This window comes from Pseudomonas sp. P179, assembly GCF_000478485.2.
GTDB lineage: Bacteria > Pseudomonadota > Gammaproteobacteria > Pseudomonadales > Pseudomonadaceae > Pseudomonas > Pseudomonas aeruginosa.
On the sequence record NZ_KI517354.1, the window covers coordinates 2961222 to 3164506 of the forward strand.

Below are 203285 nucleotides of genomic sequence, written 5' to 3' on the forward strand. Positions count from 1 at the left end.
GTTATTCGCCCTACTCCAAGGGTGGGCATCGCGTAGGACGCATAACCGCTCGCGGTTATCCGCCGCCGGGCTTCGGTGTATCGGCGGATAACGCCGGTGGCGTTATTCGCCCTACCCCAGGGGTCGGCATCGCGTAGGGCGCATAACCGCTCGCGGTTATGCGCCGCCGGGCTTCGGTGTATCGGCGGATAACGCCCATGGCGTTATTCGCCCTACTCCAAGGGTAGGCATCGCGTAGGGCGAATAACCGCTTGCGGTTATCCGCCGTCGGGCTTCGGTGTATCGGCGGATAACGCCGGTGGCGTTATCCGCCCCACCCCAGGGTTGGCGGCATCGCATAGGGCGACGGCGCTTCGCTTCAGAAGGTGAATTCCATATTCAACGTCGGCGTCGAGGTGCGGCTGCCGGTGCCACCGTCGACGCCGAACTTGTTGTGCCAATACTCGTAGCCGACGCCGAGCCACAGGTTCGGCTGGCGCTTGTCGCCTGGCAGGGCGGCGACCATCAGGGCGGTGCGGACCAGGGTTTCCGCCGCGGTGTCCTTGTCGTTGTAGTCCTCGCCCTTCTCTCCCACGTAGTTGACGAAGCCCTGGAACTTCGCCGCATGGTTGCCGACCTTGAACGGCCGCATCCAGGTCAGGTTGAGCATGTAGGTGGTGTCGAAGGTGTGGTCGGGATGGCGCGCGCCGGGCACGCCGAAGTGGTTCTTCTCGCGGTAGTAGAGCAGGCTCAGGTCGAGCACGCCGGGACCGTTGAACTTGAGGGTCGGGCCGAACACCAGGGCGCGCTTCTTGGCCGAAGCCAGGTTGTTGTTGCGGCTGGCGTCGAAGCCCAGGGTGAAGGCGTAGTCCTTGACCAGGCCGGTGCCCAGCGGCCGGTCGAACACCCGCGAAGCGTAGAGCTGGTGGCGGTAGACCGCATAGACTTCGCTGCCACCATGGTCGGTGCCCTTGCGCGGGTCGCGGTTGTCGGAAAGGAACACATCGAGATTGAAGAAATTGCTGCCGTAGCGATAGCCGTCGGCGTGGGTGAAGCTGTAGATGCGCTTGGCGAACTTGTCCGGGTTGTTCGGGTTGGTGAATTGCTGGCCGTAACGGAAACCGACGCTGTTGCTCATCCATTCCAGCGCCATGCTCTCCCCGGCGCCGACGAGCGCGATCAGGGCGGCGGCGCCCTGCATCATCTTCTTCATGCTGTGTGTCCTGCTGGTTGCTTGTTGTTCTTGTGGCGACTCAGCCCCCGGTTTCGCGCCGGGGTCGCGGGGCAGTATCGGCACTTCGCCGCGCTGACCAAAGAACAGAATATCGAACATGCCGATGCCGAAACGGCATCAGCGGACGGGCAAGCTCGGGCAAGCCGTCTGGCATCGGCGCGAGCGCCGCTCAGGCCTCGTTCAGGCGCGCTTCCTCGCGCTCGCGCAGGCGCACTTCCTCGGCGATCTGCCGGGCCAGGGCGTCCACCGCCACCGGCAGGTAACGGCCGGTACGCACGTAGAGGCCGAGGTCGCTGTGGATGCCGCCATTGTCTTTCAGCGGCAGGAAACGCAGCTCGCCCTGGGCGATGTCGGCCTCGATCCCCAGGCGGGTCTGGAAGGCGACGCCGAGCCCGCGCCGCGCCAGTTGTCGCGACAGCTCCAGGGAGCTGCTCTCCAGCACCGCCCGGCGCGGTTCGCGCAAACGGCGCTGGAGCGGCGCCAGCAGGTGATGGATGGACAGCTCGCTCTTGGCCATGATCAGGCCATGTTCGACGCAATCGGCGAAGGCGATGGCCTGGTGTCGCGCCAACGGGTGCTGCGGGGAGACGATGGCACCGAGGCGGAAATGGCCGACGCTGACCTGTTGCAGGTCGGCGCTGCGCGGCAGGGCGAAGGCCAGGCCGAGGTCGACCGCGCCACTGCTCACCGCCTCGGGTATCGCCTGGGAACCGAGCAGGGTGACGCCGACGGTGATGTCCGGGTAGCGTTCGCGCATCGCCTTGAGCACGCAGGGCAGCAGGTCGCTGGTCACCGCTTCGATGGTGGCGATCTCCACATGGCCGGTGCGCAGGCCTTGCAGCGCGTCCAGTTCGGAACGCACGCGCTCCATGTCCTGCAGGACCACGGTGACGTGGCGCGCGAAGATCTCCCCGGCTCCGGTCAGGCGCAGGCCGCCGGGCAGGCGGTCGAACAGCGGCGCACCGATCTCGTCCTCCAGCTTGAGGATCTGCCGGTTCACCGCCGACGAGGCGACGTTCAGGCGCCGCGCGGCTTCGCGGATCGAATGGCAGCGGCGAACCATGTCGAAGTAGTGGATCGCGGGCGCGTGGATATGCAGCTTGCGGCTCATGGCGGACCGAAGGGATGACGGAGCTGTCGACCTTCCGGGAAACGCCGGCGATTGGCAAGGGGAAGCGCCGCCTTGCCGACCCACGCGCAGGACGGATAACCGCCGTTGGCCCTCGGGGTATCGGCGGATAACGCCTGCGACGCCATTCGCCCTACCGCTAGCGCCGCCGGCGACCTACCGGGACGCCTGCTGCGACTCCACGCCAAGCTCGTCCCACACCGATTCGGCCAGGTGGAAGGTCGCGTTGGCCGCGGGAATACCGCAGTAGATGGCGCTCTGCATGATCACTTCCTTGATCTCGTCGCGGCTCACCCCGTTGTTCTTCGCCGCGCGCAGATGCAGCTTGAGTTCCTCGTTGCGGTTCATGCCGATCAGCATGGCGATGGTGACCAGGCTGCGGGTGTGTCGCGGCAGCCCCGGACGGGTCCATATGTCGCCCCAGGCGTGGCGGGTGATCATTTCCTGGAACTCTTCGTTGAACGGCGTCAGGTTGGCCAGGCTGCGCTCGACATGGGCGTCGCCGAGCACCGCGCGGCGCACTTGCATGCCGGCTTCGTAGCGTTGTTTCTCGTCCATCGGCGGCTCCTCAGGCGGACAGCAGGAAATCGACCAGGCGGCGGCTGAAGGCGTCGCCCGCTTCGACGTTGGACAGGTGCGCGGCGGCGAACTCGACCAACTGCGCGTCGGCGATGCGCGCCTGCATGAAGCGGGCGTTGTCCGGAGTGGTCACGGCATCGTGGCTGCCGGCGACGATCAGCGTCGGCGCCTGGACCAGCCCGAGCTGCTCGCGGAAATCGGCGTCGCGTACCGCAGCGCAGTTGGCCGCGTAGCCCTGCGGCGAGGTGGCCGCGAGCATCGCGACGATGTGCTCGACCTGCGCCGGTTCGCGCTCGGCGAAGCCCGCGGTGAACCAGCGCGCCACCGAGGCGTCGCGCAGGTCACGCATGGCCTGCTCGCCGCCTTTCAGGACGGTATCGATGCGGGTGTTCCAGACCTCGTCGCTGGCAATCTTCGCCGCGGTGTTGCACAGCACCAGCCGGCCGAGCCGCTCGCCGGCGTGGATGCCCAGCCACTGGCCGATCAGGCCGCCCATGGACAGCCCGCAGAAATGCACGCGCGGCAGCTCGAGGGCATCGAGCAGGGCAAGCACGTCGGCGCCGAGCTGGCCGATGGCGTACGGTCCGGGGGTGACCAGCGAGGCGCCGTGGCCGCGGGTGTCGTAGCGCAGCACGCGGAAATGGGCGGTGAGTGCGGGGATCTGCGTGTCCCACATGCCCAGGTCGGTGCCCAGCGAGTTTGACAACAGCAGGACCGGCGCGCCGGCCGGTCCTTCCAGGGAGTAGTTCAGGTCGCCGTCGGCGAGGCGTACGGTTGGCACGAAGGGATCTCCAGTCAGGCGGGATGGGGTTCGAAGCCCAGGGCATGGTGTTCGGCGAGCGCGCGCTCGACCCAGGCGCGGGCCTGGCCGAGGTAATGGGCGGGATCGAGCAGGCGGTCCAGTTCGTCGCCGGACAACTCGGCGCTCACCCGCGCCTCTTCGCCGAGCACCGCGCGCAACTCGCGGCGCTGCTCGACGGCGCGGCGGCAGCACTGTTCCACCAGATGGTGCGCGGCTTCGCGGCCGATACGGCGGGCCAGGGCGATGCTCACCGCCTCGGCGAGCACCAGGCCGTGGGTCAGGCCAAGGTTGCGGCGCATCCGCTGGGCGTCCACCTCCAGGCCTTCGAGCAGGCCGATCGCCTGTTGCAGCGCGCCGGCAACCAGGCAACAGAGTTCCGGCAGGGTTTCCCACTCGGCGTGCCAGAGACCGAGGCTGCGCTCGTGTTCCTGCGGCATCGCCGCGAACAGGGTCGAGACCAGCCCCGGCGCACGGGTGGCGGCGGCGATCAGCACCGCGCTGCTCACCGGGTTGCGCTTGTGCGGCATGGTCGAGGAACCGCCGCGCCCGGCGCCGGCCGGCTCGAAGACCTCGCCGGCCTCGGTCTGCATCAGCAGGCTGACATCGCGACCGAACTTGCCGAGGCTACCGGCCACCAGGCCGAGCACGCTGGCGAATTCCACCAGGCGGTCGCGCTGGGTGTGCCAGGGTTGTTCGGGCAAAGCCAGGCCCAGCTCCTCGGCCAGCGCCGCGGCCACCGGCAGGGCCTGTTCGCCGAGCGCGGCGAGCGTCCCCGAGGCGCCGCCGAATTGCAGCACCAGCAGGCGCGGGCGCAACTCGCGCAGGCGCTGGCGGTGCCGGGTCAAGGCACCGAGCAGGCCGGCGAGCTTCATGCCCAGGGTCACCGGGGTGGCGTGCTGCAACCAGGTGCGCCCGGCCAGCGGCGTGTCGGCATGCCGTTCGGCCTGGTCCGCCAGGACCTCGGCAAGACGTTGCAGATCCTGCTCGAGCAAGGCCAGCGCACGGCGCAGTTGCAGCACCAGGCCGCTGTCCATGGCGTCCTGGCTGGTGGCGCCGAGATGCACGTAGCGCTCGGCCTCGGCGTCGCCAGCCGCCACCTGGCGGCCCAGCGCCTTGACCAGCGGGATCGCCGAGTTGCCGGCAGTGGCGACCGCCTCGGCCAGCGCCAGCGGGTCGTACAGTTCGGCGCGGCAGGCCGCCTCGATCGGCGCCACCGCCGTCGCGGGAACCACCCCGGTGCGCGCCTCGGCGCGGGCCAGGGCGGCCTCGAAGTCGAGCATGCCTTGCAGGCGGCCGCGGTCGGAGAACACCGCGCGCATCGGCGCCGCCATGAAATAGGCATCGAACAACTGGTTGGCGGGTACGTCGCTCATCGGTTTTCCTTTTCCCGGCCCGTCAGGGCTCGTCGTTCAGGTAGCTGACCTTGCGCAGGTCCGGCAGGCTCACGCAGACCAGCAGCGCCAGCAGGCACATGGCTGAAACATACCAGTAGAAGACGTTCTCCATCCCTACCGACTTCAGCCCCAAGGCGACGTACTCGGCCGAGCCGCCGAAGATCGCGTTGCCCACCGCGTAGGACACTCCGACGCCGAGGGCGCGCACCTCCGGCGGGAACATCTCGGCCTTGATCAGGCCGCTGATGGAGGTGTACAGGCTGACGATGGCCAGCGCCAGGATGATCAGGAAGAAGGCCATGTAGGGACTGCTCACGGTCTTCAGCGCGAGCAGGATCGGCAGGGTGCAGAGCGTGCCCAGGGTGCCGAACCAGAGCATCGAGGTCTTGCGCCCGATGCGATCGGAAAGCATGCCGAACAGCGGTTGCATCAGCATGTACGCCAGCAGGGCGAAGGTCATCACCGCGCTGGCGGTCTTGGCGCTCATCCCGGCGGTGTTGACCAGGTACTTCTGCATGTAGGTGGTGAAGGTGTAGAAGATCAGCGAGCCGCCGGCGGTGAAGCCGAGCACGGTGAAGAAGGCCCGCTTGTGCTTGAACAGCTCGGCGAAGGTGCCGGATTCCTTGCGCTCCAGGGTCGACTTCGAAGCGGTCTCGTTCAGCGAGCGCCGCAGCCAGAGGGCGATCACCGCGGTGATCGCGCCGATCACGAAGGGAATCCGCCAGCCCCAGGCGCGCAGTTCGTCTTCGCTCAGCAACTGCTGCAGGATCACCACCACCAGCACCGCCAGCAACTGTCCGCCGATCAGGGTGACGTACTGGAACGAGGCGAAGAAGCCGCGCTGGCCCTTGAGCGCCACCTCGCTCATGTAGGTCGCGCTGGTGCCGTACTCGCCGCCCACCGACAGGCCCTGGAACATCCGCGCCAGCAACAGCAGGGCCGGCGCCAGGGTGCCGATGCTGGCGTAGGTGGGCATGCAGGCGATCGCCAGGGAGCCGGCGCACATCATCACCACCGAGATCAGCATGGCGGTCTTGCGCCCGTGCTTGTCGGCGATGCGGCCGAACATCCAGCCGCCGATGGGGCGCATGAGGAAGCCGGCGGCGAAGACCCCGGCGGTGTTCAGCAACTGCACCGTGGGGTTGTCGGAGGGGAAGAAGGCCGGTGCGAAGTAGATCGCGCAGAAGGCGTAGACGTAGAAGTCGAACCATTCCACGAGGTTGCCGGAGGAGGCGCCGACGATGGCGAAGATGCGCTTGCGGCGTTCTTCGTTGCTGTACTGGTGAACAGGGGCAGTCATGCTGTTGTTCTCTCGACAGGGTCCGTTTCATCCTGACCGTGCGACGGAGCGTCCTGTTCCGCTGCACACGCGCCGCGCCGCCGCCGAAACATGGGCAGCGCCGCGCGACGCGCGCTCTTGATACCGGGCGGGCGACCCGGTTGTGCCAGTCAGACCCGCTCGATGGCCAGCGCCAGGCCTTGGCCGACGCCTACGCACATGGTCGCCAGGCCGCGCCGGCCGCCGCTCTTCTCAAGTTGATGGAGCGCGGTGAGGACCAGCCGCGCACCGCTCATCCCCAGCGGGTGGCCGAGGGCGATGGCACCGCCGTTCGGGTTGACCTTCTCACTGTCGTCGGCCACGCCCAGTTCGCGCAGGCAGGCCAGGCCCTGGCTGGCGAAGGCTTCGTTGAGTTCGATCACGTCGAAGGCGTCGATCGCCAGGTCCAGGCGCCGCAGCAGCTTGCGCACCGCCGGCACCGGGCCGATGCCCATGATCCGTGGGGCGACGCCGGCGCTGGCCATGCCCAGCACCCGCGCGCGCGGAGTCAGGCCGTGCTTCTCCACTGCCTCGGCGGAGGCCAGGACCAGCGCGGCGGCGCCGTCGTTGACCCCGGACGCGTTGCCGGCGGTGACGGTCTTCTCCGGCCCGTTGACCGGCTTGAGCCGGGCCAGCGCCTCCAGGGTGGTGTCGGGACGCGGATGCTCGTCGTGCTCGACCAGGGTGTCGCCCTTGCGCCCGCGAATCGTCACCGGGACGATTTCCTCGGCGAAGAAACCGGCCTCCTGCGCCCTGCCGGCGCGCTGCTGGCTGCGCAGGGCGAAGGCATCCTGGTCGGCACGCGACACGCGATAGTCGTCGGCGACGTTGTCGGCGGTCTGCGGCATCGGGTCGATGCCGTACTGCTCCTTCATCAGCGGATTGACGAAGCGCCAGCCGATGGTGGTGTCCTCGATCTTCTGGCCGCGCCCGAAGGCGCTATCGGCCTTGCCCATCACGTACGGCGCGCGCGACATCGACTCGACGCCGCCGGCGATGGCCAGCTCCATCTCGCCGCAGGCGATGGCGCGGAACGCCGTGCCGATGGCGTCCATCCCCGAGGCGCAGAGGCGGTTGAGGGTGACGCCGGGCACGCTCTCCGGCAAACCGGCCAGCAGCAGCGCCATGCGCGCCACGTTACGGTTGTCCTCGCCGGCCTGGTTGGCGCAGCCGAGGAACACCTCGTCCAACGCCGACCAGTCGACCCCCGGGTTGCGCTCGACCAGGGCCTTCAGCGGCACCGCCGCGAGGTCGTCGGCGCGCACCGCGGAAAGACTGCCGCCGAAACGGCCGATCGGCGTGCGCACGGCATCGCAGATGAATACCTCGCGGCTCATTCGTCGCTCCCCTTCTGTCCATGGGCGGCCGCGGTGCGCGCCTCGAGGTCGCGCAGCGCGGCGAGTTCGACCTCGCTCGGCGCGGGCGTCTCGGCGACCCGCTCGGCGAAGCGGATCGCCCAGCCGGTGGCCTCGACCACCTGCTCGCGGGTCACGCCCGGATGCAGCGAAGTGACCACGAACTCGTTGCTGCCGGCTTCCGGCTCCATGATGCACAGGTCGGTGATGATCGCCACCGGCCCCTTGCCCGGCAGGCCCAGGCGCTGGCGCGAGTCGCCGCCCTCGCCATGGCCGACCGAGGTGACGAAGGCCAGCTTGTCGACGAAGGTGCGGTGCGACTGCTTGAGGATGATCAGCACTTCCTTGGCGCTGCCGGCGATTTCCGGCGCGCCGCCGGCTCCCGGCAGGCGCACCTTGGGCTGGCGGTAGTCGCCGATCACGGTGGTGTTGATGTTGCCGAAGCGGTCGACCTGGGCCGCGCCGAGGAAGCCGACGTCGATCCGTCCGCCCTGCAGCCAGTAGCGGAAGATCTCGCCGGTGGGGACCACGGTATCGGCGGTCTCGGCCAACTCGCCGTCGCCGATGGACAGCGGCAGGACGCTGGGCTTGGCGCCGATCGGCCCGGACTCGTAGATCAGCACGACGTCCGGCGAGGAAGTCAGGCGCGCCAGGTTGGCGGCCTTCGACGGCAGGCCGATGCCGACGAAGCACACCGCGCCGTTGTGCAGGCGGCGGGCGGCGGCCACGGTCATCATCTCGTTGGTGCTGTAGCTGCTCATCGCTTGCCCTCCGCGAGCTTGGCCTGGAAGGCGCCGAAATCCTCGGTCCCCCGGATGTATTCGTCGATCCACGCGGTGAAGCTTTCGCGGTCGCGGGCGATCGGGTCCCAGTCCTGGTAGAAGCGGTTGTCGCGCTCGTAGTAGCCGTGGGCATAGGACGGATGCGCGCCGCCGGGCACCAGGCACACGGCGCTGAGCGCCCAGCTCGGCAGGACGCAGGCGTTCATCGGGGCGTCCAGTTCGTCGACGATCTCCTCGACGGTGACGATGCAGCGCTTCGCCGCCAGGGCCGCTTCCTTCTGCACGCCGAGGATGCCCCAGAGCAGCACGTTGCCCTTGCGGTCGGCCTTCTGCGCGTGGATCACGCTGACGTCCGGACGCACCGAGGGCACCGCCGCCAGCACTTCGCCGGTGAACGGGCAGGTGACGCTGCGGATCAGCGGGTTGACCTTCGGCAGGTCGGAGCCGGCGTAGGCGCGCAGCACCGCGAAGGGCAGCCCGGAGGCGCCGGCGACATAGGCGTTGGCGAGGTCGGCGTGGCTGTGTTCCTCGATCTCCAGCGGTTGCGGCCAGCCCTTCTCCACCGCATCGCGCAGGCGGTGCAGCGAACCGACACCGGGGTTGCCGCCCCAGGAGAACACCAGCTTCTTCGCGCAACCTGCACCGATCAGCAGGTCGTAGACCAGGTCGGGAGTCATGCGGATCAGCGTCAGGTCTTTCCTGCCCTGGCGGATCAGCTCGTGGCCGGCGGCCGTCGGGATCAGGTGAGTGAAGCCTTCGAGGGCGACGCTGTCGCCATCGTGGACGAAGCGTCGCACCGCTTCGCGCAGGGAGAGGATTTCAGCCATCGGTCGGGTCTCGTCTTGTTGTGCGCTGCCTGGACGGCACGTGACGAGAACCTTACGCCGGGGTCCGAGGGCTCACAATCCGATAATCGATTAACAGTTCGATAATCGAACAGAACGTTAGCAAGCATCCGATCGACCGAAGCCGCCGCCTCATTCGTCGCTGTGGATCACCACCAGCAATTCCGCCTGGGTCTCCCCCAGGGAGCGGATGCGGTGCGGCTTCTGTGCGTTGAAATGCAGGGCGTCGCCGCGCTCGAGGATGATCCGCTGGTTCATGAAGTCGACCTCGACCTGGCCCTCATGGACGAAGATGAACTCTTCGCCGAGGTGCTCCTTGAACGTCGAGTGACTGAAATCGCGCGGGGGGTGGACGATGAACGGCAACAGCGCGCGGGCGCCGATCTGCTGCGCGAGGGAGGCGTAGGCCGGGCCGTCGTCGCCGCTGGACAGCGACTTGCGCTGGTCGCGACGAACGATGCTGTAGCCGTCGACACCGTCGCTTTCCTCGGAGAACAGCTCCTCCACCTGCACGTTCAACGCCTTCGCCAGCTTCAGCGCGGCGGCAATGGACGGCGTGTTCAGCCCGCGCTCGACCTTGGACAGGTAGCTCTTGGTCAGGCCGGTCTTGTCGGCCAGGGTCTCCAGCGTGACCCCGAGTTTTTTTCTCAGCAATTTCAAGCGCATGGACATTGAGGACAGCCTTCTCCCGATGGCGATGAAACTTTTCTCTTGCTAATGACACTTTGTGTCATATAACTTGATCCGTGTCATTTACAGCCGGGTCGTTGCGTGGCGCGCAACTGCCTGGCGTTTCCCCCGACTCGCTCCGTCAAAGGAACCTCGCATGGCTACGACACTGGAATTACCCAAGGATCAACTGATCCAGCACGCGCTGAAGCAGATGAAAAGCAGCCTCGGCGATAATACGTGGACTGACCGGCAAAAGCTGGCCCTGACCTGCCGGATTCTCTTCGAGGCCGGCCACGACTCCGGGCTCGCCGGGCAGATCACCTCGCGCGGCCCGGAGGCGGGGACCTACTACACCCAGCAACTGGGCCTGGGCTTCGACGAGATCAGCGCCGGCAACCTGCTGCTGGTCGACGAAGACCTCAACGTCCTCCACGGGCACGGCATGGCGAATCCGGCCAATCGCTTCCACAGCTGGGTCTATCGCGCCCGCCCGGACGTCAACTGCATCATCCACACCCACCCGCTGCACATCGCCGCGCTGTCGACCCTGGAAGTACCGCTGCAGGTCTCGCACATGGACCTTTGCCCGCTATACGACGACTGCGCCTTCCTCAAGGACTGGCCGGGCGTGCCGGTAGGCAACGAGGAAGGCGAGATCATCTCCGCCGCCCTCGGCGACAAGCGCGCCATCCTGCTCTCCCATCACGGCCTGCTGGCCACCGGTGCGAGCATCGAGGAGGCCTGCGTGATCGCGGTGCTGCTCGAGCGCGCGGCGAAGATGCAGTTGCTGGCGATGGCCGCCGGAGAGATCAAGCCGATCCCGCCGGCCCTGGCGCGCGAGGCCCACGACTGGATCTCCACCCCGAAGCGCCACGGCGCCGCATTCAACTACTACGCCCGGCGCTGCCTGCCGCGCAACAGCGACTGCCTGAGCTGAACGACCTTTCCCACCAGGTCCGTCCTGGCATTTCCCACTCAATGTCACGGGTACATCCAATGTCCGCATCCATCCACGGCATCATCGGCTACACCATCACCCCCTTCGCCGCCGACGGAGGTCTCGACCTGCCGGCCCTCGGCCGCTCCATCGAGCGCCTGATCGACGGCGGCGTGCACGCCATCGCCCCGCTCGGCAGCACCGGCGAAGGCGCCTACCTGAGCGACCCGGAATGGGACGAGGTGGTCGACTTCACCCTGAAGACCGTCGCCCATCGCGTGCCGACCATCGTCAGCGTCTCCGACCTGACCACCGCCAAGACCGTGCGCCGCGCGCAGTTCGCCGAATCCCTCGGCGCCGAGGCGGTGATGGTCCTGCCGATCTCCTACTGGAAGCTCAACGAGGCGGAAGTGTTCCAGCACTACCGCGCGGTGGGCGAAGCCATCGGCGTGCCGGTGATGCTCTACAACAACCCGGGCACCAGCGGCATCGACATGTCGGTGGAACTGATCCTGCGCATCGTCCGCGAAGTGGACAACGTGACCATGGTCAAGGAGAGCACCGGCGACATCCAGCGCATGCACAAGCTGCGCCTGCTCGGCGAAGGCCGGGTGCCCTTCTACAACGGCTGCAACCCGCTGGCGCTGGAGGCCTTCGTGGCCGGCGCGAAAGGCTGGTGCAGCGCCGCGCCGAACCTGATCCCGACGCTCAACGGCCAGCTCTACCAGGCGGTGCTCGACGGCGACCTGGAGAAGGCCCGCGCGCTGTTCTACCGGCAGTTGCCGCTGCTCGACTTCATCCTCCGCCGGGGCCTGCCGACCACCATCAAGGCCGGCCTGGGCCTCTCCGGCCTGGAGGTGGGGGCGCCGCGCCTTCCGGTGCAGGCGCTGGATACCGAGGGCTGTCGGTATCTGCAGGGGTTGTTGGAAGAGCTGCGCTGATCACCCCGTCAGCGCTTTGACCCGACGGGCCCGGACGACTTGGGGCCCGTCGTTTTTTTTTGCCGACGCGCAGCGCGCTCAGCGCGCCGCCCAGGCATTGAAACGCTGTTCCAGCTCCTCGCCGTGGTCCACCCAGAACTCGGCATCCACCGCCCGCGCGCCTTCGAGGTTGGCCGGCGCGGTCGGCAGCGCCTCCTGCACCGTCTTCGGCAGCAACGCCAGGGTGCCCTTGTGTACCGGCCCGTAGGGGATCTGCTCGGAGAACACCTTCTGCGTCTGCGGCTGGCTGGCGAAGGCGATGAATTTCTCCGCCAGCGCCTTGTTCGGCGTGCCCTTCACCACCGCCCAGTACTCCGGATCGTAGAGACTGCCGGGCCAGACGATGGCCAGTTTCACCCCCTCCTTCTGCGCAGCGGCGATGCGCCCGTTGTAGGCCGCGCTCATCACCACGTCGCCGGCCGCCAGCCATTGCGGCGGCTGGGCGCCGGCCTCCCACCACTGGATGTTCGGCTTGAGCTGGTCGAGCTTGGCGAAGGCGCGGCTGACCCCCTCCGGGGTGGCGAGTACCTTGTAGAGGTCCTCCGCCTTCACCCCGTCGGCCAGCAACGCCACTTCCAGGGTGTACTTGGCGCCCTTGCGCAGGCCACGCTTGCCGGGGAACTCGCGGACGTTCCAGAAATCCGCCCAGGACTGCGGCGCCCTGGCCAGCTTCGTCGAGTCGTAGGCCATCACCATCGACCAGACGTAGGTGGCCACCCCGCACTCGCTGAAAGTGCCGGGGACGAACTGCGCGGGGTCGCCGAAACGCGCCGGGTCGAGGCGTTCGAACAGCCCCTCGTCGCAGCCGCGGAGCAGTTCGGGGCTCTCCACCTCGACCACGTCCCAGCTGACCTTGCCGACGTCGACCATGGCCTTCACCTTGGCCATTTCGCCGTTGTATTCGCCGGCGACCACCTGCCCGCCGCCGCTTCGCTCGAAGGGTTTGAAATAGGCCTGTTCCTGGGCGGCCTTGGTCGCGCCGCCGAAGGAGATCACCGTCAGGCTCTGGCTCTGCGCCTGGGCCGCCGCGGCGAACGCCAGGCCGAACAGGGACAACCGGGAAAACACGTGTGCGTACTGGTGCAAGGACTTGAACATGGAACACTCCCACAGCCGATTGGCATTGTTGTGATGTTGCTGAGGCAGTTGCCGGCCAGAGGCCGAAACGGTTCCGCGCGCGGTCGCCAGGCGCCGCATCGTCGTTATGGGGGGACGCTCCGTGTCGCAGTCGACCCGGCCGAGGCCGGGCCGCCGGGGCGCGTCAGAGCACGCCGATCTCGCGGGCGGTGCGATCCACCGCGATACGGGTCTTGTCGATCAGTTCGTCGATCTCGGCACGCCCGGCCACCAGCGCCGGGGCCATGATCATGCGGCCGAGGGTGGAGCGGATGATCACGCCCTCCTCGAAGCCGATGGTGCGGCAGCGCCAGGCCAGATCGTTCTCGTTGGCGAAGCGCTTGCGGGTCGCCTTGTCCTCGGCGAACTGCAGCGCGGCGACGAAGCCGGCGCCCTGGACCTCGCCGACCAGCGGATGGTCGCCGAAGACCTCGCGCAGGCAGCGTTGCAGGTAGGGTCCGGTCTCCTCCCTGACCCGCGTGACCACGCCCTCGTCGCGCAGCGCCTTGAGGTTGGCGATGGCCACCGCCGCCGCCACCGGGTGGCCGGAATAGGTCAGGCCGTGGGCGAACACCCCGCCCTGCTCCACCAGCACCTCGGCGATGCGCTTGCCGAGTACCAGGCCGCCCATGGGGATGTAGCCGGACGTCAGGCCCTTGGCGATGGACAGGGTGTCCGGCTGGAAGCCGAAGTGTTCGTGGGCGAACCATTCGCCGGTGCGGCCGAAGCCGCCGATCACTTCGTCGGCGCACAGCAGCACGTCGTACTGCCGGCAGATGCGCTGGATCTCCGGCCAATAGCTTTGCGGCGGGAAGATCATGCCGCCGGCGCCCTGGAAGGGCTCGGCGACGAAGGCGGCGACGTTCTCCGCGCCCAGTTCGAGGATCTTCTCCTCCAGTTGCAGCGCCGCGCGGCGACCGAACTCGGCCGGGCTCAGCTCGCCGCCGTTGGCGTACCAGTAGGGTTCGTCGATGTGGGCGAAGTCCGGCAGCATGCCGCCCATCTCGTGCATGAACTTCATCCCGCCGAGCGCGGTGCTGCCCAGGGTCGAGCCGTGGTAGCCGTTCCAGCGGCCGATCATGATCTTCTTCTGCGGCTTGCCGAGGATCTGCCAGTAGCGCCGCACGGTACGGATCAGCACCTCGTTGGCCTCGGAGCCGGAGTTGGTGTAGATCGCGTGGCTGTAGTGGTCCGGCAGCAGGCTGAAGAGCATCTCGGAAAGCTCCACCACCGCCGGGTGGGTGGTGTGGAAGAACATGTTGTAGTACGGCAGTTGTTCCAGCTGGCGGCTGGCGGCGGCGGCGAGGTCCTGGCGGCCGTAGCCGAGGTTGGTGCACCAGAGGCCGGACATGCCGTCCAGGTAGCGCTTGCCGTCGTTGTCCCAGAGCTGCAGGCCATCGCCGCGGACCATCACCCGCGGGCCTTCGCGGTTCAGCGCCTTCTGGTCGAGGAAGGCGTGGATGTGGTGCGCGGCGTCCAGTTGCTGGTAGTCGCGGGTGTCGCGCTGCGGGTTGAGCTGAGCGGTCATCGTCTGTGTTCTCCTTGTTCCCTTGGCGCGTCAGGCCGAAGGGGATTGCAGGGGATCGAGGGCGACGGACTTGCCCTGGGCAGTCTCACCGGCCGTCTCGAGCGGTTCGGGTACGAAGAGGGGCTTGCGCATCACGCCCTTGATCCACACCACCGCCACCAGCGAGACCACGCCGAGCACCACGCCGGCGCTGGCGAAGATCCGTCCGGTCATTTCCGGGGTCGGCGAGACGTGGACCACCGCGTAGATCATCCCGGCGATGCCGAACAGTTGCGGCAGCGGGTAGAACGGCGTGCGGAACGGACGGGCGATGTGCGGATAGCGACGGCGCAGGGCCAGCACGTCGACGTGGGCGATGATGTAGGCCAGCAGCCAGGCCAGCGCGGCGGCGAGCAGCAGCAGGTTGATCGAGTCCGGGTCCTGGCCGAGGATCAGGATCGGCAGGCCGGTGATCGCGGCGACGAACAGCACCGCCACCCAGGGCGTGCGCGCCCGCCGGCTGAGCTGCTTGAATTGCGGGAAGGCCTGGCCGTTCTGCGCCATCCCGTAGAGCATCCGCGGGATCGCCGCCAGCGACGAGTTGAGGGTGCTGCAGGTGGCGGTGATCGCGGCGATCACCAGGAACAGCTGGCCGTACTCGCCGAACACGCGGTTGGCGAAGAGGAAGTGTGGCAGCGGGTCGCCGGCCAGTTCCGCCTGCGGGATGCACAGCAGCGCACCGAAGCAGTAGAGGGCGATGGTCAGGAAGATGATGCTCAGGCCGAGGATCATCGAACGCGGGATGTTGCGCTCCGGACGCCGCGTCTCCTCCACCAGCGGGCAGACGAACTCGGCGCCGACGAAGCCCCACACGGCCATCGCGGTGAGCGCCAGGGCGCTTACCCCGAGCGGGTTCCAGCCGCTCGCCAGGGCGGTCTGCGCGGAAGCGTGGTCGCTGCTCACCGCACCCAGGCCGAGCACCAGCAGGACGATCATCATCAGCAGCGCCAGCGCGCTCTGCAGGCGCGCGAAGATGTCGATGCCGAGCAGGTTGAGCAGGGTGAACAGGCCGAGCACGCCGTAGGCCACCAGCATCGGCGGCAGCGCGCCGGGGTAGACCTTGCCGATGATCAGGTCGAGCAGCAGCAGTTCCGCCGAGAGGGCGAACATCGCCACCACCACGTAGCCGGAAAAGGTCGCCAGGATCGCCGGGAAATGCCCGATGGCCACCTCGGTGTAGCTGCTCAGGCTACCGGCGCGGGGAATCATCAGGGCCAGCTCGGAAAAGGAAAAGGCGTAGCTCAGCGCCAGCAGGTAGGCCACTCCCAGCGGCACGATGAAGCCGAGGCCGGCCGTCCCGGCGCCTTGCAGCATCAGTACCATCACGCCCTGGGAAACCACCAGGCCGATGGCCACCGCCAGCAGCGGTCCCAGCCCGAGCACGCGGCGCAGGGCCGGCTCACGCACGTTCGGCGTGTCGTTCATTCGATCGTCCTCTTGTTGTCGTTATCGGCATCGAGTCGTGTCGCGTCCGTCGCGTCTTCAGCGCAACTGGAACCAGGTCGTCTTCAACTGGGTGTACTTGTCGAAGGAATGCAGCGACAGGTCGCGACCGAAGCCGGACTGCTTGCCGCCGCCGAAAGGCACCGCGACGTCCAGCGCGTCCACGGTATTCACCGACACCGTTCCGGCATTCAAGCGCCGCGCCACCCGGTGTGCACGGTGCAGGTCGTCGCTCCACAGCGAGGCGGCGAGGCCGTAGCGGCTGTCGTTGGCCAGGCGTATGGCCTCGTCCTCGGAGTCGAAGGCGCTGATCGCCAGCACCGGACCGAAGATTTCCTCGCGGGCCAGCTGCATGTCCGGGCGTACGTCGCCGAACAGGGTCGGTTCGATGAAGTTGTCCGAACCGTTGATCGTCAACTGGCGGCCACCGCCGAGCAGGGTCGCGCCCTCGCCTTGCGCCCGCTCGATGGCGGCGAGAATCCCGGCGGTCTGCCGGCGGTCGACGATGGCGCCGGCGCGGCTGGCCGGGTCCAGCGGATCGCCCGGCTGCCAGTCGCGGGCCTTGGCCAGCAGGCGCTCGACGAACTCGTCGTGGATCGAACGCTCCACCAGCAAGCGCGAGTTCGCCGAACAGACCTCGCCCTGGTTGAAGAAAATGCCGAAGGCGGCCTTTTCCGCCGCCAGGTCAAGATCGCGGCAATCGGCGAACACCAGGTTCGGACTCTTGCCGCCGCACTCCAGCCAGACCTGCTTGAGGTTGGATTGCGCGGAATACTGCATGAAGTACTTGCCGACCTCGGTGGAGCCGGTGAACACCAGTGCGTCCACCTCCGGGTGCAAGCCGAGGGCCTTGCCGGCCTGCTCGCCGAGGCCCGGCACCACGTTCAGCACGCCTTCCGGCACCCCCGCCTCCAGGGCCAGCTCGGCCAGGCGCAGGGCGGAGAACGGCGACTGCTCGGCCGGCTTGAGCACCACCGAGTTGCCGGCGGCCAGGGCCGGGGCGAGCTTCCAGGCGGCCATGTCGAGCGGGAAGTTCCACGGCACCACCGCGCCGATCACCCCCAGCGGCACGCGGGTAATGGTGGCCAGGGTCTGCTGGGCGGTCGGCGCGACCTGGTCGTAGAGCTTGTCGAGGCTTTCCGCATACCAGGCGAAGACGTGGGCGGCGCCGGGTACATCGATGTTCCAGGCGTCCATCACCGGCTTGCCCATGTTCAGCGAGTCGAGCAGCGCCAGCTCTTCGCGATGGGCCAGCATCAGCTCGGCCAGGCGCAGCAGCACGCGCTTGCGCTCGACCGGGGCGAGACGCGCCCAGGGGCCTTCGTCGAAGGCGCGGCGGGCGGCGGCCACTGCCGCGTCGACGTCGGCCGCATCGCAGGCCGCGACCCGCGCCAGCAGGCGATTGCTCGCCGGATCGATGGCGTCGAAGGTAGCGCCGCTGGCGGCTGGACGCTGGCGGCCGCCGATCAGGGCCTGGTCGATGAAGCGCTGTGTCGCGGCGCGCCGTTGCCAATCGCTGAGTTCGAACACCCCACCTTCTCCTTGTTATCTCGCCGGTCTGCGCCGGTCGTGGTTCTGCACGCATGGCCCGGACCGCCGGGAGGCGGACCGCTGTCCATGGGGTCGATGGGGAAGGATGGTCGCGCAAGCCGCGGCGAAGGAAAATTATTAAAAATGTCCTCGGGACATAAGAAAAAGCTGGCCAGGCGTGCCCCGGCAAAGTGCGTCGTGCTGGGTTATCGTGCAGGCGGGCAATCGTCGTCGCGGCCAGCGCCGCGACGCTCGGCAGCGGCCTGCAACTTGCTTGCAGCGCGGCGGACACAACAATCGAGGCGCACACGCCCGGCCCGGGGAGGATGATGCGCCGATGAGGTCTTGCAGTGGCGTCCTATACCTTGCGGCAACTCAAGTATTTCGTGACCACCGTGGAATGCGGCAGCGTGGCCGAGGCCTCGCGCAAGCTGTACATCGCCCAGCCGTCGATCTCCACGGCGGTGAAGGGTCTGGAGGAAAGCTTCGGCGTGCAGCTGTTCATCCGCCATCACGCCCAGGGCGTGTCGCTGACCCCCGCCGGCGCGCGCTTCTACCGCAAGGCGCAGGAACTGCTGCGGATGGCCCACGAGTTCGAGCAGAACGCCCTGGCCGACAACGACGTGATCGCCGGGCAGATCGACATCGGCTGCTTCGAGACGGTCGCCCCGCTCTACCTGCCGGGCCTGATCGCCGGCTTTCGCCAGGCCTATCCGGGGGTGGAGATCCGCATACGCGACGGCGAGCAGCAGGAACTGGTGCAAGGCCTCACCTCCGGGCGCTTCGACCTGGCCTTCCTCTACGAGCACGACCTCGACTCGACCATCGAGACCGAGCCGCTGATGCCGCCGCAACGACCCCACGCGCTGCTCCCCGAAGGGCACCGCTTCGCCGGGCAGGCGCAAGTGTCGCTGCGCGACCTGTGCCTGGAACCGATGATCCTGCTCGACGTGCAGCCCAGCCGCACCTATTTCGTCAGCCTGTTCGAGGAACTCGGCCTGACGCCGAACATCGCCTTCAGCTCGCCGTCCATCGAGATGGTGCGCGGCATGGTCGGCCAGGGCTTCGGCTTCTCCCTGCTGGTCACCCGCCCGCATTCGGAATGCACCTACGACGGCAAGAAGGTGGTCATGGTCGACCTCGCCGAGCCGGTGTCCACCTCCGGGCTCGCCGCCGCCTGGCTGAAACGCGCGCAACTGACCAAGCCGGCACGATTGTTCGTCGACTACTGCCGGGAGCAACTGGGCAAGCTTGCCGAGCGCCGGCACTGACCCTCAGCTTTCCGACATTCCAAGAGGAATTTTCTTCCTGACAAAGACGAATCCGATGACTGTGGCAAAAAGCCTCCGTTGCTAGGGTGGCCGGCGCTCCGGACCACCCCGGTCCGGCAGTCCGGCAGCGCCCAGGGATCGATGGACATTCGGGCCTGCCGCCTCATCGATGAATCATCATGGAGAGTCAGATGAAGAAGTTCCTGTTGCCCGCCCTGCTGTTCGCCGCGGCCTCGCTGACCGGCTGCGCCAGCTACAACGTCAGCCAGCCCATCGCCCCGGTGGCCGGCGCGGTGAAAACCGACCTCAAGGCCGACGTCGCCGTCGGCGAGCCGATCAGCGGAGACTCCTCGGTCAATATCCTGTTCGGCTTCCTCAAGTTCGGCGGCGACAGCCAGTTCGCCGACGGCGTCACCTACGGCGCAGAAAGCGGCTCGGGCCTGAGCCTCGGCGCCTTCGACCCGGTGTCCTCGGCCAAGGCCGCCGCCGCGTTCAAGGCGGTGAAGAACTCCAATGCCGACCTGATCGTGGCGCCGCGCTACGAGGTTTCGGTGAACGACTACTTCCTGTTCAAGAAGGTCGACGTCAAGGTCACCGGCAGCAAGGGCACCATCCGCTCCATCCGCTGAGTTCCGTTAGCCTATCGGCGGCTCAGGCTGCCGAAGCGGGATTCCATCCGGTCAGTGCAACTCCGCCTTCCCCAAGGCGCTTCCAGGCCGTCATGCTCCGCCACGCGCTAGGACATGACGGCCCTTTTTACCCCTCCCGCGCCACCTCAGGCACAATCCCCCGACGCCACCGGCCAGGGGAACGCGGATGCTGATCGACGAAGAAATCACCCTCAAGAAGCTGGAAACCTTCCTCGCCTTCATGCGCACCGGCAACCTGGCGCGCGCGGCGGCGGAACTGGGCACCAGCAACGTCAGCGTGCACCGCGCCATCCACTCGCTGGAAAGCGCCCTGCGCTGCCCGCTGTTCAAGCACGAGGGACGCAACCTGACCCCGCTGGAAAGCGCCTACGTGCTCGAGGAGCGCGCGCAGAAGCTGGTCCAGGAGGTGCTCGACACGGTGCGCCTGACCCGCGAGGCGGCCGGCTTCTCCGCCGAGCGTTTCAAGCTCGGCGCGCTCTATTCGCTGACGGTGAAGACCGTGCCGCAACTGATCATGGGCCTCAAGCTGCGACGCAGCGCGCTGAACATCGACCTGATCCTCGGCTCCAACGTCGATCTGTTCTACCAGCTGAAGAACATGGAGCTGGACGCCATCCTGGTGTCGCTCAACGACAGCGTCAGCGATCCCGACTGCGAGCACCTGCCGCTGTTCTCCGATGACATCTTCCTCGCCGTGCCGGTGGACTCGCCCTACGCCAGGCTCGCCGAGATCGATCTCAGCACCCTGCGCGACACGCCCTTCGTCACGCTCACCCAGGGCTTCGCCACCCATCAGGACGGCACCCGGGTGTTCCAGCAGGCCGGCTTCGAACCGCAGATCGCCATGCAGGTGAACGACATATTCACCCTCCTCAGCATGGTCAGCTCGGGGGTCGGCCATGCGCTGCTGCCCAAACGCATCGAGGCGGTCTACGAGAACCGCGTGCGGCTGATCCCGCTGCAACCGCGCTATCGCCTGCAGCAGCACATCGGCGTGGTGTTCCTCAAGGCCAAGGAGCGCGACCCGAACCTGCTGGCATTGCTCGCGGAGTGCCGGATGTACAGCCTGCGCCTGGAGCAGGAGGCGGCGGGATAGCGGACGGAAGTCCAGCCCGCTGACCTCTCCCCAACCCTCGCCCTTCAGGGAGAGGGTGCCCGGACGAGCCCGCTCACCCAACCAGGCCGCGCACGCTGAAATACAGCAGCGACGGCCCCAGCAGGCAACCGATGGCGGTATAGAACGCCGCGGTCAGGCAACCGTAGGGCACCAGCTTCGGGTCGGTGGCGGCGAGGCCGCCGGCGACGCCGCTGGAGGTGCCCATGAGACCACCGAAGATCACCGCCGTACGTGGATTGTTCAGGCCGATGTAGGGCGCGACGAAAGGCGTCAGGACCATCACCAGGATCGCCTTCACCAGCCCGGCGGCGATGCTCAGCGCCATCACCTCGGAGCTGGCCCCCAGGGCGGCGCCGGTCACCGGTCCGACGATGTAGGTGACCGCGCCGGCGCCGATGGTGGTCAGGCTGACCGCATCGGTGTAGCCGAACGCCATGGCCACCGCGACCCCGGCGACGAACGACGAACCGACCCCGAGGAACAGCGACACCACCCCGGAAACCCCTGCCCGACGCAGTTCCTCGACATTCACCCCGAAGGCCGTGGCGACGATGGCGAAGTCGCGCAGCATGGCGCCACCCAGCAGGCCGATACCGGACATCAGGGGCACGTCCACCAATCCTTTCTGCCCGCCGGTGGCGACGCCGCCGACGTAGGACAGCACCAGGCCGAGGAAGATCGCGATCGCCGAGCCGTGCAGGCGCCCGCGGGTGAGGCGCGCCGACAACCAGTAGGACACCGCCATGGTCACGCCGATGATGGCGAAGCCGCTGATCAGGCCGTAGCCATTGATGACTTTGTTCAGGGACTCGAACATGGCGCTCACCCCTGCACGCTGGTGCGCGGTTTCAATGGCCGGGCGCCTTCGGCTTTCTTCCGGCCGAAGCGGTCGAGCAGCGGGACCAGGGCGAAGGCCACGGCGACCGCGGCGATGCCGGCGAGGATAGCGGCCGGCCCGCCGCTCAGCGCGCCGAGGACATTCTGCTGGGCGGCCATGGCGACCACGATGGGAATGTAGACCGCGCTCCAGAACTCCACGCCCTGCTCGGTCTTCGCCGAGAGCAGGCCACGCTTGCCCAGGTAGCTGCCGACGAAGATCAGCAGCAGCATGGCGATGCCGACGCCACCGACGTTGGCCGGCACGCCGAGCAGCACGCCAAGGATCTCGCCGATGAACAGCCCGGCGAGGGTACACAGAGACAGCAGTGCGACACCGTAGATAATCATTATTGTTGTCCTCGGTTGCGGATCGATGTTGTTGTTTTTATGCCTCGAACGAACGCTTATCGGGTTCTCTTTTCCTCCTCGCGCAACAGCGCGTCCAGGGTATCCGCCCGGGAGCCTTCGAAGGCCGGCGTGGCGCAGCCGAACAGAGGCCGCGCCAGACCGCTGAGGACCCGTCCCGGCGGCAGCTCGAGATGCAGGCGGGCACCGCGCTCGTAGGCGCTGCGCAATGTCGCCAGCCACTCGACGCGGCGCGCCATGTTGCCGGCGAGATCGTCGGCCAGCGCGGCCGGTTCGGCGACCAGGCGCGCCCGGCTGCTGCTCAGGTAGGGCACGCGCGGCCGATGCAGGCGGATGCCGGCGAAGGCTTCGGCCAGGCGCGCGGCCGGTTCGTCGAGCAGCGCACAGTGCGACGGTACGCTCACCGCCAGGCGCTTCGCCGCGCTGGCGCCGGCGGCACGGGCGCGTTCGGCGAGGGCGGCCAGAGCCGCTTCGCTGCCGGCCACCACCAGTTGCCGCTCGGCGTTGACGTTGGCCAGGTAGAGCGGCGGGTGCTCGCGCCGCACCGCCAGGATCAGAGCTTCCAGTTGCGCCTGTTCGAGACCGAGGATGGCGCTCATCCCGTAGCCCTCGGGCCAGGCGGCCTGCATCAGTTCGCCACGCAGCGCCACCAGACGCAGCGCGTCGTCGAAGTCCAGCGCGCCGGCTACCACCGCCGCCGGATAGGCGCCGATGGACAGCCCGGCGACCAGCCCCGGCCGATGCCCGCGCGTCTCCAGCAGGCGGCTGGCGGCGACCCCGGCGATCAGCAGGCACAACTGCACCGCGCGGGTGCCGCGCAAGGCCTCGGCGCTCTCCAGTTCGGCCGGCGCCTGGCCGAGACAGTCCGCCGCCTGCTCCAGGCAGGCGCGCACCGGCGGTTCGTCGGGCAAGGCCGCGAGCATGCCGGGACGTTGGGCGCCCTGGCCGGGATAGGCGAACAGCACGCTCATGCCTCGACCTCCGCGACCCGCCAGGGGTCTTCCAGCAACAGCGGCGCCTCGCTGCCTTTCGCCAGCACCCGGGGCCGACCCTCGGCCCATTCGCGCAGGGCCACGCCGCCCGCCGGGGTCTGCAGTTGCAGGTCGATCCGGCAGGGACACTGCTCGAAGCACTGCAGCAGGCGCAGCGCGTCATCGCGCGGGAACGGGCGCGGGGTGCGCAGCAGCAGGTCGAGGTCGCTGTCCGGATGCAGCACGGCGACCCCGCTGGCCAGCTCGAAACCGGCGCCGCCGGTCACGCCCCAGGCCAGTCCCAGCGCGTTCAGCGGCGCACGCAGGTCGCGCAAGGCACGCCAGGCCGGCAGATCGCGCAGCATCGCCGGCTCGCGCTGGCCCAGCGCTTCCGGGCGCAAGCGCCGGGTGATTGCCGCCAACGGCATCCAGCCGGCCCAGCGCTGCTCCCGCGCCAGGCCGCGCACGCCGATGGCCACCCGCGCGGGATCTGCCGGCGCACGGCGCACCACCACCGGCCAGCCGGCCTTCAGTGCCGCGCAGACCCAGGCCGGAGCATTCTCCGGCAAATGCGCCGGCGCCATGCCCAGGAGCAAGTCATGGGGTTCCGGCCCTGCCCTGCGACGCATCGGATCAGGAGCGAGCCGTCGCCGGCTGGAGCCCCGCTGTGAGCTGTTCGCGATGACCACGGCTCGCTCCTGAATTCACCACTGCTCGCGCAGCAGCCGGCGCACCCGCGCCGACGCCTCGCGGTTGGCCGCGCCGAGGCGGCCGCCGAGGTCGCGCGGGCCGCCGAGGATATCGGCCAGGGCCTCGCCCAGGCAGGTGCGGACCCGCACCAAGTCCGCCGTCGACGGCACCTCGACGGTCTCCACCGGAAGGGTCCTCCAGAGCAGGCCGAGCGACGCGTAGCTGTCGATGTCGTAGGCCATCGGCGGCACCTTCGCCGCCAACGCCTCCAGTTCCTCGACGCTGCGCAGGGTGATCCGCGCGGCGGCGGCCTTGCCCATGGCGTGGACCATCACCCCCGGATCGTGCAAGGCGATCAGGCGGTTGGCCTGGTAGCCGTGGGCGAGGAACGCGCCGGACATCGCCTTGCCCACCAGCAGGCCGATCAGCGGATGCCCGGCGAGTCGGGCGCGGGCGTAGGCATCCACCGCCCCGGCCAGCGCCTGGTGGATACCCAGGGCCTCCTCGCGGCGGCCGTAGGCCTGGCTCGGCACGTCGACGATGGCCAGCAGCGCGCGCTTGCGTGGCGCCTCGCGGTCAGCCTCCAGCGCCTCGTCGACGGCGGCGGCCAGGCCCCAGCCCTCGAGCAGCCCGACCTCGCCCTGGCGAGCGCGCGGGAACGGATTGTCGGGATCGGGCACGACGGCCAGGAAACGCACCGGGTAGCCGTCCAGCTCGGCATCGGCGACGCGCAACGAAGCAGGATCGCCGGGACGCGGCGCGAGGCTACCGGCCAGCGCCTGGAACCAGGCCAGGCCACGGGAAGCGAACGGTTGGCTCATGTTGCATCTCCTTGGCCCAGCCCCTGGTACAGCCGGCGCACGCCGGCGGCATCCGGTTGCTCGGCGGTATCGAGGTCGCCCAGCCGCCGCAGGTAATCCTCGGCGCGGCGGCAGCGCGGCCGTGCCGGCAGGCCCTTGGCGAAATACGCGAGTACCGAGGTGCGTACCTCATCGAGGTCGTCGGCCAGGTAGGCGTCGGCGAGACCGCTGGCGAAGCGCTGCTCGCCGCCGGTGAGGCTCCAGATGAACGGCCGGTCGCGCGAGTCGTATTCAGCGATGCCGGCCTCCTGTTCGATCACCTGCGGACCGTTCAAGCCGAGGCGCGCCTCGCGGGTCACCAGCACGTAGCTGCACAGCCCGGCGGCGATGGACATGCCGCCGAAGCAGCCGACCGGCCCGGCAATCACCGCCACCACCGGCTGGTAGCGCTGCAGATCGACGATGGCCGCCTGGATCTCGGCGATCGCCGCCAGTCCGAGGTTGGCTTCCTGCAGGCGCACGCCACCGGTTTCCAGCAACAGCAGGGCCCGGGTCGGAACGCCGTTGCGATTGTCCTCGGCGGCCAGCTCCAGCGCGCCGGCGATCTTCGCTCCGCTGACTTCGCCAAGGCTGCCGCCCTGGAAAGCACCTTCGATGGCGGCGAGCACCGCCGGCTGGCCGTCGAGGAGGCCACGGGCGACCACTACCCCATCGTCGGCCTGGGGCACGATGCCCTGTCGTTCCAGCCAGGGCGACTGCACGCCGGCGAAGGGATCGAGCAACTCGCGGAAGCTGCCCGCGTCAAGCAGGGCGCGGGCGCGTTGGCGCGCTCCCAGTTCGGTGAAGCTGCGCAGCGCCAGCAGGCGGGCGACGTCAGTCATGGCCAGCCTCCTCCAGTGCCTGCTCCAGGCGCAGGCGGACCACCCCGGGAGTGGCGCCGAAATCGTGGATGCGGATCGACGCGGCCGGCGCCGTGGACGCCGCGAAGACCCGCGCGAAGAGTTGTTGCCAGCGCGGGCCGCTGCCGTTTACCGAGGTCACCACCTGGATGCTCAGCGCGCCTCCGGCGGCCGGCTCGAGCAGCACCTCCAGGTCGCCGGAGCCGACACAGCCGGCCAGGGCGCGACCGCGCGCCGGAGCGCCGGCGGGAAATTCGAAGGTCAGGGTTTCCATCTCAGAGACTCCCAGCCCACCCACCGGACACGGCGGGCAGGCGATCGAGGAAAAGACAGGCGGCCAGCAGGTCGGCGGCGCCGCCGGGCGAAGCGTTCAGCGCCAGCAGGCGGCGGTCCAGCTCGCACAGGCGGCGACGCCCGGCGAGACTGGCGCTGCCGCCGGCGGCGAGCACCGCGCGGGCGCCATCCTGCATCGCGGCGAGGCCGACGCGGCCGGCGCGGTGCAGCACGCAGGTATCGTCGAGGATGCTCATGATCGCCAGCAGCGCATCGAGCCTGGCGTTCTGCTCGCCAGCGCCGCCTTCGCGGCTGCGCCATAGCTGCGGCAGGCCGTGGCGCACTGCGCGGGGGAAGCCGAGACGCGCCTCCTCGCGGGCGCCGCCGACGCCGTAGCGCCGACGGACGCGCTCGCCGTGGCTGTCGCCGATGGCGGCCGCCGGATCGTCGAGCAGGGCGATGCGTCCTGCGCGCGCGGCCACTTCGCCGGCCTGCGTGCGGCGCGGTTCGAGAGCGGCGGCCGCGACCAGCAGGCCGAGCGCCCAGATCGCTCCGCGATGGGTGTTCACGCCTTCGGTGGTACGCAGCATCGCCGCCTCGCCGTCGCGCCCCAGTTGGCCAAGGACGCCGCGCAGGCGCGCATCGATGCGCCCATGCCGCTGGGCGGCGTCGGCCATTTCCTTGAAACACGGCCACAGGCTCAGCGCCGAGGCCTGCATCAGGCCCAGGTGCAGGTCGGCATGCGCGCCATTGCCGCGGCGGTCCACCAGGGCCGGCTTGGGCGACAGTTCGGCTTCGTCGATGAGGGCGTCCACCGCCAGGTCGGCCAGGCATTCGCCGAGGTCGGCACACGGCGTCGCCGCGAGGTTCGCGATGGCGTTCATCACCAGCTCCTGAAACGCGCCGGCGGCTGGTACAGCCCGCCGGACCACTCGACCAGCTCGGCGATGCTCTTCGCCGCCAGCAGCTCGCGCGAGGCGTCGGTGCGGCGGATGCCGAGGTCCTCGGGCAGCGCGATCAGCCCTTCGCGGCGCATCCGCAGGGTCTCGCGCGGATCGTGGCGCAGGCCGATCGGACTGATCCCCGCCACCGCCGCGATCATCGCCTGGCGTTCCTCCAGGGAGCGCGCCTTGTACAGGTAGGCGATGCCTTCCTCGGTGAGCACATGGGTGACGTCGTCGCCATAGATCATCACCGGCGCCAGCGGCATGCCGGTCTGGCGCGCCACCTCCAGCGCGTCGAGACGCTCGACGAAGGTCGGCTTGCCGCCGTCCTGGAAGGTCTCGACCATCTGCACCACCAGCTTCCTGCCGCGCTCCAGCAAGGCCTCGGGTTCGCCCCGCATGTCCAGCCAGGCCGGCGTCGAGTGGCGCCGGCCGCGCGGGTCGTGGCCCATGTTCGGGGCGCCGCCGAAACCGGCCAGGCGTCCGCGGGTGACGGTGGAGGAATGGCCGTCGCCGTCGACCTGGAGGGTAGCGCCGATGAACAGGTCGACGGCGTATTGTCCTGCCAGTTGGCAGAACATCCGATTGGAACGCAGCGAGCCGTCGCGACCGGTGAAGAACACGTCGGGACGCTGGGCGATGTAGCCCTCCATGCCCAGCTCGGTGCCGAAGCAGTGCACGCTCTCGACCCAGCCGCTCTCGATGGCGGGGATAAGGGTCGGGTGCGGGTTGAGGGTCCAGTGTCGGCAGATCTTGCCCTTCAGGCCGAGGGACTCGCCGTAGGTCGGCAGGATCAGCTCGATGGCCGCGGTGTTGAAGCCGATGCCGTGGTTCAGCGACTGCACGTTGTGCCGCTGGTAGATGCCGCGGATCGCCATCATCGCCATCAGCACGTGGACCGGCTTGATGTGGCGCGGGTCGCGGGTGAACAGCGGCTCGATGTAGAACGGCTGGTCGGCCTCGACCACGAAGTCCACCCAGGACGCCGGGATATCCACTCGCGGCAGGTCGCGCGGGTCGTCGACGATACGGTTGACCTGGACGATGACGATGCCGTCGCTGAACGCGGTGGGCTCCACCAGCGCCGGGGTGTCTTCCGTGCTCGGCCCGGTGTACACGTTGCCTTCGCGGTCGGCGACGAAACCGGCGACCAGCGCCACGTTGGGGATCAGGTCGACCACCAGCCGCGCGTACAGCTCGATGTAGGTGTGGATCGCGCCGATCTCCAGCAGGCCGTCTTCGAGCAACTGGCCGATGCGCAAGCTCTGCGGGCCGGAGAAGGAGAAGTCGAGCTTGCGCGCGATGCCCAGTTCGAACAGGTCGAGATGCTCCGGGCGGCCGACGCTGGGCATGATCATGTGCAGGTCGTGCAGCTTGCCGGGATCGACCCGCGCCAGCGAACGGGAGAGGAAATCCGCCTGCTTCTGGTTGTTGCCTTCCAGCACCACCCGATCGCCCGGCGCGATCAGCGCCTCCAGCGCGGCGACCAGGCGTTCGCGCGGCAGCACCGCGCCGTCAGCCAGGCCGCGCACGCGCTCGAGGCGCCGCTGCTTTTCCTGGCGGCGCCGCGACCACTGCGGCGGGGGAGAGATCGGTGTCGTCATGTCGGCTCCAGGTTTCACGCTGTCGTGAGGAGCCACGTTAGGCAGGCCGCCAGGCCTGTTCAATCAAGCCGGGCGACGAACCGTTACGCCAAGGTTAACGATCTGGAGGATCAGGCGCGGCGACGAGCCTGGCTGTCGATCAGGTACTGCAAGCGGAACAGGTGACGGTAGCCGGCCTCCCAGGCGCCGTGGCCGGACTTCACGTTGATGTGCCCGGCCTCGGGCAGGATCACCGTCTCCGCGCCCCAGGCGCGGGCCAGGTGCATGGCGCGCTGCGGGCTGCAGGCCTGGTCGTTGTCGGAACCCACCAGCACGCAGGGGAACGGCAACGGCTCGCGGCTGATCGGCGCGAAGTTGCGCAGCGCCTCGGCGCAGCTCTCGCGCTCGACGTCGGCCGGCGCCACCAGCAGGGCGCCGCGTACCTGGTCGCGCACCCGGCGCTCGGCCTGGGCCGCCCACAGCGCCACTGTCACACAACCCAGGCTGTGCGCGATCAGCACCACCGGCCCGGGCTGGCGGCGGATCTCGGCGTCCAGCTCGGCGATCCAGTCGGCGCGCAGCGGGGTGATCCAGTCCTGTTGCTCGACCCGTGAGGCATTGGGCAGCGCGCGCTGCCAGTGACTTTGCCAATGGGCGTCTTCCGAGCCGTACCAACCGGGCACCAACACATAACGGACGCGTTCGCTGTGCATGGAGAACCCTCCAGAAAAATTCATCACCAGGGAAGTGTAAGGGCGCAGCCTTTTTTCTCTAAGGAATAAAAAGCAATTTTAATATTCTATTAATACATATATGCCAATCGAGTTGATCCAGCGCAAGCCGAAGCCACTTTTCCGCGGCAACGCCTGGGCGGCGCAAGCCATCGGCGGTATACCTGAGCGCAGGCATCAGGTATCGGGACAGGATCATGGCCAAGAAATTTCCTCTCCATCCCAGCCATCCGGAGCGCATCTGCTGGGGTTGCGACCGCTATTGCTCGGCGGAATCTATGGGCTGCGGCAACGGCGCCAGCCGCACCCAGCATCCCAGCGAACTGTTCGGCGAGGACTGGGCCGGTGAATGGGAAGTCGAAGGAACGGAGGACGCCAAGGAGCAGGAGGCGCCGGCACGCCAGGCCTGAGCGCCCAGGCGTGGGACGTGCGAGCGCCGGACAGGGTGCGCGACGCATTCGCGAGCCCGGCCTCGGCGGATACGCCCGAGGAGCGTCCATCCGGAATAAAAAAGACCGCTCTCCCCTGCCCGGATCGGAGCGGTCGAAACCGTTGCCCGCCCGGCCTGCGCCGGACGGCGTGGATTCGCTTCAGCGTGCGGTGATCACCGCCAGCCTGGTGATCCCGGCGCGCTCGATGGAAGCCATGGCCTTCGCCACCTGGCCGTAGTTCACCCCTTCGTCGGCCTGCAACTGCACGCGGACCTCGGCGTCCTTCGCCTTGGCCGCGGCCAGGTTGCTCTCCAGCAGCTCCGGCTGGATCTCGTCCTTGTTGACGAACAGCTTGCCGGCGCCATCGATGCTCACCACCAGAGGATCCTTCTGCTCCGGCGGGGCCACCGATTCGGTCTTCGGCAGGTTGATCGGGATCGAGTTGGTCAGCAGCGGCGCGGTGACGATGAACACCACCAGCAGCACCAGCATCACGTCGACCAGCGGGGTGACGTTGATTTCGGAAAGGACTTCGTCGCTGTCCTGGGTCGAGAAGGCCATGTCAGGACGCCTCCTTCACGTTGCGCGAGGGGTTGCCGGCCTGGCGCGCGGCGGAGGGATGGACGATGACGCGGAACGCGCTCTTCTGCGCCAGGCTGTAGAAGTCGTGGGCGAAGTCGTCGAGGTCGGCGGCGGTCAGCTTCAGGCGCCGCAGGAAGTAGTTGTAGACCAGCACCGCCGGCACCGCGACGGCGATTCCCACGCCGGTGGCGATCAGCGCGCTGCCGATCGGCCCGGCCACGGTCTCCAGGCTCGCCGAGCCGGCCGCGCTGATCCCCTTGAGCGCCTCCATGATGCCCCAGACGGTGCCGAACAGACCGATGAAGGGCGAGGTCGAGCCGATCGAGGCGAGCACCGCCAGGCCCGACTCCAGGGAACGCCGCTCGCGCTGGATCTGCTGGCGCAGGGCGCGTTCGAGACGGTCCTGGTGGTTGATCGACTGGGCCAGGTCGGGCTGGCCGTTGTCCTGCACCTGGATCGCGGCGAAGCCGGCCTGGGCCACGCGGGCGCCGGCGCCCTGCTTGTCCTGCGCCTGCTCGCCGGCGGAGTCGAGGCTGGTGGCGCTCCAGAACTGCTTCTGGAACTGGCGGTCCTGGCGCTTCTGCCGGGCGAACTGCACGCCCTTGACCAGGGCCAGGCCCCAGGTGACCACGGAAAAGCCGACCAGCAGCCAGATGACGGCGCCTTCGACGGATTCGAGCGGGGTGGTTAACAGACTCATGACGGATGCTCCTCGTGACGCTGCAGATTCAGTTCAACTTGAAATCGATCGGTACGCTGACCCAGCCGTCCTCGGCCTTGTCGCCGCGCTTGGCGGGAACGAAGGACCAGCGCTTGACCGCTTTCACCGCGGCCTGGTCGAGGGCTTCGCGTCCGCTCGACTTCTGCACCTGGATCTCGCTCGGGCTGCCGCTGGCGAGGACATGCACCCGCAACAGCACGGTGCCCTCCCAGCCGCGGCGCATGGCCAGGGCGGGGTATTCCGGCGCCGGGTTGTGCAGGTAGCCGGCGTTCGCCGACGGCGGCGTCAGCGGCGCCGGGGCGGCGGCTGGCGCCGGCGGGGCGGGTGGCGCGGCGGGTTGCGGCGGCGCGGGCGGAGCCGGCTCGACGGCCTTCGGCGCCGGCTTGGGCCGGGGTTGCGGCTTGGGCTTGGGTTTCGGCTTTGGCACCGGCTTCGGCGGCGGCGGCTTCACCGCGTTCTCGTCGACCACCGGCGGTGGCGGTTCCTCGACCACCGGCGGCAACGGCTCGGGCGGCGGCGGTTCCACCACCGGCGGCGCCGAGGCGGTGAACTCGATGGTCATCGGCGGCACCTGTGGCGGCACCTCGGGCAGCGCCGGGGTTCTCTGCTGGCTCAGCCAATGGATCACCGCTCCGTGCAGGGTCAGGGCGAACAGGACCAGCAGGATCGTCTCGCGCCGGCTGAGCACCCGACCCTGTGCCGGGTTGTGGCGAACCAGGTGCAACGCCTGGCGAACCGGCCGACCGAGCGCCACCAGGTCGCCGCCGGGCGTCTCGCGCCAGGGCTGCGTGCGGGCATCGACGGGCTGGGGTGTTGCCATGAAAAGCTCCTTGCACTGACGAACTCGATGGCCGCTCAGGTCCGTGCTGGAGTCCTAGCGGCGCAGGGAGTTGCATGATTGGCAAGGAGGCTTAGCGCCTGAAGTAATTATTTTTGTTATGGAAATAACTTCTGGAGCTATGGGTTTCGCCCCTGTCGCCACAGGCCGCGTGGTTGGCGGGCTACAGCGATCCGACGAAAAACCCATGCCTTACGGGCATGAAAAATATTCCTGAAAGGCTGGTGTTTTCGCCGTTGGAAGCGGCGGAGAACGCTGCGCGGGCAACCCGCGAAAACGAAAAACCCCGGCCTGGGCCGGGGTTCTGGTGGACCCAGCGGGGAATCACTCCACCGCCTTGACCATGTCTTCGATGACTTTCTTGGCGTCGCCGAACACCATCATGGTCTTGTCCAGGTAGAACAGCTCGTTGTCCAGGCCGGCGTAGCCGCTGGCCATGGAGCGCTTGTTGACGATCACGGTCTTGGCCTTGTAGGCCTCGAGGATCGGCATGCCGGCGATGGGCGACTTCGGATCGTTCTTCGCCGCCGGGTTGACCACGTCGTTGGCACCGAGCACCAGGACCACGTCGGTCTGGCCGAACTCGGAGTTGATGTCCTCCATCTCGAACACCTGCTCGTAGGGCACCTCGGCCTCGGCCAGCAGCACGTTCATGTGCCCCGGCATGCGCCCGGCGACCGGGTGGATGGCGAACTTCACGGTGACCCCGCGATGGGTCAGCTTCTCCGCCAGTTCCATCAGCGCGTGCTGGGCGCGGGCCACCGCCAGGCCGTAGCCGGGGACGATGATCACGCTGTCGGCGTTGGTCAGCAGGAACGAGGCATCGTCGGCCGAACCGGACTTCACCGGACGCTGCTCCTTGGAGCCCGCCGGGCCGCCGGCGTCGGCTTCGGCGCCGAAGCCGCCGAGGATGACGTTGAAGAACGAGCGGTTCATCGCCTTGCACATGATGTAGGAGAGGATCGCGCCCGAGGAGCCGACCAGCGAGCCGGCGATGATCAGCATCGAGTTGTTCAGCGAGAAGCCGATACCCGCCGCGGCCCAGCCGGAATAGGAGTTGAGCATCGACACCACCACCGGCATGTCGGCGCCGCCGATGGGGATGATGATCAGCACGCCGAGGACGAAGGCCAGCGCCAGCATCACGGCGAAGGCGGTGAGGTTGCCGGTGAACATGAACACCAGGCCCAGGCCGAGGGTTGCCAGGCCGAGCACCAGGTTCAGCAGGTGCTGCCCGGAGAACTGCACCGGGGTGCCCTGGAACAGGCGGAACTTGTACTTGCCGGAGAGCTTGCCGAAGGCGATCACCGAACCGGAGAAGGTGATGGCGCCGATGGCCGCGCCGAGGAACAGCTCCAGGCGGTTGCCGGTGGGAATGGTGTCGCCCAGGTGCGCGACGATCCCCAGCGACTGCGGCTCGACCACCGCTGCGATGGCGATGAACACCGCGGCCAGGCCGATCATGCTGTGCATGAAGGCGACCAGCTCGGGCATCTTGGTCATCTCGACGCGCTTGGCCATGATCGAGCCGGCGGTACCGCCGACCAGCAGGCCGACGACGATGTAGCCGACGCCGGTGGTGGCGATCTCCGCGCCCAGCTTGAACACCAGGCCGACGGTGGTGGCCACGGCGATGGCCATGCCGACCATGCCGAAGAGGTTGCCGCGGCGCGAGGTGGTCGGGTGCGACAGGCCTTTCAGGGCCTGGATGAAGCAGACCGAGGCGATGAGGTACAGGAGGGTGACCAGGTTCATGCTCATCAGTGGCCCCCCGCCTTCGGCGCTTTCTTCTTGAACATTTCCAGCATGCGCCGGGTGACCAGGAAGCCACCGAACACATTGACCGCGGCCAGGGCCACGGCGAGGGTGCCCATGGCCTTGCCCAGCGGGGTCACGGTCAGGGCGGCAGCGAGCATGGCGCCGACGATGACGATCGCGGAAATCGCGTTGGTCACCGCCATCAGCGGGGTGTGCAAGGCAGGGGTGACGTTCCATACCACGTGGTAGCCGACGTACACGGCCAGCACGAAGATGATCAGGTTGTAGATCCCGTCAGAAATGATATCCATCGTTTTCACCGGTCTTCAGGGCGCAGGCGCGAGGCGTGCGCATTTATCGTTATCGAAGCATCCCGACGCAGCGGCTCAGCCGTTCTTGCGCACCGCCTGGCCGTCGCGGCACATCAGGCAGGCGGCGACGATGTCGTCCTCGAGGTTCACGCTGAAGCCTTCGGCGTTCAGGGTGAGCTTGAGGAAATCGAGGATGTTGCGCGCATATAGCGCCGAGGCGTCCGCCGGTACCAGCGCGGCCAGGTTGCTGTGGCCGACGATGGTCACGCCGTGCCGGACCACGACCTGGTCGGCCTCGGTCAGCGGGCAGTTGCCGCCCTGGGCGGCGGCCAGGTCGATGACCACCGAGCCCGGCTTCATCTCCGCCACGGTCGCCTCGTGCAGCAGCGTCGGCGCCTTGCGGCCGGGGATCAGCGCGGTGGTGATGACGATGTCCGACTGCTTGGCGCGCTCGTGCACGGCCTTGGCCTGGCGCTCCATCCACGAGGCCGGCATCGGCCGCGCGTAGCCGCCGACGCCTTCGGCGCACTCGCGCTCTTCGTCGGTCTCGTAGGGCACGTCGACGAACTTGGCGCCGAGCGACTCGATCTGCTCCTTCACCGCCGGACGCACGTCGGAAGCCTCGATCACCGCGCCCAGGCGCTTGGCCGTGGCGATCGCCTGCAGGCCGGCGACGCCGGCGCCGAGGATCAGCACGCGGGCGGCCTTCACGGTGCCGGCGGCGGTCATCAGCATCGGCATGAAGCGCGGGTAGTGGTTGGCGGCGAGCATCACCGCCTTGTAGCCGGCGATGTTGGCCTGCGAGGAGAGCACGTCCAGGCTCTGCGCCCGCGAGGTACGCGGCGCGGCCTCGAGGGCGAAGGCGGTGATGCCGCGCTCGGCCATGCGGGCGATGTTCTCGTTGTCGAAGGGGTTGAGCATGCCGACCAGCACGGCACCGCTTTTCATCTGGGCCAGCTCGGCGGCGCTGGGCGCGACCACCTTCAGCACCAGGTCGGCGCCGAAGGCCTCGGCGGCGCTGCCGATCGTCGCGCCGGCGGCTTCATAGGCACTGTCCGGCTGGCTGGCGTTGACGCCGGCGCCGCTCTGGACGATCACCTGGTGGCCTTGGCCGATCAGCTTCTTGACGGTTTCCGGGGTGGCGGAAACCCGCGTCTCACCGGCATGGGTCTCGAGGGGGACACCGATCTGCACTCACGAATCTCCTGCGTGATTGTCGAGTAGTCCGGGGCACTGCGGATGGCGCACCGGCTGCGGAGGTCTAGCTCACATACCGCGATTCGCGAACGAACCTTGGCGCGGCATTGTGCAATCGAGCCGAAAAGCCTTCAACAAGTTCTGAAGGCATACGACAGAGAAACTACAAGTCATAAACCGACCAACAATTCCCGCCCATCACCGCCGGGCGCGTCCTGACTGGCGTGCAGCCTATCCGGGGAAGCCCGCGCGAGAATATGACATCCCTGCCGTGAATGACCGGCTATCAGGTCAAGCCGCTACGGTTTCGACGGGAAAATATCCTGCCAGCGCCGCGGAATTCCGGGGTAATTAATGTTTTTAATACGCTGTATCAGCAATCCCTGATGCCTGGCCAAAGTAGCAAAGCAAAACTTTGACTACAAAGTCAGAATCGCCTTTCCATGGGCGCTGCAGGCCAGCTCGTTAGACCAAAGGCGAATTGCCCTATGGGCAGGATAGACGCGGAGAAATGGCAGAACTGCGACAGCATGTCGCAGTTCTGCTAGCTATTCGCCGGAACGGAAGGGGCTCGCCAGAGCGGCGCGCAGCGACCTACGCCGGTCGGCAACGGAGGAGCCGGCGCACGCTGGGGGATGCCGGCTCAGAACGGACGGCTGCCCGCCAGGCTGATGCGCTTCAGGCGCCGCCGCTCGCTGGCCGGGAAGGCGTTGCGCGCATGCAGCACGGCCTGGTTGTCCCACCAGACGATGTCGCCCACCGACCAGGCGTGGCTGTAGCTCAGTTCCGGGCGCGCCAGATGTTCGCGCAGGCGACCGATCAGCGCCTGGCCCCGCGCGGGGTCGTAGCCGGGAATCTCCACCTCGGTGTGGGCGCTGAGGAACAGTACGCGCCGGCCGCTTTCCGGGTGGGTGCGTACCAGCGGGTGCTCGCTGCCCTGGATCGGTTCGATGTCCGGCGTGCGGTAGGTGGCGAAACCGCCGCCGTAGCCGCCCTCGCGCAGGCGGATGAAGGGGTTGTAGTTGATCAGGCGCAGGCCATCGATCTCGCGCCGGGTCGCCTCGTCGAGGCTCTCGTAGGCGCGCGTCAGGTTGGTGAAGCGCGTCTCGCCGCCACTGGACGGCACCTCCAGTGCGTAGAGGAACGAGCCGGAGGACGGCACCGGTGTCCATTGGTGGTCGATGTGTGCCGGCAGGGCGAAGTTGCCCAGTTCGCCGTCGCCGGTGTTGGCCACCTTGACGATGTCCGGCACCTTGCCGTCGCCACCCGAGGACAGCACCGGGATGTCCGCCGGCGGCTGGAACACCGAGCCGAACAGGGTGGCGAAGCGCAAGTACTGCTCATCGTCGAGGTGCTGCTGGCGGAACACCAGGATGTGGTGCTCGCGCAGCGCCTGCTTGAGCGCCAGGACCTGCTCCGGCGCCAGCGGCCGGCGCGCGTCGAGGCCACGGACTTCGGCGCCCAGCGGCGCCTCCAGGGGGGTGATGCGGAATGCCTCGGCGACCTCGGGTTCGGGTTGCCGGGCGGTGGCGGATTGGCTCATGTAAGGGGTCCTCGCGGGTTCGTTCTTCCTGTGGTCGCCCTCCCCGGCGAGGAGAGGGCCGGGTCCGTCATGCCTTCCGGATCGTCCGGCTGCGTTGCCCGTCGATGCCTACCGGCACGTCGCCGCCGAGGGTCACCCGGCGCACCACGCGCGGCTGGTCGCCGTAGTCGTCGATCGCGTAGTGCTGGGTCGCGCGGTTGTCCCAGATCGCCACGTCGCCGGCCTGCCAGCGCCAGCGCACGGTGTTCTCCAGGCGCGTGACGTGCCCCTGCAGCACCGCGAAGAGGTGCGCCGAGTCATGCTGCGAAAGACCCTTCAGGCGTTTCACGAAGTGGCCGAGGAGCAGCGTCCGCTCGCCGCTTTGCGGATGCACGCGGACCACCGGGTGCTCGGTCTCGTAGACGGTCGAGGTGAACACCTTGCGGTAGTTCTCCAACTGCTCCACCGAGGCGCTGGGCTTGACCCCGGCGTAGTCGTACTCGTTGCTGTGCACCGCCCAGAGGCGGTCGGCCAGCTCGCGCAGCTCCGCCGGCAGGTCGGCGTAGGCGCTCGCCGTGTTGGCCCAGACGGTGTCGCCGCCGGACTCCGGGGCCACCACGCTGCGCAGGATCGAGGCCTTCGGGTAGGCCTCGACGAAGGTCACGTCGGTATGCCAGGAATTGGCCCGGCGGCCTTCGGCGCCATCCAGCTCGAGGAGGAAGCGGGTGCCTTCGCGGGACGGCACGGTGGGGTGGGCGACCGGTTCGCCGAGCAAGTGGGCGAAGGCCTCCTGGGTCTGGTCGTCGAGATGGCTCTGGTCCCGGAAGAAGATCACCTTGTGGCGTACCAGGGCGGCCTGGATCGCCTCGACGGTGGCGGCGTCCAGTTCGCCGGACAGGGTCACGCCGCGAATCTCCGCGCCGATCCGTCCGGCGACCGGCCGGATGTCGAGCCGTACCGGCGTGGCGAGGGCTTGTGCTGCATTGCTCATGTCATGTTCCTCATGCGTGGGGTACTGCGTGGGTGAAGGCTCAGAAGTCGTAGCGCAGCGATACGCCGAGCGTGCGCGGCTGCCCCACCGATGCGGTGTAGGAGCCGTTGATGCTGGCGAAGGCGCTCAGGTAGTAGTCCTTGTCGAAGGCGTTCTTCAGCCATACCGAGGTGTCCAGTTGGCCGTCGCCGAGATCGCTGCGCAGACCGGCGGCGAGGTTCACCAGGGCGTAGCCGTCGATCTTCGAAAGGTCGGAGTTGTCCAGCGTGCCCTCGGCGGCGGAGCGGTAGGCGTAGCTGGCGCTGACGTAGGGTTGGAAGCGGTCGTCGAGGCGCCACTGGTATTCGCCATTGAGATTGGCGATCCATTTCGAGGCGCCGACCACGCGCTGCCCGGTGAGGTCGCAACTGCTCGGCGCGCCGGGCCGGGTGCTGACTTCCGCAGGGCACGGGGCATCCTTGAACGACAGGTAGGTGACGTCGTTATAGGAGCCGTTGAAGTTCAGGGTCAGGCCGCGCAACGGCAGCGCGGTGGCCTCGAACTCCAGACCACGCGAGCGCACGCTGCCGGCGTTGGCCAGCACCTGCACCAACTGGGTCGAGCCCGGCGCCTGGTACAGGGTGGTGGCCTGGTAGCCGTGGATGCCGGTCCAGAACAGGTTGGCGTTGAGCAGCAGGCGCCGGTCGAAGAGCGTGCTCTTCAGGCCCAGCTCGGCGTCGTTGGCGCGCTCCGGTCCGACCAGCAGCGAATCGGCGCCGGCGCTCGGTGCGCTGCCCACCGCCAGGTTGACCCCGCCGGACTTCTCGCCGTGGGACAGGCTGGCGTAGCCGAGCAGGTCGTCGCTGAACTGGTAGCTGAGGCTGAGCAACGCCGAAGGGGCGAAGTTGTACTGGCTGAGATCGCCGGAATCGTAGGCGCCGAGCTGGCCGTTGCGCACCGCCGCGCCGACCCCGCCGACCGCCGCGCCGCCCAGCGGAGCGAAGCGCTCGACCTTGGCGTTCTTCTCCTCGTAGGTACCACGCAGGCCGGCGGTGAAGTCCAGGCGTTCGGTGAGGTGCCAGGTGCCCTGGGCGAACAGCGCGAAGCTGTCGGTCTCGATCTTGCCGTTGGCCTTCGAGTAGGTGTCGTTCAGCGCGCCGAGATTGGCGCCGAGCAGGTACAGGTCGGCCAACGGTCCGTAGGAGGTGAAGGTCTTGTTGCCGAGGTTCTGCCTGAACGCGTAGGCGCCCACCACGTAGTCGAAGGCACCGCCGGTGGGCGAGGCCAGGCGGATCTCCTGGGAGAACTGCCGGTCGTGCACTTCCACCCCGGTGTCGTTGATCGCCGAGACGTTCAGTTGCTCGTCGTTGGCCGGGGTGAAGTGCCAGTAGCGGTAGGCGCTGATGGAGGTCAGGCGGTAGCCGCCGGCGAGGTTCCAGTTGGCCTCCAGCGAGCTGCCACCCTGGTGCACGCTGACGTGCTGGCGGCCGTTGATGTTGACCTTCCTGCGCTGCGGATCGCGCAACGGCGAAGCGCCGACCAGCGCGGCGCGCTGCCAGAAACGCTCGGCGCCGCCGTAGACCACCATGCTGCCGTTGCTCGAATCCTCCTCGTTGTAGTCGGCGATCCAGCGCAGGCTGAAGTCCTCGTTCGGCTCGAACAGCAATTGCCCGCGCGCGCCCTGGCGCTCGCCGCCGTTGAGATAGTTGTCGTCGTGGATGTTCTTGATGTAGCCGTCGTCGCGGGTGCGATAGGCCGAGAGGCGTCCGGCGAGGGTTTCGCCGAGCGGCCCGGAAACCGTGCCGCGGCCCTGGAAGTAGCCATCCTGCCCGCCGGAGACCTCGACGGTACGCTCGGCAGTGAAGGTCGGCGCGCGGGTGCTGATGTTCAGCACCCCGGCGGTGGTGTTCTTGCCGAACAGGGTGCCCTGCGGACCGCGCAGCAGCTCCAGTTGCTCGATGTCCAGCAGGTCGAACACGGCCATTCCCGGACGTCCCAGGTAGACGTTGTCGAGGTAGATCCCGGCGCTGCCTTCCAGGCCGTCGCTGGCGGGGTTGTTGCCGATGCCGCGCACGGCGACGCTCGACTGCCGCGCATGGATGTAGGCGACATTGACGCTGGGCAGCACCTGCTGCAGGTCCTGCACCCGGGAGATGCGCTGGGCCTCGAGAGTCTCGCCGCCGAGCACGGTGATCGGCGTCGGTACCTTCTGCGAATCCTCCTCGCGGCGACGCGCGGTGACAGTGACCTTGCCCAGGGCCGTATCGGCCTTGTCCGGGACGCTGCTGGCCAGCGGCGGCGCTTCCTCGGCGGGCGCGGGAGCATCGGCGGCACTGGCCGGCAACGCACCGCCGAGGGCGAGCAGCAGGGCCAGGGCGTAGTCGGAGCCGCCGGGCGGCGTTCGGCGGAGCGGCAGGCGGTAGTGGTGCTTCATCGTGAATGTCCTCGGTTCCGGCGCAGCCGGACGCAGGCAGCAGGCGGCCATGCCGCGCAAGGCAGCGATCTGGCGAAAGGTTCGAAGGGGGCCGGCGGACGGCTCAGCCCCGGGCGACTGTCAGGGGCGACAGCCGCCGGCGACGCGGAAGGGCATTCGGAACGGCGGAGGTGGGGCGGCAAAGGCACGGTGGACCATGTTCAGCTCCTGGGGTCTATCTATGCTTATTACTAAATTGCATATTTTTCTAATTTGTTCTTTGTTGACGGAATAAGAGCTTGCATTTAAAACCAGCACATCCCGAACGGCAAATGCCTTTGTCCAATATTTCCAATGCCGGTAAAGCATCATGGATCTGCGCCAACTGCGTTACTTCATCGCCCTCGCCGAACACCGCAGTTTCGTCCGCGCGGCGGACGCCATGGGCATCACCCAGCCGGCCTTCAGCCGCAGCATCCAGGGCCTGGAGCAGGAGCTTGGCTGTCAGTTGGTGGACCGTGGCAGCAAGGACCTGCGCCCGACGCCGGAAGGCCAGGTGGTGCTGCAACACGCGCTGAGCCTGGTGCAGGGGTCGGCCAACCTGATCCACGAGATCGCCCAGTTGAACAAGCTGGATGCCGGCGAGCTGCGCTTCGGCAGCGGGCCGGCGCCGGCCCAGCAACTGGTGCCGGACGCGGTGGCCGACTTCATCAACCGCCACCCGCGGGTGCAGATCAGCCTGGACGTGGACAACTGGGAAAAGCTCAGCCGCGCCCTGCTCCGCGAAGAGATCGAATTCTTCGTCGCCGACATCCGCGACTTCGAGGCCGACCCGAACTTCCAGACGCGCCCGCTGACCCCGCGCCGCGGCCAGTTCTTCTGCCGTCCGCAACATCCGCTGCTGGGCAAGGACAGCCTGTCCACCAACGACCTGTTCAACTACCCGCTGGCCTCGACCCTGATTCCCCCGGGCATCCGCAAGCTGCTGGCGAACCTCAGCGGCAAGATCGACTTCGCCGCCAACATCCGCTGCGAGAACATGCACGCGCTGATCCGTATCGTCCGCCAGACCGACGCCATCGGCATCGCCAGCGACGAGACCCTGCGCCCCTACCTGCAGCGCGGCGAACTGCAACCGCTACAGTGGCGCAACCTGCCGCAGAACCTGGATAGCCTCAGCGCCCGCTGCGGCATCATCAGCCGCAGCGGCTACCGGCTTTCGGCAGCGGCGAAGGCGATGATCGAGACGCTGGTGGAACTGGACCAGGCGCAACACGCGGCGGCCTGAGCCGCCGCGCGGTTTCCCTTCCTCTACTGGAGTTTCGGCAACCCCAGCGCGCCGCGCAGCTCCTCGCGCACCGCGGCGAAGTCGGCGGCCACCGCCGGATCGGCCAGCAGGCTCGCCACCAGCGCCGCGGCGGCGGTCTGCCCGCCTTCCAGGTCGCTGGGGAAGTGCACGCCGGCCAGCACACGGCTCTGCGCATGCTCCTCGGCGCGGGCGAAGAACGCATCGTGATGCTCCGGCACCAGCATGCTCAGCAGCGAGGCCTTGAAGTAGCTGTCCATGGTGTGGCCGCTGGGATAGGACTCCCCCTCCGGCGGCGGCAGCACCGGCTTCACCTTCGGTGTCACTTCGTAGGGACGCGGGCGGGCGAAGTGCTTCTTCGCCGGCATCAGCACCTCGACCAGGTTTTCCTGGGCGCGGTTGAAGAAACTCCGGGTCAGCGGCAGGCGTTCCTTGTCGAACGAGGCGCCCAGCAGGTCGCCGGCGAAGGGGAAGACGTTGTCCTCCCACTGGTCGTGGGCGCGTACCCGGCGTACCTGTTCGGGCGTGCGCAGGCGTTGCGCCTCCAGCACCGCGCCGAGATCGGCGACGGCCGCAGCCGAGTCCGCCGCCGGCGGCGGCGGGAGGTAGTCGGCCAGGCGCGGTGGGTGGGCCAGCGGATAGGGCGCGGCGGCGGTCTCCCCGAGACAAGACAGCGGTGCAAGCAGCGAAAGGCAGAGCAAGAGCGAAGGGCATAGGGTCTTGTTGTTCATGAAGCGTATTCCCTGAGGCGAGGTTGCATCGGGAGCCTAGGCTCCCACCCACGGCCGTTGCGGATGACGGCCGACGCCACACTCTCCGTCGGTGACTTCCGAAATGCTTGACCCGGCCTGCCGTTGCACATGCCAGCCCCTGCCAATGGCAGGCCCCGGCAAAAGCCGAGGCAGGGAAACACAAGCGGCCTGCGGAGCGACTTCCGAGACTGCGCCCACCTGGCACTCAGGTGGGAGAAAACAATAAATGCAAAATCTCAGACGCGCTGTATTCGCCGGCCTGGTCGCCGGCACGCTTTCCGAAGGGGCGGCCGCGACGGCCGGGGATGGGGGCTTCGTCGAGGACAGCGAACTGCAGTTCCTCGCTCGCACCTACTACTTCAACCGCGACTACCGCGACAGCCCGAACAACGCCGGGCGCAACCGCTTCAAGCCCAGGAGCGAGCGCAACGGCTACCGCGAGGAAGCCACCCAGGGCCTGCGCCTCCAGTTCGCCTCCGGCTACACGCCGGGCAGCCTCGGCTTCGGCCTCGACGCCCATGCCATGCTCGGCCTGCAACTGGACAGCGGCGGCGGCCGCACCGGCACCGGCAACCTGCCGGTCGGCGCCGACGGCCATCCCGACCATCGCTACGGCAAGGTCGGTGGCGCCCTCAGGCTACGCCACGGCGAAACCCGCCTGAAGTACGGCCAGACCACCACCAGCGCGCCGGTGTTCGCCGCCAGCAGCAACCGCACGCTGGCCGGCATGGCCTACGGCCTGCTGCTGGAGGACCGCTCGTTCGACGGGCTGCTGCTCGAGGGCGGGCGCTTCACCGCCGCCTCCGGCCCCGGCGAATCCAAGGTCCGCGGCGACATCAGCACCGTCTACGGACGCCTCGGCGCCTATCCGGTGCGCCTCGACGCGGTCGGCTTCCTCGGCGGTCAATGGCAGGCCACGGAGCGGCTGCAACTGTCGCTCTACGCCTCGCGCTTCGACGACATCTGGCAGCAGGCCTATTTCGGCGCCAGCCATCGCCAGCCGCTGGGCGGGGAGCACGCGCTGCGGGTCGACCTCGACGCCTACCGCACCCGCGACAGCGGCCAGAGCCGCTTCGGCCGCATCGACACCCTGGCCAGCTCCCTGGCCCTGGGCTACGAACAGGGACCGCAGCGCATCACCCTGGCCTACCAGCGTGTCCATGGCGAGCAGCCGTTCGACTACATGGCCTTCGGCGACGGGCGCTCCAGCGCGTCCATGGTACTGGCCAACTCGGTGGGCTACTCCGACTTCAACGGACCGGGCGAGCGTTCCTGGCAATTACGCTATGACCTGGACCTCGGCGCGCTTGGCCTGCCTGGGCTCAGCCTGCATGCGCTGCATGCCCGCGGCCGTGCCGGGGCCAGCGCCAGCAGTGCCGCCGAGAGCATCTACGCCGGACTCTACGGGCGTGACGGGCGGCACCGGGAAAGCGACCTCGGCTTCGCCTATCGGGTCAAGGCAGGCCCCCTCGCCGGCCTGGCGCTGCGCGCCTCGCAGGCCTGGCACCGGGGCAACGCGAGCTATCTCGACGGCGACATCGACGAAACCCGGCTGGTCGTCGATTACTCCCGCTCGATCTGGTGACGCCCCGGGCCGCCCCGCGAGGCGGCCCGGATCGTCCTCACGCGCGCGGCAGCAACTGGATGAACAAAGGCGTGGAGAGCAGCACCAGCAGCGTGGTGATCAGCACCATGCCTGCCACTTCGTTCACCGGGCCGTCGTAACGCTTGGCCAACAGGTAGGTGAGCACCGCGGTCGGCATCCCGCACTGGATGGCGAAGGTGCCCGCCGCCACCGCCTCCATGCCCAGGCCGGCAGCGATCCCATAGCCGACCGCGAAACCGCCCCAGACCCGCACCAGAGACAGCAGCAACGGCCGCCAGGTCTCGTGCAGGCGCAGACCGGCCAGCGACAGGCCGAGCATCACCAGCATCAGCGGCACGGTAATCCCGCCCAGCAGGCGGGTCACATCGCGCAACGGCGGCGGCAGGCTCCAGCCCAGGGCGATCAGGCCCAGCGCCACGGCCAGGGCATAGATCATCGGGTTGCGCAGGATGCTCGCCGGGGTGATATCGCCCGAAGCGAACCAGACGCCGAGCGTCGCGTGACCCACCTGGATCAGGGTGGAGAACGCCACCGCATACACCAGCGCCTCCTCGCCGAAGGCCAGGTAGGCGATGGGGATGCCCATGTTCCCGGAGTTCGGCAGCATGATCGACGGCAGGTAGCGCCGCACCGGCATCCGCAGCAGGCGCAGGGAGACCAGGCCCAGCAGGGCGAACGCCAGCACCGCCAGCGCGGTGGCGAGGAACACCCCGGCCACCATGCCAATGGACAGGCCGGGGCGGTCCAGCGACGACAGCAGCAGGCAGGGAAAGCCGACGTTGGCCACCAGGAACACCAGCGCGCGGGTATCCACCGGCCCGGCGGAACGGCTCCAGGCGAAACCGATCCCGGTGCAGATCAGGATCGGCAGCACCACCGCGACGAACTGGGCGATCACAACCCCACCTTGAAGCCCAGTTCCAGCTCCGCCCGCAGGCGGCCGTGGCCGTCGAAGTTGAGCCGGCGCATCTCGCGCAGTTCGTTGGCGCAGAAGGCAGTGCGCCCGTGCAACACCGCGGTGTTGTCGAGCACCAGGATTTCCCCCGGCTCGAGCTTGATCCGCAGTTGGCAGGCCGGATCCTCGAGCGCCGCCACCAGTTCGGCGAAGGCCTCCACCGCCACAGGGTGCTCGACCACCTCGGCCGCCCCGTCGTTCTGCCGGAACTTGATGCCCAGCGCCTCGCCGTTCAGGCGGAACACCGGCTGGGTGCTGCTCTGGTGCTTGCGCACGATGGTCAGGGCGTCGCCGCGCAGCAGGCCGAGATGCTTGGTCGGCATGCGCCGGCGCAGGCGCTCGAAGGCCAGTCCGGCGCTGGCCAGCAGAGTCTCCCCGCCCTCCCGGGCGTTGCGCACGCATTGCAGGCTGCACAATTGCTCCGGGATGTCGAGGAAAGCGCCGTCGGTGTGCAGCTTGTGCTCCAGCGGCGTGGAGCCGAGGTAGCCGCTGACATACCGCGCATTGCTGATCGGCACGATGCCGTCGGCGTCGGCGCGCGGGTGGGGGGCGGCGCGGCCGAACAACTCCTTGAGCGCGAGAAGTTCCTGCCTGTCTTCGCCCTGTTCGCTGCGCAACAGCAGGAAACCAAACTCGTTGAGGGTCCGGATGATCGCCGATTGTTCCTGGCGGGATAACTTCACCAGCGTTCTCACCGAAACTTTCACGCGTTCGAGATCGAGTGTCGCGTCGAACAATTTGCTATCGAGATTCATATGACCGCTCTCCTCCGGAAGAAAATCAGGAATGCCGCCGACGCGCAGGGCGAGGCCCGGCGCTGGCGCCGCGCTGTCGTAGTGATGGGCAGGCTAGATGCGGGACGCGGCGGTTCGCCGCGAGATACTTGGAGTTGTTTCCGGGGAGGGTCGGGAGAATTGTCGGAAGGGAAAACTGGAAGAATTGGCAGTGCCGATTTTGTATCTGAATATATGGGGCGATTAACGAACGAAATGATCGCGGAATAACCTGCGGATTACCCGCGTGAAACTTTCATGACGCGATATACGCAGAATCCCCGACCAACGGCTGGATACTTCGCTCGATCCAGTCATTGGTTGGGTCGGTGCAAGAATCTCGAAACATATTACAAATTGCTACGAAACGGCGCCGCCTCGGCCGTCCCCGGCTCGGCGTCACTCCGCCGCCTGCGCCACGGCCTTGGCCTTTGCCAGCTTGCCGGCCGCCTCCAGCAGTTCCGGCGCGGCCCACTGCTCGGCGCTGAATTCGCGACGGATCAGGCCGAAACGCTTGGCCGCCTGGATCGAAGCATCCAGCCGGCCAAGGAAATCGGCGTCCAGGCGCGGCGACAGGGCGTCGCCCAGCTTGCGGCCACGGTACTCGCTCTGCAGGATCACCACCGGGTAGCTGGCCTGCTTCGACACCAGTTCGATGTAGGCGTCGCGGTTCTCCTCGCGGGCCAGCCAGTCCTGGGCCTGCAACTGCACCTTGAGCAGCCGCTCGGTGATGTCCGGATGGGCATCGACGAAGGCTCCGGAGCCGACCAGCAGCGCCTGCAGGGTGCCGGCGCCGTTCAGGTCGCGGGTGCTCAGCGGAATTTCCGCGAGCCCGCGGTCGCGCAGGGCGAACAGTCCGGCCAGGCCCCAGGTGGCATCGATCTGCCTGGCTGCGAGGGCGGACAGGGCGGCGCTGAAATCGAGGTTGATCACCTTCAGGTCCTTCTCGCTGAGACCGACGCTGGCCAGGGCATTGTCGAACGACAACTGGCTGGCGGTGCCACGGAAGATGCCTACGCGCTTGCCCTTGAGATCCTCCAGGGTCTTGATCCCGGAGCCCGGCTGCACGCCGAGATAGTGGTTGACCCCTCGCGCGGTAGCGGCCAGCAGGCGGCTGTCCAGGCCTCCGGACTTGCCGATGATCGCCGCCAGGTCGCCGAGGTAGGCGAAGTCCACCTGGCCGTTGGCGAACGCTTCGTTGACCACCGGGCCGGCGCCCTTGAAGAAGCTCCATTTCACCGCGATGCCGTCGTTGGCGAACTCCTTCTCCAGCAACTGGCGGGTGTAGAGCACGTCGACCACGCCGCCGCCCGAGTGCGAACTGCCGGCGCTGACGTCCGGCACCGCGATGCGGATTTCCTTCGGCGGAGCGGCGCTCGCCAGCGGCACGTAGGCACCGAGCAGGCCGGCGAGCACAGGCGCGGCGAACAGACCGAGCAGGGAAGACGTAAGCGCTTTCATGGGGCGGCTCCTTGGAACGGGAAGAGAGGGATTCCCGCCGGGAGCGGGTGTGCGGCTAGCTATGCACAGCGGCGCCTCGAAAATAAATAATAAAAATTCATTTTTTTATAACCACAAGCAGTATGACAGGCCGCACGGGCCTCTCCGCGTCATATGCAGCCAGAGCATGGAAAATATTCTCCAAATGCATTTGCCGCTGCCTGGGGCCTTTCTTTAAATGGCCCTTCTTAGCGAAAAAATGCATTTATTCGGCGATTTATATTCCCATGAAGAATATCGATAAAACCCTTTCGCCCGCCTGGAGCCGGCCCCTGCCGCGCCTGGCGCCGCCGCCCTCCGCGGCTTTCGCCCGGCGCCTGGGGGACGGCCTGCTGCCCTGGTTGCTGCCGCTCGGGCTGGCGCTGCTGTGGTGGGTCGCCAGCCATCGCCACTGGATGTCGGCCCAGGTGCTGCCAACTCCCGAGCTGGTCTGGCAGAGCGCCCGCGAGTTGCTCGCCGGCGAACTCTGGAGCGAATTGGCGATCAGCCTGCGGCGCCTGGCCTGGGGCCTGCTCGCCGGGGTCGCCAGCGGCGCCGCGCTAGGCGCCTGGCTGGGCTTCAGTCCGCGTGCCGAGCGCCTGGTCTTCCCCACCTTCAGCGCCCTCGCGCAAATCCCCACGCTGGCCTGGATCCCGCTGTTCATGCTGTTCTTCGGCATCGGCGAACTGCTCAAGCTGGTGGTGCTGGTGAAAGCGGTCGTGGTGCCGGTGACCATCCATACCCTGGTCGGCGTGCGCGACGCCCAGCCCAAGCTGCGCGAAGCCGCCGCAGTACTGCGCCTGCCGCCACGCCTGCTGGTCTGGCGGCTGATCCTGCCGGCGGCGCTGCCGGCCTTCCTCACCGGGCTGCGCCTGGCCCTGGCGCAGGGCTGGACCTCGCTGCTGGCGGTCGAGTTGCTGGCTTCCAGCGAGGGTATCGGCTACCTGATGGTGCAGGGCCGGCAACTGTTCATGCTCGACATCGTGTTCGTCTGCATCCTCATCATCGGCCTGGTCGGGGTGGGCATGGACCGCGCCATCCAGTGGCTCGACCGCCGCCTGCTGCACTGGCCGCAAGCCGCCACCGGCGAATTCCGCCGGCGCCCGCCGGGACGCGGCTGGCAGCGCCTGCAGGTGTGGCTGCCGCCGCTGGCGCTGCTGCTCCTGTGGCAGTCGGCGAGCACCGCCGAATGGGTCGATCCGGCGATCCTCGCCAGCCCTCTGGAAGTGGCGCGGGCGACCTGGAGCGGAGCGCTCGACGGCAGCCTCCCAGGCGCCCTGTTCGACAGCCTGAAGCGCACGCTCGGCGGGCTCCTGCTGGGCGGCGGCCTGGGTTTCCTCGGCGGCCTGCTGCTCGGCCTGTGGCGCCCGGCGGAACGCTTCTTCGGCCCCACTTTCGCGGCACTGCGGCAGGTGGCGATCTTCGCCTGGGTACCGCTGCTCACCGCCTGGTTCGGCCTGGGCGAACCGGCCAAGCTGACGTTCGTCGCAATCGCCGCCTTCTTCCCGCTGCTGCTGGCCACCCAGCGCGGCATCGCCAGCCTGCCGCCGAGCCTCGGCGAGGCGGCCCGGGTGCTGCGCCTGGGTCCCTGGCGACGGCTGCTCCGGCTGGTCCTGCCGGGTGCCGCCCCGTCGGTGTTCGCCGGCCTGCGCCTGGCGCTGATCTACGCCTGGCTGGGAACCATCGGCGCCGAGTACTTCATGCCCTCCGACGGCGGCATCGGCAGCCTGATGATCGGCGCCCAGCAATTGTTCCGCATGGACCTGATCGGCGCCGGCATGCTCCTGGTCGGCCTCACCGGCGCCCTGCTCAATGCCCTCGGCCAACGCATCGAAGCGCGCGCCACGCGCTGGAGACACGCATGAACGCATTCACCGCGCCCGCCACGGGCACCCCGCTGGTCAGCTTCCGCCAGGTGCGCAAGCACTTCGCCGTGGACGGCCGGCGACTGGAAGCGATCCAGCAGTTCGACCTGGAGATCGGCGAGGGCGAGTTCATCGCCATCGTCGGCGCCAGTGGCTGCGGCAAGTCGACCCTGCTGCGCCTGCTGATCGGCCTGGACCGCGACTACGACGGCGAGATCCGCGTCGACGGCCGGCCAATCGCCGGCATCGGCGGCGAACGCGGCATCGTGTTCCAGGAGCACCGACTGTTCCCCTGGCTGACGGTGCAGCAGAACGTCGCCCTCGGCCTGGTCAACGAAGCCCTTGGCGAAACCGACAAGGCGGCGCGGATCGACGAATACATCCGCCTGGTCGGCCTGCACGGCTTCGAGCGTGCCTACCCGCACCAGTTGTCCGGCGGCATGGCCCAGCGCGTGGCGATCGCCCGTGGCCTGGTGGCCAGCCCGCGCCTGCTGCTGCTCGACGAGCCGTTCAGCGCCCTCGACGCACTGACCCGCCAGCAGTTGCAGGAAGAGTTGCTGGCGATCCGCCGGCGCACCCGTATCACCACCCTGCTGGTCACCCACGACGTCGAGGAGGCGCTCTACCTGGCCGACCGGGTGGTGGTGATGGAGCCGCGTCCGGGGCGGATCAGGCGGGTGGTCGAGGTGGGCCTGGCGCATCCGCGCGAGCGCGGTGGCTTCGACTTCCTGCGCCAGCGCGAAGCGCTGCTGCACGAACTGACCGCCGACGGCGAGTACGTCGCGCCGCCGCCGCGACGGGTGGAAAACCTGCCCTTCGAATTCATCGCTTGCTGAAAAGCCCCTTGCCCTGGCCCTTTCCCCCTGCGGGAAGGGCGGGGGCGAGGGCCCCACCTTCTCCTCCCATCCAGACGAGACCCGCGCATGAGCAAACGCCCCAACTTCCTGGTGATCGTCGCCGACGACCTGGGCTTCTCCGATATCGGCGCCTTCGGCGGCGAGATCGCCACGCCGAACCTCGACGCCCTGGCCATCGCCGGCCTGCGCCTGACCGACTTCCACACCGCCTCGACCTGCTCGCCGACCCGCTCGATGCTGCTCACCGGCACCGACCACCACATCGCCGGGATCGGCACCATGGCCGAGGCGCTGACCCCGGAACTGGAAGGCAAGCCGGGTTACGAAGGGCATCTCAACGAGCGCGTGGTGGCGCTGCCGGAGCTGCTCCGCGAGGCCGGCTACCAGACCCTCATGGCCGGCAAGTGGCACCTCGGCCTGAAGCCGGAACAGACGCCCCATGCACGCGGTTTCGAGCGTTCCTTCTCGCTGCTGCCGGGCGCCGCCAACCACTATGGTTTCGAGCCGCCCTACGACGAAAGCACTCCGCGCATCCTCAAGGGTACGCCAGCGCTCTACGTGGAAGACGAGCGCTACCTCGACACGCTGCCGGAGGGCTTCTATTCCTCCGACGCCTTCGGCGACAAGCTGCTGCAATACCTCAAGGAGCGCGACCAGAGCCGGCCGTTCTTCGCCTACCTGCCGTTCTCCGCGCCGCACTGGCCGCTGCAAGCGCCGCGGGAGATCGTCGAGAAGTACCGCGGTCGCTACGACGCCGGTCCAGAAGCGCTGCGCCAGGAACGCCTGGCCCGGCTCAAGGAGCTGGGCCTGGTGGAAGCGGACGTCGAAGCCCATCCGGTGCTCGCCCTGACCCGCGAGTGGGAGGCCCTGGAGGACGAGGAACGGGCTAAGTCGGCGCGGGCGATGGAGGTCTACGCGGCGATGGTCGAGCGCATGGACTGGAACATCGGCAGGGTCGTGGACTACCTGCGCCGGCAGGGCGAGCTGGACAACACCTTCGTCCTGTTCATGTCCGACAACGGCGCCGAAGGCGCCCTGCTGGAGGCGTTCCCGAAATTCGGCCCGGACCTGCTGGGCTTTCTCGACCGGCACTACGACAACAGCCTGGAAAACATCGGCCGCGCCAATTCCTACGTCTGGTATGGCCCGCGCTGGGCCCAGGCGGCCACCGCACCATCGCGCCTGTACAAGGCGTTCACCACCCAGGGCGGGATTCGCGTGCCAGCGCTGGTGCGCTACCCGCGGCTAAGCCGGCAGGGTGCGATCAGCCATGCCTTCGCCACGGTGATGGACGTCACCCCGACCCTCCTCGACCTCGCCGGTGTCCGCCACCCAGGCAAGCGCTGGCGCGGCCGCGAGATCGCCGAGCCGCGCGGCAGGTCGTGGCTGGGCTGGCTTTCCGGCGAGACCGAGGCGGCCCACGACGAGAACACCGTGACCGGCTGGGAGCTGTTCGGCATGCGTGCGATCCGCCAGGGCGACTGGAAGGCGGTGTACCTGCCGGCCCCGGTGGGCCCGGCCACCTGGCAGCTCTACGACCTGGCCCGCGACCCGGGCGAGATCCACGACCTCGCTGACAGCCAGCCGGGCAAGCTGGCGGAGCTGATCGAGCATTGGAAGCGATACGTCAGCGAGACCGGTGTCGTAGAGGGGGCTTCGCCTTTCCTGGTGCGATAAGCGGAACCTCTCCCCTCGCCCTCTCCCTTCAGGAGGGAACGTCTGGCCAGAAGGTCGGGGAGAGGGGCTACTTCGCCGGGTGGAACGAGGCGACCCGGGTCAGGCCGAGAAACCGCCATCGATGGTCAGGCTGGCCCCGGTGATGTAGGCCGCTTCCGGCCCGGCCAGGTAGGCGACGAAGCTGGCGATTTCCTCGCTGCGGGCGTAGCGCGGCAGCGCCATCAGGCCCTTGAGGGCCTCGGCGAAGTCGCCGTCGTCCGGGTTCATGTCGGTATCCACCGGACCCGGCTGCACGTTGTTCACCGTGATCCCGCGCGGGCCGAGGTCGCGGGCCAGGCCCTTGGTCAGGCCGACCAGCGCCGACTTGCTCATCGCGTAGGTGGCGCCGCCGGCGAACGGCATGCGTTCGGCATTGGTGCTGCCGATGCTGATCACCCGCCCGCCGTCGCCCATGTGCTTGACCGCCGCCTGGGTGGCGACGAAGACGCTGCGCACGTTGATCGCCAGGGTCCGCTCGAAGTCGGCCAGCGGCAGCTCTTCCACCGAACCGAGGGCGAGGACGGCGGCGTTGTTGACCAGGATGTCGATGCGTCCGAAGCGAGCCGCCGCTTCGTCGACGGCGGCGACGAGCGCGGCCGCGTCGGCGCTATCGGCATGCAGGGCCAGGATGCTGGCTCCGGCGCCTTCGAGTTCGGCCGCCAGGGCCCGGGACTTGTCCGCCGAGCTGACGTAGGTGAAGGCGACGCTGGCGCCTTCGGCGGCCAGCCGGCGAACGATGGCGGCGCCGATGCCGCGGGAACCGCCCTGGACGAAGGCGACTTTGCCGGCGAGGGATGCAGAGGATACGGACATGGAAATCTCCATCGGAGTGGATAGACAGGCTCCGAGTTTCCGTCGTCCATTGCAGACCTGGTAGCGGGTAATCGCTATATTCAGCCGATACCAATGGTTTATGCGGGCCCTTTCCCATGGAAACCCTCAGCAACATCCAGTGCTTCGTCCGCAGCGCCGAGGCCGGTAGCTTCGCCGAGGCCGCCAGGCGCCTGGGCCTGACGCCGGCCGGGGTGGGCAAGAACGTCGCCCGCCTGGAAAGCAACCTCGGCGTGCGCCTGTTCCAGCGCAGCACCCGGCGCCTGACCCTGACCGAAGCCGGGGAGCGTTTCCTGCAAGAGGTCGGCGGCAGCCTGGAGGGCATCCAGACCGCTCTCGCCAACGTCTCCAGCGTCGGCAACCAACCCAGCGGCACGTTGAAGGTCAGCATGGGGCTGGCCTTCGGCCGCGACTACATCCTGCCGCTGCTCGGCGAGTTCCTCGAACGCTATCCCGACATCGTGCCCGACTGGCATTTCGACAATCGCCAGGTCGACCTCATCGGCGAAGGCTTCGACGCCGCCATCGGCGGTGGTTTCGAACTGCCGCCCGGGGTGGTGGCGCGCAACCTGACGCCGGGCCACCTGATCCTCCTCGCCTCGCCCGCCTACCTCCGCGACAAGCCGCCAATCCGCCATCCAGGCGACCTGGGCGGCTTCGACGGGATCCGCATCCGCTCGCCGCAGACCGGCCGCGTGCGCTCCTGGCCGCTGCGCCGGCGCAACGGCGAGGAGGCGCCGATCGAGCTGCGCGAACGCATGACCATGAGCGACCCGGAAGCCACCTGCGAGGTCGCCGCCATGGGCCTGGGCATCACCCTGGTATGCATGCAGCACGCCTATGCCTACCTGGAGTCCGGCGCCCTGGTGCGGGTCCTGCCGGACTGGTACGTCGACGCCGGCAACACCAGCCTCTACTACGCGGCGAACAAGCTGCTACCGGCCAAGACCCGGGTCTTCGTCGACTTCGTCGTCGACTACTTCCGCCGCCAGGACCTGGCCCGGCGCTTCTCCGCCTTCCCAACCGGCTAGCGCCAGCCATCCGTCGCCTCGGCAAACGGGAAAAGGCCCTGGCACCGGCCTCGCCGGAAAAACGGCAGTTTGACATTACCAATTGGGACTCTAGTTTTAGAAAACGCCGCCGACGAGCTTGGAAGGCGTCTTCCGCACGGTCCCGAGGGACCGCCTGGAAGCCCTGCTCCGATCCGGCACATGGAGTGCAGCATGCGCGAGTCCCTCGGTGTTTCGTTACCATCCCGGCCCCTGCTGCTGAAGCTGGGCCTGCTTTCCCTACCCTGGGCGTTGTGCGCCGGGCTGCATGCCGTCGGCCTCGGCGTCTGGCTGGTCCTGGCGCTCGGTTGGTTCGCCAGCCTGGCCATGCTCGTCCTCCTCCTGCGCGCCCCTCGGCAAGCGGTAGCGAATGCCAACCCGCAGGCGGATGCCGCTTCGCCGGCCTGGAGCGCGGCGCAACGGGCGCTCGCCGACGAAACCGCGCAACTGGACGGTCACGCCCGGCAGATCGACGAACTGCTGCATTCGGCGATCCGCCAGCTCAGCGACAGCTTCCACGGCCTCGCCGAACGCATCGATACCCAGCGCGGCCTGTCCCATTCGCTGATCGAGCGCTACGACGGGCGCGGCCAGGTCGACGAAGGCATCAACTTCCAGGACTTCGTCAGGACCACCCAGCAGACCCTCAGCCTGTTCGTCGAGGCTACCCTGGAAACCAGCCGGACCTCGCAGCAACTGGTGGAACGCATGGACCAGGTGCGCCTGAAGATCACCGAGATCCTGCAGTCGACCCAGGACATGGACGCCATCGCCAAGCAGACCAACCTGCTCGCCCTCAACGCTGCCATCGAGGCCGCCCGAGCCGGCGAGAGCGGCCGCGGCTTCGCCGTGGTCGCCGATGAAGTGCGCGCGCTGTCGACCCGCTCCACGGAGTTTTCCGCCGCCATCCGCAAGCACGTCGACGTGGTCCACCACGAGATCCAGGACGCCGAGAGCGCGATCTCGCAACTGGCCGACAAGGACATGTCCTTCGCCCTCGATTCCAAGCACAAGATCCAGGGCATGCTCGATGACCTGGAGGCGATGAACCGGCACACCCTGAAGGTCATCCACGAACTGGACCGGCTCTCGCTGGAAGTCGGCCAGGGCGTCGACGCGGCGGTCACCGCCCTGCAATTCCAGGACATGGGCAGCCAGTTGCTCGGCCAGATGCGCAAGCACCATGCGCGTCTTGGCGCCTTCGCCCTCGGCCTCGGCGCGCTGGAGGCGCGACCGCGCCAGGAATGGCCCGAACGGGTCGCACGGGAGGTCGAGGAACTGCGCCGGCCCTTGCCCAGCCCGGTGAGCCAGAACAGCGTCAACGTGGGCGAAGTGGAATTGTTCTGAGGGGTATCGATAGCCAATCCGTCTAACCGGATAACTATCCGACGAGAAACCGGCGCCAATAATTGAAATCCACCGGACATTGTCTTTACTGGAACTAGCAAAGGGCCATCAGAGCCCTCCGTCACAGCCACCTGGCACACACCACCTTCGCCGCCGAGCTTGGCGCTGCGGTAGGGACACCGTGAGGACGCAAGACCATGGGCAAACCGATTCTGATCGTCGACGACTCGGCGTCTATCCGCCAGATGCTGAGCTTCACCCTGAAGTCCGCCGGCTACGAGGTGGACGAGGCCGCGGACGGCAAGGAAGGCCTCGGCAAGGCCCAGAGCAAGAGCTACAGCCTGGTGTTCACCGACCAGAACATGCCGAACATGGACGGCCTGTCGCTGATCCGCAGCCTGCGTAACCTGGCCGGCTACCGCAGCGTGCCGATCCTCATGCTGACCACCGAATCGAGCGACGCGATGAAGCAGCAGGGGCGTAGCGCCGGCGCCACCGGCTGGCTGGTGAAGCCGTTCGACCCGCCGAAACTGCTCGAAGTGACGCGCAAGGTCCTGCCCTGATTCCCGTTCCCCCGCGGGGGAGGTCCCATGCCCCAGGATATGAGCCAGTTTCTCCAGGTGTTCTTCGAGGAAACCGAGGAACACCTGGCCACCCTCGAACTCCTCCTGATCGGTCTCGACCTGGACCGCCCGGACAGCGAGACGCTGCACGGAATCTTCCGCGCCGCGCATTCGATCAAGGGTTCCAGCGGAATGTTCGGTTTCGACGACATCACCGCCGTCACCCACGAACTGGAGACCCTGCTCGACCGCATCCGCTGCGGCCAGATGCACCTGCGGCCGGACATGATCAGTTCCTTCCTCGAAGCCCGCGACGTGTTGCAGCGCCTGCTCGACGCCCATCGCAGCGGCCGTCCCGACCCCGGGGTGCCGTTGCTGGAGACGGTCGAGCGGCTGCGCGGCTGGCTGCGGGTGCCGGAACAGGAAGCGGCGGAGGAAGGCTTCGGCCTGTTCGACGACGCGCCCGCCAGGGAAACCGCGGACGACGATGCCTTCGGCTTCTTCGACGAAGGCCCGGGCGCTCCGGAACGAGCGGCCGCGCCGGAAGCGTTCGGGCTCTTCGACGAGGCGCCCGGCGCACCGGCCGCGAGCGGAGCGTTCGGCCTCTTCGATGAGGCACCGGGTTCCCCACCGGCGGAGGAACGCGCCTTCGGCCTGTTCGACGGCGCCCCCGGCAGCCCCGCCGCGCCCAGTGCGCCCGCGCAAGCCGTCGCCGCGACGGCCAGGGGCGCAGTCGCGCCCGTGCGTGGCGACGGCGAGTCCGGCTCGATCCGGGTCAGCGTGGAAAAGATCGACAGCCTGATCAACCTGGTCGGCGAACTGGTGATCACCCAGGCCATGCTCGGCCAGCTCGGCGAGCAGCTCGACCCGAGCCGCCACGAGCGCCTGCAGCACGCCCTGGCCCAGCTCGAACACAACACCCGCGACCTGCAGGAGTCGGTGATGTCGATCCGCATGCTGCCGATCAACTTCATCTTCAGCCGCTTCCCCAGGCTGGTGCGCGACACCGCCACGCGCCTGGGCAAGCAGGTCGAGCTGCACCTGCACGGCGAGCACACCGAACTGGACAAGAGCGTGATCGAGAAACTCAGCGATCCGCTCACCCACATCGTCCGCAACAGCATCGACCACGGCATCGAAACGCCCGCCGAACGCCTCGCCGCCGGCAAGCCGGCGAGCGGCACGGTGAAGCTCGCCGCCAGCCACCAGGGCGGCAGCGTGGTGGTGGAGGTTTCCGACGACGGTCGCGGCCTGTCGCGTCCGCGCATCCTCGCCAAGGCCCGCGAGCGCAACCTGCCGGTGCATGACGGGATGAGCGACGCCGAGGTCTGGCAACTGGTGTTCATGCCCGGCTTCTCCACCGCCGAGGCGGTCACCGAGCTGTCCGGACGCGGCGTCGGCATGGACGTGGTGAAGCGCAACATCGGTGCCATGGGCGGGCGCATCGACATCGACTCGGCGCCCGGCATGGGCACTCGCATCGGCATCCGCCTGCCGCTGACCCTGGCGATCCTCGACGGCCTGATCGTCGCCGTCGAAGCGGTCAACTACGTGATTCCGCTGACCTACATCGTCGAGTCGCTGCAGGCGCGCAGCGACGACGTGCGCGGCCTCGGCGGCGAAGACAACGCGATGATCCGCGTACGCGGCGAGTACCTGCCGCTGTTCAGCCTGCACGAGCTGTTGCGCATCGGCGGCGAAGCGCCGGCGCCGGAGCAGGGCATCGTGGTGATCCTCGAGTCCGAGGGGCGCAGCTTCGCCCTGCAGGTGGACGAACTGGTCGGCCAGCAGCAGGTGGTGATCAAGAGCCTGGAACAGAATTTCCGCCGCGTGGAGGGTATCGCCGGCGCCACCATCATGGGCGACGGCAGCGTCGCCCTGATTCTCGACGTCGATGCGCTGCCACGCCTGGCGGCGCGGGAGGACACCGCCGATGAACGGCACTGAGGCAAGCCAGGCGAACGGCCCGGCGCAGGAATACCTGACCTTCACCCTGGGCCGCGAGGAGTACGCCATCGACATCCTCCGCGTGCAGGAGATCCGCGGCTACGACCAGGTCACCGCGATCGCCAACGCGCCGCCCTTCATCAAGGGCGTGATCAACCTGCGCGGGGCGATCGTGCCGATCGTCGACCTGCGCATCAAGTTCCACCTCGCCGAGGTCACCTACGACCCGTTCACCGTGGTGATCATCCTCAACATCGGCCGGCGCATCGTCGGCGTGGTGGTGGACTCGGTATCCGACGTGATCGCACTGGGCGGCGACGCGATCAGGCCGCCGCCGGAGTTCGGCGCCAGCTTCGACACCGAATACCTGCTCGGCCTGGCCACCGCGGGCGAGCGCATGTTGATCCTGGTGGACATCGAGAGACTGATGACCAGCCGCGAAATGGCGCTGGTCGACGAAGCCGCGGCCTGAGCGGCGCCAACGAGGGATAGGCAGGGGATATCGAAATGGGTCTGTTCAATGCACATGCGGTGGCGCAGCAACGCGCCGACCGGATCGCCACGCTCCTCCAGTCGTTCGCCGACGGCCAGCTCGACACCGCCGTCGGCGAGGCCCCGGCGCCCGGCTACGAGCGTCTCTACGACAGCCTGCGGGCGCTGCAGCGGCAACTGCGCGAACAACGCGCCGAACTCCAGCAGGTGGAAAGCCTGGAGGCGGGGCTGGCGGAGATGAGCCGCCAGCACGAAGCCGGCTGGATCGACCAGACGATTCCCGCCGAACGCCTGGAAGGTCGCGCGGCGCGCATCGCCAAGGGCGTCAACGAACTGGTGTCCGCGCACATCGCGGTGAAGATGAAGGTGGTCAGCGTGGTCACCGCCTACGGCCAGGGCAACTTCGAGCCGCTGATGGACCGCCTGCCGGGCAAGAAGGCGCAGATCACCGAAGCCATCGACGGCGTTCGCGAACGCCTGCGCGGGGCCGCCGAGGCGACCTCGGCGCAACTGGCCACGGCGGCCTACAACGCGCGGATCAAGAGCGCGCTGGACAACGTCTCGGCCAACGTGATGATCGCCGACAACGACCTCAACATCATCTACATGAACCGCACCGTCAGCGAGATGCTCGGTCGCGCCGAAGCGGATATCCGCAAGCAGTTGCCGAACTTCGACGCCGGCCGCCTGATGGGCGCCAACATCGACGTGTTCCACAAGAATCCGGCGCACCAGCGGCACCTGCTGGCCAACCTCACCGGCGTGCACAAGGCCGAGCTCAACCTCGGCGGCCGGCGCTTCTCCCTCGATGTGGTGCCAGTGTTCAACGACGCCAACGAACGCCTCGGCTCCGCCGTGCAATGGACCGACCGCACCGAGGAACACCGCGCCGAGCAGGAAGTCTCGCAACTGGTGCAGGCGGCGGCCGCCGGCGACTTCAGCAAGCGCGTCGAGGAGGCCGGCAAGGAAGGCTTCTTCCTCAGGCTGGCGAAGGACCTGAACAGCCTGGTGGATACCGCCGACCGCGGCTTGCGCGACGTCTCGCGGATGCTCGGGGCGCTGGCCCAGGGCGACCTCACCCAGCGCATCGAGGCCGACTACCAGGGCACCTTCGGCCAGCTCAAGGATTTCTCCAACGACACCGCACAAAGCCTGTCGCGGATGCTCGGGCAGATTCGCGAGGCCGCCGACACCATCAACACCGCCGCCAGCGAGATCGCCAGCGGCAACGCCGAACTGTCGGCGCGCACCGAGCAGCAGGCGTCGAGCCTGGAGGAAACCGCCTCGAGCATGGAAGAACTGACCAGCACGGTGAAGCTCAACGCCGAGAATGCCCGCCAGGCCAACTCGCTGGCGGCCAATGCCTCGGAAGTGGCGACCCAGGGCGGCACCGTGGTGCAGAAGGTGGTCAGCACCATGTCCTCGATCAACGAGTCGGCGCGCAAGATCGCCGACATCATCGGGGTGATCGACGGCATCGCCTTCCAGACCAACATCCTCGCCCTCAACGCCGCGGTCGAGGCAGCCCGCGCCGGCGAGCAGGGCCGCGGCTTCGCGGTGGTCGCCGGGGAAGTGCGCACCCTCGCCCAGCGTTCCGCCGCCGCGGCCAAGGAGATCAAGACGCTGATCTCCGACTCGGTGGACAAGGTGGAGAACGGCAACACCCTGGTGGCCCAGGCCGGACAGACCATGAGCGACATCGTGGTGGCGATCCGCCGGGTCACCGACATCATGTCGGAGATCGCCGCCGCCTCCGCCGAGCAGAGCACCGGCATCGAAGAGGTGAACAGCGCGGTCTCGCAGATGGACGACATGACCCAGCAGAACGCCGCGCTGGTGGAGGAAGCCGCGGCCGCGGCCGAGGCCATGCAGGAGCAGGCGGGCCTGCTCAACCAGTCGGTGGCGGTGTTCAGGCTGGACACTCCGCCGAGCGTGGTCCAGCTCGCCAGCGCGCGGCCGTCCGCGCCACGCCCCAGCGCGCCGGCGCCGCTGGCCCGCAGCGGCATGGCGCGGGCCAGCAAGGCGCGCAAGGAAGACGGCTGGGAAGAGTTCTGAGACCACGCCGCGCCTCCGCCAGGCGGAGGGCGGCAAGCCCTTAGGGTCGACCAGGGAAACCCGACGCCAATGCCCACCTCCACGCCTTCGCCGGTGTTCGGCAACCAGGAGTTCCACTACACCCGCGAGGACTTCCAGCAAGTACGCGAGCGGCTCTACCGACTGACCGGCATCAGCCTGGCCGAGAGCAAGGCGCAACTGGTCTATAGCCGCCTCTCGCGGCGCCTGCGCCTGCTGCGGCTCGGGAGCTTCGCCGAATATTTCACCCACCTCGACCGCGAGCCGGGCGAGCAGCAGTTGTTCGTCAACGCGCTGACCACCAACCTCACCGCATTCTTCCGCGAACGCCACCACTTCCCCCTGCTCGCCGACCTCGCCCGCCGCCAGTTGCAGCGGCATCGCCCGCTGCGCATCTGGTCGGCGGCGGCGAGTACCGGCGAGGAACCCTATTCGATCGCCATCACCCTGGTGGAGGCGCTGGGCAGCTTCGATCCGCCGGTGAAGATCGTCGCCTCGGACATCGATACCGGAGTGCTCGACTGCGCCCGCCAGGGCGTCTATCCGCTGGAGCGCCTGGAGCAGATGCCGGCGCCGCTGAAGAAACGCTTCTTCCTCCGCGGCACCGGGCCCAACGCCGGCAAGGCGCGGGTGGTGGAGGAACTGCGGCAACTGGTGGAGTTCCGCCAGATCAACCTGCTGGAGGCGGACTGGTCGATCGCCGGGGAACTCGACGCGATCTTCTGCCGCAACGTGATGATCTACTTCGACAAGCCGACCCAGACCCGCCTGCTGGAACGCATGGTGGCCCTGCTGCGGCCGGAGGGCCTGTTCTTCGCCGGGCATTCGGAGAACTTCGTCCACGCCAGCCACCTGGTGCGCTCCGTCGGCCAGACCGTCTACAGCCCGGCCTGATCGCGATGAATCTCCAGGCCCGGGAAGGCGCGCCGCTGAACCGCTACTACGATCCGTACTTCGCCTGCGATGCGGTGAAGCTGTTGCCCGGCGAATACTTCGCCAGCGGCGAAGACCTGGTGATCGTCACCGTGCTCGGCTCCTGCGTCTCGGTGTGCCTGCGCGACCCGCTCAACGGCATCGCCGGGATGAACCACTTCATGCTCCCCGAGCGCGGCCTCGGCGGCGACCCGGCCTCGCCGTCGGCGCGCTACGGCAGCCACGCCATGGAACTGCTGATCAACCGCATGCTGGCCCTCGGCGCCAGCCGCGAGCGCCTGCAGGCCAAGGTCTTCGGCGGCGGCTCGGTACTGCGCCAGATCAGCGCCGCCATCGGCCAGCGCAACGTCGAGTTCACCCTCGACTACCTGGCCACCGAGCGTATCCCGCTGCTCGCCAGCGACGTGCTGGAGGCCTTCCCGCGCAAGATCTACTTCTTCCCGCGCAATGGCCGGGTCCTGGTGAAGTCCCTGGTGGAGCTGAAGAACGACACCGTGCTGCAGCGTGAACGCGACTACCGCCGCCGTATCGACCGCAATGCGGACGGCGGCCCCATCGACCTGTTCTGACTCTCCGGGAGAGCCCGCCATGCCCATCAGTGTCCTGGTCGTCGACGATTCCGCCCTGATCCGCAGCCTGCTCAAGGAGATCATCCAGGCCGACCCGGAGCTGCGCCTGGTCGGCTGCGCGCCGGACGCCTTCGTCGCCCGCGACCTGATCAAGCAGCACGCGCCGGACGTGATCAGCCTCGACGTGGAAATGCCGCGAATGGACGGCCTGACCTTCCTCGACAAGCTGATGAAGGCGCGGCCGACCCCGGTGCTGATGATCTCCTCGCTCACCGAGCGCGGTTCCGAAGCCACCCTGCGCGCGCTGGAACTGGGCGCGGTGGACTTCATCGCCAAGCCCCGGCTGGGCATCGCCGAAGGCATGCAGGCCTATGCCGAGGAAATCCGCGCCAAGCTCAAGACCGTCGCCCGCGCCCGCCTGCGCCGCCGTGCGGCGGACGCGCCGGCGCCGCCGGAAAGCGCGGCGCCGCTGCTCAGCACCGAGAAGATCATCGCCCTCGGCGCCTCCACCGGCGGCACCGAGGCGCTCAAGGAAGTGCTGCTCGGCCTGCCGGCGCACAGTCCCGGGGTGGTCATCACCCAGCACATGCCTCCCGGCTTCACCCGCAGCTTCGCCGAGCGCCTGGATCGCCTGACCCGGCTCAGCGTCAGCGAAGCGCGCGACGGCGACCGCATACTGCCCGGCCACGCCCTGGTCGCGCCGGGCGACCACCACATGGAGGTGCAGCGCTCCGGCGCCAACTACGTGGTGCGTTTGAACCGCCAGGCGCAGGTCAACGGCCACCGCCCGGCAGTGGACGTGATGTTCGAGTCGCTGGCTCGCTGCGCCGGGCGCAACCTGCTCGCCGGCCTGCTCACCGGCATGGGCAAGGACGGCGCGCGCGGGCTCCTGGCGATCCGCCAGGCCGGCGGCTACACCCTGGCCCAGGACGAGGCTACCTGCGTGGTCTACGGCATGCCCCGCGAAGCGGTGGAACTGGGCGCCGCGGAAGACGTGCTGCCGCTCGAACGGATCGCCGCCGCGCTGCTCCAGCAAGCCGCCCGGCGCGGCAGCGGCAACCGCCTCTGAGCGGGATCCTGGCCGGCCCGCTGCGCTTTTTCGCCGCCCCCCGCAACCTCCCCCGCCGAGATCCCGCCGACGACAGGCCCGAACCACGGGCCTTTGCCTGCTCGCCATCATTGTGGCGTCAAATTAATGGCGAAATAAAACCAAATTACGTTGCCTGAAATAATGCACATCTGCACAATTGGCCCTTTCGCCAAAAGTTCGACACACGCTTTCGATCCATGATTTCGGCCGCGGGCCGGGCGAGAAACTGATAGGGATAGCCATGGCGGCGAACTGGGGGTTGCGCGGCAAATCGGTGGTGGCGCTGTTGCTGGCCTGTGCCCTGGCACTGGTCCCGGCGGTGCTGCTGGGCTGGCGCGCGATGGACGACATCCGTACGCACTTCGGCCTGGCCTACGCGAAGAACTTCACCCTGCTGCACCGGCAGAAGATCCTCGCCCCGGTCTCCCGCGAACTGGCGTTGTCGCGCCGTTTCGCCGAATCGGTGGTGACCCGCGACTGGCTGCTGAAGGAAGACGACCCGGCGCGCCGCGCGCTGTTCTTCCGCGAGGCCGAGGGCTACCGCGGCGACTTCCGCGACCACGCCTACTTCATCATCGCCAGCGGCTCCCAGCATTACTACTTCAACGACGGCAGCCAACCCTACAGCGAACGGCCGCGCTACACCCTGGAGGCCGGCGACCCGGAAGACGCCTGGTACTTCAATACCCTGCGCAACAGCGCCGCCTACAACATCAACGTCAATGTCGACAGCAAGCTGAACCTGACCAAGGTCTGGTTCAACCTGGTGATCCGCGACCAGGGCCGGCCCATCGGCCTGGCCGGCAGCGGCCTGGACCTGAGCGGCTTCCTCGACGACTTCATCATCGCCCGCGAGCCGGGCGTGACGCCGATGATCGTCGGCGACGACGGCGCCATCCAGGCCCACCCGGACCGCCGCCTGATCGCCTACAGCTCCGCCGCCGGCGGCGCCAGTGAACGCCACCGGGTGTTCGACCTGCTCGACCAGCCGGAACAGCGCGATGCCCTGCGCGAGGCCATGCGCCTGGCCCGCGCCAAGGCCGGCTCGGTGCACTGCCTGTGGGCCGGCCTCGACGGCCGCCAGCAACTCTTCGCCGTGGCCTACATTCCCCAGCTGCGCTGGTACGTGCTCACCGCCGTCGACCTGCACGCTGCCCAGGTCCTCGACAACCGCTGGCTATGGCCGCTGGCGGGCACGTTCCTGCTGTTGCTGGTGGCCCTGCTGCTGGGCTTCGCCTATGCCGTCGAGCGCCTGCTGTTGCGCCCCCTGCGCAGCCTCAAGCGCTCGGCCAAGGCGATCGCCGCCGGACGCTACGACACGCCGCTGCCGCTGGCGCGCCAGGACGAGATCGGCTCGCTGTCGAAGGCCTTCGCCAGCATGGCCGACCAGGTCCGCCGGCACACCGCCGAGCTGGAAGACAAGGTCCAGGAGCGCACCCAGGCGCTGGAGGAAGCCAACCGCGAGATGGCCGCCGCGCAGAAGAAGATCGGCGACAGCCTCGACTACGCCAGCCTGATCCAGCGCGCGATCCTCCCCGACCGCCAGCTCAGCGCCACGCTCGGCGAGCATCACTTCATCCTGTGGAAACCGCGCGACGTGGTCGGCGGCGACTTCTACGTGTACCGCGAGCAGGCCGACGGCTACCTGATCGGCGTGGTCGACTGCGCCGGTCACGGCGTGCCCGGCGCGCTGATGACCATGCTCGCCCGCGCCGCCATCGACCACGCCATCGAGGCGGTGGGCAGCCGCGACCCGGCGGCGATCCTCGGCGAGACCGACCAGGCGATGCGCAGCATGCTCAGCCAGGAGCAGATCCCCCAGGCGTTGGCCACCAACATGGATGCCGGGCTGGTCTGGGTCGACCGCCGGCGCCGCCAGCTGGCCTTCGCCGGGGCGAAGATCTCGCTGTACGCCAGCGACGGCGAGGAGGTCCAGGAACTCAAGGGCGCGCGCCGGGCGATCGGCGACAAGCGCCGTGGCGACTACCGCAACATCGAGGTACCGCTGGCGCCGGGCTGGACCTTCTACCTGAGCACCGACGGTTTCCTCGACCAGGCCGGCGGCGAACACGGCTTCGGCTTCGGCAGCCGGCGCTTCGCCGACATGCTCCGCGACCACGCGCGGCAGCCGCTCCCCGAGCAGGCCGAGGCCTTCGTGGCGACGCTCGCCGAGTACCAGGGCGAGCACCCGCAACGCGACGACATCACCATCCTGTCCTTCCGATTCGACTAGGGGCACCCATGGAAACGCTAGACCTGCTGGCCATGCGTGAAAGCTACACTCGCCAACGCATCCTGCTCTGCTTCAACGGACCGATCTCGCGCAGCCTGATCGAGGAGATAGGCCACGCGCTGCGCAACTACCTGCACGCCGAACAGGCCAAGCCGAGCGAAGCGATGGACGTCTTCGCGGTGTACATCGAGATGACCCAGAACATCCGCCACTACGCCAATCTCAAGGGCTACGGCGAACACGAGGCGGCGGCCACGGTAGCCATCGCCCGCAACGAGGACGGCCACTACGTGGTGTCCGCCGGCAACCTGGTGGAACGCGACGACGGCCAGAGCCTGGTGCGCAGCATCCAGGCCATCGCCAACCTCGACAAGGCCGCCCTCAAGGCCGCCTACAAGGAGCAGCTACGCCGCCCGCGCGACAGCGGCTGCGCCAGCGGAGCCGGTCTCGGCCTGCTGGACATCGCCCGCAAGTCCAGCGAACCACTGGCCGCATCGCTGAAGGAACAGCCCGACGGGCGCGCCTTCTTCAGCCTGCGCGCCGTGATCTGACCCCGTGTTTTAGGAAGAACACCATCATGAGTGACCTGCACATACCCGGCACCCAGTCCACGCCCGCCATCCAGGGCGACTGGCAGGCCGGACGCCTGTCCATGCAAGGCGATTCCTACCCGGAAAACTCCTATGAACTGTTCGGCCAGGTGATCGACTGGGTCGAGCGCTTCCTCGCCGACGGGCAGCGGCCGCTGGAACTGGACCTGCGCCTGCTGTACCTGAACACCAGTTCGATCAAGGCCATGATGGACATCCTCGACCTGCTCGAAGAGGCCCACCAGGGCGGTCGCCCGGTCAGCCTGCGCTGGCACTACGACCGGCGCAACGAACGGGTCGCCGAGCTGGCCGAGGAGTTCCGCGAGGACTGCAGCTTCCCCTTCGCCATCCAGGCCCACGACGAGTAGCCGACGATGAGCCGCGAACGCGAACTGGACGCCTGGATCGACGGCCTGCTGGCCGATCCGCAGTTCCACGGGCATCCGCTGCACCAGGCGCTGGCCCGCCTGCGCCAGCAATCGCTGGAGCAACTGGTGCGGCTGGAGCGCATCGCCCGGATCTCCGACGGTTTCCAGTCGATGGCGCGGGAGCAGAACCTGTCGCTGTCCGAGCGCTACCACAAGCAGCTGCGGCGCCTGGAAAAGGTGGCGCGGATCTCCGACCGCTACCAGCAGATGATGCGCGACCTCAACCTGGCGCTGAAGGAAGCCTCGATCCGCGACCCACTGACCGGCCTGCCCAACCGACGCATGCTGCTGGAGCGCCTCAGGGAGGAGAACGAACGCTCCCAGCGCCACGGCCAGAGCTACGTGCTGGCAATGCTCGATGTGGACTTCTTCAAGCAGGTCAACGATACCTGGGGCCACGACAGCGGTGACCGGGTGCTGGTGGAAATCGCCCGGGCCATGGAGTCCGAGCTACGCGAATACGACCTCTGCGGCCGCTGGGGCGGCGAGGAATTCCTCCTGCTGCTGCCACAGACCCGCCTGCAGGACGCCGGCCCGGTACTCGAGCGGGTGCGCGACAGCGTACGGACCCTGGCGGTACGCGTCGGCACCGAGGCGCTGAGCGTCACCGCCAGCGTCGGCGTTACCGAACACCGCATCGGCGAAACCTATTCGCAGACCGTCAATCGCGCCGACGCCGCACTGCTCGACGCCAAGCGCAGCGGCCGCGACAAATGCGTGTTCGCCGCGCTCCCGCCGCTTCCTGCCCCTTCCCGCCCGGCTCCAGCGCGCTGAGCCTCCTCAGGCGTCCAGCCGCTGCAGCCGCACCTGGCCTCGGCTGAGGTCCACCAGCAGCGCCTGAAGCGCCTCGAAGCGCGCCACCGGCAACTCCAGGGTCAGGACGACGCCGTCGGCGCCGTAGTCTTCGGCCGCCACGCTGGCGCCCAGCGCCAGGCTGCGCGCCTTGAGCAGCGCGTGGTCGGCGAAGGCACAGGCGAAGCGCACCCGACAGCGCTCGACCAGCTCGCTGCGCGGCGCCTGCTGCAGGCACTTGGCCGCGCCGCCGCCATAGGCGCGGGCGAGGCCGCCGGTGCCGAGCTTGATGCCACCGAACCAGCGGCTGACCAGCACCGCCACGCAGTCCATGTCCTGTCCCTCGATGGCCGCCAGGATCGGCCGCCCGGCGCTGCCGCCGGGTTCGCCGTCGTCGCTGAAGCGGTACTGCGCGCCGCACTTCCAGGCCCAGCAGTTGTGTCCGGCGGAAGCGTCGCGGTGGGCGGCGATGAACGCCTGCGCCTCGTCCTCGTCGGCCACCGGCGCGGCGATGGTGTGGAAGCGGCTCTTGCGGATTTCCTCGCGGTATTCGGCGAGGCCTTGCAGGGTGCTCGGCATCGCGTTCAGGCCGCCGGCGGGATCAGTCCGCAGCCCTTGAGGATGATCCGCACCAGGTTGTCGGCGGCGGCGGCGAAGTCCTGCCTGGACATGCGCTTGCGGCCGGTGACCAGGCCGATCTGGCTGGCGAAGTCGGCGTAGTGCTGGGTGCTGCCCCAGAGCAGGAAGATCAGGTGCACGGGATCCACCGGGTCCATCCGGCCGGCGGCGATCCAGGCCTCGAATACCGCGGCGCGGCCGCGGAACCAGCTGCGGTAGTCCTGGTTGAAATGCGCGGTGAGGCACTCGCCGCCGCTGATGATCTCCATGGCGAAGATCCGCGAGGCCAGCGGGTAGCGGCGGGAGAACTCCATCTTGGCGCGGATGTAGCGGGCCAGCGCCTCGGCCGGATCGTCGTCGACGCCGAGGGTGTTGAAGGTACTGTCCCAGAGTTCGAGGATGTTGCTCAGCACCGCCGTGTAGAGGCCCAGCTTGTTGCCGAAGTAGTAGTGCAGGTTGGCCTTGGGCAGGCCGACGTTCTGCGCGATGGTGTTCATGCTGGTGCCCTTGAAGCCGTGGCGGGCGAACTCCTCCTCGGCCGCGGCGAGGATCGCCTCCTCGTTCTTCTGGCGGATGCGCCCGGCCGGCTTGTCGCGGGCGGCCGGGTCGTGGGCGGGCACTGTCAGGGTCATGCGCAGGTTTCCATCGGCGTGATCCCCGCGTTGATACCCCAGCCCGGCCGCGGGACACAAGCCAGGCGCGGAAAAATTTGCAAACGCCCGTATCAACCCAGCGGCTTGCGCCAGCGCGCCAGGGCGCCGCCCTTCGCGCTGGCCTGCGCCGCTTCGGCAACGCGCTCCTCGGGCAGCAGCAGGTTGAGCAGGATGGCGGTGATGCCGCCGCTGGTGATCGCCGAGTCGAACAGGGTCTTCACCACCGCCGGCATCTGGTCGAGCAGGGTCGGCTGCGCGGCCACGCCGAGGCCGACGCCGAACGAGGCGGCGATGATCAGCACGCTGCGGCGGTCCATCGCGGTCTGGCCGAGAATGCGGATGCCGGCGGCGGCGACGCTGCCGAACATCACCAGGGTGGCGCCACCGAGCACCGGCTTGGGGATCTGCTGGAGGATCGCGCCGACCCAGGGGAACAGGCCGAGCGCCAGCAACACGCCGCCGATATAGATCCCGACGTGCCGGCTGGCCACCCCGGTGAGCTGGATCACCCCGTTGTTCTGCGCGAAGGTGGTGTTCGGGAAGGCGCTGAAGGTGGCTGCCAGCAGGCAACTGACGCCGTCGCCGAGCACCCCGCCGCGCAACCGCTGCAGGTACGCCGGTCCCTCCAGGGGCTGCCGCGAGAGCATGCAGTTGGCGGTCAGATCGCCGACCGTCTCGATGCTGCTGATCAGGTAGATCAGCGCCACCGGCAGGAAGGCCATCCAGTCGAAGGCGAAGCCGAAGCGGAACGGCTGCGGCAGGCTGACCAGCGGCAGCTCGGGCAACGCCCGCGGAACGAACAGGCCGGTCGCCCAGGCCGCCAGGGTACCCAGCGCCAGGCCGATGACGATGGCGGCCAGGCGCAGCCAGGGCAGGCGCGAGCGGTTCAGCAGGACGATGCTCAGCAGCACCAGCGCGCCCAGCGCGAGATTGGCCGGTGCGCCGAAGTCCGAGGTCCCGGCTCCGCCGCCGAGGTCGGTGATGCCGACCTTGATCAGGCTGACGCCGATCAGGGTGATGACGATGCCGGTGACCAGCGGCGTGATCACCCGGCGAAGATGGCCGAGGAAACGACTGAGGACGATCTGCACGAAGGCGCCGAAGAAGCACACGCCGAAGATCATCGCGAGGATCTCCTCGGGACCGCCGCCGCGCTGCTTCACCAGCATCCCGGCGGCCAGCACGGCGCCGAGGAAGGCGAAGCTGGTGCCTTGCAGGCAGATCATCCCGGCGCCGATGCCGAACGGCCGGCGCGCCTGGATCAGGGTGCCGGCGCCGGAAACCATCAGCGCCATGCTGATCAGGTATGGCAGGTGCTCGCCGAGGCCGAGCAGCGAGCCGATCACCAGCGGCGGAGTGACGATACCGACGAAGCTGGCCAGCACGTGCTGTAGCGCGGCAAGGAAGGCGGGAAGCGGGCGCGGCCGGTCGTCGAGGCCGTAGATGAGGTCGTTGGGGCGCTGGTCTTCGCTATGCATCGGGCCGTCTCAAGTGGCGCTCCTCGGACAGGAGGAGGATGCACGGCTTCTGCAAAAAGCTGTCCAGGTGATCAGCTTATTCCTGCCGCTCAGGCTGCAGGGCGCGCCCGGCGTGGGTCGAGCGAACAATGGGAGGCAAACGCAAGGACGACGAAGGCGACCGTCGCGCACCGTGCCGATGCACGGCGCGCAATGACGGGGCGCGCTGGCGGGGCCCGGCCGGAAGCCCCGCGCGACGGACTCAGAAGTGGTACTTGACCAGGAAGCTTGCGGTGTTCTGGTCGGTGGTGAAGTACTGCGAGTCCTTCACACCGTACTTGTCGGACCAGTAGTCGTACTCCAGGCCCACGTACAGGTGCTTAGGCTCGTAGCCGAGGGCCTTGCCCAGGTCGTACTTGACCTGTGGGTTGAAGTGCAGGTTGGCGTGATAGTCGCTCTGGTTGCGGCGGCTGGTGCTGGCGCTCTTGTTGTTGATCACCCAGTCCATGTAGCCGTCGATGAGGATGTCGGAGTTGCCCACCGGAATGGTGTAGGACCACACCGGGGTGATCTGCCAGGCGCCGGCGCGCACGCGGTTGCCGTCGGGCTTGCGGTAGTAGAAGTTGAGCTGGAAGTAGTCGAAGCCGGGGATCGCCAGGTCGAAGCCCGGGCCGAGCAGGTAGGCCTCGGTGTCGCCTTCGCCGAACTCGTAGGTGCCGGCCAGCAGCACGTCCTTCACCGGGCCGAAGGAGAGGTCCGCTCCGGTGAGCTTGCCGAAGCTCAGGCGCGGAGTGATCTCGCCGTAGTAGGTGTTCTTGCCGTTGCTGGCGTCTTCCTTGCCGTTGTAGTTGATCTGGTCGAAGAAGATGAATAGGTCGCCCCAGGTCCAGCCGCTGGCATGTTCCAGGGTGAAGGTCTGCTGGATCGGCGGGTTGATCTTGAAGTTCTTGCCGTAGAGGTAGGTCAGGCTCTCGTTGTGCCAGAGCAGCGGCCCCGAGTCGGTCTCGTGGGTCGGCGTCATGTCATGGTCTTCGGCGACAGCCTGGCCTGCGGCCAGTAGCCCCCCGGCTAGCATCACGGTGGCGAGTGTGCGGCTCATTGAAACGCTCCTGGAGTGAATAGCTTTTCTTCTAGTGGGCGAACCTGTCCGAGCGGTCAGGCCTCGCCATGGATAGCAAGAACGAAGCCAAGACGGCGCGGGCGCTTCGCCGGGTTTCCTGCGGCGAAGGGAACGCCTGTTTTTTCAGTGTTTTGGACAAAGGCGGCGAAATGCCTCCAACCTCTCTACGACGGCAAAAACCTGACCCCAAGGACAGTTTTTGCCTTGCACTGGTGCGTGGTCGGGAGGGGCGTGCTCGACTTTGGGTTGGCAGCGCGAAGAAAACTGGATACACAAAAACGATTTGTGACAAAAAGAATCAGCAGACTTTTGTACACAAAACAGTGCGTGGTCTTTCTACACATCACCGCCCCGGCGTTCGGGCGAGAAGCGGCGCGGATGATGCCAGAGACGGCAGGCGGAATTCATCCCCGAATGGGGTTTTTCGTCGGGTTTCAGGACGCCCGGACGTAAATTCGCCAGGGCCTGGGAGACTCCGGTGGCATGACATCCAGAAGGCGCTCTCGATGTTGCGTAGCGGAGCGCGCTCGAGTACGGGTCGCCTGGCAGCCTATGCCTGCCGGGTCTTCTTGCTTCGTCATCCGCAGGGTGGATACGCCTTGGGCATTATCCGCCGGACAGGTCTCCCCGCCTCACCCACATGGGTCCCCTCACCACACCGCGATCTGCGAATCGGTGCGCGGCTCGGTGCCGCCACAGAGCACGCCGCTGGCCGGGTCGCGCAGGACGATCTGGCCGCGCCCGTAGCTGGTCGAGTCGTAGGCGATTTCCACCTGGTGCCCACGCTGCGCCAGCTCCGCCGCCAGCGCGCGCGGCGCGGCATGTTCGATGCCGACGCGCAGCCCGCCCAGCCACTGCCAGCGCGGCGCGTCGAGGGCGGCCTGGGGGTTGAGGCCGAAGTCCACCAGGTTCATCACCATCTGCACGTGGCCCTGCGGCTGCATATAGGCGCCCATCACGCCGAACGGGCCGAGCGGCACGCCGTCCTTGCTGAGGAAACCGGGAATGATGGTGTGGAAGGTCTGCTTGCCCGGCTCCAGGCAATTCACGTGGTCCGGATCGAGGCTGAACTCGGCGCCGCGGTTCTGCAAGGCGATGCCGGTGCCGGGCACCACCACGCCGGAGCCGAAGCCGTGGTAGTTGCTCTGGATGAACGAGACCAGGTTGCCCTCCTCGTCGCCACAGGCCAGGTACACCGTGCCGCCCGGCCTCGGCTGGCCGGGGCTGGGATCGAGCGCGCGCTCGCCGATCAGCGCACGGCGGCTGGCGGCGTAGTCCTCGTGCAGCAGTTCCTCGACCGAGACCCGCATCGACTGCGGCTGGCTGATGTAGTGCAGCCCGTCGACGTACGCCAGCTTCATCGCCTCCAGTTGGCGATGCCAGGTCCGCGCGCAGTCGCGCTCGCCGAATTCGAAGCCCTTGAGGATGTTCAGGGTCATCAGGGCGATCAGGCCCTGGCCGCTCGGCGGAATCTCCCAGACGTCATAGCCACGGTAGTTCAGTGAGATCGGTTCGACCCACTTCGCCTGGTAGCCGGCCAGGTCCTCCGCGCGCAGGTAGCCGCCGCTGCGCTCGGCGTGGCCGACGATGGCCCTGGCCAGCTCGCCGCGATAGAAGCTTTCGCACTGGCTGCGCGCCAGCTCGTCCAGGGTGTCGGCCTGGCCCGGCTGGCGGAACACCTCGCCGGCGCGCGGCGCCCGGCCGTCGATGAGGAACTCGTCGAACCAGGCCCGCAGCTCGGGCCGCTGCGGCAACGCCGCGCGGAACTTGTCCAGGCCGCTCTGCCACAGGCGGGCGATCACCGGCGAGACCGGAAAGCCATCGCGAGCCAGCTCGATCGCCGGCCGCAGCAGTTGTTCGAACGGCAATTTGCCGAAGCGCCGCGACAGTTCGCCCCAGGCCGCCGGACAGCCCGGCACGGTGACCGGCGTCCAGCCGTACAGCGGCATCCGCTCGTGGCCGGCGGCGCGCACCCGCTCGCGATCGAGCAGGCCCGGCGCGCGCCCGCTGGCGTCCAGGCCGTGCAGGCGTCCGCGGGTCCAGACCAGGGCGAAGGCATCGCCGCCAATCCCGCAGCCGGTCGGCTCGACCACCGTCAGCGCGGCGGCGGTGGCGATCGCCGCGTCGATGGCATTGCCGCCACGGCGCAATATCTCCAGCCCGACCTGCGCCGCCTGCGGCTGCGAGGTGGCGACCATGCCGCGGCGGGCATGGACCGGCGAACGTTGCGAGGCGTAGGGAAGCGCGTGGGCGGAGAAGTCGAGCATCGGCGTGGGCTCCGGGAAACTTGAGGCGGCAGGTTAGCCCTGCCAGACTCTGCCGACTAGCGACACGACGCCAAGTCATGACGATGAACGGACAGCCTGCGGAACTGCACCGCCCGATTCCCACCCTCGCCCGCCTGCCACGGCCGGTCTACGCGCGCGCCGAAAGCCTGCGCGCCGGCTCCTGGACCTCGCGCCACCGGCACGCCTGGGTACAGCTTTCCTACGCCATCAGCGGCGTGCTCGGCGTACATACCGCCGAGGGCAGCTTCTTCGCCCCGCCGCAGCGGGCGATCTGGATTCCGGCGCAGCTGGAACACGAGGTGGTCACCTCCACCCGCGCCGAGATGCGCAGCCTGTACATCCGTGGCGACGCCTGCGCCTGGGCGCCGACGCGCTGCCGGGTGCTGGAGGTGACGCCGCTGGCGCGCGAGCTGATCAAGAGTTTCTGCGAGTTGCCGGTGGACTACCCGGAGGGCGACAGCGCCGAATCGCGGCTGGTGCAGGTGCTGCTGGACCAGTTGCGGCTGCTACCGGAGGTCGCCTTCTCCCTGCCGATGCCGCGCGAGCCGCGCCTGCTGCGGCTGTGCCAGGCACTGATCGACGAACCGACCCAGAGCCTGACCATGGGCGACTGGGCGCAGCGCCTGGGCACCTCGGAAAAGACCCTGTCGCGCCTGTTCCAGCGCGAGACCGGGATGAACTACCGGCTCTGGCGCCAACGCCAGCGCCTGCTCGCCTCGCTCAACGCGCTGGAGGCCGGCGACAGCGTCACCGGCGCCGCCCTGGACAGCGGCTACGACTCGACCTCGGCCTATATCGCCGCCTTCAAGGGACTCTTCGGCTTCACTCCCGGCGAACTGTTCCGCCAGCGCTGAGCCCGGCGAAGGGCCCAGCGCGCGCGGCTCAGAACACGTCGATGGGATAGTCGACGATCACCCGGTATTCGTCGATGTCGTTGTCCACCGCGCTGTAGCCGCCGGTGCCGCGGTGGGTGGCCCAGCGCAGGCGCAGCGAGAGGTCCTTGGCCGGACCGCCCTGGACCACGTACTGCAGGTCGAGGTCGCGTTCCCAGTGCTTGGCGTTCTTGCCGTCGGCGCTGTACCAGCCGCCGTAGCCGGGGCTGTCCGGATCGACCCGGGTCAGGTCCAGCTTGCCGCGCGAGTACGAGGCCGAGGCGCTCAGGCCGGGTAGGCCGAGGGCGACGAAGTCGTAGTCGTATTGCAGCTTCCAGGACTTCTCGTTGGGACCGTTGAAGTCGGAATACTGCTGCGAGTTGTCGAGGAAGATGCTGTCGCCCTGGTTGATGTAGTCGAACGGCGTGTTGCCGTTGACCTTCTGCAGCACCGCGGTGACGGTGTGCTGCCTGTAGCCGACCGCGAAATGCAGGCTGTAGGTGTTGTTGTCGATCCGGCCGAGCAACGAGTCGCCGCTGTCGACGGTCTTGTAGTAGTGCGCGCCGGGGTTCAGCGACCAGTTGTCGTCGATCTCGTAGGTGTAGTCGACGTCGGCGTAGTACTGCTTCCAGACGTTCTGCAGTTCGGCGGCGTACAGGCTGCTGGTGAAGCCCTCGATGCCGCCCCAGGTGCCGCCCAGCCAGCTGAGATGATGGCTGTCGCGGTCGCCCGGCAGTTCGCCGTAGTACGAGCCGAGGCGACGGTGGCCACTCTGGTTGTAGTACTTGGTGAAACTGACCTGGCCAGCCGTGAGGGTCAGGTCCTCGAAACTGTTGTTGGTCAGGCTCACACCGCGGAAGGTCTGCAGCAGCATGCGCGACTCGCCGCCGGCGACCACCGGGTTGCTGAGGAACTGGTCGCCCAGCTTCAGCTCGGTGTCGAAGGCGCGGATCTTCAGCGCCGCCCCGCCACTGGAGAACTCATCGGGCGCCTTGCCGGATTCGTAGCCTTCCTTGCTCGGCGCGGTGATCGGCAGGATGCTGGTGCCGCCGGTACCGCCGCCGCCGTCGAGCTTCAGCCCGAGCATGCCGTAGGCGTCGACGCCGAAGCCGACCACGCCGGGCGTGTAGCCGGACTGAAAGGTGGCGATGAAGCCTTGCGCCCATTCCTTGCTGTCGTGCCCGGAAGCGTGCCGGCGGTCATGGTTGAAGTAGTAGTTGCGGGTCAGCAATTGGAGGCTGGAGCCTTCGATGAAGCCTTCTTTGGCTTCCCCCTCATCGGCCCAGGCGGCGGACGCGGTGCACAGCGCCAGCGCCATCGGCGTCAAGGCGAACAGATTCCTCATTGCGGTTGCTCCTTCTTACAGCGTGGTGAAATCCGGCAAGGCCGGAAAGCGTGTTGTGGTGTCGTTCCCGGCGACGCTTCTGCTGGCGTCGCGCGGGCGATCGCTCCCATGGGGCGCCCAGCCGGGCGCAACCCGAAAAAAAAGGCCGCTGGTATCAGCGGCCTTGAGAAGACGTCGAATAGGAGCAATCAAAGTTCGGCGTCGGGAAGTCTTGCCAGTGTATTTCCGGACACTGGAAACCGGCTGGAACGCAGTCGGACTCTTCTATTGAAAGTCTCTTCGACTCATCGGGCTTTAGGCTTTCCACGTCCCGCTCTTGCATGGCGAGATCGATGAAGACAGAACGAATATCGTCGACAGCCAGCGACAATTATCCATTGAGCTGGCGCGATTATATTTTTTTGCCACTATCGGAAAAACCCGATATCCAACGAAAGTCTTTTACATATTCTGCAAGAATTGTCCGAACGGTCAGGAAGGCAAAAAAAAACGCCGCATATCATATGCGGCGCAAGGACAGGGTACCCAGGCTCACGCTTCCCGAGTACCCGGGGGAAGCCATGGCGCGGCTGGCGCCATGCGCTAGATCAGGAGTCGCTGCGGGCCCCGGCCTGCGCGGCGGAGGCGGAAAGTTCCTGCTGGTGCTCGATGGCCTGCTGGTTGGCGTCGACCATGCGGTTGGTCATCAGCGAGGACTCTTCGGCGAAACCGGCCTGGGAAAATGCGAGGGAAAACAAACTGAGTATGGCGGCAACAAGGATCTGGCGATTCATGGCGGGTCTCCGATGACACCCTGTTCACTTGGGACAGGCGCCATATTAGTTAACCGCCATGCTCGGAAAAATAGCCAAACAGACGAGAGAGTATTACCTCAATAACAACAATCCTTCACTGTGCCCAGTAACTTGAACTTTGCATGGTAGTTTCGTCGCGGGCGAATGCCTGGGGAAGTTCCTGTTGCAACAGATCGACCCAGGTGCGGATCTTCGCGTCCAGGTAACGCCGCGAGGGATACAGCGCATAGATGGTCCGCTGGTGCATGGCATGGCCGGGCAACACTCGTAGCAGCTCGCCGTTGCGCAGCGCCGCGGCCGCCACGTAGCTGGGCAGCAGGGCGATGCCGAGGTCGGCCTTGGCCGCCTGGGCCATGACCTCGGCGACATTGACCATGAAGGTGTTCTGCGGGCTGACGGTGCGCTCGCCCTGCTCGTCGGCGAAGATCCAGCCCTCCGGGTAGGCCGGGTCCTGCAGGCGCAGGCAGACGTGGCGCTCCAGGTCGTCCACCGAGCGTGGCACGCCGCGCTGCTGCAGGTAGCCGGGACTGGCGCAGAGCACGCTGTGGATGCTGCCCAGGCGCTGGGCGACGAACTCCGAGTCGGGCAACTGGCGCTCGCCGGTGATCAGCACGTCCTGGCCTTCCTCGAGCATGTCCGGGTTGCGCTGGGACAGGGTCAGCTCGATCACCACGTCGGGGAACAGTGCGCCGTAGCGGGCGATCATCGGCACCAGGTGATGCTGGCCCATGCCCATCAGCGACTGCACGCGCAAGCGGCCGCAGGGGCGGATGTGCGCGCCGGCGGCTTCGGCCTCGGCGACCTCGATGTCCTCGAGGATCCCGCGGCACCGCTCCAGGTAGCGCTCGCCGGCCTCGGTCAGGGCCAGGCGCCGGGTGGTGCGGTGCAGCAGGCGCGTCTGCAGGTGCGCCTCCAGGTCGGAGATCAGCCGCGATACCTGCGCGGTGGACAGGTCCAGGGCCTGGGCGGCGGAAGTGAAGCTGCCGCTGTCCACCACCCTGGCGAACACGCGCATGCCTTGCAATGTGTCCACTATTACCTCGGTTGCAAAACAGATTCGTAAATTGGTCGGATTTTCCCTGGCGCCGGGCTGCCTATACTGGCCGCCGTCGCCGTAGCAACGCCGGGCATACCCTGCCCGGCGTCGGGGCGGATGGCCCACCCGCCGTCCGCTCTCCTTCCCCCCGCACAGACTCTGCTACGGCGGCGCCCCCTTCCCCTTACGCCGCGCTCAGCGTCCCGGTTCCGGAATCCGGTACCAGGCGACGTACAGCGCCGGCAGGAAGATCAGCGTGAGCAGCGTGGCGGCGACGATGCCGCCGATCATCGCATAGGCCATCGGCCCCCAGAACACTTCGCGGGCGATGGGGATCATCCCCAGGCTGGCCGCCGCCGCCGTCAGCAGGATCGGCCGGGTGCGGTGGTGGGTGGCTTCCAGCACGGCTTCCCAGGGCGTCTTGCCGTCTTTCTCGAAGGCATCGATCTGGGTCACCAGGATCACCGAGTTGCGGATGATGATGCCGATCAGCGCGAGAATCCCGAGGATCGCCACGAAGCCCATCGGCGTGCCGGTTGGCAGCAACGCCGCGACCACCCCGATCAGCCCCAGCGGCGCGACGCTGGCCACCAGGAACAGCTTCTGCACGCTCTGCAACTGGATCATCAGGAAGGTCGCCATGAGGAACAGCATCAGCGGCACCACCTTGGCGATCGGGCCCTCGGCCTTGCCGCTCTCCTCCACCGTGCCGCCCACTTCGATCCGGTAGTTCGCCGGCAGGCCGTCGGCGAAGCGCTTGACCTCCGGCGCCAGCCGGGCGACCAGGTCGGTGGGCTGGATCTCGCCGCGCAGCGACGCCTTCACCGTGATCGTCGGCTTGCGGTCGCGGCGCCACACCAGCGGCTGCTCCAGCTCGTAGCTGACCTTGGCGAACGCCTTGAGCGGGATCGAGGTGCCGCTGGGCGTGACGATCTGCAGGCTCTCCAGGGTCTCCAGCGAGCCGCGCTCGCTATCCTCGGCGCGGCCGATGACGTTCACCAGGTAGATGTCGTCGCGCACCTGGGTCACCGCGCTGCCGGTCACCACGCTGTTCATGATCTGCGCCACGTCCTCGGAGGAAAGCCCGAGCTGGCGCGCCTTGTCCTGGGCGATGTCGATCTTGAGCATCTTCCCGGGCTCGTTCCAGTCGTAGACGATATCGCCGATGTTCGGGTTGCCGTCGAGCACGCCGGCCAGGCCCATGGCGTACTCGCGGACCTTGTCGATCTGCGGTCCGCTGACCCGGTACTGGATCGGCCGTCCCACCGGCGGCCCCATCTCCAGCGGCTGCACGTAGGTGCTGATGCCGACGTAGTCCTTGCGCAAGCGATCGCGCAGGCGTGCGGCGACGCGCTCGCGGGCCTCCAGGTCCTTGGTGACGATCACCAGCTGGCCATAGAAGTTGTTCTGCAACTGCTGGTCCAGCGGCAGGTAGAAGCGGATCGCGCCTTCGCCGACGTAGGCGCTCCAGTGGTCGATGTCCTCGTCGTCCTTCAGCGTCGCTTCCAGGCGGTCCATCACCGCCCTGGTCTCGTGGATGCTGCTGTTTTGCGGCAGGTTGAGGTCGACCAGCAGTTCCGGACGGTCGGAAGACGGGAAGAACTGGTGCTGGACGAACTTCATCAGGAACAGCGACACGCCGAACAGCAGCGCGGTGAGGAAGATGGTCGTCCAACGCCGGCGCATCGCCAGGTGCAGCAGGCTGTCGAAACGCTCGGCGATGCGGCCCTTCTTCTGCTCCGACTTGTGCTTGAGAGTCTTCGGCAGGATGTGCACGGCGATCACCGGGGCGAACAGCACCGCGACGATCCACGACAGCAGCAGCGCCACGGCGATCACTGCGAACAGGGTGAAGGTGTACTCGCCGGCGGAGCTGGCGTTGAGCCCGATGGGCACGAAGCCGGCCACCGTCACCAGGGTCCCGGTGAGCATCGGGAAGGCCGTCGAGGTGTAGGCGTAGGTCGCCGAGTCGTGCAGCGAGTCGCCCAGTTCGAGGCGCGTGATCATCATCTCCACGGTGATCATGGCATCGTCCACCAGCAGGCCGAGGGCGATGATCAGCGCGCCGAGGGAAACCCGCTGCATGGTGATGTCGGTGTATTCCATGAACACGAAGACCATCGCCAGCACCAGCGGGATCGAGCAGGCCACCACCAGCCCGGCGCGCAGGCCGAGGCTGACGAAGCTGACGATGAGGACGATCACCACCGCCTCGAACAGCGCCCGGGTGAAACCGCCGACCGCCTTCTTCACCACCTGGGCCTGGTTCGACACCTGGTGCACGCCGACGCCAACCGGCAGTTCGCCGGTGATCTCCTGCATGCGCGCATTGAGCGCCTCGCCGAACTCGAGGATATTGCCGCCCTCCTTCATCGCCACCGCCAGGCCGATGGCCGGCTCGCCCTTGTAGCGGAACAGCGAGGTCGGCGGGTCGACGAAATCGCGGCTGATGCTGGCCAGGTCGGACAGCCGGTAGAAACGATCGTTGACCCGCAGGTTGACCGCCTGCAGGTCCTTTTCCGAACGGAAGTTGCCGGAGGTGCGCACCGAGATGCGCTCGGGGCCGGCCTCGACCACGCCGGACGGGGTCACCGCGTTCTGCGCCTGCAGGCTCTGCACGACCTGCCGCTGGTCGAGACCGAGGGCGGCCAGCTTGCGGGTAGAGAAGTTGAGGTAGATGACCTCGTTCTGCGCACCGATCATCTGCACCTTGCCCAGGTCTTTCACCGAGCGGATGTCCAGGCGCACCTTCTCCACGTAGTCGCGCAGCTGGCGGAAGTCCAGGCCATCGGCGGTGAAGGCGTAGACGCTGCCGAACACGTCGCCGAACTCGTCGTTGAAACCCGGTCCCTGGATGCCTTGGGGGAATTCGCCCTGGATGTCGGATATCTTCTTGCGCACCTGGTACCAGATATCCGGGATGTCGCCGGCCTTGGTGGTGTCCTTGAGGTAGACGAAGACCGTCGATTCGCCGGGTCGCGTGTAGCTCTTCACGTAATCCAGCGAGTCCAGCTCCTCGAGCTTCTTCTCGATGCGGTCGGTGACCTGCTCCAGGGTGTCGTCCACCGTGGCGCCCGGCCAGCGGGTCTGGATGACCATGGTCTTGATGGCGAACGAGGGATCCTCCTCGCGCCCCAGGTTGAGGTAGGAGAACACGCCCATCACCAGCGATACCGCCATCAGGTACCAGACCAGGGACTGGTGGCGCAGGGCCCAGTCCGACAGGTTGAAACCGCCCTTCATCGCGCATCCTCGTCGAGTTTGATCTTCTGGCCGGGCTTGAGGCTGTTGACTCCGGCGCGGACCACCCGGTCGCCGTCGGCCAGGCCCTGTCCGATCACCACCTGGCGTTCGTCGCGGCTGAGCACCTGTACCTCGCGCAGGGCCACGCTGGACTGTTTCCCATCGACGACCCAGACCTGGGTCTTGCCGTCCCGCTCCAGCAGCACGCTGGCCGGCAGCACGCTGCGCACGCTACCGGCGCTGCTCAGCTGGACCTGGATGGTCGAACCGAGGCGAAACGCCTCCGGCGTCTGCGCCAGGCTCAGGCGCACGCGACGGGTGCGGGTCGAGGCGTCGGCCTGCGGACCCAGCTCGCGGATGCTGCCGGTGGTCCTGGCCTGCGGGTCGAGCTGGGCGCTGACCAGGAAGCGCGCGTCGGCCGGCAGGCTCTCGGCGACCTCGGTGGGCAGGTCGAAGACTGCCTCGCGCACTTCGGGCCGGGCCAGGGTGACCACCGCCTGGCCGGCGCTGACCACTTGCCCGGCCTCGGCGTGCCAGGTGGTGATGACGCCGTCGAAATCGGTCACCAGGCGCGTGTAGGAAAGCTGGTCCCTGGCCTGCTGCACCGCCGCTTTGGCCTGGTCGAAGCTGGCCTGGCTGGTCTTCAGGCGGGTCCGCGCATCGTCCAGGCGCGCCTGGGCGGTGACGCTGCGGGCGAACAGTTCTTCCTGGCGCCGGGCATTGGCCTGGGCGTCGATCAACTGTGCCTCGGCGCTGGCCAGATCGCCCTGGCTGGCGCGCAACTGGTTCTGCTGGTCGGTGGGGTCGAGGGTCGCCAGCAGCGCGCCCTTGCCGACGAAGTCACCGACGTCGAACAGGCGCGAGGCGATCCGTCCGTTGGTGCGGAAGCCGAGCACGCTCTCGTAGCGCGCCTGGATGCTCCCGGCGAAGCGACCGAGGTCGTCGTTCTTCAGGGTCTTCACGGTCACCGTCAGCACCGGCCGCGGCGGTGCCGGCGGCGGCTCGTCGCCGCAGCCGGAGAGGAGCAGGACGAAGCCGAACAGGCCGGCGAGGGAAAACGGCTTCATGGCTGGCCTCCGCCCACGGCGTCGCGGCTGGCGGTGCTCTGGGTCGGCTGCGGCGGCTGGGCCACCTCGACCACCTGGCCCGGATGGAGCAGTTGGCCGCCCACCGTGACCACCGTCTGGCCCGCCTCCAGGCCACCGTCGATGACCACCTTCTCGCTGGCGTAGCGTGCCACCCGCACCGGTTGCAGACGCGCCTTGCCTTGCTGGTCGAGCAACCAGACCGCCGGCTGCTCGCCGACCTTGGACAGCGCCGACCAGGGCAGCACCACGCTGTGCTCGGCCGGCGCGGCGACGCTGGCGTTGACCACGCTGCCGAGGCTCATTTCCGCCGGCACCGAGTCGAGGCCGACCTTGACCTTCAGCGTACCGCTGCGCTCGTCCACCGTGGGGGTGATCTCGCGGACCTTGCCGCTGGCGGTGACTTCCGGCTTGCCGAGCAGGCTGACGGTGATCCGCTGGCCGTCGACATCGTGGCTGAACAACGACTCGTAGACGTTGAACACCGCGTCGCGCTCGCCGTCGCGGGCCAGGGTGAAGATCGGCACGGTGGCCTGCACCACCTGGCCGACCTCGGCCTGGCGGGCGGTGATGACCCCGGCGTCGGAGGCACGCAGCTCGGTATAGGAAAGCAGGTCGCGGGCGTTGGCCAACTGCGCCTGGGCGGCCTTCAGCGAACTCTGCGCGCTGCGCACCGAGGCCAGCGCCTGGTCGTACTCGCTCTGGCTGGTGTAGCCCTTGGGCAGCAGCGCCTTCTGCCGCTGGTAGTTGAGGTCGGCGAGCTTCGACTGCGCCTGCTGCGCGGCGACCGCCGCCTGGGCGTTCTCCACGTTGCTGCGCTGGTCCTGCGGGTCGAGCCGCGCCAACACCTGGCCAGCCGCGACGTGGTCGCCGACATCGACCAGGCGCTCGACGATCTTGCCGCCGACACGGAACGACTGGTCGGCCTGTACCCGTGCCTGGATGTCGCCGGTGATCGAGGTGGCCGAGGCGAACTCGGCCATCTTCACCGTCTGCGCCAGCACACGGACGTGTTCCTCGGCGGGCGGCTCGGCGCCGCAACCGACAAGCAGGCCGGCGCACAGGATGGCGGGCAGCGCCATCCGCGACCAGCGACCTTTGGAATGAAAAGCGCCTCTGGCGTCTGACATGCCTTCCCCTTCGCGATCCATACAGATACCGGCCGATCCGGCCGGAAACTCCCAGAATTGGCAGGGATTCTAGCCGCGTCCCCAAGGATTGCGACTATCAGATGGAAGCGGGGGTTCCTTTTCCAAACTTGTGGAGGGGATCGCCTCCGGCGTCAGGTGAACAGGCGCGCGCTCAGCTCGCGGCTGGCCTCCAGCAGCAACGGCAGGAAACGGCTTTCCAGTTCGGCGCGGGAGACCCGCCCGGCATGGGTGCCGACGTTCAGCGCGGCGAGCACATGGCCGGCGGAGTCGCGTACCGGCACCGCCAGCGAGCGCAGGCCGACTTCCAGCTCCTGGTCGACGATGCACCAGCCCTGGCGACGAATCTCCACCAGGCACGGCAGCAGGGTCTCGGGGGTATACAGGGTACGGCTGGTCTTGGCCTGCATCTCCACTCCGCCGAAGTAGGCGTGCAGCGCGTCGTCGTCCAGCGCGGCGAGGAGGATGCGGCCCATCGAGGTGCAATAGGCGGGCAGCCGGCTGCCGACGTTGAGGTCCACCGAAATCAGCCGCTGGGGAGTGGCCGAACGGGCGATGTAGAGCACGTCGTCGCCCTCCAGGGTGGCCATCGAACAGGCTTCGTGGAGCTGTTCGCTGAGGCGGTCGAGGATCGGCTGCGCAGTGATCGCCAGCGGCGTCGACGACAGGTAGGCGTGGCCGAGGGTGAGCACCTTCGGCAACAGCGAGTAGGTGCGCCCGTCGGTGGTGGCGTAGCCAAGCTGCATCAGCGTGTGCAGGCAGCGACGCACGGCGGCGCGGGGTATCTCGGTGCGGTGGCTGATCTGGGCGATGGTCAGGTGCCGCTTGCGCTCCTGGAACGCATGGATCACCGCCAGGCCACGGGCCAGCGAGGTCATGAAGTTGGGATCGCCGGTGAAGGCCTCGATGCGCTTGGCCGGCGAAAGGACGGTCGGCGGCGCCAGGGTGGCGGGGTGTTCCGGGAGTTCGCTCATGGACGTTCGGGCTCGGGTCACGGAAAGGCTCGCCGATTATCGGACACTCGTTCGATCATCGCAATTGACCGGAGCGCCTCCGACTGTAGTACTGTCGGGGCTACCCATCGCCCTCCGGGAGTAATGTCAGGTACCCATCGGCGGGTTCTGGGTACGCCCTTGCCGCTCCGGCAAGGGCGCCCTTCCTTCCCGCGCGATCGATGCGCCTAGAAGTCAAAGAACACCGTCTCGTTGTCGCCCTGGATGCGGATGTCGAAACGGTAGGCGAGCTGTCCGTCCACTTCGCAGCGCTGCGCGAGCAGGGTGTCGCGACGCGGCGCCTGCTCGATCAGGTTGAGCACCGGACAGGCGGCGTTGGCCTCGGTCTCGTCATCGAAGTACAGCCGGGTCTGCAAGTGGATGTTGATGCCGCGGGCGAACAGCGAGACGTTGATGTGCGGCGCCATCGGCACGCCCTGGGCGTTACGCACCACCCCCGGCTTGACCGTGTGCAGGGTCCACTCGCCGGCATCGAAGGTGGTGGCGGTGCGGCCGAAGCTGTTGAACGGACGCTCCGGATCGTAGCGCTCCTGGTAGCGGCCTTCGCTGTCGGCCTGCCAGAACTCCAGGAACGAGTCGCGCACCAGGTGGCCGTTGCCGTCGTAGACGTGGCCGAGCAGGAGGATGTGCTGGCCCGGCGCGTCTTCGCGGGCCATGCGGTTCCAGATCTCCAGGTCACGGGTCGGGTTGCCGGCGGCGGCCAGCGCCAGGCCGATGTGGACATAGGGACCGGCGGTCTGGGAAGGAGTTTCCCGCAGCAGTTCGTGGCTCATGGTCGGCTCCTCAGGCGTTCTCGAAGAAGGTCTTGCGCTGCCCGCGCAGGACGATGTCGAAGCGGTAGGCCAGGCAGTCCATCGGGTTGGCCATGCTCATGTCGAGCCGGCCGATCAGGCTCTGCGCCGCCTCCGGGTCGGCAAGGGTGCGGATGATCGGGCACTTGGGGATCAGCGGGTCGCCCTCGAAGTACATCTGGGTGACCAGCCGCGCGGCGATCGCCGGGCCGCTGACAGACACGTGGATGTGCGCCGGGCGCCAGTCGTTGGGGCCGTTGCGCCAGGGATAGGGCCCGGGCTTGATGGTGCGGAAGTAATAGTGGCCCTCGCTGTCGGTGAGGGTCCGGCCGACGCCGCCGAAGTTCGGGTCGAGCGGCGCCAGGTAGCGGTCGTTCTTGTGCCGGTAGCGCCCGCCGGCGTTGGCCTGCCACATCTCCACCAGGGTGTGCGGGACCGGCTTGCCGTACTGGTCGAAGACCCGGCCGAACATGATGATGCGCTCGCCCTGGGGCAGGCCGCCGTGGTCGAAGTTGAGCAGCAGGTCGTTGTCGTGGCGGCCGAGCCTGAGGTGGGAGAAGTCCGGCCCGCTGGTTTCCGAGAGCGATTGCGGGATGCTCACCAGCGCCTGGCTCGGCGAGCGCGGCACGGAGGTCTTGTAGTCGGGGGTCAAGGCTTTGGGGTGCCAGTTTCGGTCACGGATGACGAAACGACGGCTTTCGGCGTCGTGCATGTCGGGCTCCTGTTATTCGCGTTATCGGTCGCCAGGCTTGTGGATTCAGGCATGGAAAACGAAGTCTTGCGCAGGAGGCGGGACGGGGACAGTGAATTATCCGGCCCCATACATAACCATTTGGTTATGCTTTATCAGTGCAACTCGGCGGCCACCTCGCGCAACACCGCGCTGAACCATTGCGCCCCCAGCGGCAACGGCAAGGCCGCGTTGTGGCACAGCCCGACCGAACCGCCCGGTTCGCGGATACCCAGGTCCAGCTCGGCCAGCTCGCCGTTGCCGACGTCCAGGCGCACGGCATCGCGCGGCGCCACCCAGATCGCCTCGCTGCGCAACACATAGCTGCGGCTGAGGGTCGGCGAGAGGGTTTCCAGGCGCTGTCCGGCGAGCGGGATGCCCCATTGCACGAACAGGCTGTCGGCGTGGCGGCGGATGGTGGTGCCGGCCAGCGGCAGCACCAGTGGGAATTCGGCCAGCCGCTGCAGGTCGCCGAGGGGCGCGGCGAGCAAGGGGTGGCCGGGACGCACCACCAGCATCATCGACTCGCTGTACAGGTGCTCGAAGGTCAGGCCCTGGATGTCCGGGCTATCGGTCATCCGCCCGACCACCAGGTCCAGCTCGCCGACCTTCAGTTGCGCCAGCAGGTAGGCGCTGGGTCCGGTGGCGACGCTGACCACCAGCGCACCGTGGCGCCGGTGCAGGCGCCGGATCACCTCGGGCACCACCAGGCTCTCCACCGTCGACAGCACGCCGACCCGCACCGTCTCGACCTGCGCCTCGTGGCCGCGCAGGGTGTTCACCCCGTCGCGCAGGGCCTGCACGCAGGGGCCGGCATAGCGCAGGAAGGTCACGCCCGCCTCGGTCAGCTCGGCGCCGGCCTTGCTCCGTTCGAACAGGCGCGCGCCGAGGATTTCCTCCAGTTCCTTGAGGGTCTTGGAGATCGCCGGCTGCGACACCGCCACGGCATCCGCCGCCTTGGCGAAGCTGCGCTGGCGGGCGACTTCGAGGAAGCAGGCGAGGTGGCGGAACTTGATGCGGTTGTCGAGGTTCATGGGGCGGCCGTGGCGGCGAGTGGTGCGGGCATGGTACCCAACGGGCGGGTTGGGAACGAGGTGTGGCGTGCGGCGAGGTCGTGCCAGGCGGTACTCCGCCTTCCTTTCCCCAAAGGGAGAAGGCACTGGATGGCGGAACGACTCACGCGCCGGGCAATCCCTTCCCTGGGGGAAGAAGGAACCGGATGGAGCATGGTCGGGCAGCATCGCGCCGACCCTTCGCCCTTCAGGGGGGCCTCCACGTCCAGGAGGACGCCGGGGAACCCCACCTGGAGCGAGCGCCGACTCAGAACTCCACCGTCGTCGACACCTGGAACTGCCGGGGCTCGCCCATCGCCACGTACAGTCGATTGGCACTGGACGGGTAGTAGGTGCGGTCGAACAGGTTCTTCACGTTGAGCTGGAACTTCACGCCGTGCCCGCCGAAGCGGGTGTCGTAGCTGGCGAAGGCATCGGCCACGGTGTAGGACGGCAGGTCGAAGGAATTGGCCGGGTCGCCCGGGCGCTTGCCGACGTAGCGCGCGCCGCCGCCCAGGCGCAGGCGGTCGCCGCCGAAGAGCTGGCCGAGTTCGTAGACCGCCGACAGCGACGCGGTGTTGCGCGCCACGTTCTGCAGGCGCTTGCCCTCCAGGGTCGGGTCCTCGGTGACTTCCGCGGCGAGCCAGGCGTAGCTGCCGATCAGGCTCCAGCGTTCGCTGAGCTGGCCGGTGAGGTCCAGCTCCAGGCCGCGCGAGCGGACCCGGCCGGCGGCGCGCACGCTGCTGTTGCCGGCACCGTCGAGTTCGTTGACCAGCACGTTCTTCTTGCGAATGTCGAACAGCGCCAGGGTGCCGCTGAGACGCCCCGGCACATCCAGCTTGGCGCCCAGCTCCCAGGAGGTCGCCTCCTCCGGCAGGATCGCCGAATCGATGGTCTCGCCGGTGCTCAGCGGGGCGATGGTCGAGTTCGGCTTGAACGAGCGCGTGTAGCTGCCGTACAGCGAAACCTCGTCGCTCAGGCGGTAGACCAGGCCGCCGCGCGGCACCCATTTCTGCCCGTTGATATCGGTGTTGGCGTTGAACGGCCGGCCGCGCCCGGCGAGCTGGTCGTAGATCTGGTAGCGCGCGCCGCCGACCAGGATCCAGCGTTCGTCCAGGTGGATCGAGTCCTGGAAGTACAGCGAGTCGCTGCGCAGCTTGTCGGTCTGGTCGCTGTCGCCGGCGACCACCCGGGTCGACGGCACCACCTGGCCATAGACCGGGTCGAGGTAGTCGAAGCGGCTGGTCTTGCTGTCGCGCAGCAGGTCGGCGCGGAAGATCTTGCGCTTCTCGTGGTCCATGCCGAATTGCAGGTCATGTTGCATCCCGGCCAGTTGCAGCGTTCCGCTCAGGCCGAGGGTGGCGAAGCTGTCGCTGCTGACCGCGCCGTGGGTGCCGTCCATGCGCCGGGTCAGGGTGCCGTCGGCATTCACGGCCATCACCCGGGCCTGGTTGTCGTCGTAGGTCTCGCGACTGTAGCCGTAGCCGAAGTGGGCCTTCCAGGTGTCGTCGAGCTGCCGTTCGAGATCCAGGCGGGTCAGCTCGGAACGGCCCTCGGTGATGTTGAAGGGCTCGTCCAGGCGCCGGCTGCGCGGGATGTCCAGCGGGCGGTTGGTACGCGGGTCGATGGCCGTGCCACGGTCGAACGGCGTGGTGAACTCGCGGTGCTCGTAGCTCAGGTTGACCGTCGTGTCCTCGCCGTACCAGGCCAGCGAGGGCGCCACCAGCGTCTCGCGACTCTTGCCGAAGTCGCGCCAGTAATCCTCGTCCTCATGATCGAGGATCATCCGGTAGGCCAGTCCGCTGTCGCCCAGCGGGCCGGTGGAGTCGAGCTGGCCGCCGCTGCCGTTGCGCCCGTGGGCGTAGGCCGAGCCACGCAGGGTCAGGGCGTTGGCTTGTTGCAGTTGTGGCTTCTTGCTCACCACGTTGACCACCCCGCCCGGGTCCTGGATGCCATAGAGCAGGGATGCTGGCCCCTTCAGCACCTCGACGTGGTCGGCGGTGGCGGTGAAATTGCGGCCCTGCACCGAGGGCATGCCGTCGCGCATGATCGAGCCGTCGCGGTTGTCGCCGAAGCCGCGCTTCATCACCGCGTCCTGGGTACCGCCGAGGGTGTTGGCCTGGGTGATGCCGCTGATGTTGCCCAGCGCGTCGTCAAGGTTGCGCGGGCGCTGGTCCTGCAGCGCCTGTGCCGGGACCACGCTGATCGCCTGGGGGATTTCCAGTAGCGGCGCATCGCCGCGGCTGATCGAGGCGTTGGCCGCCGGCCGGTAGCCCTGCGCCGGGGCGGCGGCGGAGACCGTCGTGGCATCGAGGTCGAGCGCGCCGCTGGCGGGGATCGGTTCCAGGGTCAGGGTGCGCTCGTCGATCCGCCGCGCGCGCAGGCCGCTGCCCTGCAGCAGGCGTTGCAGCGCCTCCTCCGCGTCCAGCGAACCGTGCAATGCCGGAGCGGTCGCCTGCGGCGGCAGCTCGGCGGTGTAGAGCAGCGTCTGCCCGCTGGCCCGGCTGAACGCGTTGAGCGCCTGGGCCAGCGGCGCGGCAGCCTGGCTGAAGCGGTAGCGAACCGCCTCGGCGGCCTGCACGGTGGCGGCGAGACAGCCGAGGCTGAGGAACAGGGCGGGGAGAGTACGCAGGGCGAAGCGCGGGAAGGGGGTCATGGGTTGCTCGTGTCGGTCGCTTTTCTAATGCGAATCAATCGCGGTCATGAGCACTACACGAAGCGGCGCCGGATTTACCTCACCCCCCAGCGCAAAAAAATTCTTCGCCGGGAAAGATTCCTGCGGCCAAACGGAGCGGGGCCGCCGTCAGCGAATCACCACCAGGCGTCCGAACAGGATCTGCTGGCGATAGCCGAGCACCGCCTGCAGCGACTTCAGCGCGGCTTCGGGATCGTCGCTGCGGAAGCTGCCGCTGACCGGCTGGCGGCCGAGCGCGTCGTCGAGCAGGAGAATGCGTCCGGGGTAGTAGCGAGCGAGTTCGTCGAGCACTTCCGCCAGCGGCCGCCGGTAGAAGCTCAGCCAACCCTGGCGCCAGGCCAGCGCGGCGGCGGCGTCGATGGCCACGGGCCGGCCCAGCTTGCCGTCGGCGAAGCCGACCTGCTGGCCGGCGCCCAGCACTTCCTCGGCGGCGCCCGCACCGGTGCCGGCGCTCACCGCGACCCGCCCTTGCAACACGGTGACGCGGGTCGCCCCGGCGCCGCGACGGACCTCGAACTCGGTGCCCAGTACCCGCGCCCGACCTTCGCCGGCCTCGACCACGAATGGCAGCGCGTCGCGCTTCACCCGCAACGCGGCGGCGCCGCGCAGCAGTTCGACCCGCCGCTGGCCGCCGTCGATACGCACGCGCACCGCGCTGCCGGCGTCCAGGCTCAGGTAGGAGCCATCGGCCAGCTTCCATTCGGCGACCTGTCCCGGCGCGGCGACATAGTCGGCACGCCAGTCCTGCAGCCAGTCGCCGGGCTGCCACCAGCCGCCCAGCCAGAGCATCGCCAGCAGGCAGGCGACGCTGGCCAGCGGGTAGGCCCAGCGCCGCGGGTTGCGCGACGCTCGGCGCGGCCGCAGGTAGGCTTCCAGGGCATCGGCCTCTTCGATGGCCAGGCGGCTCGCCGGTATTTCCGTCAGGCGCCAGAGCGCCTCGGCGCGGGCATAGGCCTCGGCATGCGCCGGCCGCTGCGCCAGCCAGTCCTCGAAGGCCCGCCGGGTCGCCGCATCCGGCGTACCGCGCAGGCGCACCAGCCAGGCCTGTGCGGTCTGCTCGAGGACGGGCTCGTAGGGCGCGGCGTCGCTATCGGGTCGGGTCATGGCTGGGCGCTCCTTGCCTGCTCGCCGGCCGGGCCGGCCAGGCTCGCCTTGCAGGCGTCGAGGGCGCGCATCATATGTTTTTCCACGGCGCTTTGGGAAAGCTGCATGGCCTGGGCGATCTCCGCGTAGGTGCGGCCGTGGATGCGATTGAGCAGGAAAATCCGCCGGGTGCGCTCGGGCAGGCCGCGCAAGGCGGCCTCGACCCGGCGCCACTGGTCGCCGGCCTCGAGCGCCTGCTCGGGACCGACCGGCTCGCCCTGGCGCTGCTCCGGCAGCCAGTCGTCCAGTTGCCGTTGCCGCGATCCTTCGCCACGCAAGTGGTCGATGGCCAGGTTGCGCGCGCTGCGCAGGAGGTAGCTGCCAAGCTCCTCCACCGGGGCGGCCGGGCGCCGCCAGAAGCGCAGGAACAGTTCCTGGACCAGGTCGGCGGCGGTCGCCCGGCAGCCGACCCAGCGGCTGACCAGGCTTTCCATGCGCTGGCGCTGGGCCAGGAAGGCCTTGAGGAGATCCGCGCGGCGCGCCGCCTCGCCGTCTGCCGGCAAGGCATCCGGGCGCGGGCCGAGAGGTAGGTCGCGGTCGGGCATCGGTGAGGACGGCTGCACGAAAGCCGGCGCCGGGGCGGCGCCATGGGAATGCTGAGCAGGCCTTCAAATGATAATGCTTATCATCAATGCCGAGAAGCCAGCGACGACGAAACGCCTTGCGGGTCGCGCGCCGGGCTACCCGGCACGCCGCCCCTCACTTCACCAGGCGCGCATCCAGGCTGTTCTGCGCCAGGCGCCTGGCCTGCTCCTCGGTCATTCCCAGGCTCTGCTGCAAGGCATGGAAGTTCTCGGTGACATAGCCGCCGAAGTAGGCCGGGTCATCGGAGTTCACCGTCACCTTCACGCCGCGTTCGAGCATGTCGAGGATGGTGTGCTGGCTCATGTCGTCGAACACGCAGAGCTTGGTGTTGGACAGCGGGCAGACGGTCAGCGGGATCTGTTCGTCGATCAGCCGCCGCATCAGCCGCTCGTCCTCGAAGGCGCGTACGCCGTGGTCGATGCGCTCGACCTTGAGCAGGTCGAGGGCTTCCCATATGTACTCGGGCGGCCCCTCCTCGCCGGCATGGGCGACGGTGAGGAAGCCTTCGCTGCGGGCCCGGTCGAAGACCCGCTGGAACTTGCTCGGCGGATGCCCTACTTCCGAGCTGTCGAGGCCGACGGCGATGAAGGCGTCGCGGAACGGCAGCGCCTGGTCGAGGGTTTTCTGCGCCTGTTCCTCGCTGAGGTGGCGGAGGAAGCTGAGGATCAGCCCATGGCGGATGCCCAGCAGCTTCTCGCCGTCCCGTAGCGCGGCGCGGATGCCGGCGAGCACCACCTCGAAGGGAATGCCGCGATCGGTGTGGGTCTGCGGGTCGAAGAACGGCTCGACGTGGACGACGTTCTGCGCCTTGCACTTCTGCAGGTAGGCCCAGGTCAGGTCGTAGAAGTCCTGCTCGGTGCGCAGCACGTCGGCGCCGGCGTAGTAGAGGTCGAGGAATTCCTGCAGGTTGTTGAAGGCGTAGGCCTTGCGCAGGGTCTCGACGTCGTTCCAGGGCAGGGCGATGCGGTTGCGCTCGGCGAGGGCGAACAGCAGCTCCGGCTCCAGGGTACCTTCCAGGTGCAGGTGCAGTTCGGCCTTGGGCAAGGCGTTGAGCCATTCGTACATGGGGTGGGTTCTCGATCAGGCTGGTCTTGGCCGGCAAGTTTAACCTGTCCCGGGAGTCAGGCCCGCGGCAAACCCGCGAACCGCTCCCGCGCGCGACGGGCGGCTCAGGCCGTTTCGCCGCGCCGATAGGCATAGGTCTGCGCGAAGCGCGAGGTCAGCCAATCGCCACAGGTGGTCGGCGGATACTTCGGCGGGTTGTCCGCGTCGAAGCAGCCCGGCAGGCAGCGGATCTCGGTATCCATGTGCGGTTCGGCGAAGAACGGCATGGAGTAGCGGTGCACCCCGCGCGGGCTGATCACCCGGTGCGGGGTCGAGCGGTAACGGTCGTTGCTCCAGCGCGCCATCATGTCGCCGATGTTGACCACGAAGGTGCCGTCGATGGGCGGCGCGTCGATCCATTCGCCCTGGCGGTTCTGCACTTGCAGGCCACCGGCGGCGTCCTGGTAGAGCAGGGTCACGCAGCCGTAGTCGGTGTGCGCGCCGGCGCCGGGCTGGTCGGCGCTCTGCCGGGCCGAGGCCGGCGGATAGTGGATCAGGCGGAACACGCTGACCGGCTGCTCGAAGCGGCGATCGAAGAAGTCCTCCTCGATCCCCAGGGCGATGGCCAGGGCGCGCAGCACGGTACGGGCCAGCGCCAGCATGTCGGCATAGTGTCCTTCCAGCAGGGCCTCCCAGCCGGGCAGGTCGGGGTGTCGGTTGGGCCCGTAGAAGGATTTGCCGGCGCGCACGTCGGGATGCTCCGCCGGCAGGTGCAGGGCCATGTCGAAGGTCTCCTTGAAGTCGCTGGGCAACGCCGGGTCGAGCTGCTCGGTGGCGATCGCGCCATAGCCGCGATGGTTGCGGCTACGGGTGATATCGATCTTCAGCTTCTCTTCGACGGGCAGCGCGAAGAACTCCCGCGCCGCCGCCAGCAGGGCTTCGAAGCGCGCGGCCGGCAGCGGGTGTCCGGCGATGTAGAAGAAGCCCCACTCGCGGCAGGCCTGGTCGATCCGCCGCGCCACGTCGTTCCAGGCGCCACGGTCGGCGCCGTAGAGCGGGGCGATGTCGATGATGGGTAGACGGTCCAATCGCGCTCTCCTCGATGGGTCCTGTACGGAAAGTGCCTGCGCTCGGCGACTTTTTCCATACAAGGCCAGGGCTCACTTCGGCAGGTCGGCCTTGATGCCTTCCACGTAATAGTTCATCGACGCCAGGTCGGCATTGGTCGCGCTGACGCCGGCGGCGAAACGCTCCTTGCCGGACTGGTCGCGGATCGGCCCGGTGAAGGGGTGGAAGGCTCCGCTGCGGATCGACTCGATCAGCCTGCCCGCCTCTTCCCGCACCGGCGCCGGCAGCACCTCCTGGTTCAGCGGCAGGACCACCGTACTCTCGGCCAGGCCACCCCAGAAGTCCTCGGATTTCCAGGTGCCGTCCATCACCGCCTGGGCCGAGCGGATATAGTGCGGGCCCCAGTCGTTGACGATCGAGGTGAGCACGGTCTTCGGACCGAAGTGCTGCATGTCCGAGGCGTAGCCCACGGCGTACACCCCGCGACGCTCGGCGGCCTGGATCGGCGCCGGGCTATCGGTGTGCTGGAACACCACGTCGACGCCCTGGTCGATCAGCGCGTTGGCCGCGTCGGCCTCCTTGCCCGGATCGAACCAGGTGCTCACCCACATCACCTTGAGTTCGGCCTGCGGGTCGTATTTGTCCAGCGCCAGCTGGATCGCGTTGATGTCGCGGATCACCTCGGGAATCGGAAACGAGGCGATGTAGCCGATCTTGTGGCTGCGGGTCATCTTCGCCGCGAGGAAGCCGCCGACGTAGCGTCCCTCGTAGGAGCGCGACAGGTAGGTGCCGAGGTTCCTGTCGCGCTTGTAGCCGGTGGCGTGCTCGAAGGTCACCTTGGGAAACTGCCGGGCCACCTTGGCGGTGGGGTTCATGTAGCCGAAGGAAGTGGTGAAGATCAGGCCGTAGCCGTCTTTCGCCAGGTTGCGGATGACCCGCTCGGCGTCGGCGCCCTCGGCGACGTTCTCGACGAAGCTGGTCTTCACCTTGTCGCCGAAGTGCTCCACCAGTTCGCGGCGGCCCAGTTCGTGCTGGTAGGTCCAGCCGTGGTCGCCGACCGGGCCGACATAGACGAAGCCGATCTTCAGTGGTTCGGCGGCCTCGGCGGCGAGAGCGCAGGCGCCGAGGCCGAGGACGGCGGCAAGGCGGCGCAGGACGGACATGCGGGATTGCGTGCGACGGTGTTTCATGGATGGGCGTGCTCCGGTGAGTGCAGGGTTGGCCATCGGGCGTGGCTTCGCGTTCAGCCCGCCCGCCGATGCAATTACCTGACCACCCGGACAACTCCGCTCAAGCTCGCGCTTCTGCGCGCCGCGTCATGCCGGCGCGGCTGCAGGACGGTGCAGCGCGCCATCGCTTGGTGCATGCCGGCGCCGCCACGATGGCGCTACCATGGGCGCTGGCTTTCCGTAACAAGGCACGCACGCGATGACCGCGATCTACCTGGCCGGGCCGGACGTCTTCCGCCCCGACGCCGAAGCCCATGGCGAAACCCTCAAGGCGCTCTGCGCCGAGTTCGGCTTCGTCGGCCTCTACCCGCTCGACCACGCCCTGCCCGCCGACATCCGCGAGCCAGCCGCACAGGCCGCCTGGATCTACCGCGCCAATGTCGGCCTGATCGAGCGCGCCGACTGCGTGCTGGCCAACCTCGAACCGTTCCGCGGCAGCGAGCCGGACAGCGGCACCGCCTTCGAAGTGGGTTACGCCCTGGCCCTGGGCAAGCCGGTATATGCCTACCTCAGCGATGCCGGCGCCTACGCCGAGCGCCTCGCCCGGCTGGCCCCGGAATGGCTCGGCGAGCACCCCGGCGAGGACCGCGACGGTTGGCAACTGGAGGGTTTCGGCCTGCCATTGAACCTGATGCTGGCGGTGCCTTCGCGGCTGGTCGCCGGCGGCCCGCGCGAGGCCCTGCGACGCCTCGCCGAGGAACTCGAGCGCGCCTGACATCGCGGGAAGGCCGTCGCCTAGCTGCTGGCAGATAGCCGCCGCCCGGCCCGTCGCTTGCCGGCCATAATCCTGGACAACAACGGCCCCATCCGGGAGGCCGGCCTGCAAGAGGCATCCGATGAACCGATCCAAGGGTTCCAGCAGCCGTCGTACCTTCCTGCGCCTGGCAGCCCTGCTGCTGCCCGCCGGCGCCCTGCTCGGCAGCCTGCCGGGCGTACGCGCCGCGGCCAGGCCGCGGAAACTCTATCTGGCCGGTCCCGATGTGTTCCGCGCCGACGCCGTCGCCCACGGCGAAGCACTCAAGGCACTGTGCGCACGCTACGGTTTCGAGGGCCTCTACCCGCTGGACAACGCGCTGCCGAAACAGCTCGCCGAGCCGCGCGAACAGGCGGCCTGGATCTACCGCGCCAACATCGGCCTGATCGAACGCGCCGACGCGGTGCTGGCCAACCTGAACTTCTTCCGCGGCGCCGAGCCGGACAGCGGCACCGCCTTCGAGGTCGGCTATGCCACCGCCCTCGGCAAGCCGGTCTATGGCTACGTCGACGACGCCGGCAGCTACGCCGAGCGGATCCGCCGGCACGCCCCGGAGCTGATCGGCGAGGATCCGACCCGCGACCGCGACGGCATGACCCTGGAAGAGTTCGGCCTGCCGCTCAACCTGATGCTGGCGGTGCCGGCAACGCTAGTCGTCGGCGACGCCGAGCAGGCCCTGCGCCAACTCGCCAGCCGGCGCCACGGCTGACCCGGCGCCGGCCGTACGGCGAGAGACTCAGGGCAGGCGGGCGATACGCTCGGTGAGCAGGTCGAAGAACCCCTGGGCGTCGCCCTCGTTGATCCACTCGACGTTGGCCGGCTGCTTGAGGCCGCCGTACCAGTCGGCCACGGTCTGGCCGAAGGTGATGCCCTCGCGGCTGTCGACCTGCACGTTGATCCGCTTGCCCTTGAACAGCGAGGGCTTGAGCAGGTAGGCGACCACCGTGGCGTCGTGCACCGGGCCGCCCTTCAGGCCGTAGTACTTGATGTCGTACTGGACGTAGGCGTCGAGGATGTCGGCGACGGTCTTGCCGGCCTGGTTGCCGAGGTTGCGCAGCTTGGCGATGCGCTCGGGGCTGGTGAGGATCTTGTGGGTCACGTCGAGCGGCAGCATGGTGATCGGCGCCCCGCTCTTGAGCACGATTTCCGCCGCGTGGGGGTCGGCGAAGATATTGAATTCGGCGGCCGGGGTGATGTTGCCGCCGTTGAAGTGGGCGCCGCCCATGATCACGATCTCGCGGATGCCCTTGACGATGTCCGGTGCCTGGGTCAGGGCCAGCGCGAGGTTGGTCTCCGGGCCGAGCATGGCCAGGGTCACGCTCTTCTCCGGCGCCGCACGCAAGGTGCGGATCAGGTAGTCCACGGCGTTACCTTCGGCCAGCGGCTGCTTCGGCTCATGCACCTCGACGCCGCTGATGCCTTCGCTGCCGTGCACGTCGGCGGCGTAGATCGGCGTGCGCAGCAGCGGTCGCGGAGCGCCGGCGTAGACCGGGATATCCGGGCGCTTGCCCCACTCGCGGGCCAGCCGGGCGTTACGCGCGGTCTTTTCCAGCGGCACGTTGCCGGCGACGGTGGTCAGCGCCTGGATCTTCAGCTCCTTCGGCGAGGCCATGGCGAACAGCAGGGCGATCACATCGTCGGCGCCCGGATCGGTGTCGATGATCAGCGTCCGCGGCGATGGCGGCGCCACCGTTTCGGCAGCGGACAGAGGAAGGCTGGCGGGCATCAGCAGGGCGAGTCCTAGCAGAAGGCTGCAAAAGCGATTGCATGGGCGGGCGGCGCGTGACATGGGGCGACTCCTGGTGGGGAATGCCACAGTCTAGCCAGTTGCGGGCCACGCGCCGACCTATGCGAACCGACAGAGGAAGCCTGGCGCCTCCTCTGTCGGCGCCCGCCTCACCCGGCGATCAGGGCGCTCGCCGCCTCGCGGTGGCGGGCGATCAGGGCGGCCAGGTCGAGCCCTTCCACGGCACCGTCGACCACTCGCCAGGCGCCGCCGACCATTACCCGGTCGGCACGGTCGGCAGCGCACAGCAGCAGCGCCGAGAGCGGGTCGTGGCTACCCGAGAAGCGCAGCTCGTCGAGCTTGAACAAGGCCAGGTCGGCCTGCTTGCCGGGGGCCAGCTCGCCGATGTCGCTGCGCCCGAGCAGGCGTGCCGAGCCACGGGTGGCCCAGCCCAGGGCGAGTTCCGGGGTGATCCGCTCGGCGCCGTAGCGCAGGCGTTGCAGGTACAGGGCCTGGCGCGCCTCGAGGATCATGTTCGAGGCGTCGTTGGAGGCCGAGCCATCGACTCCCAGGCCGATCGGCGCGCCGGCCGCCTCCAGCTCCACGGTCGGGCAGATGCCCGAGGCCAGGCGCATGTTCGAACTCGGGCAATGGCAGATACCGGTGCCCGCCTCGCCGAGCCGGCGGATCTCCTCGGCGTTGAAGTGGATGCCGTGGGCCAGCCAGGTGCGCGGGCCGAGCCAGCCGACGCTATCCAGGTAGTCCACGGTACGCAGGCCGAAGCGCTGCAGGCAGAAGTCTTCCTCGTCGAGGGTCTCCGCCAGGTGGGTGTGCAGGCGTACGTCGTGGCGCGCCGCCAGTTCGGCGCTGGCGCGCATGATCTCCGGAGTCACCGAGAACGGCGAGCAGGGCGCCAGGGCGATCTGCACCCGGGCACCGTCTCCGCGCTGGTGGTAGCGGGCGATCAGTCGCTCACTGTCGGCGAGGATGGTCTCGGCTTCCTGCACCGTCTGCTGCGGCGGCAAGCCGCCGTCCTTCTCGCCGAGGCTCATCGAGCCGCGGGTGAGCATGGCGCGCATGCCCAGTTCCTCGACCACCCCGGCCTGCACGTCGATGGCCTGTTCGAGGCCGCCGGGAAACAGGTAGTGGTGGTCGGCGGCAGTGGTACACCCGGACAACAGCAGCTCGGCCAGCGCCACCTTGGTGGCCAGTTCGAGTTTCTCCGGGGTCAGCCGCGCCCAGACCGGGTAGAGGGTCTTCAGCCAGGGGAACAGCGGCTGGTTGACCACCGGCGCCCAGGCGCGGGTAAGGGTCTGGTAGAAGTGGTGATGGGTGTTGACCAGCCCCGGCAACACCACGTGCCGGCTGGCGTCGAACTGGCTGGCGCAGGGCTGCGCGGGCTGTTGGCCGGCGCCGAGCAGCTCGACGATGCGGCCGTCTTCGACGACCAGGCCGCCGGCGGCGTCGAGACCGTTGGCGGTGAAGATGGCGAGGGGATTGCGAATCCAGGTGCGGGACATGTGCGGACCTTCGTCGGATCGGCGGGCCGGCGCGAACGCTGCCGGCCCTCGGTTGATGAGAGCCAGCTCAGTGTTCACCCTGTCTGCTGATCCAGGTCCGCGGGGCGACGACGGGACGCCACGCGCGTGGCGATATCCTACAAGGGATTTATGGAGAGGTGTAAGGCTTTCCTCCCGGTGGCGGCCGGGCGCGGTTTGATGGGGGTCAACGGACGCCTCCCGGCAGGGGCATAGAGTGGGGGACTGCATAGCTGAAAACGTAGAACGGAAGGAGTCCCGCATGAGCGAAGAACCCACTGTCAGTCCCCCCTCCCCCGAGCAACCCGCCGCGCAGCCGGCCAAGCCGGCCCGGCCAGCCGCCCGCCGCGCCCCGCGCAAGCCGGCGACCCGCCGCCCGCGAGTGGCCAGCCCGGCGCAGAAGGCCCGCGAGGAGATCCAGGCAATCAGCCAGAAGCCGGTGGCCCTGCAGGTCGCCAGTGCGCCCCACGGCAGCAGCGAGGACAGCACCTCGGCGAGCCTGCCGGCGAACTATCCCTATCACACGCGGATGCGCCGCAACGAGTACGAGAAGGCCAAGCACGACCTGCAGATCGAACTGCTCAAGGTGCAGAGCTGGGTGAAGGAGACCGGCCAGCGCGTGGTGGTCCTGTTCGAAGGCCGCGACGCCGCCGGCAAGGGCGGCACCATCAAGCGCTTCATGGAACACCTGAACCCGCGCGGCGCGCGGATCGTAGCCTTGGAGAAACCGTCCTCCCAGGAGCAGGGCCAGTGGTATTTCCAGCGCTACATCCAACATCTGCCCACCGCCGGCGAGATGGTCTTCTTCGACCGCTCCTGGTACAACCGCGCCGGCGTCGAGCGGGTCATGGGCTTCTGTTCGCCGCTGCAATACCTGGAGTTCATGCGCCAGGCGCCGGAGCTGGAGCGCATGCTCACCAACAGCGGCATCCTGCTGTTCAAGTACTGGTTCTCGGTGAGCCGCGAGGAACAACTGCGGCGCTTCATCTCGCGCCGCGACGATCCGCTCAAGCACTGGAAGCTGTCGCCCATCGACATCAAGTCTCTGGACAAGTGGGACGACTACACCGCCGCCAAGCAGGCGATGTTCTTCCATACCGACACCGCCGACGCGCCGTGGACGGTCATCAAGTCCGACGACAAGAAGCGCGCACGACTCAACTGCATCCGCCACTTCCTGCACTCGCTGGACTACCCGGACAAGGACCGGCGCATCGCCCATGAGCCGGACCCGTTGCTGGTGGGGCCGGCCTCGCGGGTGATCGAGGAGGACGAGAAGGTCTACGCCGAGGCGGCCGCCGCGCCGGGCCACGCGAACCTGGATATCCCGGCCTGAGGCGGGCGGTCGCGCCAACGAAAACGCCCGGGGCGCTTTCGCGCTCCGGGCGTCCCTGGTTCGACGGTCGCTGGCCGGGTCACTCCGGCGCGGAGGTCCGGATCAGGTGGTCGAAGGCGCTCAGCGAAGCCTTGGCGCCCTCGCCCACGGCGATCACGATCTGCTTGTACGGCACCGTGGTCACGTCGCCGGCGGCGAAGATGCCGGGCAGCGAGGTCTCGCCACGGGCGTCGACGATGATCTCGCCGCGCGGCGACAGCTCGACGCTGCCCTTGAGCCACTCGGTGTTGGGCAGCAGGCCGATCTGCACGAAGATACCTTCCAGCTCGATCGACTTGAACTCCTCGGAGTTGCGGTCCTTGTACACCAGGCCGGTGACCTTCTGGCCGTCGCCCTTCACTTCGCTGGTCAGGGCACTGGTGATCACCTCGACGTTCGGCAGGCTGTAGAGCTTGCGTTGCAGCACGGCGTCGGCGCGCAACTTGCTGTCGAATTCCAGCAGGGTCACGTGGGCGACGATGCCGGCCAGGTCGATGGCCGCCTCGACGCCAGAGTTGCCGCCGCCGATCACCGCCACGCGCTTGCCCTTGAACAGCGGGCCGTCGCAGTGCGGGCAGAAGCACACGCCCTTGGCCTTGTATTCCTGCTCGCCGGGCACGCCCATTTCGCGCCAGCGAGCGCCGGTGGCGAGGATCAGGGTCTTGGCCTTGAGGCTGCCGCCGCTCTCGAACCGCACCTCGTGCAACTCGCCGGCGTTCTTCGCCGGAACCAGCTTGCTGGCGCGCTGCAGGTTCATGATGTCGACCTCGTAGTGACGCACGTGCTCTTCCAGCGCCCGTGCCAGCTTCGGCCCTTCGGTCTCCTGCACCGAGATGAAGTTCTCGATGGCCATGGTGTCCAGCACCTGGCCGCCGAAGCGCTCGGCGGCGACGCCGGTGCGAATGCCCTTGCGCGCGGCGTAGATCGCCGCCGCGGCTCCGGCCGGGCCACCGCCGACCACCAGCACGTCGAAGGCGTCGCGGGCGGTCAGCTTCTCGGCGTCGCGGGCGGCGGCGCCGGTGTCGATCTTGGCGAGGATCTCTTCCACGCCCATGCGGCCCTGGCCGAAGACTTCGCCGTTGAGGTAGATGCTCGGCACCGACATGATCTGGCGCGCCTCGACCTCATCCTGGAACAGCGCGCCGTCGATGGCGACGTGACGGATGTTCGGGTTGAGCACGGCCATCAGGTTCAGCGCCTGGACCACGTCCGGGCAGTTCTGGCAGGACAGCGAGAAGTAGGTTTCGAACTCGAAGGTGCCCTCGATGCCCTTGACCTGCTCGATCACGTCCGCGTCGAGCTTGGAGGGGTGGCCGCCTACCTGCAGCAGGGCCAGCACCAGCGAGGTGAATTCGTGGCCCATGGGGATACCGGCGAAGCGCAGGCCGATGTCCGCACCGGGGCGGTTCAACGAGAACGACGGTTTGCGCGCATCGCTGCCGTCGGTCTTCAGGGTGATCTTGTCGGTCAGGCCGACGATGTCTTGCAGCAGGCCCAGCAGCTCGCGGGATTTGTCGCTGTCATCGAGGGACGCGACGATCTCGAACGGCTGGCTGACCTTTTCCAGGTAGGCCTTCAACTGGGTTTTAAGATTGGCGTCCAACATGGTTCAGCTCCTCGAAATTCGGGCAAACGTATCCCCGGCGGATGGGACATCCGCCCTGCACGGCGCGTTGGCTGGGTGAAGGGCGGACGATCCGCGAGGGATCGTCCGCCGGAGAGGCTGGCGGCGAATGCCGCCGGCGCGGTCTTAGATCTTGCCGACCAGGTCCAGGGACGGAGCGAGGGTCTTCTCGCCTTCCTTCCACTTGGCCGGGCAGACTTCGCCCGGGTGGGCGGCGGTGTACTGGGCGGCCTTCAGCTTGCGCACGGTCTCGCCGACGTCACGGGCGATCTCGTTGGAGTGGATCTCGACGGTCTTGATCACGCCTTCCGGGTTGATCACGAAGGTACCGCGCAGGGCCAGGCCTTCTTCCGGGATGTGCACGCCGAAGGCGTTGGTCAGTTGGTGGGTCGGGTCGCCGATCAGCGGGAACTGGGCCTTGCCGACTGCCGGGGAGGTTTCGTGCCAGACCTTGTGCGAGAAGTGGGTGTCGGTGGTCACGATGTAGACCTCGGCACCGGCTTTCTGGAACTCGCCGTAGTTGTTGGCGGCGTCTTCGATCTCGGTCGGGCAGTTGAAGGTGAAGGCAGCCGGCATGAAGATCAGGACCGACCACTTGCCCTTCAGGGATTCCTCGGTCACCTCGATGAACTTGCCGTTGTGGAAAGCATTGACCTTGAACGGTTGGACTTGAGTGTTGATCAGGGACATCAGTCGTTCCTCTCTCAGTTGAATGGGGTGTTTCAAATCGACTGGGAGAATCTTAACGGGGTTCAGCAAAAATACCCCATTGATTTAGGCCATCAGTGAAATTATCTAAATCTATCGAAGAATATATAAATAGTTAAAACAACTAATCGAAAAACCTGCCCTCGTCAGTGCCCGGCCTTCCACGGCTGGCCCAGGGAAACCGGGGCATACAGCCGGGTGCGCAGGGCATCGCGGGAGAGCAGGACCAGCACCAGGATGGTCGCCGCATAGGGCAGCATCGCCAGCAGGTTGGCCGGAATCGACAGCCCGATCCCCTGGGCCACCAGGTGCAGGATGCTGGCCAGGCCGAACAACCAGGCACCGAGCAGCACGCGGAACACCCGCCAACTGGCGAAGACCACCAGCGCCAGGGCGATCCAGCCGCGTCCGGCGGTCATGTTCTCCGCCCACATCGGCGTGTAGGCCAGCGACAGGTAGGCACCGGCCAGGCCGGCCATGGCGCCGCCGAAGAGCACCGCCAGGGTGCGCACGCGCAGCACCGGCAGGCCCATCGCGCTGGCCGCGTCGGGGTTCTCGCCGACCGCCTGGAGAACCAGCCCGGCGCGGCTGCGCAGGAGCATCCAGGCGACCGCGGCGAACAGCGCCAGGCTCAGGTAGACCAGCGCGTCCTGGGCGAACAGCATGCGCCCGAGCAGCGGCAACTCGCCCAGCACCGGCAGCGCCAGCGGGGCGAACCCTTGCAGCGGCTTGCCGACCCAGGCGGCGCCGACGAACGACGACAGGCCGACGCCGAAGATGGTCAGCGCCAGGCCGCAGGCCACCTGGTTGGCGTTCAGGTACAGGGCGACCCCGGCGAACAGCGTCGCCAGCAGCATGCCGGCGAGCACCGCGAGGAGCACGCCGAGCCACAGGCTGCCGCTGGAGAAGGCGACCATGAAGCCGATCACCGCGCCGAACAGCATCATCCCCTCCTGGCCCAGGTTGAGCACCCCGCTTCTCTCGCAGACCAGTTCGCCCAGGGCCACCAGCAGCAGCGGAGTACCGGTGCGGACCATGGCGAACAGCAGGTTGTCGAGCAGATCGATATCCATCGTGGTTCCTCGGCGGTTCGGCTCAGGCCAGGGCGTCGCGCAGCGCCGGGCGCTTGCGCCAGCGTCCGTGCAAACGTGGGCGGTAGAGGATCAGCACGTCGCAGGCGAGGAGGAAGAACAGCATCATCCCCTGGAACAGCCCGGACAGCGCCAATGGCAGGTTGAGGCTCATCTGCGCGGCCTCGCCGCCGAGGTAGAGCAACGCCATCAGCAGGCTGGCGCAGAGGATGCCGAACGGATTGAGACGGCCAAGGAAGGCCACGGTGATCGCCGCATAGCCGTAGCCCGGCGAGACCTGCGGCACCAGTTGGCCGATCGGCCCGGCGACCTCGCAGACGCCGGCCAGGCCTGCCAGCGCGCCGGAGAACAGCAGCACGAACCAGACCAGGCGCTTCTCGCGGAAACCGACGAAACCGGCGGCGCGGCGGTCGAGGCCGAGCACGCGGACCTGGAAACCGAGGAAGCTGCGCTGCGCCAGCACCCAGACCGCCGCCAGCGCCAGCAGGCCGAACAATGCGCCAAGGTGCACCCGGCTGTCCTCGAACAGCGCTGGCAGGCGGCTGGCCTCGCCGAACAGCGCCGACTGCGGGAAGTTGAAGCCATCCGGGTCCTTCAACGGCCCGTGCACGCCGTACAGCAGCAGGTTCAGCGCGATGTAGTTGAGCATGATGGTGGTCAGGATCTCGTTGGCGTTGAAGCGCGTTCGCAGCCAGGCGGCGAACCCGGCCCAGAGCGCCCCGGCAGCGGTGCCGGCGAGCAGCACCCAGGCCAGCGCCCAGCGGCTCTGCCAGTCGAGCAACTGGATCGCCACCGCGCTGCCGGCCAGGGCGCCGACCAGCAACTGGCCCTCCGCGCCGATGTTCCACACGCGCGCCTGGTAGGCCAGTGCCAGGCCGAGGGCACAGAGCAGGATCGGCATGGCCTTGACCAGCAGCTCGCCGAGCCCATAGAGGTCGCTGAGCGGCTGTACCAGCACGGTATGCAGGGTCTGCCACGGATCGTGGCCGAGACAGGCGAACAGCAGCGCACCGCAGACCAGGGTCAGCAGCCCCGCCAGCAGCGGAGAGGCCAGCAGCATCCAGCGTGACTGTCGGCCGCGCGGTTCCAGGGACAACAGCATCACAGGCTCCCTTGGGCAACGGCGCCGGCGACTGCCGCCGGCGCCTCGAATTGACCGGCCATCCAGCCGCCGACCTGCTGCGGCGAAGCGCTCGCGGTGGCGACCGCCGGGCACAGCCGACCCGAACACAGCGCGGCGATGCGGTCGCTGAGCAGGAACAGCTCGTCGAGGTCCTCGGAGACCACCAGGATCGCCGTACCGGCATCGCGCAAGGCGATCAGCGCGCGGTGGATCAGCGCCGCCGCGCCGACGTCCACGCCCCAGGTGGGATGCGCCGCCACCAGCAGGCGCGGGGCCTGGAGGATCTCGCGGCCGAGGATGAACTTCTGCAGGTTGCCGCCGGAAAGGCTGCGGGCCGGCGCCCCGGCACCCGGGGCCTTCACGGCGAAACGGCGGATGATCTCCTCGGCCAGCGCCAGCACCTTGCGCCGCCGGACCAACCCGCGCTTCACCAGGCCCTGCTGGAAGGCGGTGAGCAACGCATTGTCCGCCAGGCTCATCTCCGGTACCGCGCCGTGCCCCAGCCGCTCGGCGGGCACGAAGGCCTGGCCGGCGCGGCGCCGCGCATCCGGCGCCAGGTGCGCGCCGGCGCAGGCGCCTAGGCGGATGCGCTCGGCCTGGGCGCGCGGCAGGCGCACTTCGCCGCTGAGCAGGGCAAGCAACTCGTCCTGGCCGTTGCCGGCGACCCCGGCGATACCGAGGATCTCGCCGCTGCGCACCTCCAGGTCGAGGCCAGCGAAGGACACGCCGAAGGGGTCCGGGTTGCGCCAGTGCAGGTCGCGCACCTGGAGGAAAGGCGCGCCGCCGGTGACCTTCGGATACTCCGCCGCCAGGCCCTCGGCGTCGCCCACCATCAGCCGCGCCAGCTCGAGATCGGAACATTGCGCCGGCACGCACTGTCCGGCCACCCGTCCGCCGCGCAGCACCGTGGCGCGCTGGCAGAGCGCACGGACCTCGGCCAGCTTGTGGCTGATGAAGAGGACACTGCAGCCCTCCTCCGCAAGACGGCGCAGGGTGACGAAGAGATCCTCGGCCTCGCGCGGGGTCAGCACCGAGGTCGGCTCGTCGAGGATCAGCAGGCGGATGTCCTGCATCAGGCAGCGCACGATCTCCACCCGCTGGCGCTCGCCGATGGACAGCCCATGGACCAGCCGGCGAGGCTCCAGCGGCATGCCGTAGCGCTGCGACACCTCGCGAATACGCGCCTCCAACCGGCGCGGGCTGCCCGCCTCGGCGCCGAGGGCGAGCGCGATGTTCTCCGCCACGCTGAGCGTCTCGAACAGGGAGAAATGCTGGAACACCATGCCGATCCCCAGCGCCCGGGCGCGAGCCGGGTCGCGTACCTGCACCGGCTCGCCCTGCCAGCGGATCTCGCCGGCATCGGGACGGGTCACGCCGTAGATGATCTTCATCAGCGTGCTCTTGCCGGCGCCGTTCTCACCGAGCAGGGCGTGGATCTCGCCGGCGTCGATGCACAGGTCGATGCGGTCGTTGGCCAGGCAACCCGGATAGCGCTTGCTGATCCCGCGTAGTTCGAGGCGCGGCGGCGCGAAAGAGGAAGGTGCGGACATGGCGGACCCGATCGGTTGCTCGACGATGCGGCGGCCGGTGCAAATACCTGGCCAGGAGGTCAGGAAAGCCCTGGAACGCGGCTTGCACCGGGAGCCACGGGCCAGGCTGCCGCGCCGAGCGGCACCAAGCCGGGGCACGCCTGGGACGCCGCGGCACATTTGCGGGCAACCCTGCGGCGCACCCGCGTGAGCATTTGTCGCAAAACAGTCATCACCACCTTGCTCACAGAGTTATCCACAGCGTGTCGGGAGCCCATCCGGGACCTTGGGAAGCCTCCCGCGCCGATCGTCCCGGCGATTTTCGCAACATCGGCGGTGGACAGAAAACAGCCAACCCGGCAGGCCATGGGCGCGACCTGGCAAGGCATTTTCTCCAACACTTTGCCAACAGCTTTATCCACAAGATATCGACAGCCGTTCGGAGGAGCACGGCAGGACGATCTCTCCCGGCCAAGCCACGGGTCGGCCGAATCCCTGGGGCAGCCCCGGCGGCCCGCTTCCGGCACAGTTTGCCAACAGCTTTTCCACAGGAAACCCGCGGAACGGGAATGCCCGTGAAAATGTCTCCGGGACTTCCCCTTTCGACGCCCTGATGCCCATGAATACTGGGTTTTCCGGCTTTCCAGGAAAGTCCGCGGCGATCGACGGAAGCATGCTCGGCGGCGCCATGGGTGGATCCGCTGTCCACAGTTTCGCGATGCACCGTCGTGGCGCATTCCACAGCGCTTTTTCCCTGGCTCTTTCGCCAATCGGGAGAAATCCTGCGGCCCCGTCCAATGCCTTTCCCCCGACCGCCGAAGGCATTTTTTCAACGGGGAATGCGAACAGCTTTTCCACAGACAAACCCACAGAAGCGCCAGTTGCCGACCGGGCATTTCGCAAGGCGGATTCAAGGTGCCGGAACGCTTTCCGCGGATCGCCTGCCGGAAGCTAGATGGGCACATCCCGCAATGGCTCGTGCAATCTTTCCGCACACGCGCTACACACAGACTTATCCACAGCATGCGCACAGTGCATAATGGCGGAAGCGAGATCACGCGCCAAAGACGGGATATTTCCGTCGATTTCCCGGACTAAAGAGGCGAAAGCGCCGTTCCGGCAGCAGAGGAGATGAACGATGCAGTACCTGCTGGCAACTTCGTCCCCCCACTTATCCTGCACTCCGACCACGGCGGGAGCGCGATGAGCAGTTCGGCCCATCGCGGGCGGATCCTGCATTTCCTCGGCGACCCGGCGAAGCTCGGCGACAAGGCCTGGGAGTATTTCGAGGACGGCCTGCTGTGGATCGAACACGGCCACGTGCGCGCGCTCGATCACGCAGCCTACCTGCTGCCGCAACTGCCCGCCGACCTGCCGCTGGAGGAGCATCCGCAGCGCCTGCTGCTGCCCGGCTTCGTCGACTGCCATGTGCATTACCCGCAACTCGGAGTGATCGCCTCCTACGGCACCCAACTGCTGGACTGGCTGGAAACCCACACCTTTCCCGCCGAGCAGCGCTTTGCCGATGCCGGCTACGCCGCCGCCCAGGCCGAGCTGTTCCTCGACGAACTGCTGCGCCACGGCACCACTACCGCGCTGGTGTTCGGCACGGTCCATGCGGTATCCGCCGAGGCATTCTTCCAGGCCGCGCAGAAGCGCCGCCTGCGGATGATCGCCGGCAAGGTGCTGATGGACCGCAACGCGCCGCCGGCGCTGTGCGATACCGCGGCCAGTGGCTACGCCGAGAGCCGCGCGCTGATCGAGCGCTGGCACGGCAACGGGCGCCTGCAATACGCGGTCACCCCGCGCTTCGCGCCGACCTCCTCGCCCGAGCAACTGGCCGCGGCGGCGCGCCTGCTGGACGAGTATCCCGGCGTCTACCTGCACACCCATCTTTCGGAGAACCTCAAGGAAGTCGCCTGGGTCGGCGAGCTGTTTCCCCAGGCACAGGACTACCTGGACGTCTATCATCGCGCCGGCCTGGTCGGCGAACGCAGCGTGTTCGCCCATGGCATCCATCTCTCCGAACGCGAATGCCGCTGCCTGGCGCACAAGAACGCGGCGCTGGCGCACTGTCCCAGTTCCAACCTGTTCATCGGCTCCGGCCTGTTCGACCTTGGCCGCGCCCAGCAATACGGCATCCGCGTCGGCATCGGCAGCGACGTCGGCGGCGGCACCAGCCTGTCGCTGCTGGCCAACCTCGCCGACGCCTACAAGATCCAGCAATTGCGCGGCACCAGCCTCGATCCGTTCCAGGCGCTCTACCTGGCCACCCTCGGCGGCGCCAGGGCGCTCGACCTGGACGGCCTGGTCGGTAACTTCCTGCCCGGCCGCGAAGCCGACTTCGTCGCCCTCGACCTGGCCGCCACGCCGATGATCGCCCAGCGCATGGAGCATGCGCGCGGCCTGGCCGATACCCTGTTCGTGCTGAACACCCTGGGCGACGACCGCGCGGTAGCGGAGACCTGGGTGATGGGGGAGCGGCGCCATGCGAAGGGGTGAGAGTCTCTTTCCCGCGTTGGCTCGGCCCGTCGCTGCATGCCACCTCCTCGCGCCGTAGAGAAAAGACGCCGTTCGGCGGGCGGCCGAAGCTCGCGTCACTCAATCCGCGCCCTCACGACACCGCCACCGCCTCCAGGAAGCGCTCCAGCACCAGGTTCGGCCGGCGTCCCTTGCGGGTCACGATGGTCAGCGCGATGGCATAGTGGAAACGCTCCGGCAGCAGGGGCCGCAGCATCCCGGCGGCGACCCAGTCGGCAGCGTAGTGCGACGGCAGGTAGCCGATGAAGTTGCCGGTCAGGATCAGGAATGCCATGCCCTCGCGGTCCGAGGCGCTGGCGCTGTTGTTCAGCTCCTGGTGGCGCGCCTGGGCTTCGGCGGGCAGGCGGTAGCTGGGCGCCACGGCGTCCGCGGCGAGCACCTCGTCCACCGCGATATCGCCGTCGGCGCGCTCGAACAGTGCGTGGCCGCGGCTGCAATAGAGCTGCGCGTGCTCGTCATACAGCGGCAGGTACTCGAGCCCCGACAGCGGACTGATCAACGGCACCACGCCGACATGCAGGTGGCCGTCGAGCACGCCCAGTTCGATCTCGTTGGGGGTGGTCATGCCGATGTTGATCCGCACCTGCGGTCCCTGCCCCTTGAGCGCGCTGAGAGCGTGGGTGATGCGCATCTGCGGCAGGGTCACCAGGTTGTTGATGATGCCGATGTTGAGTTCGCCGCGCAGGTGCTGGTGCAGGTCGTTGACCTCGGCGCGGAACCCCTCCAGCGCCGCCAGCAGGGTCTGGGTCGCGCGATAGACCTCGCGGCCCTCGTCGGTCAGGGCGAAGCCGGCGCGGCCGCGCTGGCACAGGCGCATGCCCAGGCGCTTCTCCAGGTCGCCCATGTGCAGGCTGATCGCCGAGCGGCTGAGGCCGAGAGTGCTCTCCGCGGCGGAGAAACTGCCGCACTCGACGATGGTCTTGAAGATGCGCAGCAGGCGGATATCGAAATCGCTGACCTGGCCGAGCGACGGGTTGCGGGATTTGGCCATTATTGTTTTACCCAGTCGAAACTAAACGTGAGAAGAATAAGCTTTATCTAACCTTTCGTCAGGGCCAAGCTTGATCCAACGCTCCGCCGCCGCGTGCGCGGAACCTTCCAACAAGAAAGCCCGAGGATCGAACGATGAACCAGCCGCTCAACGTGGCCCCGCCGGTTTCCAGCGAACTCAACCTGCGCGCCCACTGGATGCCCTTCTCCGCCAACCGCAACTTCCAGAAGGACCCGCGGATCATCGTCGCCGCCGAAGGCAGCTGGCTGACCGACGACAAGGGCCGCAAGGTCTACGACAGCCTGTCCGGCCTGTGGACCTGCGGCGCCGGCCACTCGCGCAAGGAAATCCAGGAGGCGGTGGCTCGCCAGCTCGGTACCCTCGACTACTCGCCGGGCTTCCAGTACGGCCATCCGCTGTCCTTCCAGTTGGCCGAGAAGATCGCCGGGTTGCTGCCAGGCGAACTGAACCACGTGTTCTTCACCGGTTCCGGCTCCGAGTGCGCCGACACCTCGATCAAGATGGCCCGCGCCTACTGGCGCCTGAAAGGCCAGCCGCAGAAGACCAAGCTGATCGGCCGCGCCCGCGGCTACCACGGGGTCAACGTCGCCGGCACCAGCCTCGGCGGGATCGGCGGCAACCGCAAGATGTTCGGCCAGCTGATGGACGTCGACCACCTGCCGCACACCCTGCAACCGGGCATGGCGTTCACCCGCGGGATGGCCCAGACCGGCGGCGTCGAGCTGGCCAACGAACTGCTCAAGCTGATCGAACTGCACGACGCCTCGAACATCGCCGCGGTGATCGTCGAGCCGATGTCCGGCTCCGCCGGCGTACTGGTACCGCCGGTCGGCTACCTGCAGCGCCTGCGCGAGATCTGCGACCAGCACAACATCCTGCTGATCTTCGACGAGGTGATCACCGCCTTCGGCCGCCTGGGCACCTACAGCGGCGCCGAGTACTTCGGCGTCACCCCGGACCTGATGAACGTCGCCAAGCAGGTCACCAACGGCGCCGTGCCGATGGGCGCGGTGATCGCCAGCAGCGAGATCTACGACACCTTCATGAACCAGGCGCTGCCCGAGCACGCGGTGGAGTTCAGCCACGGCTACACCTACTCCGCGCACCCGGTTGCCTGCGCCGCCGGCCTCGCCGCGCTGGACATCCTGGCCAGGGACAACCTGGTGCAGCAGTCCGCCGAACTGGCGCCGCACTTCGAGAAGGTCCTGCACGGCCTGCAAGGCGCGAAGAACGTCATCGACATCCGCAACTGCGGCCTGGCCGGCGCGATCCAGATCGCCCCGCGCGACGGCGATCCGACCGTGCGTCCGTTCGAGGCCGGCATGAAGCTCTGGCAACAGGGTTTCTACGTGCGCTTCGGCGGCGATACCCTGCAATTCGGCCCGACCTTCAACGCCAGGCCGGAAGAGCTGGACCGCCTGTTCGACGCGGTCGGCGAAGCGCTCAACGGCATCGCCTGATGAGCGGCCGCCCGCAAGCCGTACCCACCGTGCAGGTGGACAACGCCGAGGTGATCGTGACCGAATGGCGCTTCGCCCCCGGCGCGGAAACCGGGCGCCACCGCCACGGCCACGACTATGTGGTGGTACCGCTGACCGACGGCACGCTGCTGCTGGAAACCCCAGAGGGCGACCGTCACGCGCCGCTGGTCGCCGGACAGGCCTACTTCCGCAAGGCAGGCGTCGAGCACAACGTGATCAACGCCAGCGCACACGAAGTGGTCTTCGTCGAGACCGAGATCAAGTAATCCGCACCCGCTCCCCAGGGAGCGGGTAAAGGGAAAGGGCCACGGCCCTTTCGTCACCCCTAGCGAAGAGAGAACAAGACAAGATGGGCACCCTCCACCACCTGATCAACGGCGAAATGGTCGCCGACAACGGCCGCAGCGCCGACGTCTTCAACCCCTCCACCGGCGAAGCCATCCACAAGGTCCCGCTGGCCGACGGCAAGACCCTGCAGAAAGCCATCGATGCCGCCAGGGCCGCCTTCCCGGCCTGGCGCAACACCCCGCCGGCCAAGCGCGCACAGGTGCTGTACCGCTTCAAGCAACTGCTGGAGCAGAACGAGGCGCGGATTTCCAAGCTGATCAGCGAAGAGCACGGCAAGACCCTGGAAGACGCCGCCGGCGAACTCAAGCGCGGCATCGAGAACGTCGAGTACGCCTGCGCCGCCCCGGAAATCCTCAAGGGCGAGTACAGCCGCAACGTCGGCCCGAACATCGACGCCTGGAGCGACTTCCAGCCGATCGGCGTGGTCGCCGGGATCACCCCGTTCAACTTCCCGGCGATGGTGCCGCTGTGGATGTACCCGCTGGCCATCGCCTGCGGCAACACCTTCATCCTCAAGCCCTCCGAGCGCGACCCCAGCTCCACCCTGCTGATCGCCGAGCTGTTCCACGAAGCCGGCCTGCCGAAGGGCGTGCTGAACGTGGTGCACGGCGACAAGGAAGCCGTGGACGGCCTGCTCCAGGCGCCGGAAGTGAAGGCCATCAGCTTCGTCGGCTCGACCCCCATCGCCGAATACATCTATGCCGAGGGCACCAAGCGCGGCAAGCGCGTGCAGGCCCTGGGCGGCGCGAAGAACCATGCGGTGCTGATGCCCGACGCCGACCTCGACAACGCCGTCAGCGCGCTGATGGGTGCCGCCTACGGCTCCTGCGGCGAGCGCTGCATGGCGATCTCGGTGGCGGTATGCGTCGGCGACCAGGTGGCCGACGCGCTGATCGCCAAGCTGGTTCCGCAGATCAAGGCGCTGAAGATCGGCGCCGGCACTTCCTGCGGCCTCGACATGGGCCCGCTGGTCACTGCCGCCGCGCAGGCCAAGGTCACCGGCTACATCGACAGCGGCGTGGCCCAGGGCGCGGAGCTGGTGGTGGACGGCCGCGGCTACCAGGTCGCCGGCCACGAGAACGGCTTCTTCCTCGGCGGCAGCCTGTTCGACCGGGTGACCCCGGAAATGACCATCTACAAGGAAGAGATCTTCGGCCCGGTGCTGTGCGTGGTTCGCGTCAACAGCCTGGAAGAGGCCATGCAGTTGATCAACGACCACGAATACGGCAACGGCACCTGCATCTTCACCCGCGACGGCGAGGCCGCACGCCTGTTCTGCGACGAGATCGAGGTCGGCATGGTCGGCGTCAACGTCCCGCTGCCGGTGCCGGTGGCCTACCACAGCTTCGGCGGCTGGAAGCGCTCGCTGTTCGGCGACCTCCACGCCTACGGCCCGGACGGCGTGCGCTTCTACACCCGGCGCAAGGCCATCACCCAGCGCTGGCCGCAGCGGGCCAGCCACGAGGCCTCGCAATTCGCCTTCCCCAGCCTCTGAAGGCTGACGACGACAGGCATGGTCGGTAACGACCATGCCTTTTTTCTTTTTCCGCAATCAGGAGTCCGCAACGTTCCACCGCCGTGAAACCTCACCCACGGCCGCACCCATGGCGTCGCCCACAAGGCGGCCCAGACCTTGCCCAAGAACAATTAAAGGGTCTCAACGATGTCCAAAGTCGTACTGGCTTCACAACTGCCGAACAAGCGCAACGCCTCGCTCGCGCCCGGCCTGAAACAACGCCACGTCACCATGCTGTCGATCGCCGGGGTGATCGGCGCCGGCCTGTTCGTCGGCTCCGGCCATGCCATCGCCGCCGCCGGCCCGGCCGCCCTGCTCGCCTACCTGATCGCCGGCACCCTGGTGGTGCTGGTCATGCGCATGCTCGGCGAAATGGCGGTCGCCTCCCCCGATACCGGTTCCTTCTCCACCTACGCCGACCGCTCCATCGGCCGCTGGGCCGGTTTCACCATCGGCTGGCTCTACTGGTGGTTCTGGGTGCTGGTGATCCCACTCGAAGCGATCGCCGCCGCGGCCATACTCAACGCCTGGTTCCCGGCCATCGACACCTGGATCTTCGCCCTCGCGGTGACCTTCCTGCTCACCGTCACCAACCTCTTCAGCGTGGCCCGCTACGGCGAGTTCGAGTTCTGGTTCGCGCTGCTCAAGGTGATCGCCATCATCGCCTTCATCGTGCTCGGCGCGGTGGCCATCGTCGGCGGCCTGCCGGAGCGTGAGGTCAGCGGCCTGTCCAGCCTGATGGCGAGCCACGGCGGCTTCGTACCGAACGGCTACGGCGCGGTGCTCGGCGCCCTGCTGACGACCATGTTCAGCTTCATGGGCACCGAGATCGTCACCATCGCCGCCGCCGAGTCCAAGGACCCGGCGAAGCAGATCACCCGCGCCACCAACTCGGTGATCTGGCGGATCGGCCTGTTCTACCTGGTGTCGATCTTCATCGTGATCTCCATCGTGCCGTGGAACGACCCGCTGCTGATCCAGGTCGGCTCCTACCAGCGCGCCCTGGAGCTGCTGGACATCCCGCACGCCAAGCTGATCGTCGACCTGGTGGTACTGGTCGCCGTGGCCAGTTGCCTGAACTCGGCGATCTACACCTCGTCGCGGATGGTCTTCTCCCTGGCCAAGCGCGGCGACGCCCCAAGCGTGCTCAAGCTGACCAACACCGCCCACGTACCACGCCCGGCGGTGCTGGCCAGCACCGCGGTGGGCTTCCTCACCACCATCGTCAACTACTTCGCACCGGAGAAGGTCTTCACCTTCCTCCTCGCCAGCTCCGGCGCCGTGGCGCTACTGGTGTACCTGGTGATCGCCGTGGCCCAGTTGCGCATGCGCAAGCAATTGCAGGCCAGCGGCCAGCCCATCGAGTTCCGCATGTGGCTATATCCCTGGCTGACCTGGGCGGTGATCCTGTTCATCGTCGCCGCGCTGAGCATCATGCTGATCATGCCGGAGCACCGTCACGAGGTGTTCGCCACCGCTCTGCTGACGATCTTCACCGTCTGCCTCGGGCTGCTCAACGCGCGACGCAAGCCGCGCCTCGGCGAGGACTACGCCGGGAAGACGGCGCGGGTCTGAGTCCACCACCGGGGGAAGAACCCAGACAGCCCTCCAAAGAAAAGCCCGGCCAATGGCCGGGCTTCTTCAGGCAAGGTCGTCTCAGACCTTCCTGACGAATTCCGATTTCAGCTTCATCGCGCCAATGCCGTCGATCTTGCAATCGATGTCGTGGTCGCCGTCCACCAGGCGGATGTTCTTCACCTTGGTGCCGACCTTCACCACCAGCGAGGAGCCTTTCACTTTCAGGTCCTTGATCACGGTGATGGTATCGCCGTCCTGGAGAACGTTGCCCACCGAATCCTTGATCACCTTGCCATCATCGGACGCCGTAGCGGCCTCGTTCGGCGACCATTCATGGGCGCACTCCGGGCAGACCAGCAGCGCACCATCCTCGTAGGTGTATTCGGAGTTGCATTGGGGACAGGGCGGCAGCGTGCTCACGGCATTCTCTCTTCAGCAGGGGGACGAAAACCGCAGATTATATAGGGTTTCTCGCTCCCCTGCCGAACCGCCTCAGAGCCCCTTGGTCTTCGGCGCGCCGACGGCCGGCCCGGAGAAGTCGAGGGTGCCCTTTTCGCTGAAGCGCACGGTGCCGAACAGGCCTCCGGCGAGCTTGCCCTTCACCACGTAGGGCATGCCCCGGGTCGGAGCGTTGTTGCTCAGGCCCCAGGCCTGGCGGAAGGCGGAAAAGGCGGAGACGGTCAGCGGCACGCTCACCACCCGCTCGCCGAAGCGCGGCACCTCGCCGGTCTGGTCGCTGACGCCGCTGGCCAGGGGCTGGCCGTTGACGTCGAGGTCGAGGGCGATGCCGTTGTATTCGATCGGCTCGTCGTTGGGGTTCTGTACCCGCAGCTTGACCATGAAGCGCATTTCCATGCCTTGCCCCGGCAGGGGTTCCAGGCCGACCAGGTCGATACGCAACGGATCGCGCTGGCCGAAGGTGCTGCAGGCGCTCAACAGGACGCCCAGGCACAGGGCCGGCAGCAGGCGGCCGAGGTTCGCAGGCAGGCGCATGGGTTCTCCTCCTTGGGTCGAATGTGCGCCCATGGTGCCACAGCCGCTAGAATTCGCCGCGCAGCCGATCCGGCTGCGCCAATGGACAAAGGACATGCCCATGCCTACACGCGTTCTGCGCGGCCTCGTCGCCGCCCTCCCACTGTTCCTCGCCGCCTGCTCGGACTCCGCTCCGTCCAGCGAGGAGATCGCCCGCCTGCTCGCCGAGCGCGGCTTCGACAAACCCGCCTGCGCCAGCTCCACCCTGTTCAAGACGTTCCCGGTGACGCTCTCCGACAGCTTCTCCGGCCCCGGCCCGGCGAAAGGCAACGCCGCGGTCTACGACGCGCTGGTCGGCGTCGGCCTGCTGCGCCGCGACGGCGATTCCTACGACCTCACGCCCGCCGGCCGCGAGGACTACAAGCCCGAGTCGAAGGCCTTCTGCTACAGCAGCGGCTTCGACGTCAGCGTCCGTTCGGTGGACCCCGCCAAGCCCGACGACTACGGCCCGGCCGTGGAAAAGGGCTGGTTGGTCACCGTCGAGGTCAAGCCACGCGAAGTGAAGGACTGGGCGAAGAACCCCGAGGTGCTCAAGCAGGCCAGCCTGACCACCCTGCAACAGATCACCCAACCGCAGGTCGGCCAGGTCTCGCTGGTCAAGCCACGCGGCGAGGAAGGCTACAAGCTCGTCAACACCCGCTTCTCGCCCAGGCAGGGCTTCCACTTCAACCAGGCCTGGTAATCCCACGCCGTCCTTCCGCCCGCCCCGCTCGGGGCGGGCTCCTCATTCAACCCACTGATCGATAAAGGTTTTTTCGACGGACGAAACAGCCGGGCGATTGCTCGCCCGAAAGCTTTCGTATACATTCGTTTTCACTGTAAACACCGTATACATCGAAAACGAAGCTGATCAGAAAATGAGCACCGTAGTCTCGTTCCGCGCCGATGACGCCCTGGTCGCGGCCCTCGACGAACTGGCCCGCGCCACCCACCGCGACCGCCCCTACCACCTGCGGCAGGCGCTCGCGCAGTACCTGGAAAGGCAGCAGTGGCAGGTCGCTGCCATCGATGAAGGCTTGGCCGATGCCAATGCCGGTCGCCTGCTGGAACACACCGAGATCGAGAAGCGCTGGGGGCTGCAATGAGCCTGAAGTGGACCCGCAAGGCGGCCGCCGACCTGGACGCCATCTACGACCATTACGTCGTGCTGATCGGCCCGGAAAAAGCTCTGAAAGCCGTTCAGGACATCGTCGAGCAGGTGAAACCGCTGCAGCAGGTAGCCAACCAGGGGGCAGGGCGGCCCAGCGAGGTGCCAGGCGTACGCACCCTGACCCTGGAGCGCTGGCCGTTCAGCGCCCCGTTTCGGGTTAAAGGCAAGGAAATCCAGATTTTGCGCATCGACAGGGTCGAAATTACCCCCTGAAAGTGGTCACACGGTTACAAGATGTTTCAAAATGAATATTTCCCTTGACTTGTACTGAGTAGCTTACTTCGGACAAAACATCCATAACTCACAAAAAATGGACATTTTTCGACCTGACCAATGAGAGCGACCAACATGCGACCACTGCGACCTGATTAGTTCTTTGGGTGACTCATGCTTCGCTCCCATACGCGTCCGTATTTTTCCGTAACCCGACGACCTCGCCCGCTGGGCATGCTTTCTCGCGCTTTTTCCGGTGATTTTTCCCCAGGCGCAGTCTCCCGCAAGGAGGAACCGGCATGGATTCGCTGAAAGGCATGGCGATCTTCGCCACTGTGGTGGACAAGGGTTCGATGGCAGCCGCGGCCCAGAGCCTGGGCATGACCCCTTCGGCAGTCAGCCAGCAGATCCGCAAGCTGGAGAGCCGCGCCCAGGTCACTTTGCTGCATCGCACCACCCGCCGGCTGACCCTGACCGAGGCCGGCGAGGCGTTCTATCGCAGTTGCGCGCAGATGCTGGCGATCGCCGAGGAAGCCGAGCGGCGGCTTGGCGAATGGCGCGATGCGCCGGTGGGTGAGTTGCGCCTGGCGGCGCCGGTGGGGTTCTCCGGCACGCTGATCACCCAGGCGCTGAAACCGTTGCTGGAGAACCACCGCCAGTTGCGCCTGCAGCTGTTCTTCCAGGACGAGCGCATCGATCTGGTCGCCGAGCGCATCGACCTGGCGATACGCGTCGGCAATCTCGCCGACTCCAGCCTGGTGGCGCGCCACCTCGGCGATTGGAGCAGCGTGCTCTGCGCGGCGCCGGCCTATTTGCGCCAACGGGCGCCCATCAACCGTCCGGAGCAGTTGACCGAGGTCGACTGGATTTCCCTGAACACCTCGAACCACCTCAACCACCTGACGCTCGGCGGGCCGGGCGGGGAAGTCTGCAAACTGCGCCTGGAGCCACGGGTGGCCGCCAACGGGATGCTCGCGGTGCGTCAGTTCACCCTCGACGGACTCGGCGTGTCCTACCAGCCGCTGCCGGAGGTGCGCGACGCGCTGAACGACGGGCGCCTGCAACAGCTATTGCCGGAGTGGAGGATTCCCGGGCTCGGCATCTATGCGGTGACGCCACGGCGCGAGGCCCAGCCGGCCAAGGTGAAGGTCGCCATCGAGGCGCTGCGGCGAGCGTTCGCCACGGACGGGGATGAGCGCTGGAGCTGACCGACGGACTGCCGGCCAGCTCCAGGTACCGTCAGGAGAAGCGGCCGAGGGTCAGGGTGACCTCGCCGATGTCCGTGCCCGTAGCGTTGCCGCCGCTGGTGATGCCGGCATAGTCCGCCGATGCCGGCGTGAAGCTCCAGGTGTTGGTGGCGCCGGATTTCCACGGGTCATCCCAGCTGAAGGTGCCCATCTTGGTGTTGCCGTCGTAGCAGTCGAAGCTGCCCTGGGTGCCGGACGAAGCGTTCTCCCGTCCGCAGGAGGCGATCCATTGCGGGCTGCCGGCCTGCACGTTCATGCTGCTGACTTCCTCGGTGGAAATCTCGTCGTCCTTGTTGGTGTAGCGGTAGAACTTGCCCCATTGCAAGGTGGCGTTGCGGATGCCCACCGTGCCGATGGATTTGGATACCACGACCTTCACTGCGATCCATTCTGCGTATGCCATGTCGATCTCCGTTAACCATGCGTTCACAGCTTCCTGTAGGACGTCACGGACAGGACCGGGCGCTCACAACGGACCCTTGGCTACTTCGACCAGCACGGCGCCATCCCTGACCCGCTTCACTATAGGCTGGCCACCAGCCACCACCGCCTGCCAGATCTGGTAGGCGGCGGCCGGGGAGGTCAGGCCCTCCGGCGTTTTTCCCCGCGAGGGGCCTTCATGCCGAATGCCTCGCGCAGGTCGGTGGTGGGTGGCGGCAGGAAGCGCATGCGGGCGAACAGGCCTCGCAGGTAAGCGTCCATCAGCGCAGCCGCCGCCGCGCTGTCGCCGTCCTCCAGGGCATCGAGCAGGGCGCGCTGCGCGGCGCAGGCCTCGGCGGTATAGACCGCCCCCTTGTTCAGCGCGATGTCCAGCGAGGCGCGTGCCACCAGGCCACGGACGAAACCCTGCAGCAAGGGATTCTCGGTCAGTTCGGCCAGGCGCAGGTGGAAGCGCCCGGCGAGACGGATCAGCCCGGCGCTGTCGCGGGCCGCGAGGCAAGCCTGCTCCTCGTCGACCAGCGCCCGTAGCTCGGCAAGGGCGGCGGGATCCAGCCCCGCGGGCAGTTGCCGCACCACTTCGCTTTCCACCAGCAGGCGCGCGTCCAGCACCTGCCGCGCCTGGCGCTCGTCCGGGCGGGCAACGCTGGCGACCTCCTTCGGCGGCATCACCACCGCGCCGTCCTCGGCGAGACGGGTGAGGGCACGCTGGATGGTACCGTTGCTGACCCGGAAGATCTGCCCGAGGGTTTCCTTGCTCAGCTTGGCGGCCGGCGCCAGGCGCTTTTCCAGGATTGCCGTGTAGATGCTTTCGTAGACGAAATGGCTGGTGGGGCGCAGCGCGGCGCCCTGCTGGGTACGTGCTTCGAATCCGACCATGTTCACACCTGTCGAGTCGTGCTTGTGGGCCTTCGCAGGCGGCGGACGAAAGCCGTCCGGGCGCCGCGACGGTCCCGGGTTGGAACCCTGGCGCGGGCGATCAGACCTGCGGCAAGCGCAGGTCGATGTTCAGGCGCGCGCCTTCGTTGAGGATGTGCTGGCGCATCGCCTGGCTCGCCCGCTCGCTGTCGTGCTGGCGGATCGCACGGAGGATGGCGTCGTGTTCCTGGAGGATCTCCTCGGCGTATTCCGGCTGGCGGCGCACCAGGTTGTCGCTGCGTTCCAGGGCGCTGCCGATCTGTTCGGAAACGCTGAGGAAGATCGGGTTCGAGGTGAGCTTCACCAGGCGCCGGTGGAAGGCCGTGTAGGCCTCAACCAGAGCCTGCGGGTCGCCATCCTCGACCGCTTCGCGCAGGTCCAGCAGCAACAGCCGCAGTTCGCTGATCTCCGCCGCCCCGGCGCTCTGCGCGACGATGCCGACGATGAACGGCTCCAGCGCATAGCGCAGTTGCAGGACGTCTTCCATGGTCGCCTCGCCGGGCGCCGCGACCTCGCGCAGCGGTTCGCTGCGTTCGAGGACCATCACGCCCTTGCCCGGCAGCGAACGGACCACGCCCAGGGTCTCCAGGACCATGATCGCCTCGCGCAGGCTCGGCCGGCTGATTTCCATCTGTTCAGCCAGCTCGCGCTGGCCGGGCAACATCTGGCCGGCGACCCAGCGACCCTGCTCGATGGTGTCGAGCAGGCGCTGGGCAACCGCGTTGACCAGCTTGGACGAAGAAAACATGTCGCCTCCCTTTACTTGCCAATCGGACGTGCAACGCGCCTCGGCGCGTCAGCCATGCAGCTTGCCTTCCCCGGCCACCGCGCTGCGCTTGAGCGGCTCGCCGTCGGCCTTGGCCGGCGCCTCCAGGCGCCCGTCGAGTATGGCCTGCGCGCGCGGCATATCGATGTCGTTTTCCCAGCGGGCGATGGTCACGGTGGCCACGCAGTTGCCGATCAGGTTGGTCAGCGCGCGGCCGATGCCCATGAACCAGTCCACCGAAAGCACCAGCACCAGGCCGGCCACCGGGATCGCCGGCACCGCGGTGAGGGTGGCGGCGAGGATCACCAGGGCCGAGCCGGGAATGCCGTGGGCGCCCTTGGAGGTGACCAGCGAAACCAGCAGGATGGTGATCAGGTCGGTCATCGCCAGCGGCGTGCCGGTGACGTGGGCGATGAACACCACCGCCAGGGTCAGGTAGATCGAGAATCCGTCGAGGTTGAACGAGTAGCCGGTGGGAATCACCAGGCCTACCGTGGAGCTGCGGATGCCCATGTGCTCGAGCTTGCGCATCACCTGCGGCAGCACCGCGTCGGAGGAGGCGGTGCCCATCACGATCAGCAGCTCTTCGCGGAAGTAGCGCAGGAACGGCAGCATGCGCACCCCGGAGAGACGCAGGACGCTACCGAGCACCGCCATGACGAAGACCAGGCAGGTGGCGTAGAACACCAGCACCAGCGCGCCCAGGTGGCTGAGCGAGTCGACGCCGTAGCGGGCGGTGGTGAAGGCCACCGCGCCGAACACGCCGAGCGGTGCCAGGCGCACGATCATGCCCATGATGCGGAACACGATGTGGCTGAATTCGTTGATCAGGCGGGCCACGCCGCTGGCCTGCTCGCCGACCAGGTTCAGGGCGCTGCCGAACAGCACGGAGAACAGCAGGACCTGGAGGATGTCGTTCTCGGCGAAGGCGCTGAACACAGAGGTCGGGATCAGGCCCATGAGGAATGCCACGGGGCCATGGATTTCCTGGGTGCGCCCGGTATACAGGGCGACGTCGCCGGCGGGCAGTTCGTTGAGATGGATGTTGGCGCCGCTGCCCAGGCCCAGGCTGTAGGCGACCACCAGGCCGAGGACCAGGGCGATGGTGGTGAGGATTTCGAAGTAGATCACCGACTTCAGGCCGATGCGGCCGACCTTCTTCAGGTCGCCGGCGCCGGAGATGCCGTTGACCACCACGCAGAAGACGATCAGTGCGATGAGCATCTTGATCAGCTTGATGAAGCCATCGCCCAGCGGCTTCATCTGCACGGCCAGGTCGGGAATGCCGACCCCGCAGATCACGCCTATCACCAGGCCAATCACGACTTGCAGGAATATCGAGCGGGAACAGCGCTTGATGAACATCGCAGGAGTCTCCATTCGGCGCTTCCATCGGGCCTCGCGGAGGCGGGCGATGAACGCATTTTTATTGTGGTATTACCGGTCTGACCAGTTCAGCCTATACGCAAAGAAGTCAGCCTGACAAGCCGCTATCGGCGGGCGCGACGAATGGCCAGGAACCACGGCACGCGCGGGCCGCAGCCGGGAGGAGGGCGCTCGGATGGCGCAAGGCGGCGGGCCAGAGCGGCTCGCCGCGGGGAAGGGGAGGTCAGCCGGCGAGGGCCTCGGCGACGAAATCGAGGCGATCCTGGCCGAAGAACAACTGGTCGCCGACGAAGAAGCTGGGCGCGCCGAAGACGCCGCGCCGCACCGCCTCTTCGGTGGTCGCCTTGAGCCCCTCCTTGACCTGCTCGTCGCCAACCAGGCGGAGGAACTCATCCGGATCGAACCCAGCCTCCGCCAGCACCTGGGCGACCACCTCGGGCTTGCCGAGGTTCTGCTGTCGTACCCACAACGCTTCGAACACCGCTTTCAGGTAGGGCTGGAACCCTTCGCCGCCGAGATAGCCCTGGGCGCCGCGCATCAGCGTCAGGGTGTTGATCGGGAAGGCCGGGTTGAAGGCCAGTGGCACGCCGTAGCGTTTCGCATAGCGCGCCAGGTCGTGGAGGGTATAGCGCCCCTTGGCCGGCACCTCAATCGGCGAATGGTTGCCGGTGGCCTTGAACACGCCGCCCAGCAGCATCGGCCGCCAGGCGATGCTCGCGCCATGGGCGGCGGCGATGCGCGGCAGTTGGGTCCAGGCGAGGTAGGTGGTGGGACTGCCGAAGTCGAAGAAGAACTCGATTTGCTTGCTCATGCGTGGCTCTTTCCGTGGCGGGGATCAGAAGGTTTCCATCCAGGGGCGCAGGTCCAGTTCGTGCACCCAGCAGTCGCGCGGCTGGCAGTGGATCTGCCAGTAGGTCTCGGCGATGTGCTCGGGATCGAGGATGCCGTCCTGCTCCTTGCGCTTGTACAGCTCGGGCAGGGTTTCGCGGATGAAGTCGGTGTCGATGGCGCCGTCGATGATCGGGTGGGCGACGTGGATGCCCTTCGGCCCCAGCTCGCGCGCCATGCTTTGGGCCAGGGCACGCAGGGCGAACTTGGCGCCGGAGAACGCGGCGAAATGCGCGCGGCCGCGCAACGAGGCGGTGGCGCCAGTGAAGATGATCGTTCCGCGCTGCCGCGGCAGCATCACCCGCGCCGCCTCGCGGCCGGTGAGGAAGCCGCCGAAGGCGGCCATCTCCCAGACCTTGCGATAGACCCGTTCGGTGGTTTCGGTGATCGGGAACCAGACGTTGGCGCCGACGTTGAAGATCACCGCCTCCAGCGCACCGACCTCACCCTCGATGCGGGCGAAGAGGTCGATCACCTGCTGCTCCTGGCGTGCGTCGCAGCCGCAGGCCAGAGCCTCGCCGCCTTGGTCGCGGATGGCCTGCACCAGCGGCTCCAGCTTCTCCGCGTTGCGCCGGGCGACGCACGCCACGTAGCCCTCGCGGGCGAACCGCCGGGCGATGGCGCCACCGGTGGCGTCGCCGGCGCCCATTACCAGAACCGCTTTGCGCTGGGTCATTGCAGAGGCCTCTCTTGTTAGTTCTTTTTTAGAACCCAATAGAGACGATAGTTAGTTCTTAAAAGGAACTTGTCAACTGGCAAGGGCTCGAGTGATATCCGCGCACCAATTACTCTGCCTGTCCCGGCCTGCCCGGCACGTCCTCTCCCTGAAGAGAGGGGACCGGTCGGCGGAGCCTGGTACGACAGCGTCCTTCCTGCCGTAACGCCATCGGCGTTTATCCGCCGATTCGCGTCGGCGGCCAGGCCTGGAACGCTCAGCCGCGCCGCAGCAGGCGCCCCTTCCAGAACAGCCCCTCGCGTACCGTCACGTCCCGCGCGTGCAGCGGCTCACCGCATTCGGAACAGACCAGCACGCCATGCATGTGTTGGCCGCAATGCTTGTGCACATGCTCGAGTGGCGGCCCCTCGACGCCGGCGAGGTGGCGGTCGCCCCAGTTCACCAGGGAAAGGATGGCCGGGTACAGTTCCATCCCTTTCTCGGTAAGCCGGTATTCCTCGCGCAGCGGCCTTTCCTGGTAGGGCACCTTGGCCAGTATCTCCGCTTCGACAAGGCGCTTGAGGCGGTCGGCGAGGACGTGACGGGTCACGCCGAGGCTGCGCTCGAAGTCGTCGAAACGGCGCACGCCGAGAAAGCAGTCGCGCAATACCAGCAGGGTCCAGCGATCGCCGAGGATCGCCAGCACCCGCGCCAGCGAACAGGGTTGTTCGCTCAGTTCTTCCCAACGCATGAGACACCTCCAGCCGTTCGGCAAAGGATAGCCGCGTGGGTTCTGAAACGAAACCGACCGGCCACGCCTTTCCAGCGGCCCGCCGCCCATGGCATAACCGCGTTCCTGTCTCCTGCCCCGGAATCCCGACCATGTCGCTCGACTGGACCTGCAAGCACCACGCCGACCTCACCCTGAAGGAACTCTACGCGCTGCTGCAATTGCGCACCGAGGTCTTCGTGGTGGAACAGAAATGCCCCTATCAGGAAGTCGACGGCCTCGATCTGGTCGGCGATACCCATCACCTGATGGCCTGGCGCGACGGCCAGTTGCTCGCCTACCTGCGCCTGCTGGACCCGGTTCGCCACGAGGGCCAGGTGGTGATCGGCCGGGTGGTCAGTTCCTCGGCCGCGCGCGGCCAGGGGCTTGGTCACCAGTTGATGGAACGCGCGCTGCAGGCGGCGGAGCGCCTCTGGCTGGATACCCCGGTGTACCTCTCGGCCCAGGCCCACCTGCAGGCCTACTACGGCCGCTATGGCTTCGTCGCGGTCACCGAGGTCTACCTGGAAGACGACATCCCGCACATCGGCATGCGCCGGGCCTGAGGCCCGGAACGCCGCGGACGGTGGAGGAAGGAAAGGGAATCAGGCCTGCGGCTTGAGCACGCCGGGCAGTTGGGCTTCCAGCTTGGCGTTGTTCAGCGGCGCGCGGATGAAGCCGTGCTGCTCGCCGTCCGGGCCGATGATCACCAGGTTGCCGCTGTGGTCGACGGTGTAGTTGGGCTTGCTGGTGTCGGCGGGGATGTAGGGGATGCTCATGGCGTTGGCCAGCTTCTGGATGTTCTCCGGAGTGCCGGTGAGCCCCTGGAAGCCGGCGTTGAAGTAGCCCAGGTATTGCTTGATCTGCTGCGGCGTGTCGCGGTTCGGATCGACGCTGACGAATACCACCTGCAGGTCGTCGCGCACCTCCTGCGGCAGCTTGCCCTGCAATTCGCGGAGCTGGGCGAGGGTGGTCGGGCAGACATCGGGGCAGAAGGTGTAGCCGAAGAACAGCAGGTGCCAGCGACCCTTGAGACTGGCAGTGCTGACCGCCTGGCCGTCCTGGTTGGTGAACTCCAGCGCCGGCACCTTGCGCGTCTGCGGCAGGATCACGATGCCGGCGTCGAGCAGCACGGTGGGATCGGCCTGGCGCTGGGCGGTGAGCACCTTGTGCACGGTGAGGCCGAGGACCAGGGCGACCAGGGCGACGAGGACGAGGACGGTCTTGTTGACTCGAGTCATGGGTGGGCAAGGCTCTAGAGTGGGATCAGAGAAGCAGCTTCAGCGGCAGATAGTGGTCCACCAGCAGCGCCATGAACAGCAGGAACAGGTAGACGATAGAGTACTTGAAGGTCTTTATCGCCGCATGTGGCCGGCTGTCACAGTAGAGCGCCCAGGCCCAGTCGAGGAAGCGCGCGCCCAGGGCCAGGGCGCAGAGCAGGTAGACCAGCCCGCTCATGTGGATGACGAACGGCATCAGGCTCACCGCGAACAGCACCAGGGTATAGAGCAGGATGTGCAGCTTGGTGTAGCGCTCGCCGTGGGTCACCGGCAACATCGGGATGTCGGCCTTGGCGTATTCGTCCTTGCGGTGGATGCAGAGCGCCCAGAAATGCGGTGGGGTCCAGGCGAAGATGATCAGTACCAGCAACAGCGGCTCGGCGCTCAGGTGGCCGGTGATGGCGACCCAGCCGAGCAGCGGCGGCGCCGCCCCGGCGAGCCCGCCGATGACGATGTTCTGCGGCGTGGCGCGCTTCAGGAAGCCGGTGTAGAGCGCCGCGTAGCCGAGCAGCGAGGCGAGGGTCAGCCAGGCCGTCAGCGGGTTGGTGAAGGCCAGCAGCACGGCCATCCCGGCCAGCGCCAGGAGCAGCGCGAAGCCCAGCGCCATGCTCGGCGACACCCGGCCCTCGGCCAGCGGCCGCTTGTGGGTCCGCGCCATGATCGAGTCGATGCGCCGGTCCACCACATGGTTGACCGCCGCCGCCGCGCCGGCACAAAGGCCGATGCCGAGGTTGCCGAAGATCAGCACCTGCCAGGGCACGAAGCCATCCAGCGGCGCCTTGGTGGCGAGCAGCATGCCGATCAGCGAGGTGATCAGCATCAGCACCACGACCTTGGGCTTGGTCAGTTCGAGGAAGTCGCGCCAGGTCGGCTGGCTGTGGCGATCGATGACGGTGGCCATATCCTTACCTCCATCCTTCTGTCTGTCAGGCGGCCTTCAGCCGCGAACCTTGCGCCGGCGGCAGCGTGCGGCGCACGCGCTGCGGCGACGGTGCCGGCGCGCGGACGCTGGCCGGCGCGCGCAGGCGATAGTTGACCAGCACCAGGCTGAGCAGCAGCAGGGCGCCACCGCCGTTGTGCGCCACCGCCACCGGCAGCGGCAGGTGCAGCAGCACGTTGCTGATGCCCAGGCCGATCTGCAGCGACAGGCCGAGCAGCATCAGCGCGGTCGGCCAGACCAGGCCGCTGCGCTGCAGGCGCCAGGCGAGCAGCAGGAGGACCAGGGTCACGCACAGCGCTCCGATCCGGTGGGTCATGTGGATCGCCGTGCGCGCGTCGCTGTCGAGCTGGCCGCCGAGGTAGTTGGGGCCGATGTGCTGGGTCAGGTGGAAGCCGTTGGCGAAGTCCATCCGCGGCCACCACTCGCCATGGCAGGTGGGCAGGTCGATGCAGGCCACCGCCGCATAGTTGCTGCTGACCCAGCCGCCGAGGGCGATCTGGCCGATCACCAGGAGCAGGGCCAGCCCCGCCAGTCCGCGGGTCGCCGCCGGGTAGCGCCGCGCCGCGAAGCGTCCGGAGAGGCGCAGGGCGAGGAGAAAGAGCAGCGCCAGGGTGGTGAAGCCGCCGAGCAGATGGGCGGTGACCACCTGCGGCCAGAGCTTGAGGGTCACCGTCCACATGCCGAAGGCGGCCTGCGCGATTACCACCGCGAGCAGCAGCAGCGGCAGCTTCAGCGGTTGGCCGTCGCGCCCGCGGCGGACCAGCGCATGCAACGCCAGGCCAAGGATGAGCAGGCCGAGGGCGCCGGCGAAATAGCGGTGGATCATCTCGTTCCAGCCCTTCTGTGCCTCCACCGGGGCGTCGGGGAAGTGCAGTTCGGCGTGGGCCAGTTGCGCCTCGCTCAGCGGCACGTGGACGAAGCCGTAGCAGCCTGGCCAGTCCGGACAGCCGAGGCCGGCGTGGGTCAGCCGGGTATAGGCGCCGAGCAGGACCACCACGGCGGCCAGCAGGGTCGCCAGCACGGCGACGGTGAAACCGGGTTTGCGGGTTGCGCCTGTCATTTGCGGGCCCCTTTTTCTTGTCGTTCTGTCCTCATCGGGCCGGGAACCGCGCCGGCCACGCCGATCAACCGATATGCGAGAGCTTGAGCAGCAGTTGCACGTCCTTCAGCAGCTTCTTGCCGTTGGCCTTGGCGTCGTAGCGCAGCACCAGGTTGCCGTGCGGGTCGACCACCCACAGCAGCGGCCGCTCGCCGCCGCCGGCCTTGTCGTACAGGGCCGGGTCCAGGCCGTAGCGCTGCAGGCGCGGGTAGTCCTGCCTCACCAGGTTGGCGAAGTCCGCCGGCAGCTCGCCACTGGCGGCCAGGGCGTGGCCGGCGCGCGAGGCTTCGCGGCCGAGGGCGATGTTGACCTGGCGGGCCAGGTAGACCAGTTGCTGGCAGTCCTCGCCGCAAGTACCCGGCGCGGTCACCAGCAGTTGCCACTGCTCGCCCTGGCTGCGTCCCTGCACGCCGAGGTCGGCGGGGGTCTGGCCGTTGCCGATCAGCGCGCCGCTGTAGCTGCGCCCCTGCGGAACCCAGAAATTCCATTTGTACATGGCGCTGGCGAGCAGCATCGGCCCCACCACCAGGCCGATGATCGCCAGCAGTTGCAGGCGGCCACGGGCGCGGCGCGGACGTTCAGGCATCGGAATCGCGAGACTCATGGTTTTTCTCCCGTGCGCGGCGCACACCGAGGTAGAGGTAGAGGGCGAGCAGGGCCGTCGCCAGGGCGAACCACTGCACGGCGTAGCCGGTGTGCCGCTCCGGCGGCATCGAGACCAGGGGCCAATCGGTGTCGAAGCTGGCGTCGCCCGGCTCCAGGCGGATTTCCCAGGGCAGCCCGGCGCGACCGAAGGCCTGCCACAGCGCCGGGATGTCGAGCTGGGTCACCAGGCGCGGCCAGCCGCCGGCCGGCGCGTCGGCCAGGTGCAGGCCGCCGGGTGGCGGCAGGTAGGTCCAGGCGTCGAGCAGGAGGACGCGGTCGGGGGTTTCCAGCGTCGGCGGCGAACGTCGGTCAGTCCATGCGACCCAGCCGCGGTTGACCAGCAGCCAGAGGCCGCTGGCCTGGTCGTAGAAGGGTTGCAGCACCTCGACCCCGGCCTGTCCGTTGCGCAGCCGGTTATCCAGCAGCAGCGTATGCCGCTCGTCGAAGCGGCCGTGCAGGCGCACGCGGACGTACGCCGGGTCGCGCAGTCCCTCTAGCTGCCCAGGCGACACCGGCTCGGCGCCGCGCCGGGCCTCGTAGCTGGCCAGCAGGGCGCGCTTCTCGTCGGCCCGCTGCAACTGCCAGGTGCCCAGCCAGAGCAGCACCGGCAGCAGGCCGAGGACCACCAGGGTCGGCAGCAGGCCGGGGCGGAACGCGCCACGCATGCTGCGTCTGTCATTGCGTCCGGCCTCCCCGAGGCGCTGGCTATACTGCATGAATCCCCCCATCGCCGGAGTCCCACCATGTTGAAAGTGGCGATCGTCCTGCTACTGCTGGCTACCCTGGTGAGCCTGTTCAGCGGCCTGTTCTTCCTGGTCAAGGACCAGGGCCATGGTTCCCGCGTGGTCAATTCGCTGACCGTCCGCGTGGTGCTCGCCGCGGCGACCCTGGTGCTGGTCGCCTGGGGCTTCTACAGCGGCGAGCTGAACAGCCACGCGCCCTGGCATTTCTGATTCCCCCGGTGGCGGTCAGATCACGTAGACGAAGATGAACAGGCCGATCCAGACCACGTCGACGAAGTGCCAGTACCAACTGGCGGCCTCGAAGCCGAAGTGGTGCTCGGCATCGAAGTGACCGCGCAGGATGCGGATCAGCATGATGCCGAGGATCAGCGCGCCGAGGGTCACGTGGGCGCCGTGGAAGCCGGTGAGCATGAAGAAGGTCGAGCCGTAGATGCCGGCGCCGAGGGTCAGGCCCAGCTCGTTGTAGGCGTGCACGTACTCCTCGGCCTGCAGGATCAGGAAGGCGATCCCCAGCAGCACGGTCAGCGCCAGCCAGGCCCTGAGCGGGCCGCGCTTGTTCTTCTTCAGGGCGTGGTGGGCGAAGGTCACGGTGAAGCTGGAGGTGACCAGCAGGATGGTGTTGATCAGCGGCAGCTTCCACGGCTCGATCACCGCGCTCGGCGGCGGGAACAGCTTCGGGTCCGGGGTCTGCAGCAGCGGCCAGCTGTACTGGAAGTTCGGCCAGAGCATGTGCGCCACGCCCTTGGCACCCTCGCCGCCGAGCCAGGGACCGGCGAAGTGGCGGACGTAGAACAGCGCGCCGAAGAAGGCGGCGAAGAACATCACCTCGGAGAAGATGAACCAGCTCATGCCCCAGCGGAACGAGCGGTCCATCTGTGCGCTGTAGAGTCCGGCGCGGCTCTCGCGGATGACGTTGCCGAACCAGCCGAACAGCATGTAGGCGATGATCAGCCCGCCGACGAAGAAGATCCACGGGCCATGGGACTCCTTGTGGCCGGCGGTGAGGTCGTTGAACCAGGTACCCAGGCCGAACACCGTCACCAGCAGGCCGATGCTGGCGATGATCGGCCACTTGCTCTGGGCGGGGACGTAATAGTGTTCGTGGCTTGCCATGTTGTTCTCCTTATCGTCCCGCAACCGGTACGGGCGGCTTCCGCGCAGTGATATCGAAGAGGGTGTAGGCCAGCGTCACGTGCCGCACATCCTTGGGCAGATCGCGGTCGACGATGAAGCGCACCGGCATCTCGATGCTCTCGCCGGGTTGCAGCACCTGCTGGGTGAAACAGAAGCATTCGGTCTTGTGGAAGTAGGCGGCGGCCTCGGCCGGGGCGATGCTCGGGATGGCCTGCGCAGTCATCGGCTTGTCGCTCGGGTTGCGCGCGTAGAACACCATCTGGTTCACCGCGCCGGGATGCACCACCAACTGGTCGCCGGCGGAGCGGAACTCCCAGACCATGTCGATATTGTTCGAGGTCATGAACTGCACCTTCACCTCGCGCCCGACATCCACCTGCTGTTCGCCGCTGTAGGCGCTGCCGGCGGTCTTGCCGTTGATCCCCAGGGCGCGGCACATCACGTCATAGAGCGGCACCAGGGCGAAGCCGAAGGCGAACATCAGCACGGTCACCAGCAGCAGGCGGCCGACCAGGCGGCGGGTATCGACCTTGGCATCGCTCATGACGCGCTCCTCACTTGACCTCGGGCGGGGTGCTGAAGGTGTGGTAGGGCGCCGGCGAGGGGATGCTCCACTCCAGGCCCTCGGCGCCGTCCCAGGGCTTGGCAGGGGCCGGCTTGCCGCCGCGGATGCACTTGATGACGATGAACAGGAACAGCAGCTGGGTGGTGCCGAACATGAAGGCGCCGATCGACGAAACCATGTTGAAGTCGGCGAACTGCAGGTTGTAGTCGGGGATCCGTCGCGGCATGCCGGCGAGGCCGACGAAGTGCATCGGGAAGAACGCCAGGTTCATGCCGATGAAGCTCATCCAGAAGTGCAGCTTGCCGAGGGTCTCGTCGTACATGTGGCCGGTCCACTTCGGCAGCCAGTAGTAAGCCGAGGCGAAGATGCCGAAGATCGCGCCGGGCACCAGCACGTAGTGGAAGTGGGCGACCACGAAGTAGGTGTCGTGGTACTGGAAGTCCGCCGGGGCGATCGCCAGCATCAGTCCGGAGAAGCCGCCGATGGTGAACAGGATGACGAAGGCCACGGCGAACAGCATCGGCGTCTCGAAGGTCAGCGAACCCTCCCACATGGTGGTCACCCAGTTGAACACCTTCACCCCGGTGGGCACCGCGATCAGCATGGTGGCGTACATGAAGAACAGCTCGCCGGTGACCGGGATGCCGACCACGAACATGTGGTGCGCCCAGACCACGAAGGAGAGGAAAGCGATGCTGGCGGTGGCGTAGACCATCGAGGTGTAGCCGAACAGCGGCTTGCGCGCGAAGGTCGGGATGATCGCACTGACCGCACCGAAGGCGGGCAGGATCATGATGTACACCTCGGGGTGGCCGAAGAACCAGAACACGTGCTGGAACAGCACCGGGTCGCCGCCGCCGGCGGCGCTGAAGAAGCTGGTGCCGAAGTGGATGTCCATCAGCATCATGGTCACCACGCCGGCCAGCACAGGCATCACCGCGATCAGCAGGAACGCGGTGATCAGCCAGGTCCAGACGAACAGCGGCATCTTCATCAGGGTCATGCCCGGGGCGCGCAGGTTGAGGATGGTGGCGATCACGTTGATCGCGCCCATGATCGAGCTGATCCCGGCCAGGTGGATGGCGAAGATGAAGAAGGTCACGCTGTGCGGGGCGAAGGTGGTCGACAGCGGCGCATAGAAGGTCCAGCCGAAGTTGGGGCCGCCGCCGGGCATGAACAGGGTGCTGACCAGCAGGCCGAAGGCCGCCGGCAGCAGCCAGAAGCTGAAGTTGTTCATCCGCGGCAGGGCCATGTCCGGCGCGCCGATCATCAGCGGGATCATCCAGTTGGCCAGGCCGACGAAGGCCGGCATCACCGCGCCGAAGACCATGATCAGGCCGTGCATGGTGGTCATCTGGTTGAAGAACGCCGGCTCGACGATCTGCAGGCCGGGCTGGAACAGCTCGGCGCGGATCACCATGGCCATCGAGCCGCCGAGCAGGAACATCATGAAGCTGAACCACAGGTAGAGGGTGCCGATGTCCTTGTGGTTGGTCGTCAGCACCCAGCGCATCAGGCCCTTGGCCGGTCCGTGGTGGTGGTCGCCGGCATGGTGGTCGGGCGTATCGATCACAGCACTCATGGCGGTCTCCTATTGTTGTTTCTGCTTGTAGGCGACGACGTCTTTCGGGGTGACCATGTCGCCATCGTCGTTGCCCCAGGCGTTGCGCTCGTAGGTGATCACCGCGGCCAGGTCGACCTCGTTGAGCTGCTTGCCGAAGGCCGCCATGGCGGTGCCGGGCACGCCGTTGAAGACCACTTCCAGGTGGTGCTCCTTGGGCCCGGTGACGATCTTCGAACCCTTCAGCGCCGGGAACATCGGCGGCATGCCCTGGCCTTCGGCCTGGTGGCAGGCGGCGCAGATGGTGTGGTAGACCTTGTCGCCGCGCGCGACCAACTCTTCCTTGGTCCACTCCTTGCTGGTCAGTTCCTTGACCTTCGCCGCCTCTTCCTTGCGCTTGGCCAGCCACTGGTCGAACTCGGCCTTGGGCTTGACGTCGACCACGATCGGCATGAAGCCGTGGTCCTTGCCGCACAGCTCGGCGCACTGGCCACGATAGATGCCGGGCTCGTCGACCTTGGTCCAGGCCTCGTTGACGAAGCCGGGGATGGCGTCGCGCTTGACCGCGAAGGCCGGCACCCACCAGGAATGGATCACGTCGCTGGAGGTGATCAGGAAGCGCACCTTGGTGCCCACCGGCAGCACCAGCGGCTCGTCCACCTCCAGCAGGTAATGCTCGTCCTTCGCCTGCCGGTTGTGGATCTGGTCCTGCGGGGTGGCCAGGTTGCTGAAGTACTCGACGTCCTGGCCCAGGTACTTGTACTGCCACTTCCACTGGTAGCCGGTGACCTGCACGTCCAGCTCCGGCTCGGAAGTGTCGTAGATGTGGATCAGGGTGCGGGTGGCGGGCACCGCCATCACCACCAGGATCACGAACGGCACCACCGTCCAGAGGATTTCCACCGTGGTGCTCTCGTGGAAGTGCGCCGGCTGCTGGCCGGTGGAGCGGCGGTGGACGATCATCGACCAGAACATCGCGCCGAAGACCAGCACGCCGATCACCACGCAGATCCAGAAGATGGTCATGTGCAGGTCGAAGACGGACCGGCTCACCTCGGTAGCGCCCGGGGCCATGTTGACCGTCCAGGCGGCATTCGCCTGGCTGATCGCCGAGAGCAAAAGGAAGCCCATCCAGACTCGTGGATGTCGCAGCATTCGGGTTCCCCTTATCGTTGTTTTTATCCCGCCGGCAGACGCCAACGGCCAAGGGGTGGACCGCCAAGACAACGAACTTTGACCGTCGCACCTCGGCACACAGCAAGGCAGGCCGGGTTCATCAGGTTCAGCATTCGAGTGGGAGTATAGACAGCGGCTGCGACATAACAACGCAGCGTAAAAACGTCGCTGGAAAGTGCCGATTCTTCTCTAAAAGCCGCGAGCGGCGTGGCTTTGCAGGCGAATGGTGGCCGCCTGATATATCATCCTCGCATAACCACGAAGCGATTATGACAATCGCGTCTTAGCCGGCGCGCGCCGCCGGCTATGTTTCTCCTCTTCTTCACCATCCCCGTTGTATGGGAGACCCCATGAACACCGCTGCCCTCCGTGAACTCATCCAGCAGGCGCACCTCAGCGAAGCCCGCCACGGTTACCTGGCTGATCTGATAGCCAGCCGCCTGCCCCGCCTGCATCGCACCATCCAGCCGCAAGGCGAGAACACGGAAGACATACTCACCCGCTTCGTCCACGCCTACGTCGAACAGGTACCGGACCTGCTCGACGCCGCCAACAGCGTGGCCCGCGAAGCCGGCATCGAGGAACGGATCAAGCCGGTGCTGAAGGTCGCCGAGCAGTTCTTCCTCACCCCGCCGGCGTTGCTCGCCGGCCACGACGGCCTCGACGCCCTGCTCGACGAAGCCTACCTGGCGCACCGCCTGGTGGAAGAAGTGAACGACCGCTACATCGCCCACTTCGGCCAGGCACTGATCCCACTGGACACCACCGTAGCCAACCTGGTGGCCCACCAGTTGATCGGCGAGCCCTTCGCCAACCGGCTGGACGAAGCCGTCCACCATGCGGTGGAGAACATGCTCGACGCCACCACCTTCGACGCCGACTCGGCCCGCGCCTACCGCGAGAACCTGAAGAACCCGCGGGTGGTCGCCGCCTGGCAGCAGTGGCCGTGCCTGTCGAAGCAGCTCGGGGTGGAACTCAGCCTGGGCTGACCGCCCCGCCATTGCGCGCGCCGCCCAACCCGACGCTGCCGCGCAGGCGCCCTTCCAGGCGACGCTTCAAGGCGCGCGGTTCGATCACCAGGCGCGAGCCCTGCACCGGTGCCATCCGCCCCCAATCCTCGAGCAGCTCCATGCAGGCATGGTCGACATAGCTGAGGTTATCCATCGGTACGTGCAGGGTGGTCCCCGGCTTGACCTCGTCGAGCACCCGCGACAGCGCCGGCACCTTGAGGAAAGTCGCGGCGCCGCTCAGGCGCAGCTCGGCTTCATGCTCGCCGGTGTAGCGCAGGGCGATCTTCAGCCGCGCCGCTTTCAGCACCAGCTTCAGCAGGGTCAGGGCGAAGCCCACCAGCACGCCGGTCAGCAGGTCGGTGAAGACGATGGCCAGGGCGGTGGCCGCGTACACCAGCATCGGCATCCGGCCGTAGCGAGAGAGGTTGCCGAGGGCCTTGAAATCGACCAGCTTGACCCCGGTATAGACCAGCACCCCGGCCAGGCTCGCCACCGGAATCTGCCGCAGCAGGCTGCCGAGCAGGAGGACGAAGGCGAGCAACCAGAGGCCGTGGAAGATCGCCGAGGCGCGGGTTCGCGCACCGGCGTTGACGTTGGCCGAGCTGCGCACGATCACCCCGGTCATCGGCAGCGCGCCGAGCAGGCCGCAGAGCATGTTGCCGACACCCTGGGCGGACAACTCGCGATCCATGTCCGAGCGCGGGCCGTCGTGCAGGCGATCCACCGCCGCCGCCGAGAGCAGGGTCTCCGCACTGGCGATGAAGGCCACCACCACCGCCGCCAGCAGCAGGGAGGGATCGGCCAGGGCCAGCAGGTCGGCCGGGCGTAGCCAGTCGATGGCCTCGCCGAGGTTGGCCGGTACCTCGACCCGCCGCACGTCCAGCGCCAGCCAGAGGCTGGCCAGGGTCGCCAGGCTCACGCCGAGCAGCGCGCCGGGTAGGAAGCGCAGGCGTTGCGGACGCAGCTTGTCCCAGCCCCACATCACCGCGATGGTGCCCAGCCCGAGCAGCGCCGCGTCGAGGCCGCTGTCCATGCCCAGCGAACCGAGCGCGGCGAACGCCGCCTGGGGGAATGCCAGCAGGTTGTCGAGGCCGGACACCTTGGGCGCCAGGTCGAGCATCACGTGCAATTGCGAAAGGACGATGAGGATGCCGATGCCGGCGAGCATCCCGTATACCACCGCCGGCGAGGTGACCCGGAACCAGCAGCCCAGGCGCAGCCGCCCGGCGAGCAGCTGGATGGCGCCGGCGAGCAGCAGGATCGGCCCGAGCATGGCCACCCCGTAGGTACGCACCAGTTCGAAGACCAGCACCGCGAGGCCGGCCGCCGGGCCGCTGACCTGTAGCGGCGAGCCGGCCAGGAAGCCGACCACCAGGCCACCGACGATGCCGGTGAGCAGGCCCTTGGCCGGCGGCATCCCGGAGGCGATGGCGATGCCCATGCACAGCGGCAGGGCGACGAGGAACACCACCACGGAGGCCATCAGGTCCCGCGGCAACGTGTCCCGGAGGGACGGAAACACCTTTGAAACATGCATGGCACAGTTCTCCTGCGAATTTTTTCCACGACGAGGGAGCGACGCCAGGACCAGGCCCGGCGCCGGTTGTGTGTGCGCAGTGTGTTTTTTCTTGTAATAGCGACCCGTTCAGCCCCGGAACGGGGCTTCCCAGAGGTCGTCCATGGCAGGAACGGCGAAAGGTGACGCGAAAACGCTGTTGTTATCCGGCGGCCCGCACGGCCGCCGCTATCACGAGTTCAGGTAGCGCGGCGCGGGCGTGGCCATCGGCACCGGATGCTCGCCGTCGAGGGGCAGGAAGCGACCCTGCTTGGCGTCGTAGGCGCGGATCTGCGCACTCTCGATGTCGTACACCCAGCCGTGGATGAACAGTTGCCCGCTGGCCAGGCGCGAGGCCACCGAGGGGTGGGTGCGCAGGTGATCGAGCTGGGCCACCACGTTCTCTTCGGTGAGCACCCCGAGGGTGTCGTGGCTGGCGCCGCAGTCGCAGTTGTCCGCCACCACCGTGCGTGCCACCTCGGCGTGCCGCAGCCAGGCCTTGACCGTCGGCATGCGTTCCAGGGTCTGCGGGTCGAGCACGGCGCGCATCGCCCCGCAGTCGGAGTGGCCGCAGACGATGATGTGGTGCACGCCCAGCGCCAGCACAGCGTATTCGATGGCGGTGGAGACGCCACCGTTCATCTGCCCGTAGGGCGGCACCACGTTGCCGACGTTGCGGGTGACGAACAGGTCGCCGGGGGAACTCTGGGTGATCAGCTCGGGAACGATGCGCGAATCCGCGCAGGTGATGAACATCGCCCGCGGCCGCTGGCTATTGGCGAGCTTCTTGAACAGCGCCTGCTGCTCGGGAAAGACCTCCCGGCGGAAATGCTGGAATCCATCGACAATCCTTTTCAATGCATCGTCAGCGCTTTCCTGCTCTGGAGAATCGGACTTAACGCCCCGCATACGGTCTGGCATGGTTCGGAACCTCGATGAGTGGATCGATTGAATTTTCCCACGTCTGCCGACGCTTTCCCCATAGGAAAAAGGCACAACAAACGCAGAGCGACCTACGTGACCGATCGGTCACTTCTGGTGCTCAACGCTAATGCCCGAAGCTTAACCATAAATTAAAAAATCCCTCTATCTCGCACGTTGTCAGCTTTTTTCACGATATTTCCAGAGGATGTCGACAGGCTATCATGGCAAACGAGTGGCATTTCCATTCGCCCCGCATAAGTGGTGAAAGGTTTCAGTCAACCGGTTGGCTACGTGCAGGGAAATTCGTCGAATGGGAAAACCCGGCGCACCGCGCCAGCGGCCATGACCTGGCCGCCCGGTGCCAGCCAGCTATCAGAACAGGTCCAGTTGGCGGCGCACCGGCGCACCGGTGGGGAACAGCGGCAGGTTCGGCACGAAGCGCGCCAGCAGGCACGCCGCAGCCATTCGCTGGCGTTGCTGGCCGTCGCGCAGGACCTGGCGGCAGTGCGCCTCGCCCAGAGGTTCGCCGAGCAGGTAGGCGCGCCCGGCGACGAAGCGCGCACCGTGGTCCCGCCACCAGGCGGTAACCCGTGCCGCGTCCGGCCAGGTGAGGTTCTCATCGTCGTCGAGGGCGACGTCTTCGTCGTCGGGATCGTCGTTGGGGCCAGGGTCGTAGTCGGGCAAGGCCTCCAGCTCCAGGTCGAGCAGCGCCAGGTCGGCGCCGGTGATCAGGCTGAAGGCCTCGCCGGCGACCCGCGCCAGACTCTCGTCGCGCATCTGCTGGATCAGCCAGGGCACCGCCACCGGATCGCCGAACAGGCCGGTGGCCTGGATGCCGATCCGCCGCGTGTCCGCCGCCTGCATCAGTTGGCGAATCCAGGCCATGCTGGTGTCGCGCGGCTGCCAGGCGAGCAGCACCATGGTCGCCGGCAGCTGGAACGGGCCGGGCTGCCCGGCGAACGCACGCAATGGCCCCAACGCCTCCTCGTCGCCCATCTGCGCGGTGGCCCAGTTGGCCCAGAAGCGCAGGCTCGGGTCATCGTGGGCGCGATAGGCGCGAATATTCGCCATCAGGTCGCGCCGACGCAGCTCGCCGGCGGTGCGCGCGGCGCGCGCCAGCACCGCCGGGTCGGCGTGGCCAAGGGCGGACAGCAGCGCCGGCCCCGGGTCATGCCGGTGCATGCCGCAGGCGGCCAGGCCAATGGCGCGGAACAGCGGCTCGGGCGAGGCCAGCAGGCGCTCCACCCAGGGCCGCGCCTGGTCCCAGTCGAGCCAGCCGAGGGCTGCGGCGAAACCGCGCCGGGCTTCCGGAGACGCCGCAAGACAAGCGCGCATCCGGCCGATCAACGCATCGTCTCCTGCCTGCATGGCCAGCACCGCGAGGGCGAACGCCTCGCCCTGGGCGTGCGCGTCGAGTTGCTCGAGCAGGGCGTCATGGCCGGCCTGGCCGGCGATCGCCAAGCCGTCCAGGTGCGCCTCGATGCGCTGATCGAGCTCGGCGAGCTCCTCCAGGTCGTAATGGGGCGCACGCACGGCGTAGTCGCGGAGCAGGGCAAGGAAGGCGGCTTCCTCGGCGTGCTGGTCGACGATCGCTGCGATGCTCAATCTATGCGCGTCCATTGCTGGCCGTCGAAGCTGAAGATGTCTTTCGCGGCGATGCTCCACAACACGCCGTCGGCAGCGCTAAGGTGGAAGCAGCGTTGGGGTTGCTCATCACCGAAGTCCACCTCCTTGAGATGGCCACCGACCAGCGTATAGACCGCCGTTGCGCTCGACACGTAGAGTGCGCCGTCGAACCACGCGAGGCTCCACAAGTCTTCATCGACATCGTCCTGGGCGATGATCTCCCAGTGGTCGTTGCGTCCACGCAGCAGCGTTCCCGCCTGTCCACAGGCGTAAACCGAGCCATCTTCCGCGCAGCAGATCGCCGTCAGGATCAAGTTCGTCGGGCTCTCCCGGGGCTGCCAGCGCTTGCCGTCGTACTGCCAGATCTCCCCGTCCCAGCCGACGGCATAGATTTCCCTGGCACCGAAGCCGCCGATGGCCTCGAATCCGACCACCGCTTCGCTGCCTGCCGGAGGCCGAGCGCCGCTGTCGATGGCACGCCAGTCGTTCTCGTCGAAGCGCCGGTAGACCTGTCGATCCATCCCGCAGGCATAGGCCACCCCGTCGATACAGGCAACGCCGCGCATATTGCCCCGGCCACCGATGGCATCGTCGCCGTCGGGCAACTGCTCTTCATGGATGTCGCCGGAGCCCATGCAGAATACCTGGCCCCGAGCGCCCAGAAACAATGCTTGTTCCACTGGCTCGTGCACTACCGTGGCCGACACGATCTCCCAGGGCAGCATGTCGTCATCCTCGCCAGCAACACACCAGGTTCCGCAGTCCCACTCCGTGACATAGCTGTGCGCTATGTTCTGCTCCTGGATCTCGTCGGATACCGAGGCCACGTACGCCAGGTCCTGATAGCGGACGACGCCGGTGATGTTCGAGAAAATCGGCGAGAGTTTCTTCAACATTTCAATCTCCTGTAACGGTCACTAGCGGACTCGACTCCTCGTGGCGCCAAGACGCGCATTGCGGGTCTTTATCGCCTGCGTCGCAGCCGTGACGTCGGTCTGGCCGGTTTCAACGGCCTTGATGGGTGTTCTGGCGTTGATTCCGCACTGCTTGTGATAGTTGTCGAGCTGAGCGGACAGACATTCCTTCGAGCATTTCGACTGCGGAAAGACCTTGCCCATGGCAGCCATGGATTGACGTTTCGCCGTTCCGTAGGTGGTCTTCTTCGCGGAGATGGAGCTGCCATTGGACAATTGCAGGGTTCCACTGCGCGACTTCGCGGCGGCGGCGCTCTGGAACGTGTGCATGAGGCCGTGGGTACCCACGTTCTGATTGACGCCCTCCGCGCAGACGCAAGGAGCCTTGTTCTCCGAATAGTTGGATATCCCCTTGAGGGGTACCGAGCCTTTTCCACCACGTCCCTTGTCGTGCAAGGCGCTGGCCTCGATCAGGTGGTGAGCGGTCTGCTGCGGGCAGCAACTGTTCGGCTTGTACGGTTGCAGGGCACACCGGCGCGCGGTCAGGCATTTTCGGGCAGCGACCTTGTCTGCCAGTCGGTCAGCTTCGTTGCTGGTCTTCTTGCCGGAAGGCTTGCCCGCGCCAAGGCCAGCGCAGGCATCCTTGCTGCCATGCGGCTTGAAGTCAGCGCAATCCTTCTTCTCCTTCTTCACTTCATTGCTGCACGGTCCACCACCAGCATCGACGGTGGCCTGGTCGAGGTAGGGCCAGACCGGCGTATTGCCAGGAAAGGACGCGTGGTTGTGGGTGGTCAGGTCGAGGTGGCGAACCACGTTCTTGCTTTCGAACTTGACGTTCATCGACCAGGAGGTGAAGTACACCTTGCCCTTGATCTTGCTGGTGACGATGCCCTTCTTCGGCGCCCGCCCCGGCTCGTCGCCGTAGCTGGTCTTGTAGTAGCTCTTGTTCTTCAGCATCACCTCCTTGCGGGTGATGCGAATGGTCCGGGTGCCTTTGGTGGTGTCCTTGGACAGGCCGGTATTGGGGTAGGGGATCGGTACCCCCAACGGCGTCGGCGGCGCCTGCGGCGGGGTGAAGCAGACATCCGGGAAGGCCGCGATGGACTTGCCGCTCGCCGCCTTGCAGGAGATCTCCATGTTGTTGGCGTACACCTCGTTGGCCATCAGGCAGCCCTCACCCGTCGATAGCTGAGCAGCGCGGCGGCGCGTTCGCCGGCGTCGTTGCCCAGGTGGCAGAACACGTTCGGCCCGTCGCCGTAGCCCTTGCGCGAAGCGGCCAGGGCCACGGCGAGCAACGCCGGGCCGATGGCGGCGCCGCATTCGCCGATGCAGTCGGCGGGGTGCCAGAGGTCGAACTTCGGCTTGAGCACGCGCAGGTTGCGACTCAGGGTCAGCGAGGCCTCCTTGAAGTAGTACTGCTCGCCGGAAATGTCGGTGAGCCGGTAGTCCATCTGCTCCAGGCCGCAGCCAGCCTCGGCGAGGGCGGCGCGCACGGCCTGGCTCAGGCCGTCGGCGCGCAGCGGCAGGTCCTCGCTCTCCACCGTGGCCTTCTCGACGCCGAAGCCGAGGCCGATGCAAAGCAACTGCGGCGCCTCCTCGTGGAGCGGCGCGGCGACCAGCACGGCGGCGGCGCCCTCGCCGGGAATGAAGCCGTTGGAGTTCTGGCTGGTCAGCAGCCGCTCGCGGGCCTCGTAGGCGGCCAGGGTCGGGCCGCTGACGAAGGAGTCGACGCCGGCCACCAGGACCTGCCGGCAGCCGCCCTGGATCAGCTTGCGCGCGTTGAGCAGGGCCACCGCGCCACCGACCCGGCCACGGGCGATGAGTGCCGAGGAGGGATGGAAGCGTCGTCCCAGCTCGCCTTCCAGGTCACGCAGGAAAGACTCGTCGAGCCCCGTGCAGCGTCCGGGACGGTCGCCCTCGGCGACGCAGAGCAGCAGCGGCAGCTCCGTGCAATCGAGATCGGGCTGGCCGCGCAAGGCCTCGTCGATGGCTCGCGCAGCCATCTTCAGCAGCTTGGCGCGGCCGCGCCAGGGCTGCTCCAGCGGCACGCTGGCGGCAAGCAACCATTCGCCGCCCTGGTCGATGAAACGGGTTTCCTGGAAGTTGTCCAGGGCGCAGCGGATCGCCGCGCAGCTGGCCGGCGCGCTGAGACCGACCGCGCTGACCATGCCGGAGGCGACGATGCTCAGGGCCTGGCTCATGCCTCGTCCTCCTCGGCCTGGCGACTGCGTGCCAACGCGGCAAGCGAGGGGTAGTAGTCCTTGCCCAGCTCGCGGGCGCGCCACCAGGCGGCGGACTTGCTGCCGACCAGCACCTGGGCGATCTCGAACAGGTTGCGCTTCAACGGTCGGCGAATGCGCCAGGTGACTTCCACGCGACGGGCGTCGCAGTCCACCAGCAGGGTATCGATCCGTGCCTGCGCGGTTTCGTGGCCACCCTTTTTCAGGAAGAAGGTCACCGGGACCTCCCTGCGCGGCACGCGGAAGGCCGCGCGCTCCTCGCCGGTGAGGTTGAGCAGCAGGACCTCCTCGCCGCCGCGCAGATGGTCGGTCCACTGGTCGGCCGGCGCGGACTGGAAGTAGCGCTCGTCGAAGTCGGTGGGCAGGAACGGGAAGCGCTCGGCCAGCCAGGCGTCGTCGTAGCGGCCGGCGAAGCCGACCCGGGCCTGCCAGTGGCGGCCGAGCGGGCCGAGCGCCATCGGCGTGAAGCGGCCGTGGGGGCTGTCCACCGGCTCGCCGAGCTTTTCCGTGGCCGGCATCGGCGTGCCGACGATCTCGGCGGTGTCGGCGCTGCGCGGAAACCAGCCACATCCGGCCGGATTGGCCATGTAGCAATCCATGAAACCGGGGTTGTCCGGCGAGGCATGGCTGCCGCCGAAGGCACTGGCGTAGGAAATGTCCTGGCTCTGGAACGGCTGCGCGACGCCCGCGCCGGCACCGAGCAATCCCGGTTCCCACTGGCGCGGCCCATGCACCGCCAGCGCCTTGCTCACCCGGCCGACGCGGATGCCCGCGGTCAACTGCTGTACCGGCCGCCCGCCGGGCGCCTGGGCGCTGCCCAGCACCAGCACATCGCAGAACGGCTTGAAGGGAACGAACTCGCACTCCCGGCGCGGCGCGGAAAACCCCGGCTCGCCATAGAATTCATCGACCATCAGCAGCGTCTGCTGCTCGTCCAGCAGGCGCGCCTCGCGACCGTCCAGCGGCAGGTCGAAACTGCCCTTGGCGATCACCACCAGCGACTCCCGGCCTTCGGCGTCGAGCCCCTGGTTGTAGGCGGCGGCCAGCGGGGTGGCGTTCAACAGTTCCATGTCGGGCCCGCCGCGCTCAGTTGATCTGCACCGAACCGCCCTTGATCCGGTTGACCCCGGTGGAGCGGCTGGAAAGATAGGCGCCACGGATGATCACCTTGCCGGCGCGGGTCAGGGTGATGCTGGCCTTGCCACAACGCAGGACGATCTCACGTTCGGCACTGAACTCCAGGCGCTCGCCGTCCAGTTGCGCCAGCGCTTCCTGCGGCAGGCGCTGGATGCGGCCGATCAGCAGCGGCTGGCGCGGATCGCCGGCGACGAACATCAGCGCTACCTGGGCGCCGATGTCGGCGCGACTGAGCTGGGTGGTAGTGGCCGCCGCCAGGCCGTGCTCGCTCGGGCAACCGGGATAGGCGACCACCGGAGCGGCGGCGTCCGGCACGTCGAGGAGGACGCCGATGACCACGCCGTCCAGGCGCGCGGGAAGGGCCGTCGTAGCCCCGGGTAGATGGATCTCGACACTCATGCGCTGACTCCCTGGCTCTGCGCCGCTTCAGTTCTGGAGGATCTTGCGTCCCTTCACCACCACGTTCTTGTCGGCCTTGACGTTGATCGCCCCGGATCCGTCGATGGTGATGTTCTTGCCGCTGATGACGATGCTGCCGTCCTTCTTCATGCGGATGCTGGCGGCACCGGTGACCAGGGTGATCGAGTCGCCGGCGTTGAGCGTGAAGCTCTTGCCCACGTCCAGGCTATCGTCCTTGCCCACCGAGGTATCGCGGCCCTGGCCGACGCTGCGCGACTCGTTCTTGCCGATGCTGGTGCTCTGGTTGCCGCCTATGTCGATGGTCTCGTTGGCGCCCACCGACTCGCTGCGGTCGGCGCCGATGCTGATCGTCTCGTTGTTGCCCACCGACTCGCTACGGTTCGCGCCGATGCTGATGGTCTCGTCGTTGCCGACGTCCTCGGTGCGATTGGCACCGATGCTGATCTTCTCGTTGCTGCCGACCTTCTCGGTGCGGTCGACGCCGATACTGATCTTCTCGTTGTTGCCGACCTTCTCGGTGCGGTCGACGCCGATGGTTATGGTCTCGTTGTTGTCCACGGTCTCGGTGCGATCGTGCTTCACGTGCACGGTCTCGTCGTGGTCGATGGTCTTGGTCCGGTCGTGGCCGACCCAGTGGGTCTCGTCGTTCTCGACCTCGATGTCCTGGTTCCTCTCGGCATGGATGAACAACTGCTCGGCGCCCTTCTTGTCCTCCATGCGGATCTCGTTGAAGTTGGCCGGCGTGCCGCCCTTGCTCGAACGGCTCTTCATCCCGCTCTGGGTGGCGTTCGCCGGCAGCTCGTAGGGCACCGTCTGCTCGGCGTTGTAGACCCGCCCGGTGATGATCGGCCGGTCCGGGTCGCCTTCGAGGAAGCTGACGATCACTTCCTGGCCGATCCGCGGGATCTGGATCGAGCCCCAGTTCTTCCCCGCCCAGGCCTGGGAGACGCGCATCCAGCAGGAGCTGTTCTCGTTGGACTGGTCGTGGCGGTCCCAGTGGAAATGCACCTTGACCCGGCCGTACTGGTCGGTCCAGATCTCCTCGCCCTTGGGCCCGACCACCACCGCAGTCTGCGGGCCACGGACGATCGGCAGCGGAGTGGTCGGCAAGGGGCGGTAGGCCTGGCCGGCATCGATGCAGTCCAGCTCGCTTTCGAACTGCGCGCCGACCCCGCCGCCGCCGGTCTCGTAGAGTTCCTGGACCACCCGGTACTCGGCGCCGACCACCAGGTACTCGCGGTTCTGGTCCTCGCGCGGGTAGCCGCTGAGCTTGAACAGGTGGCCCGAACCCAGGCCGCGGGCGCGGCCGCGCAGGCGCACCCGTTCGTAGCGCGCCTGCAAGGCTTCGATACGGGTCCGCGCGTACTGCTCGCCGTCCTGGCTCTGCACGTATTCGCCGGGGTAGTCGTACAGCGGGTAGTCGGCCGCCGCGTGCGAGCGGGCGATGTTCGAACGCACCTCCAGGCGCGCGCCGGGACGCTGGAAGTCGTAGTCGTTGAGGCTCAGTGAGCCGGACTGCACCTCGCGCGCCATGTGCCAGTCGTAGAAATGGTCGCGCTCGCGCTGTTCCAGGGTCGGCGGGTAGTAGGGCACGCTGGCGTAGTTCGGTGGGCTCTGGTGCGCGCCGTAGGCGTCGGAGAGCACCAGGATGTGGCGGCTCTGCTCGTGGCGGAACCAGTAGTAGATGCCTTCCTGCTCCATCAGCCGGCTGACGAAGTCGAAACTGGTCTCGCGGTACTGCACGCAGTATTCCCACTCGCGGTAGGAGCGGCTCAGGGCGTCCTCGAAGTCGGAGAAGCCGAGGTCGCGGAACACCTGCTTGATGATGTCCGGGACCTTCTGGTTCTGGAAGATGCGGCAGTCGGAGGTGCGCGTCAGCAGCCACAGCCAGGGCCGCAGGGTGACCTGGTAGCTGGCGAACTGGCCGTTGCCGGATCCCTGGCTGCAAGCGGCGACGATGCCGTGGAAATGCCGCCGGCTGCCGTCGTGCAGTTCCAGCGCCAGGCTGGCCGGCTTGCCCAGCAGCCCGTCGAGTGGCAGGTCGGGGTTTTCCGAGATCAGTTCCAGCTCGTAGGCGAACGGCCGGCCGAGCTCTTCGCGACCCTCCATTCGCTGCAATTGCAGGACCTCCGCGCCGAGCGGACTGTCGACCCGGACCAGGCGGGTCTGTTGCGCAAGTGCCATGAAATCATCCTTGATCCACGTCCATCACTGGCGCCGTTGGAGCGGCGCCACCCAAGCAGCATAGGCGCGGATGCGGTGGAAAGGGGAGATGCGTGACACAGATTCCGACGAGCGCCCCGACCGACGGCGAACAGGCAGAAGGCCATCACGAAAGGCCGCTTCGGGCCAGGAAAGCCTTGATTCGCGAGCAACATTCCGTAAAGCTTTTGTCCAGCAATGACTCACTCAGAATCCTAGGGAAGGGGTTAACACAGTGACGCTCTATCGCCTCCACGAAGCCGATCTCGAGATTCCCGATGCCTGGCAGGACCAGAGCATCAACATCTTCAAGCTCCCCGCCAGCGGCCCCGCCCGCGAAGCCAGTTTCGTCATCAGCCGCGACGCCAGCCAGGGCGACGCGCCGTTCGCCGACTATGTCGCCCGCCAACTGGAGAATGCCGAGAAGCAATTGCCCGGCTTCAAGCTGCACAAGCGCTGGGACATCAACATCCACGGCCACGCCGCCGTGCTCCTCGACTACCAGTGGCAGCGCGAGGGCCGCGACCTGATGCTGCGCCAGGTATTCATCGAGCGCCGCCCGGCGGTGCTGATCACCACCCTGACCACCACCCCGGCTGACCTGCCGCACCACGAGCCGGCCTGGAAGCAGGCGATGCAGACCCTGGTCCCGCGCCCGACCCCTAGCTGACCCGAGTACCGACGCATGGATGCGCAAGCCGCCGCCCGACTGGGCGATGAGATAGCCCACGGTTTCGGTGTCGCCGCGATGGTCGCCGGAGCCGTGGCCGGAGCCCTGATCGGCGCCGCCGTGGTCGCCGCCACCGCCGCCACCGGCGGCCTGGCCGCGGTGATCCTGGCCGGCTCGATCGCCGCCGGCGGGCTGTCGATGTTCCAGATCGTCAAGGGCCTGACCACCATCTTCGAGCTACCCGAGCCGACCACCGGGGTGCTCATACGCGGCAGCTTCAACGTCTACGTGAACAGTCGCAACGCGATGCGCGCCGGCGACGACGTCTCCGCCACCTGCAGCGGCCTGCCGCTGAACCATCCGCTGTGGCCGTTCCCGGTGCTGATCGCCGAAGGCAGCGCCACCGTGTACATCAACGGCAAGCCGGCGGCGCGCCTGCAGAGCAAGATGGTCTGCGGCGCACACATCAAGACCGGCAGCCAGGACACCTTCATCGGCGGCCCCACCGAGCGGGTGGCCTTCGTCCTCGACCTGGAGGAATGGTTGCACACCGGCCTCGAGGCGCTGGGCCTGGCGGCCCTTGCCGGCGGCCTGCTGCTGGCGGCGATGGCCGGGGTCGCGGCGCTGGCCGGCTTCGTCGCCATCGGCGGGCTGATGATGGGCGGCATGGCCCTGCTCGGCGACCTCGGCGACCGCCTCGGTCCCGGCTACCGCGACCTGTTCCAGGGCGTGGCGGGGATGGCATTGCTGGGCTTCGGGCCGAAACTCGCCGGTCGTCGTCCGGCAGCGGTGACCTCCGAAACCGCGCAACGACGCGCCTACCTGAACAACAAGTTCGGTCGTTCCGGCAACCTCGACCACGACATCAACTACCGCGGGAATCGTGAAACCGCCGCCAAGTTCTTCAAGTCGAAGGACATCGATCCTGCCGATGCCGAGTCGTACATGAACGGCCTGGACTTCAACCATCCGGTCCGTGTGGAAACCCTCGCGCCCGGCAAGAACCTGTGGCAGTACCAGTCCCCCGGAGCGCCGCAGGGCAACTGGTATACACTCAGCCCGCGCGTGCAGCCCACGGAGCTGGGAATCAACCCCATGGGCACCAACCGGGCGGCGAACACCATCGAACCCAAGGTCCTCAACTCCTACAGGACGACCCAGAAGGTCGAGGTCCTGCGCAGCACCGCTGCGCCGACCGATGACTTCTGGTCGGTAAAGGGACAGTCATATCCCGCCAAAGGCGGCGCGCAACAACTGTTCTCCAACGAGAAAGGCTCCTTCGGTCTGCTTCCCCGGGAGGGATCATGACACCCATCGAATACATCGACCGCGCTCTGGCGCTGGTCGTCGACCGGCTGGCCCGCTATCCGGGATACGAGGTCCTGCTGTCCGCGGAAAAGCAATTGCAGTACATCAGGTCCGTCCTGCTCGACCGCAGCCTGGATCGTTCCGCACTGCACCGGTTGACCCTCGGCAGCATCGCCGTGAAGGAATTCGACGAAACCGACCCGGAACTCTCCAGGGCCCTCAAGGACGCCTACTACGTCGGTATACGCACTGGCCGCGGCCTGAAAGTCGATCTGCCCTGAGCGCAACACCATCGGTCTTGAGCGACCGCCGCTTCTGCCTGGCGAGGACATGCGCGAATCGTCAAGGCTCCCGCGGCGTCCCGCCCAAGGGCGGGCAGCCAGGATGCCGCCGCCTCAGCCCTTCGCCGGCGGCGGAAACATCGCCTGTACCTGGCCGTCGATGGTGCCCTGCACGCCCTTGCCCTTGGCGTCGACCTCGCTGGCGCCGCCGGAATTGAGGTCGAGGCGGCCGCCGGTGTCGATGTTGCCGTTGCCGCTGGCGTAGAGGTTGAAGGCGCTGCCGGAGATATTGATGGTGCCGTCGGCGTTGAACTCCACCACGCTCTTGCCGCAGACCAGGCGGATCTGTGCGCCGGCCTCGATCAGGTAGGTGCCGGTGACGCTGTCGCTCTTCGCCCCGCCCACCAACAGGGTGTCGTTGAGCTTCACCGCGCGGGTGCGGTTGTTGCCGATGCGCGCCAGCTCGTCGTGGCCGATGCTCTTGTTGCGGTCGTGGCCGACCGACAGCGAGGCATCGTTCTCGACCAGGTTGTCCTGGTTGCGCTCGGCGTGGATGTATAACTGCTCGGCGCCCTTCTTGTCCTCCATGCGGATCTCGTTGAAGTTGGCCGGCGTGCCGCCCTTGCTCGAACGGCTCTTCATCCCGCTCTGGGTGGCGTTCGCCGGCAGCTCGTAGGGCACCGTCTGCTCGGCGTTGTAGACCCGCCCGGTGATGATCGGCCGGTCCGGGTCGCCTTCGAGGAAGCTGACGATCACTTCCTGGCCGATCCGCGGGATCTGCATCGAACCCCAGTTCTTCCCGGCCCAGGCCTGGGACACGCGAATCCAGCAGGAGCTGTTCTCGTTCGACTGGTCGTGGCGATCCCAGTGGAAGTGCACCTTGACCCGGCCGTACTGGTCGGTCCAGATCTCCTCGCCCTTGGGTCCGACCACCACCGCGGTCTGCGGACCCCGCACCACCGGTACCGGAGTCTGCGGCAGGAGACGGAACGACTGGCTGGCGTCGATGCAGTCCAGCTCGCTCTCGAACTGCGAGCCGGCGCCGCCGCTGCCGGTTTCGTAGAGTTCCTGGACCACCCGGTATTCGGCGCCGACCACCAGGTACTCGCGGTTCTGGTCATCGCGCGGATAGCCGCTCAGGCGGAACAGGTGCCCGGCGCCGATCCCGCGCACCACGCCGCGCAGGCGCACGCGCTCGTGCTGCGCCTGGATCGCCTCGATGCGGTTGCGCGCGTACTGCTCGCCGTCCTGGCTCTGCACGTATTCGCCGGGATAGTCGTACAGCGGGTAGTCGGCCGCCGCGTGCGGCCGGGCGATGTTCGAACGCACCTCCAGGCGCGCGCCGGGGCGCTGGAAGTCGTAGTCGTTGAGGGTCAGCGAACCGGGCTGGACCTCGCGTGCCATCTGCCAGTCGAAGAAGTGGTCGCGCTCGCGATGGCCGAGGGTCGGCGGGTAGTACGGCACGCTGGCGTAGCCACCCGGGCTGCGATGCGCGCCGTAGGCGTCGGAGAGCACCAGGATGTGGCGCTTCTGCTCATGGCGGAACCAGTAGTAGATGCCTTCCTGTTCCATCAGCCGGCTGATGAAGTCGAAGCTGGTCTCGCGGTACTGCACGCAGTATTCCCACTCGCGGTAGGGGCGCGTGAGGGCATCCTCGAAATCGGAAAAGCCGAGGTCGCGGAACACCTGCTTGACGATCTCCGGCACGCTCTGGTTCTGGAAGATGCGGCAGTCCGAGGTGCGCGTCAGCAGCCACGGCCAGGGCCGCAGGGTGGCCTGGTAGCCGGCGAACTGGCCGTGCCCGGCCACCTGGCTACAGCGCGCGACGATGCCGTGAAAGAAGCGCCGGCTGCCGCCGGGCAGCTCCAGCGACAGGCTCATCGGCTTGCCGAGCAACTGCTCCAGCGGCAGGTTGGGATTTTCCGATACCAGGTGCAGCTCGTAGGCGAACAGCCGTCCCAGTTCCTCGCGTCCCTCCATGCGCTGCAACAGCAGCACGTCCGGCCCCAGCGGGCAATCCACCTGGACCAGGCGGGTCAGTTGCATCAATCCCATCGACGGTTCCTTCTACTGCTCTGCGTGTCGCCGGTTGTCACTCGGCCTCGGCGAAGTCGTAGTGGAACTGGTTGTCGCGGCTACTGATACGTACCCCGGCCAACGGCTTGCCTTCGAGCATGCGGGTGAGGAACTCGCGGCTCATGTCCGGCAACAGCGTGTTGGTGAGGATCGCGTCGATCATCCGGCCGCCGCTCTCGGTCTCGGTGCAGCGCGAGACGATCAGGTCGACGACGCCCTCGTCGAACTCGAACGGCACCTTGTGGGTCGCCTCCACGCGCTTCTTGATCCGCCCCAGTTGCAGGCGCGAAATGGCCTTGAGCATGTCGTCGCTGAGCGGGTAGTAGGGGATGGTCACCAGGCGGCCGAGCAGCGCCGGCGGGAAGATCTTCAGCAACGGTTCGCGCAGCGACTTGGCGATGGCTTCCGGCTCGGGCATCAGTTCCGGATCGGCGCAGAGGCTGGCGATCATCTCGGTGCCGGCGTTGGTGGTGAGCAGGATCAGGGTGTTCTTGAAGTCGATCACCCGGCCTTCGCCGTCCTCCATCACGCCCTTGTCGAAGACCTGGAAGAAGATCTCGTGGACATCCGGGTGGGCCTTCTCCACTTCATCCAGCAGCACCACGCTGTAGGGCTTGCGACGCACCGCCTCGGTCAGCACGCCACCCTCGCCGTAGCCGATGTAGCCGGGCGGGGCGCCCTTGAGGGTGGAGACGGTGTGGGCTTCCTGGAACTCGCTCATGTTGATGGTGATGACATTCTGCTCGCCGCCGTACATGGCCTCGGCCAAGGCCAGCGCGGTCTCGGTCTTGCCCACCCCGGAGGTGCCGGCGAGCATGAACACGCCGATCGGCTTGCTCGGGTTGTCGAGGCCGGCGCGGGAAGTCTGGATGCGCTTGGCGATCATCTCCAGCGCGTGGTCCTGGCCGATGATGCGCTTCTTCAGGTGCCGGTCGAGGTTGAGCACGGTCTCGATCTCGTTGCGCGCCATGCGGCCGACCGGGATGCCGGTCCAGTCGGCGACCACCGAGGCCACCGCCTGGTAGTCCACGGTCGGCAGGATCAGCGGCTCTTCGCCCTGCAACGCGCTCAGTTGCGCCTGCAGCTCCGCCAGCCGCGCATGCAGCGCCTGGCGCTGTTCCTCGTCGAGACGCGCCTCGCCTTCGCCCAGCGGCACGCCGCCGGCGTCCACCGCTTCGGCGGCGGCACGCAGACGGGCGCGGGTCTCCAGCAGTTCGTCGACCAGGCGTTTTTCCTCGGCCCAGCGCTGCTCCAGGGCGGCCAGGCGCTCGCGCTCCTCGGCCAGCAGGGTCTCGGCGTTGCGCTGGCGTTCGGCGGTGGCGACGCCGATGGCGCTCTCGCGGCGGATGATCGCCAGCTCGGTTTCCAGCGCCTCGATGCGTCGGCGGCTATCGTCGACCTCGGCCGGCACCGCGTGCAGGCTGATGGCGGTGCGCGCGCAGGCGGTATCCAGCAGGCTCACCGACTTGTCCGGCAGCTGGCGCGCCGGGATGTAGCGGTGCGACAGCCGGACCGCCGCCTCCAGCGCCTCGTCGAGGATCTGCACCTGGTGGTGCTTCTCCATGGTCGACGCGACGCCGCGCATCATCAGGATGGCCTTGTGCTCGGACGGCTCGTCCACCTGCACCACCTGGAAACGCCGGGTCAGCGCCGGGTCCTTCTCGATGTGCTTCTTGTACTCGGCCCAGGTGGTCGCCGCCACGGTGCGCAGGGTGCCGCGCGCCAGGGCCGGCTTGAGCAGGTTGGCGGCGTCGCCGGTGCCGGCCGCGCCACCGGCGCCGACCAGGGTGTGGGCTTCGTCGATGAACAGGATGATCGGCTTCTCGGAACTCTGCACGTCTTCGATCACCTGGCGCAGGCGCTGCTCGAACTCGCCCTTCATGCTCGCCCCGGCCTGCAGCAGGCCGACGTCGAGGGCGCGCAGTTCGACGTCCTTCAGCGCCGGCGGGACGTCGCCGGCGACGATGCGCAGGGCGAAGCCTTCCACCACCGCGGTCTTGCCGACGCCGGCCTCGCCGGTGAGGATCGGGTTGTTCTGCCGGCGGCGCATGAGGATGTCCACCAACTGGCGGATCTCCTCGTCACGCCCGACGATGGGGTCGAGCTTGCCGCTACGGGCCTGCTCGGTGAGGTCCACGGTAAAGCGCTTGAGCGCCTCCTGCTTGCCCATCGCGCTCGGCGCCAGGGCGCCGCTGGCCTCGCCCGGGGCGGCACCGGCGTTGAAGCCGTCGCTGGCCGACAGGCCGTTCTCCGGCGAGGCGCCGACGTACTCGTCGAAGCGCTCGGTGAGCGCCTCGACCTTGAGCTTGGCGAATTCCGCCGACAGCCCGGTGAGGGCATGGCGCAGGCTCGGCGTCTTGAGGATGCCGATCACCAGGTAGCCGGTGCGCACCTGGCTCTCGCCGAACATCAGGCTGCCGTAGACCCAGCCGCGCTCCACCGCTTCCTCGACATGGGAGGACAGGTCGGTGATCGAGGTCGAGCCGCGCGGCAGGCGGTCGAGGGCCTCGGTCAGGTCCTTGGCCAGGCGCGCCGGGTCGATCCCGGACTGGCGGACGATCTGGTGCAGGTCCGAGTCCGGCAACTGGAGGATCTGGTGGAACCAGTGCACCAGCTCGACATAGGGATTGCCGCGCAGCTTGCAGAATACCGTGGCGGCCTCGATGGCCTTGTAGGCCAGGCTGTTCAGCTTGCCGAACAGCGCAACGCGACTGATCTCACTCATGTTCCTTCTCCTTGTGCTCGTGCGGCCGCGCAGTGGCGTACTGGCGGGCCAGCAGTAGATCCCTGGCGTCCTGGCCGGGATCGCCCAGCCAGGTGTTGAAACCGAGCCGCCCGCCGCCCTGCAGGCCCAGCGGGGGTACTTCGTGGCGTTGCAGGACCAGGTTGACGTCCCAGTCCAGCTCCTCGCCCAGGTATTCGGCGACCCAGGCGGCCAGCTCGACGAAGTGGTCGCCGTCGGGCAGGAAGCGCTGGTATTGATCGAGGTCCAGCGGCCCCAGGCGCAGGCGGAACTTGTGCTGGCGGTCCCAGACGTGGGTGCCCAGGCAGACGTCCATGCCCAGGCTCGTCGAGTCGACGCCGAGGCGGCTGCGCTCGGGCAGCTCCAGCCATTGGCCGACGTATTCCTCGACCGCCACCGGGACCTCGAAATACTCCGCGAGGATCACCCGCAGGCCGTCCGGGTAGCGGGTCTGCGCGGCGAGGTGGCCGGTGTAGTAGTAGCGTGCGGTATCGGCCAGCGGCTCGCGCCCCCGCAGGCTCGGCATGCCGCGCCCGGAGAGCGCGGCGAGGCGCGCCGACCAGTAGTCGTCGTCGATCCGGTCGTGGCTGATCTCCGGCCGCGCCTCGGCCCAGGCCCGGTAGAACAGGGTCAGCAGGCGGTGGTGGAAGACGTCCATGAAGCGCTTGAAGGTCGCGTCGTTGACGTTGCGCTGGCGTTCCCGGGCGTATTCGGTGAGGTGCAGCGGCAGCGGCCCGTTGGGGCCGGTGAGGCCGAAGAAGAACTGGTCCAGGCGCGGCACCGCAGCGGTGCCGGCCTGGCTCACCGAGGCCAGGGTCGAGGGCGCGAAGGTGCAGTCGGGCTTCTGCCCGAGACGCAGCGGGTCGTCCGCCAGCCGCACCGAATGACCGAGGCGCGGCAGTTGCGGCGACTCGCACTCGATGCGCCGCAGCGCCTGGAAGAAGTCATAGTCCCAGGGCGCCGCCGCCATCCCGGCGAGCAGGTTCAGAGGTTCGGACGGCTGCCCGGCTTCGCCTGCCATCTCATCACCTCGCCCCGTTCGCCGGTGCGCAGCACCGTCTCGGTAAAGCTGTTGATCGACACGTAGCGTGCCAGGAAGCGCTCGAACACAGCGCCGAGAAGGAACACCCCGGTGCCGCGGAACGCGTTCTCGTCGAAGTCCAGGGTGATCTCCAGGCCACGGCCGAAGACGATCGGCCCGGGCATCGGCAGGCGCCGCGTGCAAGGCTTGCTGCTGACCTCGCGCAGGCCCTCGATCTGCAATTGCAGCGCCGGATCGCCGCTGTCGCCGTAGAGCCGCAGCAGCTCGCGCAGGGCGGCGGCGCCCTGGCCGCGCTCGGCCAGCGACAGGTAGTTCAGCGACAGCTGGCTGATCAGCCGCCAGGCGCTGGCATCGTGGGCACGGCTGGCGCGCGGCCGGCTCGGTCCGGCGAGGCAGCGCACCTGCATGACCGGCGCGCTGTCCTCCAGGGTGAAGTCGCTCTTGTGCGCGCCGATCGGCATGAACAGCGGCAGGTCGCGGTTGGTGCACAGCGCGGCGATGCCGAGCTGGCGCAGGTCGTGGCGATAGGGCGCCTGGTTGGCGTCGACCAGGGCGACGAAGGTCTCGCTGCCGACGTAGGTCGAGCGCGGGCCCTTGCGCCGCTGCTTGCTGGACAGCACGCGCGGTTCGCGGCGCACGCTGAAGTAGGCCTGCTCGCGGCCGTAGCGCGCCGGGTCGCGCACCGCGTAGAACGGTTGGAAGGGTTGCTCCGGACCGCTGCCGTGGCCGCTCACCTGTTGCAGCGAATGCACCTCGAAATCCAGCGGACGGGTGCGGTCGACGATCACGTGATGCTCGTTGACCCGGTCGGACAGGTGGATGCGGTCGCAGCGGTGCGGGAACAGGTTGATCGCCGGGGTGCAGAACGGCACCAGTTGCTCCGCGTCCACCGTGCCCTCCAGGCGCTGGTCGTGCTTGCCGAACAGCACGACCAGTTCCAGCTCCTCGCCGTGGCATCGACGCAGGGCGCGGTTCAGGCCGGAGAACTCGACGAACAGGAAGCGCGCCGGCAGGGCGAAGTATTCCTGCAGCAGGCGGTAGCCCTGGAACGCCCGCGGCACCACCGGCAGCAGCGCGTCCTCGTCGTCGAAGCCGCGCGCACGCAGGCTGCTCGTCGGCAGGCGTTCGACCCAGGCATTGTCCGGGGCGCGGACGAACACCGCGCAGGCGTTGCCGAGCAATTGTTCGTAGAGGCGGTAGGGTTGTTCGTCGGCGCCGTGCAGGTAGAGCGGCAGGGCGTCCAGCGACAGGCTGTCGAACGGGATGCCGGCGCCGCTGCGCAGGCGGATGCGCAGGCCGGCCTTGGCCCGCGGCTCGCTGGCGGCGAGGCGGCCGAGCACCGCGGCGGGATTGCCGAAGTAGTCGGCCTGGGCCACTTCCAGCGGCCACAGGGTCACCGGGTGGGCGGTGCGGTATTCGCAGGCGGTCTGGTCATCGGGGCCGAGCTGGCCGCGCAGGGAGGCCCCGCGCTCGACGCTGAAGCCGCTGCTCAGGGCGCCTTCGTTGGGGTCCGGGCGCAACTGCACCACGGTCATCGACGGGGTCGGCGCCAGGTAGTGCGGGTAGGCGATTTCCAACAGGTTGTGGGTGAAGGTCGGGTACTCCGCGTCGAGCTTCAGCTGGACCCGCGCGGTGAGATAGGCGAAGCCTTCCAGCAGGCGCTCGACGTAGGGGTCGGCGCACTCGAAGCCGGACAGCGACAGGCGCCCGGCGATCTTCGGGAATTCCTCGGCGAACTCCGCGGCGCTTTCGCGGATGTGTTGCAACTCCTGGTTGTAGTACTCGAGCAGGCGCGGGTTCATGTACGCCTCCGCTCGCCCTGGGCGACGCGCACGTGGCCGGTCTCCAGGTCCAGGTTGGTGGTCAGCAGCAGGCGCAGCGGCGCCGGTTCGGCCCAGAGGTCGCCCTCGATCTCGAAGCTCAGGGCGTTGTGGTCCATCTCGCCGGGCAGCAGTTGCGCGCGCACCCGCAACGAAGAACGGATGATGCGCGGCTCGAAGGTGGCGATGGTCTCGGTGAGCAGCGCCTCGATGGCATGCACGTCGACGCTCGACGCGGTGTGCCCGGCCAGCGCCGGCAGCCCGTAGTTGAGCACCGAGTTGCCGGCCGGCATCCGTGCGGCGGGGCCGTGGTCGAACAGCGAAGTGGTGTTGAACAGCCACGCCAGGTCGCGCAGCACCGAGGCCTTCAGCTGGTTCAGGGTCAGCACCCGGCGCTCCGCGGCTTCCTTGAGGTTGCCCGGCTCGTCGTCGGTGAGGCGGTCGAGCAGCGACGGCTGCAGGCGCTCCTGAAGGGTCAGTTCGGCCATGTCAGGCGTCCGTCGGCTCGAAGTCCAGTTCACGCAGGTCGAACAGCGCGGTCTCGCCGGCATCGGTGACGAACAGCCGCTGGCCGACCGGCAGGCCGCTGTCCAGCCATTCGGTCTTGCGCCCCAGGCGCGCGGCGTCGTCGCCGTGCTCGACGGTTTCCGCGTAGCGCGCCGGCAGCAGCGCGACGGTGGCGCCACCGTTGGCCAGGGTCAGTTCGGCCGGCAGCCAGACCAGGTCGCGCAGGTCGCTCGGCGCCTCGACCTTGAGGCTGCGCAGGTTGCTCATCGGCAACCAGGCATAGCGACCGTTGACGATTACCTCGAGCACCGGGCCGAGGCGCGTGTCGGCATCCGCCAGCCAGGCGAACGGCGCTTCGCCGATCCGCCCGGGCACCGCCGGCGCGGCGTCGAAGGCCTGCTCGCGCAGGGCCTGGGCGGCCTCGCCATGGCCTTCGGCGTCCAGGCTCAGGGCCTGCAACAGCGGCGCGATCCATTCCGCCGGCTGGCCGAGGATCACCGGCGTCAGGCGCCCGGCGAACACCTCGCGGCGCAGCGCCTCGCAGTCGATGGCGGTGGAGTAGGTCTGTACCATCGGCAGCGCCGAGGCATCCAGTTCGCCGACCACCTTGAGCTGGTTCTGCGCCCGCGCCCACTGGCCCATCACGGCCAGCAGCTGGAACAGGAAGATCCGCAGGGTAGCGTTCGACGGCTGGCTGCGCACCTGTTCCTGCAAGGCTTTCAAGGCATCGTCCAGGCGCCCGGCGCGCAACAGTTCTTCGGCGATCATCGCGATACTTCCCTGTAGCCGGGAGCCCAGGCGCCCGGATGCGAATGAAGGGTCGGCCATGGCGCCCGGCGGACGCGACGGACGACCCGGTGGAATTCAGTACCTCCGGCAGGAGGTCGGGCGGACGAGGCCCGCGGCGCGCCGCGCGCGCCTTCGGCACCCGGCATGGCGGGCGCTCGCACCGGCCACGGCATGGCCTGGCCACGCCATGACCGGCAGCCGGCTCATCAGGCCTGCACGTTCTGGCGGATGTTCCAGCCGTACTTGACCGGACCGCCGTCCTTCGCGCCATCCGCCTTCTGCGGCTGGTAGTCGACCTGGACCTGGGCGAAGTTCAGGGTCACGTTCTCGGTCAGGCGATCCTCGCCACCGCTGCCGCCGGTGCTCACCGAGGACACCAGGACTTCCTTCAGGGTGATGATCAGGTACTCGACCTGGTTCTCGCCGCCGGCCTTGCGGATGGTCAGCTTCGCCTGCGGATAGTGCTTGCCGCTGGAGCAGGCCATCATCAGGTTGGGCGTGGACTTGTCGATGTACTTGGTGAACGACAGGTCCTGCACGTTGACCTTGCCGGCGCCGCCGCCACCGCCCATGTGCATCGACCCGGACTGGGACATGCCCCAGCTCCATGCCAGCACGTCGATTTCCTCGGCGTGAGTCTTGTCCTTGGACTCACCCTTGACGTCGCCGATCTTGATGAACATATCAACAGCCATCTTTCCTCCCGTGTGGCTCGCGCCACTACGCTATGCAAGCGCCCGCCACCATGGCAGGCGCTGTCGTTGAATGCCTCAGGCCTCTTTGGCCGAAGGCAGCTTGGATACCAGGCGTAGCGATACCGTCAGTCCCTCGAGCTGGTAGTGCGGGCGAAGGAAGAACTTCGAGTTGTAGTAACCCGGATTGCCTTCGACTTCCTCCACCACCACTTCGGCCGCCGCCAGCGGGTGCTGGGCCTTGGTGGTCTCGGTGGAGTGGGCCGGGTCGCCGTCGACGTAGTTGAGGATCCAGTCCTGCAGCCAGCGCTGCATCTCGTCCTTCTCCTTGAAGGAACCGATCTTGTCGCGAACGATGCACTTCAGGTAATGGGCGAAGCGGCAGGTGGCGAACAGGTAGGGCAGGCGCGCCGCCAGGTTGGCGTTGGCGGTGGCGTCCGGATCGTCGTACTCGGCGGGTTTCTGCAGCGACTGCGCGCCGATGAAGGCGGCGAAGTCGGTGTTCTTCTTGTGCAGCAGCGGCATGAAGCCGTTCTTCGCCAGCTCCGCCTCGCGGCGGTCGGAAATGGCGATCTCGGTCGGGCACTTCATGTCCACGCCGCCGTCGTCGGTGGGGAAGGTGTGCGCCGGCAGGCCCTGCACCTCGCCGCCGGACTCGACGCCGCGGATCCGCGAGCACCAGCCGTAGAGCTTGAAGGAGCGGTTGATGTTGACCGCCATCGCGTAGGCCGAGTTGGCCCAGGCGTACTTGCTGCTGTCGGCGCCGTCGGTTTCTTCCTCGAAGGCGAACTCTTCCACAGGATCGGTCTTCGCCCCGTAGGGCAGGCGCGCCAGGAAGCGCGGCATGGTCAGGCCGATGTAGCGGGAGTCCTCGGACTCGCGCAGCGAACGCCAGCCGGCGTATTCCGGGGTGGTGAAGATCTTGGTCAGGTCGCGCGGGTTGGACAGTTCCTGCCAGGAACCCATGCCCATCACCGTCGGCGAGGCGGCGGAAATGAACGGCGCGTGCATGGCGGCGGAGATCTTCGCCATCTCGCCGAGCAGCTCGACGTCCGGCGGCGACTGGTCGAAGTAGTAGTCGCCGACCAGGCAGCCATAGGGCTCGCCGCCGAACTGGCCGTATTCCTCTTCGTAGAGCTTCTTGAAGATCGGACTCTGGTCCCAGGTGGTGCCCTTGAATTTCTTCAGGGTCTTGTGCAGCTCCGGCTTGGAGATGTTCAGCACGCGGATCTTCAGTTGCTCGTCGGTCTCGGTGTTGTTGACCAGGTAGTGCAGGCCGCGCCAGGCGCTTTCCAGTTGCTGGAAGTCGGCGTGGTGCATGATCAGGTTGACCTGCGCGGTGAGCTTGGCGTCGATCGCCGCGATGATCGACTCGATCGACTTGATCGCGTCGTTGGAGATCAGGCTGGTCTGCTCCAGGGCATGCTCGGCGAGGGTCCGCACGGCGGTCTCCACCGCTTCGCGGGCGCGCTCGGTCTTGGGCTTGAACTCCTGCAGCAGCAGGCTGGCGAACTCACTGGTCTGCTCGGTGGTGGTCTGGCCCTGGGCCAGGTTCTCGGTGCTCAATTCGGCCATGCTGGAATCCTCTTACGCCTGCGGCTCGTCGTCTTTGGGCTTCGGCGCGCTGGCCAGGGCCTGAAGCAGGGCCGGGTCCTTGATCGCCTTCATGATCATTTCCTCGGCGCCGGTCTTGCCGTCCATGTAGGTCAGCAGGTTGGCCAGCTGGGTACGCGCCTCGAGCAGCTTGTTCAGCGAATCGACCTTGCGCGCCACCGCGGCGGGGCTGAAGTCGTCCATGCTCTCGAAGGTGATGTCCAGGCTCAGGTTGCCTTCGCCGGTCAGCACGTTCGGTACGTTGAAGGCCACCCGCGGCTTCATCGCCTTCAGCCGGGCATCGAAGTTGTCCACGTCGATCTCCAGGAACTTGCGGTCGGCGACCGCCGCCTGGGGTTCGGCGGGCTTGCCGGCGAGGTCGGCCATGACGCCCATGACGAAGGGCAGCTGGACCTTCTTCTCGGCACCGTACAACTCCACGTCGTACTCGATCTGCACGCGTGGCGCCCGGTTCCTGGCGATGAACTTCTGACTGCTGGTAGTGCTTCCCATCTTGTTTCTCCCTCGCGCGACGGCGGTTGTTAGCGCCGTCGGAATCGCCCCGGCGGCTTGCAGCGTTGGCCCGGACGGCCGCTAGGCGTTACTCGCTTTCCGGGCCTCGCAGGGTTTCGAACTGGGAAATCCCATCGGGGATGAGATTCCTCACGATTTCGGCGAAGTCGGCCGTCACCAGTGTCTTGGCGCGCTTGAGCAGCACCGGCACCGGGCTCGACGGCTCGTGGCGAACGTAATACTCGAGCAGGCGGTCGAGCTGGCGCAGGACGTCTTCGCGGTTGGCGATCTCGCCGCTGGCTCGCGGTGCCGGCGCGGCGACGGCTGCGACAGGCGCGGCGCCCCCCTGCTCGTCGGCGGCCGCTTCGGCACCCGGCGCCAAGGGCTCGCCGGCGCCCTGCGGGCCGTACAGGTCGAACACCTGGAGGGCCTGGCGCAGCAGTTGACGAAGGGGACCGAGGTCGAGTCCCTGGGCCGAGCCGACCCGTTCGGCGACGCCGCTCTCGATGGCCAGGGCATGTTCCTGGGCGCCTTCCAGGGCGCGCCGGGTGGCGGCCAGCGCATCGGCGCCGGCATCGGCGAAGGCGCCGGCGATCTGCTCGGGACTCAGGGTCTCGCTGGCGAAGCGTTGCAGCCCGGCGGCGTTCAGCGCGGCGCGCAGGTTGACCGGGCCGAACGCCCGCGAGCGCACCAGCGGGATCGCCCAGACCAGTTGCAGCAGCGGTTCGGCGACCAGGCCGGTGAGGGCGTTGATACGGAAGGTGGGGTCGTTGTCGTCATCGGCGTCGAGCAGCGGATAGACGCCGTCCCAGTACTGGCCGAGCAGCTCGCGGACCAGCAGCAGGCCGTCGGCGAGCCCGTCCAGGCCGTCGAGGGCGACGTTGCTCTGCAGCAGCAGGTTGGCTACCCGCAGGTCCTTGCTACGGCCGAACAGTTCGCTGGCCAGCGCGCGTACGCGCGGCCACTCCGGCGGTTCGGCGGGCAGCACGGCATCGCCCATCTGGCGCTCGGGTTGGCCCTGGGCGATGCGTTCGAGTTCGAGGAACGCGGCGTCGTACTCCAGATCGTCGCCACAGGGCGAGTCCGGGGATACGGCAGCCAGCAAAACGGGTACATCCAGCACGGTGACGATCTCCCTATCATCGAAGCCGCTGCGCGGCCCTCACCTTCGCTTGTAAGATCCACTCCGTCGGATCTTGTAGGAGCCATTGATGAATATCGGATGACTCGAAAGGTTGGCAAAATTCTTGTGGCATGCCGCAAGGCTTGTCAAGGAAGGCACAACGCCACTAGTTGCATGACACCGCAGATCGGACAAATCTTTAAAAGACGTAGGATTAGTCTTTTATAATCCGGTATCACCCGATGTGTCTTCCCGAGGCGACGAAACGCCGGAAAGCCGTCGGGCCAGCCTGGATGCGAACCGAAATCCCTCGGGCACGGGGGTGAGCGCCTGGAAGAGCCGGGCGCTGGCAATGCAAGGAGTAGCAATGCCGCTGCGATTGACCATCACCAGCTACCACAAGCTGACCCCCGGTCAGTGTTCGGAAAAGGTACTGGACCAGGGACAGCTGACCATCGGTCGGGGCCCGGACAACGACTGGGTCCTGCCGGACCCGGAGCGCCTGGTCTCCAGCCGCCACTGCACCATCCTCAACCGCGACGGGGTGTACTACCTCACCGACACCAGCACCAACGGCGTGCTGCTGGTCAATGCCGGGCACCGCCTGCGCCGCGGCAACAGCGAGCCGCTGCAGGACGGCGAGACCGTCCGCCTCGGCGAATACGACATCCTCGTCCAGCTCGGCCATGACATCGCCCTGCCCGGCAGCGGCAATCCGCAGACCGATCCGTTCACCAGCTTCGACGCCCTGATGAGCCGGCAGGCCGCCGGATCGGCGCCTGCCTTCGCCGAACCGGCGCCCACCCCGCACCCCGCGGTGACGGCGCATTTCCAGGGCGGCTCGCCGCTGGACACCAAGCCCGACCTGTTCGACTTCCTCACCCCGCCGCCGCCCGGCGCGGCGCCGCGTCCGGACCATGTACCGGCCGAACAGCACGACTTCCGCCCGCCGGAACCGGTGATCCCGCCGCCCCCCGCGACCCCCCCGGCGCCACCGCCCGCTGGCGGCGCACCGCTGATTCCGGCCGACTGGGACCCGTTCGCCGAACTGCTCGGCAACACGCCCGCGCCAAGCGCCACGCCCGTCGCCCAGCCGCTGCCGACGGCCGAACCGACGCCGCTGGCGATGCCCTTCGCCGACCCAGGGATCACCCAACAGCCACAGCCACAGCCACAGCCACAGCCACAGCCACAGCCACAGCCACAGCCACAGCCAGCGAGCGTGGCGGCGCCGACGCCGCCGGCAAGCGCCGCCGCGTCGGCCGGCGGCGACCTGCTGCAAGCGTTCCTGCGCGGCGCCGGCATGACCCAGTTGAAGGTCGACCCGGCCGGCGCCGAAGCGCAGATGGAAGCCATCGGCCGCAGCTATCGCGGCCTGGTGGAAGGACTGGTGGACGTGCTGCGCGCGCGGGCCAGCCTGAAGGGCGAGTTCCGCATGGCGCAGACCATGATCCAGCCGGTGCAGAACAACCCGCTGAAGTTCGCGCCGAACGTCGACGAGGCCATGCTGCTCCTGCTGCGCCGCGACAACCAGGCGTTCATGGCGCCGGATCGCGCGGTGGCCGACAGCTTCGAAGACCTCAAGGCGCACCAGCTGGCGGTGATGGCCGGCGTGCAGGCCGCCATCCGCCACCTGCTGGCGCGCTTCGAACCGGCCGCGCTGGAAGCCCGCTTCGGCAAGCCGGCCGGGCTTTCCGGCCTGCTGCCGGGGGCCCGCCAGGCACAGAACTGGGACAGTTTCACCGAGCTGTACGCGAAGATCCTGCGCGAGGCGGAGGACGACTTCCAGGAGCTTTTCGGCCGCGAATTCAGCCGCGCCTACGAGGAACACAGCGCTCGACTACGGCGTTCCTGACGCCAACGAACACCAGGAGAAACAACGTCAATGAGGACGACACCATGCAGAAACTGATCGTCGCGCTGTTCGGGCTGCTGCTCGCCGCCTGTTCGTCCAGCCCGCCGGAAACCCCGCCGACCCGGGTGGTGATCTGGCTCCACGCCGCACCGAACCTCAACCCGTCCGCCGCCGGCCAGGCGGCGCCGCTGCGCCTGCGGCTGTACGAGCTGAAGAAAGACACCGCGTTCGGCCGCGCCGACTACTTCGCCCTCACCGACAACGCCCAGTCGACCCTCGGTGGCGACCTGGTGGAGCAGGACGAGTTCCTCCTGCGTCCGGGCGAGGAACGGCGCATCGAACGCACGCTCGACGAGCAGACCCGCCAGCTCGGTTTCGTCGCCGCCTACCGCGACCTCGACCGCGCCACCTGGCGCCAGGTCCTCGCCGTGCCGGGGCAACGCACCAGCCATCTCGACATCACGCTCGGCGCGCAGGCCATCGGCATCGTCGCGCGTCCCGCGCCCTGAACCTTCGGAGTCCCTATGTCCTGGAATAACCGCGTGGTGTGGTCCGAAGGCATGTTCCTGCGGCCACAGCATTTCCAGCAGCACGACCGCTACCTGGAAACCCTGGTGGATGGCCGCTGCCGCTCGCTCCTGGCGGGCGGCTGGGGCTTTTCCGAGCTGAAGCTGGACGATGCCCTGCTGACCCAGGGCAAGCTGGCCATCGTCAGCGCCCGCGGCGTGCTGCCGGATGGTACGCCGTTCAACATCCCCGCCGACGATCCGGCGCCGGCGCCGCTGAATGTCGAGGAAAGCCTGCGCGATGGCATCGTCTACCTCGGCCTGCCGCTGAAGCGGGTCGGCACCCGCGACACGGTAGAGGAGGGCGAGGCCCTCGGCGGCGCCCGCTACGTCAGCCAGGTGCAGGAAGTGCGCGACGACAATGCTGCCTTCGAGAGCCGCGCCCCGGTGGCCCTGGGCAGCCAGGCGTTCCGCCTGCTGACCGAGCGCGACGGCCTCGGCGAATACGCCGCGGTGGGCGTCGCGCGGGTCCGCGAGAAGCGCGCGGACCAGGCCCTGAGCCTGGACGAGGACTACCTGCCGCCGGTGCTCGACATTGCCGCCGCGCCGCCCCTGGCGTCCTTCGCCAAGGAGCTGCTGGGCCTGCTCCACCAGCGCGGCGAAGCCCTCGCCGGGCGGGTGGTGGCATCCAGCGCCGGGGGCGCCTCGGAAATCGCCGACTTCCTGCTGCTGCAACTGGTCAACCGCGCCGAGGCCCTCACCGGTCACCTGTCCCGCGTGCGCCCGCTGCACCCGCAGGAGCTGTACCGCGAACTGGTGGCCCTGGCCGGCGAGTTCTGCACCTTCACCGCCAGCCAGCGGCGTCCCGAGGAGTACCCGGTGTACAACCACGACGACCTGGCCGCCAGCTTCGCCCCGGTGATGCTCGCCCTGCGCCAGGCGCTGGCGACGGTGATCGACGCCAAGGCGATCGCCATCCCGATCGTCGAGAAGGCCTACGGCGTGCACGTCGCGATGCTCAGCGACCGCAGCCTGATCGACAACGCCAGCTTCGTCCTGGTGGTGCGCGCCGACGTCCCCGGCGAGAGCCTGCGCGGGCACTTCCCGCAGCAGGCCAAGGTCGGCTCGGTGGAGCACATCCGCGACCTGGTCAACCTGCAACTGCCGGGTATCGGCCTGCTGCCGATGCCGGTGGCGCCGCGGCAGATCCCCTACCACGCCGGCTCCACCTATTTCGAACTGGACCGCGGCAGCGCGCATTGGAAGCAGCTGACGCACTCCGGCGGCTTCGCCTTCCACATCGCCGGCCAGTTCCCCGGGCTGAACCTGGCCTTCTGGGCCATTCGAGGATAAGCAACGATGCCTCCCATCGACGATCCCTTCGGCACCCCGGCCGGCGGCGGCAACGGAAGCCCGCCCGACGACCGCACCATGATCATGCCGCGTCCCGGCGGCCGCGCCCCGGAACCGGCCGGCGGCCCCCGCGGCGGCGATCCCTACACGCCGCCGCCGATGGCCAGCCTGGCGCCGCTGAGCGGCCGCGGCGACGGCCTCAACCCGCTGGAGCAGGCCGCCGGCCCACTGCTGGCGATGCTCACCCGCCTGCGCAACACCATCGCCCATCCGGCGCCGGCCAGCCTGCGCGCGCAACTGCTCGGCTACCTGCGCCAGTTCGAGGAGAAGGCACGCCAGGCCGGCGTGGCGCCGGACGAGGTGATGCTGGCGCGCTACGTGCTCTGCACCGCCCTCGACGAAGCGGTGCTCAGCACGCCGTGGGGCAGCACCAGCGACTGGGGCAAGCAGAGCCTGCTGATCACCCTGCACAACGAGGCCTGGGGTGGCGAGAAGGTCTTCCAGTTGCTCGAACACTGCCTGCAGAACCCGCACCAGCGCCTGCACCTGCTGGAGCTGCTGTACCTGTGCACCAGCCTCGGCTTCGAAGGCCGCTACCGGGTCATGCACGACGGCCGCAGCCAACTGGAGGCGCTGCGCGAGCGCACCGCGGCGGTGATCCGCAGCACCCGCGGCGAGTACGAGCACGAACTGTCGCCGCACTGGCGCGGCCTCAGCGTGATGCGCGACCGCCTTTCGCAATACCTGCCGCCGTGGGTCGGTATCGCCATCGGCCTGGCCTTGCTGCTGGCCTTGCTGTTCGGCCTGCGGATGAAGCTGGCCGCCGACGCCGAGCCGGTGTTCAAGCGCATCCACGCCATCGGCGAGATCCCGGTGCAGGCCATCGACCGCCCGGCGGTGCAGCCGCGGGTGATCGAACGGCCACGCCTGGCGCGCTTCCTCGCCGACGACATCAAGGCCCAGCGGGTGGCGGTGGAGGACGCCGTCGACCGCTCGGTGGTGACCATCCGCGGCGACGAGCTGTTCGCCAGCGCCAGCGCCAGCGTGCGCGACGAGTTCCAGCCGCTGCTGCTGCGCATCGCCGACGCCCTGCGCAAGGTCAAGGGCCAGGTGCTGGTCACCGGCCATAGCGACAACCGGCCGATCGCCACGCTGCGCTACCCGTCCAACTGGAAACTGTCCCAGGCCCGCGCCCAGGAGGTCGCCGACCTGCTCGGCGCGACCACCGGCGACGCCGGCCGCTTCACCGCCGAAGGGCGCAGCGACACCGAGCCGGTGGCGAGCAACGCCAGCGCCGAAGGCCGCGCACGCAACCGCCGGGTGGAAATCACCGTATTCGCGGAGGGCGCGCAATGAAAGGCTTCCTCAACTTCTTCGCGCGCTGGGTGGTGCCGGTGCTCGGCCTGCTCGCCCTGAGCCTGATCATCTGGTTCCTCGGCCCGCTGCTGCGCCTGGGCAACTACGAACCGTTGGCCTCGGCGACCAGCCGCTGGGTGCTGATCGTCCTGCTGTTCCTGGTCTGGATCGGCTTCCGCGTGCTGCGCATCGTGCAGGCCCGGCGCAACGCGGCGAAGGTCATGCAGAGTCTCGCCGAGGTCAGCGCGCCGGACGCCGCCAGCGTCGCCACCGCCGAAGAGCTGGCGACCCTCAAGCAACGCATGGACGAGGCCCTGGCCCTGCTCAAGCGGGCCAAGCTGGGCGGCAGCGAGCGGCGCAACCTGTACGAGTTGCCCTGGTACGTGATCATCGGCCCGCCCGGTTCGGGCAAGACCACCGCGCTGATGAATTCCGGCCTGGACTTCCCGCTCGCCGCACAGATGGGCGCCGGGGCGATCCGCGGGGTCGGCGGCACGCGCAACTGCGACTGGTGGTTCACCGACGAAGCGGTGCTGCTGGACACCGCCGGCCGCTATACCACCCAGGACAGCCACGCCCAGGTGGACAAGGCCGCCTGGCTGGGCTTCCTCGACCTGCTCAAGACCCAGCGCAAGCGCCGCCCCATCGATGGCGCGTTCATCGCCATCAGCCTTTCCGACCTGCTGCTGGGCAGCGACGCCGAGCGCGCCGCCCATGCCCAGGCGATCCGCGCACGCATCCAGGAGCTGTACCAGCAGCTCGGGGTGCGCTTCCCGATCTACGTGATGCTGACCAAGTTCGACCTGGTGCCGGGCTTTATGGAGTTCTTCGACAGCCTGAACCGCGAGGAACGCGCGCAGGTCTGGGGGATGACCTTCGCCCTCGACGACGGCAAGAGCGCGGAAGGCCCGCTGGCGGTGTTCGACAGCGAATTCGCCCTGCTCGAACAGCGTCTCACCGCGCGCCTGGTGGAACGCCTGCAGCAGGAGCGCGACCCGGCGCGGCGCGACCTGGTCTACGGCTTCCCGCAGCAATTCGCCGCCCTGCGCGAATGCCTCGGCGAGTTCCTCAACGGCGTGTTCAAGCCCAACCCCTACGAGGAACGCCCGCTGTTGCGCGGCCTGTACTTCACCAGCGGAACCCAGGAAGGCAGTCCGATCGACCGCCTGATCGGCAGCATGGCGCAGTCGATGAACCTCGACCGCCAGCACCTGGCGCGGCAGACCGGAACCGGGCGCAGCTACTTCATCGAGCGGCTGTTCCGCGAAGTGGCGTTCGGCGAACGCGGCCTGGTCGGCACCAACCCGAAGGTCGAGCGCCGCCGCAAGTGGCTGACCATCGGCGCGCTGAGCGCCACCGCGCTGGTGGTGCTGGCGGTGACGGCGGTATGGATCGCCAGCTACCGCGCCAACCAGAGCTACATCGCCGCGGTCGACCAGCGCGTCGACCCGCTGGCGCGCGGCATCGAGTCGCTGAGCCCGGCCCAGCGCGACGTCCTGGCCGTACTGCCACAGCTCAACGCGGTGCAGAATCTCGCCGGCGACGCGCCGAGCTGGGCCGAAGGCTACGGGCTGTACCAGGGCGACATGCTCGGCGAGGAGTCCGCCAGCGTCTACCGCAAGCTGCTGATCGCGGTGTTCGCCCCGCGCCTGGTGACCCGCATCGAGGAACAGTTGCGCTCCGGCGGCAGCAGCGATTTCCTCTACGAGGGCCTGAAGGCCTACCTGATGCTCGGCAGCCCGGACCATTACGACGCCGACTTCATCAAGGCCTGGATCAGCCTCGACTGGGAACGCAACCTGCCGCGCGACCTCTCGCCGGAACAGCGCCAGGCGCTGCACGCGCACCTCGACGCGTTGCTCGAACGACGGCCGCCGTCGGCGCGCCTGGACCAGGACCTGGTCGAGGACCTGCGCCGCCAGTTGCAGCAACTGCCGGTGGCGCAGCGGGTCTACGACCGGGTCAAGCGGCAGAGGCTGCCCAAGGACGTGCCCGACTTCCGCATCAGCGACGCCGCCGGCCGCGACGCGCCGCTGGTGTTCGCGCGCAAGAGCGGCAAGCCGCTCACCGACCCGCTCAGCGGCTTCTTCACCTACCGCGGCTATCGCGAGGTGTTCCTCACCGCCAGCCTCAGCCAGGCCGGCACCATCGCCGAGGAACAGTGGGTGCTCGGGCGCGACCTGAACGATGCCGGCGACGCCGCCAACCTGGCCCTCGACGTGCGTCGCCTGTATTTCCAGGACTACCTGCGGCAGTGGGACGACCTGCTCGCCGACCTCACCGTGGTGCCGATCACCAATGTCACCCAGGCCGCCGACGTGCTGCGCATTCTCTCCGGACCGACCTCGCCGTTCCGCAAGCTGCTCGAGGCAGTGGCCCGCGAGACCGACCTGCAGAAGGGCGACCGGCTGGTCGCCGCGCAAGTGAAGAAGGCCGCCGACGGCACCGTGGACAAGCTCAAGCAGCGCCTCGGCTCGCTGGTCGGCCAGGAGGAAGAGGGCGCCCGCGAACAGCCGCGGCAGGTCGACAGCGACCCGATCAGCGCCCACTTCGCCGAACTCAACAGCCTGGTCAGCAAGGGCGAGGGCGGCAACGAGCCGGCGCCGATCGACAGCCTGCTGGAAGACATGAACGCGCTCTACGTGCAGGTCAGCGCCATGGCCGGAGCCAGCGGCGACTCGCTGCTCGGCGACGCCAAGAACCAGGTGGCCGCCGCCGCCTCGCGCGTGGCCCTCAGCGCCGAGCGCCAGCCGCCGGTGGTCCAGGGCCTGGTGAAGAACGTGGTCAACTCCACCACCAGCAGCATGATGGGCAGCGTGCGCAACCAGCTCAACGCGGCCTGGATCAGCGACGTGGTCAGCGTCTACCGGCAATCCCTGGCCGGGCGCTACCCGATCGCCGCCGGCAGTTCGCGCGACGCCACCCTGGAAGACTTCGGCCACTTCTTCGGTGCCGGCGGGGTGATGGACAGCTACTTCCGCCAGTACCTGCAACCCTACGTCGACACCTCCGCCAGCACCTGGCGCTGGCAGCCCGGCGCGGCGCAGAAGCTCGGCATCAACCCCGGCGTGCTGCACACTTTCCAGCGCGCAGCGGCGATCCGCGACGCCTTCTTCCGCTCCGGCGGCATGCAACCGACGGTGCGCTTCGAGCTCAAGCCGGTGACCATGGACGCGGCGATCAGCCAGTTCATCCTCGACCTCGACGGCCAGCAGCTGACCTACGACCACGGCCCCAGCCGCCCGGTGGCGATGCAGTGGCCGAGCGCCAACGGCCTCGGCGTGGTCCGCCTGACGGTGACGCCGCCGCCCAGTAGCGGCCGTTCCGGCCTGACCCTGGAAGGCCCCTGGGCCTGGTTCCGCCTGCTCGACCAGTCGGACCTGGAACGCGGCAACTCGCCGGACCGCTTCACCCTGCGGCTGCGCATCGACGGCTCCAGCATCGCCTGCGAGCTGCGCGCCAGCAGCGCCTTCAACCCCTTCAAGAGCCGGGTCGTGTCCGGCTTCAGCCTCCCGGAGCGCCTTTGAACAGCGTCGGTTTCTACGGCAAGCTGGCCGGCCGCGGCGATTTCGTCAGCCGCGGCCTGCCGAACACCTTCGTCGAACCCTGGGACGCCTGGCTGGCCAGCGGCATGCGCGCCAGCCAGGACGAACTCGGCGCGGCCTGGCTCGACGCCTACCTGACCAGCCCGCTGTGGCGCTTCGCCATCGCCCCCGGCCTGCTCGGCGGCGAAGCGGTGACCGGAGTGGTGATGCCGAGCATCGACCGGGTCGGTCGCTATTTCCCGCTGACCGTCGCCTGCCTGCTACCGGCGAACGCCGACCTCGGCGGGCTGGTCGGCGGCGACGACGGCTGGTTCGAACAGGTCGAGAGCCTGCTGCTCTCCACCCTCGAACCGGAGGCCGAGGTCGAGGCCTTCGAGCAGGCGGTGGCGCAGCTCCCGGCACCGCCCTGCGGACCGCGCATCGAACAATCGCTGATCAGCGGCAACCTGCTGCGCAGCGAAGCGGTGACCCCGGCGCAGCGCCTCGCCGCGCTGGCCCAGCACGCCTGCGACGGCGCCAGCCACTGGTGGGGACGCGGCTCGGCACGGATCTCCGCCGGCCTGATGCGCTACCAGGGCCTGCCGCCGGCGCCGGCGTTCGGACGATTCCTCACCGGAGAGGGCGAGGTGATCCCGCTCTTTCCCGGCATACCCGGTTAAGGACAACTGATGGTGCCCAACTCAGTCAGCTACTACAGGTCGGCCAGCTACAGCCACGTCGGCATGGTCCGCAAGGTCAACGAAGACGCCAGTCTCGACGCCCCAGAGTCGGGACTCTGGGTGGTCGCCGACGGCATGGGCGGCCACGCCGCCGGCGACTTCGTCAGCAGCCTGATCGTCGATACCCTGCGGCGCATCCCGGCGGCCTCCTCGCTACCGGCCTACGTCGGCGCGTTGCGCACCGGCCTCGCCCAGGTCAACGAGCGGGTTCGCCAGGAGGCCGGCCTGCGTGGCGTCAGCGTGATGGGCAGCACCCTGGTACTGCTCGCCGCGCGCGGCAACCAGGCGAGCTGCCTGTGGGCCGGCGACAGCCGCCTGTACCGCCTGCGCGGCGGCGTGCTGGAAGCCATCTCGCGGGACCACAGCTACGTCCAGGAGCTGCTCGACAACGCATTGATCAGCGAGGAAGAGGCGCGCCACCATCCGCGCGCCAACGTGGTCACCCGCGCGGTCGGCGTGCACGAGCAACTGGAACTGTCGGAAGCCGCGCTGCACGTGCTGCCCGGCGACAGCTTCCTGCTCTGCAGCGACGGCCTCAACAAGACCGCCGACGACAGCGAACTGCGCGACGTGCTCAGCCACAGCGATCCCTATGCGGTGGTCCGCAGCCTGGTCCACCTGGGCCTGACCCGCGGCGCCCCGGACAACATCACGGCCCTGGTGGTCAGGGCCTTCTGAGACGGACATGGACATAGAACTTCCGGGATTCGACATCGAACGCGAGCTGGGCGAAGGCGCCATGGCCACGGTCTACCTGGCCACCCAGCGCTCGCTGCAGCGCAAGGTGGCGCTGAAGGTGATGGCCGCGGCGCTGGCCGCCGACCCGAGCTTCGCCGAACGCTTCCTGCGCGAAGGTCGGACCCTGGCGCGGCTGTCGCACCCGAACACGGTGACCATCCACGACATCGGCAACGTCGGCAGTTGCTACTACATGGCCATGGAATACCTGCCCAACGGCACGCTCAAGGAGCGCATCCAGCAGGGCCTCGATCCCGAGCAGGGCCTGGCCTACGTACGGCAGGTGGCCGCCGCGCTCGGCTACGCGCACTCCCAGGGCCTGGTGCATCGAGACGTGAAGCCGGCCAATATCCTGTTCCGCGCCGACGGCACCGCGGTGCTCTCGGACTTCGGCATCGCCAAGTCGATCGAGGACAATACCCAGTTCACCCAGGTCGGCTTCGCCGTCGGCACCCCCAGCTACATGAGCCCGGAGCAGGCCCGCGGGCAGGAGATCGACGGCCGCGCCGACCTCTACGCGCTGGGCGTGGTGCTCTACGAGATCCTCACCGGCAAGCTGCCCTACAACGGCAAGGATTCGCTCTCCACCGCCCTGGCCCACCTCACCGAGCCGCTGCCGGAACTGCCGATCGAGCAGGGCCGCTACCAGGACATCCTGCGCCAGTTGCTGGCCAAGGACCCGGCCGAGCGCTTCCCAACCGCCGGCGCGCTGATCGCCGCCCTCGACCGCCTGGCGCCGAGCGCCCTGGAAGCCACCCAGATCCGTCCGCTGGCGACGCCGCAGGGCTCGCCGCGAGCGAGCAACCCGCCGCCGGCCGAACCCGCGCCCCTGCCGCCCGCCGACCTCGGCGGCCTGCAACCGGTGTCGATCCAGTTGCCGCCGGTCACGCCCAGCGCCGGCGGCGCCACGCCGCCCCCGCCCCCGCCCCCGCCTCCGCCATCGCAAGCGGCGAAACCGCCATCGCCCCCGCCGCCTCCGCTGCCACCGGCGAAGCCGCGTGCCGGCGGCAGCCGCACGCCGCTGATCGCCGCCGCCGCGGCCGCCGTGCTCCTGGCGATCGGCGGCGGCGCCTGGTGGCTGCTGGGCTCGGGCGACGCGCCGAGCGCTGCCGATCCAGCGCCGCTGGGACAGACGCCGGCGGACAAGCCGCAGCAGCAGACCCCGGTGGCCGATGCCGAACAGGACGGCGGCGAGCGTCCGCTGCTGATGCCAGGCAAGAAGACCCTGTTCCAGCGCGTCCTGACCAAACCCGGCGCGGCCATCTCCGCCGAGGCTGGCGGCCCGCCCCGGGCCGGCGCGGTGCCGGCCTTCTCGGTGCTCTACGTGTACGCCCGCAAGCAGGTCGGCGGCAGCCCCTGGCTGCGCGTCGGCGCCTCCAGCAACGGCGAGGGCGACGGCTGGCTGCCGGCCAGCGCGGTGAGCGACTGGAAGCAGAGCCTGGTGCTGAAATTCACCGAACGCTCCGGCCGCGCGCCGGTGATGTTCCTCAACAGCGCCGAGCAGGTCGAGCGCCTGCTCGGCGATACCCGCGCAGCGCGCGACACCCTGACCCAGGCGGTGGACCACAAGGGCGATCCGCAGGTGGTCGCGGTCGAGCCCAACGACCGGGCGATCCCCCAGGACCAGTTCTACCTGCTGCCGATCTTCGACTCGAAGGAAAGCTTCGACGCCGACGGCCAGCCGGCGCAGTTGCTGGAGGTCGCCTCGATCGACCCCGGCGGCAGCGCCGCGGCACCCCAGGCGCCGGGCCAGGCCGGGCAGGGCGGCGCCAGCGGCGCGGCGAGCGACACCTTCCGCACCGGCATCGTCCTGGTGGTGGACACCTCGGTGTCGATGCAGCCCTACATCGACCGCGTGCGCGAGGTGATCGACGGCCTGCAGCGGCAGATCGGCGAGCGCGGCGACCTGGACAAGGTCAGCTTCGGCCTGGTCGGTTTCCGCAACAACACCGACAAGACCCCCGGCCTGGAATACGTCAGCAAGACCCTGGTGCCGCTGCAACCGGGCAACGACGCGCAGCGCTTCGCCGAGTTGAGCAGCCAGGTGCGCGCCACCGACGTCTCCAGCCACTCGTTCAACGAAGACGCCTTCGCCGGGATCATGCAGGCGGTCGACGAAATGGACTGGTCGCCCTACGCCGGGCGCGTGGTGCTGCTGGTCACCGACGCCGGCGCGCTGCGCAAGAACGACCCGCTCGGGCGCACCCAGATGAACGAGGCCGAGGTCCGCCAGGCGGCGCTGCGCAAGGGCGTGAAGATCTATGCCCTGCACCTGCGCACCCCGGCCGGGAAGAACAACCACGGCTACGCCGAGCAGCAGTACCGCAGCCTCACCGCCGACGCCAACCCGAAGATCGCCGACCTCTACATCCCGGTGGCCGGCGGCGAGGTGAACGCCTTCGGCAACACGGTGAAGGAGATCGGCACGGTGTTCGCCGACCTGGTCCACGACGCCGGCAACCGCAAGCCGCAGGCGCCGCGCTTCGACGCCGCGCCAAGCGTGGCGAGCAAGTCGGCGGCCATCGGCTACGCCATGCAGATGGAATTCCTCGGTCGCCGCGACCCGGTGCGCGCGCCGCAGGTCGTCACCGCCTGGACCGCCGACCGTGACCTGACCAACCCGGCGCTGCCGGCGTTCCAGGTCTGCGTGCTGCTGAGCAAGCTGCAACTCAACGAACTGCAACAGTCGCTGAAACTGATCGTCGACGCGGCCAAGCGCACCCAGACCTCGCCCAAGGACTTCTTCCAGGAAATCGCCAGCGCCAGCGCCTACATGAGCCGCGACCCGGCGCAACTGGTGAAGGGCAGCAACCTGGCGCAGAGCGGCGTGCTCGGCGAATACCTGGAAGGCCTGCCGTACCGCAGCAAGTCGCTGAACATGACCCAGGACCTCTGGCTGTCGCTGAGCGTCGCCGAACAGCAGGACTTCATCGACGAACTGGAGTCGAAGATCCACCTCTACGAAACCTTCCACAACGACGTCGCCAACTGGGTCCGGTTCGGCGACGCCGACGCCGGCGACGCGCTGTACCGCGTGCCGCTGTCGACGCTGCCATGATCCTGCGCCTGCACGAGGTCGCCCGCAGCCACGGCGCCGGTCGCCAGCGCTACCGCCTGCGGGTGCCGGCGCTGGAATTGCGCGCGGGTCGCCAACTGGCCATCGTCGGCCCCAGCGGCTGCGGCAAGAGCACCCTGCTCGACCTGCTGGCGCTGGCCCTGGCGCCGGACCCGGGCGGGCGCTTCGAATTCCTCGCCGGAGAACGCCCGCAGGACATCGCCGCGCTCTGGCGCGACGGCCGCCAGGACCGCTTGGCGGCGCTGCGCCGGCAGCACTGCGGCTACGTGCTGCAAAGCGGCGGGTTGCTCGAGTTCCTCGATGTGCGGCGCAACATCGGACTGCCCTGCGCGTTGCTCGGCGCCCCATCCGCCGAGCGCGTGCAGGCGCTGGCCGAGCGGCTGGAAATCGGCGACCAGCTGGACAAGAAACCGGCGGCGCTGTCGGTCGGCCAGCGCCAGCGGGTCGCCATCGCCCGCGCCCTGGCGCATGCGCCGCGCCTGTTGCTGGCCGACGAGCCGACCGCGGCGCTCGACCCGCTGAACGCCGAACGGGTGATGCGCCTGCTGGTGGAGCAGGCCCGCGAGCGCGGCGCCTGCACCGTGGTCGCCACCCACGACGAGCGCCTGGCTCGCGCCGCCGGCCTGGAAGTCCTGGCCATCCGCTGGCAACGCGAGGCCGACGACAGCGTCGGCGCCTGCCTCGAGGAAGTTGGCTGATGCGCGCCGGCCTGCTGCTCTCGCTGGCCTGGGCCGACTACCGCGGCGAGGCGCGCCTGTCGCTCTGCGCGATCTTCGCCCTGGCGGCGGTGATCACCCCGCTTCTGGTGCTGTTCGGCCTCAAGTACGGCCTGGTCAGCACCCTCACCGAGCGGCTGGAGCGCGCGCCTTCGGTGCGCGAGATCATTCCAGTCGGCGGCGCCCGCTACCGTGCCGAGGACATCGCCGCCCTGGCCGCACGCGCGGACGTCGCCTTCGCCGTGCCGCGCACCCGGCAGATCGCCGCCACCGCCGACCTCAGCGGCGGCGGCGAGACCGCCCTGAGCGTCGAGATGATTCCCAGCGCCGCCGGCGACCCGCTGCTGGCCGGCCTGCCGCAACCCGACCGGCCGACCCGCGTGGTGCTCAGCCACGGCGCCGCGGAAAAACTCGGCGCCCAGCCTGGCGAGCGCATCGTCGCGCGCATCGGCCGGCGCATGGATGGCCAGGCACAGAGCCAGCGCCTGGAGCTGGAAGTGCTCGCGGTGCTGCCGCAGGAGCGTTTCGCCCGCGACGCGCTGTTCGCCCCGCTGGCCCTGCTGGAAGCCGCCGAGGACTATCGCGACGGTCGCGCGGTGGCCGCCTACGGCTGGCCGGGGAAGGCCGGCGAGACCCCGCGCGCACGCATCTACCCGGGCTTCCGCCTGTACGCCCGAGACCTCGATGCGGTGGAAGGGCTGCGCCGGCACTTCGTCGCGAGTGGCGTGGAAGTCGCCACCCAGGCCGAGGCCATCGCCCAGGTGCGCAGCCTCAGCCGCAACCTCGGCCTGGTGTTCTGGATCGTCGCCGCGCTGGCCATCGGCGGTGCCTTCGCCGCCATCGCCGCCAGCAGCCTGGCCGCCGTCGAACGCAAGCGCCGCGCCCTGGCGGTGCTACGTCTGCTGGGCTTCCCGACCGCCGCGCTGGTCGGCTTCGTCATGCTCCTGGCGCTGTTCAGCGCCGTCTTCGGCCTGTTCCTCGCCGGGCTGCTGTACGCCGCCACGGCCGGCGCGCTGAACCACCTGTTCGACAACCAGAGCGGCGAGTTCGTCTGCCGCCTGCTGCCCAGCCACTACCTGACGGCGCTGCTCGCCACGCTGCTGTGCAGCGTCCTGGCCGCCGCCAGCGGCGGCTGGCGCGCGGCGCGGATCGAAGCCGCAGAGGGATTACGCGATGTTTGAGAAAGCCATTCTTCCGCTCGCCCTCGGCGCCTGCCTGGCATTTGCCGCGCCGGCCTGGGCCGAAGGCGACTCGCCGGACAATCCCAAGCCGCTGGCCGACGACGTCGCCCTGCCGCTGCCGTGTGGCGGCGAGATGGTCTTCCGGCATGTCTACGTACTCGCCGAAGGCGCCCTCGACGATCGCGAGGTCAACCTCGGCTACGCCTTCAACGAAGGCGAGGCGGGCTACCAGCAGTCGTTCATCTCCGGCTACCGGCGCGACTACGTGAACGGCCAGTTCAGCCTCGCCGACCTGGCACCGGCCTGGCAGCAGAAGCTCTCCGCCAGCCTGCCGAAGCCTGCCGCCGGCACCCCGCTGAAGCCGATGCTGTACTTCATCGGCAAGTACGAGGTGACCGCCCGCCAGTACGCCGCGGTGATGAGCCAGGCGGCCGCGCTCTCCGGCCAGGGCGAGGCGCCGGCCTGCGACGTGCCGGACGGGATGGCCGCGCGGCTGCCCAAGGTCAACCTCTCGCGCTTCGACGCCGAACGCTTCGGCGCGGTGTACAGCGCCTGGCTGCTGAAGAACCACCCGGAACTGCTGCCGGTCAGCGGCCGCGGCAAGAATCCCGAGGACGGCGGCATCGGCTTCGTCCGCCTGCCCACCGAGGTCGAGTGGGAGTTCGCCGCGCGCGGCGGCCAGGCGGTCAGCCGCCAGGAACTGGAAGGCCGGCTGTTCCCGCGCAAGGTCGAGGGCAGCGACCAGGAAGGCCCGCTGGGCGACTGGGCGGTGTACAACCAGGTCGCCGGCGGCACCGGGCAGGCCGCGCGACTGTTGCCGGTAGGGATGAAGCGGCCGAACCCGCTGGGCCTGTTCGACGTGATCGGCAATGCCGCGGAGATGGTCCAGGAGTCCTTCCAGCTGGTCCACGCCGGTCGCCGGCAGGGCACATATGGCGGTTTCGTGGTGAAGGGCGGGAACTATCTCGAAGGCGAGATGACTCTATTCACCGGGATGCGCCGCGAATACCCGCTGTTCGCCGCCGACGGCAGCGAACAGCGCAACGAGACCACCGGTTTCCGTGTCGCCATCGGCGCGCTGTCCGCGCCGCGCTCGCGCTATCCCGAGCTGTTCGCCCAATGGCAGAAGGAAGGCCGACTAGCGGCATTGACCGATGCCATCGATGACGCTCAAGATCCCACCAAGCAATTGGACGGAATCATTGCCGCCACCCGCGACCCGCAGATGCAGGCGCAGTTGGCCCAGATAAACGAGGAACTCAAGCGTAACGTTTCGTTGATCGCCCGGCAGCGCGAAGAGGCCGCCGGAAACCTGATACAGTCGGCGGCACTGGTCGCCGAGACGATCAACAACTACAACATACGCCTGACCAACCTCAAGAAGGACAGGGAGAAAGCCGTGGCAGCCAGGGATCAGGCGACCGCCCAGCTCTATGCCGGCGCCATCGCCAACGGGCGCAGCGCCCTCGATGGCGCATTGGCCATCTACATCGACAACCTCGCCACCGGCACCCGTTACACCGACGCGGTGATCCAGGCGCAGTTCCAGCGCATCCAGGAAGAACTCAATCGCAACCCGGTTCTGGGCAAGAGCCTGGTCAAGCGCGCGACCCTGTTCGTCAAACACGTCGGAGATTATCGCCAGCAGCACCGGGCCGAGCCGGAGGCGGTATTGAAGGAATTGCTCGCGTCCAGCGGGCGTTGAAGGAGTTCCGTCCGGCCCCTCTCGGCAGCCGGGCGGTTCATCAAACCAGGAGTGAGATGCAATGAGCCAACCCAGCGAAAACCGTTTGATCACCTCGGCGCGCTACGCGCTCTGCCTGTTGACCGCCAGCGGCGTGCTGCTCAGCGGCTGCGCCAGCAGCGGCGTCGGCTCGGTCGCCCAGACCACCCGCGCGGAATACTACCCGTCCTGCTACGAGCCGGTGTCGCACCTGCGCAGCACCGATAACGCAGTGCGCAATTCGGCCATCACCGGCGCCATTACCGGCGGCCTCCTGGGCGGCCTGGCCGGCGGCCTGGCCAGTGACGAGAACCGCGGCCGCAATGCCGCCCTCGCTGCCGCAGGCGGCGCCCTGGCCGGCGGCGCGGCGGGCTACTACATGGAGAAGCAGAAGCAGATCAGCGATGACCGCGCGCGCATCGGCTCCTACGGTACCGACGTCGACCGCAGCACCGTCGAGATCAACCGTAGCGTGGCCTACGCCAAGTCGGCGCAAAGCTGCTACCAGAGCCAGTTCAAGGCTCTGCTCGACGGTCGCAAGAACAAGTCGATCAACGAAGCCGAAGGGCGCAAGCGCCTGGCCGAGATCGTCAGCGGCCTGCAGGAGACCAACGCCTTGCTGGTCGCCGCCAACGGCCGTGCCGGCGAGAACATCAGCAACTACACCCAGGCCTACGAGAAAGACCTGCAGCAGGTCGGTGTACCGCGCGCCGAGGTGACCAAGGTCGCCGAGGCCGAGAACCGCGCCAGCACTACGAAAGGCGGCAGCAAGCCCAAGACCGGCAGCAATCCCAAGGTGCCGAAGGAAGCGGTCGCCACCGAGCAGACCATCCGCAAGGCCCAGGACGCGCAAAGCGAAGGCAACAAGGTGGCCTCCCAGGGCCAGGGCATGATCCGGGAGGTCTGCAACAGCCCGGACATGGGCGACTGGGCGCCGCCGAGCTGCGCCAAGGCCTGATCGGCCTCGTTACCGGCACGAACGCGACGGCGACCTTCGGGTCGCCGTTTCGTTGAGGGGGCTGGCGCGCTGACCCGACCGGCCTGAAGGTCGAGCGTTCGCCGGGACGGCTGCTTCCGACGTTTCCGGCTTCCCGGCGGCAGCGGTTCTTCCCGCAGGGCGGATATCGCCACCGGCACGCTCCGCCGCTACTCCGCCCTATACGAAATGCTGCACCGCGGGGAAAACGCTAGAACAACGCCATCTGCGCCCCCGGCACGGCGAACCGGCTGCAATCCAGCCCGAAGCCCTCGCGGCGGTCCAGCCCGAGGCGCTTCATCGCCACCGCGAAACGCTGCGCCAGCAGGTCGGCGAACGGTCCCTGGCCACGAAAGCGGTGGCCGAAGCGGCTGTCGTAGACCTCGCCGCCACGGCATTGGCGGACCAGGCTCATCACATGCTCGGCGCGTTGCGGGTAGTGCGCCGCCAGCCATTCCTCGAACAGCGGGCCGACTTCGCGCGGCAGGCGCAGGAGCATGTACGCGGCGCTGCGCGCGCCGGCGTCCCGCGCCGCCTGGAGCAGGCGCTCCAGCTCCATGTCGTTGACCATCGGGATCATCGGCGAGCAGAGCACGCCCACCGGGATGCCGTTGCCGCTGAGCGTGCGGATCGCCCGCAGTCGCGCCGAGGGCGCCGCCGCGCGCGGTTCGAGAATGCGCTTCAGCTCGTCGTCGAGGGTGGTCAGGCTGATCATCACCGCCACCAGGTTCTGCTCCGCCAGTTCGCGCAGCAGGTCGAGGTCGCGAAGGATCAGCGAGCCCTTGGTGACGATGGTCAGCGGGTGACGGAAGCGCAGCAGCACCTCCAGCACCTGGCGGGTCAGGCGGCGTTCGCGCTCCAGCGGCTGGTAGGGGTCGGTATTGGCGCCCAGGTTGATCGGCGCGCAGCGATAGCCGGGCTTGCTCAGTTCCTGCTCCAGCGCGCTGGCGACGTTGCTCTTGGCGATCAGCCGGGTCTCGAAATCGATCCCCGGCGAGAGGTCCCAATAGGCATGGCTGGGCCGCGCATAGCAGTAGATGCAGCCATGCTCGCAACCACGGTAGGGATTGATCGAACGATCGAAAGGGAGGTCCGGCGACTGGTTGCGGGAGATCACCGTGCGGGCGATCTCCTCGCGCACCTCGGTGAGCTGGATCGGCGGCACGTCCTGCTCCCAGCCATCGTCGAAGGCCTCGCTGTGGGTCGGGGCGAAGCGGTTGAGGGGGTTGCTGGCGGTACCGCGACCGCGCGGGGGCAGGGGAGCGCTCATGAGGGGAACCCGGCGAAATACTGTATATGGATACAGTATCGCACCGGGCCCCGGCCCACAGCCATCGCCGCCGGTCGGCGGCGAGCGGTCAGGCGTCGGGCTTCTTCTTCAGCTTGGGATTGGGGAAGAACTGCACCGACTGCACCTTCGGGTTGGCCGGCTTCGGCGCGTTCTGGTTGACCCGCGTACCCAGCTCCTTCGGGATCGACTGGCCCTGGGCGTTGAGCGTGTCGGCGTAGCCGCAGGCCACGCATTCGCGGTGCGGCACGCCGTCCTCTTCCCACATCTGGATCTTGTCCTGTTCGCTGCACGCCGGGCAGACCGCCCCGGCGATGAAGCGCTTCCTGGTGGTCGCCGGGCTCATGCAGCCTCCCCGACCAGCCCGGAGTGACGCAGCAGGGCGTCGATGGACGGCTCGCGACCGCGGAAATCGACGAACAACAGCATCGGCTCGCGGGAGCCGCCGCGGGCCAGGATCGCCTCGCGGAAGGCACGCCCGGTATCGGGGTTGAACACGCCTTCTTCCTCGAAACGCGAGAAGGCATCGGCGGACAGCACCTCGGCCCACTTGTAGCTGTAGTAACCGGCCGCGTAGCCGCCGGCGAAGATGTGCGCGAAGCTGTTGGCGAAGCGGTTGTACGCCGGCGGACGCATCACCGCCACTTCGTCGCGGATGCCCTCGAGCACCTGCAGCACGCTGCGGCCGTCGCCGTGGGTGGCGTGCAGCTCGAAGTCGAAGAGGGAGAACTCCAGCTGGCGGACCATCATCATCCCGGACTGGAAGTTCTTCGCCGCCAGCATCTTCTCCAGCAGGTCCTGCGGCAGCGCCTCGCCGGTCTCGTAGTGGGCGGAGATCAGCGCCAGGCCTTCCGGTTCCCAGCACCAGTTCTCCATGAACTGGCTGGGCAGCTCGACGGCGTCCCAGGCCACCCCGTTGATCCCGGAGGCGGCGGCATGCTCGACGCGGGTCAGCAGGTGGTGCAGGCCATGGCCGAACTCGTGGAACAGGGTAGTGACCTCGTCGTGGGTCAGCAGCGCCGGCTTGCCGTTCACCGCCGGGGTGAAGTTGCACACCAGGTAGGCCACCGGGTCGATCAGCCGGCCCTGGGCGTCGCGCCGGCGGTCGCGGGCGCCGTCCATCCAGGCACCGCCGCGCTTGTTGGCGCGGGCATAGAGGTCGAAGTAGAAGCGGCCGACGTGCTCGCCGTTCTCGAGGATCTCGAACAGGCGTACGTCGGCGTGCCAGCGTTCGAAATCGTGCAGTTCGCGGATCTGGATGCCGTAGAGGCGCTCGACGATGGCGAACAGGCCGGAAAGCACCTTGTCCACCGGGAAGTAGGCACGCAGCGCCTCCTGGGACACGCTGTAGCGCGCCTCGCGGAGTTTCTCGGCGTAGTAGCCGGCGTCCCAGCTCTGCAATTCGGTGCAGCCCTGCTCGGCGGCGTAGGCGCGCAGCTGCTCCAGGTCGCGGGCGGCGAACGGCTTGCTGCGCACCGCCAGGTCGCGGAGGAAGCTGAGCACCTGGTCGCTGGACTCGGCCATCTTGGTCGCCAGCGACAGCTCGGCGTAGTTGGCGAAGCCGAGCAGGCCGGCCAGCTCCTGGCGCAGGTCGAGGATCTCTTCCATCACCGGACCGTTGTCGTTCTGCCCGGCGTTCGGGCCCTGGTCGGAGGCGCGGGTGCAATAGGCGGCGTATACCTCTTCGCGCAGGGCGCGGTCATCGGCATAGGTCATCACCGCGTAGTAGCTGGGGAACTCCAGGCTGATCAGCCAGCCGTCCAGGCCCTTGGCCTCGGCGGCCTGCTTCATCTGGGCCTTGGCCGAATCGGTCAGGCCGGCCAGCGCGGCTTCGTCGGTGACATGCTTGGTCCAGGCCTGGGTGGCGTCGAGCAGCTGGTTGGAGAAACGGCTACCCAGCTCGGACAGGCGCGACTGCACCTCGGCATAGCGCTTCTGCTTGTCCGCCGGCAAGTCGATGCCGGACAGGCGGAAGTCGCGCAGGGCGTGTTCGAGGATGGTTTTCTGGGCCACGTCGAAGCCGGCCGCCTCGGGGCTCTTCGCCAGCGCCTCGTAGGCCTCGAACAGGGCGCGGTTCTGCCCCAGCTCGGTGGAGTAGGCCGACAGCTCCGGCAGACAGGCCTCGTAGGCCTCGCGCAGCTCGGCGCTGTTGCACACCGCGTTGAGGTGGCTGACCGGACTCCAGGCGGCGCCCAGACGGTCGTTGAGTTCGTCCATCGCCAGCACCAGGCCCTTCCAGGTCGGCTGCTCGCGCTGGGTTTCCAGCAGGCGGGCGATGGCGGCGCGGTTATCGGCGAGGATCCGCTCGATGGCCGGCTTCACGTGTTCCGGGCGAATGGAGGAGAAAGGCGGCAGGTCGTAGGCCTGCAGAAGGGGATTCGCGCTCACGTTGGCAACCTTGGCTAAGGAAATACCCGACCATCTTAAATACAATCGGCGGCATCCGCAGCCTGAGGAAAACTATCGTGACCATTCGTTCCTACCAGGGCAAAACGCCACTGCTCGGCGAGCGGGTCTTCGTCGATCCCTCGGCCGTGCTCGTCGGCGACATCGAGATCGGCGCCGACAGCTCGGTCTGGCCGCTGGTGGTGATCCGCGGCGACATGCACCGCATCCGCATCGGCCAGCGCAGCAGCATCCAGGACGGCAGCGTGCTGCACATCACCCACGCCGGCCCCTTCAACCCGGACGGTTTTCCGCTGAGCATCGGCGACGAAGTGACCGTCGGGCACAAGGTCCTGCTGCACGGTTGCAGCATCGGCAACCGGGTGCTGGTGGGGATGGGCTCGATCGTCATGGACGGCGCGGTGATCGAGGACCAAGTGATCCTCGGCGCCGGCAGCCTGGTGCCGCCGGGCAAGGTGCTGGAGAGCGGCTTCCTCTACGTCGGCAGCCCGGCGAAGAAGGCCCGTCCGCTGAGCGACAAGGAGCGCGGCTTCTTCGCCTACACCGCCGGCAACTACGTGAAGCTCAAGGACCTGCACATCGCCGAGGACTACCATGCGTGACGCCGCGCTGCGCTACCCGAACATCCTCTTCGATCTCGACGGCACCCTCACCGACCCACGCGAGGGCATCACCCGCTCGGTGCAGTTCGCCCTCGCCCGCCTGGGCATCGACGAGCCGGACCTGGCGCGCCTGGAACACTTCATCGGCCCCCCGCTGTTGCAGTGCTTCATGCAGACCTACGGCTTCGACGAAGCGCGCGCCTGGGAGGCGGTGAACCACTACCGCGAGCGCTTCAGGGTCACCGGTCTCTACGAGAACCGCGTGTTCGACGGCATTCCCGAGCTGCTCGAAGCCCTGGTCGGACGCGGCCACACGCTCTACGTCGCGACCAGCAAGCCCGGCGTGTTCGCCCGCGAGATCGCCCGCCACTTCGCCTTCGACCGTCACTTCAAGGCGATCTACGGCAGCGAGCTGGACGGCACGCGCACGCACAAGGACGAACTGATCCGCCATCTGCTCGACAGCGAAGGCCTGGCAGCGGAGCATTGCCTGATGATCGGCGACCGCATGCACGACCTGCTCGGCGCCAGCCGCAACGGTGTCGCCTGCATCGGCGTCGGCTACGGCTTCGGCAGCGAAGACGAACTGCGCGCGCACCAGCCGACCCATTACTGCGCCGACCTCGCCGCCCTGCGGCAGGTATTGGAATCCCACTGACCCATGCTCCGTTTCAGACAAGGACGCCTGACATGACCGACAATCCCTTCGCCACCCCCACCGCCCCGGTGCAGCCGCCGGCCAGAGAGGTGCCCGCCACCACCCAGCCCTATGCGTTCATCGCGGTGCTGGCGCTGGTCACCTGCCTGTCCTTCGCCGTAAGCCTGGGCATCCAGTGGTACAACGACATCGGCGAGATCCGCCAGCGTTTCTCCGAGCACCTGCAACTGATGGCGCCGCACTGGTTCACCGGCCTGGTGTTCTACGCGGCGGCCAACCTGCTGGTGCTGCATGCCTACCGCGAGAAGCGGCAGCTCGTCGAGTTCCGCCCGCTGGCGCTGCTGCTGATCGGCTACGGTCTGCTCAACCTGGTCTGCGGCATGCTCGCCGGGATCGGCCTGGCACCGCTGACGCTGCCGTTCTACCAGTGGGTGACGGCGCAATCCAGCTACGGCGTCTGGCTGATGGCGTTCAACGAAGCGATGAGCTGGGTCTACCTGCTCCTGGGCAGCCTGCTGCCGTTGGGGCTGGTGCTGCTCGGCAGCCGGGTGAACTCGCCGCGCCTGGCCGAAGGGGAAGAAGCCCGCGTCGCTGCCTGGCAGGTCGCCCTGGGCGCCGCGCTGTGTTTCGCCACGCTGTGTTTCAAGCTGATGCAGTTCCTTCCCTACGCCCTGCTGCGCTACGACGAGCCTTGGCTATACGGCCTGTACCTGAGCGGCGTGGCGTTGCCCGCGGCGCTGCTCTTCGGCGCCGTCTGCACGCGCCTGCCGGCGCGCCTGCAACGCTTCGCCGCCGGCCGCGCGCTGCTGCTCGCGGTGGTCGCGATGCTGCTCTGGAGCGTGGCGCTGCTGGCGGTCGGCGGGGGGCTGGCGCTGCTGATGATCCTCGGCCTGGCGCCCGCTGGCATCGGCTATACGCTGCTGGTGGCGCTGCTCGGCGTCGGCCTGTTGGCGCTGCTCTGGCCGATCGGCCGGCTGGCCACGCGCTGGTGCTACGCCGACCAGCTCGCCGCCTGAGCAGGCGTCAGGGCGCTGCGGCGGCCAGCCGCTGCAACGCCGCCTGGCGCTCCGCCAGGGGGAGCTGGCCAAGGGAACGGACCCGCGCATAGAACGCCGGCCAGTTGCCGCCGACCTGGCGGAACAGCACGGCGAACGCCGCCACCCATTGGTCGTAGAGGCCGAAGGGAAGCAGCTTGGCATTGTTGAACGGCGCGTCGATCCAGGCCTTGAACGGCGACTCGCCACCCCATTCGCGCTGGCTCAGCGCCGCGTACTCGCGGCGCAGGCGCTGGAATTCGGCAGCCTTGCCGGCACGCTTGGCGGCATCGTCCAACGGCCCGGCATAAAGTGCTTCGAGGCGCGCACGACTGGCCAGGACCAGCGCGGTGAACTGCTCGCGGCGCTTCTCCTCGCGGCCGTCCGCCGGCGGCAGTCCACGATACTCGCGCCACTGGCGGGTACCTTCCTGTTCGACGAAGGTGGCGAAGGATTCGTTGAAGGCGGTGTCGTCGCGCAGGTAGAACTTCTGGTGCGCCAGTTCGTGGAAGATCAAGGTCGCCAGCCGTTCGTCGTCCCAGCGCAGCATGCTGCTGAGGATCGGATCGTCGAACCAGCCGAGGGTCGAGTAGGCCTGCACCCCGCCGACGTAGACGTCGTCGCCGAGCGCCCGCTGGCGCGCCGCCTCGGCGCGCGCGGCGGCCTCGCTGTAGTAGCCGCGGTAGGCCACGCAGCCGGCGATGGGGAAGCAATGGGTGACCGGCTGCAGCGACAGCTCCGGGGTGGCGAACACGTTCCATACCACGTAGGGCCGGCCGATATCGGCGTACAGGCGATAGCTGCGGTTGTCCGGCAGGCCGAGGCGTTCGCTGGCGAATTGCCGGGCCTTTTCCGCCTTCGCCAGGCGTTCGCGCAAGCGCGCGTCGCGCTGCGGGTCGGCGATCACCGCGGCGGCCGGCTCGCGGGCGCGCAGCAGGGCGAACTGGCCGCTGGCCAGTTGCCCGTAGTAGGAGACGGTCGAGCAACCGCTCAGCGCCAACAGCGCCAGGCAGGGAACCCAACGGGGCAGTCGAAGGTCAGCAAGCGGATGGCGAAGGCGGCGTGGCATGGGCGGAACATAGCACAGCACGCGGACCGCCCGCCGCCCTACCAGCACCGGTCCGCGATCCGGCGAGGCGGAGGAACGCAAGGCGTTTTTCCAAGGCGCGACGGATGGCGGCCGGGTTAAAGGAGCTTCGGAGTCTTCTATGCGTACGCTGCTGCTTGCCGGTGGCCTGCTCGTCCTGAGCGGCTGCTCACTGCTGATGCCCACCCCCGACCCGAACCGCGCCTGGGTCGACCTCGATACCCAGCCCGACGCCGATCTCGCCGCCGTGGAAGTCGACGACAAGAGCTGGGACCGCACGCGCTACTTCGAGGTCGATCCCGGCACCCGCGAACTCACGGTGCGCTACCAGTTCACCGTCGACCCGACCAACATCGGCCCCGTGGACAGCCCGCTCTGGCGCGATTGCCAGCTCAACCTCAAGTTCAAGGACTTCAGCGCCGGCCAGCGCTACCGCCTGGAGGCCGGGCACATCGGCTTCCGTCCCTGGGCGAAGCTCTACGACCAGGACAACAGGGAACTGGCGCGCGGCCGCGAGGGACGCTGCGCGAAGGTCTGAACGGCGCAAGGCGAGGGCGCTATGCTAGGAGCTGAACGCCCTCCGGAGCCCGCCCCATGCGTCCACTCACCCGTCTCGTCCCGCTCGCGCTGCTGCTCCTCGCCGGCTGCGCCGGACCGCTGCCGCAGCCGGACCCGCAGATGGCCTGGGTCGAGCTGCGCAGCGCGCCGGCCAACACCCTGCTGGCCGAGCGCCTGGACGGCGAGCGGTTGAGCGACGGGCGCTACTTCCAGGTCACTCCGGGACGCCATGTGCTGGAGGTGCGCTTCCAGTACGAACTCTATGGCGGTTCCGGCGGCGGGGGCGGCGGCTTCGGCGAGCCGGTGCAGATCAACTGCTACCAGCAGGTGGTCTATGACGGCTTCGAGGCGGGCCGGCGCTATCGCCTGGAGGTGCGCCCGCAATTGCGCAGGGCGCTGGCGCTACTGAGCGACGAGCGTGGCGAGGTGGTCGCCCGTTCGAACTTCCAGACCAGCCGCTGCCCGCCGTACTGAAACGCAGCGGCTCAGTCGTCGTTCTTCTGGTAGATGATCTTCTTGGTGCCGTTCTCGCAACTGCCGACCACCATGTTCGGGTCGCTGACTTCGTCGTTGCGCACGATCTCCAGGGTGTAGGAGGTCACCCCGGCCGACTGGATCTTGGTCTCGATCTCCGCCTTGAGTTCCTCGCACGGCTTCGGCGCGGCCAGCGCCGTGGCGCTGAACAGCAAGGCGGCAATCCCCAGCCCGATGGTTTTCATGACCCGTCACTCCTCGTCGATGCCTGGCAGCCGAGTGCTGCGCAGCGCATCCTGCCGCATTCGACTGCGGCAGGCCAGGGCCAGTTCGCCGGGCTGGGGAAGCGTTCCGCTCAGCCGTCGAGGCTGGCGTCCAGGCTGATCTTCGCGTTGAGCACCTTGGATACCGGGCAACCGGCCTTGGCCTTGTTGGCGATCTGCTCGAAGGTCTGCGCGTCCGCCCCCGGCACGCGCGCCCTGAGCACCAGGTGCACGGCAGTGATGGCGAAACCGTCGGACTGCTTGTCGAGGGTGACCTCGGCGCGGGTCTCGATACGTTCGGCGGTCAGGCCGGCCTCGCCGAGCATCATCGACAGGGCCATGCTGAAGCAGCCGGCGTGGGCCGCGCCGATCAGCTCTTCCGGGTTGGTTCCCGGTGCGCCCTCGAAGCGGGTATTGAAGCCATAGGGGTTGTCCTTGAGCGCGCCGCTTTCAGTGGAAAGGGTGCCCTTGCCGTCTTTCAGGCCGCCTTGCCAGACCGCCGATGCCGTCTTCTTCATGTCGACTCCTCCGGAGCTGTGGATGGACATCCGCTCGCGTCGGCGAGCGGGCATGTCTACATGGGAGGACGACGCAGCCGGACAAGTTCAGTCCGCTTGCGCGGCGGCGGGATTCAGGCGCAACCGTCGATGCGGCAGAGCGGCGCCGCGGCCCCGCCCACGGCACCGCTGCCGCCGGCAAGGCGCAGCTGCGTTTCGAGGAAAGCCCGCCAGTCGTCCGGCTGGCCGAGGTAGCGCCCGGTGTCGAGCACCTGCAGGCGGCCGTCGCGCTCCAGGGCGAAGGTCGGGAAGCCAGCGGCGCCGAGACGGTTCATCAGCCGCCGACTGTCGGCGAAGTGCGCGCGCAGCGGCTCGCCGGAGCAGGCGTCGAACGCCTCGGCGAAGCCCTCGCCAAGCCCCAGTTCGGCACCCAGCTCGAGCAGCACCGGACGCTCGGCGATACGCCGGCCCTCGACGTAGTGGGCACGCTGGATCCGCGCCAGCATCGCCGCGCCGAGGCCGTCGAGCGCTTCGGCGGCAAGCACGGCGGCGGTCGGCGGGGCCGAGTCGAATACCGCGCTGGTGTCGCGCAGCAGGCCGTCGAAGTAGTCCTTGCCGAACGGCTGGCCGGTCAGTTGGGCGATCCGCAGGTCATGGGGCATCACGTAGTGGCGCAGACCGGCGCCGACCGGCTGGCGGTTGGCATCGGTCATCATGCCGCCGCCATGCAGGCGTACGTCCAGACCCGTCACCTCGCAGGCGGCGGCGAGCAGCGGCGAGGCGCCGTAGCACCAGCCGCAGAGCGGATCGTAGAGGTAATGCAGGGTGAGGTCGTTCATCTCGGTCTCCACGAGACGCCCCGCAGGGGACGCCTCGATCAGCGGCTATCGGCGGGCGCGGCTCAGGGCCACTGCATCTCGCCCTTGAGCACCTTGGCGCTCAGCTCCAGGCCTTCCTCGCCCGGCAGGTTCGGGTAGCGGCGCTTCATCGCCTCGACCAGCGCGGCGGAATCCCTGGCCTTGGGCAGTTCGGCTTCCAGGGCCTTCAGGTAGTCACGGGTGAAGCGCACGCCGTCCAGGCCCTTCGGCTCCTCGCCGGTGAAATGGCCGGGCACCACGCGCCGCGGTTGCAGCGCCTCGATCCGGTCGAGCATCGCCACCCAGGCCTGGCGCGAGGCCTGGGTCTGGGTATCGGCGGTCCAGACGTGCGAACCGGATTCCACCAGCACGCCACCAACCACCGTCTTCAGCGACGGAATCCACAGCACCGTGCGGTCCGGGCTCGGCCCCTTCAGGTCGACCACCTTCAGGGCATGGCCTTCCAGCTTCAACTGGTCGCCCTTCAGCGGCTCCGGCACCACCAGCGACGTCGGCGCGTTGTCCTTGAGGATCGGCCCCCAGTAGGCCAGCTTGGCGTCCTTGGTCGCCTGGATGTGTGCGACGGTCTGCGCCGTCGCGAGGATCTTCGCCTCGGGGAAGGCGGCCTTCAGCACGTCGAGGCCGAAGTAGAAGTCCGGGTCGCCGTGGCTGATGTAGATAGTGCTGAGGGTCTTGCCGCTGGCCTGGATACGCTTGACCAGTTGCTCGGCGTCGGCGCGGGAGAACTGCGCGTCGATCAGCATCGCCTCGCGCTGGCCCACCAGCAGTTCCGAGGACACGGCGAAGATCGCCTTCTCGCCGGGGTTGTAGACCTCCAGCCGCAGCGGTTCGGCGCTGGCGGCGAAGACGCCGGCGGCACCCAGCAGGGCGGCGGCGGCGAACAGGGAACGAAGCAATCCATGGCGCGACATGAGCGGTTCTCCAGGCAGTGGGATCAGAGGCTTGCCATGTTAGTTGCTTGAAAGCGCGCAAAAAGCCCCGCAATAATCACAGCTTTGTTGCATGGATCGAGCGAATCATGGACCGCCTGACCGCCACCCGCGTCTTCGTCGAGGTCATCGACAGCGGCAGCCAGACCGCCGCCGCCGAGCGTCTGGACATGTCCCGGGCGATGGTCTCGCGCTACCTCGCCGAGTTGGAGGAGTGGGTCGGCGCACGCCTGCTGCACCGCAGCACCCGCCGCCTGAGCCTGACCGACGCCGGCGCGGAGCTGTTGCCGCAGTGCCGCGAGATGCTCGCCGTGGCCGACGCCATGCAGGCCACCGGCCAGACCCGCCGCGACAGCCCGCGCGGCACCCTGCGCATCACCAGCAGCCTGTCCTTCGCCCAGGCCTGGCTGACCCGTGCCGCCGCCGCCTTCGTCGAGCGCTACCCGGGCACCGCCATCGACCTGCAGGTCAACAGCCAGGTGGTCAACCTGGTGGAGGAGCGCATCGACCTGGCCCTGCGCATCGCCAACCAGCTCGACCCCAACCTGATCGCCCGCCGCCTCGGCGAATGCCGCTCGGTGATCTGCGCCGCGCCGGACTACCTGCGCCGCCACGGCACCCCGCGGCGCCCGGAGGACCTGGCGCTGCACAACTGCCTGACCTACTCCTACTTCGGCCGCAGTCTCTGGCAGTTCGAGCGCGACGGCGAGCCGATCAGCGTGCCGGTGGGTGGCAGTCTCAGCGCCAACGAATCCACCGTGCTGCTGGAGGCCGCCGCCGCCGGTGCCGGGATCAGCCAGCAGCCGCTGTACTCGGCAGCCCCGCTGATCCGTAGCGGACGCCTGGTGGCGCTGCTGCCGGAGTGGTCGCCGCAGGTGCTCGGCATCCACGCGGTGTACGCCTCGCGCCGGCAGATGCCGCCGGCGCTGCGGGCGCTGCTGGACTTCCTGGTCGAACGGATGGCGGCCGATCCGCACTGGGACGAGGCGGGCCCCCTGGCGCTGGCGTGAAAGCCGGGTAGACTGCTGGACGCGCCGCCTTCGACGCACCTTTATCCCCTGTCTGGAGCACGTCCATGTCCCTGTCGATCTACCAGGCTTCGATCCCGACCTTCCTGCGCACCCTCGGCAACCTCTCGGCGATCCTGAAGAAAGCCGCCGCCCACGCCGAAGCGAAGAACATCGATCCGCGCATCTTCATCGACGCCCGGCTGGCGCCGGACATGTTCCCCCTGGCGCGCCAGGTGCAGATCGCCAGCGACGCCGCCAAGGGCGCCGGCGCGCGGCTGGCCGGGCTGGAAGTGCCGAGCTACGCGGATACGGAAACCACCTTCGACGAACTCCAGGCACGCATCGCTCGCACCGTCGAGTTCCTCGAGGGCATCCGCGAGGAACAACTGGACGGCGCCGAAGAGCGCAACGTGACCCTCAAGGTGCGCGGCCAGGAGATCAGCTTCAACGGCCGCGACTTCCTCTTCGGCTTCGCCCTGCCCAACTTCTTCTTCCACGTCACCACCGCCTACGCCATCCTCCGCCACAACGGCGTCGAACTGGGCAAGATGGACTTCCTCGGCGGCGCCTGAGGTTCCCGAGCCGGGATGGCACGCACAAGGACCATGGAATGGATCGGAAAACCCTCGACGACACCAGCAAGTTCCTCAGCTATGTCCTTCGCCACCAGCCCGAGGCCATCGGCCTGACGCTGGACGGCGAAGGCTGGGCCGACATCGACGCCCTGATCGCCGGCGCGGCGCGGGACGGCCGCGCCCTCGACCGCGTGCTGCTCGGCGCGGTGGTCGAGAACAACGACAAGAAGCGCTTCGCCCTCTCCGCCGATGGCCAGCGCATCCGCGCCGTGCAAGGCCACTCGCATGCCGCGGTGGCCATCGCCTACGCCCCCGCGGTCCCGCCCGCAGTGCTCTACCACGGCACCGCCAGCCGCTTCCTCGACTCCATCCGCGAGCGCGGCCTGGTTCCCGGCAGCCGCCACCACGTCCATCTCTCCGCCCGCCGCGCCACCGCCCTGGAAGTCGGCCGCCGCTACGGCAGCCCGGTTCTGCTGGAAATCGACGCGCGCGACATGCACCTGGCCGGGCACCTATTCCACCAGGCGGAGAACGGCGTCTGGCTGACCGAGCGGGTACCCGTGCGGTTCATCCGCGAGGCTTGAGAAGGCGTTCTACGGACTAACCAATGCCCAAGCGGGCGACCATTCGCTCGAAAGCGTCGCTGTCCGGCAGGTTGTAAGCGTCGAATGGTCTGTGCCAGTAGAACATCCAGTCTTCCAGGTCCTGAACGCTCGCTTCACGAGTCACGAGGGCGACCATGATGTCGACGAAGTCCTGAGCGGGCCCCGTCAGCTCTATGCCATTGAGCAGGAGGAAAACCGTAGCGGCCGCCGCCGCCGTGCGTTTGTTGCCATTGGCAAAGCAGTGGTTCATTGCCAAGCTTTCCGCAAAGACCGCAGCCAGCGTGATGATATCGTCGGTTCGAGCATAGTAACGATGGTTGGCTGGCCGTTGCTGTGCGGACTCCAACTCGTTCGGTTTGAGGACGCCTATCGGCTCGTCCGGAGTCTGGGCCAGGATGAGCAACTCATTGAGGCGAACGAGATCTGCAACGGAGAGATAGCGTATCCCTTGCTGGTCTTGCGACATGCTTAAACCTTGGCCAGCTCTTCGAAGGTTTTTTCGTAGCGTTCGAAGGCCAGGGCAAAGGCGTTCTCGACCTGCTTCTGATGTTCTCCCAAGGCCGGGCGCGCGCGCACGACCTCATCGCGAGGACGGGGAGGAATGACGAGTTTCTTCGATTTGCGCAGCGATCGCGACATATGTACCTCCAAGGATCCACTTCCCGGACCTGCCTGCCCCGGGCAGGGGACGAATATTCAGTGTTCAAGCATATACCAGTGCAGGCAGGGAACAGATGTCCTCTCGAAACCGGAAGCACTGGCAAGGCGCACCGCAACATGGCCTAGCAGCCTGCAGACGAGCCTCGAACGTTGATGGCCCGCTGCCGCCTAGCAGAAGCGGCAGTGGAGCAGGCGGTGAAAGCCGGCTTGACTGAGGAAAAATACCGACAAGCGCAGGACGCCCGATGGACCTTCGCCCCAGCCACGTGCATGTGTTCCCACCCAGCCGCGACCTCCCGGCCGCAACCAGTCCGCACCGCGAAACCCTGCTGCGCAGCGGCTGCGCCTGGAACGGCTCGCTCTACCTCGGCTATCCCCTCGGCCAGCCGCAGCTCACCGTGCAGCGCCTGAGCCTGGCCGCCCACGAACGCCTGGACTGGCAGGTCCATCCGATGCCCAGCGCGCTCTACGTGCTCAAGGGCGAACTGCGCCTGGAGACCCGCGACGGTGCCCAGAGCACCCGGGTGCTGGAAGGCGAGGCGGCGGGTTGCCTGATGAACATCATCCATCGCCTGATAGCCGGGGCCGAACCGGTGGAAGCCCTGCTGTTCCATGCCGGCGTGGAAGGCATGCCGGTGGGGCTCGGCGAACGCGGCGAAATGCCCGACGCCTGAAGACGCCGGCGGGCCGGACAGCAGCCCGAACCCGCCACGCCCCGCGTCACGCTCAGGCGGAGAGCCCGTACAACCTGAGCCAGCCTTCCAGCGCCAGCGCGGTCTCCAGGTTGTGGCGGCTCACCTGGGTGTTGAAGTACCCCTCCGGATGCTCCAGTTCGGCGGCCAGGAACTCTCGCGAAACGATGCCGAACACCGGGTTCGCCGCGTCCTCCAGCAGACGCCGCACGCTCCCGCGCAGGAAACGCTCGTAGCCGAGGTTGGCAGAAGTCGGATAAGGGCTCTTGCGGCGCTTGAGCACGGCTTCCGGGACATAGTCGGCGCAGGCCCGCTTGAGCAGCCACTTCTCCTCGCCGTCCCGGCTCTTGATCGACCAGGGCACGTTGTAGACGTACTCCACCAGCTCATGGTCGGTGTAGGGCACCCGCACCTCCAGGCCGTTGCACATGCTCAGGCGATCCTTGCGTTCGAGCAGCAGCACCATCCAGCGCTTCAGATGCAGGTGGCTGAACTCGCGCATCCGCCGCTCCTCCGGGCTGTCGCCGACCAGGTGTTCGACCTGGCGCAGCCCATCGTCGTAGCTGGCCTGCTGGTACTGGAGGAGATCGCAGCGGCGGTTGAAACCGGCGTCGATGAAGCCGGCTGGCAGGCGCACCCTGGAGGCCCAGGGGAAGCGCGCCGCAGCCACCGCCTGCGGATCGCGGAACCAGCCGTAGCCACCGAACAGCTCGTCGGCGCCTTCACCGGAGATGGCCACCGTGGAATGCCGGCGGATCTCGCCGAACATCAGGTGCAGCGAGGTATCCATGTCGCCGAAGGTGAAAGGTACGTCCTTGGCCCGGAATACCTCTTCGCGCGCTCGTTCGCAGACCAGTTCGGCATTGTCGATGAGCACGGTGCGATGACGGCTGCCGATGTACTGCGCGGCCAGCAGGGCGAACGGCTGGTCCTGGTCGGGACGCAGGTCGTCGCTGCGGAACTGCTCGGCCTGGCCGACGAAGTCCACCGAGAATGAATTGATGTCGCCGCCGTGCTCCGCCTTCGCGATGCGCTGGGCGATGCCGGTCAGGGCGGTCGAATCGAGCCCACCCGATAGCAGCGAACACACCGGAACGTCGGCGTGCAATTGCGCCCCCAGGGCGCGGGTGACCAGTTCGCGGGTGCGCTGCACGGTGCTCTGCAGGTCGTCGGCATGCTCCTGGCGGCGTACCTCCCAATAGCGGCGCAACTTCGCCTGGGAATTGGGACGCCAGGACAGCAGGTGGCCGGGCAGCAGTTCCTGGACCTCGCGGAACGGCGTCTGCGAAGTGCCCCGGGACAGCGTCAGGAGGTCGACCAGGCCGACCGCGTCGAGCCTGGCGGCGAATTCCGGATGCGCCAGGATGGACTTGATCTCCGAGCCGAACAGCAGTCCCTCGCGGTGCCGCGCGTAATACAGCGGCTTGATGCCCAGGCGGTCGCGCACCAGCAGCAGGTGGCCGTCGCGGCCATCGAAGACGGCGAAGGCGAACATCCCGGTCAGGTACTCGCAACAACGCTCGCCCCATTGCAGATAGGCGTGCAGGACCACCTCGGTATCGCTGCGGGTGCGGAACTCATGTCCGGCCCGGCGCAACCGCTCGCGCAGGGCATCGTGGTTGTACACCTCGCCGGTGTAGACGAGGGTGACCTCCTGGCCGGTGGGAAAGCGATAGGACATCGGCTGCACGCCGCCGCTGAGGTCGATGACCGCCAGCCGCCGGTGACCCAGCAGGGCGTTGCGGTGCTTCCAGATGCCCTCGGCATCCGGCCCGCGCAAGGCGAGCGTATCGGTCATGGCGAAGATCGCCGGAAATTCGTCGTCGAGCTTGCGCGTGTAATCCACCCAACCCGCGAGACCGCACATAGGGAAACTCCTCTAATTGATGTTTATCGGGAAACTCATCCAGAGAACATGCTGAAAACATCCGTGCGGCCGGACGATTTCCGGCGTACGAATGCTTCGCCCAAGGCGGTCGATGTATGAACTTTTCGAGGACCTGAAGATAAGCAGTTTCGGCAGGCCTGCGCCCAAGGAAGGCCAATGATAGAACAGGAAAAAACGTGGCCGAGTTAATTAATATCCATCTAAATCTGGTAGCTGTTTTTAAAAAAACAAAGGAAAAACAATAATCTACAAAATTAATGAAATATCCTGAAACATCATTACGCGGCTCTACAACCAGATATTACAGGGTCGTTCACGGCTCTTTCCAAAGACTTAGAAGGCTAATCCAATTAAACTTATAATTGCTTTACGGCAATCATATGAATAGCCAACTAAGCAAATGACTACAACAAACTCAGATCGTACAACTATTGAATATAAGAGTTGTCCATCGACGCTGATTTCGTGGCAACGTTCGAGGCGACGATGGACGAGCGGGAAAAGTAGGGCGGCGCGGGGAATGGAGAATTAAAGAAGGCAACTTCGAGCGAGCGATACATCCGGAAGCGGGCCCGCTGCACCGGGCCCGCCAGACGACCTACCTCAAGGGCATTCGCAGGTCGACGGACCGAACACCGGCCCGCTGCACGGGTCCTCGGACGGGCCGAAAACCGGGCACGCGGCCTGGGCGGTAAGAGAGAAGCCACAGAGCAGGAACACAGCCAACAGTACTTTCTTCATTTGCAACCTCCTGGTTGGTAATCGAACGCTCCCTGTCCCTGGTCGAGGGTACAGTCGGTCATCACGGGCACTCGCAGACGGTCGGTCCCAGCACCGGGCCCGCGCAGGGATCTTCCCCCGGCCCGAGCACCGCGCAGTCCGCCTGCGCCGTCAGCGAGAACATCCACAGCAGCAGCGAAGCCGCCAGCATCTTCCTTTTCATCTGACCTCCTTGGTCGAAACAGCGATCAACGATCCGTGTCCTTCTCCGAAAACAAGGGCATTTGCCTGCAGAAGGACCGAACGCCCGTCCGCTCGCGGCGCACCGCAAGACTCGCCGGCGAGCCGCCGGACCCCGGAGAGCAAAGACCAGCCCGAGCGAACGCGCCAGTGCGGTGGATTGCCGCAGCGCCAGCGAAAGTACCGGGGCAGGGGGCTTCGGCACCGGTTCGCCATCAACTTTTCCTATCCCCGGCGGCCACATAAATTCGTTGGACGCACCGCGCCGGCGCCTCCAAGAATGCCGCACGGGTGCGAAGTCCGGCCGTGCACCCACCGACGCCCCACAACAGCAAGAACAACGATCGGTGCATCCATGGCAAAGGACCTGACTTTCCCAGACGCCTCCGCGTCGTCCCGCAACCCTCCCTCCGCGCGCCTCCGTCTACCGGCGACACGCGCCCCCTAGCACCGCCCTCCCGTCCGCCACCGCAGCAACCCGCGACGCACCTTGCGTCGGTCCCGGCCCCCGCCGCCGGCGGGCGCCGCTCGCCCGCGCTCCGCCCGCCGCACCGATCGACCCATGAACCGAACAAGAACAGGAGTCCACCCGATGCGCTACGCCCCTCACGCAAGCCGATACTCCCTCTTCGCCCTGGCCGTCTCGGCAGCCCTGCTGCCCGGCGCCGGCTGGGCCGCCAACGGCGACCTCGCCGGCGCCCGCAAGCCGCCCAGCGTCGCCTGCTCCTGGAACCGCGAGGCAGCGTTGTCCTACGAGGAGCGCCGGCTCGACACGCCGCTGCCGTTCAGCGGCGCCAACGTCGTCACCCATGACCAGACGCCGCTGGCCGAGCGCATCGTCAAGGGCGCCGGCTTCGACGGCTTCGAACCGGCCTTCGCCAAGCGCCTGTGCGCCGCCGACGGCCGCACCCCGGTCACCAGCTACGCCAAGGCACTGAAGCTGGTCACCGAAGAGGGCCGCGCGCTGTGGCGCGCCGCCGTCGACCGGGCCCAGGGTCGCCGCGCCATTCCCGCCGGCGCGCTGCCGGCCAGCGATGACCGCATGCTCTACTGGACGCGCCTCTACATGACCCGCACCCTGCGCCGGTGGGCGCCATCCTTCCACCTCGGCAAGGCCCAGGCCCAGGCGCTGCAATGGCGCTTCGAACGCGCCTCGCGCGGACAGCTGGACATCGACCTGCCGCGCCGCTACGCCGCCGACGGCTCGCGCTACCGGCGGATGATCATCAGCGGCTTCGACGTCTTCACCCTGGGCACTCCCGGGACGGCGAACACCGGCCTGCGCAACGGCAACCCCTCGGGCGCCACCGCCCTTGCGCTGGACGGCCGCGAGTTCAGGCTGGCCGACGGCAGCCTGCTGCGTATCGAGGCCTACCTGTTGCCGGTCAGCTACGACCCGTTCAACCGCGGCATGCAGGAAGACACCCTGGGCCCCTGGTTCCGCCCAGGCCCGCGCCGGGTCGACGCCTCCATCACCATCAGCCAGGGCGGCGCCAACCAGTTCTGGCTGGAGGCCTGGAACGGCCGCTTCCACGGCTCCTCCGCCGGCAACGACGGCATCGTCTACTGCCCCGCCGACAGCGCTTTGCCCAACTACGTGCTTCCCCTGGGCAGCGTGACCAATCCCGGCACCGCACCGATTTCCCTGCGGGGCTCCGGCTGCAATATCAACCCGCCGCGCCGCTGGCTCGGCTACGACAGCGCCAGCCGCTGGCGGCAGAACCTGCCGGCGCAGTTCTCCAAGGCCTCGCTGCCGGTCCGCCAGTTGCTCGCCGCCGATACCTGGCGCGGCATCGAGCGGCCGCCGGGCGCTACCAGCCAGGCCGCGGAAGGCTTCGACGTCACCTGGCACACCAACTACGACTTCTTCCCCGATTGCGCCAACCCGCGCACCGAAAACGTGCCGACCAACGGGGTGATGAACGCCATGCCCGATCCCTCCCTGGTGCTCCCGCCGAACCGACGGATCTGCGCGCGCAACGGCGGTGGCGGCGACTACCTGTCCAACGAGAGCGCCTACCGCAACACGGTGCTGCGCGACGCGTTCCGCCTGGAGATTCCCGCCGGGCACATCCATGTCCCGGTGATGAACAACTACTACACCGGCGTACCGGCGAGCGGCGGCGGCGCGCGCAACGACAACGCCATCAGCGACGCCCGCTACGAGGCCTACCGCAGCGCCATCGTGGCGCAGACCCGGGCGCTGCTGGTGGGCGTCGGCAACGCCCTGGCGCAGGGGGCGCAAGCGGACTAGTCCTCGCCAGGCGCAAGGCCCTCGCGTCCTATCGCTTCGCCGCGGAGCCAAACTGCCGCCGACGCAGGCCAACGGGACGGTAGCCCGTCGCTTCAGCCTCTACTGAATCGAAAAAGGCGGCACGCGGGGAAACCTCGGACTCACGACCCGGAGCTTTCCCAGGCCCGCGCCGGAACGGTAGGGCAGAGTCGAAGAGTGCGAACGCCGATGATGGAGACAACCGCCATCGCCCGCATCACCGGGGCGGTGGCAAGGATTTCCCCTGACTTGGAGAGTTTTCCATGAGCTTCGCGCAGAATCTCCTACGCCTACGCCAGCAGAACGCCCTGACCCAACGGCAGATGGCCGAGCGATTGGGCGTCACCGTGAGCCAGTTGCGGCACTTCGAAACCAAGGGCGGGCACCCGTCGCTGGTGGTGCTGCAAACCATCGCCGGACGTTTCGCGGTGCCCCTCGACTGGCTGGTCTGCGAGCGCAGCGAGCGGCAGGCACTACCGGAAGACCTGCGCCTGCAGTTCGAGGCCATCGGCCGCCTGCGGCTGGACGAGCGGCGCGCCATCCGGGCGTTGCTCGACGACCTGATCCGCCAGTACATGGCCAAGCGCAACGCAGCGGCCAAGCCCCTCCCGGCGGCTTGCACCGAGGCCACGGAGACGTCCCCGTAGCCCCGGCGCACGGCTCAGTCGCTGCCGTACCTCGGCGAGCGCGGGCCGTACAACAGTCCGCCCGGCTGGCCGGCCGAGAGCAGGCGCGCACTGGTCATCCCGGCGATCGGATAACCGGCGTCCTCCACCGAACTGTTGATGATCTGCTTGACCGCCGCGGTGATCAGCATGCCCACCAGGCCGCCGTTGTTGCCGCCGTTGCCTTCCTCGCTGGAGGCGGTCGCCGAGCCGGTCCACAGGGTGGTGCCGGATCGCAGGTCGACCAGCTTGGCGCTGGCGGTGACGATGGTCGCGCTGCTGATCACCATGTAGCGCGTGCCGTAGTCGCTCACCGTGACGTACAGCGCCGCGTCGGCGCCATAGATCTCGCGCAGCTTGGCCGGGGACACCTGGTGCACGTCGCCGGCGCTGGTCAGGCCGTTCTGGCGGAAGGTCTCGTCGGCCAGCGCCACCGGCACTACGTAGTAGCCGGCCTCGGCCAGCGGGAAGGTGACCTGCGAGAGCATGCTGTAGGTCGCCTTCACGTCGGGCGACTCGTTCAGCGGCGGCAGGACCAGGATCGAGCGCGGCTTGGCCTGCTTGAACGCCGAGTAGTCGACGCTCTTGGTCGGCGCGCAGCCGCCGAGCAGGGCCAGCAGGGTGAAACCGGCCACCAGGCCGGACAGTCGGGCGAGTTTCAACGGGCACCTCCACGGGCGTTGTTCAGGAGGAAGTCCATGTAGGTCGCCGACTCGGGAAACAGCGCCTTCTCGGTCTCGAACTCGCGGACCATCTGGTCGTCCTTGCCGATGCTGGAATAGAGCAGCCCCAGCTGGGCGTGGTAGCCCGGCGGCACCGCGCCGTTCTTCGCCCGGATCTTCTCGAGGTCGGCTTCCAGCGCCTGCGCCTGGGCCTCCTTGGATTCACCCTTGAAGTATTCGTGGACCTGGGCCTGGTAGCCCTCCCACTGGTACAGCGTCTTCGGTCCGCTGCACCCGGCCAGCGCCATGCTCCCCAGCAGCGCCGCCGTCCATGTGATCGTCTTGCTCATGTGTGCCGTGATTCCCTGGTTTCTGGTGGATTATTGGTTCTGTGGCTTCCAGGCCCCGCTATCGACCGCGTTGACCAACTTGTTCACCGCCTCGCGCATGGCCAGGTCGAGAACCTTGCCGTTGAGGGTCGAGTCGTAGCTGGCGGTGCCGCCGAAGCCGATCACCTCGCGGTTGGACAGGGCGTACTCGCCAGCGCCCTGGGTCGAATAGACGACCTCCGAGGTAGAGATGTTGACGATGTTCAGCGCCACCTTGGCGTAGGCGATCTGCGACTTGCCGCGGCCAAGGATGCCGAACAGCTGGCGGTCGCCGACTTCCTTGCGGCCGAACTCGGTGACGTCGCCGGTCACCACGTAGTCGGCACCCTTCAGGCGCTGGGCCTTGCCCTTGATCGCCGCTTCCTGCTGGATCTCGCTCATGTTGTCGCGGTCCAGCACGTTGAAGCGATTGGTCTGCTGCAGGTGGGTGATGAGAATGGTCTTGGCCTGGCCGCCGAGGCGGTCGACGCCATCGGAAAAGATCCCGCGCATGTAGCTGGAGCGGTTGTCGAACTTGCCTACCGCAATCGGCGAACGCACGCCGCTGTAGGGTCGGTTGACGCTCTCGACCTGCTGTACCGGCAACGCGGTGGAGGTCTCGGTGGCGCAGCCCGCCAGGCCGGCCAGGGTGGCGACGGCGAGGAGCGGCAGTAGTGCTTTCTTGGCGCTGTGACTCATGGGGTTCTCCTGGAAAAAAACGCTATCGACGCGGAGCGGCTTCTAGCCGACCCGTGTGCGGAAAAGAGGGCGTAGTGAAAATCGAGGAAGGCCAGGCGGCACGGCGGCGCGCCAAGGCGAGGGGCGAAATGGGGTGGCCACGATTTCTTTCCTTGAAATACGAATGCGTCGATCAACCGGCGCTCCCGGCCGGCCTTGGAAATCCGAAACAATCGTGCGGGAAGCGATGCACGAACCGTATGAGCCATCAATAGGCCATCTCGGTGGGCGGCAAAGTTACCACAGTTATTCCGATCGTTTCGTTATGCAGGAAGCATACTCGGAGAATTCTGACTGCGTCTCGTTCGCAGGATCGAGGCGGGACGCCGGGCACCGGTGTCCGCCACCAACCGGTGGCAGCCAGGCAGGCCTCCTTGCCGCCCATTGCGCCCGACGCTGTACGGCGCAAATGAAAACGGACACCCCTTGGGAGTGTCCGTCTCTGCCGTCGACCGGTCAGGCCAGGTCGAGGCCGCGCATTCTCAGGCGCAGGTCCTGTTCCTGGGGCTTGCCTGAACGATCCGTCCCGGTTGCCAGGTCCAGGGCATCGAGCAGTCCCTCGCCGTGGCCGCTCCGTTCCCCCAGCGTGGCCTCTTCGAGCACCCGACGGGTCACACCCTGCCCATCCTTGGCGCTGAGAAGCACGCGCATGTCGGTCCCCTTGTCGTAGAGGATCTCCTGCTCATCGCCCTCGATCGATATCTCGCTGACATCGATCCCGGATCTGCCGAACAGGGTGGTTATCGTGCCCTGGCCCGCGAAGCTCCTGGCAACGCCGGGGTCCCGGGAGGTGGAGAGATAGCCGGCGTCGTGGCCGACCTGGCCCTCTTTCACCGCCTCGAAGGCATCCCTGCCCTGGGTGCCGCGGAAGGTCTTCACGACCTGTTCAGCCGGTCCGCTCTTTTCGAACGCGGCAGACATGCCCCGGTCGATCAACGCCTGGCCCGCATCCAGCTCTCGCCCCTGACGCAGGGAACGATTCAGGTGCTGGTACTCGCCGTTGGTATAAAGACCGAGCGCCATCACCTCGGCATCGCTGTACGGCCCGTCCGGGTGTTCGCCTAGGTACTGCTCCGCCTCCAGCCCGAAGTGCTCCACCAGGCCATCCGCCAGCGCCTTGTCGACAGGCTCGCCCTTTACCTCGCTCTCTACCGCGTGGCGCAACAGGGCGACCTTGTCCATTGCCGCATGCAGTTGGACGGCGATTTCGCGCAGCTGCTCCGGGCTTGCGCTGAGTACATGCTGGCTGGCGGCACCGCCCGCGGTCCCCCACTGTTGCAGCGCGATCCCCCCAACGCTCTGTTCGAGCAGGCGGGCAGCCTGGGTACGGGAAGCCTCGATCCGGCTGCCATCGCGAATCCCGACCAGGGCGGTGGCCAGCGAGCGCAGGGCGCCGTCGCCGCTGGCCAGGCGCGTGTGATCCTTCACCAGCCTCTCCGCTGTCAAAGTCGCCAGCTCGCTCGCCTTGCCAAGTCCGCCCAAGGTCAGGGGCAGTGCCTTTTGCAGCATAATCTGCTTGATCTCGGCGGCCGAGAGACTGGCGGCAGGCGGCGCGTCCTGACGGGAGAGCGGCGCCTGGGTGGAGGCGTGGGCACGGCTCCCCAGCAGTTTGCCCAGCCACTCGATGATCGCCACGAAGGGACGCGCGAGGGCGGCCCCCAGGCGGGAGAGCAGGCCCTCGCCCTTCGGTGCTTCCTGGCGCTGGGCCAGTTGTTGCGCCTCCCGGGGAGTGGCCACCTGGCGGGCCTCGACCTGTCCCAGGCGCCCGGCCACGGCCTGGCTCAACTCAGCCACGAAAGACGGGTTCTGCTGAGATGATTGAATATGCATGATGATTGACGTCTCCTGATGTTTCCCCGCCAGTCTAGGAACGAGGCGCCCCTCCGCCTATCAGGATTGGCCGTGGTTTTTTTACTGTTGGCGGCCGTCGGAGCACGCGGAAAGAGAACCGTCAGCGGCCGAAAAACAGCGGACTTTCCCTACGCCAGCTCCCGTGCGCCTACACCGGGGCGGAGAACCCGATGGATATCGGCGGCAGCGACGGGCTCTTGGTGGACGGCGCACCGCCGTGCGGGCGCCTCGGGGTCGTCTGCTGCTATGGTGCGCACAGGCACGTCGCCATCCTCTCTCCCGGCGAATGGAATCGAGCATGACGCTTTCCCTGGATCTGTTGTTGAGCCTGTGCACGGCCCTGGCCATCGGCCTCCTGATCGGCGCCGAGCGCGGCTGGCAGGAGCGCGACCACGAAGATGCGCGGCAGATCGCCGGAATCCGCACCTTCAGCCTGGCCGGCCTGCTCGGCGGCTTCGCCACCCTGCTCGCTGGCGAACTGGGCAGCGCAGTCTGGGTAGCCTTGCTGCTGGCCCTCGCGGCGCTGGCCGTGGCCGGCTACGTGAGCGATGTCAGGCGTGGCGGCGACCAGGGCATGACCACCGAGATCGCCCTGCTGATGACCTTCCTCCTCGGCAGCCTCGCCCTCACCGAACAGCGCCTGCTGGCTGCCGCCGGCGGCATCGTGCTGACCCTGCTGCTGAGCCTCAAGGACAAGCTCCACGCCCTGCTGAAGCGCCTGACCGCCGAGGAGCTATCGGGCACCCTCAAGCTGCTGTTCATTTCCGTGGTCCTGCTGCCGGTGCTGCCCAACCAGGGCTATGGTCCCTGGGCGTTCTTCAATCCCTACCTGACCTGGTGGATGGTGGTGCTGATCGCCGCCCTCGGTTTCTCCGCCTACCTGGCCATCCGCCTGATCGGCTCGCGCAAGGGCCTGTTGCTGACCGCGGTGCTCGGCGGCCTGGTGTCCTCCACGGTGATGACCCTGACCCTGGCGCGCCTGCGCGAGCGCATGCCCGACGCCCTGTTGGCGTGCGCCCTGCTGGCGACCTCGGCGCTGATGTTCCCGCGCATCCTCGTCGAGATCGGCGCGATCCACCCGGCCTTGCTGAAGGAACTGGCCCTGCCATTCGCCGCCACCACCCTCGTCTACCTTGGCGGCACGCTGTTCCACGCCCTGCGCGGCGGCCGCGCCAGCCAGGAGGCGCCCGACGAGCCAGGCCTGCGCAACCCCTTCGAACTGCTCCCGGCCATGCGTTTCGCCGCCCTGCTGAGCGCGATCCTGCTGTTGGTGGAGGTCGGCCGGCGGCTGTTCGGCGACGCCGGCATCTATGCGGTCGCGTTGCTCTCCGGCCTCGCCGACGTCGACGCGATCACCCTGTCCCTGGCCCGCGCGGCGCAGGGCGAACTCGATCCAGGCGTGGCCAGCCGCGGCATCGCCCTTGCCGCCCTGAGCAACAGCCTGGTCAAGGCCGGCCTGGTCGTGCTGGTGGGCGGCAAGCGGCTGGCCCTGCAAACGCTGCCCTTCAGCCTGGCGGGGCTGCTGGTAGGAGCGCTGCTGATCCTGTTGTGAGGCGCCGGGGAAACCCCGGAGCGCCGCTGGACGAACGCGACGGCAACCGCCTGGCGCCCCGCATCAACCTGCGCGGCTACTGGCTGCAACGGCCGGGTTTCGAGGACCGGACCAGGACCCGGGTGAGGCTGGGCGGCCTGGCGATCACGGCGGAGCGAGGGGAGGGGACGCCTCCGCGCTGGACTGAGGCGTCTCTGCGAGGTCGGAGACAAGGCGGTGGCTGGCTGAGCCAATCGCCCTTTGCGGCGTGAAGGGCACCTGGAACTAGCGGCACTCACCCCGCGCGGTCGCATCGACCACCCTGCCCGAGGCGTCGGCAAAGAACTCGTAGATGCAGGTGTAATAGCCGCTCTGGTTGGCCGTGCCGGTCTTCTGGTTCAGGACCGAGCTGTTGGGCGTATTGCCATGGCCCTGCTCGTAGTAGGTGTAGTCGTAGTCGTGGCTATAGTTCTCGTACTCCTTCCACACGTACTTCTGCCTGGCGGCATCCCCCGTCACGCGTTCCGGCTCGCCGAAGCGCTTGATCACGTCCTGGATCGGCAAGCCGATCCAGGATTGCGCATCGCTACGCGCGCGACTGCCATAGGCCTCCATGACGCACCCCGACACGCTGATCGCAAGGGCCGCCAGGGCGGTGAGTCTTAGAGCCAGTACCGGCATATTTGCTTCTCCTTCCATGGCGGCCTGCCTACGCGGCATCCCGCTCCCTTTGCGCGGGTCGGTGTGCTGCGAATGGTAGGGGGCCGGGGCCCGCCCGTTCAACGGGAGACGGCGGTTTCCGGTGTACTAGTACATTGGGGCGCTGTGGGACGGGGCAGTAGAAAGGAGGGCCGGCAAGCCGCCAGGAGCAGATGGATATGGGTGGCCATTCGGCAAAATGCATGGAGCTTGTTATCGAAGGCATCCTCGAGGTCTTGAGGATCGGAGAGGTAGCGTTGGTAGTCCTCGTCCTCGGCGAATACCACTTGCCGATTGTGTCCCCGCTGGACCATGTGAAGCGGATAATCGGTAAAACCACTTGCCCTTGCCTAGGCATCGGGGAGCCTCCTTACGGCGTCTGCGCTGGAGCCTCCCTGCTTAGAAAATTAGAGTAGGGAAAATAAATCAGTCCCCTTTATGCTGGTCCCCTTTATGCTCGAACGGGGAGAATCTACCTGCCTTTTAGTTTTAGAGTAGCAAAAATAAATCTTCCCCCTTTATGGTCTATTTGTGGTCATGGCCTGGGGTTCCAGGGCGAACGCATTTGAGCCAGACCTACATCCAGGCCACCTGTTTCATAAAGCTCTTTAAAGACCGCTTCAGCTATTGAAATATCTGCACACACAGTTCTAGAGTCGAATTCATCATCACCAAACCTTACAACTCCTCTGAAAGGAGAATCCCCAAACTCCCACCATTCAAGATACTCTTCTTTAGGGTTAGGTGAACTTGTTAGAACTGCCAATTTGAACCTTCCTGGCAAAGAGTCCATCGAGAGTTCTCTAACCAGGGAACTCTGGGGCTCATTTACCGAGAGCCTGACAAATCCGCCAAATTTGTATACTTTTCTAATACCTTCAGAAATACTCTCCCAAACAGGATTTTCGACAATTACCGCAGGGGGAGAATTTGACCTATCCAAATAGCAAAGCTCTAGACAGATAGGTTTCTCATCTTCAAGATCAAACATTATTTCCACCCTTCTATTCCGCGAGCCAAAGTAAAGAAAAAAAGGGGACAGATTTATTTTTACTACTCTAATTTCAGCGACGGCGCCCACTCTGAAACGCTCAAAGCAAATAATTCGCTAAACCATGCGCCC

The 203285-nt window shown here is 67.7% G+C and carries 190 protein-coding genes and 1 pseudogene; 67 read left to right on the forward strand and 124 right to left on the reverse strand.

Features of this window, described 5'->3' with window-relative positions; translation table 11 throughout:
* Positions 1-358: 358 nt before the first annotated feature.
* The 10 genes from HMPREF1224_RS26270 to HMPREF1224_RS26315 all read right to left on the reverse strand — a co-directional run bounded on the left by HMPREF1224_RS26270 (position 359) and on the right by HMPREF1224_RS26315 (position 10089).
* Positions 359-1192, reverse strand: a complete 834-nt coding sequence (locus HMPREF1224_RS26270) for a hypothetical protein (protein WP_003101885.1) — start codon at positions 1190-1192, stop codon at positions 359-361.
* A gap of 190 nt (positions 1193-1382) precedes the next feature.
* Entirely contained in the window at positions 1383-2324 is a 942-nt protein-coding gene (locus HMPREF1224_RS26275; RefSeq protein WP_003084073.1) for a LysR family transcriptional regulator, read from the reverse strand.
* Between the two features lie 174 nt (positions 2325-2498).
* Positions 2499-2900 carry a 4-carboxymuconolactone decarboxylase gene (pcaC, locus tag HMPREF1224_RS26280; RefSeq protein WP_003084072.1) on the reverse strand — a complete coding sequence of 134 codons (402 nt, stop codon included), beginning with the start codon at positions 2898-2900 and terminating at the stop codon, positions 2499-2501.
* Between the two features lie 10 nt (positions 2901-2910).
* A complete protein-coding gene (gene pcaD / locus HMPREF1224_RS26285; protein WP_003161006.1) occupies positions 2911-3702 on the reverse strand; it encodes a 3-oxoadipate enol-lactonase in 792 nt (263 codons plus the stop codon).
* A gap of 14 nt (positions 3703-3716) precedes the next feature.
* Positions 3717-5096, reverse strand: coding sequence for a 3-carboxy-cis,cis-muconate cycloisomerase (locus HMPREF1224_RS26290; RefSeq protein ID WP_003112675.1), 1380 nt, complete (start codon positions 5094-5096; stop codon positions 3717-3719).
* Positions 5097-5118: 22 nt separating this feature from the next.
* Entirely contained in the window at positions 5119-6417 is a 1299-nt protein-coding gene (locus HMPREF1224_RS26295) for an MFS family transporter (RefSeq protein WP_003101889.1), read from the reverse strand.
* Between the two features lie 149 nt (positions 6418-6566).
* The gene (pcaF, locus tag HMPREF1224_RS26300) at positions 6567-7772 is read right to left on the reverse strand and encodes a 3-oxoadipyl-CoA thiolase (RefSeq protein WP_003101891.1); all 1206 of its coding nucleotides are present in this window, start codon (positions 7770-7772) and stop codon (positions 6567-6569) included.
* Positions 7769-8551: a CoA-transferase subunit beta gene (locus tag HMPREF1224_RS26305; protein ID WP_003084062.1), complete on the reverse strand. Its 783-nt coding sequence runs from the start codon at positions 8549-8551 to the stop codon at positions 7769-7771. The genes pcaF and HMPREF1224_RS26305 overlap by 4 nt, the downstream gene beginning before the upstream one ends.
* Positions 8548-9399, reverse strand: coding sequence for a CoA transferase subunit A (locus HMPREF1224_RS26310; RefSeq protein ID WP_003084060.1), 852 nt, complete (start codon positions 9397-9399; stop codon positions 8548-8550). Before HMPREF1224_RS26310 ends, HMPREF1224_RS26305 begins: the two co-directional genes overlap by 4 nt.
* A gap of 150 nt (positions 9400-9549) precedes the next feature.
* Positions 9550-10089 carry a helix-turn-helix domain-containing protein gene (locus HMPREF1224_RS26315; protein WP_003084057.1) on the reverse strand — a complete coding sequence of 180 codons (540 nt, stop codon included), beginning with the start codon at positions 10087-10089 and terminating at the stop codon, positions 9550-9552.
* Positions 10090-10243: 154 nt separating this feature from the next.
* On the opposite strand from HMPREF1224_RS26315, the gene HMPREF1224_RS26320 reads away from it, so the two are divergent.
* Both HMPREF1224_RS26320 and HMPREF1224_RS26325 read left to right on the forward strand, forming a co-directional pair.
* Complete coding sequence (locus HMPREF1224_RS26320) at positions 10244-11026, forward strand: aldolase (RefSeq protein ID WP_003084054.1); 783 nt, start codon at positions 10244-10246, stop codon at positions 11024-11026.
* A gap of 59 nt (positions 11027-11085) precedes the next feature.
* A complete protein-coding gene (locus HMPREF1224_RS26325; RefSeq protein ID WP_003101895.1) occupies positions 11086-11967 on the forward strand; it encodes a dihydrodipicolinate synthase family protein in 882 nt (293 codons plus the stop codon).
* 78 nt (positions 11968-12045) lie between these two features.
* Here the strand turns inward: HMPREF1224_RS26325 and HMPREF1224_RS26330 are convergent, their stop codons facing one another.
* From HMPREF1224_RS26330 to HMPREF1224_RS26345, 4 genes are all read right to left on the reverse strand, one after another.
* Positions 12046-13104 (reverse strand): ABC transporter substrate-binding protein, encoded by a 1059-nt coding sequence (locus tag HMPREF1224_RS26330; protein WP_003101898.1) that lies wholly within the window; start codon positions 13102-13104, stop codon positions 12046-12048.
* A gap of 163 nt (positions 13105-13267) precedes the next feature.
* Complete coding sequence (locus HMPREF1224_RS26335; protein ID WP_003101901.1) at positions 13268-14650, reverse strand: aspartate aminotransferase family protein; 1383 nt, start codon at positions 14648-14650, stop codon at positions 13268-13270.
* A 30-nt stretch (positions 14651-14680) separates the two neighbouring features.
* Positions 14681-16114 carry an APC family permease gene (locus HMPREF1224_RS26340; protein WP_003084045.1) on the reverse strand — a complete coding sequence of 478 codons (1434 nt, stop codon included), beginning with the start codon at positions 16112-16114 and terminating at the stop codon, positions 14681-14683.
* A gap of 57 nt (positions 16115-16171) precedes the next feature.
* Positions 16172-17662: an aldehyde dehydrogenase gene (locus tag HMPREF1224_RS26345; RefSeq protein ID WP_003112672.1), complete on the reverse strand. Its 1491-nt coding sequence runs from the start codon at positions 17660-17662 to the stop codon at positions 16172-16174.
* 350 nt (positions 17663-18012) lie between these two features.
* Between HMPREF1224_RS26345 and HMPREF1224_RS26350 the strand changes: the two genes are divergently transcribed.
* The 3 genes from HMPREF1224_RS26350 (at position 18013) to HMPREF1224_RS26360 (ending at position 20679) form a co-directional block, all read left to right on the forward strand.
* Complete coding sequence (locus HMPREF1224_RS26350; RefSeq protein ID WP_003084035.1) at positions 18013-18933, forward strand: LysR substrate-binding domain-containing protein; 921 nt, start codon at positions 18013-18015, stop codon at positions 18931-18933.
* 191 nt (positions 18934-19124) lie between these two features.
* Positions 19125-19562, forward strand: coding sequence for a hypothetical protein (locus HMPREF1224_RS26355; protein WP_003101914.1), 438 nt, complete (start codon positions 19125-19127; stop codon positions 19560-19562).
* A gap of 187 nt (positions 19563-19749) precedes the next feature.
* A complete protein-coding gene (locus tag HMPREF1224_RS26360) occupies positions 19750-20679 on the forward strand; it encodes a LysR family transcriptional regulator (RefSeq protein ID WP_003084019.1) in 930 nt (309 codons plus the stop codon).
* Positions 20680-20752: 73 nt separating this feature from the next.
* Here HMPREF1224_RS26360 and madM read toward each other — a convergent pair whose 3' ends face one another.
* The 10 genes from madM to HMPREF1224_RS26410 all read right to left on the reverse strand — a co-directional run bounded on the left by madM (position 20753) and on the right by HMPREF1224_RS26410 (position 28818).
* A complete protein-coding gene (gene madM, locus HMPREF1224_RS26365) occupies positions 20753-21517 on the reverse strand; it encodes a malonate transporter subunit MadM (RefSeq protein ID WP_003084016.1) in 765 nt (254 codons plus the stop codon).
* 5 nt (positions 21518-21522) lie between these two features.
* Positions 21523-21927 (reverse strand): malonate transporter subunit MadL, encoded by a 405-nt coding sequence (gene madL / locus HMPREF1224_RS26370; RefSeq protein WP_003112671.1) that lies wholly within the window; start codon positions 21925-21927, stop codon positions 21523-21525.
* 56 nt (positions 21928-21983) lie between these two features.
* A complete protein-coding gene (gene mdcH / locus HMPREF1224_RS26375) occupies positions 21984-22916 on the reverse strand; it encodes a malonate decarboxylase subunit epsilon (RefSeq protein ID WP_003112670.1) in 933 nt (310 codons plus the stop codon).
* Positions 22913-23605, reverse strand: coding sequence for a malonate decarboxylase holo-ACP synthase (locus HMPREF1224_RS26380; RefSeq protein WP_010793566.1), 693 nt, complete (start codon positions 23603-23605; stop codon positions 22913-22915). The genes mdcH and HMPREF1224_RS26380 overlap by 4 nt, the downstream gene beginning before the upstream one ends.
* A 15-nt stretch (positions 23606-23620) precedes the next feature.
* Entirely contained in the window at positions 23621-24427 is an 807-nt protein-coding gene (mdcE, locus tag HMPREF1224_RS26385; protein ID WP_003112668.1) for a biotin-independent malonate decarboxylase subunit gamma, read from the reverse strand.
* Positions 24424-25287: a biotin-independent malonate decarboxylase subunit beta gene (locus HMPREF1224_RS26390; RefSeq protein WP_003084003.1), complete on the reverse strand. Its 864-nt coding sequence runs from the start codon at positions 25285-25287 to the stop codon at positions 24424-24426. The genes mdcE and HMPREF1224_RS26390 overlap by 4 nt, the downstream gene beginning before the upstream one ends.
* Complete coding sequence (locus HMPREF1224_RS26395) at positions 25280-25579, reverse strand: malonate decarboxylase subunit delta (protein WP_003084001.1); 300 nt, start codon at positions 25577-25579, stop codon at positions 25280-25282. The genes HMPREF1224_RS26390 and HMPREF1224_RS26395 overlap by 8 nt, the downstream gene beginning before the upstream one ends.
* A 1-nt stretch (position 25580) precedes the next feature.
* On the reverse strand, positions 25581-26462 hold the full coding sequence (locus HMPREF1224_RS26400) for a triphosphoribosyl-dephospho-CoA synthase (RefSeq protein ID WP_003145068.1): 882 nt from the start codon (positions 26460-26462) through the stop codon (positions 25581-25583).
* A complete protein-coding gene (gene mdcA / locus HMPREF1224_RS26405; RefSeq protein ID WP_003111980.1) occupies positions 26462-28126 on the reverse strand; it encodes a malonate decarboxylase subunit alpha in 1665 nt (554 codons plus the stop codon). Before mdcA ends, HMPREF1224_RS26400 begins: the two co-directional genes overlap by 1 nt.
* Before the next feature lie 110 nt (positions 28127-28236).
* Entirely contained in the window at positions 28237-28818 is a 582-nt protein-coding gene (locus tag HMPREF1224_RS26410; protein WP_003145072.1) for an alpha/beta hydrolase, read from the reverse strand.
* A 215-nt stretch (positions 28819-29033) separates the two neighbouring features.
* Here HMPREF1224_RS26410 and HMPREF1224_RS26415 point away from each other — a divergent pair, with 215 nt between their 5' ends.
* Complete coding sequence (locus HMPREF1224_RS26415) at positions 29034-29246, forward strand: DUF3079 domain-containing protein (protein WP_003111981.1); 213 nt, start codon at positions 29034-29036, stop codon at positions 29244-29246.
* Between the two features lie 180 nt (positions 29247-29426).
* On the opposite strand, the gene HMPREF1224_RS26420 is transcribed toward HMPREF1224_RS26415, so the two are convergent.
* The 9 genes from HMPREF1224_RS26420 to HMPREF1224_RS26460 form a co-directional block, all read right to left on the reverse strand.
* Positions 29427-29828 carry an ExbD/TolR family protein gene (locus HMPREF1224_RS26420; RefSeq protein ID WP_003106175.1) on the reverse strand — a complete coding sequence of 134 codons (402 nt, stop codon included), beginning with the start codon at positions 29826-29828 and terminating at the stop codon, positions 29427-29429.
* Position 29829: 1 nt separating this feature from the next.
* Complete coding sequence (locus HMPREF1224_RS26425) at positions 29830-30549, reverse strand: MotA/TolQ/ExbB proton channel family protein (protein ID WP_003083979.1); 720 nt, start codon at positions 30547-30549, stop codon at positions 29830-29832.
* A gap of 28 nt (positions 30550-30577) precedes the next feature.
* Positions 30578-31390, reverse strand: coding sequence for an energy transducer TonB (locus tag HMPREF1224_RS26430; RefSeq protein WP_010793567.1), 813 nt, complete (start codon positions 31388-31390; stop codon positions 30578-30580).
* A gap of 342 nt (positions 31391-31732) precedes the next feature.
* Complete coding sequence (locus HMPREF1224_RS26435; protein WP_003083975.1) at positions 31733-33169, reverse strand: NAD(P)(+) transhydrogenase (Re/Si-specific) subunit beta; 1437 nt, start codon at positions 33167-33169, stop codon at positions 31733-31735.
* Positions 33169-33477: an NAD(P) transhydrogenase subunit alpha part 2 gene (locus tag HMPREF1224_RS26440; RefSeq protein WP_003083974.1), complete on the reverse strand. Its 309-nt coding sequence runs from the start codon at positions 33475-33477 to the stop codon at positions 33169-33171. Before HMPREF1224_RS26440 ends, HMPREF1224_RS26435 begins: the two co-directional genes overlap by 1 nt.
* Before the next feature lie 75 nt (positions 33478-33552).
* Entirely contained in the window at positions 33553-34671 is a 1119-nt protein-coding gene (locus HMPREF1224_RS26445) for a Re/Si-specific NAD(P)(+) transhydrogenase subunit alpha (protein WP_003083972.1), read from the reverse strand.
* Positions 34672-35317: 646 nt separating this feature from the next.
* On the reverse strand, positions 35318-36217 hold the full coding sequence (locus HMPREF1224_RS26450) for a TauD/TfdA dioxygenase family protein (protein WP_010793568.1): 900 nt from the start codon (positions 36215-36217) through the stop codon (positions 35318-35320).
* Positions 36218-36284: 67 nt separating this feature from the next.
* Positions 36285-37187 carry a TauD/TfdA dioxygenase family protein gene (locus tag HMPREF1224_RS26455; RefSeq protein ID WP_003112660.1) on the reverse strand — a complete coding sequence of 301 codons (903 nt, stop codon included), beginning with the start codon at positions 37185-37187 and terminating at the stop codon, positions 36285-36287.
* A 40-nt stretch (positions 37188-37227) separates the two neighbouring features.
* Positions 37228-39600: a TonB-dependent receptor gene (locus tag HMPREF1224_RS26460; RefSeq protein ID WP_003158508.1), complete on the reverse strand. Its 2373-nt coding sequence runs from the start codon at positions 39598-39600 to the stop codon at positions 37228-37230.
* 349 nt (positions 39601-39949) lie between these two features.
* Here HMPREF1224_RS26460 and HMPREF1224_RS26465 point away from each other — a divergent pair, with 349 nt between their 5' ends.
* A complete protein-coding gene (locus HMPREF1224_RS26465) occupies positions 39950-40867 on the forward strand; it encodes a LysR family transcriptional regulator (RefSeq protein ID WP_003083964.1) in 918 nt (305 codons plus the stop codon).
* Positions 40868-40890: 23 nt separating this feature from the next.
* On the opposite strand, the gene HMPREF1224_RS26470 is transcribed toward HMPREF1224_RS26465, so the two are convergent.
* Positions 40891-41616: an acid phosphatase gene (locus HMPREF1224_RS26470; RefSeq protein ID WP_003083962.1), complete on the reverse strand. Its 726-nt coding sequence runs from the start codon at positions 41614-41616 to the stop codon at positions 40891-40893.
* 247 nt (positions 41617-41863) lie between these two features.
* On the opposite strand from HMPREF1224_RS26470, the gene HMPREF1224_RS26475 reads away from it, so the two are divergent.
* Entirely contained in the window at positions 41864-43222 is a 1359-nt protein-coding gene (locus tag HMPREF1224_RS26475) for an OprD family porin (RefSeq protein ID WP_010793569.1), read from the forward strand.
* Between the two features lie 37 nt (positions 43223-43259).
* On the opposite strand, the gene HMPREF1224_RS26480 is transcribed toward HMPREF1224_RS26475, so the two are convergent.
* From HMPREF1224_RS26480 to HMPREF1224_RS26490, 3 genes are all read right to left on the reverse strand, one after another.
* Positions 43260-44141: an AEC family transporter gene (locus tag HMPREF1224_RS26480; protein ID WP_003083960.1), complete on the reverse strand. Its 882-nt coding sequence runs from the start codon at positions 44139-44141 to the stop codon at positions 43260-43262.
* Positions 44138-44953, reverse strand: a complete 816-nt coding sequence (locus tag HMPREF1224_RS26485) for a TauD/TfdA family dioxygenase (RefSeq protein ID WP_010793570.1) — start codon at positions 44951-44953, stop codon at positions 44138-44140. Before HMPREF1224_RS26485 ends, HMPREF1224_RS26480 begins: the two co-directional genes overlap by 4 nt.
* 417 nt (positions 44954-45370) lie before the next feature.
* Positions 45371-46432, reverse strand: a complete 1062-nt coding sequence (locus HMPREF1224_RS26490; protein WP_003112655.1) for an ABC transporter substrate-binding protein — start codon at positions 46430-46432, stop codon at positions 45371-45373.
* 266 nt (positions 46433-46698) lie between these two features.
* Between HMPREF1224_RS26490 and HMPREF1224_RS26495 the strand changes: the two genes are divergently transcribed.
* The 3 genes from HMPREF1224_RS26495 to atsA all read left to right on the forward strand — a co-directional run bounded on the left by HMPREF1224_RS26495 (position 46699) and on the right by atsA (position 50849).
* Positions 46699-48315 carry an ABC transporter permease gene (locus HMPREF1224_RS26495; RefSeq protein ID WP_010793571.1) on the forward strand — a complete coding sequence of 539 codons (1617 nt, stop codon included), beginning with the start codon at positions 46699-46701 and terminating at the stop codon, positions 48313-48315.
* On the forward strand, positions 48312-49151 hold the full coding sequence (locus HMPREF1224_RS26500; RefSeq protein WP_003112653.1) for an ABC transporter ATP-binding protein: 840 nt from the start codon (positions 48312-48314) through the stop codon (positions 49149-49151). The genes HMPREF1224_RS26495 and HMPREF1224_RS26500 overlap by 4 nt, the downstream gene beginning before the upstream one ends.
* A gap of 87 nt (positions 49152-49238) precedes the next feature.
* A complete protein-coding gene (atsA, locus tag HMPREF1224_RS26505) occupies positions 49239-50849 on the forward strand; it encodes an arylsulfatase AtsA (protein WP_003106692.1) in 1611 nt (536 codons plus the stop codon).
* A gap of 99 nt (positions 50850-50948) precedes the next feature.
* Here the strand turns inward: atsA and HMPREF1224_RS26510 are convergent, their stop codons facing one another.
* Entirely contained in the window at positions 50949-51701 is a 753-nt protein-coding gene (locus HMPREF1224_RS26510; protein WP_003106691.1) for a 3-oxoacyl-ACP reductase family protein, read from the reverse strand.
* Positions 51702-51817: 116 nt separating this feature from the next.
* Between HMPREF1224_RS26510 and HMPREF1224_RS26515 the strand changes: the two genes are divergently transcribed.
* From HMPREF1224_RS26515 to siaD, 13 genes are all read left to right on the forward strand, one after another.
* Complete coding sequence (locus HMPREF1224_RS26515) at positions 51818-52750, forward strand: LysR family transcriptional regulator (RefSeq protein WP_003083951.1); 933 nt, start codon at positions 51818-51820, stop codon at positions 52748-52750.
* 345 nt (positions 52751-53095) lie between these two features.
* Entirely contained in the window at positions 53096-54115 is a 1020-nt protein-coding gene (locus HMPREF1224_RS26520) for a methyl-accepting chemotaxis protein (RefSeq protein ID WP_369700133.1), read from the forward strand.
* Positions 54116-54312: 197 nt separating this feature from the next.
* On the forward strand, positions 54313-54678 hold the full coding sequence (locus tag HMPREF1224_RS26525; RefSeq protein WP_003083943.1) for a response regulator: 366 nt from the start codon (positions 54313-54315) through the stop codon (positions 54676-54678).
* A gap of 27 nt (positions 54679-54705) precedes the next feature.
* Entirely contained in the window at positions 54706-56625 is a 1920-nt protein-coding gene (locus HMPREF1224_RS26530; protein WP_010793572.1) for a chemotaxis protein CheA, read from the forward strand.
* Positions 56612-57097, forward strand: coding sequence for a chemotaxis protein CheW (locus HMPREF1224_RS26535; protein ID WP_003083938.1), 486 nt, complete (start codon positions 56612-56614; stop codon positions 57095-57097). Before HMPREF1224_RS26530 ends, HMPREF1224_RS26535 begins: the two co-directional genes overlap by 14 nt.
* A gap of 35 nt (positions 57098-57132) precedes the next feature.
* The gene (aer2, locus tag HMPREF1224_RS26540) at positions 57133-59172 is read left to right on the forward strand and encodes an aerotaxis transducer Aer2 (RefSeq protein ID WP_003102224.1); all 2040 of its coding nucleotides are present in this window, start codon (positions 57133-57135) and stop codon (positions 59170-59172) included.
* Positions 59173-59241: 69 nt separating this feature from the next.
* Positions 59242-60084, forward strand: coding sequence for a CheR family methyltransferase (locus tag HMPREF1224_RS26545; RefSeq protein ID WP_003102222.1), 843 nt, complete (start codon positions 59242-59244; stop codon positions 60082-60084).
* 5 nt (positions 60085-60089) lie between these two features.
* Positions 60090-60692 carry a chemoreceptor glutamine deamidase CheD gene (gene cheD, locus HMPREF1224_RS26550; RefSeq protein WP_003102220.1) on the forward strand — a complete coding sequence of 201 codons (603 nt, stop codon included), beginning with the start codon at positions 60090-60092 and terminating at the stop codon, positions 60690-60692.
* A gap of 19 nt (positions 60693-60711) precedes the next feature.
* Positions 60712-61761, forward strand: coding sequence for a protein-glutamate methylesterase/protein-glutamine glutaminase (locus tag HMPREF1224_RS26555; RefSeq protein WP_003083922.1), 1050 nt, complete (start codon positions 60712-60714; stop codon positions 61759-61761).
* Between the two features lie 262 nt (positions 61762-62023).
* Positions 62024-64015, forward strand: coding sequence for a biofilm regulation protein phosphatase SiaA (siaA, locus tag HMPREF1224_RS26560; RefSeq protein ID WP_003083920.1), 1992 nt, complete (start codon positions 62024-62026; stop codon positions 64013-64015).
* A gap of 8 nt (positions 64016-64023) precedes the next feature.
* Complete coding sequence (siaB, locus tag HMPREF1224_RS26565; RefSeq protein ID WP_003083916.1) at positions 64024-64566, forward strand: biofilm formation regulator kinase SiaB; 543 nt, start codon at positions 64024-64026, stop codon at positions 64564-64566.
* A gap of 26 nt (positions 64567-64592) precedes the next feature.
* The gene (siaC, locus tag HMPREF1224_RS26570) at positions 64593-64973 is read left to right on the forward strand and encodes a biofilm formation regulator SiaD modulator protein SiaC (protein WP_003083913.1); all 381 of its coding nucleotides are present in this window, start codon (positions 64593-64595) and stop codon (positions 64971-64973) included.
* A gap of 6 nt (positions 64974-64979) precedes the next feature.
* Positions 64980-65807, forward strand: a complete 828-nt coding sequence (gene siaD / locus HMPREF1224_RS26575; protein WP_003083910.1) for a biofilm formation regulator diguanylate cyclase SiaD — start codon at positions 64980-64982, stop codon at positions 65805-65807.
* 6 nt (positions 65808-65813) lie between these two features.
* Here siaD and HMPREF1224_RS26580 read toward each other — a convergent pair whose 3' ends face one another.
* The 5 genes from HMPREF1224_RS26580 to HMPREF1224_RS26600 form a co-directional block, all read right to left on the reverse strand.
* Positions 65814-66404, reverse strand: a complete 591-nt coding sequence (locus HMPREF1224_RS26580) for an IMPACT family protein (protein ID WP_003117224.1) — start codon at positions 66402-66404, stop codon at positions 65814-65816.
* 5 nt (positions 66405-66409) lie between these two features.
* Complete coding sequence (locus tag HMPREF1224_RS26585) at positions 66410-67075, reverse strand: TetR/AcrR family transcriptional regulator (RefSeq protein ID WP_003117223.1); 666 nt, start codon at positions 67073-67075, stop codon at positions 66410-66412.
* Positions 67076-67167: 92 nt separating this feature from the next.
* Positions 67168-68574, reverse strand: coding sequence for a uracil-xanthine permease family protein (locus HMPREF1224_RS26590; protein ID WP_010793573.1), 1407 nt, complete (start codon positions 68572-68574; stop codon positions 67168-67170).
* 241 nt (positions 68575-68815) lie between these two features.
* Positions 68816-69652, reverse strand: coding sequence for an outer membrane protein OmpK (locus HMPREF1224_RS26595; RefSeq protein ID WP_003102209.1), 837 nt, complete (start codon positions 69650-69652; stop codon positions 68816-68818).
* Between the two features lie 671 nt (positions 69653-70323).
* The gene (locus tag HMPREF1224_RS26600) at positions 70324-71940 is read right to left on the reverse strand and encodes a gamma-glutamyltransferase family protein (protein WP_003102206.1); all 1617 of its coding nucleotides are present in this window, start codon (positions 71938-71940) and stop codon (positions 70324-70326) included.
* A 77-nt stretch (positions 71941-72017) separates the two neighbouring features.
* Here HMPREF1224_RS26600 and HMPREF1224_RS26605 point away from each other — a divergent pair, with 77 nt between their 5' ends.
* Positions 72018-72815, forward strand: a complete 798-nt coding sequence (locus HMPREF1224_RS26605) for an AraC family transcriptional regulator (protein WP_003083886.1) — start codon at positions 72018-72020, stop codon at positions 72813-72815.
* Between the two features lie 28 nt (positions 72816-72843).
* On the opposite strand, the gene HMPREF1224_RS26610 is transcribed toward HMPREF1224_RS26605, so the two are convergent.
* The 16 genes from HMPREF1224_RS26610 to HMPREF1224_RS26685 all read right to left on the reverse strand — a co-directional run bounded on the left by HMPREF1224_RS26610 (position 72844) and on the right by HMPREF1224_RS26685 (position 92795).
* Positions 72844-74178, reverse strand: coding sequence for an OprD family porin (locus tag HMPREF1224_RS26610; protein ID WP_010793574.1), 1335 nt, complete (start codon positions 74176-74178; stop codon positions 72844-72846).
* Positions 74179-74765: 587 nt separating this feature from the next.
* Entirely contained in the window at positions 74766-74951 is a 186-nt protein-coding gene (locus HMPREF1224_RS26615) for a hypothetical protein (protein WP_003117219.1), read from the reverse strand.
* Positions 74952-75066: 115 nt separating this feature from the next.
* Entirely contained in the window at positions 75067-76005 is a 939-nt protein-coding gene (locus tag HMPREF1224_RS26620; protein WP_003118585.1) for a LysR family transcriptional regulator, read from the reverse strand.
* 198 nt (positions 76006-76203) lie between these two features.
* Positions 76204-79251 carry a triclosan efflux RND transporter permease subunit TriC gene (triC, locus tag HMPREF1224_RS26625; protein ID WP_003102199.1) on the reverse strand — a complete coding sequence of 1016 codons (3048 nt, stop codon included), beginning with the start codon at positions 79249-79251 and terminating at the stop codon, positions 76204-76206.
* Positions 79248-80318, reverse strand: coding sequence for a triclosan efflux RND transporter adaptor protein TriB (triB, locus tag HMPREF1224_RS26630; RefSeq protein WP_003102196.1), 1071 nt, complete (start codon positions 80316-80318; stop codon positions 79248-79250). Before triB ends, triC begins: the two co-directional genes overlap by 4 nt.
* Complete coding sequence (gene triA, locus HMPREF1224_RS26635) at positions 80315-81466, reverse strand: triclosan efflux RND transporter adaptor protein TriA (protein WP_003118583.1); 1152 nt, start codon at positions 81464-81466, stop codon at positions 80315-80317. Before triA ends, triB begins: the two co-directional genes overlap by 4 nt.
* 152 nt (positions 81467-81618) lie before the next feature.
* Positions 81619-82458 carry an IclR family transcriptional regulator domain-containing protein gene (locus HMPREF1224_RS26640; RefSeq protein ID WP_003083866.1) on the reverse strand — a complete coding sequence of 280 codons (840 nt, stop codon included), beginning with the start codon at positions 82456-82458 and terminating at the stop codon, positions 81619-81621.
* 206 nt (positions 82459-82664) lie between these two features.
* The gene (pcaG, locus tag HMPREF1224_RS26645; RefSeq protein WP_003118582.1) at positions 82665-83270 is read right to left on the reverse strand and encodes a protocatechuate 3,4-dioxygenase subunit alpha; all 606 of its coding nucleotides are present in this window, start codon (positions 83268-83270) and stop codon (positions 82665-82667) included.
* A gap of 10 nt (positions 83271-83280) precedes the next feature.
* A complete protein-coding gene (pcaH, locus tag HMPREF1224_RS26650) occupies positions 83281-84000 on the reverse strand; it encodes a protocatechuate 3,4-dioxygenase subunit beta (protein ID WP_003102187.1) in 720 nt (239 codons plus the stop codon).
* 134 nt (positions 84001-84134) lie between these two features.
* A complete protein-coding gene (gene pcaQ, locus HMPREF1224_RS26655) occupies positions 84135-85052 on the reverse strand; it encodes a pca operon transcription factor PcaQ (RefSeq protein ID WP_003083859.1) in 918 nt (305 codons plus the stop codon).
* A gap of 286 nt (positions 85053-85338) precedes the next feature.
* Complete coding sequence (locus HMPREF1224_RS26660) at positions 85339-87726, reverse strand: TonB-dependent siderophore receptor (RefSeq protein WP_010793575.1); 2388 nt, start codon at positions 87724-87726, stop codon at positions 85339-85341.
* A gap of 147 nt (positions 87727-87873) precedes the next feature.
* Positions 87874-88869, reverse strand: coding sequence for a FecR family protein (locus HMPREF1224_RS26665; protein WP_003112643.1), 996 nt, complete (start codon positions 88867-88869; stop codon positions 87874-87876).
* Positions 88866-89411, reverse strand: coding sequence for an RNA polymerase sigma factor (locus HMPREF1224_RS26670; protein ID WP_003112642.1), 546 nt, complete (start codon positions 89409-89411; stop codon positions 88866-88868). The genes HMPREF1224_RS26665 and HMPREF1224_RS26670 overlap by 4 nt, the downstream gene beginning before the upstream one ends.
* Positions 89412-89607: 196 nt before the next feature.
* Positions 89608-90558 (reverse strand): adenosine deaminase, encoded by a 951-nt coding sequence (locus HMPREF1224_RS26675; RefSeq protein WP_003112641.1) that lies wholly within the window; start codon positions 90556-90558, stop codon positions 89608-89610.
* 104 nt (positions 90559-90662) lie between these two features.
* Positions 90663-91625: an isopenicillin N synthase family dioxygenase gene (locus tag HMPREF1224_RS26680; protein WP_003112640.1), complete on the reverse strand. Its 963-nt coding sequence runs from the start codon at positions 91623-91625 to the stop codon at positions 90663-90665.
* Positions 91626-91697: 72 nt separating this feature from the next.
* On the reverse strand, positions 91698-92795 hold the full coding sequence (locus tag HMPREF1224_RS26685) for a BMP family ABC transporter substrate-binding protein (protein ID WP_010793577.1): 1098 nt from the start codon (positions 92793-92795) through the stop codon (positions 91698-91700).
* Between the two features lie 238 nt (positions 92796-93033).
* Here HMPREF1224_RS26685 and HMPREF1224_RS26690 point away from each other — a divergent pair, with 238 nt between their 5' ends.
* Both HMPREF1224_RS26690 and HMPREF1224_RS0112235 read left to right on the forward strand, forming a co-directional pair.
* Positions 93034-93549 carry a nucleoside 2-deoxyribosyltransferase gene (locus tag HMPREF1224_RS26690; protein WP_003106720.1) on the forward strand — a complete coding sequence of 172 codons (516 nt, stop codon included), beginning with the start codon at positions 93034-93036 and terminating at the stop codon, positions 93547-93549.
* Between the two features lie 121 nt (positions 93550-93670).
* Positions 93671-94297, forward strand: a complete 627-nt coding sequence (locus HMPREF1224_RS0112235; protein WP_003117212.1) for a nucleoside 2-deoxyribosyltransferase — start codon at positions 93671-93673, stop codon at positions 94295-94297.
* A gap of 27 nt (positions 94298-94324) precedes the next feature.
* Here the strand turns inward: HMPREF1224_RS0112235 and HMPREF1224_RS26695 are convergent, their stop codons facing one another.
* Positions 94325-95377, reverse strand: coding sequence for a nucleoside hydrolase (locus HMPREF1224_RS26695; RefSeq protein ID WP_003106723.1), 1053 nt, complete (start codon positions 95375-95377; stop codon positions 94325-94327).
* 107 nt (positions 95378-95484) lie between these two features.
* A complete protein-coding gene (locus tag HMPREF1224_RS26700) occupies positions 95485-96834 on the reverse strand; it encodes an 8-oxoguanine deaminase (protein ID WP_004352010.1) in 1350 nt (449 codons plus the stop codon).
* A 457-nt stretch (positions 96835-97291) separates the two neighbouring features.
* Here HMPREF1224_RS26700 and ppk2 point away from each other — a divergent pair, with 457 nt between their 5' ends.
* The gene (gene ppk2 / locus HMPREF1224_RS26705; RefSeq protein ID WP_003121626.1) at positions 97292-98188 is read left to right on the forward strand and encodes a polyphosphate kinase 2; all 897 of its coding nucleotides are present in this window, start codon (positions 97292-97294) and stop codon (positions 98186-98188) included.
* Positions 98189-98267: 79 nt separating this feature from the next.
* Here the strand turns inward: ppk2 and ahpF are convergent, their stop codons facing one another.
* The 5 genes from ahpF to HMPREF1224_RS26730 all read right to left on the reverse strand — a co-directional run bounded on the left by ahpF (position 98268) and on the right by HMPREF1224_RS26730 (position 104323).
* On the reverse strand, positions 98268-99833 hold the full coding sequence (gene ahpF, locus HMPREF1224_RS26710; RefSeq protein ID WP_003111221.1) for an alkyl hydroperoxide reductase subunit F: 1566 nt from the start codon (positions 99831-99833) through the stop codon (positions 98268-98270).
* A 144-nt stretch (positions 99834-99977) separates the two neighbouring features.
* Positions 99978-100541 (reverse strand): alkyl hydroperoxide reductase subunit C, encoded by a 564-nt coding sequence (ahpC, locus tag HMPREF1224_RS26715; protein ID WP_003083828.1) that lies wholly within the window; start codon positions 100539-100541, stop codon positions 99978-99980.
* 164 nt (positions 100542-100705) lie between these two features.
* A complete protein-coding gene (locus HMPREF1224_RS26720; protein WP_010793578.1) occupies positions 100706-101632 on the reverse strand; it encodes an ABC transporter permease in 927 nt (308 codons plus the stop codon).
* Positions 101633-101654: 22 nt separating this feature from the next.
* Positions 101655-102752, reverse strand: coding sequence for an ABC transporter permease (locus HMPREF1224_RS26725; protein WP_003112631.1), 1098 nt, complete (start codon positions 102750-102752; stop codon positions 101655-101657).
* Entirely contained in the window at positions 102752-104323 is a 1572-nt protein-coding gene (locus HMPREF1224_RS26730) for an ABC transporter ATP-binding protein (RefSeq protein WP_010793579.1), read from the reverse strand. Before HMPREF1224_RS26730 ends, HMPREF1224_RS26725 begins: the two co-directional genes overlap by 1 nt.
* Before the next feature lie 1110 nt (positions 104324-105433).
* On the opposite strand from HMPREF1224_RS26730, the gene guaD reads away from it, so the two are divergent.
* Positions 105434-106804, forward strand: a complete 1371-nt coding sequence (guaD, locus tag HMPREF1224_RS26735) for a guanine deaminase (protein WP_003128340.1) — start codon at positions 105434-105436, stop codon at positions 106802-106804.
* A 112-nt stretch (positions 106805-106916) separates the two neighbouring features.
* Here the strand turns inward: guaD and bauR are convergent, their stop codons facing one another.
* The gene (gene bauR, locus HMPREF1224_RS26740) at positions 106917-107834 is read right to left on the reverse strand and encodes an HTH-type transcriptional activator BauR (RefSeq protein ID WP_003083805.1); all 918 of its coding nucleotides are present in this window, start codon (positions 107832-107834) and stop codon (positions 106917-106919) included.
* A 134-nt stretch (positions 107835-107968) separates the two neighbouring features.
* On the opposite strand from bauR, the gene bauA reads away from it, so the two are divergent.
* The 4 genes from bauA (at position 107969) to gabP (ending at position 112775) form a co-directional block, all read left to right on the forward strand.
* Complete coding sequence (bauA, locus tag HMPREF1224_RS26745) at positions 107969-109315, forward strand: beta-alanine--pyruvate aminotransferase (protein WP_003101231.1); 1347 nt, start codon at positions 107969-107971, stop codon at positions 109313-109315.
* The gene (gene bauB, locus HMPREF1224_RS26750) at positions 109315-109602 is read left to right on the forward strand and encodes a beta-alanine degradation protein BauB (protein ID WP_003083790.1); all 288 of its coding nucleotides are present in this window, start codon (positions 109315-109317) and stop codon (positions 109600-109602) included. Before bauA ends, bauB begins: the two co-directional genes overlap by 1 nt.
* A gap of 83 nt (positions 109603-109685) precedes the next feature.
* On the forward strand, positions 109686-111179 hold the full coding sequence (locus tag HMPREF1224_RS26755) for a CoA-acylating methylmalonate-semialdehyde dehydrogenase (protein WP_003101230.1): 1494 nt from the start codon (positions 109686-109688) through the stop codon (positions 111177-111179).
* 168 nt (positions 111180-111347) lie between these two features.
* Positions 111348-112775 (forward strand): GABA permease, encoded by a 1428-nt coding sequence (gabP, locus tag HMPREF1224_RS26760; protein ID WP_003083784.1) that lies wholly within the window; start codon positions 111348-111350, stop codon positions 112773-112775.
* Between the two features lie 81 nt (positions 112776-112856).
* On the opposite strand, the gene HMPREF1224_RS26765 is transcribed toward gabP, so the two are convergent.
* Together HMPREF1224_RS26765 and HMPREF1224_RS26770 are read right to left on the reverse strand one after the other, a co-directional pair.
* Positions 112857-113198: a zinc ribbon domain-containing protein YjdM gene (locus HMPREF1224_RS26765; protein WP_003101229.1), complete on the reverse strand. Its 342-nt coding sequence runs from the start codon at positions 113196-113198 to the stop codon at positions 112857-112859.
* A gap of 72 nt (positions 113199-113270) precedes the next feature.
* Positions 113271-113771 carry an LEA/WHy family protein gene (locus HMPREF1224_RS26770; RefSeq protein WP_003101228.1) on the reverse strand — a complete coding sequence of 167 codons (501 nt, stop codon included), beginning with the start codon at positions 113769-113771 and terminating at the stop codon, positions 113271-113273.
* A 100-nt stretch (positions 113772-113871) separates the two neighbouring features.
* Between HMPREF1224_RS26770 and HMPREF1224_RS26775 the strand changes: the two genes are divergently transcribed.
* The 4 genes from HMPREF1224_RS26775 to HMPREF1224_RS26790 all read left to right on the forward strand — a co-directional run bounded on the left by HMPREF1224_RS26775 (position 113872) and on the right by HMPREF1224_RS26790 (position 116381).
* Positions 113872-114492, forward strand: a complete 621-nt coding sequence (locus HMPREF1224_RS26775) for a hypothetical protein (protein WP_003101226.1) — start codon at positions 113872-113874, stop codon at positions 114490-114492.
* Positions 114493-114667: 175 nt separating this feature from the next.
* Complete coding sequence (locus HMPREF1224_RS26780) at positions 114668-114895, forward strand: CopG family ribbon-helix-helix protein (protein ID WP_003083775.1); 228 nt, start codon at positions 114668-114670, stop codon at positions 114893-114895.
* Positions 114892-115173, forward strand: a complete 282-nt coding sequence (gene parE, locus HMPREF1224_RS26785) for a type II toxin-antitoxin system toxin ParE (RefSeq protein ID WP_003083773.1) — start codon at positions 114892-114894, stop codon at positions 115171-115173. The genes HMPREF1224_RS26780 and parE overlap by 4 nt, the downstream gene beginning before the upstream one ends.
* A 299-nt stretch (positions 115174-115472) precedes the next feature.
* A complete protein-coding gene (locus tag HMPREF1224_RS26790) occupies positions 115473-116381 on the forward strand; it encodes a LysR family transcriptional regulator (RefSeq protein WP_010793581.1) in 909 nt (302 codons plus the stop codon).
* Positions 116382-116412: 31 nt separating this feature from the next.
* Here the strand turns inward: HMPREF1224_RS26790 and HMPREF1224_RS26795 are convergent, their stop codons facing one another.
* The 7 genes from HMPREF1224_RS26795 to HMPREF1224_RS26825 form a co-directional block, all read right to left on the reverse strand.
* Positions 116413-116823: an aegerolysin family protein gene (locus HMPREF1224_RS26795; protein ID WP_003101225.1), complete on the reverse strand. Its 411-nt coding sequence runs from the start codon at positions 116821-116823 to the stop codon at positions 116413-116415.
* Between the two features lie 179 nt (positions 116824-117002).
* Positions 117003-117737, reverse strand: a complete 735-nt coding sequence (locus tag HMPREF1224_RS26800; RefSeq protein ID WP_003117208.1) for a GntR family transcriptional regulator — start codon at positions 117735-117737, stop codon at positions 117003-117005.
* Positions 117738-117837: 100 nt separating this feature from the next.
* Positions 117838-118524: a FadR/GntR family transcriptional regulator gene (locus HMPREF1224_RS26805; RefSeq protein ID WP_003083762.1), complete on the reverse strand. Its 687-nt coding sequence runs from the start codon at positions 118522-118524 to the stop codon at positions 117838-117840.
* Between the two features lie 48 nt (positions 118525-118572).
* Positions 118573-119922 (reverse strand): C4-dicarboxylate transporter DctA, encoded by a 1350-nt coding sequence (locus tag HMPREF1224_RS26810; protein ID WP_003142411.1) that lies wholly within the window; start codon positions 119920-119922, stop codon positions 118573-118575.
* 229 nt (positions 119923-120151) lie between these two features.
* Entirely contained in the window at positions 120152-120739 is a 588-nt protein-coding gene (locus HMPREF1224_RS26815; protein WP_003119512.1) for a 2-hydroxychromene-2-carboxylate isomerase, read from the reverse strand.
* A 24-nt stretch (positions 120740-120763) separates the two neighbouring features.
* Complete coding sequence (locus HMPREF1224_RS26820; protein ID WP_003083755.1) at positions 120764-121492, reverse strand: SDR family oxidoreductase; 729 nt, start codon at positions 121490-121492, stop codon at positions 120764-120766.
* A gap of 256 nt (positions 121493-121748) precedes the next feature.
* Positions 121749-122222, reverse strand: coding sequence for a winged helix-turn-helix transcriptional regulator (locus HMPREF1224_RS26825; protein ID WP_003083753.1), 474 nt, complete (start codon positions 122220-122222; stop codon positions 121749-121751).
* Positions 122223-122353: 131 nt separating this feature from the next.
* Between HMPREF1224_RS26825 and HMPREF1224_RS26830 the strand changes: the two genes are divergently transcribed.
* Positions 122354-122806, forward strand: a complete 453-nt coding sequence (locus HMPREF1224_RS26830) for a GNAT family N-acetyltransferase (RefSeq protein WP_003083750.1) — start codon at positions 122354-122356, stop codon at positions 122804-122806.
* A gap of 39 nt (positions 122807-122845) precedes the next feature.
* On the opposite strand, the gene senC is transcribed toward HMPREF1224_RS26830, so the two are convergent.
* From senC to HMPREF1224_RS26855, 5 genes are all read right to left on the reverse strand, one after another.
* Positions 122846-123481 (reverse strand): cytochrome c oxidase copper chaperone SenC, encoded by a 636-nt coding sequence (gene senC, locus HMPREF1224_RS26835; protein ID WP_003083748.1) that lies wholly within the window; start codon positions 123479-123481, stop codon positions 122846-122848.
* A gap of 25 nt (positions 123482-123506) precedes the next feature.
* Complete coding sequence (cyoE, locus tag HMPREF1224_RS26840) at positions 123507-124421, reverse strand: heme o synthase (RefSeq protein WP_003083746.1); 915 nt, start codon at positions 124419-124421, stop codon at positions 123507-123509.
* Between the two features lie 25 nt (positions 124422-124446).
* Positions 124447-125520, reverse strand: a complete 1074-nt coding sequence (locus HMPREF1224_RS26845; RefSeq protein ID WP_003117203.1) for a COX15/CtaA family protein — start codon at positions 125518-125520, stop codon at positions 124447-124449.
* 64 nt (positions 125521-125584) lie between these two features.
* Positions 125585-126163 carry a hypothetical protein gene (locus HMPREF1224_RS26850; RefSeq protein WP_003101218.1) on the reverse strand — a complete coding sequence of 193 codons (579 nt, stop codon included), beginning with the start codon at positions 126161-126163 and terminating at the stop codon, positions 125585-125587.
* Positions 126138-126932 (reverse strand): SURF1 family protein, encoded by a 795-nt coding sequence (locus HMPREF1224_RS26855; RefSeq protein ID WP_003119510.1) that lies wholly within the window; start codon positions 126930-126932, stop codon positions 126138-126140. Before HMPREF1224_RS26855 ends, HMPREF1224_RS26850 begins: the two co-directional genes overlap by 26 nt.
* Before the next feature lie 15 nt (positions 126933-126947).
* Between HMPREF1224_RS26855 and HMPREF1224_RS26860 the strand changes: the two genes are divergently transcribed.
* Positions 126948-127157: a twin transmembrane helix small protein gene (locus HMPREF1224_RS26860; RefSeq protein WP_003101213.1), complete on the forward strand. Its 210-nt coding sequence runs from the start codon at positions 126948-126950 to the stop codon at positions 127155-127157.
* 15 nt (positions 127158-127172) lie between these two features.
* Here HMPREF1224_RS26860 and HMPREF1224_RS26865 read toward each other — a convergent pair whose 3' ends face one another.
* From HMPREF1224_RS26865 to coxB, 4 genes are read right to left on the reverse strand one after another with little or no spacing between them, the layout of a single operon-like run.
* Entirely contained in the window at positions 127173-128060 is an 888-nt protein-coding gene (locus HMPREF1224_RS26865) for a cytochrome c oxidase subunit 3 (protein WP_010793582.1), read from the reverse strand.
* 10 nt (positions 128061-128070) lie between these two features.
* On the reverse strand, positions 128071-128625 hold the full coding sequence (locus HMPREF1224_RS26870) for a cytochrome c oxidase assembly protein (RefSeq protein ID WP_003083725.1): 555 nt from the start codon (positions 128623-128625) through the stop codon (positions 128071-128073).
* 10 nt (positions 128626-128635) lie between these two features.
* Positions 128636-130228: a cytochrome c oxidase subunit I gene (gene ctaD, locus HMPREF1224_RS26875; protein ID WP_003083723.1), complete on the reverse strand. Its 1593-nt coding sequence runs from the start codon at positions 130226-130228 to the stop codon at positions 128636-128638.
* A gap of 9 nt (positions 130229-130237) precedes the next feature.
* Positions 130238-131362: a cytochrome c oxidase subunit II gene (coxB, locus tag HMPREF1224_RS26880; RefSeq protein ID WP_003101203.1), complete on the reverse strand. Its 1125-nt coding sequence runs from the start codon at positions 131360-131362 to the stop codon at positions 130238-130240.
* 371 nt (positions 131363-131733) lie between these two features.
* Between coxB and HMPREF1224_RS26885 the strand changes: the two genes are divergently transcribed.
* Positions 131734-132372: a hypothetical protein gene (locus tag HMPREF1224_RS26885; protein ID WP_003161047.1), complete on the forward strand. Its 639-nt coding sequence runs from the start codon at positions 131734-131736 to the stop codon at positions 132370-132372.
* Here HMPREF1224_RS26885 and HMPREF1224_RS26890 read toward each other — a convergent pair.
* The 9 genes from HMPREF1224_RS26890 to vgrG1b all read right to left on the reverse strand — a co-directional run bounded on the left by HMPREF1224_RS26890 (position 132359) and on the right by vgrG1b (position 143393).
* Complete coding sequence (locus tag HMPREF1224_RS26890) at positions 132359-133930, reverse strand: SulP family inorganic anion transporter (RefSeq protein WP_010793583.1); 1572 nt, start codon at positions 133928-133930, stop codon at positions 132359-132361. The two genes, HMPREF1224_RS26885 and HMPREF1224_RS26890, sit on opposite strands and share 14 nt — an antisense overlap.
* A 210-nt stretch (positions 133931-134140) precedes the next feature.
* Complete coding sequence (locus HMPREF1224_RS26895; RefSeq protein ID WP_003083701.1) at positions 134141-134869, reverse strand: carbonic anhydrase; 729 nt, start codon at positions 134867-134869, stop codon at positions 134141-134143.
* Positions 134870-135244: 375 nt separating this feature from the next.
* A complete protein-coding gene (locus HMPREF1224_RS26900; RefSeq protein ID WP_010793584.1) occupies positions 135245-136492 on the reverse strand; it encodes a TIGR02270 family protein in 1248 nt (415 codons plus the stop codon).
* Positions 136474-137394, reverse strand: a complete 921-nt coding sequence (gene tsi7, locus HMPREF1224_RS26905; protein WP_003083699.1) for a type IV secretion system immunity protein Tsi7 — start codon at positions 137392-137394, stop codon at positions 136474-136476. The genes HMPREF1224_RS26900 and tsi7 overlap by 19 nt, the downstream gene beginning before the upstream one ends.
* 21 nt (positions 137395-137415) lie before the next feature.
* Entirely contained in the window at positions 137416-138576 is a 1161-nt protein-coding gene (tse7, locus tag HMPREF1224_RS26910) for a type VI secretion system effector Dnase Tse7 (RefSeq protein WP_003083698.1), read from the reverse strand.
* Positions 138576-139613 (reverse strand): 3-oxoacyl-ACP synthase, encoded by a 1038-nt coding sequence (locus HMPREF1224_RS26915; protein ID WP_010793585.1) that lies wholly within the window; start codon positions 139611-139613, stop codon positions 138576-138578. Before HMPREF1224_RS26915 ends, tse7 begins: the two co-directional genes overlap by 1 nt.
* Entirely contained in the window at positions 139610-140722 is a 1113-nt protein-coding gene (locus HMPREF1224_RS26920) for a DUF2169 family type VI secretion system accessory protein (RefSeq protein WP_010793586.1), read from the reverse strand. Before HMPREF1224_RS26920 ends, HMPREF1224_RS26915 begins: the two co-directional genes overlap by 4 nt.
* A gap of 16 nt (positions 140723-140738) precedes the next feature.
* A complete protein-coding gene (locus tag HMPREF1224_RS26925; protein WP_003101196.1) occupies positions 140739-141188 on the reverse strand; it encodes a DUF6484 domain-containing protein in 450 nt (149 codons plus the stop codon).
* Positions 141189-141215: 27 nt separating this feature from the next.
* Entirely contained in the window at positions 141216-143393 is a 2178-nt protein-coding gene (gene vgrG1b, locus HMPREF1224_RS26930; RefSeq protein WP_010793587.1) for a type VI secretion system spike protein VgrG1b, read from the reverse strand.
* A 253-nt stretch (positions 143394-143646) separates the two neighbouring features.
* Between vgrG1b and eagT6 the strand changes: the two genes are divergently transcribed.
* The 3 genes from eagT6 to HMPREF1224_RS26945 are packed head-to-tail and all read left to right on the forward strand — an operon-like array spanning position 143647 to position 145670.
* Complete coding sequence (eagT6, locus tag HMPREF1224_RS26935; protein ID WP_003083692.1) at positions 143647-144081, forward strand: type VI secretion system effector EagT6; 435 nt, start codon at positions 143647-143649, stop codon at positions 144079-144081.
* 15 nt (positions 144082-144096) lie between these two features.
* Positions 144097-145389 (forward strand): NAD(P)+ glycohydrolase Tse6, encoded by a 1293-nt coding sequence (gene tse6, locus HMPREF1224_RS26940; RefSeq protein WP_003104959.1) that lies wholly within the window; start codon positions 144097-144099, stop codon positions 145387-145389.
* Positions 145386-145670: an immunity protein Tsi6 family protein gene (locus HMPREF1224_RS26945; RefSeq protein WP_003104961.1), complete on the forward strand. Its 285-nt coding sequence runs from the start codon at positions 145386-145388 to the stop codon at positions 145668-145670. Before tse6 ends, HMPREF1224_RS26945 begins: the two co-directional genes overlap by 4 nt.
* A gap of 114 nt (positions 145671-145784) precedes the next feature.
* On the opposite strand, the gene vgrG1a is transcribed toward HMPREF1224_RS26945, so the two are convergent.
* The 10 genes from vgrG1a to tssA form a co-directional block, all read right to left on the reverse strand.
* On the reverse strand, positions 145785-147716 hold the full coding sequence (gene vgrG1a, locus HMPREF1224_RS26950) for a type VI secretion system spike protein VgrG1a (protein ID WP_073652052.1): 1932 nt from the start codon (positions 147714-147716) through the stop codon (positions 145785-145787).
* Between the two features lie 46 nt (positions 147717-147762).
* Positions 147763-150471: a type VI secretion system ATPase TssH gene (gene tssH, locus HMPREF1224_RS26955; RefSeq protein ID WP_010793589.1), complete on the reverse strand. Its 2709-nt coding sequence runs from the start codon at positions 150469-150471 to the stop codon at positions 147763-147765.
* Positions 150464-151510: a type VI secretion system baseplate subunit TssG gene (gene tssG, locus HMPREF1224_RS26960; RefSeq protein WP_003104969.1), complete on the reverse strand. Its 1047-nt coding sequence runs from the start codon at positions 151508-151510 to the stop codon at positions 150464-150466. The genes tssH and tssG overlap by 8 nt, the downstream gene beginning before the upstream one ends.
* On the reverse strand, positions 151474-153333 hold the full coding sequence (gene tssF, locus HMPREF1224_RS26965) for a type VI secretion system baseplate subunit TssF (RefSeq protein ID WP_010793590.1): 1860 nt from the start codon (positions 153331-153333) through the stop codon (positions 151474-151476). The genes tssG and tssF overlap by 37 nt, the downstream gene beginning before the upstream one ends.
* The gene (gene tssE, locus HMPREF1224_RS26970) at positions 153330-153839 is read right to left on the reverse strand and encodes a type VI secretion system baseplate subunit TssE (protein ID WP_003104971.1); all 510 of its coding nucleotides are present in this window, start codon (positions 153837-153839) and stop codon (positions 153330-153332) included. Before tssE ends, tssF begins: the two co-directional genes overlap by 4 nt.
* A gap of 1 nt (position 153840) precedes the next feature.
* Positions 153841-154686: a type VI secretion system accessory protein TagJ gene (tagJ, locus tag HMPREF1224_RS26975; RefSeq protein ID WP_003119488.1), complete on the reverse strand. Its 846-nt coding sequence runs from the start codon at positions 154684-154686 to the stop codon at positions 153841-153843.
* Positions 154687-154853: 167 nt separating this feature from the next.
* Complete coding sequence (gene hcp / locus HMPREF1224_RS26980) at positions 154854-155342, reverse strand: type VI secretion system receptor/chaperone Hcp (RefSeq protein ID WP_003083670.1); 489 nt, start codon at positions 155340-155342, stop codon at positions 154854-154856.
* Between the two features lie 75 nt (positions 155343-155417).
* A complete protein-coding gene (gene tssC / locus HMPREF1224_RS26985) occupies positions 155418-156914 on the reverse strand; it encodes a type VI secretion system contractile sheath large subunit (RefSeq protein ID WP_003104973.1) in 1497 nt (498 codons plus the stop codon).
* A 12-nt stretch (positions 156915-156926) separates the two neighbouring features.
* Entirely contained in the window at positions 156927-157445 is a 519-nt protein-coding gene (gene tssB, locus HMPREF1224_RS26990) for a type VI secretion system contractile sheath small subunit (RefSeq protein ID WP_003083666.1), read from the reverse strand.
* An 88-nt stretch (positions 157446-157533) separates the two neighbouring features.
* Positions 157534-158568 (reverse strand): type VI secretion system protein TssA, encoded by a 1035-nt coding sequence (tssA, locus tag HMPREF1224_RS26995; protein WP_010793591.1) that lies wholly within the window; start codon positions 158566-158568, stop codon positions 157534-157536.
* A gap of 367 nt (positions 158569-158935) precedes the next feature.
* Between tssA and tagH the strand changes: the two genes are divergently transcribed.
* The 12 genes from tagH to tagQ all read left to right on the forward strand — a co-directional run bounded on the left by tagH (position 158936) and on the right by tagQ (position 176294).
* Positions 158936-160423: a type VI secretion system-associated FHA domain protein TagH gene (gene tagH / locus HMPREF1224_RS27000; protein ID WP_010793592.1), complete on the forward strand. Its 1488-nt coding sequence runs from the start codon at positions 158936-158938 to the stop codon at positions 160421-160423.
* A 44-nt stretch (positions 160424-160467) separates the two neighbouring features.
* On the forward strand, positions 160468-160932 hold the full coding sequence (gene tssJ, locus HMPREF1224_RS27005; protein ID WP_004351964.1) for a type VI secretion system lipoprotein TssJ: 465 nt from the start codon (positions 160468-160470) through the stop codon (positions 160930-160932).
* 15 nt (positions 160933-160947) lie between these two features.
* Positions 160948-162282 (forward strand): type VI secretion system baseplate subunit TssK, encoded by a 1335-nt coding sequence (gene tssK / locus HMPREF1224_RS27010; RefSeq protein ID WP_003115052.1) that lies wholly within the window; start codon positions 160948-160950, stop codon positions 162280-162282.
* Between the two features lie 6 nt (positions 162283-162288).
* Positions 162289-163638, forward strand: coding sequence for a DotU family type VI secretion system protein (locus HMPREF1224_RS27015; protein WP_003118500.1), 1350 nt, complete (start codon positions 162289-162291; stop codon positions 163636-163638).
* Positions 163635-167165, forward strand: coding sequence for a type VI secretion system membrane subunit TssM (tssM, locus tag HMPREF1224_RS27020; RefSeq protein ID WP_003106968.1), 3531 nt, complete (start codon positions 163635-163637; stop codon positions 167163-167165). Before HMPREF1224_RS27015 ends, tssM begins: the two co-directional genes overlap by 4 nt.
* Positions 167162-167842 (forward strand): type VI secretion system-associated protein TagF, encoded by a 681-nt coding sequence (gene tagF, locus HMPREF1224_RS27025; protein WP_003106966.1) that lies wholly within the window; start codon positions 167162-167164, stop codon positions 167840-167842. Before tssM ends, tagF begins: the two co-directional genes overlap by 4 nt.
* Positions 167843-167851: 9 nt before the next feature.
* Positions 167852-168580, forward strand: coding sequence for a serine/threonine phosphatase PppA (pppA, locus tag HMPREF1224_RS27030; RefSeq protein WP_003083639.1), 729 nt, complete (start codon positions 167852-167854; stop codon positions 168578-168580).
* Between the two features lie 7 nt (positions 168581-168587).
* Positions 168588-171698 carry a serine/threonine protein kinase PpkA gene (gene ppkA, locus HMPREF1224_RS27035; RefSeq protein WP_010793593.1) on the forward strand — a complete coding sequence of 1037 codons (3111 nt, stop codon included), beginning with the start codon at positions 168588-168590 and terminating at the stop codon, positions 171696-171698.
* A complete protein-coding gene (gene tagT, locus HMPREF1224_RS27040) occupies positions 171695-172414 on the forward strand; it encodes a type IV secretion associated ABC transporter ATP-binding protein TagT (protein ID WP_003114657.1) in 720 nt (239 codons plus the stop codon). The genes ppkA and tagT overlap by 4 nt, the downstream gene beginning before the upstream one ends.
* Positions 172414-173613: a type IV secretion associated ABC transporter permease TagS gene (tagS, locus tag HMPREF1224_RS27045; protein ID WP_003083634.1), complete on the forward strand. Its 1200-nt coding sequence runs from the start codon at positions 172414-172416 to the stop codon at positions 173611-173613. Before tagT ends, tagS begins: the two co-directional genes overlap by 1 nt.
* The gene (tagR, locus tag HMPREF1224_RS27050; protein WP_003106615.1) at positions 173606-175318 is read left to right on the forward strand and encodes a type VI secretion system-associated regulator TagR; all 1713 of its coding nucleotides are present in this window, start codon (positions 173606-173608) and stop codon (positions 175316-175318) included. Before tagS ends, tagR begins: the two co-directional genes overlap by 8 nt.
* A gap of 61 nt (positions 175319-175379) precedes the next feature.
* Positions 175380-176294 (forward strand): type VI secretion system-associated lipoprotein TagQ, encoded by a 915-nt coding sequence (gene tagQ / locus HMPREF1224_RS27055; protein WP_003106614.1) that lies wholly within the window; start codon positions 175380-175382, stop codon positions 176292-176294.
* Positions 176295-176523: 229 nt separating this feature from the next.
* Here the strand turns inward: tagQ and HMPREF1224_RS27060 are convergent, their stop codons facing one another.
* From HMPREF1224_RS27060 to prlC, 3 genes are all read right to left on the reverse strand, one after another.
* Positions 176524-177582 carry a PA0069 family radical SAM protein gene (locus HMPREF1224_RS27060; RefSeq protein ID WP_003083628.1) on the reverse strand — a complete coding sequence of 353 codons (1059 nt, stop codon included), beginning with the start codon at positions 177580-177582 and terminating at the stop codon, positions 176524-176526.
* An 88-nt stretch (positions 177583-177670) separates the two neighbouring features.
* Positions 177671-177946 (reverse strand): YheV family putative zinc ribbon protein, encoded by a 276-nt coding sequence (locus HMPREF1224_RS27065; RefSeq protein ID WP_003162872.1) that lies wholly within the window; start codon positions 177944-177946, stop codon positions 177671-177673.
* The gene (gene prlC, locus HMPREF1224_RS27070) at positions 177943-179988 is read right to left on the reverse strand and encodes an oligopeptidase A (protein ID WP_003083621.1); all 2046 of its coding nucleotides are present in this window, start codon (positions 179986-179988) and stop codon (positions 177943-177945) included. Before prlC ends, HMPREF1224_RS27065 begins: the two co-directional genes overlap by 4 nt.
* A 77-nt stretch (positions 179989-180065) precedes the next feature.
* Here prlC and HMPREF1224_RS27075 point away from each other — a divergent pair, with 77 nt between their 5' ends.
* The 3 genes from HMPREF1224_RS27075 to HMPREF1224_RS27085 are packed head-to-tail and all read left to right on the forward strand — an operon-like array spanning position 180066 to position 182282.
* Complete coding sequence (locus HMPREF1224_RS27075; RefSeq protein WP_003128183.1) at positions 180066-180608, forward strand: gamma carbonic anhydrase family protein; 543 nt, start codon at positions 180066-180068, stop codon at positions 180606-180608.
* A complete protein-coding gene (locus HMPREF1224_RS27080) occupies positions 180601-181266 on the forward strand; it encodes an HAD family hydrolase (protein WP_003118497.1) in 666 nt (221 codons plus the stop codon). The genes HMPREF1224_RS27075 and HMPREF1224_RS27080 overlap by 8 nt, the downstream gene beginning before the upstream one ends.
* Positions 181267-181298: 32 nt before the next feature.
* Entirely contained in the window at positions 181299-182282 is a 984-nt protein-coding gene (locus HMPREF1224_RS27085; RefSeq protein ID WP_003114660.1) for a hypothetical protein, read from the forward strand.
* Between the two features lie 7 nt (positions 182283-182289).
* On the opposite strand, the gene HMPREF1224_RS27090 is transcribed toward HMPREF1224_RS27085, so the two are convergent.
* Positions 182290-183417 (reverse strand): aminopeptidase, encoded by a 1128-nt coding sequence (locus HMPREF1224_RS27090; protein WP_010793594.1) that lies wholly within the window; start codon positions 183415-183417, stop codon positions 182290-182292.
* 91 nt (positions 183418-183508) lie between these two features.
* On the opposite strand from HMPREF1224_RS27090, the gene HMPREF1224_RS27095 reads away from it, so the two are divergent.
* Both HMPREF1224_RS27095 and HMPREF1224_RS27100 read left to right on the forward strand, forming a co-directional pair.
* A complete protein-coding gene (locus HMPREF1224_RS27095) occupies positions 183509-183925 on the forward strand; it encodes a PA0061/PA0062 family lipoprotein (RefSeq protein ID WP_003083614.1) in 417 nt (138 codons plus the stop codon).
* A gap of 56 nt (positions 183926-183981) precedes the next feature.
* On the forward strand, positions 183982-184419 hold the full coding sequence (locus HMPREF1224_RS27100; protein WP_003083612.1) for a PA0061/PA0062 family lipoprotein: 438 nt from the start codon (positions 183982-183984) through the stop codon (positions 184417-184419).
* Between the two features lie 11 nt (positions 184420-184430).
* Here the strand turns inward: HMPREF1224_RS27100 and HMPREF1224_RS27105 are convergent, their stop codons facing one another.
* The 4 genes from HMPREF1224_RS27105 to HMPREF1224_RS27120 all read right to left on the reverse strand — a co-directional run bounded on the left by HMPREF1224_RS27105 (position 184431) and on the right by HMPREF1224_RS27120 (position 186968).
* Positions 184431-184664, reverse strand: coding sequence for a DUF1161 domain-containing protein (locus HMPREF1224_RS27105; RefSeq protein ID WP_003083610.1), 234 nt, complete (start codon positions 184662-184664; stop codon positions 184431-184433).
* A 110-nt stretch (positions 184665-184774) separates the two neighbouring features.
* Complete coding sequence (locus HMPREF1224_RS27110; protein ID WP_003118563.1) at positions 184775-185230, reverse strand: OsmC family protein; 456 nt, start codon at positions 185228-185230, stop codon at positions 184775-184777.
* Between the two features lie 83 nt (positions 185231-185313).
* Positions 185314-186018, reverse strand: a complete 705-nt coding sequence (gene dsbM / locus HMPREF1224_RS27115) for a disulfide reductase DsbM (RefSeq protein WP_003114663.1) — start codon at positions 186016-186018, stop codon at positions 185314-185316.
* Between the two features lie 62 nt (positions 186019-186080).
* Positions 186081-186968, reverse strand: a complete 888-nt coding sequence (locus HMPREF1224_RS27120; RefSeq protein ID WP_003083599.1) for an MBL fold metallo-hydrolase — start codon at positions 186966-186968, stop codon at positions 186081-186083.
* 107 nt (positions 186969-187075) lie between these two features.
* On the opposite strand from HMPREF1224_RS27120, the gene osaR reads away from it, so the two are divergent.
* From osaR to HMPREF1224_RS27135, 3 genes are all read left to right on the forward strand, one after another.
* Positions 187076-187996: an oxidative stress response transcriptional regulator OsaR gene (gene osaR / locus HMPREF1224_RS27125; protein WP_010793595.1), complete on the forward strand. Its 921-nt coding sequence runs from the start codon at positions 187076-187078 to the stop codon at positions 187994-187996.
* A 65-nt stretch (positions 187997-188061) separates the two neighbouring features.
* Positions 188062-188568 (forward strand): DUF1993 domain-containing protein, encoded by a 507-nt coding sequence (locus tag HMPREF1224_RS27130; protein WP_003083593.1) that lies wholly within the window; start codon positions 188062-188064, stop codon positions 188566-188568.
* A 38-nt stretch (positions 188569-188606) separates the two neighbouring features.
* Complete coding sequence (locus HMPREF1224_RS27135; protein WP_003104297.1) at positions 188607-189155, forward strand: RNA 2'-phosphotransferase; 549 nt, start codon at positions 188607-188609, stop codon at positions 189153-189155.
* A gap of 16 nt (positions 189156-189171) precedes the next feature.
* On the opposite strand, the gene HMPREF1224_RS27140 is transcribed toward HMPREF1224_RS27135, so the two are convergent.
* Both HMPREF1224_RS27140 and HMPREF1224_RS45645 read right to left on the reverse strand, forming a co-directional pair.
* Entirely contained in the window at positions 189172-189642 is a 471-nt protein-coding gene (locus HMPREF1224_RS27140) for a type II toxin-antitoxin system death-on-curing family toxin (protein WP_003111524.1), read from the reverse strand.
* Positions 189643-189644: 2 nt separating this feature from the next.
* On the reverse strand, positions 189645-189815 hold the full coding sequence (locus tag HMPREF1224_RS45645) for a hypothetical protein (protein WP_003111525.1): 171 nt from the start codon (positions 189813-189815) through the stop codon (positions 189645-189647).
* Between the two features lie 266 nt (positions 189816-190081).
* Between HMPREF1224_RS45645 and HMPREF1224_RS27145 the strand changes: the two genes are divergently transcribed.
* Positions 190082-190510: a cupin domain-containing protein gene (locus HMPREF1224_RS27145; protein ID WP_003083588.1), complete on the forward strand. Its 429-nt coding sequence runs from the start codon at positions 190082-190084 to the stop codon at positions 190508-190510.
* 52 nt (positions 190511-190562) lie between these two features.
* Here the strand turns inward: HMPREF1224_RS27145 and asnB are convergent, their stop codons facing one another.
* The 3 genes from asnB to HMPREF1224_RS27155 form a co-directional block, all read right to left on the reverse strand.
* Positions 190563-192395, reverse strand: coding sequence for an asparagine synthase (glutamine-hydrolyzing) (gene asnB / locus HMPREF1224_RS27150; RefSeq protein ID WP_010793596.1), 1833 nt, complete (start codon positions 192393-192395; stop codon positions 190563-190565).
* Between the two features lie 624 nt (positions 192396-193019).
* The gene (locus HMPREF1224_RS45650) at positions 193020-193157 is read right to left on the reverse strand and encodes a PA0050 family protein (protein ID WP_003083584.1); all 138 of its coding nucleotides are present in this window, start codon (positions 193155-193157) and stop codon (positions 193020-193022) included.
* A gap of 61 nt (positions 193158-193218) precedes the next feature.
* A complete protein-coding gene (locus HMPREF1224_RS27155) occupies positions 193219-193359 on the reverse strand; it encodes a PA0050 family protein (RefSeq protein ID WP_003083582.1) in 141 nt (46 codons plus the stop codon).
* Positions 193360-193968: 609 nt separating this feature from the next.
* Between HMPREF1224_RS27155 and HMPREF1224_RS27160 the strand changes: the two genes are divergently transcribed.
* Together HMPREF1224_RS27160 and HMPREF1224_RS27165 are read left to right on the forward strand one after the other, a co-directional pair.
* Positions 193969-195630, forward strand: a complete 1662-nt coding sequence (locus HMPREF1224_RS27160; RefSeq protein WP_010793597.1) for a hypothetical protein — start codon at positions 193969-193971, stop codon at positions 195628-195630.
* A gap of 281 nt (positions 195631-195911) precedes the next feature.
* A complete protein-coding gene (locus HMPREF1224_RS27165; RefSeq protein WP_003118492.1) occupies positions 195912-196295 on the forward strand; it encodes a helix-turn-helix domain-containing protein in 384 nt (127 codons plus the stop codon).
* Between the two features lie 14 nt (positions 196296-196309).
* Here the strand turns inward: HMPREF1224_RS27165 and HMPREF1224_RS27170 are convergent, their stop codons facing one another.
* The 4 genes from HMPREF1224_RS27170 to exoT all read right to left on the reverse strand — a co-directional run bounded on the left by HMPREF1224_RS27170 (position 196310) and on the right by exoT (position 199911).
* On the reverse strand, positions 196310-196975 hold the full coding sequence (locus HMPREF1224_RS27170) for a DUF799 domain-containing protein (RefSeq protein WP_003083573.1): 666 nt from the start codon (positions 196973-196975) through the stop codon (positions 196310-196312).
* On the reverse strand, positions 196972-197325 hold the full coding sequence (locus HMPREF1224_RS27175; RefSeq protein WP_003083569.1) for a DUF4810 domain-containing protein: 354 nt from the start codon (positions 197323-197325) through the stop codon (positions 196972-196974). Before HMPREF1224_RS27175 ends, HMPREF1224_RS27170 begins: the two co-directional genes overlap by 4 nt.
* Before the next feature lie 30 nt (positions 197326-197355).
* Positions 197356-198042: a CsgG/HfaB family protein gene (locus tag HMPREF1224_RS27180; protein WP_010793598.1), complete on the reverse strand. Its 687-nt coding sequence runs from the start codon at positions 198040-198042 to the stop codon at positions 197356-197358.
* Positions 198043-198537: 495 nt separating this feature from the next.
* Complete coding sequence (gene exoT / locus HMPREF1224_RS27185; protein WP_010793599.1) at positions 198538-199911, reverse strand: T3SS effector bifunctional cytotoxin exoenzyme T; 1374 nt, start codon at positions 199909-199911, stop codon at positions 198538-198540.
* 163 nt (positions 199912-200074) lie between these two features.
* On the opposite strand from exoT, the gene HMPREF1224_RS27190 reads away from it, so the two are divergent.
* A complete protein-coding gene (locus HMPREF1224_RS27190; RefSeq protein WP_003118557.1) occupies positions 200075-201484 on the forward strand; it encodes an MgtC/SapB family protein in 1410 nt (469 codons plus the stop codon).
* Positions 201485-201748: 264 nt separating this feature from the next.
* Here HMPREF1224_RS27190 and HMPREF1224_RS27195 read toward each other — a convergent pair whose 3' ends face one another.
* The 3 genes and pseudogenes from HMPREF1224_RS27195 to HMPREF1224_RS45395 form a co-directional block, all read right to left on the reverse strand.
* The gene (locus HMPREF1224_RS27195; protein ID WP_003083536.1) at positions 201749-202144 is read right to left on the reverse strand and encodes a hypothetical protein; all 396 of its coding nucleotides are present in this window, start codon (positions 202142-202144) and stop codon (positions 201749-201751) included.
* A 179-nt stretch (positions 202145-202323) separates the two neighbouring features.
* Positions 202324-202520 (reverse strand): annotated as a pseudogene (locus HMPREF1224_RS44435) (transposase); the annotation flags it as partial.
* Between the two features lie 177 nt (positions 202521-202697).
* A complete protein-coding gene (locus HMPREF1224_RS45395; RefSeq protein ID WP_123823010.1) occupies positions 202698-203153 on the reverse strand; it encodes a DUF6911 family protein in 456 nt (151 codons plus the stop codon).
* Between the last annotated feature and the right edge of the window lie 132 nt (positions 203154-203285).

Coding starts and splice junctions, on each gene's coding strand:
- HMPREF1224_RS27065 (WP_003162872.1), bottom strand. CDS start 177,946: ATGAGCCCGGCGACCACCAGGAAGCGCTTCATCGCCGGGGCGGTCTGC.
- mdcH (WP_003112670.1), bottom strand. CDS start 22,916: ATGAGCGTGCTGTTCGCCTATCCCGGCCAGGGCGCCCAACGTCCCGGC.
- HMPREF1224_RS26585 (WP_003117223.1), bottom strand. CDS start 67,075: ATGACCCTGACAGTGCCCGCCCACGACCCGGCCGCCCGCGACAAGCCG.
- HMPREF1224_RS26485 (WP_010793570.1), bottom strand. CDS start 44,953: ATGAATCTCGATAGCAAATTGTTCGACGCGACACTCGATCTCGAACGC.
- HMPREF1224_RS26595 (WP_003102209.1), bottom strand. CDS start 69,652: ATGAGCCGCACACTCGCCACCGTGATGCTAGCCGGGGGGCTACTGGCC.
- tssB (WP_003083666.1), bottom strand. CDS start 157,445: ATGGGAAGCACTACCAGCAGTCAGAAGTTCATCGCCAGGAACCGGGCG.
- HMPREF1224_RS26295 (WP_003101889.1), bottom strand. CDS start 6,417: ATGACTGCCCCTGTTCACCAGTACAGCAACGAAGAACGCCGCAAGCGC.
- HMPREF1224_RS26440 (WP_003083974.1), bottom strand. CDS start 33,477: ATGGATATCATTTCTGACGGGATCTACAACCTGATCATCTTCGTGCTG.
- pcaH (WP_003102187.1), bottom strand. CDS start 84,000: ATGCACGACGCCGAAAGCCGTCGTTTCGTCATCCGTGACCGAAACTGG.
- HMPREF1224_RS26640 (WP_003083866.1), bottom strand. CDS start 82,458: ATGAGCGAACTCCCGGAACACCCCGCCACCCTGGCGCCGCCGACCGTC.
- HMPREF1224_RS26490 (WP_003112655.1), bottom strand. CDS start 46,432: ATGAAAGCGCTTACGTCTTCCCTGCTCGGTCTGTTCGCCGCGCCTGTG.
- HMPREF1224_RS26520 (WP_369700133.1), top strand. CDS start 53,096: ATGCTCGTCCTCCTCCTGCGCGCCCCTCGGCAAGCGGTAGCGAATGCC.
- triB (WP_003102196.1), bottom strand. CDS start 80,318: ATGAAGCCGTTTTCCCTCGCCGGCCTGTTCGGCTTCGTCCTGCTCCTC.
- ctaD (WP_003083723.1), bottom strand. CDS start 130,228: ATGAGTGCTGTGATCGATACGCCCGACCACCATGCCGGCGACCACCAC.
- HMPREF1224_RS27085 (WP_003114660.1), top strand. CDS start 181,299: ATGACCGACAATCCCTTCGCCACCCCCACCGCCCCGGTGCAGCCGCCG.
- HMPREF1224_RS27155 (WP_003083582.1), bottom strand. CDS start 193,359: ATGAAAAGGAAGATGCTGGCGGCTTCGCTGCTGCTGTGGATGTTCTCG.
- HMPREF1224_RS26915 (WP_010793585.1), bottom strand. CDS start 139,613: ATGAGCCAGGCCCTGAGCATCGTCGCCTCCGGCATGGTCAGCGCGGTC.
- tagH (WP_010793592.1), top strand. CDS start 158,936: ATGCCGCTGCGATTGACCATCACCAGCTACCACAAGCTGACCCCCGGT.
- HMPREF1224_RS26600 (WP_003102206.1), bottom strand. CDS start 71,940: ATGCTCGACTTCTCCGCCCACGCGCTTCCCTACGCCTCGCAACGTTCG.
- HMPREF1224_RS45650 (WP_003083584.1), bottom strand. CDS start 193,157: ATGAAGAAAGTACTGTTGGCTGTGTTCCTGCTCTGTGGCTTCTCTCTT.
- HMPREF1224_RS26340 (WP_003084045.1), bottom strand. CDS start 16,114: ATGAACGACACGCCGAACGTGCGTGAGCCGGCCCTGCGCCGCGTGCTC.
- HMPREF1224_RS26855 (WP_003119510.1), bottom strand. CDS start 126,932: ATGGGGGGATTCATGCAGTATAGCCAGCGCCTCGGGGAGGCCGGACGC.
- HMPREF1224_RS26865 (WP_010793582.1), bottom strand. CDS start 128,060: ATGGCAAGCCACGAACACTATTACGTCCCCGCCCAGAGCAAGTGGCCG.
- HMPREF1224_RS26330 (WP_003101898.1), bottom strand. CDS start 13,104: ATGTTCAAGTCCTTGCACCAGTACGCACACGTGTTTTCCCGGTTGTCC.
- HMPREF1224_RS26510 (WP_003106691.1), bottom strand. CDS start 51,701: ATGTCCGTATCCTCTGCATCCCTCGCCGGCAAAGTCGCCTTCGTCCAG.
- gabP (WP_003083784.1), top strand. CDS start 111,348: ATGTCCAAAGTCGTACTGGCTTCACAACTGCCGAACAAGCGCAACGCC.
- HMPREF1224_RS26400 (WP_003145068.1), bottom strand. CDS start 26,462: ATGAACGCCATCGCGAACCTCGCGGCGACGCCGTGTGCCGACCTCGGC.
- HMPREF1224_RS26720 (WP_010793578.1), bottom strand. CDS start 101,632: ATGGATATCGATCTGCTCGACAACCTGCTGTTCGCCATGGTCCGCACC.
- coxB (WP_003101203.1), bottom strand. CDS start 131,362: ATGCTGCGACATCCACGAGTCTGGATGGGCTTCCTTTTGCTCTCGGCG.
- tagQ (WP_003106614.1), top strand. CDS start 175,380: ATGAGCCAACCCAGCGAAAACCGTTTGATCACCTCGGCGCGCTACGCG.
- HMPREF1224_RS26755 (WP_003101230.1), top strand. CDS start 109,686: ATGGGCACCCTCCACCACCTGATCAACGGCGAAATGGTCGCCGACAAC.
- mdcA (WP_003111980.1), bottom strand. CDS start 28,126: ATGACGACACCGATCTCTCCCCCGCCGCAGTGGTCGCGGCGCCGCCAG.
- bauB (WP_003083790.1), top strand. CDS start 109,315: ATGAGCGGCCGCCCGCAAGCCGTACCCACCGTGCAGGTGGACAACGCC.
- HMPREF1224_RS26495 (WP_010793571.1), top strand. CDS start 46,699: ATGAAGAATATCGATAAAACCCTTTCGCCCGCCTGGAGCCGGCCCCTG.
- osaR (WP_010793595.1), top strand. CDS start 187,076: ATGGACCGCCTGACCGCCACCCGCGTCTTCGTCGAGGTCATCGACAGC.
- HMPREF1224_RS27080 (WP_003118497.1), top strand. CDS start 180,601: ATGCGTGACGCCGCGCTGCGCTACCCGAACATCCTCTTCGATCTCGAC.
- HMPREF1224_RS26310 (WP_003084060.1), bottom strand. CDS start 9,399: ATGGCTGAAATCCTCTCCCTGCGCGAAGCGGTGCGACGCTTCGTCCAC.
- HMPREF1224_RS26925 (WP_003101196.1), bottom strand. CDS start 141,188: ATGAGTGTCGAGATCCATCTACCCGGGGCTACGACGGCCCTTCCCGCG.
- tssG (WP_003104969.1), bottom strand. CDS start 151,510: ATGGCAGGCGAAGCCGGGCAGCCGTCCGAACCTCTGAACCTGCTCGCC.
- cyoE (WP_003083746.1), bottom strand. CDS start 124,421: ATGGCCACCGTCATCGATCGCCACAGCCAGCCGACCTGGCGCGACTTC.
- HMPREF1224_RS26525 (WP_003083943.1), top strand. CDS start 54,313: ATGGGCAAACCGATTCTGATCGTCGACGACTCGGCGTCTATCCGCCAG.
- HMPREF1224_RS26335 (WP_003101901.1), bottom strand. CDS start 14,650: ATGACCGCTCAGCTCAACCCGCAGCGCGACACCCGCGACTACCAGCAA.
- HMPREF1224_RS27120 (WP_003083599.1), bottom strand. CDS start 186,968: ATGTCGCGCCATGGATTGCTTCGTTCCCTGTTCGCCGCCGCCGCCCTG.
- HMPREF1224_RS26555 (WP_003083922.1), top strand. CDS start 60,712: ATGCCCATCAGTGTCCTGGTCGTCGACGATTCCGCCCTGATCCGCAGC.
- senC (WP_003083748.1), bottom strand. CDS start 123,481: ATGACTCGAGTCAACAAGACCGTCCTCGTCCTCGTCGCCCTGGTCGCC.
- HMPREF1224_RS26675 (WP_003112641.1), bottom strand. CDS start 90,558: ATGTACGAATGGCTCAACGCCTTGCCCAAGGCCGAACTGCACCTGCAC.
- HMPREF1224_RS26780 (WP_003083775.1), top strand. CDS start 114,668: ATGAGCACCGTAGTCTCGTTCCGCGCCGATGACGCCCTGGTCGCGGCC.
- HMPREF1224_RS26390 (WP_003084003.1), bottom strand. CDS start 25,287: ATGACTGACGTCGCCCGCCTGCTGGCGCTGCGCAGCTTCACCGAACTG.
- HMPREF1224_RS27160 (WP_010793597.1), top strand. CDS start 193,969: ATGCGCTACGCCCCTCACGCAAGCCGATACTCCCTCTTCGCCCTGGCC.
- HMPREF1224_RS26470 (WP_003083962.1), bottom strand. CDS start 41,616: ATGAACAACAAGACCCTATGCCCTTCGCTCTTGCTCTGCCTTTCGCTG.
- HMPREF1224_RS26690 (WP_003106720.1), top strand. CDS start 93,034: ATGACCGCGATCTACCTGGCCGGGCCGGACGTCTTCCGCCCCGACGCC.
- HMPREF1224_RS26820 (WP_003083755.1), bottom strand. CDS start 121,492: ATGACCCAGCGCAAAGCGGTTCTGGTAATGGGCGCCGGCGACGCCACC.
- HMPREF1224_RS27140 (WP_003111524.1), bottom strand. CDS start 189,642: ATGTCGCAAGACCAGCAAGGGATACGCTATCTCTCCGTTGCAGATCTC.
- HMPREF1224_RS26325 (WP_003101895.1), top strand. CDS start 11,086: ATGTCCGCATCCATCCACGGCATCATCGGCTACACCATCACCCCCTTC.
- HMPREF1224_RS26420 (WP_003106175.1), bottom strand. CDS start 29,828: ATGGCCTTCTCGACCCAGGACAGCGACGAAGTCCTTTCCGAAATCAAC.
- atsA (WP_003106692.1), top strand. CDS start 49,239: ATGAGCAAACGCCCCAACTTCCTGGTGATCGTCGCCGACGACCTGGGC.
- HMPREF1224_RS26885 (WP_003161047.1), top strand. CDS start 131,734: ATGAACACCGCTGCCCTCCGTGAACTCATCCAGCAGGCGCACCTCAGC.
- triA (WP_003118583.1), bottom strand. CDS start 81,466: ATGTCAGACGCCAGAGGCGCTTTTCATTCCAAAGGTCGCTGGTCGCGG.
- HMPREF1224_RS26425 (WP_003083979.1), bottom strand. CDS start 30,549: ATGAGTCTGTTAACCACCCCGCTCGAATCCGTCGAAGGCGCCGTCATC.
- tssE (WP_003104971.1), bottom strand. CDS start 153,839: ATGGCCGAACTGACCCTTCAGGAGCGCCTGCAGCCGTCGCTGCTCGAC.
- bauA (WP_003101231.1), top strand. CDS start 107,969: ATGAACCAGCCGCTCAACGTGGCCCCGCCGGTTTCCAGCGAACTCAAC.
- cheD (WP_003102220.1), top strand. CDS start 60,090: ATGAATCTCCAGGCCCGGGAAGGCGCGCCGCTGAACCGCTACTACGAT.
- mdcE (WP_003112668.1), bottom strand. CDS start 24,427: ATGAGCCAACCGTTCGCTTCCCGTGGCCTGGCCTGGTTCCAGGCGCTG.
- HMPREF1224_RS26410 (WP_003145072.1), bottom strand. CDS start 28,818: ATGCACAGCGAACGCGTCCGTTATGTGTTGGTGCCCGGTTGGTACGGC.
- HMPREF1224_RS26900 (WP_010793584.1), bottom strand. CDS start 136,492: ATGGACGCGCATAGATTGAGCATCGCAGCGATCGTCGACCAGCACGCC.
- HMPREF1224_RS26270 (WP_003101885.1), bottom strand. CDS start 1,192: ATGAAGAAGATGATGCAGGGCGCCGCCGCCCTGATCGCGCTCGTCGGC.
- HMPREF1224_RS26605 (WP_003083886.1), top strand. CDS start 72,018: ATGACGATGAACGGACAGCCTGCGGAACTGCACCGCCCGATTCCCACC.
- HMPREF1224_RS27100 (WP_003083612.1), top strand. CDS start 183,982: ATGCGTCCACTCACCCGTCTCGTCCCGCTCGCGCTGCTGCTCCTCGCC.
- hcp (WP_003083670.1), bottom strand. CDS start 155,342: ATGGCTGTTGATATGTTCATCAAGATCGGCGACGTCAAGGGTGAGTCC.
- HMPREF1224_RS26945 (WP_003104961.1), top strand. CDS start 145,386: ATGACACCCATCGAATACATCGACCGCGCTCTGGCGCTGGTCGTCGAC.
- HMPREF1224_RS26305 (WP_003084062.1), bottom strand. CDS start 8,551: ATGAGCAGCTACAGCACCAACGAGATGATGACCGTGGCCGCCGCCCGC.
- HMPREF1224_RS45395 (WP_123823010.1), bottom strand. CDS start 203,153: ATGTTTGATCTTGAAGATGAGAAACCTATCTGTCTAGAGCTTTGCTAT.
- tagR (WP_003106615.1), top strand. CDS start 173,606: ATGTTTGAGAAAGCCATTCTTCCGCTCGCCCTCGGCGCCTGCCTGGCA.
- HMPREF1224_RS27145 (WP_003083588.1), top strand. CDS start 190,082: ATGGACCTTCGCCCCAGCCACGTGCATGTGTTCCCACCCAGCCGCGAC.
- HMPREF1224_RS26590 (WP_010793573.1), bottom strand. CDS start 68,574: ATGCATAGCGAAGACCAGCGCCCCAACGACCTCATCTACGGCCTCGAC.
- HMPREF1224_RS26895 (WP_003083701.1), bottom strand. CDS start 134,869: ATGCCAGACCGTATGCGGGGCGTTAAGTCCGATTCTCCAGAGCAGGAA.
- vgrG1a (WP_073652052.1), bottom strand. CDS start 147,716: ATGCAACTGACCCGCCTGGTCCAGGTGGATTGCCCGCTGGGGCCGGAC.
- parE (WP_003083773.1), top strand. CDS start 114,892: ATGAGCCTGAAGTGGACCCGCAAGGCGGCCGCCGACCTGGACGCCATC.
- HMPREF1224_RS27135 (WP_003104297.1), top strand. CDS start 188,607: ATGGATCGGAAAACCCTCGACGACACCAGCAAGTTCCTCAGCTATGTC.
- HMPREF1224_RS26870 (WP_003083725.1), bottom strand. CDS start 128,625: ATGAGCGATGCCAAGGTCGATACCCGCCGCCTGGTCGGCCGCCTGCTG.
- vgrG1b (WP_010793587.1), bottom strand. CDS start 143,393: ATGGCACTTGCGCAACAGACCCGCCTGGTCCGGGTCGACAGTCCGCTC.
- HMPREF1224_RS26810 (WP_003142411.1), bottom strand. CDS start 119,922: ATGGAGACTCCTGCGATGTTCATCAAGCGCTGTTCCCGCTCGATATTC.
- tagS (WP_003083634.1), top strand. CDS start 172,414: ATGCGCGCCGGCCTGCTGCTCTCGCTGGCCTGGGCCGACTACCGCGGC.
- HMPREF1224_RS26775 (WP_003101226.1), top strand. CDS start 113,872: ATGCCTACACGCGTTCTGCGCGGCCTCGTCGCCGCCCTCCCACTGTTC.
- HMPREF1224_RS45645 (WP_003111525.1), bottom strand. CDS start 189,815: ATGTCGCGATCGCTGCGCAAATCGAAGAAACTCGTCATTCCTCCCCGT.
- HMPREF1224_RS26515 (WP_003083951.1), top strand. CDS start 51,818: ATGGAAACCCTCAGCAACATCCAGTGCTTCGTCCGCAGCGCCGAGGCC.
- HMPREF1224_RS26845 (WP_003117203.1), bottom strand. CDS start 125,520: ATGACAGGCGCAACCCGCAAACCCGGTTTCACCGTCGCCGTGCTGGCG.
- HMPREF1224_RS26535 (WP_003083938.1), top strand. CDS start 56,612: ATGAACGGCACTGAGGCAAGCCAGGCGAACGGCCCGGCGCAGGAATAC.
- HMPREF1224_RS26790 (WP_010793581.1), top strand. CDS start 115,473: ATGGATTCGCTGAAAGGCATGGCGATCTTCGCCACTGTGGTGGACAAG.
- HMPREF1224_RS27180 (WP_010793598.1), bottom strand. CDS start 198,042: ATGAGTCACAGCGCCAAGAAAGCACTACTGCCGCTCCTCGCCGTCGCC.
- HMPREF1224_RS27015 (WP_003118500.1), top strand. CDS start 162,289: ATGCCTCCCATCGACGATCCCTTCGGCACCCCGGCCGGCGGCGGCAAC.
- HMPREF1224_RS26415 (WP_003111981.1), top strand. CDS start 29,034: ATGGCCAAGAAATTTCCTCTCCATCCCAGCCATCCGGAGCGCATCTGC.
- tssK (WP_003115052.1), top strand. CDS start 160,948: ATGTCCTGGAATAACCGCGTGGTGTGGTCCGAAGGCATGTTCCTGCGG.
- tssC (WP_003104973.1), bottom strand. CDS start 156,914: ATGGCCGAATTGAGCACCGAGAACCTGGCCCAGGGCCAGACCACCACC.
- HMPREF1224_RS26695 (WP_003106723.1), bottom strand. CDS start 95,377: ATGTCACGCGCCGCCCGCCCATGCAATCGCTTTTGCAGCCTTCTGCTA.
- HMPREF1224_RS27165 (WP_003118492.1), top strand. CDS start 195,912: ATGAGCTTCGCGCAGAATCTCCTACGCCTACGCCAGCAGAACGCCCTG.
- HMPREF1224_RS26795 (WP_003101225.1), bottom strand. CDS start 116,823: ATGGCATACGCAGAATGGATCGCAGTGAAGGTCGTGGTATCCAAATCC.
- HMPREF1224_RS26500 (WP_003112653.1), top strand. CDS start 48,312: ATGAACGCATTCACCGCGCCCGCCACGGGCACCCCGCTGGTCAGCTTC.
- HMPREF1224_RS26830 (WP_003083750.1), top strand. CDS start 122,354: ATGTCGCTCGACTGGACCTGCAAGCACCACGCCGACCTCACCCTGAAG.
- HMPREF1224_RS26475 (WP_010793569.1), top strand. CDS start 41,864: ATGCAAAATCTCAGACGCGCTGTATTCGCCGGCCTGGTCGCCGGCACG.
- madL (WP_003112671.1), bottom strand. CDS start 21,927: ATGATTATCTACGGTGTCGCACTGCTGTCTCTGTGTACCCTCGCCGGG.
- HMPREF1224_RS26530 (WP_010793572.1), top strand. CDS start 54,706: ATGCCCCAGGATATGAGCCAGTTTCTCCAGGTGTTCTTCGAGGAAACC.
- tssM (WP_003106968.1), top strand. CDS start 163,635: ATGAAAGGCTTCCTCAACTTCTTCGCGCGCTGGGTGGTGCCGGTGCTC.
- HMPREF1224_RS26450 (WP_010793568.1), bottom strand. CDS start 36,217: ATGAGCCAATCCGCCACCGCCCGGCAACCCGAACCCGAGGTCGCCGAG.
- guaD (WP_003128340.1), top strand. CDS start 105,434: ATGAACGATGCAGTACCTGCTGGCAACTTCGTCCCCCCACTTATCCTG.
- HMPREF1224_RS26545 (WP_003102222.1), top strand. CDS start 59,242: ATGCCCACCTCCACGCCTTCGCCGGTGTTCGGCAACCAGGAGTTCCAC.
- tssF (WP_010793590.1), bottom strand. CDS start 153,333: ATGAACCCGCGCCTGCTCGAGTACTACAACCAGGAGTTGCAACACATC.
- HMPREF1224_RS26700 (WP_004352010.1), bottom strand. CDS start 96,834: ATGTCCCGCACCTGGATTCGCAATCCCCTCGCCATCTTCACCGCCAAC.
- HMPREF1224_RS27175 (WP_003083569.1), bottom strand. CDS start 197,325: ATGAGCAAGACGATCACATGGACGGCGGCGCTGCTGGGGAGCATGGCG.
- HMPREF1224_RS26395 (WP_003084001.1), bottom strand. CDS start 25,579: ATGGAAACCCTGACCTTCGAATTTCCCGCCGGCGCTCCGGCGCGCGGT.
- HMPREF1224_RS26580 (WP_003117224.1), bottom strand. CDS start 66,404: ATGCCGAGCACCCTGCAAGGCCTCGCCGAATACCGCGAGGAAATCCGC.
- HMPREF1224_RS26430 (WP_010793567.1), bottom strand. CDS start 31,390: ATGGCAACACCCCAGCCCGTCGATGCCCGCACGCAGCCCTGGCGCGAG.
- HMPREF1224_RS26290 (WP_003112675.1), bottom strand. CDS start 5,096: ATGAGCGACGTACCCGCCAACCAGTTGTTCGATGCCTATTTCATGGCG.
- HMPREF1224_RS26920 (WP_010793586.1), bottom strand. CDS start 140,722: ATGGAACTGTTGAACGCCACCCCGCTGGCCGCCGCCTACAACCAGGGG.
- exoT (WP_010793599.1), bottom strand. CDS start 199,911: ATGCATATTCAATCATCTCAGCAGAACCCGTCTTTCGTGGCTGAGTTG.
- HMPREF1224_RS26770 (WP_003101228.1), bottom strand. CDS start 113,771: ATGCGCCTGCCTGCGAACCTCGGCCGCCTGCTGCCGGCCCTGTGCCTG.
- ahpC (WP_003083828.1), bottom strand. CDS start 100,541: ATGTCCCTGATCAACACTCAAGTCCAACCGTTCAAGGTCAATGCTTTC.
- HMPREF1224_RS26685 (WP_010793577.1), bottom strand. CDS start 92,795: ATGAAACACCGTCGCACGCAATCCCGCATGTCCGTCCTGCGCCGCCTT.
- pcaC (WP_003084072.1), bottom strand. CDS start 2,900: ATGGACGAGAAACAACGCTACGAAGCCGGCATGCAAGTGCGCCGCGCG.
- tagJ (WP_003119488.1), bottom strand. CDS start 154,686: ATGGCCGACCCTTCATTCGCATCCGGGCGCCTGGGCTCCCGGCTACAG.
- siaA (WP_003083920.1), top strand. CDS start 62,024: ATGGCGGCGAACTGGGGGTTGCGCGGCAAATCGGTGGTGGCGCTGTTG.
- pcaG (WP_003118582.1), bottom strand. CDS start 83,270: ATGAGCCACGAACTGCTGCGGGAAACTCCTTCCCAGACCGCCGGTCCC.
- siaD (WP_003083910.1), top strand. CDS start 64,980: ATGAGCCGCGAACGCGAACTGGACGCCTGGATCGACGGCCTGCTGGCC.
- HMPREF1224_RS26665 (WP_003112643.1), bottom strand. CDS start 88,869: ATGACCCGACCCGATAGCGACGCCGCGCCCTACGAGCCCGTCCTCGAG.
- HMPREF1224_RS27130 (WP_003083593.1), top strand. CDS start 188,062: ATGTCCCTGTCGATCTACCAGGCTTCGATCCCGACCTTCCTGCGCACC.
- HMPREF1224_RS26455 (WP_003112660.1), bottom strand. CDS start 37,187: ATGAGCAATGCAGCACAAGCCCTCGCCACGCCGGTACGGCTCGACATC.
- madM (WP_003084016.1), bottom strand. CDS start 21,517: ATGTTCGAGTCCCTGAACAAAGTCATCAATGGCTACGGCCTGATCAGC.
- tagT (WP_003114657.1), top strand. CDS start 171,695: ATGATCCTGCGCCTGCACGAGGTCGCCCGCAGCCACGGCGCCGGTCGC.
- ahpF (WP_003111221.1), bottom strand. CDS start 99,833: ATGTTGGACGCCAATCTTAAAACCCAGTTGAAGGCCTACCTGGAAAAG.
- HMPREF1224_RS26890 (WP_010793583.1), bottom strand. CDS start 133,930: ATGCATGTTTCAAAGGTGTTTCCGTCCCTCCGGGACACGTTGCCGCGG.
- triC (WP_003102199.1), bottom strand. CDS start 79,251: ATGAAGGGCGGTTTCAACCTGTCGGACTGGGCCCTGCGCCACCAGTCC.
- HMPREF1224_RS26800 (WP_003117208.1), bottom strand. CDS start 117,737: ATGGTCGGATTCGAAGCACGTACCCAGCAGGGCGCCGCGCTGCGCCCC.
- HMPREF1224_RS26465 (WP_003083964.1), top strand. CDS start 39,950: ATGGATCTGCGCCAACTGCGTTACTTCATCGCCCTCGCCGAACACCGC.
- HMPREF1224_RS26725 (WP_003112631.1), bottom strand. CDS start 102,752: ATGCTGTTGTCCCTGGAACCGCGCGGCCGACAGTCACGCTGGATGCTG.
- ppkA (WP_010793593.1), top strand. CDS start 168,588: ATGGACATAGAACTTCCGGGATTCGACATCGAACGCGAGCTGGGCGAA.
- tse7 (WP_003083698.1), bottom strand. CDS start 138,576: ATGGCCAACGAGGTGTACGCCAACAACATGGAGATCTCCTGCAAGGCG.
- HMPREF1224_RS26805 (WP_003083762.1), bottom strand. CDS start 118,524: ATGTTTTCTTCGTCCAAGCTGGTCAACGCGGTTGCCCAGCGCCTGCTC.
- siaC (WP_003083913.1), top strand. CDS start 64,593: ATGAGTGACCTGCACATACCCGGCACCCAGTCCACGCCCGCCATCCAG.
- bauR (WP_003083805.1), bottom strand. CDS start 107,834: ATGGCCAAATCCCGCAACCCGTCGCTCGGCCAGGTCAGCGATTTCGAT.
- tsi7 (WP_003083699.1), bottom strand. CDS start 137,394: ATGTTGAAGAAACTCTCGCCGATTTTCTCGAACATCACCGGCGTCGTC.
- HMPREF1224_RS26615 (WP_003117219.1), bottom strand. CDS start 74,951: ATGAATCGCCAGATCCTTGTTGCCGCCATACTCAGTTTGTTTTCCCTC.
- HMPREF1224_RS26315 (WP_003084057.1), bottom strand. CDS start 10,089: ATGTCCATGCGCTTGAAATTGCTGAGAAAAAAACTCGGGGTCACGCTG.
- HMPREF1224_RS26275 (WP_003084073.1), bottom strand. CDS start 2,324: ATGAGCCGCAAGCTGCATATCCACGCGCCCGCGATCCACTACTTCGAC.
- HMPREF1224_RS26355 (WP_003101914.1), top strand. CDS start 19,125: ATGAAGAAGTTCCTGTTGCCCGCCCTGCTGTTCGCCGCGGCCTCGCTG.
- HMPREF1224_RS27095 (WP_003083614.1), top strand. CDS start 183,509: ATGCGTACGCTGCTGCTTGCCGGTGGCCTGCTCGTCCTGAGCGGCTGC.
- HMPREF1224_RS0112235 (WP_003117212.1), top strand. CDS start 93,671: ATGAACCGATCCAAGGGTTCCAGCAGCCGTCGTACCTTCCTGCGCCTG.
- HMPREF1224_RS26815 (WP_003119512.1), bottom strand. CDS start 120,739: ATGAGCAAGCAAATCGAGTTCTTCTTCGACTTCGGCAGTCCCACCACC.
- tse6 (WP_003104959.1), top strand. CDS start 144,097: ATGGATGCGCAAGCCGCCGCCCGACTGGGCGATGAGATAGCCCACGGT.
- pppA (WP_003083639.1), top strand. CDS start 167,852: ATGGTGCCCAACTCAGTCAGCTACTACAGGTCGGCCAGCTACAGCCAC.
- asnB (WP_010793596.1), bottom strand. CDS start 192,395: ATGTGCGGTCTCGCGGGTTGGGTGGATTACACGCGCAAGCTCGACGAC.
- HMPREF1224_RS26435 (WP_003083975.1), bottom strand. CDS start 33,169: ATGAGCATGAACCTGGTCACCCTCCTGTACCTCATCGCCTCGGTCTGC.
- dsbM (WP_003114663.1), bottom strand. CDS start 186,018: ATGAACGACCTCACCCTGCATTACCTCTACGATCCGCTCTGCGGCTGG.
- HMPREF1224_RS26460 (WP_003158508.1), bottom strand. CDS start 39,600: ATGAAGCACCACTACCGCCTGCCGCTCCGCCGAACGCCGCCCGGCGGC.
- HMPREF1224_RS26860 (WP_003101213.1), top strand. CDS start 126,948: ATGTTGAAAGTGGCGATCGTCCTGCTACTGCTGGCTACCCTGGTGAGC.
- tssJ (WP_004351964.1), top strand. CDS start 160,468: ATGCAGAAACTGATCGTCGCGCTGTTCGGGCTGCTGCTCGCCGCCTGT.
- siaB (WP_003083916.1), top strand. CDS start 64,024: ATGGAAACGCTAGACCTGCTGGCCATGCGTGAAAGCTACACTCGCCAA.
- pcaF (WP_003101891.1), bottom strand. CDS start 7,772: ATGAGCCGCGAGGTATTCATCTGCGATGCCGTGCGCACGCCGATCGGC.
- pcaQ (WP_003083859.1), bottom strand. CDS start 85,052: ATGAACCTCGACAACCGCATCAAGTTCCGCCACCTCGCCTGCTTCCTC.
- aer2 (WP_003102224.1), top strand. CDS start 57,133: ATGGGTCTGTTCAATGCACATGCGGTGGCGCAGCAACGCGCCGACCGG.
- HMPREF1224_RS26850 (WP_003101218.1), bottom strand. CDS start 126,163: ATGAGTCTCGCGATTCCGATGCCTGAACGTCCGCGCCGCGCCCGTGGC.
- HMPREF1224_RS26320 (WP_003084054.1), top strand. CDS start 10,244: ATGGCTACGACACTGGAATTACCCAAGGATCAACTGATCCAGCACGCG.
- HMPREF1224_RS27060 (WP_003083628.1), bottom strand. CDS start 177,582: ATGAGCGCTCCCCTGCCCCCGCGCGGTCGCGGTACCGCCAGCAACCCC.
- tssH (WP_010793589.1), bottom strand. CDS start 150,471: ATGAGTGAGATCAGTCGCGTTGCGCTGTTCGGCAAGCTGAACAGCCTG.
- HMPREF1224_RS27110 (WP_003118563.1), bottom strand. CDS start 185,230: ATGTCCATCCACAGCTCCGGAGGAGTCGACATGAAGAAGACGGCATCG.
- HMPREF1224_RS26825 (WP_003083753.1), bottom strand. CDS start 122,222: ATGCGTTGGGAAGAACTGAGCGAACAACCCTGTTCGCTGGCGCGGGTG.
- HMPREF1224_RS26730 (WP_010793579.1), bottom strand. CDS start 104,323: ATGTCCGCACCTTCCTCTTTCGCGCCGCCGCGCCTCGAACTACGCGGG.
- HMPREF1224_RS26610 (WP_010793574.1), bottom strand. CDS start 74,178: ATGAGGAATCTGTTCGCCTTGACGCCGATGGCGCTGGCGCTGTGCACC.
- HMPREF1224_RS26360 (WP_003084019.1), top strand. CDS start 19,750: ATGCTGATCGACGAAGAAATCACCCTCAAGAAGCTGGAAACCTTCCTC.
- HMPREF1224_RS27195 (WP_003083536.1), bottom strand. CDS start 202,144: ATGCCGGTACTGGCTCTAAGACTCACCGCCCTGGCGGCCCTTGCGATC.
- HMPREF1224_RS27105 (WP_003083610.1), bottom strand. CDS start 184,664: ATGAAAACCATCGGGCTGGGGATTGCCGCCTTGCTGTTCAGCGCCACG.
- HMPREF1224_RS26660 (WP_010793575.1), bottom strand. CDS start 87,726: ATGACCCCCTTCCCGCGCTTCGCCCTGCGTACTCTCCCCGCCCTGTTC.